This is a genomic window from Microbacterium sp. ZW CA_36 (assembly GCF_044987475.1).
GTDB lineage: Bacteria > Actinomycetota > Actinomycetes > Actinomycetales > Microbacteriaceae > Microbacterium.
Map to the genome: position 1 here is coordinate 57,672 of NZ_JBJDRL010000002.1, position 177,217 is coordinate 234,888.

The window sequence follows — 177,217 nt, forward strand, 5'->3', positions numbered from 1 at the left end:
CAACCTGGTCGCCGTCGGCGATTTCGGCATCGACATCTCGTGGCCCACGGCCGGCGTCTCCGGCACCGGCGTGCACCTCCTGCCGTATGGCATGCGCAAGTGGCTGATCGAGGGCAACCACTTCCACAGCATGGGAACCGCGATCCGGACGACGGGGGAGAACGCGGGGAGCTTCCGCGGCGCGATCATCGCCAACAACGTGCTCGACATCGGGCGTCGGCTGTTCGAGGGCGGCATCATCAACTCGACCTTCACGGGCAACGTGGTCGAGAACGGCTCGGGCGGTGCGCTGATCAACATCACTGCGGGGGGAACGAACCTCACCTTCACCGGGAACGTGCTCGGCGGCGGTGAGCCGACCGGTGGCGGGCGGCCGCCGTACTCGATCGCGTTCGACACCGCCGTGCAGGCACGCAACGTCGCGATCACCGGGAACACCTTCAACTGGGTCACCCGTTCTCCGGTGTACTTCGCGGCCGCCGCTGCGGAGATCACGATCTCAGGGAACTCCTTCGACAACTGGAACCTGGATCAGGATGAGCGCTGGGGCGCCGTCCGCATCAACGGCGATGCGACGGATGTGTCGCTCCTCGGCAACCTGTTCGGAGCGAACCCCGTGACCGAAGCGCCGCCGGTGCGGGTGACCGGGACCCTCACCCGCTCCACGATCACGGGCAACACCTTCGACAACACGGCGGGTGTGGTGTGGGCGCAGGTGATCGGGGCCGACAATGTCATCGAGCGGCGCCGTCCCGGTGCGATGGAGCAGGAGGTGACGGCAGCCGCCAACGCAGCGATCGTCGTCCGCGCCACCACGACCGGTGTCCACGACGTCGGGGCAGACGCGTACGGAGCATTCGTCGCCGCCTCGGATCAGAGCGCGGGCGCCGGGCCGGGCGTGAAGGGCGGCATGCGCGTCGTTCCCGTGAACGAGGTCGGATCGACCGCCGTCGACCTGCTGTGCTCCACGGACGACGAGAACGGCGTCGCCGCGATGCGCGTCGACATAACGGGCATCACGCCGACTGCCGACAACGCCCGTGATCTCGGCTCGGCCGAGAACCGAATGCGCACCGTGTTCGCCCACGGCGTCCAGCTCGCGGCGGGGCCGAGGCCGCAGCCTGCGCTGGGTGCGATGGCGATGGTAACGGATGCCGCCGGCACGAGCGTGCTCGCGGTGTCGGACGGAACCAGATGGCTGCGCGTGGTGCTCGGAAACCCCGTGTAGACGTCGCCGGAGGCACGCAAGCGCCTCGCCCTCGGAGGTCAAGAGACACACCTTCGGGGGCGGGGTGCGTTCGGCCAACCATCTTGACCTCGACTTACCCGGCTTGTGTCCACCGTGTGTCCACCTGGAAGAGATATCACCGGCCCGGGGCTGTGCTGCCGACGTAACTGACGTTCAGAGTCGGTCTTGGCCTGGACTGCGACGCCCACCCCGTTCTGGTTCTCGGAAGAGAGTTGCGTGCGGCGCTAACCCGCGTTAGTCTCAGATTGCCTCGAACTCACGCGCGTTAGTTAGCCCGCGCATCCAATGAAGGAACCGCAGATGTCAGAGACGACCCGGCGCCCGGTGACGATGGCGGATGTCGCGCGGCACGCCGGCGTGTCCCGCTCGGCCGTCTCGTTCGTGCTCAACGACCGACGCTCTGTCAGCATCGCCGAGGACACCCGCGATCGCGTACTGGCCGCCGCGGCCGAACTCGGCTACCGTCCCAACGCGGGCGCGCGCGCACTCGCCAAGAAGCAGAGCGACTGGTACGGCCTCGTCACGGAGATCGTGACCGCGCCGTTCGCTGTCGACATCATCAAAGGAGCGCAGGATCGCGCCCTCGTCGATGAGAAGTACCTGCTGATCGCGTCCACCGAGTCCGACCCCGCTGCGGAGACGGCGGCCATCGAGCGGCTGCTCGAGCAGCGCGTCGAAGGACTCCTCTATGCCGCGACATGGCATCGCGCCGTCGAGATTCCCGAGATCGCACGTGAGGTGCCGACCGTCCTCATCAACTGCTTCGATGCCGAGGGTCGGTATCCCGCCATCGTCCCCGACGAGCGCACGGGCGGACGTCGGGCGACAGAGCGCCTCCTCGCGGCCGGTCACCGCCGCATCGGCTTCATCAACCTCGATCCCGACATCCCCGCGGCGGTCGGCAGACGCATCGGCTACCACGAGGTGCTTCGGGAGGCAGGTGTCGCGCCCGACGAGAAGCTCGAGATCTCGGGACATGCGACGGCCGACGGCGGGTACACCGCAGCATCCGCTCTTCTGGATCTCTCCGACCCGCCCACCGCGATCTTCTGCGCCAACGACCGGATGGCGATGGGCGCATACGACGCGATCAAGGAACGCGGCCTGCGCATTCCCCAGGACATCGCCGTCATCGGATTCGATAATCAGGAGCTCATCGCGGCCTACCTGAGACCGGGCCTGACGACGGTGGCACTGCCCTTCGAACAGATGGGCGCCCGCGGCGTGGACCTCCTCGCCGCGATCATCGCGGGTCAGTCGACCGGCACGGGAACCGTGACGGTCGACTGCCCGCTCCTAGAACGCGCGTCGGTGTGACTGGACATCTCGTCCGACGCGCAGCCCCTTCGGCTTCAACGAAGAAGAAAGGAACACACTCATCATGACAGTTCACCGCAAAGCGGCGCTCATCGCCGCCACGGTGGCGGCGACCACCGCGCTCGCGCTGTCCGGCTGCAGCGCCGGCGGAGGCGAGTCTGCGGACTCGCTGGATGGCACCCAGCTGCTGACGATCCCCCGTGAAGACATGGGGACCTTCGACCGCAATTTCAACCCGTTCGCGAACCCCGACTTCCCGATGACGCAGCAGGCGATCTTCGAGTCGATGCTCGTCTACAACCCCGCCGACGGCTCGACCACCCCGTGGCTGGCGACGGAGTGGGAGGTGGCTCCCGACAGCACCGGCATCACCTACCACCTGCGCGACGGAGTGGAGTGGTCCGACGGCGAGCCGTTCGTCGCCGACGACGTCGTGTTGTCGTTCGACCTGCAGCGAGAGGTCCGCGGCGGATTCGACTACATCGAGTCCGTGACGGCGGTCGACCCGCTCACGGTGCAGTTCGACTTCAACCAGCCCTTCTCTCCTGCGCTGCTCGACATCGGCCAGCAGGTGATCGCTCCCGCCCACATCTGGAGCGATGTCGACGACCCGACGAAGTTCGCCAATGAGGAGCCGGTCGGCACCGGTCCCTACACCGAGATCACCAACTTCCAGGCGCAGTCGTTCGACCTTGGCAAGAACCCGAACTACTGGCAGCCCGACAAGCAGAAGATCGAGGGCATCCGGATGCTGGCCTTCGCGGGCAACGACGGCGCCAACCTCGCCGCCGCCAACGGCGACGTCGATTGGGCCCCGCAGTTCATCCCCAACATCGAGGAGGCGTACGTCGCGAAAGACCCGGAGCACCGGTTCTACTGGTTCCCGACGACCGGGTCGATGATCAGCTGGCAGTTCAACACCACCAAGGCACCGTTCGACGACGTGAACGTGCGCAAGGCGTTGTCGATGGCGGTCGATCGCGAGCAGGTCACCGAGATCGGCATGCAGGGCTACACGCACCCTGCCGACTGCACAGGCTTGACCGGCTCGTACGACACGTGGCGCGACGAGGCCGTCGTGGACTCGTGCACGTGGACCGAACGCGATCTCGAGGGTGCGCGAGAGCTGTTGGATGCCGCGGGCATCGCCCTCGGCGCTGACGGCAAGCGAGTCCTACCCGACGGGTCGCCGTTCGCCTTCGACTTCTCGGTGGGCTCGACCTCGAGCGACTGGGTGTCGGTGGGCAATGTCATCGCGCAGAACCTCGCCGAGCTCGGGGTGACGGTCACCGTCGCCGCGAAGGACTGGGGCGACGTCGTCGCGGGGTATGAGAACGGCACCTTCGACTCCGGCATCGTCTGGAGCGCGAACGCTCCGACGCCGTACCAGTTCTACCGCGGTGTGATGTCGACCGAGACGGTCAAGCCCGTCGGCGAGCAGACGTTCGACAACTACCACCGCTTCGGCAGCGCGGAGGCCGATGCTCTCCTCGCGCAGTTCGCCGCGGCATCCGACGAAGCCACGCAGCACGAGATCATGAACCAGCTGCAGGCTCTCTTCGCCGACGTCGCCCCGGTTGCGCCGCTCTTCCCCGGCCCGGAGTGGGGTGCGGCGAGCACGGCACGGTTCACCGGCTGGCCGACCGAGGACGACCCGTACGCGACGCTCTCGACGCGCTCGCGGACGACGGTGCTGGTGCTCACCAGCCTGGAACCCGTCGTCACCGACTGACCCATCGTGCCGTCCTGCTGCGTCGCCCGCGCGGCGCAGCAGGACGGCCGAGGAGACACATCATGGGCTACATGCTGCGGCGCTTCGGGTTCTATCTCGTGGCGTTCTGGGTGTCGATCACCCTCAATTTCTTCCTTCCCCGTTTCATGCCGGGCGACCCGGTGTCACGCATGGTGGCACGGCTGCAGGGACAGATCCGTCCCGACCAGATCGAGGCGTTGAGAGAGTCCTTCGGACTCAGCGACGCTCCGCTGTGGGAGCAGTATCTGCGCTACCTCGGCCAGATCTTCACGGGCAACCTGGGCTTCTCGATCTCGCGGTTCCCGACCCCCGTCATCGACGTCATCTCCAGCGTCATCGGCTGGACCTTCCTGCTCGGCTTCGTGTCGCTGATCATCGCCGTCGTCATCGGCAACGTGCTCGGCATCCTCGCCGCGTGGCGCCGCGGAGGCGTCCTCGACTCGTTCGTGCCGCCCCTGCTCATCTTCATCGGCTCGTTCCCGTACTTCTGGCTGGCGATGGGACTGCTCTACCTGTTCGGCGTCACGCTCGGATGGTTCCCGCTGCGCCACGCGTACGAGGTCGGCACCACCCCGGAGTTCTCCCTCGCGTTCCTCGGCGACGTCGCGTACCACCTGATCCTTCCCGCCACGTCGATCGTGCTCGTCTCGGTCGGCGGCTGGATGCTGGGCATGCGCAACACGATGATCGCCACCAACGCCGAGGACTACATCGTGATGGCCGAAGCCAAGGGGCTGCCCGCGAACCGCGTGATGATGCAGTACGCGGCCCGCAATGCACTGCTCCCGTCCGTCACCGCATTCGGCATGTCGCTGGGCTTCGTCGTCGGCGGCGCGCTGCTCACCGAGGTCGTCTTCGCCTACCCGGGCATCGGCTACACCCTGCTCGCCGCGGTGCAGAACCTCGACTACCCGCTCATGCAGGGACTCTTCCTCACGATCACCACGGCCGTGCTGATCGCCAACTTCCTCGTCGACATCGTGTACGTGCGCCTCGATCCGCGCGTGCGCGTGAGCTGAACGGAGGGTGTGATGTCACTCGCGCAAGATCCCCGCGCCATGGCCGAGCTGGAGCTCGGCAGCCCGCCCGGTCCCGATGGGCAGGTCACCGCCATGCCGACGCCTCCGCGTCGCCGCCGTGGCGGAGGCGGACTCTTGGGAGGCCTGCTCGGCAATGCGAAGGCAACGTGGGGCCTGGTGATCCTCGTCCTCTTCGTGCTGATGGCGGTCTTCGCTCCGGTCCTCGCTCCCGGGGACCCCACGCTCATCCAGGGCATCGGCTCGCAGCCGCCGTCAGCCGAACACTGGCTGGGAACCACAGCCAAGGGGCAGGACGTGCTGGCGCTGAACATCTGGGGTTCGCGTTCGTCGCTGTTCGTCGGCTTCACCGTCGGGATCCTCGCCACGTTCGTCGGGCTCCTCGTCGGCCTCGCATCGGCCTACCTCGGACGCACGATCGACAACGTCCTGTCGCTCGTCACGAACGTGTTCCTGCTCCTTCCCGGACTGCCGCTGCTGGTGATCCTCGCGGCGTTTCTGCCGCAGGGTCTCGGCACCGTCATCCTGGTCCTCGTCATCACCGGCTGGGCGGGGTCCGCCCGCGTGCTCCGCTCGCAGGCCATGTCGATCCGCGGCAAGGACTTCGTCGCCGCCTCGCAGGTCACCGGCGAGGGCGGCTTGCGCATCATGTTCCGCGAGATGCTGCCGAACATGGCGTCGATCGTCATGAGCACGTTCCTCGCCTGCGTGATCTTCGGCATCGGCGCGCAGGCGGGTCTCGAGTTCCTGGGGCTGGGCGACATCAGCACCATCAGCTGGGGTACGAACCTGTACTGGGCGAGCAACGACGGCGCCCTGCTGACGGGAGCCTGGTGGGTGTTCGTTCCTCCGGGGGTGTGCATCGCGCTCGTCGCGTTCGCGCTCGCGCTCGTCAACTACGGCGTCGATGAGACGACCAACCCCCGCCTGCGGCGGCCTCGCCGCCGCACCACCCCTGACGCGCCCACTCGTGTCGCCCCCCGCACGCGGAAGGAGACGGTGCGATGACCGCCCCGCTGCTCGAGATCCAGGACCTTTCCGTCGAGTACGTCACCGAGGCCCGCACCGTGCGCGCCGTCGATCGGGTGTCCTTCTCGATCGCCGAGCGCGAGGTCTTCGGCCTCGCCGGGGAGTCGGGCTGCGGCAAGTCGACGATCGCCAACGCGATCCTGCGGCTGCTGCGAGACCCCGCCGTGATCTCTGGTGGGTCGGTCCGCTTCGCCGGCACAGATGTACTGGCACTGGATGCCGAGGAGCTCCGCGAGTTCCGCTGGCGCAAGGTGGCCATGGTCTTCCAGAGCGCCATGAACGCGCTGAACCCGGTGATGACGGTCGGCGATCAGATCGTCGACATCTTCACCACCCACGACGGCGTATCGAAGAAGACCGCGCTCGCGCGCGCCGGCGACCTGCTCGATCTCGTGGGCATCCCGCGGGATCGACTGCGCTCGTACCCGCACCAGCTGTCGGGCGGGATGCGGCAGCGGGTCGTCATCGCGATGGCGACGGCGCTGCGACCACCACTGCTCATCATGGATGAGCCCACCACGGCGCTCGACGTCGTCGTGCAGCAGGAGATCATGGCGCAGATAAAGGACCTGCAGCGTGAGCTCGGGTTCGCGATCCTCTTCATCACCCACGACATGTCGCTCATGGTCGAACTCTCCGACCGGATGGCGGTGATGTACGCGGGGCGCTTCGTCGAGACGGCTCGATCCGACGAGATCTTCGACACGCCCGAGCACCCGTACACCCGTGCCCTGATGAACGCATTCCCGCCCATGTCGGGTCCACGCACGCGTCTGCAGGGTCTCGGCGAAGGAGTGAGGTTCCGTGACATCCCGGATCTCGAACCGCTCACGCCTACCCACTGGGTTGCACCCAGCGACGACGACTCCCTGATCACGGAGACCATCTCATGACCGCACAACAGACGCCCGTGCTCTCCGCGCGGGGACTGGAGAAGACGTTCACCATCGGCGGGGCGTTCTCCCGCAAGCGCGTCCGCGCGCTCGGCGGCGTCGACCTCGACATCGCCCACGGAGAGGTCGTCGCGCTCGTCGGCGAGTCCGGCAGCGGAAAGTCCACACTCGCGCGCTGCATCGCCCGCCTCGAGCAGCCGTCGGCTGGCACGTTCCTCTTCGAGGGCGAAGACATCATCGCCACATCGAAGCGGCGTGCGACGCGCGAGTACCGCTCGGCCGTGCAGATGATCTTCCAGGACCCGTTCGGGTCACTGAATCCCGTGCACCGTATCGGTCACTTCCTCGAACGTCCGCTGCGAATCCACGGTGCCGCATCCGGCCGCGCGGAAATGGAGCGCGCGAAGCAGCGGCTGATGGCGAAGGTCGGGCTTCCCGACGAGATGCTGGACCGCTACCCCCACGAACTCTCCGGCGGCCAGCGGCAGCGCATCGCGATCGCCCGTGCGCTCGCGGTCAACCCGCGGCTGATCCTGGCCGACGAGCCGACGTCGATGCTCGATGTCTCGGTGCGGATCGGTGTGCTCAACCTGATGCGCACGCTGTGCGAGGAGCAGGGCATCTCGATGCTCTACATCACGCACGACCTCGCGTCCGCGCGCTACCTCGCCGACCGCATCGTCGTGATGTTCGCCGGCGAGTTCGTCGAGGGCGGCGATGCGATGGAGCTGCTGGCCAACCCGGCGCACCCCTACACCCGCCTGCTGATCTCGGCGGTGCCCGACCCCAAACGCATCGAACCGTTCGACCCCGTCGAACGTGCGCGACTTCGTCGCGAGGTGCTGCACCCGACCGGCTGTCAATGGACCGGGAAGACGACCGAGCGCTGCTCGGCCGAGAAGGCCGTGTTCCATCGGCTGAGCGAGGAGCCCGAGCACTGGGTGCGCTGCGGACTGTACGCACCGCCGTCCGATGCCCCGGGAACCGCACTGGAACAGCCCGCACACGATCAGGAGAACGACGCCGCATGACCACGCATCCGATGACCAGCCCGAACCGGACCTCATCCGATCTCGTGGAGCTCGCTGCCGCGGACCCGCACCGGCCCGCGTTCCACTTCGTCTCGCCCGCCGGATGGCTCAACGACCCCAACGGGCTCACGCAGAGGGACGGCTGGTACCACCTCTTCTACCAGTACAACCCCTACGCGCCGGTACACGACCGCATCCACTGGGGTCATGCACGCAGCACCGACCTCATCAACTGGGAGCATCTGCCGATCGCGCTCGAGCCGACCGCCGGTCCTGACGTCGACGGCTGCTGGTCCGGCGTCTTCGTCGACGACGGGGGAGTGCCCACGCTGGTCTACTCGGGGCGCCACGGCGAGGTCGAGCTGCCCTGTGTCGCGACGGGGTCCGACGACCTCGTCGAGTGGACGAAGGAACCGGGGAACCCGGTCGTCGCGGCACCGCCCGAGGATCTCGACATCGTCGCCTTCCGGGACCACTGCGTGTGGCGTGAGCAGGCCGCGGATGGAACCGGCGGATGGCGGCAGATCGTCGGTTCCGGCATCCGCGGCGTCGGCGGCACCGCACTGCTCTACGAATCGGATGACCTGCGTTCGTGGCGCTATGTCAGCCCGCTCCTCGTCGGCGACGCGGCCGACCGGCCGCGGACGGCGTCAGACTGGACCGGGACCATGTGGGAATGCGTCGACCTGTTCGCCACGGAAGGCGCGGACGTCCTGGTGTTCTCCGCATGGGACGACGGAGTGACCCACCACCCGCTCTACTGGTCGGGCCGGTATCGCGGCGACCGCTTCGAACCCCGGGCGCTGCACCGGCTGGACCTGGGCGGCAGGTTCTTCTACGCGCCGCAGTCCATGCGCGACGAGACCGGCAGACGGCTCATGTTCGGGTGGATGCAGGAAGGACGGACGGATGCCGCGGCCGTCGCAGCCGGCTGGTCCGGGGTGATGTCGCTGCCGCGCGTCGTCACCGGCCGCCCAGATGGGTCTCTGCATCAGGCACCGGCGCCCGAGGTCGATGCGCTGCGGACCGAGCTCCTTTACGAAGGCCCCGCCGGCGAGGTCGGCGCGGCGGGTATCGGCGGCGACCAGTTGGATCTCGAACTCGACGCGACTCTTCCGTCGGGCACCTCGATCGAACTCGCGGTGCGCGCGACCGTGGACGGCGCGGAGCGCACCGTGTACCGCCTGCGTCGTGTCGGCGGCGAGGTCGAGTTCTCCCTCGACCGGAGCCGGTCCAGCCTCGACGACAGCGTCGACGCGACGCCGCTCGCGGGCGTCGTCGGACTCGAGGGCGACACCGTGCGTCTCCGCGTCGTGGTGGACCACTCCGCCCTGGAGGCGTTCGCGAACGGCCTCCCGCTCGCCGCGCGCGCGTATCCGACGCGGGATGACGCGCTGCGCGTCTGCGTCGACGTCGGTGGCGCCGCGGCGACGCTGCGTGTGTGGCGCATGGCGTCCGTGAACTGACGCCACGCACCACCATCACCACCACCAACACGGCGGCAGCACCGACGCTGCCGCGGATGAAAGGCCATCCATGGAGCAATCGACTGCAGTCTCACGCCGCGCGCTCTTCGCCGGTGCCGGCACCACCGCTCTCGCGGGGACGCTGGCCCTGGCAGGAGGGGGAGCGCCCGCCGCCGCGGCGGACGCGGCATCCGTCCTCGGCACGACCTCGAAAGGACGCACTCGCATGCGGCCCGCGTACCACCTCAGTGTTCCCGACAACTGGAAGAACGACCCGCAGCGACCCGTCTACATCGACGGCGAGTACCACTACTACTACCTCTACAACGCGGACTACAACGAAGGCGGTGCGGGAACCGCATGGCGGCGCGCCACGACGCGCGACCACGTGTCGTTCCGTGACCGCGGCATCGCCATCCCGAAGTTCAGCAACGGGAACGGTGACTGCTGGTCGGGATGCCTCGTCGTCGACGAGCGCAACACCGCGGGCTACGGGGCAGGCGCCGTCATCGCGCTCGTGACGCAGGCGCCCCAGGGCCGGCAGGCGCAGTATCTCTGGTACTCCACGGATCGCGGGAGGACATTCCGCCCCGGGGGCGACGCGCCGGTGCTGCCGAACCCCGGCGTGCCGGATTTTCGCGATCCCAAGGTCATCTGGGACGCCGACCGCGGGCGCTGGTTCATGGCGAACGCGGAAGGGCAGCGGGTCGGGTTCTACGTCTCCGCCGACCTCCACTCGTGGCGGGGCGTCGGCGAGTTCGTGCGCACCGACCTGGGGCTGATCGAGTGCCCCGACATCTTCCGCATGACCGCGGGCGACGGCACGTCGCACTGGATCCTCGGCATCAGCGCCAACGGCAAGGGACGGGGGCTGCCGGCGACGTACGCGTACTGGACCGGGGCGTTCGACGGCGCGTCGTTCGTGCCCGACCACGGCGATCCGCGCTGGCTCGACTACGGGTTCGACTTCTACGGCGCCGTGACCTACCCGAATCACGAGGCATCGGGCGCGGAAGACCCGACGCTGCGCCGCGCCATCGGGTGGGCGAACTTCTGGGACTACCCCCACAACACGCCCACGCTTGCGACCGACGGCTACAACGGCGACGACATGATCGTGCGCGACCTGCGGCTCACCGCAGGAGACGGAGGCTACTACCTCGCCTCCACACCGACGGCGGCGCTCGAACGGTATGCCAAGAAGACCCACCGTCTCGGCGACGTCGCGTTCACTGGGGTACGCGACCTGGAGCTGCGCTCGCTCGCCTACGACCTCACGTGCGAGCTGGTGTGGGATCCGGCGGCAGCGCCCTCCAACATCGGGTTCGAGGTCTGTCGCGCGCCGGGCGGGGGCCGTCACGTCGCCGCCGGTGCGTTCCTGAACGGGCCGTTCACCTACGTCAACCGCCGTCCGACGATCAATCCCACCGGCGGCGAGTCGCAGACGCCGATCGATCCGTCGACGGGGCGCCTGGCCGTACGGATCCTCGTCGACCGCACGAGCGTGGAGTTCTTCGTAGGCGACGGCCGCGTGGTGCACTCGCACCGGGTCTTCCCGCTCGAAGGCGACAACCGCATCCGGCTCTACGCCAACGACGGCTCGGCGATCTTCCGCGGTCTCACCATCCGCGACCTGGCGGTCTGACCCGGCGCTGCGCCGCGAGTCGTGCTCTCTCCGATAATTGGTTGATTAACCGCTTGACCACTCGTTGATATCCGGTCTATCGTGTGAATAACCGATTAACCAAAGAGGGTGACGATGGGCCAGCGAGGGTTCTACCAGCCGGAAGGCGCGTGGGTGGGGGATGTCATCCCCTGGCAGGAGGATGGCGAGTTCCACCTCTTCTACCTGTACGAATCGCGCCGGGTGCCGCGAGAAGGGATGCCGTGGCACCGCGTGGTGACGGCCAACCTCGTCGACTTCGACGATGGCGGCGAGGCTCTCGCGTCAGGCGGCGCTGCCGCGGCCGACTTCAACGTGTACACCGGCAGTATCGTGCTCGCCGAGGACGGCACGCACCACGTGTTCTACACCGGGCAGAACCCCGATGTGGTGGGCGACGACGGACGGGCGCTGCAGGTCGTGCAGCACGCGACGAGCGTGGACGGAATGCGTTCCTGGCGGCGCCACCCCGACGACACGTTCGGGGCGACGGGCGGCTATGAGACCGGCGACTGGCGAGACCCGTTCGTGTTCTGGGACGAGGCGGCGCGCACGTGGCGGATGCTCATCACGGCGCGCCACGCGGACGGGCCGTCGCGGCGCCGTGGCGTGATCGCCCAGTGCACATCGCGTGACCTCTCGACGTGGGAGCCGGCCGCGCCGTTCTGGGACCCGCGGCGGTATCTCGCGCACGAGTGCCCCGAGGTGTTCCAGTGGGGCGACTGGTGGTACCTCGTGTTCTCCGAGTTCAGTGACGCTTTCACGACGCGCTACCGCATGGCGCGCAGCCTCGACGGGCCCTGGCAGATCCCCGATCACGACACGATCGACGGCCGCGCCTACTACGCGGCGAAGTCCGCTGCCCGCGGCGACCGGCGTTTCTTCTTCGGCTGGATCGCGTCGCGCGAGGGCGCGCACGACGATGGCCCGTGGCAGTGGGCGGGCACGATGTCAGTGCTCGAGGCCGAGCAACGCGCCGATGGGACTCTCGCCTTCCACCCGCCTGCAGAGCTGCGCGACACGTTCTCGCAGCCTGAGGAGGGGATTTCCGCCGGAAGCGTCCTGCTGGCACCCGACGGGTACCGGGACCTGCTCACGACGGAGGAGGCCCCCACGGCGTTCCGTCTGCGTGCGCGCTTCGATGTCGCCGACGGCACGACGGAATGCGGTGTGCTGCTGCGGGCCGGCGCGGATGGAGACGAGGGGTACGTACTCCGCCTCGAGCCCGGGCGAGGGCGGCTCGTCTTCGACCGGTGGCCGCGACGGGCGACCGGCACGGAGCAATGGCAGATCTCTGGCGACGTGCCCTTCGCGATCGAACTGGAGCGACCGTGCCACATCGGCGCCGGCGAACACGTTCTCGATGTGATCGTCGACGGCGACATCTGCGTCGCGACTCTCGATGACGCCACCGTCCTCAGCACGCGTCTGTACGACCGACGGAACGGCCGGCTCGGTGCCTTCGTCGGTGAAGGCGCCGTCACGATCACCGAGTTCTCGGTGTTCTCGCCACTCGCTGCCGACCCCTATCAGCACACGCACTCAGAATCGCTGCTCGCCAGAACCAGGTAGCAGCCGATCCCGCACCCACCTGCAACACCCGATCAAAGGAGATTCCGACATGGCAGCACTCACGCGCACGACGGCGATGGTCGCCGTCGCCGCCGCGACCGCACTCATCCTCACCGGCTGCGCCGGCTCGTCAGGCGCAGCCGACCCGACCGACATCGACCCCGACGGAGAGGTCGTCCCCCGCCAGATCTCGTGGCTGCTCTCGCGCCCCGCAGACGGCGGCGTCATCACCGCGATGGAGCAGATCGCCGACGAGTACGCCGCCGACCATCCCGGCTTCGCGCTGAACCTCATCACGACTCCGGATCGACCGTCCTACATCCAGAAGTACGAGACACTCGCCGCCGCCAACAAGCTGCCGGAACTCTTCGACACGGATGCGACGCCCTTCGCGCAGAAGCTCGCTGCACAGGGGCGGATGATCGACATCGAAGCCCTCCTCGACGACCTCGGACTGGACGACTACCGCGAAGCCGCACTGAACTACCAGCGCTTCGACGACGGCTCGCTGTACATGGTGCCGTTCGAGTTCCAGCTCGAGTACTTCTGGTACAACTCGGCTCTGCTGAGGGAGGCGGGTGTCGGCGTGCCGGCGACCCTCGACGACTTCCCCGCGATGTGCGAAGCGCTCCGCGCGAAGGGCATCACCCCGATCGCACTCGACGGACAGGACCAGTGGCCTCTGGAGCGATACATGGCGTACTACCCGTTCCGTCTTGCCGGACCCGAGTACGTGCAGCAGCTCAAGAACGGCGAGGCGTCGTTCGGCGACCCGGCCGGACGCGCCGCCGCCGAGTGGCTCTCCTCGCTCGGCCAGGCCGGCTGCTTCCAGGAGGGCTTCTCGTCGACCGGCTACGCCGACGCGCAGGCGCTCTTCACCTCGGGCAAGGCCGCGGTGTACAACATCGGCACCTGGGAGCTGAGCAACCTGGCCACCGACGCGCTCGACCCCGCCGTCCGCGATGACGTGGACTACTTCACGCTCCCCACGATCGACGGGGCCGTCACCGACGACACCGAATACGTCACCCCATCGGGAATCGGCATGGCCGTGAACACGAAGACCTACGACCCGCTCGTGCGGGACTTCCTCGGATTCGCGCTGGAGCGCTACCCCGAGGTGTATGCCGCGACCGGCGCACTGTCTCCGACCAGCACGGCAGCGACGACGATCCCTGACAACGCCACTCCGCTGTACACCCGTGCGATCGAGCAGGCCGACAACGTCGGGCCCCGCATCGCGATGCCGTGGGACACGCAGCTCGACCCTGCGACCAACACCCGCCTTCAGCAGGAGCTGACGCTGCTGGTGCAGGGGGACATCACTCCCGACGAGTTCATCACCACGATGGACGCCGCTCTCGCGGAGAACGCCGATGGCTGAGTCCCTCACTGTCGGGGCGGGCGCGGCCGTGTCGCGCCCGCCCCGGCGGGCGCGTACCCCGCTCAGCTCGATGCTGCCGAGGCGCTCCACGCTGTCGGTGGTCGTCTTCCTCGTCCCACCATTGCTGCTGTACGGCGTGGCGGTGCTGCTGCCGATCCTCCAGTCGCTGTTCCTGAGCGTCTTCCGCTGGGACGGCATCACCGACATGGTGTTCGTCGGCGTCGACAACTACGTCAAGATGTTCACCCGTGACGACGTCTTCTGGACGGCGTTCGGCAACGCGCTGGGCTACCTCGCCATCTGTCTGGTCCTTCAGCTCGGGGGCGCGCTGATCGTCGCGAGCCTTCTCACGGCGCTGCCGAGGGCACGAGAAGTCGTGAAGACGATGTACTTGCTGCCGGCCATCATCTCCACCGTCGCTATCGCCTTCCTGTTCCAGCGGATCTACTCGCTCGAACCGGTCGGCCTGCTCAACCAGGTGCTCGCATGGGTGGGCCTCGAGAACCTGCAGACCGCGTGGCTGTCGAACGTGCAGACCGTGCTGGCGGCGGTCTCCATCCCCGAAGGATGGCGCTTCACCGGGTTGTACATGCTCATCATCTACGCGGCGCTCATCGCGGTGCCCCGTGAGCTTGAAGAGGCGGCCCGGCTGGACGGCGCGTCGTGGTGGCAGGTCTTCTGGCGGATCCGCTTCCCCTACATCCGCCCGGTGTGGATCACCACCACGATCATGGCCACAACTTTCGCGCTGCGCGGCTTCGACATCCCTTACCTCCTGACGAACGGCGGCCCGGGCCAGGCATCGGAACTTCTCACCACCTACATGTACAAGACCGCGTTCGTGCACACCGACTACGGGTACGCCAGCGCGATCTCGGTGTTCATCGTCGTCGAGTGCCTGGTCGCCGTCGGCATCATCCTGCTCGTGCTTCGTCGAAGGGACTACTCATGACCGCTCCCACCCTCACCGCCCCAGCGCCGCTCGACAGGCGCGCGCCGGCCGCGCCACCGGCGCAGCGGCGGGTGCCGTCGCGATCACCACGGCTGCGCGTCCAGCGGACGCTGCTGAGTGCGACCATCGTGCTCATCGTGATCGTGCAGGTGTATCCGCTGCTCTGGCTGCTTCTGACCAGCTTCCGCACCGCCGCCGACTTCGCCGCCGGGAACCCCTTCGCGCTGCCGGGGTCGTTCACGCTCGACAACTACGCGCGCGCGTTCGGCACCGGCAATCTCTGGCTCAACATCCTCAACAGTCTGATCGTCACGCTCGGCGCCAGCGCGCTCATCGTCATCGCCGGCATGATGGCGGCCTTCGCGCTGGAGGTGCTCGGCTTCCGGTTCAGCAACGGGGTGAGGGCCCTGCTGCTGCTCGGCATCATCGTGCCCGTGCAGATCGCCCTGGTGCCGTTGTTCATCGACTACTCGCAGGTAGGGCTGCTCGACACCCACCTGTCGATGATCATCCCGCTCGCGGCGTTCTCACTGCCGATGGCGGTCTACCTGTTCTCGTCGTTCTACAAGTACATTCCGCGGGAGACGTACGAGGCGGCGTCCCTGGACGGTGCCGGGCCGTACCGCATCTTCGTTCGCATCACGCTGCCGCTGTCGGTCAACACCATCGTCACCGTGGTGCTGGTCAACAGCATCTTCATCTGGAACGACTTCATCTTCGCGAACACCTTCGTGCTCTCGGACGGATTGAAGACGATCCCGCTGGGTCTGCAAAACTACATCGGAGCGATGGGCAACACCGACTGGACCGCGACGTTCGCTGCCGTCTGCGTCACCGTGACGCCGTTGCTGCTCGTGTTCCTCATCCTCAACAAGGCGATGATCTACGGACTCGAGAGCGGAGCGACGAAGGGGTGAGGATGCCCGAGCACGGCAGAAGCGGTTCCGCGGTCACGATGCGCGACGTCGCCAAGGCCGCCGGCGTATCGGTGGCGACCGTGTCGCATGTGGTCAACGACAAGCAGGGCGTGCGCATCGGGGAGGACGCCCGGCGGCGGGTCCACGATGCGGTCGCCGAGCTCGGGTACCGGCCGAACGCCCTTGCGAAGACGCTGTCGCGGGGAACGTCCCGATTCATCGGCCTCGTGTCCGACGCCATCGCGACCACCCCGTTCGCCGGCCAGATCATCCACGGCGCTCAGGACGAGGCGTGGAAGCACGGATACGTGCTTCTCGTCGCCGATACTGACGGCAACCGTGCCGCCGAAGACGAGGCCATCGCGATGATGCTCGAGCATCAGGTGCAGGGCGTGCTGTACTCGAGCTGGTATCACCATGAGGTGACAGTTCCACCCGCCTTGGAGAACACCGACACGGTGCTCGTCGACTGTTACGCGTCGAGCAGCGAACTGCCCACCGTGGTGCCCGACGAGGAACAAGGCGGACGCGTAGCCACCGAGGAGCTCCTCTCCGCCGGCCACCGCCGCATCGCGTTCCTCAACACGACGACGCCCTCGCCCGCGCAGACCGGACGCCTCGCCGGATACCGCGCGGCGCTCGAAGCGGCGGGCGTCGACTTCGACCCCGAGCTGGTCTTTCCCACCGCTCCCGATCAGCAAGGCGGATACGCCGCGGCGCCGCTGCTCCTCGCGGCTGACGCGACGGCGGTCTTCTGCCACAACGACCGGGTGGCCATGGGCCTCTACGACGGGCTCCGCGAGCACGGCATCCGAATTCCCGACGACATCGCCGTCATGGGGTTCGACAATCAAGACGTGATCTCCGCCCACCTTCGGCCGCCGCTTTCGACGGTCGCGTTGCCTCACTACGACCTCGGCGCTGTCGCAGTGAGAGTCCTGCTCGGCCTCGAGCCGGCGAAGGACACCCATCAGTATCTGGTCACGTGTCCGCCGGTCGTCCGGCAATCCACCTGAGACGGGTGCTCGCAGTCGGCGGGGCTTGGCGAGCGCAGCCCTCGGCTTTGACGTTCGTGCGTCATGGGGCGGCATCTGATGTCAGCTCCCGGTCCGCTTGCGCACCTATCTGAGTGCGCGCGAAGCCGCCGGACGAGACGGTGAAGACGAATTCATCGTGGAGCTTCGTCCACGTTGCTTGGTCGATCCCGGTGGTAGCGATGATCCGAGCGCCGGTGCCGCTGACCGTGGTGCTGAGCGCGTTGTAGCTGTCGTCGTGCCCGGGCGGGAGTGCATCGGCTTCGAAGCCGCGGCGGGCGAAGGCGGCCAACGGCGCACCTGTCCCGCCGGCCGCATGAATGATCATCAGCGTCGCGTCGGTGAGGATCATGGCATTGAGGCATGCGCCTGCGAACCTGGTGCGCACTCGCGCGACCGCGTGTGCGAGTGCCGTGGCATCGTCGAGGCCCGGTGCCCGGCGCACCGCGTGGCGGATGGCGGTGAAGTAGGCCTCACTGTCGGTCGTCCCGTGCAGCTCGCGCCTGCCGTCGGCGGTGAGGAGTCCGACGAGGTCCTCGCGCGGTGCGATCAGCCCATTGTGCTGAAACGCTGTTCCGTCGCGGAGGAATGGCTGGACATTCTCGGGAGCGGGCGGAGCGCCACGACTGGCGAATCGGAGATACAGCATGCGCGAGGTCGACGCCGGCGCCAGCGCGTGAGCCCACTCCTCCCCGCCGACGGCAGCGGTCGCTGAGCCGGCGGTGCGGACCTCCCCGGTCGCGACGTCGCGCCATGCGGTGCCCCAGCCATCGGCGTGCAGCCGTGCGAGATCGGTGAACTCGGCCAGTACTGATTCACCCACAGCGCGTGCAAGCGGGAGCGGCTCGGCCGCGACGTAACTGAGCATGCGGGACATGCGTTCCTCCAAGCCCTGGTCCTTCGACAATGTGGATCCACTTATGATACTTTTGGATCCTGACTGAGAGACCTGGAGTTTCATGACATCGGCGCCCGCGGCGAAGGCCGCACGAAAAGACGCGGCCCTGCCGCTGGTCGGCTCCACGATCGATGTCGCGCGCGAGCGCGAGCTCACCCTCGGCGCGAAGGTGTCCCATCACTTCAACGCGGCGGGGTCCGCTCTCCCGACCGCCGCGGTCGTGTCGGCGGTCGTATCTCATCTGCGTCTGGAGGAGCGGGTCGGCGGTTACGAGGCCGCCGCTCAGGTCAAGGATCGCGTCGAGGCCGTCTACGGCTCGGCTGCTGCGCTCCTGGGATGCGATGCCGATGAGATCGCCCTGTTCGACAGCGCGTCGACCGGGCTGCGCGTGCTGCTGGACGCATTCCGACCGGCCCCCGGGTCGCGCATCATCGCGTCGCGCAGCACGTACGTCAGCCACGCTCTGCACCTCATGACCATCCAGAAGGAGCATGGGATCGACCTGGTGCTGGCGCCGACCGACGCCCAGCGGCGTGTCGACCTCGCCGCGCTGGAAGCCCTTCTCGCGGATGGGCGGCCGACGATCCTCACGATCGCCCACGTGCCCACCTCCTCCGGACTGGTCGAACCCGTGCAGGAGATCGGTCTCCTCGCGCGGCGCTATGACGCGGGCTACCTCCTGGACGCAACGCAGTCGGTCGGTCACCTCGAGATCGACGTTGCCCGGATCGGGTGTCACGTGCTCGTGACCACCGGGCGGAAATTCCTGCGCGCTCCTCGGGGGACCGCCTTCGCCTTCATCGAACGCGACTGCGCCGCGATGCTGCCGCCCACCGCTCCGGACGTCCGGGGTTCACAGTGGATCCGCGCCTTCTCCTGGGATGTCACCGGCACCGCTCGTCGATTCGAGACGTGGGAGGCCGGTATCGCCGGTCGACTCGGGCTGGGAGTCGCGCTGGACGAGGCCAGCCGGCGCGGGATCCCGGAGACCGCCGAATGGCTGACGTCGGCGGGTGACGTGGTGCGTGAGTCGCTGCGTGCCATTCCGGGGGTCACCATCGCCGATCCTGCGGGGGCGGCGTCGGCCATCGTGACATTCCTCGTCGACGGCGTGGAGTCTGCCCAGGTCTCGGCGGCGCTGGCCGACAGGCAGGTGCGCGTGGTGTCCGTTCCTGCCACGCACGGGCAATGGGACCTGGGCGACCGTGCGATCACGTCCGTCGTGCGCGCCTCCCCGCATATCTACAACGACGAAGACGACATCTCCGAGCTTCTCGGCGGTGTCGCGCATATCGCGCGACAGGGAGGGCGCCCGTGACCGCACTCGACGCCGATGTGATCGTCGTCGGTCTTGGCGTGCACGGAAGCGCCACCGCCGCCGCGCTCGCGCGTCGCGGCGTCGCCGTCATCGCTGTCGATCGTTTCGCGCCGGCTCACACGCGGGGCTCCTCCCACGGCCGGACGCGCATGATCCGCCGGGCGTACCCGAATCCGGTGTGGAACGACTTCGTCTCGCGTGCGTTCGCCGGCTGGAGCGAGCTGGAGCGCGAGAGCGGGCTGACCCTCCTGCACCGCACGGGCGGTCTCTATGCCCACCGCGGCGAATCGCAGCTCCAGGGACCCGGATGCATGGTCGTCGACGACCCCTCGCACATGTCCGACCTCATGCCGGGCTTCGGCGTTCCCGCGGGCTACCGCGCCGTCTACGACCCTGAAGCAGGCGTGCTCGAAGCGTCGCAGGCCGTCGCCGCTCTGCAGCGCTCTGCCGAGGCGCATGGGGCGGAACTGCGCTGGGAAACGCGCGTCGAAGGGTGGGAGCGTGTTCCCAGCGGCATCGTGCTGCGTACGGACGCCGGCGACCTCAGGGCCCGCCGGCTGGTGATCGCCGGGGGCAGCTGGATGGGCGCGCTGGTTCCGGAACTTGCTCCGCTGCTCGAGGTCTGGCGCATCCTCACCGTGACCGTCGCTCCCGGTCAGGCGATCGGGATGCCGCCGTCGCTGGGCGCCTTCTCGGTCGATCGCGCCGAGGGGCTGGTGTTCGGGATCCCGGACGCCGCCGCCAACGGCGTGAAGCTGGGCGTGGATGCCGGAGAGATCTGGGATCCCGAGACGCAGGTCGCGCCCCCCACCGCCGCGGAGGCGGGTGTCCTGCGGTCGCTGCTCGACACCTACGTGCCGGGGCTCGACAGTAGTCCCGTCGAGCTCGCGGCCTGCCTGTATACGATGACGGCGGACAAGCGATTCGTGATCGGTCCCCTGCGCCGCGCACCCGAGGTCGTCGTCGCATCAGCGTGCTCGGGGCATGGTTTCAAGTTCGGACCTGCGGTGGGTGAGGCGCTGGCCGACCTCGCGACCGGCGTCGATCGCGAAGACCTCGACTTCATCTCGACGTCCCGACGGGAGCTCTGACATGACCATCGCGCTCGCCGCCCCTCACCCCGAGGCGATCGCCGCCGGCGAACGCGCCGCTGCAGCGGGAGGGAACGCCCTGGACGCTGCGCTCGCCGCCGCTGTGATGCTCACCGTCGTCTACCCGCACCAGTGCGCACTCGGCGGCGATCTCATCGCCCTCGTACGCACGCCGGAAGGCCGGACCACCTCGGTGATCGCCGCCGGGACCGCGCCGGCCGCGATCGCCGACGCGGCGTCGTCGTGGACCGAAGTTCCCCGTCAGGGCGCACATGCCGTCACTGTGCCGGGAATGGTCGCCGGTTGGCGTGCGATCGCCTCACTCGGTGGCCGGACCGATCTGTCGGCGGCGTTCACAGATGCTGCGACCGTCGCCGATGCCGGGATCCGGGTCAGTGCGGGTCTGTCCCGCGCGCTCCGGTCACGCGCGGACGCCGTGATGTCCGACCCCGGGATGCGTGGAGTGTTCGCACCCCGCGGGGCCGTGCTCGCGGAGGGCGATCCGCTGGTGCAGCCGGCGCTGGCCGCCACACTGCGGACGCTCGCCGACGACCCCGATGACTTCTATCGCGGTGGCATCGCACGCTCTCTTGTGGGCACCCTGCGCGCAGGCGGCGGCACTCACACCGTCGAGGACTTCGAGCACTACGCCCCCGAGGTCGGACCGTCGCTCACCCGCGACATCGGAGCGCAGACGTGGCACGTCGCACCGCCGCCCTCGGTCGGGGCCGTGCTGATCGGCGTCGTCACTGTGGCTTCCGACGGCGGATCCGAGGCGCCGTCCGGTCCGCGCCTGGTGGATGCCGCGATCCACGGCGTGCATGCGCGCGCGGCGGCGCTCGGCGACCCTCTCACCAGCGAGATCGACCTCGATGTCCTGCTCGATCTCGGCGTCGACGTGCCCGCACCCGCATTCGCCGAGCCACGCCCCCTCGGCGACACCGCCGCGGTCACCGCGCTCGACGATGAGGGCTGGGGGGTCACGATCGTCCAGAGCGTTTATCAGACGTTCGGCGCCGGCCTGCTCGATCCGGGCACTGGCGTCGTGCTCCACAATCGCGGCAGCGCGTTCAGCGTCGACCCCGCTTCTCCGGCCGCCGTACGTCCTGGCGCACGGCCACCGCACACGCTGTGCCCGGCGATCGTCGACGCACCTCAGACCACCGTCGTCGCCGGGTGCCAGGGCGGGCGCGCGCAGGCGTGGATACTCTCGCAGATCCTCCCCGACGCCGTAGACCCCGCGCAGGACCTGCCCATCATCCTGGCCCGCCCGCGATGGGTCGTCGGGGACCGCGATCTCGATCAACCGGTGCTCTCGCTGGTCGCGGAACCCGGTGTCGCGGACGACGTGCTCGCCCGTGCCGACGAACGGGGGCTTCCTGTCGTGCAGTTCGCCGGTCCGGCGGACGAGGCGGGACATGTCCAGCTGGTGCGCCGCTCCGGTGAAGAGATCACCAGTGCCAGCGATCCCCGCGCCGACGGTGTCGGCACCGTGATCGAGCCCGACCCCGCATCCGAAGGGAGCATCGCATGACGATCACATCCACCGATTCGGCACGACGCCAACCGACCCGCACGGCTACGGAGGAGGCCCGCATGCACGCCGCCAGACACTGGACAGACCCGCTCACCCCGGACGAGATCGCCGAGGTGGCCGCGCTGGTCCGGACCGACGCGCGCATCGGGGAGAGCCCGCGGTTCTGGGGCATCGCGGTCGAGGAGTCGCTTGCGCGCAGCCTCGCCGACGGGCAGGGCCGCCCTGTGCGCCTCGTGGTCATGAACCCCGACGCTCACGCCGCGTGGGAGGTGACCGGGTGGACGAGTGGCACTGACCGCGCGGCATCCGTCGGCTCGTGGTCTCCCGTCGACGCGAAGCGGCCCGGCGTCTCGTCCGACGAGGCGCGCATGGTCGCCCAGGCCGCGCGCAACCACCCGCTGCTGAAAGCGGCGCTGGCCAAGCGCGGCATCACCGACACGTCGCTGGTGTGGGTCGACCCCGAGTCGATGACGGGGTTCGAGCCCGAGCGCTACGAGGATCGCCGTCTGTCCTGGGGATCCGTGTGGCACCGCGAGAGCGTCGACGACAACGGCTACGCGCGACCGGTCGCCGGTCTCGTCCCGATCCTCGATCTCGAGACGCTGGACATCATCGAGCTCGAGGACCATGGCGTCATCCCGATGGCGACCGAGGGCGGCAACTTCCGCTCCGGCACATGGGGACCCGATCGCGAGGTCGCCCCGCTGGAGATCACGCAGCCGGACGGACCGGGCTTCGACGTCGACGGCCACCTCGTCACCTGGCAGAACTGGTCCTTCCGCATCGGGTTCACCCACCGCGAGGGCCTGATCCTGCACGACGTCGCGTATCGCGACGGCGACACCGAGCGCTCGGTGCTGCGGCGCGCGTCGATCAACGAGATGTACGTGCCGTACCTCGATTCCGACCCGACCGCGTACCGCAAGAACTTCTTCGACTGGGGCGAGTACGGGGCGGGACCCCTCACCGCGTCGCTCGAGCTCGGCTGCGACTGCCTCGGCGAGATCCGCTACTTCGACGCGCACTTCCTCAACGGGCACGGCGAGGCGAAGACCATCGCCAACGGCGTGTGCCTGCACGAGGAGGACCACTCGATCCTGTGGAAGCACGTCAACACGCGCATCGGCGAGGCGGACGTTCGCCGCTCGCGCCGGCTGGTCGTGTCGTTCTTCGCAACGGTGGCCAACTACGACTACGGCTTCTACTGGTCGTTCCACCAGGATGGCAACATCGAGCTCGAGGTCAAGCTCACCGGCATCCTGTCGGTGTCGGGCATCGACGACGGGCAGACGCCGCGCTACGGGCGCATGGTGAGCCCGAACGTGCAGGCGCCGACGCACCAGCACTACTTCGCCGTGCGCCTCGACACGGCTGTCGACGGGCCGCAGAATCGTCTCGTCGAGGTACACGCCGAGATCGAGGACGACGACGAGCTGAACCCCTACGGCAACGCCGTGAAGATGGTCTCCGAGACGATCTCCTCCGAGAAGGACGCCGCGCGCATGGCGGACGCCTCCCGCGCCGTCCACTGGCGGATCGAGAACGCCGAGAAGACGAACCGCTTCGGCGAGGCCACGTCGTACCGGCTCACCCTGCCGAACACGACCCGCCTGTTCGCCAAGCCCGGAAGCGTCGTCGAGCGCAAGGCGCCTTTCGTTGCCAAGCACCTGTGGGCGTCGGCGTACGACCCGGCCGAGCGCTACATCGCGGGGGAGTACCCGAACCAGGCTCCGTTGTCGGCCGAGGGCATCACCGCGTGGCAGGAGGCGGATCGTCCCCTGGACGGTGCAGAGCTCGTGGTCTGGCCCATCGTCGGTGTCCACCATTACCCGAAGCCGGAGGAGTGGCCGATCATGCCGACTCACCGGATCGGTCTGCGACTGGAGCCGGACGGCTTCTTCACCCGCAACCCGTCGCTCGATGTTCCCCCGTCCACGTCCGGGGCGAGCTGCCACGCCGCCTCGCCCGATGGGCCGGCGCACGCCGGGCCGGGGCATGGACACGACCACCACGGTCACGACCACGACGGTCACGATCACCATGGTCACGACCACGGCTCCGGCGCGCACGGCCACTCGCACCACTGATGGCAGAGCTCCTGCACGCGGGCGCCCTGGCGACGACGGTGCTGAGCACCTGCTGCACCGCGGCCGCCGGGCCTCGCGCACGCGCGCGGGAGCTCGCCCTCGCCCTCATCATGCTGGTGGCGATGGCCGATGTCGTCGTCGGGTGGGGCCTGCTCGCACCGGTCTGGTGGGCCGCGCTCCTGGTCATCGTCGCCATGGCGTCCGCCATCTCACGCGCGCGCCGCGCGGCGTCGTCGGTGGCGCGGTCGGCGAGGGCGATGGATGCCCTCGGCGGCATCCTCATGGCCGCTCTGCTCCTGGTGATGTCGAGCGGCACGGTGTCGACGAGCGCGCATGCCGGGCACGGCGTCTCGCCGTCCGCCCTGGTGTGGGCGGTGGTCGCGGCGAGCGTGCTGTTCGCCGCGGCATCCGTCCACATGGGCGTCACGATGCGGATGCCTCATCCCGTCGCGCCTGTGCGCGTGCGGGTTGTGCGCCGCATCGCGCCGCTGGCGATGGGCGCGTCGGTGCTCCTGATGGCCGCGGTCGTCGTCGTCTGAGAGCGGACGACCGTGGGGTTCGCTGCGGTGAGTCAGCCCTTGAATACCGTCGAGGATCGGCGCTCGTACCAGCGGGCGAGCTGCTCGCCCGCCTTGATCACGTGCTCGCGCATCTCGTTGCGCGCCGCCTCGGCATCGCCACGCTCGAGCGCATCGAGGATTCGGCTGTGCTCGTGGAAGTTCTCTTCGCGGTGGCGGCTGTCGCCGACGAGGAGCTGGGCGGAGACGTTGCGGGGGAAGGTCTCGTTGATCTCGTCGATCGATCGGGCCAAGCGCGAGTTTCCCGACAGCTCGGCGATCGTGCTGTGGAAGATGTCGTTCTCGCGACGGCTGTCGAGCGCGGCGTTCCGTGTCTCGTCGCGCTCCGCGATCGAGCGGTCGTACATCGCCTGATTGGCTGCCCGGAGGCGTTCGATGTCTTCATGAGACGCGCGGCTCACCGACAGGGCGGCGGCGAGCGCTTCGAGTTCGGCTCGCACCGCGTACGCCTCGCGTACCTCCCAGGGCGCAGGGACGCGCACCACCGCTCCGCGATTCGGCACGACGTCGATGAGCCCGCCCGTCTGCAGCTGGCGCAGCGCCTCGCGCACCGGAGTGCGGCTGACTCCGAAGTCGTTGGCGAGTTCGGCCTGACGCAGCTGGGCGCCGATGGGGATCTCACCCGACATGATCCGTGCTCGGATTCTCGCAGCGATGTCGTCCACGAGTGCGTGACCGGACATCTCCGTCACGAGACGATCTTCGTCTGCCATGCGATTTCCCCTCTCACCGACTGTCGGCGGCGATGCGATTGGAACCGTAGCAGAGGCGCCGCCTTGTGGGGCGGGACTCGCTAAGAATGTCCACAATACCTGAATATTGGATCCAGAACGGCTGTGTTAGGATCCAAACATGGTCACGGCAGACGAATCGGGAGAGTGCGCCGCCCGAGTGCGCGCGATGACGCTGGAAGCGGACGACGTCCTCGCTGTGGAACTCGAGCCGATGAACGGCGGATCGGTGGACTGGGCTCCCGGAGCTCACATCGATCTCGTCCTGCCGGACGCACCGGTGCGTCAGTACTCACTCACGGGCGTCCCCGGTTCATCGCGCTACCGGATCGCGGTCCTGCGCGAGGAGCGCAGCCGTGGCGGGTCGAAGGCGGTCCACGAGCGGCTGCGTCCGGGGGACATCGTGACGCTCCGTGGTCCCCGCAACCACTTCGTGCTCGAGCCGGCGCAGGAGTACCTCTTCGTCGCCGGCGGCATCGGGATCACGCCCATCGTGCCGATGCTGCATGCCGCCCACCGCGCCGGCGCTCGTTGGCACCTGCTGTACCTGGGTGAGACGAGGCGTCGCATGGCCTTCCTCGACGAGGTGATGTCGATCGACTCGGGCTCCGTCACGGTCGTCGCCCGCGACGAGGGTGCTCGCGCCGACCTCGGAGACGCGCTCGCTGCGTGGCCCGATGCCGCTGTCTACGCCTGCGGTCCCGAGCGCATGCTCAGCGCCCTGCAAGAGCTGCTCCCCGAGGAGACAGGACGCCTGCGGTTCGAGTACTTCGCTGCGCCCGTGGTCGAGTACGAGCCCGGCGGCGCGTTCTCGATCCGTCTCGCCCGGACGGGTGCGGAGCTGTCGGTGGAGCCGGGACAGTCCGTCCTCGAGGTGATGCGCTCCGCGGGGGCGGAAGTGCTCACCGACTGCGAGGAAGGCATCTGCGGCAGCTGCGAGACGCACGTGCTGGAGGGGGAGGTGGAGCACCGCGACTTCGTGCTGACGTCTCAGGAGCGCGAACGAATGGACTGCATGATGGTGTGCGTTTCGCGAGCGGCGTGCCCACTGCTGGTCCTCGATGCCTGAGCTGTGGATACAATCACAACAAGATCGGATACCGGAGGGTAAATCGCGATGCTGAAGCAGGAAGACAACGAGAAGATCACGCGCTCAGGTCCTGGGACACCGTTGGGCAATCTGCTGCGGTCGTACTGGCAGCCCGTGGCGCTGGTCTCCGAGATGCCCGGCGAACGTCCGGTCAAGGCCGTGCGGATCATGAGCGAGGACCTGGTGCTCTTCAAGAAGCGCGAGGGTTGGGGCCTCATCAGTCGCTACTGCGCGCACCGCGGGGTCGACCTCTCCTACGGGCGGCTCGAGGAGGACGGCATCCGCTGCCTGTACCACGGCTGGCTGTACGACGGTCAAGGCCGATGCGTCGAGCAGCCGGCGGAGCCGGACCACAGCCAGTTCCTAGGCAAGATCCGCATCTCGAACTACCCGTGCGTCGAGAAGAACGGACTCATCTTCGCCTATATGGGCGCCGGTGACCCGCCGCCGTTCCCGCACTACGACTGCTTCGTCGCCCCCGACGAGTACACCTTCGCCTTCAAGGGGCTGTGGGAGTGCAACTGGCTGCAGGGCCTCGAGGGCGGCATCGACCCGAGCCACGTGTCGTTCCTCCACCGCTTCATCCAGGAGGACCCGCGCGACATGTACGGTCAGCAGTTCGCCGAGGAGGTCGAGGGCACCGGCAAGAAGCTCTCCACGCTCGTCGGCGAGAGCTACCGTCCCGACATCGAGGTCGAGAGCGCCGATCATGGGCTCCGCGTCTATGCCCTCCGCCAGCTGACCGAGGACATCAAGCATGTCCGGGTGACGAATCTGCTGTTCCCGAACGCGTTCGTCGTCCCGTTCGGCAACACGAAGGTGTTCACGCAGTGGCATGTGCCGATCGACGACGACAACCACTACTGGTTCATGATCTGGTACGACTTCGCCGAACCTACCGACAAGGACACGCTGCTGCAGCAGCGCCTCGAAGGCGTCTCGCTGCCGGAGTACCGCCCGGTGCGCAACCGCAGCAACAACTGGGGGTTCGACCCCCAGGAGCAGAAGGAGCTCACCTACACCGGCATGGGCCTGGACATCAACGTCCACGACCAGTGGGCCGTCGAGAGCATGGGCCCGATCCAGGATCGCACGGTCGAGCGTCTCGGTATCTCGGACCGCGCGGTCACGGCCAATCGGCGTATGCTGCTCCGCGCGATCGACTCGTTCGCCGCGGGCGCTCAGACGCCTTCGCACCCGGTGAGCGAGGAGGAAGCCGCGCGGCTCACCGGCCCGATCGCGATGGACACGATCGCCGCGAACGATGCATGGCAGTCCCGATGGGTGGAGCGTGAGCAGGAGCGCCGCAACACGTCGCCGTGGGCAGGTCCTCGGGAGAACGTCGAGGAGACCGTCGATGCGTGAGCGCAACGTCGACGAGCGCCCGGTCGCCGAGAGCGGCGGAGGAGTCTCCGCGCGGCCGATGCTCGCGAAGGATCGCGAGGGGTATATCGGCCGTCACGGTCTGTGGAGCGAGGCGCAGTATGCAGCCGCCGGGCAGATGCGCCGCGTCCTCGACGAGCTCGGGATCGAGATGGTGCGCTTCTCGTTCGTCGACCAGCACGGCGTGCTGCGCGGGAAGACGATCGCGCGCGGCGGCATCGCGGCAGCGATGCGGTCGGGCGTGACCGCGCCGAGCTCGCTTCTGCTCAAGGATACGTCGGGCAAGTCGGTGTTCTCGGTGTTCTCGGCCGAGACCGGCGTCGGTCTCGCCGGCTTCAGCGGGGCAGGCGACATCGTGATGGTTCCGGATCCGGCGACCTTCCGGGTGCTGCCGTGGGCTCCGAAGACCGGCTGGATCCTGTGCGACGTGCACTTCCCGGACGGCTCGCCGGTGCCCCTGTGCACCCGCTCGATCCTCCGCAACGAGCTCACCGCTCTCGCGTCCCGTGGCTACGCAATGACGGTGGGTGCGGAGCTCGAGTTCCACGTCTACCGCGCGGATGCCGCAGATCTGACCGATGCGAACATCGGCTCGCCGGGGAACCCGGGTGCGGCGCGCGCGACGGGGCCGACCACGCGAGGCTCGCAGCTGCTGTACGAAGAGGGCCTCGACCGGATGCAGCCGCTCGTGGATGCGCTGTACCGTGGCCTCACCCTGCTCGACCTCCCGCTGCGCTCGATCGAGCTCGAGTTCGGCCCCAGCCAGTTCGAGCTGACGATGGAGGCGGGGCCGGCGCGCGAGGTCGCGGATGCGATCGTGCTGTGCCGCAGCGCCGTGCGGCGGATCGCGGCGGGGCTCGGCTACCACGCGACCTTCATGTCGCGTCCGCAGGGCACCGAAGGCGCATCCACCGGCTGGCACCTGCACCAGTCCCTCACCGACGCGTCCGGCGACAACGTCTTCATGCCCGATGCTCCGGGCGCCTCGATGTCGCTGCTCGGAGCCTCGTACCTCGCCGGCATTCTCGAGCACGCGCCGGCCGCCGCGGCGTTCACCACTCCGACCGTGAACGGATACAAGAGGTATCAGCCGAACTCGCTCGCACCCGACCGCATCGCATGGGGCATCGACAACAAAGGTGCGATGGTGCGCGCGGTGGGCGGCAACCGCGACCCGGCGACCCGCCTCGAGAACCGTTCGGGTGAGCCGGCGGCGAACCCCTACCTGTACATCGCCTCTCAGCTGATCAGCGGCATGGACGGAGTCGACCGCGGGCTCATCCCGCCCGCACCGACGAACGACCCCTACAACACCGCCGCGCCCGCGCTTCCGAGCTCGCTCGGGTCGGCTGTGGAGGCGCTCGCGGAAGACTCGGCCTTCCGATCGGCACTCGGCGAGGTCGTGGTGGACTGGTTCTGCACGATCAAGCGCGCCGAGTTCTCACGCTACCTGCGCCATGTCTCCGACTGGGAGCAGCGCGAGTACTTCGACATCTTCTGACCCACCCATCCCGAGGACGAGGAATCATGAGCATCAGAGCCGCCGTCGAGGCGCTGCCGACCTACGAGCCCTTCTTCTGCGCGGGGGAGTGGGTGCCTGTCGGCGACCGGGAGGTGCACACGGTCACCGACCCGGCGACAGGCGAGGTCCTGACAACGGTGGCGCAGCCCACGGCATCCGACATCGATGCCGCCGTCGATGCCGCGGTAGCTGCCCACAACGACAAGCGCTGGCGTGGACTCGCACCGTTGGAGCGGTCGCGCATCCTGAACCGCGTGGCAGACCTCATCGAGGAGGAGCTCGAAGACCTCGCGATCCTCGAGACCCGGGACAACGGCAAGCCGATCGAGCGTTCGCGCGCCGACGTCGCGAACGCGGCGCGGACGTTCCGTCACTTCGCGGGTGCTCCGTCTCGCATCGGCGGCACTGTGGTGCCGATCGATGGCGGAGAGCATCACGTCTACACGACGATGGAGCCGGTCGGGCCGGTGGCCATCATCCTGCCGTGGAACTTCCCGTTCATGACGGCGTCGTTCAAGATCGCCCCGGCACTGGCCGCCGGGTGTCCCGTCGTCGCGAAGCCGGCGTCCTACACGCCGCTGTCGATCCTGCGGATGGCGCGCATCCTGCAGCGAGCGGGCGTGCCCGACGGCGTGGTGAGCGTGCTCACCGGTGATCGCCGCGTCGGCGCGGCGCTGACCGAGCACCGCGGGATCGCGAAAGTGACCTTCACCGGGTCGACCGAGGTCGGTCGCACCGTCGCGCACGCGGCGGCCGAGGAATTCAAGCGGGTCACCCTGGAGCTCGGGGGTAAGAACCCCAACATCGTGTTCGAGGATGCCGATCTCGACGCCGCCGTCCTCACCGCGATGCGCGCGTCGTTCGGCCACTCCGGTCAGATGTGCACGGCCGGCAGCCGGCTCCTGGTGCAGCGCTCGATCCTCGCCGAGATGAACCAGCGCATGGCAGCTGCAGTCGCCAAGGTGCCGATGGGCGACGGTCTCGACGGGGGCATCACCGTCGGCCCGGTCGTCTCCGCGCAGCAGCGCGACAGCATCCTGGGCTACATCCGCGCCGGTGTCGACGAGGGCGCGACGCTTGTCGCAGGGGGCGGGACCCGCGAGCCCGGCTTCTACGTCGAGCCGACCCTCTTCACCGACGTCACGAACGACATGACAATCGCCCGGGAGGAGATCTTCGGCCCGGTCGTCGGCATCATCCCGTTCGACGATGAAGCCGACGCCGTGCGGATCGCGAACGACACCCCGTACGGTCTCGCCGCCGGGGTCTGGACGAAGGATGTGGGCCGCGCCCACCGCATGGCGCGAGCGCTGGACGTCGGCACCGTCTGGGTGAACACCTACAACATCTTCGACCCGGCGCTCTCCTTCGGCGGCGTCGGGGTATCCGGGCTCGGACGCGATCTCGGCGACGAGGGACTGCGCGGGTTCCTCGAGCCGAAGAGCGTCGTGATCGCCGTCCCCGAAGCCTGACGTCCGCGACCCGCCCCCAGGAGCAGACATGACCGACACCCCCACCAATGCCCCCACCGACCCCGCGCGCATCGGGGGCAGCTCCGTGCTCATCGTCGTCGACATCCAGGGCGGCGCCGGACAGACCCCGCCCGACCAGGGCGGCATCCCGATCCTCATGACGGGCAGGGAGCAGCGGCGTCCCCGCGTGCGCCGGCTCGTCGACCGGTGCCGGGATGCCGGCATCCCGGTGGTGTGGATCCAGGAGGTGCACAAGCGCTCGCTCGTCGACATCGGCCGAGAGCTCGACGGCGCCGAGGGGCCGCACTGCATCGAAGGCGACCCCGACACCGAGATCGCCGCATGGCTCGACCCGCAGCCCGAGGAGTTCGTGATCCGCAAGCGCCGGTACTCGGCGTTCTTCGGCACCGAGCTCGAGATCGTGCTGAAGGCCTACAAGGCGGACACCGTCCTGCTCGTGGGTGGTCTCACCGACGTCTGCATCCATTACACCGCGGTGGACGCCCACCAGCACGACTACCGGGTGCGGGTGATCACGGACTGCGTCGCCGGATCGACGCAGCAGGCGCACGACAACGCGCTCGCCGCGGTGAGGTATCTGCAGCGCGACGCCCTCGTGACCGCCGATGACGTGCACGGGTCCATCGACGCGCGCCTCGCCACCGACGCCGTGCGGGTCGGCCGGTGACGGCCGGGCTTCCGGGCCAGGCCGCGTACGTCGTCGTCGGCGGCGGCACCGCGGGCAACGTCGTGGCCGCGCGCCTGGCGGAGGCGGGGCACGAGGTTCTCGTGCTCGAGGCCGGCCCCGACTTCGGGCCGCAGGGCAGTGCGGCATGGCCCTCCGACCTCGTCGACGCGGCACGCCTCGGCCGCTCACACGACTGGGGGTACGACTCGGGCGCGACCTACCCGTGGACCGTGGGCTTCGAGCGAGGCCGTGCCATCGGCGGGTCGTCCGACATGAATGGCTGCACGCAGACGTGGGGGCATCGCCGCGACTACGACGCGTGGGCCGAGGCGGGCCTCGACGGCTGGAGCACCGACGAACTCGTTCCGCTGTTCGAGCAGGGGATGCGCCGCATGCGGGTCCGGCTGTACCGGGTCGACGAGCTGACTCCATGGCAGCACGCCTGGTACGACGCCGCACCCGCCGTCGGGATGCCGCGCCTGAGCGACCTCAACAACCTCGATGAATCGGCCGGTTTCGCCCCCGAAGCGGTCAACATCGAAGACGGCGTGCGGGTCAACTCCGCGTTCGCGTACCTCGACCCGGTGCGCGGGCTCTCGAACCTCACCATCGCCGGCGACGCCCTGGTGGACCGGGTCGTCGTCGAGAACGGCCGCGCGACAGGTGTCGTGGTCCGCCGCCGTGGCGAGACGGTCACCGTGCGCGCGGGCACCGTCGTGCTCGCCGGCGGTGCCTACAACTCGCCCACGATCCTGCTCCGCTCGGGTATCGGACCTGCCGCGCAGCTCGCTCCCCTCGGCATCCCCATCGTGCAGCATCTGCCCGGTGTGGGCGAGAACCTCCACGACCAGCCCTTCCTGCTGATGAGCTGGGAGGGGTCGGACGAGATGGCCCACGACATGCAGCGCGCGCGGGATGCCGGCTGGGCTCCCGACGAGCAGGCCATGGGCAAGGCGGCGTCGAGCTTCGAGACCGAGGCGTTCGATCTCCACTTCCTGCCCTACAGCCCGACGCACCTCACCGGTCGCAAGCGCTGGAGCGTCGGGCTCTCGGCGCTGCAGCCGCGCTCGCGCGGCTCCGTGCGCCTGCAGGACGCCGACCCCGAGAGCAAGCCGCTCATCGACCACCGCTTCCTCACCGATCCCGAAGGAGTCGACGTCGCAATCCTCGCCGAAGGCGCCGGGATGCTCCGCGAGCTCGCGGCATCGCCCGCACTCGCTCGTCGGGTCGGGCGCGAGATCCACCCCGGACCCGGCACCCTCGAGCCGGCCGCGCTGCGCGCCCACCTCTACGCGAACCCCGACAACTACTGGCACCCCGTCGGGACGTGCCGCATGGGGCGGGAGGACGACGCGCTCGCGGTCGTCGACGCCCGCGCCCGCGTGCACGGCATCGAGGGCCTGCACATCGCCGACTGCGCGATCATGCCGACGGTGCCGCGTGCGACGACGGCCATGCCGGCGATCGTGATGGGGGAGAAGGTGGCGCGGATGCTGCTGCAGGACGCCGAGGAGACGACCCGATGACCGTCACCCCGTCGTCCGCGCGGGACGCGCCGACCGTGTACGTCGCGCCGATCGTGACAATGGATGCCGCCGCACCCGACGCCGAGGCGTTCGCCGTGCGCGGCGGGCGCATCATCGCGGTGGGCACCGTGGATGCCGCGCGCGCCGCGGCTCCGGATGCCGACCTCGAGGAGCTCGACGGCGTCGTGCTGCCCGGGCTCATCGACGCGCACATGCACATGGAGCGCGCCGGGCTCAAGGCGCTCGACTACGTGTCGGACGAGGATGACGTCGACACCTACCTGCAGCGCATGCGGGACAGTTTCGACGACGATGGCCCCGAGGACCCGCCGTTCGAGGACCGGATCCGCGCGCTCGTGCGAGTGCAGCCGCTGCTGCACTCGCTCGGCATCACCGGCGTCGTCGACCCCGCCGTGACGATCGACGAGATGCGCGGGTACCAGGAGGCGCATCGGCGCGGGCTGCTGACGATGCGCACCGTCGCGATGCCGTTCCTCGACATCGGGACGCCGCGCTTCCCCGACATCGACGCCGCGATCGGGCATCTGGACGGCACCGGCGTCTCGACCGGCTTCGGCGACGACATGCTGCGGATCGGTCCCATCAAGGTCTACGCCGACGGCGAGGCGCTCAAGGGCCAGGCGCTGCTGGAGCAGCCGTGGGACGACAGCGGGTACACGGGGCTGCAGCGCATCTCGGACGACGACTTCACGCGCCTCGTCGAGTGGTGCGGCGCGCACGGCTGGGGCGTCGGCACGCACGCCGTCGGCGGCGGCGCGGTCGCGCTGCTGGCACGCGCCTACGCCAGAGCGGGCGACGCGGTCGCCGCACGGCGGTTCCAGGCGATCCACGCCTACCTCGAGCCCGGCGATGACGCGATCCGGACGCTCGCCGAGATCGGGACCATCGCCTCGCTGCAGCCGTCGATCATCTGGCACAACGGGGCGGGCCTGCGCGCCAAGCTGGGGGAGCGCGCCGAGCGCGCGAACCCGGTGCGGTCGTGGCTCGACGCCGGCGCAGTGCTCGCGCTCGGCTCCGACGGCCCGTTCTTCGCCTTCGACCCGCGCCACCTCATGTGGCAGACCATCACGCGACGCATCGCCGGAGAGGACGAGCCATTGAGCATGGCCGAAGCCATCACGATCGAGGAGGCGCTGGCCGGCTACACCACCGGCGCCGCGTATGCGAGCCTCGCCGAGCGCGATCGCGGTGCGATCCGTGTCGGCATGCAGGCCGACTGGGCGCTGTGGTCGGCCGACCCTCGGACCGTCGCTACCGACGCACTGCGGACGCTCGCGGTACGACGCACCGAGGTCGGCGGCCGCACGGTGCACGGAGGGGACTCGTGATCGAGACGGTGCTCGGCCCGGTCGCACCCGGCGAACTGGGCGTGGTGTCCACCAACGAGCACGTGCTCACGGACTCGCGGCATCTGCTGCGCCCCACGCGCGAGGGCGGCGCGCTCGAGGGGCCGATCCGGCCCGGGATCCTCGGCGACCTGCGGTGGAGCTGGATGTCGCTGGCCGACAACCTGACCCTCGACAGCGAGCCCGACGCGGTCGCCGAACTCGCGGGAGCCGCGCAGGCGGGACTGGGCACGATCGTCGAGGCGACGTCGTGGGGCATGGGTCCGTCGCATGCGCGGCTCGCCGACATCTCGCGCGCCAGCGGCGTGCGGATCGTCGCCGCATACGGCACCTACATCGACAAGACCCTCCCCGCCCCCTGGCGGGATCTCACGGAGGCCGACGTCGAACGAGCGTTCGCGCGCGCGCTCACCGAGGAGGTTCCCGGCGCCGGCTTCCGAGCGGGCCTTCTCGGTCTCATGGGGACCAGCGCCGAGATCACCCCTGCGGAACTGCGCGCACTGCGTGCCGCAGGGCGCGCCGCCGCGGCAGCGGGCACCGCGGTGTCCATTCGACTCGACGGCGCGGCGCGACGCGGACCGGAGGTCGCCGAGATCCTGACCGGGCAGGGACTGCCGGTGTCGCGCATCCTGTTCTGCAACATGGACAAGGTGCTCGACGACGACTACGTCCGCGACGTGAGCGACACCGGCGCCGTCGTGGAGTTCGCGTTCGGCAGCGAGAACCACTTCGCCGACCGCGCCCGCGATGCAACCGACACCGAACGGCTCGACTTCCTGACCCGCTTCCTCGACGACCGCCCGGCCGCCGCGGTGACGCTGTCGTGCTCGGTGTGGACGAAGGGGCAGCTCTCGCGGCACGGCGGCATGGGCTACGGGCACGTGGTGAAGCGCGTCGCACCGGCGCTGCATCGTCTCGGCGTCTCCGACGAGCGCCTCCACGCCATGCTCGTGCGCACCCCTGCCGAGCTCCTCGACCGAACGGAGTACACCTCGTGACCGACACGCCGCTGCACTGGTGGAGCGCACGCGCGCTCGCCGACGGCATCCGCTCCCGCGAGATCTCCGCCGAGGAGGTCATGCGCGCCCATCTGGCCCGGATCGAGGAAGCCAACCCTCGGTTGCGCGCGATCGTGTCGATGATCCCGGAATCGGCCGCGCTGGCCGCCGCGCGCGAGGCCGATGCGGCGGTCGCCCGCGGGGACGAGGTGGGCGTGCTGCACGGGCTGCCGACCGCGGTGAAGGACCTGCTCGACGTCGAAGGGCTGCCGACCACCCACGGCTCGGCGGTGTACGCCGACGCGGCTCCCGCGACCACCGACGCGATGGTGGTTGGGCGCATGCGCCGCAACGGCGCGATCATCATCGGCAAGACCAACACCCCCGAGGGCGGTCTGGGCACGCTGACGTTCAGCGCGGTGCACGACGTGTGCCGCAACCCATGGGACCTCTCGAGGCATGCCGGTGGATCGAGCGGCGGAGCGGGGGCGGCGCTCGCCGCCGGCATGCTCCCGATCGCGGACGGTTCGGACAGCGGAGGGAGCCTGCGCTACCCGGCCTCGTTCTGCAACGTCGTCGGAATGCGGCCGACGCCCGGCCGCGTCGCGAGCGGTCGCCTCGGCAACGGGTGGACTGCGCACGGCGTACTGGGGCCGATGGCCCGCTCCAGTGACGACGTCGCGCTGCTGCTGGCGGGTATGGCCGGCGCCGACCCGATGGCACCCATGTCGATCGCCGAGGACGCGGCGCACTTCGCCGACGTGGTCGCCGACGGGCCGAACGGAGTACGGGTCGGGTGGAATCCGGACGCCGCAGGCGTGCCGATCAGCACCGAGGTCGCGGCCGTTCTGCGCGACGCCCGTGCCGCTCTCGTCGCCGCCGGCTACGACGTGGTCGATCTCGACCTCGACGAGGCGCTCTCCGGTGCCGAGCGGGCGTGGGAGACCATCGAGATGTTCAACTTCTACGCGTCGTATCGCGGCGAAGCGCAAGCCCACCCCGAGCGTCTGCGCCCGGATCTGCTGCGCAACATCCGCCAGGGCGAGCGGGTGACGGCATCCGATCTCGCCGACGCGCTCGCCGTCCGCACCGATGTCTACCGCCGCACCGAGCGTCTGTTCGACGACATCGACGTCGACGTCATCGTCACGCCCGCCACGCCCGTGGTCGCCCCGCCGGCCGAGGACGAGTGGGTGCGCCGGGTCGGCGACGTCGAGTACGACCGCTACTTCCGCTGGCAGATGCTCGCCAACCGCATCACGGTGACGGCGCACCCGGTCGTGGTCACCCCCGCCGGTTTCAGCGGCGGGCTTCCGGTCGGCATGCAGGTGGTCGGCCGAAATCGTGGCGAGTTCGATCTGCTCTCGCATACCGCCGGATTCGAACGGGTACTCGGGCTCACCGCGCGCCACCCGCAGTCCTAGTCCGCACGCCGCCCGGCGCCGATCGTGCAGATCGGCGCCGGGCGGCGTGCGTATGCGATCGCGAACTCAGCTGCCGGCGGGAACGGCCTCGAAGCTCAGCCACAGTTCGAAGCAGTTGTGCCGCGAGAGGCTGGTGACTCCGACCGATGCGCGGCCCACCGATCCGACCTCGGGTCCGAAGACGTCGAGGAACAGCTCGGTGGCCCCGGCGGCGACCTCGTGCAGCCGGTCGAACTCCGGAGTCGTCCGCATGAAGCAGAGCGCGCGCGAGAGCCCGGCGACGTTGTCGAGCGATCCGACTGCGAGGCGGATCAGCCCGAGAGCCTGGGTCGCAGTCAGGACGGCGGCCTCGCGCGCCTGCGCCACACTGATATCGGCGCCGACGACTCCGGGATGCCGTCGATTGCCTGCGCGGTCCTCGGGCGTGATCCCGCTGAGCTCGACGAGATCGCCGGTGCGGTGGAAGGCCTTGAGTCCGCTTCCGTAGCGGCCGCCGTACGGCGGGTCGGTGTAGTCGGGGATCTCGAGTCCGAGTTCGCGGGCGCGCTGTTCCGGTGTCGACATGACGTCCTGTCCTCTGTCGGAGTGGTTGAGGATCAGCCTATCTTGACGGATCCGTTGTAAATAGAATTGGATGCATTCACGACGATGTGGATCCAACCAAGGATTCGGCGATCGTTGGGGCAGAGGTCAAGGGAGCGGGATGGAGAAGACGGCGATGGAGGAGATGATGTCGCAGCCGCGGATCGTGTCGGAACCCGCCCTGCCCACGTATGCGCGGATCGATGGCGTGCCGGCGCTGGGGGCGGCAGGGCTGACGGTCTCCCTCGTGCTCTCGGCGGCGCGTCCGGGGGATGCCGGGCGAGGCGCCCAGGTCGCGCTGGCGTGCGCGGAGCATGCGGCCGGCTGGTCGGTCGGACTGGACCCGTCGGGCCGGGTGTCGCTCGTCGTCGGCACGCGGCACGGTCCCGTCGCCGTCACCTCGGCGAGCGGACTCGACGCCGACCGGCGCTACCGGGTCGTCGCGCGCATTCCGGGTGGGCCGGGACGGCTCGAGGTGAGCGTGCAGCCTGAGTATGCGGCGGCCGGAAGCGAGGTGGACACGGCGGGCGTCCGGGTCGGCGTGCCCGGTGTGGCATCACGCGGTCCGCTGCTGTGGGGCTGTCGTTCGCTGTTCGATGGCGTCAGGCCCGAGCTGCCGTTCGACGGAGTGGTCGGCGACGTGCGGCTGGCCGCCGGCGGCGAGTCGCCGGACGCCATGGGACCAGCTGCCGCGGCCGGCGTGGCCGTGATGTCGTGGGTTCAGGAAGTGGTCGTCGGATTCCCGGTGTGATGAAACGCTGCGGAAACACTCTCGACATTCAAACGGATCCATAAGAGAATAGATTGGATCCATGATGGATCCTCGACGCGAAGGAGCGTTCCGAATGCGCGTATGCACCCGTGCTCGCCGGCTCTCGGCGGTCGGGACGCTCGCGAATCCTGCCTCACGCGGCCGACTCGCCCATCGTTCGGGACTCGCTGCGCCCTCTGATGGTCCCACATGGTCCCGCGGCGCGGGCACGCGGGCGGCAAGCGCTCCTTCGGCGCGCTCGCGTGGATCTCACTGAGGAATGTAACCCGACAGAAACAAGATTGGATGCGTAAATCGCTAGATTGGATCCACACCGTACGATTCCTCGTGAGCAGCGTCACCCGCTCCCTGCTCCCGAGAGGCGCCGACCCGACGCCGACGCACCCGAAAGTCATTGAAGTCCTGAGAGGAATGAGCATGCGCAACAAGAAATCGCTCGCCGGAGCCGCGCTCGTCGCGGTCGCCGGCATGGCGCTCGCGGGCTGTGCCGCGAGCAACGCCGACGGCGCCCCGGTCGCTGAGACCGACACCATCAACCTCGAGCTCTGGTACGCGCCGGCGACGTTCAATCCGGCGCTGGCCACCGCGACCTCCGACCTGCAGAACGCGCGGCTCGGCTTCGACACCCTGCTGCGCGCGGGGGAGGACGGGCTCATCGGCGGCCTTGCGACGGAGTGGGAGTCCGCTTCCTCCTCCGACTACACGTTCACGCTGCGCAACGACGCCACGTGCGCCGATGGTACGGCGATCACGCCGAGTGTCGTCGCGGGCTCGTTCGAGTACCTCGTCGGACTCGAGGACGCCGCAGCCGTGACGTGGAAGAACCAGGCCTTCGGTTCCGGATCGCCCACCTTCACCGCCGACGACGAAGCGGGGACACTGCAGATCACCCTCAGCGAGCCGTACTCGCAGCTGCTCGGCGGAGTCTCGCAGCCGGGGCTCGGCGTGATCTGCCCTGCCGGGATCGAGGACCCGGAGGGTCTGGCGGCCGGAAGCGTCGAGGGCGCGTTCTCGGGGCCCTACCTTCTCACCGAGCAGCAGCCCGGCGTCAGTGTGAGCTTCACCCTGCGCGACGACTACGACGCGTGGCCGGCATGGACGAGCGTCGAGGGGACCCCTGCGAAGACCCTCAACTACACCGTGCAGCCCGACGGCAACACGAGCGCGAACCTGCTCGATTCCGGCGGCATCGACGGCGCGCGCTTCTACGACTCGAATGCCCTGCGATTCGCCGACGAGGAGGGCTTCAGCACGGTGACGTTCGCCAGCTCGGCGTACAACCTCGTGTTCAACCAGACGCCCGGTTCGGGCTCGATCTTCGAGGGGAACCAGGAGCTTCGCACCGCCGTCGCACAGGCGATCGACCCGCAGGGGTTCAACGACGCCGGCCTCGACGGCCTCGGTGAGACGCAGTACACGGTCAACTCGGCCGGGTACTCGTGCGCGCTCGAGGATCCCTCACTGCTGCAGAGCTACGACCCGGAGGTCGCGTCCGCAGAGCTGGCGGGCCAGACCATCCGGCTCCTCATCATGAGCAACTGGGATCCTGCGGCCGACTACCTTGCAGAATCTCTCCGCGCCGCCGGCGCCACGGTCGAGGTGTCCGCTCCGGATCCCGCCGAGTGGTCGTCGCAGATGCGCACCGAGCCGCAGAACTGGGATGTCGCGGTCGCGGCGGAGAATGCCGGCCCCGGCCTGATCCACCTGTCGATCGCCCGCTACCTCGGCCCGACCTACCCGCAGGGCGGCACCAACGTGGTCGGCGCCGAGAACGCGGAGGGCGCCGCCTTCTTCGCCGAGGCGATGGAGTCGGCCGACGCCGACGAGCAGTGCGCCGCGTTCGAGTCGGCCCAGGAGACGATCCTCGAGCGGGTGGACATGATGCCGCTCATCACGGACACTCACCGGTATGTGACCCGTCCCGGCTTCGCCGCCTACGTGTTCAACGGATACTGGGACCCGTCGGCGGTGCGCATCACGGGTTGACCGTGACGAGCTGCCCGGGCCGGAACAAACAGGAGACTCGAACATGAGCATCATCCCCATCGTGACCTCCATGCCGACCGGCCCGGGCGGCCCACCCATCCACGCCGACGGCCCCGACAGCCCAGACCCGGGCGGCGGAACCCGCGCGGCCTCGCTGGCCGGAGCCTGGCGCCGGTTCCTGCTGCGCCGGGCGGCGGGGCTCATCGTCAATGTCACCCTGCTCGTGGTGATCACCTTCCTGATCGTGCAGCTGATCCCCGGCGATCCGGCCACCGCGATCGCGGGCGAGAACGCCACCCTCGCCCAGGTCGAGATGGTGCGCACGCAGCTCAGCCTCGACCAGCCGATCCCGGTCCAGTTCGCGAACTACATGATCGGCGTCGTCCAGGGCGACTTCGGCGACTCCTACCGGTTCCGCGTCCCCGCGCTCGAGGTGGTGATGGCGGCCGTGCCCTACACCCTCGCCATCACCATCCCCGCGGTTCTGCTGCTCCTCGTTGTCGGCATCGCCGCGGGCATGGCGGTCGGTGTGGCGACGCGCGGAGACCGTCGCCGCGTCCTCGGCACATCCTTCAACGTCGTGACCGGGTTCATCTCCTCGGTGCCGGTCTACGTGCAGGCGACGGCCCTCGTCGTCGTCTTCGCGGTCTGGCTCCGCGCACTCCCGCCGGCGTACTCGCAGGCTTATGACCTCAGCCAGGCGGCGATCCTGCCGGTGCTCTCGCTCACGCTCGGCGGCGCCTGCGCGGTAGCCCGCGTGGTGCGGCGCGAGGCGGCGGTGATCCTCGAGCAGGACTACATGCGCACCGCCCGCGGCTGGCGGCTTCCCGCGCTCGCCCTCTACGCGAAGCACATGCTTCCGAATCTGCTCACGACGGCACTGACACTGTCGGGCATCATCCTCACGGCGCTGCTGGGATCGGCGCTGATCACCGAGGCGGTGTTCGCCTGGCCGGGCCTCGGAGGCGTCATCGTGCAGGCCATATCGATCGACAAGGACTATCCCGTGATCCGTGCGGCGGTCTTCGTCATCGGCGTGATCTCGCTCGTCATCACGCTCCTCATCGACGTGATCCTCGGGATCATCGACCCGCGAACCCTGGGGGACTGAACGTGTCCGCGACCACCTCAGCCGTGCAGACGGCAGAATCCGCGCGACCCCGCGCCTTCGCGTGGAACGGAGGGCTCATCGCCGGTCTGGCGATGCTGGCCATCATCGCCCTCGTGGCGATCTTCGCCCCCATCTTCCTCGCCGACCAGGCGACCGGGCTCGGCAGCGGCCCACCCAACTCCGGCTCCACGCCCGAGCACCCGCTCGGCACCGACACGCTCGGACGCGACATGCTCGCGCGCACACTGGTCGCCACCCGACCGACGGTGCTGATGGCGGTCATCGCCACCGGGCTGGCGGCGTTCGCCGGAATCGCGGTCGGCGTGGCGATCTGGCTGGCGCCCCGGCGGGTGCGCGAGTTCGGGCTGCGGTGCATCGAGTTCGCGGTGAGCTATCCGACCATGCTGGTCGCTATCATCATCGCCGCGATCCTCGGGCAGGGCATCGTGCAGGTCGTCATCGCCATCGCGGTCGCCAACACCGCTGGGTTCGCCCGGCTCACGGCGAACCTGGCTGCGCGCATCTCGACGAGCGAGTACGTCACCACGGCACGCCTGATGGGCGTCCCCACGCTGCGCGTCGCGACGAGGCACGTGCTGCCGAACATGGCCGAGCCCACGCTCATCCTCATCGCCGGCGCCTTCGCCGGCACCCTGGTCGAGATCTCAGGCCTCTCGTTCCTCGGGCTCGGCGCCCAGTCGCCGGCGTTCGACTGGGGCACGCTCCTCAACGAGGGGCTCAGCAAGATCATGGTGAACCCGATTGTGATCGTCGGCCCCGCCGTCGCCCTGACCTTCACGTCGCTGGCCGCGCTGCTCGTCGGCGACGGTCTTGCGGCGGCGGCCAACCCGCGCTCGAACAGCACCCAGGCGCGACTCGTGCGCTCCGCCGAGCCGCCGTCCTCGGCGCCCGTGCCGTCGGACGCCGTCCTGGTCGCGGAGGGCATCACCGTCACCCACGAGTCCAGCGGCCGCGAGCTCGTCTCGGACGTGTCGTTCACGATCCGCCGCGGTGAGGTGCTCGGCATCGTCGGCGAGTCGGGTTCAGGCAAGTCGCTCACCGCCTCGGTGGTCGCAAGGCTGCTGGGCGAAGGGCTCTCCGCCTCCGCGCGACGGCTCGAGCTTGCCGGCACCGATCTGCTCGGCAAGGTCTCCGACCGCAAGCTCGCCTCGAGCATCGGGCTCGTCTATCAGGACCCCGGCACGTCGCTGAACCCGGCACTGCTGCTGGGCAATCAGCTCACCGACGTCCTGCGCCTGCGCCTGGGGCACACACGTCGAGAAGCGACCGCGAAGCTGCTGTCGGGCTTCCGCTCTGTACGGCTCACCGATCCCGAGGGACGGCTCCGCCAGTACCCCCACCAGCTGTCGGGCGGCATGAAGCAGCGGGCGATGATCGCGTCCGCCATGAGCCCCGACCCAGATCTCTTGATCGCGGACGAGCCGACCACCGCGCTGGACGTGACGGTGCAGCGCGAGGTGCTGACGGTGCTCAAGCGCATGAACACCGAGTCAGGCACCGCGATCCTGTTCATCTCGCACGATCTCGGCGTGGTGCGGGCGCTGTGCGATCGTGTGCTCGTCCTCAAGGACGGCGAGATCGTCGAGCAGATCGACGACACGACGCATCTCACGGACGCGATGGTGAAGCATCCCTACACGAAGCGTCTTCTCGCGGCGACCCCAGTCGTGTCGCTGCCGGACCGGCGTGTTCAGAAGGAGGTCGGCGTATGACCGGGCCCATGGTCGATGTCCGCGGACTCGACGTCTCATTCGGATCCGTGCAGGTGCTGCACGGAGTGGATCTCGCGGTCGAGCGCGGCAGCACGGTCGGGATCGTCGGCGAGTCGGGATCGGGCAAGTCGACGCTCGCCAAGGTCCTCGTCGGCGAGGTGCGTCCCTCGGCCGGACACGTCGTCGTCGACGGCGACGACCTGACGGCGCGCCACAGGGCCACGCTCCGGCGGCATCGCCGGCGCACGCAGATGATCCCGCAGGACCCCTACTCGTCGCTGTCCCCGCGACGCACCATCGCGCAGACTCTCGCCGAGGCCATCGACCCGGCACGCGCACGGGTCGCCCGGCACGAGGAGAAGATCGCCTCGTGGCTGAAGCTGGTGGGTCTGCAGCCCGAGATGATGCATCGCTACCCCCACGAGTTCTCGGGCGGACAGCGCCAGCGCATCGCGATCGCGCGCGGCCTGGTGATCGAGCCGGACGTCGTGATCGCCGACGAGATCACGTCGGCGCTCGACGTCTCGGTGCAGGCGCAGATCCTCGACCTGCTCGCTGAGATCAAGGAGACGCTGGGCATCACCGTGCTGTTCATCTCGCACAACCTCGCAGTCGTGCAGCGGGTGAGCGACGAGGTCGTGGTGCTCTATCAGGGGCGTGTCGTCGAATCCGGTCCGGTCGAGCAGATCTACGCCGATCCGCAGCACTGGTACACGCGCCGACTGCTCGACGCCGACCCGGGCTCGCCCGGCTTCGCCCTCGTGAGCTGAGCGGTGGTGCGCGCACACGCACGGCTGCCCCTCACCCCGGTCGCGGAGGGGAGGACCACGTTCCGTGGTGCGACGCTGATCGACGGCGAGGCGGCGACCCCGGTGTCCGATTCCGAGGTCGTCGTCCACGACGGCATCGTGGAGTATGTAGGGCCGATGCGTGCGCCCGCCGCGGATGACGCGGGTCGCATCGTCGATCTCTCCGGCATGTGGCTCCTGCCCGGCTTCGTGGACGTGCACGTGCATCTCGCGATGGTCCCGGCGCCCGCCGTGCAGCAGCGTGCCTGGTTCCCCGAGGAGGCCGTGCTCGAGATCGCGGCCCAGCTGCGCGCCACGCTCGAGGCGGGCGTCACGACGGCGCGCGACCTCGACGGACTCACGCCCGGTTATCGGATCGCGGTCCAGAACGGGACCGCGATGGGGCCGCGGCTGCACCTGGCGATCGCGATGCTGTCGCCGACAGGGGGCCACGCCGACCCGTTCCTCCCGAACGGGAGCCTGCCCGCGTGGGCGGTGCGCGCAGGGATGCCCGAGCCCGGCCTCGTCGACACCGACGAGGACGTCATCCGCACGGTGCGGCGGCTGATCCGCATGGGAGCCGATGCGATCAAGGTGTCGACATCGGGCGGATCGGGATCGCCGACCGACGAGCCGGAGGACGTGGGCATCACCGAGGAGCAGGTGCGCCTGATCTGCCGCCTCGCCGAAGAACGCGGGCGGCGCCCGGTGACCGCACACGCACTCACCGACGCCGCGGCGCGCGCCGCCGTGCTCGGCGGCGCGGGAAGCATCGAGCACGGCTACGACCTGTCGGCAGACACGATCGAGCTCATGGCCGATCGCGGCACCGTGCTGGTGCCGACGCTGAGCACCCTCATGCGCGAGATCGGCCCGCAGGTCGCGCCCGAGCGACGGCGCGAGCGCGAGCGGATGCGTGAACGGGGCATGGACTCGGTGCGACGCGCGATCGCCGCAGGGGTGCCCGTCGCGCTCGGCACCGACGCGGGGGTCGTTCCGCACGGCGCGAACCTCCGGGAGCTGGCGTGGCTCGTCGAGGCCGGACTGGAGCCGATCGGGGCGATCCGTGCCGGCACGGCGGTGGGTGCGGACCTGCTCGGAGTCGGTGATCGCGTCGGATCCGTGGTGGCCGGCAAGATGGCGGATCTCGTCGTGACGGATGCCGATCCGCTGGTTGCGATCGAGCGGCTCGCCGAACCCGGTGCAGTGCGCATGGTGATGCAGTCCGGGAGGGTGGTCATCGACCACGACCGGCGGTCCGGCTGAGGCGGCGCTCCCTCGGCGCCGTGCATCAGACGACGCGAACGGAGCCGCTCACACCGGCGCGAGTGCGACCGCCGCGCGCGAGACGAACGAACTGACGGCCCCGGGCGCCGCGAGCGGCACAGAGTGGCTGGTCGCGACCTCTTCGATCGTGGCGTCCGCTCGCGCAGCCATGTCGCGCTGCGCCTCGGGGCGGAGGTGCTTGTCGAGCGTCGCGATCATGTACCAGGCGGGCTTGCTCGCCCACGCGGGCACCCCCGTGGGCTGGGTGAAGATCGCGTCCGCGCTCGCGCGGCGTCGCGTGCTGCGCGCCTGCATCACATCCTCGGGCACATCCCAGGAAAGCGCCTGGCGGGCTTCGTCGCTTTCGACGCCGATCCACTCTCCGTCCGGCCCTCGCGTCATGAACCGCGCGACCTCGGCGGGCTCGTAGCGGGTCACGATCCCGTTCACCGTCTCGCCCTCGTCCGGAGCGAACGCGGCGATGTAGACGACGCCGCGGACGCGGTCGTGGCGGCCGGCGTTGGTGATGACGGCGCCGCCGTACGAGTGCCCCACGAGGAGGACGTCGTCGTCGGCGGCGTCGATCAGAGCGCGCACCGCGGCGATGTCGTCGTCGAGGGACTGCGAGGGATTGTCGGCGACCGAGACGCCGAAGCCTGCGGACTCGAGCAGCGGAGTGACGGCGCTCCAGTCGAAATCGGAACCGCCCATACCGTGGACCAGGACGATGTGCATGGCACGCCTCTCTTGTGGATACGATGCAGACAATATCGGATCCAATCTGGATCCTCCACTCCGCATCAACGGAGAGGAAGCAGCACCGTCGGTGCCGGCGCCGCCTCACGTCCTTCGAACGGCACCGGCTGGCAGACCATCAGGTAATCGCCGGGCTCGACCTCGGCGAGGTCGGCGTTCTCCAGGATTACGACACCTGCGGTGCAGAGGATCACGTGCGTCGGCCACTCCTCGGTGTTGGCCGGTGCCTCGATCGTCATGTAGTCGTTGCCGGCGAAGCAGACCCCGTGGTCGACGAGCCACTGGGCTCCGGTCGGGCCGAGGCCGACCCATGTCTCGGACTTCTCGGGTCTGGTCAGCGCGTCGGTGGAGTTGCGGGTGCGGAACAGCACCCGCTCGGCGCCCGCTGCGCCGGCCGCCGCGAGGTCTTCGGCGGTGATCTCCTCGACGACGTGGCGGAGATCGAGCACGCGCGCGGGTCCGACGACGCTCTCGAGGGAGATCTGGTCGACGGTCGCCGCGCCCGGGACGAAGTGCGAGGGCGCGTCGACGTGCGTACCCGTGTGGGCGCCGATCAGCCAGCGGGAGACATCGGACGGGTACCCGTCGGCGATCTGCTCGACCATCTCGTACGTGGGGCGGCGGCCCCAGTGCAGCATGTCGCCGTGGATGGGGATGTTGATGTCGATGGCGTCGGTCATGTCTTCCTCCGGCCGGGCTGAATTGGATGCATTGTTGAGCAAAGTGTATCCCGTTACCCTGGAGCGCTTCGCTCTCGCTGGGATCGAGTCACAGCGGAGTTGGAGATGGCGCCCAGGGCGGCGGCACTGAACACGACCCAGAACGGAAGGGTCCTCGTGATGTCCCGCGCGAGCGTCATGTTCCCCTTCCCGCCTCCGGAATGTATCCTATGAACCATAAAGTGGATCCATTCCCAGTGACCTGAAGGGCGACGCATGATCATCGACGCGTACAACACGACACAGGACGTGCGGGGGCGGTCCGATTATCTGACCGGCGCCCGCCCCGGTGAAGAGCCTCCCGCCTACACGCCGTTCGACCCGGATCGGATCCTCACCCGGATGGACGCGGCGGGCATCGACATGGCGATGGTGTGCTCGCTCGCGCAGCGCATCGAGAATGACTTCATCATCGGCCTCCAGGACGCCTACCCCGAGAGGTTCATCGGCTTCGGGCAGGTCATGCCGCAGGCCGACGATGCACTGGACGAGATCCGGCGCATGAACGCCGCCGGAATCCGCGGACTCAAGCTGCACCCGAGCATGCACGGGTATCACGTCGCCGACCACGGCCTGCTCGATCCGGTCTTCCGGCTGTGTGCGGAGCTCGGGATGACGATCATCATCAACGCTCTGGACGATGCGTTCTGCGCGCCCTTCGCGATCGAGGAGATCGCCAAGGATCACCCCGATGTGCCCACGATCATCGCCCACATGGGTGCGGTCTGGAACGTGCCCGAGGCGATCATCGTCGCCGAGCGCCGCGAGAACGTGTACCTCGAGACGTCTGCCACCCTGATGGCCGACGTGAAACGCGCGTACGCCCGCCTGGGTGGCGAGAAGATCCTGATGGGCACCGAATGGCCCGGATCCGACTTCGACATCGAGCGGCTCAAGATCTCGAAGGCGATTCCGGATGCCGCCGACCGCGCGCTGGTCGAAGGCGGCAACTACGCCCGCATCCTGCGCATCGGGGGCTGAGGTGTCCGACGCCGCCGCGCGACCGCCCGCCCGCCGCCCCGACGCGATGGGCGACGCCGATGCGGAGCTCCTCGAGGCCGCGATCGCGCTGCTCGACGGCGTCTACGTCCCTGGGCGACACGAGGTGGTCGCCGCGATGCGCACCGCCGACGGCGCTGTGCACCTCGGGGTGCACGTGGACGGCTCGGCCCGGCGCAGCAGCGTGTGTGCGGAGGGCGTCGCGGCGGGGCTCGTCTTCGCCCGCGGCGTGTCCGCGAGCACCGAAGTGATCTCGATCGTGAGTGTCCTGCGGCGCGTCGAGGGAACGACCCACGTGATCGAGCCGTGCGGGGTGTGTGCCGAGCTGCTGACCGACTATTGGCCGGGCTCCGGAGTGTGGGTCACGCGCGGAGACGACATCGTGCGGATGAAGGTCTCTGACCTTCTGCCGGCGAAGCGGCTGCGCCGCTGGTGAGGGGAGGGGCGCCACGCCGGCGCGACGCCCCTCGCGGTCACTTGTAGACGACGTAGAACTTGCGCACCGGCTCGGTCACCGTCCAGACGCCGGTCCAGCCGAGGGGGAAGTACGCGACGCTGCCCGGTGTGAGCTGGACGGCGTCCTCGCCGTCACGCTGGACGGTCATTGCGCCTTCGAGAAGATGGATGATCTCGGCGCGGGTGAGGAACTCCCACCGCGACGTGCCGGGATCGCTCTCCCATGTGCCCGAGATGATGGTCCGCTCGTCGTTGGCGAACTCGACCTTCGAGCGGGTGATGATCTCGCCCGACAAGGGCTCGGCGGACGGGGGTGCCAGGGGCTTCGCTTCGAGGTCGGCGACGTCGATCTCGGCGGGATTGTATGAATGCGTCATGATTGGATCCTAAACAATGCATACTGGATCCTCAACGGATGTCGTTACCAGAGAACGGACCCCGCATGCAGATGAACATTCCGTGCCACGACTTCTCTTGCACTCCGCTGCGCATGATCGTCACGCGGGGTGGGGCATGAGCGCCGTCGCCCGCGTGCGCGCGGCGTACGCGCGTCTGGCGGAGGTGGAGCGGCCGGAGATCTGGATCTCGCTCCGCGGCGAGGCGGATGCCGCGGCCGACGCGGCCGAGATCGACGCGCGCGTCGCATCGGGGGAGCAGCTGCCGCTGGCGGGCGTCGTGGTCGCCGTGAAGGACAACATCGATGTCGCCGGGCTCGAGACGACGGCGGGCAGCCGCACCTTCGCGTACAACCCGACGGAGGACTCGCCGGCGGTTGCGCGCCTGCGGCGGGCCGGTGCCGTCGTGCTGGGCAAGACGAACCTCGATCAGTTCGCGACCGGTCTCGTGGGCACGCGGAGCCCGTTCGGTGCCGTGCGCAACGCGTGGGACCCGGAGCGCATCTCGGGCGGATCGAGCTCCGGCTCGGCCGTCGCCGTCGCGTTGGGCATCGCCGACCTCGCGCTCGGCACCGACACGGCTGGATCGGGGCGCGTGCCCGCAGCTCTCAACGGCATCGTCGGGGTGAAGCCCACGATCGGGCTCGTGCCGACGACGGGTGTCGTGCCCGCGTGCCGCACCCTCGACTGCGTCACCGTGTTCGCGCGCGACCTCGCCACGGCACGCCGTGCCGCCGAGCTGATGTCGGGTCCTGATGGCGTGGACCCGCTGGCCCGCATCGACCGTCCGGCACCCCCGCTGGATGCCGCGCCGATCGTCGCGGTGCCGACCGCGGAGCACCTCGAGGGTCTCGCCGAGGGCTGGGCGGACGCGTTCGCCGCCGTCGTGCGCCGCATCGCGGCATCCGGAGCCACGATCGTCGAGGTCGACATCGCGCCGCTCCTCGAGGCCGCGGCACTGCTGTACGGCGGCGCATTCGTGGCCGAGCGGACCGCGGCGGTGGGCGACTTCATCGACGCGCACCGCGACCTGATCGGCACGGACCTCGATCCCACGGTGGCCGGCATCATCCTGTCCGGAGCGGAGGCGCGCGCCGCCGACTACTTCCGCGACCGTGAGAAGCTCGAGCGTCTCGGCCTCGAAGGGCGCCGGCGTCTGGGCGATGCGGTGGCGCTGCTCACTCCCACCACGACAGGTCACCCCACCCTCGCCGAGGTCGCGGCCGACCCGGTCGCAGTGAACAGCCGCATGGGCCGCTACACGAACTTCGCCAATCTGCTCGACATGAGCTCCCTGGCGGTTCCGGCCGGCTTCGTCGGCGGGTTGCCGTTCGGTGTCATGCTGACGGGGGCGCCGTTCGCCGATCGAACGCTCGCGCAGCTGGCGGAGCGCATCGCCGCTCCCGATCTCGAGCTGCTCGTCGTCGGGGCGCACTTGCGCGGTCAGCCGCTCAACCCGCAGCTCGTCGACGCGGGCGGTTCGTTCGTCGCCGACGTGCGCACCGCTGCCGAGTATCGTCTGTTCGCGCTCCCCACGGTGCCCGCCAAGCCCGGACTCGCTCGATCGTCGACGAGCGGGGCACGGATCGCCGGGGAGGTGTGGCAGCTGCCGGCCGCGGGCTTCGCCCGATTCGTCGCCGCCCTTCCGCAGCCGATGGGCGTGGGGCCGGTCCGTCTCGAGGACGGCCGCACGATCACAGGATTCCTGTGCGAGGCCGTCGCCCTGGAGGGAGCCGCGGACATCACCGAGCACGGCGGCTGGCGTGCCTATCGGAGCGCCCTGTCGTGACGGCCGTGGTCGAGTGGACGGACTCCGCCCCGCTCGCCCTCAAGGGGCGACCGCAGCGCATCGTGCCGCTCGTGCTCGGCTTCGAGCCGATCTGCGAGGCGATCTCCGTGCGCGGCGGGAGCCGGTTCCGTCACTTGATGGAACCGGTGACGGCCGCGGCTGTGGTCTTCGACCGAGGCTGGGTGCTGCTGGACGGCGGGTTCGATCCGTCGCGGGTGCGCGATCCCGTCCGCCGAGCGGCGAGCTTCGACTACGAGAACTATCTGCCGATCGTGCCGCCGGGCGATCCGCTCGTCGACCAGGTCGCCGAGGCCGGCCTCGACTGGCGCGACCTCGCCGCCGCGGCGATCTCCCACGCGCACTTCGACCACACCGGCGCCGCGCGCCTGCTGCGGCGAGAGCAGCCGCTGCTCATGCAGCGACGCGAATGGGAGCACGTGTGCTCAGCCGACTCCGAGCGCGCCGCCTTCCTCTTCCGCGAGGACTTCGACCATCCCCAGCTGACGATCGCGCTCCTCGACGGCGACGTCGAGATGGCGCCCGGGCTGACGGCGATCGACACCGCGGGCCACACGCCCGGCCACCAGTCGTTCGTCGTCGACCTGCCCGGGCGCACCGTCGTCCTCGCGGGTGACGCGGCGGACCTGCGTGCGAACATCGACCGGCGCCTCCCCACGGGGTCTACAGCAGCCAGGGAGGACGAGGTCCGCGCCGAGGCGGCGATCCGGCGCCTCGCCGATCTCGATGCACGTGCGGAGATCGAGGTCTGGCCGGGGCACGATCCCGAGTGGCAGCCGTGGCGCGACGTCATCGAGGCCCGCTGAGGGAGGGGCGCCTCAGCGGAGGTCGTCGGCGAGCGGGGACGCAGCCCGCCACGAGAGCGCCTCGATCGTCTCGACTGGACCGCGTCCGCCCGTCGACGGGAAGGTCGACGACCCCACGACGACGAGGCCGGGCACGCCGTGGAACCGTCCGAACGAATCGACCGCCGATTCCGCAGGATCCTCTCCCATGCGCACGCCGCCGTACAGATGGGTGCCCAGCGGCTGTGCCTGCAGAGGTGGACGCCATGTCGTTCGGGCGCCGGCGTTGCGAAGCCACTCGGCCGCACGCGTGGCGAGGAACTCCCAGCGTCGCCGGTCGTCGTCGGCCAGCGAGAACGTGATGCGCGCGACCGGGCGGCCCGAAGGATCGCGGTGGACCGGGTCGAGGTCGACCACGTTGTCGGCCCGGGGGAGCTGATCGGGCTGGGCCCACACCGTGCCGATCGATCGATGGTGCGCGCGGACCCAGGTCGCGGCATCCGCGGCTCCGGTCGTCCGTCGCGAGAGTCCCTCGGCGGCCGCGTCGAGGCGCTGCGCAGACCACGGCCCTGTCATCGCTGCCTGCAGCAGCGACCCGCCCAGGAACCCGAGTCCGGAGTGGTCGAACCGGTCGCCCTCGAACTCCGAGACCGCGACGGCGCTCGCCGGGCCGGCATCGCGGCGGCGGAGGTCGATGCCCGCGAAGTCTCCATGCACGACGAACGCGTTGTGGGACAGGAACCAGCGACCGACGCGCCCATCGGCGCTGAGGCCGGACAGAAGCAGGAGGCGGATGCTCGGGACGACGGATGCTGCGACCACGACCGCGCCGCAGGCGCGAGTGCGCAGGTCACCGGCCCCGTCGACGTACTCGACGCCGGTGACCTCACCCGTCGATCCCCGCAGGATCGCGGTCACGGTTGCGCGCACGACCTCGACATCGCTGCCGACGAGAAGCGGGGCCGCGTCGGGGGATGCTGCAGCGGGAGCCGCGAACGGCTCCCAGCCGAGGCCTGCGGCAGCGAGGCTCATCCGATCGGTCCACGCGGTGGCGGGTCTCGGGGCCGCATCGACGGCGTCCTCGACGATGTCGTACCACGGCGCGAGTTCCGCGGCGCTGATGGGCCAGTCCACCACATCGGAGTCGGGGGGAAGCGGGCCGTAGCGGCGCTCGGTCGCGGACCGCATCTCGAACGACCAGTCGTCGAGCCTGTACGCCTGCGCAGCGGCGAGCAGTTTCGATCCGCCGACGGTGTCGAGTCCTGCCGGTGGCGCGGCCTGCGGCAACGCCTCGTCGTCTGAAGTGCTGCGTAGCGTGGGCGCTGGCGCAGCCAGCGGCGCGCGTCCGGGCTGAGCAGCCTCGGCTTGAATGGCCACCACTGAAAGGCCGGCTCGTCCCAGCACGCGTGCCGCGATGATTCCGGCGGGGCCGAGTCCGACGACGATGACGTCAGCCACAGTTGTGGCTCCTCTCTGCGGGCGGGAGCAGTCGTATCCTATATTGGAGCGATTGGATCCACACGATTGGAGAGGTCATGACCTCGGCTCGCATCATGCGACGCACTCCCCGCGGGATCGCGATCTGCATCGGGATCGGTCTTCTGGCGGGCCTCCTGTCAGGCCTCTTCGGTGTCGGGGGCGGGACCGTCGTCGTGCCGCTGCTCGTGCTGCTCCTCGGTTTCGACCAGCGCCTCGCAGCGGGGACGTCGCTCGCCGCGATCGTGCCGACCGCGACGGTGGGTGTGATCTCCTACGGCCTGAACGACGCAGTGGCCTGGATCCCTGCCCTGCTGATCGCGGCCGGTGCTGTCGGCGGCGCGCAGATCGGCACGTGGCTCCTCCCGAAGGTGTCGCAGACCGCGCTGCGCTGGATCTTCGTGGGATTCCTCGCCGCCGTCATCGTGTCCCTCTTCCTGGTGATCCCCTCCCGCGACGCCCAGCTCGTGCTCACGTGGGGGAGCGGTGTCGCCCTCGTGCTGCTCGGCGTGGTGACCGGCACGGTCTCGGGTCTCATCGGGGTCGGCGGCGGCATCATCGTCGTACCCGTGCTGATGATGGTCTTCGGCACCAGCGACCTCGTCGCGAAGGGCACGTCACTGCTCATGATGATCCCCGCGGCGATCTCCGGGACGATCGGCAACGTCCGCCGTGGCAACGTCGACCTGGTGTCGGCGGCGTGCGTCGGACTCGCAGCCTGCACGACGACGGCGCTCGGCGCGTGGCTCGCGACGATCGTCGAGCCGTTCGTCGGCAACGTGCTCTTCGCCGTCTTCCTCGTGTTCATCGCGGCGCAGATGGCGGTCAAGGCGACCCGGGGGCGCCGCTCTCGCTGAACGACTATCGCGGGGCGTGCTGGGCACCCCACCCTCCGCGTTGCAGGCCCGGGCGAGCTGTTACACGGCGGAAACGTCTCGACAATCGCGGCGACACCGGGCCGTTCCATACTCAGATACCTGTCGGTTGACAGATATGGGTAGGGAGTTCCGGAATGGCCATTGTCAGTGTCCCGCGCTCGCGGGCATCCCTCATCGATCGCATCGTTCCGAGGTCGGCGGTCGGAGACCTCTTGCTCGTGGGCGCCGGTGCGGCGCTCACGGCGGTCGCCGCACAGGTCGTCGTGCCGCTGCACCCCGTGCCGTTCACACTTCAGACTTTCAGCGTCCTGCTGGTCGCCGCCACGCTGGGGTCGATGCGCGGCGCCGCGTCGATGCTCGTCTACCTCGTGGCCGGCGCGCTGGGCGTCCCCCTGTTCGCGTCCGCCGAGTCGGGGATCGACGTCGTACTCGGCGCGACCGGCGGGTATCTCGTCGGCTTCGTCATCGCCGCATGGCTGGTCGGTCGCATCGTGGAACACTCGTCGGGCCGAGTGCTGCCCACGGTCGCGGCGCTCGTCGCCGGATCCGCTGCCGTGTACGCAGTGGGGGTGCCGTGGCTGGCGATCTCGCTCGGCATGACGCTCGGCGACGCGGCGAACGCAGGTCTCTTCCCGTTCCTGGCCGGCGACGCCATCAAGCTCGCCGCCGCCGCGGTGCTCGTGCCGGGCGCCACGGTGCTCGTCGCACGCGCCACGCGCAAGGACGAGCGATGAGCGCGGAGGAGCGCGCCACCGACACGGTAGGCAACGCGCGTGCGGATGCCCGCGCCCAGGGCGGACTGACCAGCGAGTGGATGCCGTACCTCCCGGCCTCCGCATCCCCGTTCGCGCCGTCCGGCATCGACCCGGCGTCGCTGACATGGGGTGAGACGGTGGCCCCGGGCGGATACACGCACCGCGTCATCGCGCGGGGCACGCATCTGCGGTTCGACGACCCCACGGGCGACGCGAATGCGCACGTGCTCCTGTTCAACGCGCACGAGCCGTGGGAACGGCTGAACACCGCCGACACCGTCAAGATCCCGTGGCAGGCGTACCTGGGGACGGGGCATCCGCTCCTCTCCGGTGACGGGCGCGTTCTCGCCACGATCGTCGACGACACCTCAGGACGTCACGACGCCCTGTTCGGCACGTCGACGGATGCCGCGAACCGCGCTCGATTCGGCGACGCGCGTCCGGAGGGACCGGCGCCCTCGGGACGCGCTCTGTTCCTGAAGGCTGCCGCGAAGCACGGGCTCGGCGCGCGCGACCTGCCGCCGAGCATCTCGTTCTTCCAGGGGGTGCGCGTCGCTGCGGACGGAGCGGTCGAGTGGCTCGGGTCCGCGGGAGCGGGCACCTCCGTCACGCTCGTGGCCGAGATTCCCCTGATCGTGCTGATCGCGAACGTGATGCACCCCGCAGACCCCGCCTCCGGCTACCGGAGCGGCCCGCTGCGGGTGCACGCGTGGCGGGGATCGCCCACTCTGCCCGACGACCCGCGGTTCGCCGAGTCCCCGGAATCGCGCCGGGCGTATCTCAACACCCTCGACTATGCGGAGGCATGCGGACTATGACCACCCAAATCACTGCACCTCTCGACAGCGCGGTGCCGGTCGGCGCTGTCGCGGCACCCGACTCGCCGCTGGACTGGAGCGACGCCGCGGTTGCGGGCCGCGTTGTCGCCGACGACCGCGTCGCGTCCAACGCGTCGTGGTCGGCTGTCGTCGCCGCCGGAAACGTGCTCACGATCGTCGACGTCGGCGGCAACCAGTCCGCCGACTTCCTCGTGTTCGACGCGCACGACACCGCTCACCGCTACAGCGCTCCCGACACGCTGGTCGCACAGGGCAACGCCTACCTGCGCGAAGGCTCGGTGCTCCTCTCGAACGAATCGCTGCCGCTGATGACCGTCGTCGCGAACGAGATCGATCGTCACGACACGATCGGCGGTGCGTGCTCCAAGGAATCCAACACGCTCAGATACGGCCATCACGTGTCGTTCCAGCACGCGTGCCGAGAGAACTTCCTCACCGAGGGCGCCATCCACGGCCTCGGCGCGCGCGACCTCGTCTCGAACATCAACTGGTTCATGAACGTGCCGGTCGAGGCCGACGGGCGTCTCGGGATCGTGGACGGCATGAGCGCCCCCGGCAAGCGGGTGGCGCTGCGCGCCGAGCGCGATGTGCTCGTCGTCGTCTCGAACTGCCCGCAGATGAACAATCCGTGCAACGACTTCAACCCCACTCCGCTGCGGATGATCACAGTGGACCCGCGTGACACCGAGGAGACCCGATGACTTCCCTCTCCCGCGACACCGTCCTCATCGCCAACCGCGGCGAGATCGCGCGGCGCATCATCCGCTCGGCCCGCGAGCTCGGCATGGGCACGGTCGCCGTCTACTCCGACGCGGACCGCGCGGCGCCCCACGTACGCGAGGCCGATCAGGCGGTGCGCCTCGGTCCCGCCGCCCCGAAGGAGTCGTATCTGCGGACGGATGTCGTGCTCGAGGCCGCGGTCGCGACCGGGGCCGGGCTGATCCATCCCGGGTACGGCTTCCTGTCGGAGAGCCTCACGTTCGCCGCGGCCGTCGAGGAGGCCGGCATCGGATTCGTCGGTCCGTCCGCCGAGCACATCGCCGCGTTCGGCGAGAAGCACACCGCACGAGAGCTGGCACGGCGCGCGGGCGTCCCGCTCGTGCAGGGCACCGGCCTCCTGCGCGACGCCGACGAGGCGGTCGCCGCGGCCGACGGGATCGGGTACCCGGTCATGGTCAAGGCCACGGGCGGCGGCGGCGGCATCGGCATGCAGGCGTGCTTCAGCGCGACCGAGGTCCGCGACGCGTTCGCGCGCGTCGCGGCGCTCGCCTCGGCGAACTTCGGGTCGACGGGGATCTTCCTCGAGCGCTTCGTGCGCCCCGCCCGTCATGTCGAGGTGCAGGTGTTCGGCGATGGCGAGGGCGGGGTCGCGGTCTTCGGCGACCGCGACTGCTCGCTGCAGCGGCGCAATCAGAAGGTCATCGAAGAGGCACCCGCACCGGCGCTGCCCGATCGCGTGCGCGAGCTGCTGCATCGGTCTGCGCGCGAGCTCGCGGCTTCGGTCTCGTATCGCAGCGCCGGCACCGTGGAGTTCGTCTACGATCCGGCGCGCGAGGAGGCCTCGTTCCTCGAGGTGAACACGCGCCTGCAGGTCGAGCATCCGGTCACAGAGGAGGTGTTCGGCGTCGACCTGGTCGCGATGATGCTGACGCTCGCACGGGACGGCGCCGCAGGGCTTCCCGGCGACCTGTTCTCTCGCGAATGGATGCCGCGCGGTGTTGCGGTCGAGGCGCGCGTGTACGCGGAGGACCCCGGCCGGAACTCGCTGCCCTCGACGGGCCTGGTCACCCGCGCCGCCTTCCCGGGGCAGGGCAGCGAACCGATGGCGGGCGTCCGGCTGGACGGCTGGGTCGAGGACGGCACCGAGGTCACCGCCTCGTACGATCCGATGCTCGCGAAGGTGATCGCGCACGCCGACGATCGCCGCGCGGCTCTCGAACTGCTCGGCACCGCACTCGGCGACAGTCGTGTGGATGGCATCGTCACCAACCTCGGCCTGCTGCGTTCGCTGGCGCATGCCCCCGCCTTCGTCGCTGCGACGCACAGCACGTCGACGCTCGACGTGACAGAGGACCCCGATCCGCGCATCGACGTGATCGCGCCGGGCGCGATGACGACAGTGCAGGATCTTCCCGGCCGGGTCGGCTATTGGCAGATCGGCGTTCCGCCGAGCGGCCCGTTCGATCGGGTCTCGCTCGCCGAGGCGAACCTGGCAGTGGGCAACCCTGAAGGCGCGCCCGGGCTGGAGATCACGCTCACGGGGCCCACGCTGCGGTTCTCGCACGCCGCGGTGATCGCCGTGACCGGGGCGGCGGCGATGAGCACGATCGACGGTGAGCGCATCCCGCTGTGGGAACCGGTCCGCGTGCCCGCGGGTTCGACGCTGGCGATCGGCTCCGCCACCGGGCCGGGCCTGCGCACCTACCTCGCCCTGCGCGGGGGATTCGACGTGCCGGCGTACCTGGGAAGCGCATCGACCTTCACGCTCGGCGGATTCGGCGGACACGGCGGGCGCGCGCTGCTCGCCGGCGACGTGCTGCGCCCCGGAACGATCGGCCCCGCCGCCGTGTCGGCACCACTCGGCGACGCGACGCCGGCCGAGCGCCGGCCGGCGCTTACCGACGCGTGGACGATCGGCGTCACCGAGGGGCCGCACGGCGCGCCGGAGTTCTTCACGCGCGATGACCTCGACGCCTTCTACGCCACCGATTACGAGGTGCACCTGAACTCGGCCCGCACCGGTGTGCGGCTCATCGGGCCCAAGCCCCGCTGGGCGCGCCCTGATGGCGGCGAGGCGGGCCTGCACCCCTCGAACATCCACGACACCCCGTACGCGGTCGGCGCGATCGACTTCACCGGCGACACCCCGATCATCCTCGGTCCGGACGGTCCCTCCCTCGGCGGATTCGTGTGCCCCGCGGTCGTCGCGAGCGGCGAGCTGTGGAAGGTGGGCCAGCTTCGCCCCGGCGACCGGGTGCGGTTCTCGCCGGTCGCCGAGGCGGAGGCGCCCGCGCTGGTGAACCGACGTGCGTCGCCGACCCTGATCACACATGGCGGCGACGGAGACGACGGCGTGTACGCGCGGAAGGAGGCATCCGGCGACGACCCGGCGGTGACCTACCGCCGCGACGGCGACTCGAACGTGCTGGTCGAGTACGGTCCGATGCAGCTCGACCTCGCGCTGCGGATGCGCGTGCACGCCCTGCAGGAGACGCTGGCGGAGCACGCCCCTGCCGGCGTGCTCGACGTGACTCCCGGCATCCGCTCGCTCCAGGTGCACACCGACCCGTCGATCCTGCCGGCGTCGAAGATGGCGGCCCTGCTGCAGGAGCTCGAGGCCGAGGTACCGCCCACGAGCGAGCTCGTCGTGCCCTCTCGCACGGTGCGCCTGCCGCTCAGCTGGGACGATCCGGCCACGCGCCTGGCGATCGAGCGGTACATGAACGGTGTCCGAGGCGATGCGCCGTGGACGCCGTGGAACATCGAGTTCATCCGCCGCATCAACGGACTCGACTCCGTCGACGATGTGTTCCGTACGGTGTTCGACGCGAGCTATCTGGTGCTGGGCCTCGGCGACGTGTATCTCGGAGCGCCGGTCGCCACACCCCTCGACCCGCGCCATCGCCTGGTCACGACCAAGTACAACCCGGCGCGCACGTGGACCGCCGAGAACTCGGTCGGCATCGGCGGCGCGTACATGTGCATCTACGGCATGGAGGGCCCGGGCGGCTACCAGTTCGTCGGCCGCACGGTGCAGATCTGGAACCGCTTCCGCCGGGGCGGCCTGTTCCAGGAGAATCCGTGGGCGCTGCGGTTCTTCGATCGCATCGAGTGGTACCCGGTCTCGGCCGAGGAGCTGCTCGAGCTGCGCGCCGAGACGGATGCCGGGCGCGGGCGGTACGAGACCGTCGACGGCACGTTCTCGATCGCGGAGCACCAGCGGTTCCTCGAGGCGAACGCGGAGTCGATCGCCGGATTCCGCGAGCGCCAGAGCGCAGCCTTCTCCGAGGAGCGCGAGCGCTGGCGTCTTGCGGGCGAGTTCGAGCGCTCGGACGAGCCGCCGACCCCGCCCGCATCCGCCGAGATCGTGCTTCCCGAGGGCGCCGAGCCCGTCTACGCCCCGTTCGCCTCGACCGTGTGGCAGCTGTCCGTCGACGTCGGCGCGTCCGTCGCCGAGGGGGATCCGATCCTGTCGGTCGAAGCCATGAAGATGGAGTCGAAAGTGGTGGCGCCGCGCGGGGGCCGCGTGCTCGAACTGTATGCCTCGCCCGGAGAGCAGGTCGCTCCCGGACAGATCCTCGCTGCGATCGGAGCACACGCATGACCGGCCGGCACACCACAGCTCGCACCGCAGTCGACCGCGCCCTCGCGCGGATCGCGGACGTCGAACGTCCCGAGATCTGGATCTCGTTGCGTGACGCGCAGGATCTCGTCGCCGAGGCCGCAGCAATCGATGCACGGGTCGAGGTGGGCGAGGACCTGCCTCTGGCCGGACTCACCGTCGCGGTCAAGGACAACATCGACGTGGCGGGACTGCCGACGACGGCAGGATCGGCATCCTTCTCCTACGAGCCGGCCGCCGATGCGACCGCGGTGGCGCGTCTGCGTGCCGCCGGGGCGATCGTCGTCGGAAAGACGAACCTCGACCAGTTCGCGACGGGGCTGGTGGGCACGCGATCGCCGTTCGGTGCGGTGCGCAACGCGTGGGATCCCGCCCGCATCTCTGGCGGCTCGTCGTCGGGGTCGGGGGTGGCGGTCGCGCTCGGGATCGTGGATCTCGCGCTCGGCACCGACACCGCGGGCTCCGGTCGCGTGCCGGCTGCTCTCAACGGCATCGTCGGCGTCAAGCCGACGAAGGGTCTGGTGCCGACCACGGGCGTCGTGCCCGCGTGTCGCACGCAGGACGTCGTGACGGTCTTCGCCCGCGATCTCCAGCTCGCCCGGACCGCCGTCGAGACGATGACGGGACTCGACGGACGCGATCCGCTGGCGAGGACGGATGCCGCGCACGCGGCGCTGCCGCCTCGCGCGCGCCTCGCGGTGCCCCTGCCGGCGCAGCTCGACGGTCTCGCCGCCGGATGGCGCGAGGCCTTCGAGGCCGCGGTCTCCACCGCTCGTTCGGCCGGGTTCGAGGTCGTCGAACGCGACATCTCCGCCCTCCTCGATGCCGCGCGGCTGCTGTACGAGGGGGCATTCGTCGCGGAGCGATACAGCGCGGTGGGCTCGCACATCGACGAGCACCGTGAGCAGATCGGCGGTGATCTCGACCCGACGGTCGCGGGCATCATCCTCGCCGGGGCTGCCCCCGCCGCGCACGAGCTGTTCGCCGACATGGAGCGGCTCGACGATCTGCGACTGCGCGGTGCCGAAGCGCTGGAAGGCTGTGCGGCGCTGCTCACCCCTACGACGACCTGGCATCCGACGCTCGCCGAAGTCGCGGCCGAGCCGATCGCCGCGAACTCCCGCATGGGACGGTTCACGAACTTCGCCAACCTGCTCGACATGGCTGCGCTCGCGGTACCGAGCGGCCTGGTCGACGGGCTGCCGTTCGGCATCATGCTCACCGGGCCGGCGTTCACCGACCGGGTGCTCGCGCAGATCGCCCAGCGCTTCCAGGCGGCTCCTCGTCGTCTCTTCGTCGTCGGGGCGCATCTGACGGGGGAGCCGCTCAACCGCCAGCTGGTCAGCGCGGGTGGTCGCCTCGTCGGCGCGGCGAGCACCGTCGGGGAGTACACGTTCCACGCGCTCGCGACAACGCCGCCGAAGCCGGGGCTGGTGCATACCGGATCGGGGGGCGCGACGATCGCGGGGGAGGTGTGGGAGTTCTCGGCCGAGGGCTTCGCCGCCGTCGTCGATGCGGTCCCGCCGCCGCTGGCCATCGGGTCCGTGTCCCTGGCTGACGGTACGCGCGTCGCCGGATTCCTCGCGACGCCCGCCGCGCTCGAGGGCGCGGTCGATATCTCGGCCCGGGGCGGCTGGCGCGCCCACCTGGCCGCCGTCTGACCCGCCCAGCGACCGGCATCCTCGCACGATCGTGCGAGGATGCCGGTATGAGCACGACGCCCCGAGCCCGCGCAGGCAGGCCCCGGGCCACCGCCGGATCCACCCATCTGGCCCCGCGCGACGAGATCCTCGACGCCGCCGCCGCACTGTTCGTGGAGCATGGGTTCGCGGCCACGACGACCCGCGCGATCGCCGACCGCATCGGCATCCGTCAAGCGTCGCTGTACTACCACTTCGCGGGCAAGGACGACATCCTCGTCGAACTGCTCGAGCGCACGGTGCGCCCGAGCGTCGAGTTCGCAGCGAGCCTGCGCGCCGACCGCGGCCTCGCGCCTGCCGTGGCGCTGCACCGGCTCGCCGTCCGGGACGTCGAGACGCTCGTCTCCGCCCCTCACAACATCGGCATCCTCTACCTCCTGCCGGAGGCGAATCGTGATCGGTTCGACGGCTTCCGCGCCTCCCGGCGCGAGCTGCGCGATGCCTACGGAACATTCGCGTGGGATGCCGCCACCGATGCGATACGCGCTTCGTGGACCGCCGCTGAGCTCGGTGCCGCGATCATCCATCTCGTCGAGATCGTGATTCCGCTGCGCCGCGATGGCGAGTCGATCGACGCTCTTCACATCGCGGACGCGTGCCTGCGAGTCTGCGGCCTGGACGAGTCCGCGATCGCCGCCGCTCGCTGAGCCCTCTCCACGGTCGCTCGACCGTGGAAACACTGTTACACGCCTGAAACGGGGCGGCAATCGGTGTGGAACCACGGGCCTCCACACTCGAAACACGATAACTATCGCCTGACAGGTATCGGGCTCCATCGCCTGTTCGGGCACGTCTCGCACGCCGCATCCGAAAGGGCCCGACATGGCATTGACTGCACGGCAATCCTCGCTCCACCACTCCGGTGCCGACACCGATCACGGCTACACCCAGGAGCTGCATCGCGGCGTGGGGTCGTTCTCGTCCTTCGCGGCCGGCTTCTCGTTCGTCTCGATCCTCACCACCGTCTTCCAGCTGTTCGCCCTCGGTTTCGGCCTCGGGGGAGCGGCGTTCTTCTGGACATGGCCAGCCGTCTTCGTCGGCCAGCTCCTGGTGGCGCTCAACTTCGCACAGCTGTCGGCCCGCTGGCCGATCTCGGGGGCGATCTTCCACTGGTCCAGCCGCCTCGCCGGAACGGTCTTCGGCTGGATGACGGGGTGGACGATGATCATCGGCCAGGTGATCACGGTCGCCGTCGCCGCGATCGCCGTGCAGGCCGTTCTGCCCGCGATCTGGGACGGTTTCCAGATCGTCGGCGGCCCGGGCGCCGACCCGTCGATCGCGTCGCCGACGGGTGCCGCGAACGCGATCGTGCTCGGACTGATCATGTTGACCGCGACGACCACGGTGAACATCCTCAGCGTCCGATTGATGGCCCGCATCACCTCGTTCGGGGTCGTGATCGAGATCGTCGGCGCGATCGTGCTGATCGCGATCCTCTTCCTTCTGCCGCAGCGCGACCCGTCGATCCTCCTCACGACCGAGGGTCGCGTGGGCACCGAGCCCTACCTGTTCGCATGGCTCGCGTCGTCGCTCATGGCTGCCTACGTCCTCGTCGGCTTCGATTCAGCGAGCGAGCTGGCCGAAGAGACCCACAACCCGCGTCGCACCACTCCGCGCACGATCCTGCGGGCGCTGGCGTTCTCGGGACTCGGTGGCGCCCTGCTCATCATCGGCGCGCTGCTGGCCGCCCCCAGCCTCGACGACGGGCAGCTCGCCACCTATGGACTGTCGTACGTCATCACCGCCGTCCTCGGCGATGTCGGCGGGCGTCTCATGCTGTGCACGGTCGCCGTCGCTGTCTTCGCGTGCACGCTCGCCGTGCAGACCGCGGGCGCTCGCATGATGTACTCGATGTCGCGGGAACGCGCCTTTCCCTTCCACCGCTCGATCGGCCGCGTCTCGCGCCGCACCGGCACTCCGATCACGGCATCGGTCGTCGTGGGGGTGGGCGCGGCGATCGCCCTCGTCGTGAACTTCGGTCAGCCCGCTCTGTTCACCGCGCTGTCGAGCATCGGCATCGCGATGATCTACATCGCCTACCTCGGCGTCACCGCGCCGTTGCTGATTGCACGATTCCGTCACCGTCGCACCGGCGGCCTGCCGACCGGCGTCGACGAGGGCGGCAAGCCGCTGTTCACCCTGGGGCGCTGGGGCCTGCTGCTCAACGGACTCGCGGTCGCGTTCCAGCTCGCCATGATCGTGAACCTGGTGTGGCCGCGTCCCGAGATCTACGACCTGGAGGGGAACTCGCCGCTGCTGCAGTGGAGCGCGCTCATCACGATCGGGCTGAGCCTCGCGATCGGCGGTGGCTACCTGCTGCTGCACCGCCGCGCGCGCGGCCCCATCGTTCTCGCGCACATCCCGATCACCGCCTCGACGCCCGTGAGCGTCGCCGCCGGCGAGGGGGAGGCGTAGCGGCGGAGGACCTCGGCAAGGACGCATGCGCGCCGGAGGCGCCCCGTGACAGCCGGCGTGCGTTCTCCTGAGCCTGAGGTGATGGCGCTCAAGAGGACTCTCGTTGGTCGGGCACTCTCGTTGGTCGGGCACGGGGAGAAGTCGGCAACATCGCCGCGACGAGATCCGACATCAGGGAGAGGACTCGTTCCTGGCCGGGCGGCCGCGCCGTTTCGGCGTCATCCCGGAATCGCGTCCAGCGCCGCTCTCACCTCGTCGAGCCACGTCCCGGAGCGCGCTCCGGCGCCCAGGGTGAGCGCGGCCGTCAGATCGGAGCGCGCCGCGTCGACGTGGCTGAGCGCGAGCTGCGCCAGGCCACGGTGCCGGTGGGCTGAGGCATGCCCGCTCTGGAACTCTGCCGACGAGCCGATCGCAAGGGCAGCGGATGCCGCGGCGACAGCATCCTCATGCTGACCGAGCTGGAGCAGGCCGTAGGCGATGACTGCGTGGGCGTTGGTCTCCGTCAGGCCGCGGATGCTGGCCGGCAGCTCGTCGCCGACGCGTGCCACGAACTCGAGAAGCTCACGGTGCTCATCGATGGCCGCTTCGGGCTCGTAGCGGCTGCGGATGCTCGCCCCGATCGAACGCGCCTGCAGCTCGCCCTCCACATCGCCGGCCGTGGCGAAGTCCTGCACCGCGGCATCCGCATATCTGTGAGCCACATCGAAATCGCGCACGTTCAGCATGCTCCAGGCGAGGTAGAAGTTCGCCCAGCCGCTCTGCTGCACGTCACTGACACGCTGCGCCGCCCGGAGGGCGGCCTCGGCGGTCGTGCGCGCCTGCGCGGGATCGAAGGTCTCGACGAGCTGCGCCCACGCCAGGTATCCCAGATGCCGCGCCTGCTGCGCGGGCTCGTCGAGCGCCACGGCCGCCGCCACGGACGCGGCGAAGACCTCCTGCCAGCGTCCCCACGCACGCCAGAGGTCCGAGAACCAGTGCAGCGAGTCGGCGACCGCCACCACCGTGAGGTGGTCCCCGCGCGATGCGGCGGCCTGGTACGCCGAGAACCAGTGCTCCGCCTCGGCGATAAGCCAGGCTCGTGCTTCGTCATTCGACGAGAACGTGAGCCGCCCGTCCACCGCCGGCGCATCGGGCGGCCTCGGCTCGAAGCGCGCGCCTGCGGTGATCGCAGTGGCGAGCAGCCAGTCACGAAGACGGCGGCGCTCCGCCGAGATGGCGTCTGACGTCTCCTCCGCCCGGAGTCGGGATGCCGCGTAGAGGCGCAGAAGGTCGTGCAGCCGGTAGCGGTCGCCGCGGAGCGTCTCGACCAGACCGAGCGCGGCGAGCCCATCGAGCAGGTCCTCCGCGTCATCCACACCGAGATCGCCGACCGCGCCCGCGAGCCGCGCGTCGAACGACGGCCCATCGACCAGCGACAGCCGGCGGAACAGCGTCTGCGAGGGCGCGGCGAGATGCTCGTACGAGAGGCCGAACGTCGATTCCATGGCGAGGTCGCCGGCCACCAGGACGCTCAGGCGGCGCTCTTCTCTGCGCAGCCGTCGCAGGAAGTCCTCGACGGTCCACGTCGGCTGGGTCGCCAGGCGGTTGCCGGCGATGCGGAGGGCGAGCGGGATGTCGTCGCAGAATCCGGCCAGCTCGTCGAGGTCGCCGGTCAGCGCCTGGTCTTCGGGGATGATCCGCTGGAGGAACGCGATGGCCTCCTGCCGCGGCAGCGGACCGATCGTGAGCCGCCGGGCCGACTCGAGTCCGGCGAGTGCGCGGCGTGACGTGACCACGACGGCGCCCTGGCCATCGGAGGTCAGCACCGGTCGGATCTGCGCTTCGTTGGCGGCATCGTCGAGCAGGATGGCGACAGTCGATGCCGCAGCCGCTGTCCGCCATGCCGCCGCGGCCTCGCCCAGCGTCTTGGGCACGTCCGGATCGCCCGTCAGCTGCCGAAGCAGCGCCTGCAGCACCTGCAACGGCGTGAGCGGCACGGCGTCGAGCCCGCCGAGATCGACGAACAGGCGGGTGGGCGTGAGCGAAGCGCACCGGTGTAGCGCCTCGATGGCGATGGAGGTCTTTCCCACTCCCGGGGCTCCGTGGAGCACCACCGGCGCCGCCAGGTCGCCTGCCGCACCGGTGGGGTCGAGCTGCGCGACGACGCTGAGGATCTCGGACTCCCGGCCCATGAAATCGGCGAGTCTGTGCGGCTCGATGTCGACCGATCGGGCGTCCGGCGCAGCCGGCATCCTCCCGGCACGAGCGGACGCGAGGAAGCGCTCGCGTTCGTCATCGCGCAGCTCGAGCGCATCGGCGAGGGCGAGCATGGTGCCTCGGCGGGGTCCGAGGCTGATGCCGCGCTCGATGTCGCTGATCGTGCGGTCGCTCACGCCCGAGCGTTCGGCGAGTCCTTCGAGCGTGAGGTCTGCGTCACGGCGGTGCTGGCGGAGCAGTTCTTGCAGAGGTACCGCTGAGTTCATCGGCGGGAGAGCAGAGGATTCGAAGCTGCGTGAAAACTTCGTGGTGCCCAGCAGGGCGATGGACTCGAATTGGACGTACTGACCACAGTCCGAGGGTCTCAGCGTTGCGCCTCTCTGCAAAATCCCCGCCGGACGGTTCTCCTATCTCGCCGCCCGGCACCACAGAGAAAGAGAGAACCATGTCGGATTCCCCCACCATCGTGCTCGTCCACGGTGCCTTCGCCGACGCCGCGAGCTGGGCCCCCGTCACGCGTCGCCTGCTCGACGACGGCTACACCGTGCTCGTGCCGCCGGTGTTCAACCGCAGCCTCTCGGGCGACTCGGCGTACCTCAAGTCGTTCGTGGAGCAGATCGACGGCCCGGTGCTGCTGGCCGGCCACTCCTATGGCGGTGCGGTGATCACAGTCGCCGGCGTCGCCGAGAACGTCGTCGGTCTGGTCTACGTATCGGGCTACGCACTGGACGAGGGCGAGAGCCTGGGGCAGCTGCAGGGCGGCTTCCCCGACTCCGAGCTTGCAGCGAACCTCGTGTACTCGTTGTATCCCGTCGACGGCGGAGAACCCGGCACCGACGTCTCGGTCAAGATCGACGCCTTCCCGCAGGTATTCGCCGCCGGTGTCGACCCCGAGTCGGCTCGCGTCCTCGCCGTCTCGCAGCGCCCGCTGTCGGCGGTCGCCTTCGGCGAGCCGGCTCCGGTCGCCGCATGGAAGACGAAGCCTTCGTGGGGCATCGTCTCGAGCGCCGACCACACCATCAACCCCGATGTCGAGCGCTTCGGCTACCAGCGCGCCGGTGTGCGCAAGGTCATCGAGATCGACGCGCCGCACCTGGTGATGCAGACGCACCCCGCCGAGGTCGTGGCCGTCATCACCGAGGCCATCGCCGAGTTGGCGTGACCCTCCACCCCACCCATCCACTCATCGCCACCGAAGGAGCACACTGATGCCGTACATCACCACCGCAGACGGAACTCAGATCTACTACACCGACCAGGGCTCGGGTCAGCCGGTCATCCTGAGCCACGGCTGGCCCCTGAGTTCTGACGCCTGGCAGGTCGAGCTGAAGCTGCTCGCCGACCACGGCTACCGTGCGATCGCACACGACCGCCGTGGTCACGGCCGGTCGTCGCAGCCCTGGCAGGGCAACGACATGGACACCTACGCGCGTGACCTCGCCGAGCTCGTCGAGCAGCTCGACCTGCACGACATCGTGCTCATCGGCCACTCCACCGGTGGCGGCGAGGTCGTGCGGTACGCCGCGCAGCACGGCGTCGGCCGGGTGGCCAAGATCGTGACGGCCGGTGCTGTGCCGCCCGTCATGGTCAAGTCCGAATCGAACCCCGACGGCACCCCGATCGAGGCCTTCGACGCCATCCGCGAGGGTGTCCTGAAGGACCGGTCGCAGTTCTACCAGGACCTCTCCGTGCCGTTCTTCGGCGCGAATCGTGAGGGCTCGAAGGTGTCGCAGGGCGCGCGGGACGACTTCTGGCGCCAGGGCATGCTCGTCGGACTCAAGGCCGCCTACGACTGCGTCGCCGCGTTCTCGGAGACCGACTTCACCGAAGACCTGAAGTCGCTCGACGTGCCGATCTTCCTCGCACACGGCGACGACGACCAGATCGTTCCGATCGCGGATGCCGCGGTCAAGAGCGCCGAGCTCGTCAAGCACGGCGAGCTGAAGGTCTACGCCGGCGCCCCGCATGGGATCGCGGGGGAGTACCAGGAACAGCTGGACGCCGACATCCTGGCGTTCCTCGCGAGGTAACGCACCCGGGTCGCGCCCGCGAGGGTGACGACGCGCGTCGCGATGCGATAGCGATGACGGATGCCGCAGCCGAGGGCTGCGGCATCCGTCATCGTCCTTCGCCCGTGATGCGAACCTGCTGGGTGATCGATCTTCGGGTGCGTGCGGTCGATCGACCGCACGCACCTCACCGTCTCTTCGCCGCCGGTGCGGGATGCCGGCGCATTCTCGTTTACGATTTCTGCTGGGCGCGCCTATCCGGCGCGACGGGGAGACGCACCTGGAGCAGATATGTCGGTCCTGGGTACGCGCGCTGCTCTGCAGCGCAACAACGTCACCGTCTCGGGCGCCGCAGGCGGCCGCGTCATGATGTTCGCGCACGGCTTCGGGTGCAGCAAGGCGACGTGGGGTCTCGTCGCTCCGCAGTTCGAGGCCGACCACAGGGTGGTCCTGTTCGACCACGTCGGCGCTGGGGGATCGGACCTGTCGGCGTACGACGCGGGCAAGTACGACTCGCTGCATGGCTATGCGGACGACGTGCTCGAGATCCTGGACGCGTTGGATGCGACAGATGTCGTGTTCGTCGGTCACTCGGTCAGTGCGATGATCGGCGTTCTGGCGGCGAACCGCGACCCTTCCCGGTTCGGCGCACTGGTGCTCGTGGGCCCGTCACCGCGGTACGTCAACGACGGCTCCTATCGGGGCGGCTTCGAGCCCGAGGACATCGCGTCGCTGCTCGACTCCCTCGACAGCAACTATCTGGGCTGGTCGCGGACGATGGCGCCGGTCATCATGGGCAACGCGCAGCGGCCGGAACTCGGCGAGCAGCTCACGACGAGTTTCTGCAGCATCGATCCGGACATCGCAAGGCATTTCGCCCACGTCACGTTCCTCTCCGACAACCGCGCCGACCTCCCTCTGGTGACCGTTCCGACGCTGGTGATGCAGTGCACCGACGACGCCATCGCTCCCGCGGAGGTCGGCCAGTACGTGCACGCCGCGATCGAGGGCAGCACGATTTCGGTCCTCGAGGCGACCGGGCATGTGCCGATCCTGTCGTCGCCAGATGAGGTCGTCGCTCGGATTCGCGGGTATCTCGGTGACCGGAGCTAGCGAGCGCTCGTGGTTTCAGGGGGCGCCCTGCGGCCTGATCGGCACCTCGCTCGAGGGTCTGATCCTCGAGGCGAACGACACCCTGATCGGCTGGATGGGCTTCACCCGGTCGCAGATCGAAGGCCGGCCGTTCGCCGCACTGCTGGATCCGGGAAGCCAGCTGTTCTACGAGACCCGGCATGCGCAGGCGCTGCCGTTGCAAGGTCAGCTCGATGAAGTCGCACTCACCATGGTGTGCGCTGACGGCACCCGGCTGCCGGTGCTGATCAACTCCCTTCGCGACGACGCGGCCGGCATGAACCGCATTGCGGTGTTCAACGCGTCCGGCCGCATCCAGTACGAGCGGGAGCTCCTGCACGCACAGCGGGCTGCGGAGTCGTCCGAGGCGCAGGTGCGGGTCTTGCAGGAGGTGTCGCGTGCCTTCGGGGTCAGCGCCAGCGACGAAGACGTGGCGCAGTCCTTCGCGGAGGTCGCCAGAACCGCGTTCGCCGCACGAGAGGCGGGAGTGCTGCTGCTGGACGACCACGGCGAACTCACCCTGGTCGGCGGCACCAATCCGCTCGCCGGCATGGTCCCGCCGATCGTCAGCCTGCGCAACAGTCCAGAAGTCGTCGTCGTCGACCACGAAACCGCGGTCGCTCAGTACCCTCAACTCGCTGCCGCACTGCGCGAAACACGGCTGGCCGCACTCAGCGTGATGCCATTGATGGACGACGACCGACGATTGGGGATCCTGGTCTGCTTCTTCGGGCGTGCCCGGCAGTTCGACGACCAGTTCTTCGATCTGCAGAAGGCGCTGGGACGCCAGGCGTCGCAGACCCTGGTGCGCGTCAGACTGCAGCGCCGGCTGGCATTCCTGGCGCTGCACGACCAGCTCACGGGCTTGGCCAACCGTCAGCTCCTCGAGCAGAGTCTGGAGGCCGCACTCGAAGCGGCAGCCGCGCGCGACGAACCACTTGCCGTGCTGTTCCTCGATGTCGACGAGTTCAAGTCGATCAACGACCGATTCGGTCACGCGGTCGGAGACATGGTGCTCGTGGAGTTGGCTGTCAGGCTGAGCGCCGGAGTGCGCTCCGAGGACGTCGTGGGCCGCATCGGCGGCGACGAATTCGTCGCCATCTGCGCGAACGCCGATGAGGCCGCCGCGACGGCCATCGCAGAGCGGATCCTCCACCTCACCCAGGGGCCCATCTCGATGGGGGCGGGGCTGGTCTCGGCATCCGTCAGTGTGGGCATCTCGATGTTCCTCCCCGGGGTGCACCCTTGCCCCGCACCCGAGCAGCTGCTCGTCCGTGCAGACCGGGCGATGTACGAATCCAAACGCGCCGGCAAGAACCGCGCCACCTTCGAGACGCCGCCCCTCACGACGTGATCGAAGACGGATGCCGGCGATCGGGTTCCGGTCGTGGTTCAAAGACCGCGCTGGTGGAAGCCGGCTGGAGCGCATGACAATCCACGACCTGCGCCACACCGCCGCTTCGCTCGCGATCAGTTCGGGCGCGGTGTACAGGGGCTCGGAGATTCGCCTAGGATCGATACTGACTACGTACTCAGTATTGGAGATCCAGTGGCCGTCCTACATTGCGCGTTCCGGTCCGAAGTCCTCGAACTCAGTTCTTCGCTCACAGCCATCGTCCCGGAGCGGGAGGCGGCTCGCGGCACTCTCTATCTGCTTCACGGGCTGAGTGACGATGACTCCATGTGGGTGCGCCAGACAAGCATCGAGCGTTACGCCGCAGCGCGCGGGCTCGCTGTTGTGATGCCGCAGGTGCACCGCTCGTACTACAGCGACGAGGTGCACGGTGGTGCGTACTGGAGCTTTCTCTCTGACGAGCTTCCTCGCGTCGTGGAGCGTGTCTTCAATGTCCCGTCCAGCCGCGACCGGTCCTTCGTGGCCGGCCTGTCCATGGGTGGCTATGGCGCGATGAAATGGGCGCTGAGGCATCCCGAGCGCTTTGCCGCAGCAGCAAGCCTGTCGGGCGCGCTTGGGCTTGCCGCACGCACTCGCCCGGGGCCAGGAAGCCTCGATGCAGGTCTCTGGGATCGCATCTTCGATAACCGGTCGATCGTTGGCGGTGCCGATGATGTCTTGGCACTGCTGCAGCCCGTCGCCGATATGCGGGACGCCCCGGCTTTGTATGTTTGCTGCGGGGTCGATGATCCGCTGTTCCACGAGAACGAGACGTTTGTGCGCGTGGCGGACGAGATGCAGATCCCGGTTCGGGTCGAGTTCGGACCAGGGGCACACACTTGGGATTACTGGGATCGCGAGATCGAGAAGGTCATTGCTTGGCTCCCAGTGCCGTGACAGATTCAGTCCCTTTGAGCTAGCGCCAGCTTCTGGTTAGCGGCCCACTGGGTCGCTGCCTGGGCCACGGGAGCCGTGGGGTTGAGCAACCAGGCTGTCTCCAGTCCATTGATGAAGGCGAGGATCTCGATCGCTTTGAGCCGCGGGTCGATTTCGCGGCGAATCGCACCGGCGTCCTGCGCCGAGCCCACGATTTGCGTCAGCTCGTCTACGGTTCGTTCATAGTGCGAGTGCAGTCGCGGCCGGAGAGCGCCGTCGTTGCCGATATTTTCGGCGATCAGCACCGAATGCATCCCGACCGCATCCGGCCGCGAGCTCCACTGATGGACTGCTGCCGCGATGGCGTCGAAGATCCCGAGCCCAATCCCGGCGTCGCGATACGCGGGACGCTCGAGTTCGTCCCGACGGTCGAGAGCCGCGTTGAGGAGCTCTTCCTTGGATGTGAAGTGGTACATCACCGCTGCTTGGGAGACGCCCGCCTCGGCAGCGATCTGCGCCAGGGTCGTTCCTCTCGATCCGTTCCGAGCAACCAATCGCATGGTCGCGTCCACCAGCCGCTCCCGGCTGGCACGGCCCTTGGCATACGTGCCGCCGGTCTTCGTGCGCGTAGTAGACATCGATCCTCCAAGAGTGGTGCGAACAGTTTACTGTTCAGTCAGTTTTGTGCGATACTGACTGGCGAGTCAGCTTTTGTGCGACTCCGGTTCAAGGGAGAGGCGACCATCAACAGCATCCATGCAGGCGGAAGGCATCGAGGACTTCGGGTCACCGCCGCAGCATCCCTTCTCGCAGTGCTCCTCGCCGGATGCGCTGCGCCGGGCGGAACCACTCCGGCCCAAACAGCGGTTCCGGTGAGCACCGAGCTCGGTTCTTCGCCTGTGACGATCACCGCGAGAGTGAATGAAGATCAATCGGCGCTTTGGGAAGCTCTCGCCGAGGGATTTGAATCGGAGAACCCCTCGGTGACGGTGGAGCTTGAGACGGAGGCGTTCGCTACGCTGCAGCAGAACGCCCCCCGGTACCTGGCGGCGCAGAACACACCGGATCTGCTTCGGCTCGCCGCTCCGGGTGACGCCGTCAAGAACAGTCTGCTGCTGAACCTGGACGAGTATTCGGAGGCTTACGGATGGGACGAGTTCCCCCAGTCCCAGCTCGAGCAGTGGACCATTGATGGTGACGGGCGAGTCCGGGGCGAGGGTTCGCTCTACGCGATGGGCGTCGGGTATGGGCTGGTCGGGGTCTACTACAACAAGGACAAGTTCGAGGCCCTCGGCATTGACGAACCTCCCGCCACCCTGGAGGAATTCGAATCGATGCTTGCACAAGCGTCCGCGGCCGGGATCACCCCGCTCATCGGCAACGTGAGCTACCTGTTCCAAGGGGTCGCACAGTCATTGGGCGCCGCGGAGACGATTTCGTCTTGGGTCTTCAATCAGCCTGGGGCGAGCATCGACACCGCGGACACGATCGACGCCGCGGCAAAGGTTCAGAGCTGGGTGGAGGCGGGCTACTTTCCACGTGACTTCGGCTCTGCGGACCCGAATCTCGACTTCGGTCGTTTCACCAGCGGCGAGAGCCTGTTCTTCCATAACGGGAGCTGGTTCGCCGCGGGACTGGACGCCACCGCGCCTGGGGCATTCGGCTTCTTCCTCCTCCCGCCGGCGGCGCTCGAGGACGGCTACCAAACGATGGCCGCCCCGAACGCGGTGGTGATTCCTGCGAACGCGAAACACCCCAACGAGGCAGCCGCCTTCCTCAACTGGGTGAACGGCGAGAGCGCCCGAGAGATACTTGCCAGCGTCGGCGGGCTCGTGGGTGGAGGGAGTGCCGACATGCCCGCGCCACCGACCGAGCCCGGAACGGTGTTCGCCGAAACGGTGGCGGCATTCGATGCCGTCACGGCGGACGACGGAATCGTTGATTTCCTCGCGAACGCGACCGCCGGGATGGCGAGCGGCACACTCGATCCTCAGGGTGACCTGCTCATCGCAGGCCAAGTCACACCAGAGGAATACGTCGCGAGACTTCAGGCTGACTACCTGGTCGCGGTCGAGCAATAAGTAGAGGAGCACGCTGTAGTGGCCGACCGAACGGCTGGGAAGACGTCAAGGCGTCTTCCCAGCATCCTCCTTGCCTATCTGTGGATCGCGCCCGCTGCGATCATGTACTGCATCTTCGCCGTCTACCCCCTGACGCAGACCATCCGCTACTCGTTCTACGACTGGGATGGCATCGGCCTCGCTTCGTGGGTCGGAATGGACAATTACCACAGCGTTCTCACCGATCAGCAGCTCTACGGATCGCTGGTGAACACGCTTACGCTCATCCTGTTCATCTGCGTCGTTCCCGTAGCCCTTGGGCTCATCGCCGCCTCGGCAGCACGCCTAGTCAGATCCGCGGGTTTCGCCGCGGCTGCCCGCGCTGTCTTGTTCCTCCCGCAGATCGTGCCTCTCGCGGCCGCGGCCGTTGCCTGGACCTGGATGTACGCCGACGCCGGCCCCATCAATCAGCTGCTCAGATCCGTGGGGCTCGGTGGCCTTACTCGACCGTGGCTGGGCGACTTCTCGACGGCGCTACCAGCCGTCGGACTCATCGGATCGTGGGTGATGATCGGATTCTGCACCGTGGTGCTGACAGCAGGCATAGGGCGCATCGACGCATCGCTCTATGAAGCGGCACGCCTCGACGGGGCGAATGCTCTCCAGGAGTTCTTTGCAGTGACGCTCCCGGGCTTGCGGCACGAGATCGTTGTGTGCGTCACTGTCACGCTGATCGCCGCCATCGCGAGCTTCGACCTGATCTACATGACCACCCAGGGTGGGCCGGGGTATTCAACCATGGTGCCAGGGGTCCAGGTCGTTCGTTTGGCCTTCACCGAGAACAGAGTCGGACTCGCCTCTGCCCTGGCCGTCGTCTTGCTCGTGATCATCCTCGCCATCGTTCTGCCCGTGCAACGGCTCAACCGCGACGGAAGTGTGCGATGAGAGATCGGGGGCAGCAACTGGGCGGGTCCATCACCCTCGTCCTGCTCATGGCGGTGACGCTGTTGCCGTTCGTCGCGATGCTGATCACCGCACTGCACGAACCAGGGCGCCCTCCGACCGGACTATCCCTTCCGACCACAGCTCACTGGGAGAATTTCACCGCAGCGTTCGAGGCCACCAACTTCCTCCAACTCGCAGCATCGAGCTCGCTCATCGTTCTAGGAGTTGTGCCGGCCGCCCTGCTGTTCTCTTCACTGGCAGGGTTTGCGCTGGGTTACCTTCGCCCAAAGGGGCGACGTGCCGTCTACGTGGCATTCCTGCTCGGCTTGACGATCCCTTTCGAGTCCGCGGTGATCCCGCTCTACTACCAGGCTGCAGAGCTGGGGACGCTGAACACGCAATGGGCCCTGATCCTGCCGCTGGTAGGCCTAGCGATGCCGTTCGGTGTGTTCTGGATGACCGGACACTTCCGGTCGGTCCCGCTCGAGTTGTCAGAAGCCGCGCGGATGGATGGCGCCTCGACGTTGCAGTTGTTTCGGCACATACACCTTCCACTCGCCGTGCCCGCGCTCGTGACGTTGGGCATCCTGCTGTTCCTGAACACGTGGAATCACTTCATCCTCGCCATCGTCCTCATCGATGACCCAGCGAAGCGAACCATGGCGGGCGCCTTGGGAGCGTTCCAGGGCCAGTACCAAACCGACATCGTGCTGCTCTGTGCCGCCGCCATCCTGCTCATGGCTCCAACTCTCATCGTCTTTCTGCTGCTTCAGCGTCACTTCGTGAAGGCGGTTCTCGCAGGCGCGATCAAAGGTTGACCGCAGGAACAGCCCCGAGGCACGAAGAGTCCACCGTTGGACGGATCACCCGATCGAACTCGGGAGAGCAGCGTTCGGCCCGTATGTGCCCTGGCGCCTGGGGAGTTGCGGGACGGAAGTAGGTTTCATCGCCGGTAGACATCGTGAACGAGTCATTCACTGCTCGTTTGCATGGACGTCGCTCGCCTCTCCTATCGTGACGGCGTCGCGGATCCGCCGTTGCGCGACATTCTGTCGATGCATTGGAGCAGTCATGAAGATCGTGCAGCTGTCGGACACGCACATCAGCCACCTCGGCGGGTCTCCCACCGATAACGCCGTGCGGATCGTCGAGTTCATCAACGCACTGGAGCCCGACTTCGTCGTGCACAGCGGGGACGTGACCATTCTCGACCTGGACGAGGACCGAGATCGCGTCGCCGCGCGTGAGGTACTCGCCGGAATCGCGGCGCCCCTGCGCGTGCTCCCCGGCAATCACGACGTGGGCGAACCGGGGGAGGAGCCGTTCGGGGACCGCCCGGTCACGAGTGAGCGCGTCGCCGCATTCCGTGGTCATTTCGGTGAGGATCGGTTCGTCGAGGAGGTCGGCGACTGGGTTGTGATCGGTGTGAACAGCGAGCTGTTCGACTCGGGGCTGCCCGAGGAGGATGAGCAGTGGGAATGGATCGAGGCTCTTCCTGGCCTCGCCGGGCCGCGCCCCGCCTTGTTCTTCACGCACAAGCCGGTGTGGGCGTTCACTCCAGAGCTGCAGGATCCGCGCCTGTCGGTGGGACCGGCGGCTCTGCCCCGACTCGAGACCGCCCTGGCGGCACTCGACGTCCGCGGCTATGGCAGCGGGCACCTGCACCACTATGCGCTCACGCACCGCGACGGAGTGCCCGTGGTCTCGGCTCCGTCGACCGCGTTCGTGCACCGCGGCGCCGCGAGCGCCGACGTCGTCGGTCCCGGGCTCATCCAGCTCGGCGTGGTCGAGTATGTGATCGACGAGAGAGGGGCGCTTCCTTTCTTCCGTGCGCCGCACGACCTCGTGGAGCCGGAGTTCCTGCAGGTCGAGCAGGCGCGCCTCGCCTTGGATGCGATGGGTGTCGTGCTCCCCGCGTGATCGCGGCGTGATAGACCCGACAGCATGCACGCGCACGTCTCCGAACCGCCGATCGGCGGAACCATCGACCACATCCTCTCCGTGTTGCCTTCGCTCATCCCGAGCGCCCAGCGCGTCGCCCGCATCTGCGCGGAGCGGCCCCAGGAAGTCGTCGACATGTCGGGCGCGGACCTCGCCGAGGCCGCCGGAACGTCGGCTGCGACGGTCAGCCGCACAAGTCAGGCGCTGGGCTTCCGCGGCTTCCAACACATGCGGATGCTGCTCATTCGCGATCTCGGTGCGGCCGCGCAGGACGAGGAAGCGCGCCCCCAGGGCACCGAGGGCTGGCTGCATACGCTCGCAGACGGTGCGGCCGGCCTCATCCGCAGCTCGCTGGCCTCGGTCGATCCTGGTGTCTTCGACGCGGCTGCGGACGCCATCGCGCGTGCGCCGCGTGTGCTCGTGGTCGGCACCGGCGGATCGCATCCGGCAGCTCAGGCCGTGGCCGTGAACTTCATCATGAACGGGCGCTCGTGCGAGGCTCCCAGCGACGGAGTCGTGCAGCAGCTGACTGCGAGCGTGCTCGCGCCAGGAGACGTGTGCCTCGTGGTGAGCTCGAGCGGCGCGAACTCGGTCACCCTCGCGTCGGCCGCGGCGGCAGCGGATGCGGGCGCCACCGTGATCGGTGTGACGGGCTTCGCTCGCGCACCGATCGCCGAGCATGCAGACCTGCTGCTCGTCGGCGGCGCTCGGTTCCAGGCCTGGGATCGGGGCACACTCGGCAGCGGCCTCGTCCAACTCCTGCTGCTGACGGCGCTCCAGATCGCGGTGGCTGAGCGGATGACGGATGCCGCGGAGCACGCGAGGGCGGCCGTGCGCGACGAAGTGCTCGGCATCGTCGCCGAGGAGATGCCGGCGGAGCCGGCAGAACCCGAGGGCGAGCCGGACGTCGCCATCGATGTTCGCGACGGCACCGCCGACCGTTGACGCCGGGTTTGCCTGCAATTCACTTTCACATCTTTGAATCGCCAGGCAAGCGAATTTCGCGGGAGGGTCCCGCACAGTAAGTCGCTTGCAGAAAGCGACTCATGGGCACGATCCAGCTTTCAGGCATCGGGCGCAGCTTCAAGAGCACCGCTGCCGTCCGCGACATCGACCTGACGATCTCGGACGGCGAGTTCGTCGTCCTGCTCGGACCGTCCGGCTGCGGAAAGACCACGCTGCTGCGGATGATCGCCGGCCTGCTCGAACCCACCACGGGCCGCATCCTGCTCGACGGCGCCGACATCACCGAGCTGCCGTCGAAGAAGCGCGACCTCGCCATGGTCTTCCAGAGCTATGCGCTCTACCCGCACCTGAGTGTGCGCAAGAACCTGGCCTTTCCGTTGAAGGTCCAGCGGCTGGGCAAAGAGGAGATCCAGCGCCGGGTGCAGGACGTCGCCGACTCCCTCGAGATCGGTCACCTGCTCGACCGCAAGCCGAAGGAACTCTCCGGCGGCCAGCGCCAGCGCGTCGCCGTCGGGCGCGCGCTGGTACGCAACCCTAAGGCGTTCCTCATGGACGAGCCGCTGTCGAACCTCGACGCGAAACTGCGCACGCAGACACGCCACGAGCTGACAGCGCTGCACCGCAGCCTGAGCGCGACCTTCGTCTACGTCACTCACGATCAGGTCGAGGCGATGACGATGGCGACCAAGATCGTCGTGCTCAACGCCGGCGCGATCGAGCAGTACGGCACACCCGAAGAGGTCTACGATCGCCCCGAATCCGTGTTCGTCGCCGGCTTCCTCGGCAGCCCCGCGATGAACCTGCTCGACGCGCACGTCCTCGGCCGCCAGGGCACCGTGTCCCTGTCGGGCAACGGCCTGGCGGGCGACCTGTGGCTGGGCAGCACCGACGACCGGGACGTCGTCGTCGGCATCCGCCCCGAGCACCTCGAGATCGCCGACCTCTCAGACGCACGTGACGGGATCCTGCTCGACGGCACCGTCGGAATCGTCGAGAACCTCGGCGGCGAGCAGATCCTCACCCTCTCGACAGGTCACTCCCGCATCCACATGCGGACCACCCGCGACGTGCACGTCGCCGTAGGCGAACAGCTCACTCTGCGAGCAGACCCCTCGCACATCCACCTCTTCGACCGCGCCACCGGCCGCCGCCTCGAGTGGGTCGCCGAGGTCGACCCCACCGACCTCATCGCATCCGCGGCCGGCGAGAGCGCGGCGACGACAGTCGACCCCGAGCCCACGGCATCCTCCGCGCGCGTTGCTGAACCCATCCTCACTGCCTGATACCCCGTCCCTTCCCACCCGAAAACAGGAGAACCACGACATGAACACCCGAACCCGCCGCGTCGGGCTCGCCTCGCTCGCCGTGCTCGGCGTCGCCGCGCTCAGCGGCTGTGCCGGAGCCGCCGCGACCGGCGCCGCCCCGGCTGCCGGCCTCACTGACCTCCCCGACGACCAGAACGTCGAGATCGTCTTCGAGTCCTACAACCTCGGCAACGCCGGCATCTGGTCCGACACGATCAACACGTTGCTGGATGAGTTCATGACCGAGCACCCGAACATCACGGTCGTCGGCCAGCCGAGCGACTCGGCGAGCGGCACCGCGGCGAGCGTGCAGAAGCAGGTGCTCGCCGGCGATCCGCCCGACGTCGCGCAGCTCACGTTCAACGAGCTCGACTTCGCCGCCACCACCCTCGGCGCCCAGGATCTCACCGCCCTGGTCGGCGAGGAGGGGCTGGAGGAGCAGTTCGGCGGCGAGTACCCGTACCACGAGCGTGCGCGGGTGCTGGCGGACTGGGACGGCGAGACCTACGGCCTGCCCTATGTCTTCTCGACGCCGATCCTGTGGATCAACGAGGCGCAGTTCACGGCGGCAGGGCTCGACCCCGCGACGGTCGACCTGTCGACATGGGATGCGGTGGCCGCGGCCGCCGAGCAGATCACGACCTCGACCGGCGCGCCGTCGCTGAGCGTGACCTGCGTCGTGACCGGCGGCAGCTGGTGCATGCAGGGTCTGTTCCGCTCCAACGACGCGCAGGTGCTGAGCGATGACCGTGCCACGATCGGGTTCGGCTCGGACGCCGCCGTGGATACGGTGCAGGTGTTCCGCGACATGTTCGACGACGGCATCCTTACGAACGAGGACTCCACGTCGCAATATGAGGCGTTCGCGCAGGGCAAGACGGCGATCCACGTCAACACGTCGGCGCTGCAGGGCGCGTTCATGCAGGGCTCGCAGGCGGGCGGCTGGACGCTCGACGCCCGCCCGCTGCCCGCCTTCGACGACCAGCCGGTCGTGCCGACCAACTCCGGCTCGTTCCTCGCCATGTTCGCGAGCGACCCCGCCAAGCAGGCGGCCGCCTGGGAGCTGATGCAGTGGATGACCAGCCCGCGCGCCTATGAGCTCATCTCGACCGAGATCGGCTACCTGCCGTTGCGCACCGCGCTCACCGAGGAGGGGGGACCGCTGCATGAGTGGGTGGAGCAGAACCCGCTGGTCAAGCCCAACCTCGCTCAGCTCGACGACCTCGAGCCGTGGGTCTCGTACCCCGGTGACAGCTACGCGCAGGTCGATCAGGTGCTGGCGACCGCTATCGAGGAGTCGATCTTCTACGGCGCCGACGCGCAGACGCGATGACGGATGCCGCGGACCGCGCCCAGGAGCTGATCAAATGAGCACCACCGACGAGACCCTCGCCGAAGCGCCGGTGCGGCTGCACGCCGTGCCGGGCGTGTACAACCTGCGCGACACCGGCGGCTACCGCGCCGCCACCGGGACGACCCGCTGGGGCAAGCTCTTCCGCTCGGACGCACTGCACCGGATCGACGCTGCCGGGCGGGCCCGGCTCGGCGAGCTCGGCATTGCGCACATCGTCGATCTGCGAGGCACCGACGAACGACGGACGGCGCCGAGCCTGCTCGACGGGCTCGACGCGCGGGTGCATCACCTGCCGGTATTCGACGACGCGGCTCCGTCGGTGCAGGCGGGCGTCTCTATCGGGCTCGCGCCGATCTACGACCACATGGTCGATGAACGCGGCGCGCACCTCGCGGCCGCCATCCGGGTGATCGCGGATGCCGCCGACGATGAGGCAGTGCTCGTCCACTGCACGGCGGGCAAGGACCGCACGGGGCTCGTGGTGGCATTCGCGCTGCGCGCCGCTGGGGTCGACCGCGACGAGGTCGTGGCCGACTACGCCCAGACGTCGAACAACCTGCGCGGGGAATGGGCCGACGCCATGCTGCGGACCTTCGAGGGTAGAGGGCACGACCTCACACCCGAGATCGTCGAGCTCGTGACCGCGAGCCCGGCCCCGATCATGACAGCCCTGCTGGACCGCATCGAGCGCGAGCACGGTTCAACGGCTTCCTACCTCCGGGCGCAGGGCCTGACCGACGCCGAACTCGAGCGCCTCACCCGCGCACTCATCGACTGACACACCACCCAGAACGGAGAAACCCATGACCGGAATCCAGGCGCAGCATCCCGCGCCCGAGCACTTCATCCTCCACGTGTCCGACACGCACTTCGTCGGCACCGGCGACCTGCTGCACGAGCGCATCGACTCCGACAAGAACCTCGCTGAGCTGTTCGATGGCTTCGCGAAGTCCAACGCACGCCCCGAGGCGATCGTGTTCACCGGCGACCTCGCCGACACCGGGCGAGCAGACGCATACGAGCGGCTGCGCGCGCTCGTCGAGCCCGCAGCTGAGAAGCTCGGAGCGCAGGTGATCTGGGTGATGGGCAACCACGACGAGCGGGTCGCGTTCCGGCGCGGGCTGCTGGACGAAGACGGAGAGCAGTCCGAGCCCGTCGACCGGGTGTTCGACATCAACGGGCTGCGGATCATCGCGCTGGACTCCACGGTGCCGGGCCAGCACTACGGCGAGATCTCGGACGAGCAGCTGGAGTGGCTGCGCCGCGAGCTCGAGGTGCCCGCACCCGACGGCACGCTCATCGCTCTGCACCACCCGCCCGTCCCGAGCCCGCTGGGACTCCTGGCGCTCGTCGAGCTGAAGGATCAGGACAAGTTCGCCGAGGCCATCGCGGGGACCGACGTCCGCGGCATCCTCGGCGGTCACCTCCACTACTCGACCCACAGCACGTTCGCCGGCGTGCCCGTGTCGGTGGCCTCCGCCACCTGCTACACGCAGGACCTCAACGTCGTGTACCCGGGCGCCCGGGGTCAGGACGGCGCCCAGTCGTACAACCTCGTGCACGTCTACGGGGACCGGGTGCTGCACTCGGTGGTGCCGATCGGGCAGTTCCCGACCGTGTACGAGATGACGCCCGAGATGCTGGAGTCATACATGAAGCTCAGCGCGGAAGAGCAGCTCGCGGTCGTCAACGCGTCTGTGCAGGAGTAGGGCCCTTCCGTCATGTTCGTCACCGTCGCCGCTCCCTCGGGAGCCGTCGCCGGCACCGCGGATCCGACGCCTCGCCGGCGTCGGATCCGCCCCGCCCGGCTCGTGCCCTACCTGTACGTCCTGCCCGGGATCGCGTTCCTGCTGCTCTGGACGTACAGCCCGCTGGTGCAGACCTTCGGGCTGTCGTTCTACGACTGGAACCTCCTGCCGACCAGCCCGAAGACCTTCGTCGGCCTGGACAACTACATCGAGGTCGCGCAGCTGCCCGAGCTGCACACCGCGATCGTCAACACCGTGGTCTACGTCGCGGCGTTCCTGGTCTTCTCTCTGGTGCTGCCGATCGCCATCGCGATGCTCGCGCGGCAGGTGCACGGACGGCTGCGCACCTTCTACCAGGCGCTGATCTTCGTGCCCTTCCTCGTGACACCGGTCGCCACGAGCGCGGTGTGGCGCTGGCTGTTCACGGAACAGGGCGCCATCGCCACGATCCTCGCCGGTGCCGGCATCGACATGCCGAACGTCTTCCGCGACGCAGATCTCGCCATCTGGGCAGTCATCGTGATCGTCGGCTGGCAGATGCTCGGCTTCGGCGTCCTCGTGGTCGCGGCGGGCTTCGCCGGCATCAGCCCCGAGTACGGTCAGGCCGCCTCGCTCGACGGCGCCGGAACGGGATCCATCACGCGCCGCATCACGCTACCGCTGCTGTCGCCGACCATCGTCTTCCTCGCGCTCATGACGATCCTGCTGGCGGCGCAGTGGACCTACCCGATCATCGACCTGCTCACACAGGGCGGACCCACCAACTCGACGACCAATATCTATTACCTGCTCTACCAGTTCGGCTTCCAGAACTTCGACACCGGCATCTCGTCGGCGGCGGGGGTCATCTTCTTCCTCGGCTTCGGCGTCATCGCGCTCGTGTTCCTCGAGCTGCAGGACCGACTGAGCTTCTACGACAACTGAGAGAACCACGACATGGCATTCGTCGCCGTCGCCGCACCGGTCGCCGTCACCGGTCGCGCCAACACCCTGCAATCCAAGGTAGAAGACCTCGCCGTCGGTTCGCGCAGCCGCGCCGGCGTCATCGTGGGCCACGTGATCCTCATCGCCCTCGCCCTGTTCAGCGTGTTCCCTGTCTACTGGATGTTCGCCACCGCCCTGCGAGCGCCGGGCGACGCGCTTGACCAGACACTACTGCCGTGGCCCCTGAGCTTCGAGAACTTCGCCTACGTGTGGAACACCGTCCCGATCGGCAGCATGCTGATCAACACCTTCGTGATGTCGCTCATCCTCGCGGCAGTGCAGCTGTTCATCGCGATCCTCGCCGCCTACGGCTTCGCCGTGTGGGACTTCGTCGGCAGCAAGTTCCTGATGTTCCTGTTCATCGGCTCATGGCTGGTGCCGTTCCAGGTCACGATGATCCCGAACTACCTCCTCGTCTCCCAGATGGGACTGCTCGGAACCGTCGGCGGCGTCATCGTGCCGCAGCTCGCCGGAGCATTCGCCGTGCTCCTCATGGTCCAGCACATGCGCGCCTTCCCGCGCGAGCTGCTCGAGGCCGCCCAGCTCGACGGCCGTTCGAGCTGGTCCACGCTGTGGACCGTGGTCGTGCCCAACATGAAGCCGGCGCTCGCCGCTCTCGGCATCATGGGGTTCATCTCGGCGTGGAACGAGTACCTGTGGCCGGCGCTCATCATGCGGCAGGGCGATGCGTTGATCCAGGTCGGTGTCCGCAGCTTCCTCTCCGCCGAGGGCAACAACTGGGGTGCGACCATGGCCGCCGCCGGACTCGCGTGCGTTCCCGTGCTCCTGATCTACATCTTCCTGCAGCGCTACGTCGTCGACGCCTTCGTGCGCTCCGGCCTGAAGTAGACCGTCAGGGAGCGGACGTTCTCCCGTATGGGCGCTCGGCGTTGCGAGTCGAGCGCGAGCGCCGCGACGGCCGCACCGACGAATACTCGCCAGTCGACGCAGCCAGCCGCCGACAGGCACCACCCCGGGGGCCGGCCGAAGAGGATCCGTCTGCGAGCATCAGCACGGTGAGGGGCGCCTGTCGCGCATGTGGCAGACGGCGACTGGGATGCGGAGTGCTCTGACGAGGCGAAGTCCTGCACGATCCATTGCCGGAAGCTCCGCATCCGGCGCTCGAACTGGTCGCCGTGCGGGGCGGTCAGCCTTGGCTGGCGCGGACGAATCCGGTTCTGAAGGCGACGGACACGGCTTGTGCTCTGTCGGTGATGCCGAGCTTGAGGAAGATTCGATGGACGTGTGTCTTCACCGTGGCTTCGCTCAGGAACATGTCAGTCGCGATCTGTGAATTCGATCGTCCGTTCGCCATCGCCGCGAGAACTTCCCGCTCTCGACGGGTCAGCTGGTCGATCTCGGCGGAGGTCGGGAGCGAAGGCTCGGCACGTGATGCGAGCTCGTTCAGCAAAGATCGCGTCACCGTAGGGTCGAGCCACCCATCGCCCTTCGCGAGCGACCTCACCGCCTCCGGCAGAACCGCGGGGGCGGCGCTCTTGAGCAGGAACCCCGCGGCGCCGGCGCGGACGGCATCGCGTACAGCGGTGTCGTCGCTGAACGTCGTGAGGATCAGGATGCCCGGCGGCCCGCCATGTTCGTCCCGGTAGTCGGGGGAGGTGAGGATCCTGGTCGCCGCGACGCCGTCCACACGCGGCATTCGCACGTCCATGACGACGACGTCGGGTTGCAACTCTGCGACCAACGTCACGCCGGCCTGCCCGTCGGATGCCTCGCCGATGACCTCGATGCCGTCCTCGGCGTCGAGAAGCATGCGCAATCCGGCTCTGATGAGCGCTTCGTCATCGACGAGCACGACCCGCACGGGACGTCCCGTGTCGGCGTCCTCAGGCTCGGTCGACATGTGCTCAGTGTCCCGCGGACGAATGGTGTTGCGCCATGCCCCTGCTTGAGCGATGGATCCGGCATCAACCCTGGGATCGACCTGTGGGATCGACGCGCAGGTGGATGCGCGGGCCGGGTGGGCGCGGGAAGCTTGCATCATCCGGAAGGGAGGTGTCATGGGAGACGCGTACCGACCGTCGATCTCGCGTCGACGCCGACTTCGTCTGGCGTGGCCCGTGCGGTTCGATGTGCTGGTCGTCGGCTGTCTCGTTGCGTTCGACCTCGTCGTGCTCTTCACGATCGACGCGCACCGGAGCGGCGAGTGGCTCCTGCTGCTCGCTATCGTGGTCATCACCAGCCCGCTCCTATGGAGATCTCAAGCACCGGTACTCGCTCTCGCCGGCGTGATCGCTCTGCAGTGGGCGCTCCTGGCACCCATCGGCGGCCTCACCGTCGGCGGAGGACTGCTCTGCATGCTCACCGTCGCGGTCGGCCTCGGCGCGGTCGCGGCTCGTCGTCATGTCTGGATCTCGCTGATCTGCCTGTGCGTAACGTACGCCCACACGACCCTCGTGTTCGTCGTCGCCTTTCCCGCGTCGAGCGCGGCTTGGAATTCCTTCGCCACCGCAGTCGTGTGTGCAGTCTCATGGGGGCTGGGCGCTTTCGCGCATGTGATTCGGACGCGGCTCGGACAGCTTCAGATTGATCAGGAGCGCGCAGCCGCGGCGGTGCTCGCCGAACGATCCCGAATCGCCTCGGAGCTCAGTACCATCGTCCGTGGCGCGGTGGCCGCCATGGTGGCCGAAGCGTCGGTCGCGCGCGTCACGATCGCGGACAATCGAGGCCGCGCGGTCGCTGCGTTCGCAGCGGTCGAGCGGACCGGGGTCGAAGCCATGCATGAGCTCCGGCGCCTGCTGCATCTGCTCCACGACGACCCGCAACTCGCCGTCGAGGAGCGAACCGAGCACGCCGACGACCCAGTCAGAGGGCGGTTTCGAGATCGCTTGACGATGGTCAGCGACCGCGATGCTCTCGTCACGATCAGCGCCATCGCGGGAACGATGTTTCTGGCATCGCTTTCATACGAGGGTGGGATGCGGCTGCTGGCGAGCCTCTTCCTCGGTCTGACGCTGTGCGTCCTGTTGTGGCGTCATCAGTTCCCCGTGGTGGTCTTCGGATCAGTCATCGCCGCGACGGCGCTCGCGGTCGTCCTCTTCCACGGCGGCGACTTCGTGTTCGACAATCAGACCCCGATCATTCCGGTCCTGGTCGCCCTAGCCGCCGTCGCCAGCGCGACATCCCTGTGGATCTCCATCCCGACTTCGCTGATCGCCTGGGCGTACCTCTCCATCACAGCTTTCGAATACCCAGAGGTGATGGCATCGAACCTCATCGGCAGCGCGGCCATCGTCATCGCTGTATGGCTGGCGGGCGTGGTCACTGGACGAAGGCGGCGGCAGATCGATCGATTGGAGACCGCCGGCGGCGCCGCCCGTCACGCGGTTCAACAGGAACGAGCGCGGCTTGCCTACGAGCTCCATGACGTGATCGGCCACTCGATCACGGTCATGGTGCTGCAGGCTGCTGGAGCACGACGAATCATCGAGCAGAGCCCGGAGCGCGCGGCGGCGGCGATCGCGCCCATCGAAGAGTCGGGCGCAGAGGCCATGCGCGAACTCGATCAGCTCGTCGTCATGCTTGGAGAGGATGACGCGACCATCAGTCCCGACATAGCGGCGGATACTGCGCGCATCGGCGAACTGGACAGACTCGTCGAGCGAACACGTCGCACCGTCAAAGACATCCACCTCGAGGTGATCGGCGCGCCCAAGCGCCTCGAGCCGAGCGTGGATATCGCGGCCTACTGCGTCGCACGCGAGGCGCTCACCAACGCCGTCAAGCATTCCGGGATGGATGCGCATATCGTCGTCACGGTTTCGTGGATGCCACAGCTCGTGCGGGTTGAGATCGCCAGCGACCCCGGACCGGCGTTCATCGTGCCGACCCCGGAGCTGTCGGGAGGCTACGGCCTGCTGGGCCTTCGCGAGCGGGTGGATCTGGCAGGAGGCGAACTGCGCTGGTCTTCGAACGGCGAGACGTTCACGGTCGACGCGCGGCTGCCTGTTGCCGAGCCATCCGCACCTGCTGTGCACACGGCCTGAACCGTAGGCGGCTGGCCTTGCGAGGCTCGAACGGCGACGGACTTACCGTGTGTTCGAGGGGTTCGGCCATCCGTTCAGCGAGGTGCCGACACGGGCAGAAGACCGCGCGCGCTGCCCGCAACAGGCCGGAGTCCGACCCCCCGCACGCATCGCAGCGAATGGCTTCCGAACGCCGCCCCCGGTCCACAGACCACGCCGGCCCTCTCAGGCACAACGACTTCGCCCTCGATCGCCGATGACGCGGAGGCGGTCGAGGAGGGGGCCGGCGCTGCGCCGATGCCGACGGCGGTCAGCACAGTGATCGCCGCGACAGCCGAGAGTCGTCGCAGGCGGCTCGACTCTCGTCGTTCACGAATGCGGGGCGATCGCTGTGTGCGCATGGCGTCCTCCCGGATGGCTGACTTGAGCCTGCTCTGGCGAGGCACCCCGCACATCGACCCGGGGTGTGCATTCGCCTGTACACCCACGGGTGCACCCGATGTGGGATCCGCTCGCGGCAGTCCACCCCCGGATCGACGCCGAAGTGACGCCCCCAGGGCGACGCGGCTCCCGCTTAGTGACCGGCACTCTGAATCCACTCGAAGAAAGGATCACGACATGGACAGCACAACGTCCGCCCGCGGAACGCACCTATTGCGTCTGATGTCAGGCGCCGGCGCTCTCTTCGGCGGAGTCGGGCTCGCGTGCACGGCAATCATCCACTCCGGTCAAGCCATCGGCTGTGTGGGACCCGAGGAGTGCGCAAGTCGCCCGATGCGGACCATGACACCGTTGATCGCGGTGATGGGCACCGCGGCCCTCGTCCTGCTGGTCCTCGGCGTCGCGGGGCTGGCGCTCCTGATGATTCGCGCAGGTCTCAAGCCGACTACGGCGGGGGCGGGACTCATCCTGCTCGGGATGGGCGTCGGACTGCTGCTGACGGGGGGCATCATCCAAACGGCGCTCGGCGACTTCCCGTGGATGCCGCTGTTTGTCGGGCCGGGAGTCATCGCCGTGCTGGCGGGGATCGCGGTCGTCGCGTGGTGCAGTGCCGCAGTCGGACTGCTGCCTCTGTGGATGGCGATCCTCGTCGGCGTGAGCGCAGCGGGGGCGCTCGCATCGAACGAGCAGAACACGACGATCCTCTTCGTCGTACCGTTCGCGATCGCTCTGGCGCTCATGGGCGGATACCTGTGCGTGTCGGCACTCCCTTCCCCGCACTCGCGGGCATACGAGTCACGGGCGAGCACTAGCTGACTGAAGTCTCGTCGCTGGAGGAAGACCGGAGAGATGAAATGAGTACAGCACCCACTGAAGTAGCGACGTCCGAATCCAACGCGTCACCGGCGCGCACCGCTGTGATCTCGCTCTTGTCAGCAATCGTCGTCGCGGCGGTGGCGGCTGCCCTGGGCAGCTTGGAGCTTCCGGCCGCGGCAGTCGCCTCGATCGCAACGGCATCCGGAGCATTGGTCCCGGCGTTGGCGATCAAACGCTCTGACCGTCGACGAGCTCACAAGACTCGGACGAGTGAGCTGCTCGCGGGGCGCTTCACGCGACCTCCGGTCTACGTCCTGATCGTCGCGAGTGGGATGCTGGGCCTCGCCTTTCTGCTCAGTCTGGTGTTTGGCTACACGCTCGCATACATGACGCTGGCGGATGCAGAGTCGTCGGGCCACCTGACAGGAGCCGACTACAACGATCTGGTCGAGCGAGGCTCCGGAGCCGGCACGGCCGCAGGCCTAGTGCTGATTGTCATGCTCGCCGCATCCATGCCGGTCGGCAGGTACGTCGCGCACCGCATTCCTTCCCGTTCCTGGGCGTGGGGACTTGCCGCCGTGCTGGTGAACGAGGCGGTGCTCTACGCGAGTGGGAGCCTGGTCGTGGGAGATTGGTCGCTGCCACCCATCGAATACTTCGTCGTCTACACCTTGCCTGTCACGATCGGTGTCCTCCTGGGGATCTGGCGTGGGGGCAGGACCCGAGCACTGTTCTGGGCGAAACGGCTCTTCAAAGGGCTGTCGGAGACCGACCGTCGAACGGTCCTCAGCCTCATGGACGAATCGGTGTTGAGTGTGTCACCATCCGAGGCGTCCAGACGTCCGCGTGAGATGGCCTGACCCGCGGACTGCGATCAAACGCGCACGCGCCGGTCGATGACGGCAACCTGCCTCTAGCCGTCCAGGGATCCTCATGGAGCGCCCGGTAAGGGGCGGTCGCCGAGCCATTACGGGCACACGAGTAGTCGCGGTCAGTCAGCACACGGGTCAAGGCGGAGGGTGGACGCCGCGGCTTCCGCGGTGACCATGCTGCGGGCTGCGAGATCGCCGTACTTCTTGCGGTAACCGGCGTCGACCGCGGCAGCATCCGTCACACCGGTCGCCGTGACGATCACATCGATCGAGACGTCGCCGACACGGATGCGTGTGGCCGCCGACCTGACTGCCGCGCCGTACCATCCGGTGTCGCGCCGGTGCCATGTGCGGACGAAGACATCGGCTCCAGCGACGACGACCCAGATCGGGATCCAGCGGCTGAGGCCGCCTTCGCGACGCGAAGCCGAGACCTCGATCTCGATCGCGTCGTCGAGCACGCGCAACTGCGCGGGCGTCCACGATGAACCGGAGTCGATGTCAGAGGGCGCTGGATCGGGCATGGATCAGCGCCTCATCTCGCCGAGCGCGGCGAAGCGAATCATGTGCGCCTCGCCGGCATGCAAGGTGTATTCGTGCAGCATCTTGATGAGCGACCATCGCAGCGTCCGGCCATGACCGAGCCCGCGCGCATCGAGCGACGGCGAGGCCGCGATCGCGGCATCCGCTCGCTTCACCTCGGTCAGCCACCCGCTGATGTCATCGCCGACGCTCTCCAGCGAGCCGCCTGCGAAGTCGTCGTCGCCGTAGAAGTCTCGCGCACCCTCACCGCTCAGACCCCACGCGAGATATCCCGCCTCCATCTGCCGCATGTGGCGAACGAGACCCAGAACCGATAACTCCACGGACGGTACCGCCCATCGCAGGGCCTGCTCCGCGGACAGGTCGCGGAGCTTCCGAAGGAACTCATGGCGCTGATACTCGAGCCATGCGACAAGGTCCGCGCGCTCGTCGCCGGTGTCATCTGGCTCGCTCCAGCGCGACACGTCGACATCCGAGAGCACAGGAACGGATGCCTCGTGCTGGGCGCGCTCGACATCGGATGGGTCGTTCGCGGGCCAGTCGCGCTGCAGGCCGATCGCGTCGGTCAGTGCCTCCACCGCGTCGGCGAGTTCGTCCAGCTCAGCCGCGGACAAGGCGGGCAACGCGGCCGCGATGCGCGACACCTGCACGAGCGGCGCTACCCCTTTCGATGAGTTCCAGGTCATGGGCGTCATTCTCGACCTCGCGCGTCACGCTCGCTACACCCGGATGACGTCGTACGCGACAAGGAGGCACATCATCCCAGCTGACCAGCTACCTAGTCCTCCGCCTCCAAGGTTTCAGCCCCGCGATCCGCAGACGGTGCGAACACGATGCTGACCGATTGAAGTCACCACCTGAGCGCCCATAATTGCCCGCAGCGGATCCTGTGCGTGCACCGACGGGCCTTGTGTCGACTGCAAGGTGCGGGCTCGCGCAAGTGAGTCCGTTCGGCCGCTCTAGCGCGTCGTGCCGACGAGGAGTGTGTCGCCCACTAGCTCGGCGTTGCTTTCCGACAACTGGTCCGGGTAGTCCGCGAGCCCTACCCTCAACCCGCTTCCGATCGTCAGAGCTATGGGCGCGCCGCCGCAGCCCGACCAGGGGCCGGCGGTGTCCTCTTCGAGGAGGATGATGCACGTCTCGTTGATTCCTTCGCTCCGGACCACCCAGTAGCGATTGCCTGTTGAATCTTCACCCACATACCTGCTGGTCTCGGCGTCAACCTCGGCCGTGAGGTCTGCGGGCAGCTCATCTACAGCAGTGCGCTGGCGGTCCAAGATCGCGGGTGTGCTGGGTTGCGCGCATCCCGTGAGCGCCGCCCCGAGGACGAGGAGGGCAAGAACGAAGATGGGGGCGCGGCGCTTCATGGCGCGAGCGTAGGGGTGGCCAGGGCCAGCGTGCAAGCAGCGTCGCGGAGAGGGTTCGTGACTGCCCCGATGCCGGTCCTTCTGCGTACCGAAGTTGTGGAGCTCGTACATGCGATCACGCTCGGCGGTGTCTTAGAGATCCTGGTGGAAGCGGGTGGTGGCCTCCGTGTTCGAGGGAAGCCACCACCCGATCATGCCCGGAGTTAGTGCTGGCTGCTGCCTACGTCAGCGCGGCGGTCACCAGGGTGAGGGTGTCGACGGCGTAGTCGCTGATCTGGTCGCTCGGGGCGTCACTGAGGGCCTTCACGAACTGGTCCGTCCGGTGCCGCTGCAGCTCGAGCTGGAGTTCCTCGTTGAGCTGGGCGCTGGAGATGTCGCCCGACTGCGTATAGGTGGTCACGAGTTCGCTGAGCGTGGCGTACGGGTCATTCGCGTGGGCGAGGTACCCCAGGTCGTTCTCGTCCGCGGCTGTTCCCGCGACCGGCTTGAGGTAGGTGACCTCGGGCAGGCTGCCGTCCGCGCGGCGTGCCGCGGTCAGCTGTGTGCTGTCGACGCTGACGAAGTCCTCGTCGGTCAGCCTCAGGCCCTCCCCGATCGTCCACGAGTTGTTCGTCTCATTCTCCGGCGTGGTGTCGTTGTTCGAAGTCGTCAGGCCCTCGTAGGCAAGGTTGCCGTGCAGCACCTCGCGGAATCCGGCGATGTCGTCGGGGCTCGTCGGGCTCACGCGCTCGAGCATGTTGTAGTTCGAGCCGTATCCGGGATCGGTCGCCGTGTTGTTGATCCAGTACGCCGCCTGCCCGGGCTGGTGATTCGCATAGAAATTGTTTCCGCCGTTGTCAACCGCCAGCGACTCGATCACGGTGTGCACGGGAATCGGATCAGGTAGGCCCGTCGTGCGGTACGCGTACCCGCCGACCTTGAAGCCGTTCTTGTCGCCGACGCCGTCGACGTTGCCGTGGTGGCCGAACGCCCAGGCGCCGACGTGCGCGACGCGCCCTGCCGAGGTAATGCTGTCGAAACCGTCGTCGCTGTTATTCCAGGCGCGAGAGTTGATGAACCACACGTTCTTCGCGTGCGCGCCGAAGCCGTCTGTGTTCGACGCTGCGGTCGCAGTCGGGCCGACGTTGTCGTACGCGTCGGAGTCGACCACAGCACCGGTGCCGTCGATCGTGTAGTAGAAGCCGGATGCCTCGTTGCCGTAGGCGGCCATGTTCACGAAATTGGCGCCGCCGGCGATGCGGAACGCCTCCGACTGCTTCTGATTGCCCACCTTCACGCCCGTCACATCGAAGCCCACGAAGTTGACGTCGGTCACAGCGGTCTCGATGTAGAAGGCCGCCACGCGCTGGTCGGTGGGTACGTTGCTGAAGTCGAACACCGGACGCGAATCACCGGGGTAGGCCATGTAGGTGATCCCGCTCTTAGAGATGGGATTCACGTAGTGATAGACACTTTCGTGCGGGTTGTCTGTCTCGGTGATCTCGAACTCGTCGTACACCCCGCCGCGGATATACACGACGTCACCGGTGGATGCCGCCTCCTGCGCCCGAATTAGCGTCCTGAACGGCGCGCCTTTCGAACCCGGGTTGGTGTCACTACCTGTCGGGGACACATAGTACTTGCGGCCGTCCTCGCCGACGCTGCCGCTCAGCACGTCAAGCACCGACCGCATTGATGCCTCGGCCGGCTGCTGGGTGTCCGCGTGGGCGGCGCCGCCTGACAGGAAGAGCCCGATGACGCAGGCACCCGTGATGACTGTTCGAGTTGAGGCTTTCATTGAGGCTTCTCTCTCATTTCTGGTGCTGCCACAGCATCGTGACGAAGTGCGTCGGCAATGAGGCACCCGGTTGGTGGAACGATTCAAGCAAAGGGAAAGCGTTTTCACAACCATCCTGGCGGTGGAATGCGAAGTGACGACGGAGCCGAACGGGGCGGGCTGCGAGAACCGGTCGACCGCCTCACCGGTCACGCTCGAGGTTCCCTAACGACGCTCCCAAGAGGGTCGTTCAGACCGTTTCGACGAGCGGATACCAGTGTCGATCCCGCAGGAGTGAATCAGGCCGGACGAGGTTGATCCAGCTGCCGTCGAGGACCGGTGCGGCATCCATTAGCCAGATCCCGAAGTGGGCACGCGGTGCCGGCCATGGGTAGGTGTCCGGTGGGACGGGGACGATGTTGCGCACAGCTCCCAAGAAGAGAGGCGGTCCGGTCGAGCCGGTGACCGCCTCCGCCAGTGCGGCGATTGCTTTCGCTCCGTCGATGTCCCCCCGACCCGTGGACCGGGTGGGTAGATCAAGTTTCCCGGTGTCGTTGCGTGGCACACAGAAGATCTCGTCTTCGCGGCGGAGCATCAGCCGCACCAGGCTCATCGGCTGAGGAGGCTCCCTTCGTCGCACGATCTCGACGCGGCTCCCAACGGGCAGCCAGGCTGGCGATTCCGACTGGAAGAGAACTCGCTCGGCACCGTCCACGTCGTCAGCATAGGGATTGGCCCGCTCACATACCGTCGTCCACCGCGCGGACACTCAGAAGTCGTCGCCAGAGATAAGGAGCTCTTGACGCACACGAGCGCGCTCCTCGGAGGGCAACCACTCGGCGTTGTAATCACCCCAGTGAATGCCCTCGTCAGTCCACTCGAATCGACCGATCTTGAGTTCGCCCACGGTGGTCCAGCACGGCGGGTAGTCCTCGAACGGCCGCTCGCGATCACCGTTGCTCCAGACGACCGTTAGCCATACCCACCATTGCTTCGTGAACGGGCGTGATGGAGACCAGAAAGTACCGACGGTCGACGCCACGTGGCCTTCGACCTTTCCGTCCCGCGTCAGAACTGCGATGCCATCTCGAAACGGGTCGAGGCTCGCGTCAGGTTCTGGGGCTCGGAGCACGTGGACATGGTATGAGACCTCTACGGGCCGATTGGCGCACGGAGGCTGGTCCTCGCGAGGGCAGCGAACGAGTGCGGTACCACCGACGTGCGCTGAGACGCCCGAAGTGCCGGCTCCAGAGCGGCACCCGAACTCGGACGCATCACGAGGTCGCTCGTATACGGTCCCTCGGAGAGCGCTTGGGCTGGCGCGCATTTGAGTTGAACGTCAGCCTTCGAGGAAGCATTGAACTGCTGCCTCGAAGTCGGGGTGGTCCTGAGGGCGGTGCTCGTTGCCGACGAGTTGCTGGTGGGTGGCGCCGTGGGTGACGAGTACGGCGGCGATCGCTTCGTACTCCGCGTTCCAGCCCCCGGTGATGACGAGCGTGCGTACGCCCTCGATCATGTCCGGCGTCACCGCGTGACCCCAGGGCAGCTCCACGGACGCGAACCGAGCCGCGAGCGCCTCCTCGGCCACCCATTTCTCCTGCTCGGCAGGGCCTCCGAACATCACCGGCCGGACCTCTCGCCAGAAGCCGTAGAGATCCCCGGCGTCAGCGAGAGCCCGCGCGTGGGTGATCACATCGATGTGCTGCTCTACCGCTGGCATCCCCCGCGCGACGTCGTAGAGCGCCGGTTCAAGAAGGACCAGCGCTTCCACGGACACCGCCTTGCGGTCGATTGAAAGTACCGCCGGCACCGCGCCGGCGGAGTGGGCGAAGAGCACGGAGCCTTTAGGTGTGATGCGGCTCAGTTCGGCGATCTTCGCGTCATTGCCATCCATGGTCGCCACGTCGGCGAAAACCGCATTCGCAGCGAGCGCGCTTGGCCAGGCGTCTCGCCCGGAGCGACCAGAGCCGTGAAGGTACACACGCATCGTTTGATCGTATGCAGTCCTGCTCACGAGCACCGCCCACGAACGCCATCCCGTCAAACGCAAGGCGGTCCTTCAGCGAGCCATGTCTCAGCGGTGTTGAGTCGAGCGTCGATTGCTTCTGACGGTGAGGCCGGGCGACGTCGCGGTGTGCGGTCTCGCCACTCCGATGGGGGTACGGAGGGGTTGAGCGATGACTCAGGTCGCGGACGAACTACGCCAGGTGGCCATCCAGGTCGTCGCGAAGTCAACCAGCGCCGGTTGCTCCATGAGACTGGTTCTCGCGTTGCCCACGTGTCCGATGACCGCTCCATCGGATTCCTCGAAGGCCTCACCAAGCTGTTCGAAGTCCTTGTCGCTGGTGACGATATCGCTCCAGCTGACCCAGTGACTTAGGCCGTCGGGACCGAGAACGGAAGAACCGGTCGTAGCGAGCGGTGGTTGCTTCTGGCGATACTCGGCCAGGTGCAGAGAGGTGTTCGAGTCATAGCCGCACCCCAGGAGCATGACCTTGCCGCCGAGCCGGTAGATCGCTCCCAGTGGAGAAGATTCACCGAGGGCATCGTCCAGACGATGTTCTGCAACGATCTCGTTCGCGCGGTACCCGAGAGCCGCGAATGAACACTGCGGATGGTTGCTCCGCACCGCTCCTGGCCAGGTGCGCACCGCTTCAGCGATGACACCCATCCATCGGCTCGGAGTGCGCGCAGGATCGAAACCCGGAGTGCTCTCGCGGATCACTGGCCACCACTCCCGCGGGACAGGAGGGTGGAGCCACGCGGACGGCTCTGTGTTGTCTGAGGTCTGCGTCGGCACGACACAAGTGCCCGTAGGGCCGAGCACGTCGAGGATCGCTTGCACGACCGTCTGGGTGCCGCCGACGACGAAACCAAGGCTGCGCTGAGACCCGTGGAGCAACAGGGTGTCGCCCTCCGACAAGCCCAGAGAGCGGAGATCTTGGGCAATCGACGCCAACGTGTGTGGCTCTGCCTGCTCCATGCCAGCATCCTATGAGCGAGCACCCCGTGGCTCAGGATCCATGACGTTGCCCAGTTACAGGCCGTCCACTGCGGAGGCCGGCGCGCTCCGGATGCGCTCGACCTTCAGCGGCAGCAGCTAAGCCTCAACGGTGTGGAGGCGGATTCGGCGCCATGCCGAACTGACCGTCGCGATCCCTCAGAGGGATTGACAGCTTCGATGCCGTAACAATCTCGAATTCGATGCACCATGCAATCAACAGGGGCCTGTGGTCAGTTCACGTCTCTTGCTCGTCGGGGGCCAGGCCACACCCCTCATGGCTCTGGCAGACGGGACGGCTGAGAGCCCTAACGGGCCGCTGGCTCACCTAACAAGAGTCTCGCGGACAGGAAGTAGTGCTGAGCCGACTCCGGCAGCGCGATGACCGGTCGCTCAGCGATCGAGCTCAGCCCGGCGACGCGGTGCCGCGGCTGTGCAGTCGCCGTGCGCCCGTAAAGCCCGCCCGCGATCATGCCCGGAGGGGGATGGTCATTTGACACGCAGGTGTGCCAACCGACTCCGCCGCGAGGGTCAGCGAAGGGGCTCGATTGCTGGGGCCGCCCACCGGCGACGCGAAGTCCAGAGCAAGCTCTTGCGTACTAGGGCGACGTGTATCAGCGGGTGTCGAGCTCGAAAAGTGTGGGCAAAGTGTGGGCAGAACGCTCATTTTGCCGGGAGCTAGCGGTCGAGAAAGTGGCCTTGAACAGGCATTTATCCGCAGTATTCGTGGACGCGACGGCGGGAGTCGAACCCGCAACGCTGCCGGGTATGAACCGGAGCCCGGGACCGCCCGGATCGCCGCGATGACACCACCGTAGACCTCCTCGGCCTGACGTGCGCGGGGGTGACCGAGCGTGTCGGGCCGTGACGAGATGTGACGACGGACGCCGCATCGCGAGAAAACTTCGCGCCACCTGCATCCGAAACCCTCCTCCTGCAGGAACAACTCTTCAACACGCGGCGACCGGCCGCTCGAAGAAGGAGGAACACTGTGCGAAAGAAGGTTCTCGCGGGAATCGCCGCCGGCATTGTCGCCGCACTCAGTGTGGGCATCCCCGCAAACGCGGCCACGAACAGCAACGCCGTGCTCTCGGTACTGCACGGCATACCCGACACGCCTGTCGACGTCTACGTCAACGGCGCACTCACGCTCGACGACTTCCAGCCGGGTGACCTGGCTGGGCCGCTGGATCTGCCCGCGGGCGCCTACGAGGTCGCGCTGACGGCGACCGACGCCACCGATGCCAGTTCGCCCGTGCTCGGACCGGTGACGCTCACGCTCGAGTCCGGCAAGAACTACACGGCCGTCGCGCACCTCAACGAATCCGGCTCGCCGACGGTGACTCCGTTCGTCAACGACACGTCGCCCACGGCGGCGGGGGAGGGACGCCTCACTGTTCGGCACGTTGCGGCTGCACCTGCGGTGGACGTGCTCGCGGGCGGAACGGCCGTGATCGAAGGGCTCGCCAACCCCGATGAGGCATCCCTGAATCTGCCCGCCGGAACGATCGAGGCCTCCGTGGCGGCGGCCGGAACGACCGATCCCGTACTCGGACCGGCGCCCGTCGACGTGCAGGAGGGCGTGCTCACCATCGCCTACGCATGGGGCAGCCTCGAGGACGAGAACCTCGCGCTCGCCGTGCAGACCGTCACGGGCCTGCATTCGGCGCCTGACGGCGTGAACTCGGGGACAGGTGGCCAGCTCGCGCAGCGCGACATGTTCCAGCAGTCGATGTGGGCGATCGGCGGTCTCGTCGTCGCGGCGGCGGTCGCGGCATCCGCTCTCGTCCTCGTACGCAGCCGGGCACAGCGCTGAAGTCCCGAGACATGAGCAGGGCGGTCGCAGGAGTCGGAGCATCTCTTGCGATCGCCCTTGCGCTGACGGCGTGCGGCTCACCCCCAGGGGCCGCCCCGTCAGCGCCGGCACCATCTGCGACGGCGACGGCGACGGCACGTCCGACGCCCGCCGTCGAGGTGCCGATCGCGGCGGCCACCCCCGCTCCGGCACGGCTGCCAGTGCCGCCGGTCAGGGTGGTCGCCGCCTCCATCGACGTCGACGTACCGGTGGTTCCGGTCGGCGTGGAGGCCGGGGGCTTCATGGAGCTGCCGGCCGACCCGGCGATCGGCGGGTGGTACCGCTTCGGATCCGACCCGGCGGCATCCGACGGCAATGTCGTGATCTCGGCCCACGTCGACTCGCCGCAGTACCCGATCGGCCCGTTCAGCCGGCTGCGGGACCTCCCCGTGGGGGAGATCGTGGAGGTGGCGGATGCCGCAGGCGATGTGCGCAGGTACCAGGTGCAGAGCGTCACGTACTACCCGAAGGCGGACCTGCCGGTCGACCAGCTGTTCGCCCGATCGGGCAGCCGAACCCTCGTGCTGATCACGTGCGGCGGGCAGTTCGACTCCCGCACCGGGCGGTACGCCGATAACGTGGTCGCAATCGCGACCCCGATCACGTGAGCCGGCGATGGCGCCGGACGACCAGAGGGGAACCATCGTGGACGACGAGGAAGAGCGCGAGCTGTGCGGCCGTTTCGCCGCCGGTGACGAGCGCGCCCTCGAGCAGATCTACCGACGATGGTCGCCGATCGTGTTCACCCTCTCCCTGCGGGTGCTCGGCGACAGAGGGGATGCGGAGGACGTGACCCAGAAGACGTTCGTCTCGGCGTGGACCTCGCGGGCGTCGTACGACCCGGCCAAGGGTCGGCTGTCGACGTGGCTGATCACGATCACCCGCCGCCGCATCGCCGACACCCTTGAGGCGCGCCGGCGCGTGCGCGAGCTGCAGGAGAAGCTGCAGCGGTTCGCCGTGACCGACGAGTCGATCTCGTCCGACATCGACCTCGGAGACCGGCTGCTGCTCGCCGACGAGATCGACCACCTCGAGCCCGACGCGCAGCGCGTGGTGCGGCTCGCGTTCTACGACGACCTCACCCACCAGCAGATCGCGACGCGCCTGGACATGCCGCTGGGTACCGTGAAGAGTCACATCCGCCGAAGTCTCACCCGCTTGCGTGACCGATTGGAGGTGTCCCATGCCGCACCTTGACCCCGAGCGTTTCGCGCTGGTCGCCGTCGGAGAAGCGGTGACGGATGCCGAGCAGGAACACCTCGCGACGTGCGACGCCTGCGCCATCGAGCTCGCAGGTCTCGAGCACACCGTGGCAGTCGGCCGGTCCACCGTGAGTCTGGGTGAGCTCGAGACGCCGCCCGAGCGCGTCTGGGATCGCATCCTCGATGACGTCCGGTCGCAGTCCGCGGCGGCATCCGACGCGAGCACCGCGCCCAGCGCCGCCGCGCCCGCTCCCGCCGCCGAGGCCGCTCCCGCCGTCGCTCCCGCGGTGGCTCCGGTGCCGGTCGAGAACGAGCAGCCGGAGAGGCCCCGGACGCGACGAGGCGGACGGATGCTTTTCACCCTGGCGGCGAGCATCGCCGCCGTCCTGGCGATCGTCGGCGTATGGAACCTCGTCAGAGCGCCGCAGTCGGTCGAGATCGCGTCGGCGACGCTCGCCGCCTTCCCCGATCACCCCGGTGCCACCGGTACGGCGCAGGTGACGGAGCTCTCCGACGGAGAGCGCACGCTGACCGTGAGCCTCGACGACTCCGATGACGGCGACGGGTTCCGGGAGGTCTGGCTCATCACCGAGGACGCCTCAGCACTGGTGAGTCTCGGCGAGCTCGACGGGAGGAAGGGCACCTTCGTCGTCCCCGCTGACGTCGACCTGCGCGACTACGTGCTCGTCGACGTCTCGCAGGAGCCGCTCGACGGCGATCCCACCCACTCCGGCGACTCGATCGTGCGCGGGCAGCTCGACTTCAGCTGACCGGCGGCGCTCCGTGCCCGGGCGCTCTGTCCCGGGCGCTCTGTCCCCGGCGCTCTGTGCCCGGGCGCGGTCATGTCTGAAACCAAGTCGTCGCCCCTGCATCCGTTTCGGCTGCTTCGAGCGAATACCTCTACGGCACCCTCCGTTCGGACGGTGCCGGGAATCGCATCGAAGGAGATCGGAACCATGAAGAAGTCTCGCCTGGCCGTCGCGGCAGTCGCCGCGCTGGCTCTCGTATTCACGTCCACGCCCGCCCAGGCTTACGGCGGCGCCGCCCCCGCGGGCACGATCGTGGATGTCGCCGTCGCCGCATCGGGCGGCGGGACACCCGACGGCAACCCGTGGGACTACGACATCCTCGTGCAGGCGGTGGTGGCCACCGGGCTCAACGGAGCGCTGGCGGATGCGGGCCAGACCTACACCGTGTTCGCGCCGAACGACCGCGCGTTCCTGCGGCTCGTGACCGACCTCACGGGAACGGCGCCGGCGAGCGAGGCCGAGGCGTTGTCGACCATCACCTCGACCTTCACCACCGAGCAGATCTCGAACATCCTGCTGTACCACGTGGTCGCGGGAGAGAAGCTCGGCCCGGTGAAGGTCATCACGGCCGGCTCCCTCACGATGGCCAACGGCGGCGTCGTCGAGCCGCGCGGCATCAAGCTGCGCGACGAGACTCCGGCGTTGAGCGACCCGCGGCTCGTGCCGTGGGCGATCAACATCCCGGCGACGAACGGCGTGATCCACACGATCGACCGCGTCCTCGTTCCCGCGTCCTAGCGACCGACGGTCTCAGAGGTGCAGAACCTCACCCCATAGATGACGGATGCCGCAGCCGGCGCGGCGGCTGCGGCATCCGTCAGTGTCCTTCGTGTGTGACCACAGGAAGGACGGTGCCGTCGGCGTCGAGGAGTGCAGCCCCCTGGCACACCCCGAGTGCGGGCACCACGACGACCGTCACGACGGCGGCTGCGGCCCCCAGGGTCCACAGGCTCGTCCGCCGCGACGGACGCCGCGTTCCCCGCACGACACCGCAGGCGACGGCCACCCCCAGGAGGATGACCGTCATGATCGCGAAGACCCCGGCTCGCCCCGGCGCCGTGGCGAGGAGTGCCACGGCGACGGCGACCGAGGCCGCCGCGCCGGCCGCTGCCGCACGCGGCAACGGTGTTCGGCCGAGGGCGAGGCTCGCCGCACCCCATGCCAGGGCCGCGACGCCCTGGACCACGGCGAGCACGCCGAGAGTTCGCGACAGCCCGTCGGCCTGGACCCCCACCACGCCCGCGGCGCCGAGGGCGATGCCGACGAGGCCGAGGCCCCACGCGACGACCGGCACCCACGACGGGGCGCGGCTGACGCGCTCCGTCGTGGATGCCGTCGCCATCGTGGTCACGCCGTCGCGACCCGCGGCGTCCGCTCGGCCGCCAGCCCGACGCCCAGCAGCACGATGGCGCTGGCGAGGTGCAGGAAGTGGTCGGGCGCGTTCAGCGCGAGGATGTTCGCCGGCGTGCCGACGAGGAAGAACCCGATGACGCCCAGCAGCAGGTACGCGGCGCCGACCGTGATGTTCACGATCTTCGCGGGGCGCGCCCCGACGATGCCGGCGATCAGCAGCGCGGCTCCGATCAGCAGGTGCGCGATGTTGTGCAGCGGGTTGACCTCGAAGATGCCCAGGAGCAGTCCGCCCTCGGTGGCGATGAAGCTGACGCCTCCCGTGAAGGCGAAGCCGAGAAGGCCGACGAGGAGGTAGACGGCGCCGAAGACCGTGGCGACGATGCGGTTCGGTGACGATCCCATGAGAGACCTCTCTTTCTCAGCGCGGCGACCTGCCGGCTGTGAGAGTTCTTCGGTGTGGGTGGGAAATCGGATGGGATGCCGCTGTCCCGGCGATCGCTGCAGAGCGGACTCTAGCCGATAGGCGACCGCCGCATCGCCGGTTTGCAACGGCGTGGTCGGGCGGGGTGAACTTGACCAGTGCCCACGACCGACGACCTCGCCGACGAGCTGGCGATCGCCGTGGGCGGAGCCGACATCTTCGCCGTCTATCAGCCGCAGGTGTCGTTGGAGAGCGGGTCGATCGTGGCCGCGGAGGCACTATGCCGCTGGCGGCATCCACGGCTCGGCGACATCGATCCGTCGACGATGATCGGTGTCGCCGAGCGCAGCGGCCTGATCCATGCGCTCGGCCGGAGGATGCTCGACGAGTGCCTCGACGCGCTCGCCGGGTGGCGCGAGACGGGCCGCGAGTGGGCGGTCGCCGTCAACGTCTCGCCGCTGCAGTTCGAGGACGAGTCCTTCGCCCTTCATGTCGCCGCCGAGTTCGATCAACGCGCGTTCCCGGCTGGCTCGCTCGTTCTCGAGCTGACGCAGGACGTGGAGCCGGTCGATGAGCGCGTGCTGCCGCAACTGCATATGCTCCGCGAGATCGGTGTGGAGATCTCCCTGGCGGGATACGGCGACGACTCGTCCTCGCTGGAGGGACTTCGGACTGTGCCGCTCAGCGAAGTGAAGCTCCCGGGTGACCTGGTGCGGGCGGCGGCGGGACCCGCGCTGGCCCCGCTGCGCGACAGGGTCGAGATCGCACACGCGCACGGGCTGCGAGTCGTCGCCGAAGGGATCGAGACTCTCACCCATCTCGACATCGCGGTGCAGCTGGGCTGCGATCGTGCGCAGGGCTTTCTCATCCGGCATCCGGATCCGGAGATCGTGTTCCCGTAGACCGTCGCGAGCTCGAGCCCGACGAGTGCAGCAACCGGAATCGGATGGGATGCCGCGGGCCGGCGCTGCTCTCGGCTCGGGCGCTTCGTCTCGCTGCGGCTCGCTCAAAGACCGGGATGCTGCATCCATGAGCGCTTCTCCACCGGAATACATCTTCGAGGCCAGCGCCGGCCTCGAGGGGAACTGGAGGAGGAATCGCCATGCGCGCACCGACAGAGGCATTCGCCTACCGCTACGCCGATTACGGCGACGCCGACGTTCTCCAGCGCCATCAATACCCACTGCCTGCTCCCGGACCGGGCGAGGTGCTGGTCGAGGTGATCTCGACGGCGATCAACCACATGGACGCCTTCCTGCGCAACGGCGAAGAGGACACCTGGCGCGACGACCCGTGGCCGCGGTCGTCCGGCAGCGACTTCGCGGGGATCGTCCGCCGATGCGGCGCGGGCGTGACCACGCTGCGGATCGGCGCGAACGTCGTCGGGCACACCAGGACCGGCGCCCACGCGAGTCACATCGTCCTGCCGGCCGCCCAGCTCGTGGCCAAGCACCGGGCCATCGAGTGGGAGGTGGCCGGCGGTCTCTTCCTCGCCGGAGCCACCGCGTTGGAGACCCTCGACGACCTTCGGATCGGCGCCTCCGACACGGTGGTCATCTCCGCCGCAGCGGGCGGCGTGGGCAGCATCGAGGCGCAGGTCGCGAAACACCGCGGCGCCCGTGTGATCGGCACGTGCGGCGAGCGAAACTTCGACTACCTGCGGCAGTTGCGTATCACGCCCGTGAACTACGGCGAGGGGATGGCGGAGCGGATCCAGCGGGTCGCGGGTGGACCGATCACCGCGTACATCGACAACTACGGCAAGGACGGACGCGAGGTCGCGGAAGCCCTCGAGGTTGCTCCCGAGCGCTATCGCTCCAGCGCAGACCGGCGGGAGGTCGAACTGCGGCTGCTGCGAGACGACGCCGAGTCCGTCTCGCATGCGACGCAGGTGCTGCAACGCGTGGTGGACCTGGCCGGCGCAGGAGCGTTCCGCCTTCTCGTCTCGGGTCTGTACCCCATCGAGGACATCGTGGATGCCTTCGAAGACCTGGCCAAGCTGCACGCGCGCGGGAAGATCGTCCTGGCCACCCATCCGGTCACGCGTACGCGCACGCTGCGCGCCCGGGAGGTGTTCGAACGGATGCCGTGACGCAGGCGTTACGGCCTCGGCACGAGGTTGTCCAGTCCCTCCTTCATGTCCTACAGCCCTGGCAGGCTGGGCGCATGCGAGAAGGAGATGCGATGAAGCAGCGCACGCTGGCGGGACGACAGGTTTCGGCGATCGGCCTCGGTGCGATGCCGTTGTCGATGAACAACGACAAGGTGTATCCGTCGTTCGAGGATGCGGTGGCCACGGTCCACGCCGCGCTCGATGCCGGCGTCACACTCGTCGACACCGCCGACATCTACGCCCCGGACGGTGAGGAGATGGGGCACAACGAGCGCATCGTCGCCGAGGCGCTGCGCACCTGGGACGGCGACGCCTCGAGCATCTTCGTCGCGACGAAGGGCGGGATCACGCTCGGCGAAGACGGCGCCAAGGGGCGTGACGGGTCGGAGGCGTATCTGCGCTCTGCGGTCGAGAGATCGCTCGAGATCCTCGGCGTCGACCAGATCGAGCTCTACCAGTACCATCGTCCCGACCGCTCGCGCGTGTACGGCGACATCATCGCAGGTCTGAAGGCGTTGCAGGATGACGGCCTCGTCCGCGCCGTCGGAATCTCGAACGCGAGCGTCGAAGAGATCCAGATCGCGATGGACGTGCTCGGGGAGGGCAACCTCGCCAGCGTGCAGAACGAGTTCTCGCCGAAGCACCCGGGAAGCATCGGCGAGCTGCGCTTCTGCGGAGAGAACGGCATCGCGTTCCTGCCGTGGAGTCCGCTCGGCGGCACCGGTGGGGGAGCGCGACGGGTCGGCGATCGGTTCTCGGCGTTCCGCGAGGTGGGCGAGGCGCACGGCGTCAGCCCGCAGCAGGCGGTGCTCGCGTGGGAACTGGCGCTGGGCTCGCACGTCATTCCGATTCCGGGTGCGCGGCGCGCGGCATCCATCATCGACTCGGCTCAGGCGGCGAACGTCGAGCTCAGCGCGGACGAGGTCACCCGGCTGTCGGAGTCGGTGGGGATCTTCGACGACTGAGTCGGCGACGGCTCGTCACCGGGAGTCGAAGCGGGCGATCGGCCTGTTCACGCTTGCGTCGAAGGAGGGCGGCGGCGCAGCGGGCGCGAGGGGCGGGGTGGAGGAGGCGTCTGCTCGGAGCGTTCCGACTCGCTCCCTCCTGGCTCGCTCGACGGCCCGGGAGCTGGGGCGTTGCGTCTCGCTCGCTCCTCGCTCCGCGACCGAGGTGGTCGAGGTGGTCGAGGCGTTTCCTCCCGCTCGCGGGTGCCCGTCTCAGAACCGACTGCGGATGCCGGGTCAGGGGTCGGGGGAGAAGCCAGCTGCGACGGAACGGTCGCGGCCGGCTGCTTCTTGATCAGCTCCGCCACGGCGATCGGGACGCTTCCGACCGCTGCGGTCACCAGCGCGGTGATCGCGACCGTCTGCGCTGATTCGACACCCAGCGCGTAGGCGAGGACGGACGGGACGATGGCAGTGAGAACCGCGGCCATGGCCAGGGCGAGGAACCTGTTGAACTGGGTGAACAGCCAGAAGCCGAACAGTACGGCCAGCGACATTCCGAGGGGGATCAGCGCCGTACCGAGCAGCATCCAGCCGCTCCACAGGGCGAGGCGTTCCGGTGGCCACTCCGAGAACGCGAGACCACCCAACCACTGCAGGATCAGGAGCGGGACGCAGACCAGAGCACCGCCCAGCGCGAGAAAGAAGACCAGCTGCACGACCAGGGTCCGGACGCTCGAGATGTAGAGCGGGCGTATCTCGACCGTTGGCAGGAAGACCGCTCCCGCGTGGCGCTTCAGCGCAGCGTACGCATCCGTCCCACGCATCTCTTCAGTCGCCTCGTCCATCCGTGCGCGGGCCTCATCGGAGATCAACAGCTCTTCGCTCTGTGTGATGAACTGCTCGTCAGGGTCGAGCACCGTGACGTGACGGAGCATCACGGTCATCTGCGCGAAGGACAGCCCCGACACCATCAAGCCGCCGACCAGCGTTGCCTGCAGGAGGATCAACGGGTCGCCGCGGACGAGTGCATCGGACAGGAGCAGGAACGACAACGAGAAGTACAGCAGCACCGGCACCACCAGCATGTCGCTGAGGGTGCGCCTCTTGAGGCTGATGATGCCGACCAGTCCGGACTTCATGGCTGTGGCGAATGTCGTCTCGCCTACCGACGCGCTGCGAATCTGCTCCCACGCGCCGGCCCACCCCTCGTCGCCGTACTTGGCGACATACTGTCGCTTCAGGGCATCGTGAAACATGATCTCGTCGGTGGTGCCGATGGAGCGCATCAGCGCTTCCCCCTCGGCGTCGAACGTGAACTTCAGTCCGCCGATGCACCGCAACAGGAACTTGAACTGCGATAGCGGCATGAGCTCGAGATCCCTGAAGGCCGGCCGACCGCTCAGCCTCTGCAGAACGCTCGGCCGCCGTAGCACGGGCAGCGAGACCGCGCGCAGGACCTCGATCAGCACGACGGTCGCGACCACGATGATCGCTTCGAGCCAGAAGGGCTTGCCGACACGCCAGGCCGTCGTCACAGCGATGCTCAAGCCGAACTCGCTGGCGAAGATCCAGAAGACGCGGGGCCACGGGGCGAGGAACAGCAGATAGACGATGCCCGCGGCATACGTTGTGACGTTGAGAGCCGTCCAAGGATCGTTCAGCCGGATATCCGGGGGAGTCGCTGACGTCACAGCATCCCCCTCCGTGCCGCGCGTTCCGGCGGTCCACGACTCGGGCAGACACCGCCGAATAGGCGAATGATATGGCGCAATCCGACGGGTTACCAGGGGTGCGCGTGGGAACGCGGCGTGCCGCTACGAGTCGGAACGCGAGACGTCGGCGAGCCACGCGCGCAGGTGCTCGACGACGAACGCGTGGTCGTCGGCCTGCGGAAGGCCTGAGACGCCGACCGACCCGACGACCCCGACGCCCTCGATCGTGATCGGGAACACGCCGCCGTGCGCCGCGTACAGGGTCGTGTCGAGGCGCGCATCGGTGTCGAAGCTCTTGCCCGCGGCCGCGAAAGCCAGACCGACGCCGAACGACGACCGGCCGTATCGCCGGGCGACACGCGTCTTGCGCTCCAGCCACCCGTCGTTGTCGGCGCTCGAGCCGGGCAGCGCGGTATGGAACACCCGCGCCTCGCCGAGCGTGATGCCGATCACGATCGGCAGCCCCGCCGCAGCGGCCGCGTCGCGCATGCGCGAACCGAGGGTCCAGGCATCCGTCAGATCGAAGCGAGGGAGTACCACCTCGGCCTCCTCTGCTTCCACACGGGCGAGCTGGGCGGCGATGTCGTCGGTCATGGGACGAAGGTAGCGCGAGCACTCGCGGCACGGGCGCGGGCCGGCGTTCGCGCTCAGGTCCGACGAGCTGGGCGCCATCGCGCAGGGACAGGTGCTGCAGGTTCCTGCGCGCGCTGCGTCGCGCGACGCAGCGTTCGCAGGGCAGTGCAGCGCTCGAACGGAACACCCAGCATGCGGTGGTCGAGCGGAGGGTCTCGGGCGATCGCGCATGGCGGCTCGCGCCGCGATTCCTCCCCAGGTCGGGGTTTCGTCGGCAGATTCGAAGTTATCCACAGAAATGCCGCTGATCGGGTATTTTAGTGTGGTTCCGATGTCGGAACCCCTCGTCAGAATGGGGGTATGAACTTCCCACTCGCCGACCTGAGGAGCGTCGCCGATCTGCTCGGCGACACCCTCGGCCCGGCGGTCGGTGGCGCGGCGCAACGAGCCATGTCGCACCGCGAGCTGGTCGATGCGTTGGCTGTCGTCGAACGCCTGGGGCGGATCACGGATGCCGCGCGCCTCGCGCTCGCCGGCGAGGTGGGGCGTCGCGCCGAATCGGAGTTCGGAGACGATGCCATCACGGCGCAGTTCGGGTGCTGGTCGGCCCAGGAACTCGTGGAGCGGACGACGCTGGTCTCGAGCTCGACGGCGCGGGCACGGCTGCGGGATGCGAAGGCGATCACCGGCCGGGTGACGCTGACCGGGCAGACGCGGCCGGCACCCCTCGAGCATGCGCGTGCGGCGCTCGCGGCGGGGCGGCTCAGCGCCGATGCGCTGACCACGATCGTCGACGCACTGCGGCCACTGCAGGGGCGGTGCTCGGTCGACGAGCTCGAGGCTGCCGAGTTCGAGCTCGTGGGGGCGGCCGTGGGCGATGCCGAGGCGCCGGCGTGCGGCATCCACGAATTGAAGGTCATGGCGACCACGTGGGCGTTGTTCCTCGACCCGGATGGCGCGCTCCCCGATGAGGAGTACTCGGAGCGGATGCGGGGGATTCGCGTCAGCCGACGGTCGCGTCGCGGACTGCGCCGGATCTACGGCGACGTCACGGAAGACGTCGCGGCGCAGTTCGACCGGCTCGTGGACGCGCACCTCAACCCGCGCGTGCAGGACCGTGGGCCGCGGTTCGTGGATGCTGAGGCTGAAGGCGCGCCGGACGACTGCGTGCCGGATCCGCGCACCATCGACCAGAAGCGCCACGATGCGTTCGCGTCCATCCTGTCCGCAGCAGCCGGAGCGGCCGAGACTCCCACGCTGGGCGGTGCCGCACCGACTCTGATCATCACGACGACCGAGGAAGACCTGGCCACGCCGAACGGTGTCGCGTTCGCCGAGAGCGCAGCCGGTCCGGTGCCGGTTCCGGCGTCGTTCGCCCGGCACGTCGGCTGCCACGGAACAATCCACCGCGTGACTCTTGCGGCGAACGGCGCGATCAAGGCGCTCCGTGTCGAAGACCGCGTGTTCAACCACAGGCAGCGCAAGGCGATCGGCGCCCGCGACAGTGGCTGCGTCATCCCGGGCTGCACCGTATCCGCGGCGTGGTGCGAGGTGCACCATGTCGTCGACTGGGCGAAGGGCGGTCCGACCTCGGTCGACAACGGCGTGCTGCTGTGCTGGCACCACCACCGCGGCATCGAGACCAGCGGGTGGGAGATCCGCATGATCGACGGCATGCCGCAAGTGCGACCACCGGGCTGGGTCGACCCGCAACGACGATGGCGAGAGCCCAACCGGCTCCTGCTCAACGAATTGAGACGCGCGAGGTCCGCGTAGACCGTCAGCCGAGGGCGTCTGGCCGGCCGTCGGTCGTTGAGCGGAGGGCGCTCGCTCGCTCAACGACCGAGGGGGTCTGGCCTGCCGCCGGTCGTTGAGCGGAGGGCGCTCTGGCGCCCGAAGACGAAACGCCTTGACTTCTACCGAACGCAGAGGCGTTTCGTCTCGCTCGCTGGCGCTCGCCCGCTCAACGACCGAGGTCGTCTGGCCCGCCGCCGGTCGTTGAGCGGAGGGCGCTCTGGCGCCCGAAGACGAAACGCCGTGACTTCTGCGCAACGCCACCTGTGTTGCGACTCGGTCGCTGGCGCTCCCTTGCTCAACCACCTGCGAACTCAGGCGGGCAGCTGCCGCTCGCGCTCCTTCACGCGCTGCGGTGGGACCGGGGGTGCCGGCGCGTCCAGGGCGCGCAGCATCCGCTCGAGGGTCTCGCGCAGCTCATCCCGCGCCGGCGAGGCGAGGTCGGTCGTGTACTCGACGCCGGCCGGGATCCACGAGAGCCCGTACATGGTCTCGCGGAAGTCGCCGCCCCCGACCGGCCACCGCGTGCGCTCGTCGTCCTCGGCCGTCGCGCCCTGGCCCCACTGCCCGAAGTAGTCGCGCATCGCCTCGAGCGGCAGCTGCATCACCGCGTCGGCTTCCACCGCTTGGCGCACCCAGGACCGCGCCACGAAGATGAACTCCTCGATCTGCTCGGGCGTGAGCGGCTTCGGCTCGAACAGCACGCGCGTATGCTCGACGCCGGCCAGCCGGTCGACGCGGAACGTGCGCCAATCCGCCTTCTCGAGGTCCCAGCAGAGCAGGTACCAGTGTCGGTCGGCCGGTGCGAGGGCGTGCGGCTCGACGCGACGGTGCGTGACCTCGCCGGATGCCGCCGTATAGGTGAAGCGCACGCGCTCATGGTCCCGGGTGGCGAGGGCGAGCTCGCCGAGCACCTCGCCCGAGACCGCCGCGCCGGCATTGAGGCCCGCCGGCTGCACGGCCTCGGCCAGCGCGGTGACCCGGCGGCGCAGGGGAGCGGGCAGCACCTGCTCGAGCTTCGCGAGGGCGGTGATGGTCGTCTCGGGGCCGCTGACGAGCCGCTGGGATGCCGCCACCCGCAGTCCGATCGCCATGGCCACGGCCTCTTCGTCGGTGAGCAGCAGCGGCGGCACCGCGCTGCCGGCTTCGAGGCGGTAGCCCCCGGCGGCGCCCGGCGACGACTCGATGCGATAGCCGAGGTCGCGCAGCCGTTCGACGTCGCGCCGCACGGTGCGCTCCGTCACGCCCAGGCGATCCGCCAGTTCTGATCCCGGCCAGTGCCGGTGCGTCTGCAGCAGGTTCAGCAGCGAGAGGGCTCGCGTCGTCGTATCGGACATGACTCAAGATTGCCCTACATCGCGGACCGGAACTGTCCGCATTGGTTCCTAGCCTGTGGTCATGGCGAACGAATCGATCATCCACGCGCAGGGGCTCACCAAGCGCTTCACTGTGAAAGGCAAGACCGTCGAGGCCGTCACCGACCTCACGTTCGAGGTGGCGCGCGGCGAGCTCGTCGCGTTCCTCGGACCCAACGGCGCCGGCAAGTCGACGAGCCTGCGCATGCTCACGACCCTCATTCCCCCGACCGCGGGCACGGCGAAGGTCGTCGGCTTCGACATCCTGAAGCAGCCCGCCGACGTCCGCGCGCGCATCGGGTATGTCGGCCAGCTCACGAGTGGCAGCTTCTCGCAGCGCGCTCGCGACGAGCTGCTGAGCCAGGGCGCGTTCTACGGCATGTCGAAGGCCGCGGCGCGCACGCGGGCCGACGAGCTCATCGAGTCGCTGGACCTCGCCGGCTTCGCGACGCGGTCGGTGCAGCAGCTGTCGGGCGGGCAGAAGCGCCGGCTCGACATCGCGCTCGGACTGATGCACGCGCCGCCGCTCCTCTTCCTCGACGAGCCGTCGACGGGACTCGACCCGCAGAGCCGCGCCAACCTGTGGCAGCACATCATCGATCTGCGCGCACAGCACGGCACGACGGTCTTCCTCACCACGCACTACCTCGAAGAGGCCGACCGCTACGCCGAACGCGTCATGGTCATGGACCGTGGCCGCGTGATCGCCGACGACACGGCGACGCGGCTCAAGGCCGAGCTCGCGGGGGACGTGCTCACGTTCGGCTTCGCGACGCCGGCGGATGCCGCAGCCGCCGTCGCCGTCGTGCAGGGACTGACCGACCGCGAGGTGCGCCGGACCGCGGGCGAGGCAGCCGCCGACGACGCCGCGCAGACGTTCGTGACCGTCACGGCGCCCGAGGGTGATGCGCTGCTGCCCGCGGCGGTGCGGGCGCTGGATGCTGCGGGTCTCGGGGTCCGCACCGCGACCGGCGTTCCGCCGACGCTCGACGACGTCTTCCTCGCGCTCACCGGCCGCACGCTGCGGGAGGCGGGCGAAGGCGAGGGCGAGGGTGAGGGCGAGCCCGACGCCGCCGCAGCCGCGGAGAAGAGCGCCGACGACGCGGACGCGGCATCCCGAACCACCGAACCGGCGACCGAGAAGACAGGAGCGAACCGATGACCGCCCAGACGCAGACCCGGCCCGACACCGCGGTGCGGGCGAACCCGGCGCGCGACACGTGGAACGTGCTCACGCGCGAACTGAAGCCCGTCGTGCGCGACCCGTTCACGCTGATCTTCAGCCTGGTGCAGCCGCTCGTGTTCCTCGGGCTCTTCGCGCCGCTCCTCGTCGGCTCGTCCGGCCAGCCCGTGGGGGAGACCCTGCAGTGGTTCGTGCCCGGCGTGCTCGTGATGATCGTGCTGTTCGGCACCGGAGCGACCGGCTCGAACCTGCAGTACGAGATGATGACGGGCTCGCACGAGCGCACCCTGGTCGCCCCTCTCGCGCGCTCGTCGCTGCTGGTCGGTCGCGCGCTGAAGGAGATCGCGCCGATCGTCGTGCAGGCGCTCATCATCGTGCTCATCGCATGGCCGTTCGGCTTCACGATCAACGTGCCGGGACTGGTGATCGGGCTCGCCCTGCTCGCGGTGTTCGGCATCGGACTCGGGGCGCTGTCGTACACGCTGGCGCTGAAGACCAAGGACCGCGAGTGGCTGTTCTGGGGCGTGCAGCAGACCCTGATCTTCCCGCTGCTGATCCTGTCGGGCATGCTGCTGCCGCTCGACGAGGCTCCTGCGTGGATGCGCGCGGTCGCCACCGTGAATCCGATCAACTGGGTCGTGCAGGCCGAACGGGCGCTGTTCGCCGGCGACCTCGGCGACATCACCGTCCTGTGGGGCTGGGTCGCGGCGGTCGTGCTGGCGGTGGTCGGCCTCGCCGTCGGCATCCGGGCGATGCGCAAGAGCAGCTAGGACGGCGGGGACGGATGCCTCGGATCGACGTGTGCTGTCGGTCCGGGGCGTTTCGTTTCTGCGTTTCGACTCGCAAGCTCGCTCAACGACCGGGTCGGGCGTGCGGTCGTTGAGCGAAGGGCGCTCTGGCGCCCGAGGACGAAACGCCTCGGATGGACGTGTGCTGTTGGTCCGGGGCGTTTCGACTCGCGAGCTCGCTCAACGACCGGGTGAGGCCTGCGGTCGTTGAGCGGGGGGCTCACAACAGGTGTACAACGTCCTCGGGCGACGGTCAGGGGCGCGGCGAGCGCACACCTAGGATCAGAGGATGACGACGGCGCGACGGCGAGGCATCCTCGCTGCCGTCACGGCCATCGTGCTCCTCGCGATCGGTGGGGGAGTCGCGTTCGTGGTCGGCGATGCGCTCGGCATCCGCACCGAGCCGGCCGCGCAGATGCAGCCCGCAGCGCCGGTGATCGCGGCTGCGACGGATGCTGTGGCCCCGCCCGAGTTCGCTACGTTCGACGTGCCCGATACCGAGCGCGTCACGGTGGCGATCGACGAGCTGCGGGACGCCGTCGCGGATGCCTCCGCGCGTGAGGGCGCGGCATCCCTCACCGTGGAGATGGCCAACGCGGACGCCGACGACGCGGCCGACGGCTACACGCTGGACGGTGACCCCGCGGCGCTGCGCATCAGCGCCGCCACCGAGGCCGGCGCGACACGGGCGATCTACGACCTGGCCGCCCAGGCGCGCGCCGCGCAGCCGCTCACCGACCTGCTGGGTGAGCACCCGGCATCCCGCCTTCCGCTGCGGATGAGCGACCTCGGAGCCGTCGGAGTGATCCCCGACCCGGCCGAGTGGGAGAGCGGCGACGACTACTCGCACGCGTCGAAGGCGTTCGCCGCCGTCGTGCAGCCCGAGTCGCCGTACATCGACCAGACGGCGCTCGCCGCGGCGTACGAGGACTTCGACGGCTTCCTGCGCCACTCGCTCGCCAACGGCATCAACGCCGTCGCCTTCCCCGGATTCGTCGAGTTCGTCACGTTCGACGACGTGCCGGGCGGCGCCGTCTACGCGGAGGGCGACGACCACCGCGACAAGGCCCTGGCGCTTCGAGAGGCGTTCGCACCGTTCTGGGAGCGCGCCGACGAGCTCGGCGTGAAGGTGTTCCTGCGCACCGACATGCTCGCCCTCACCGGACCGCTCGAGCGCTACCTCATCGACCGGTTCGGCTCGCTCGACACCGAGGACCCCGAGTTCTGGGAGGTCTACGCCGCAGGCCTGGACGAGCTGTACGAGGCGGTTCCGGCGCTCGACGGCGTGCTCACCCGCATCGGCGAGGCGGGGCCCGTCTACGACGTCGGCGGCTGGGACTACTACTCCGCGCTCGAAGTGACCACGGTCGACGCCGTGCGGACGATGCTCGGGGCTTTCACGGCGCAGGCCGAGGCATCCGATCGCGAAGTCATCTTCCGCACGTGGAGCGTGGGGGTCGGCGCCGTCGGCGACATGCACACGAACGACGCGTCGTACGAGGCCGTGCTCGATGGCATCGACTCGCCCGCGCTCATCGTGTCGACGAAGTACACGCTCGGCGACTTCTACACCTGGCTGCCGCTGAACCACACGCTCGAGCAGGGTGATCAGCGGCGCATCGTGGAGTTCCAGAGCCGTCGCGAGTTCGAGAACTTCGGCGCCTTCCCCAACGACCTCGGCGCGCAGTATCAAGAGGCGCTGCAGCAGCTGCTCGCCGCGAACGACCGTATCGAGGGCGTCTGGGTGTGGACGCAGGACGGCGGTCCCTGGCGTGCCGGGCCCATGTCGCTCTACCTCAAATCGGGCTTCTGGCAGCTGTACGAGCTGAACACCCAGCTGGCCGCCGCGCTCGCGCAGGACTCCGAGACCGATGTCGCCGAGGTGACCGCCGACTGGGCGCGGCAGTGGTTCTCGGACGATCCCGCGACCGTGCAGGCCATCGCCGAGGCCATGACCCTCTCGCGCGACGCCATCGCCCAGGGGATGTACATCCAGCAGTTCGCCGACAAGCGCGTGTTCGCGATCGGGCTCGAGCCGCCGCCCATGATGTGGATCTTCGAGTGGGACATCCTCACCGGCGACTCCGCCGTGCTGGACGTGCTCTACGCGATCGTGCGCGACAGCGGGCTGTCGGACGCCGACGCCGCTTCCGGGGCCTCGAGCGCAGGCATCGATGCGGCGATCGCCGACGGCGCGCAGGCGGTCGCCGCCGTCGAGAAGATGCGCGATCTCGTGACGGGATCCGATGCCGCGACCTGGCACTCCGCCGAGATGCGCGACGCCTTCGTGGGCACCCTCGACTACGAGCTCGACACCCTGCGGCTCCTCGAGGCGTACCGGGCGATGATCCTGCACCAGGGTCAGTGGCACGACACGCTCTCGCCCGAGTCGTACGCCGAGTGGGATGCCGATCGCGCCGCCTACGAGACGCTGGCCGCCACGCATCTCGAGCGCTACGAGGGCGACCTCGACTACCCCGCGTTCAACCTCACGGCGGCGCAACTGGGCGTGGACCGGGCCGAGCGCGACCTCACGATGGCGTGGCTCGCACGCGGCCTGCTGCTGCTCGCGATCGCGTGGGTCGTGATCGGCATGCTCGCCGCGCGCACCCGACTGGTCGCCCGGCCCGGTGCCGCCGCCGCCCGCGCGACCTGGATCGCCTCCACCCGTCCGTGGCGGGCGCGGGAGTCGACGCTCGGCATGCTCGAGCTCGACCGCTGGCTGCTGCTGATCGTGCCTGCCGCGCTGCTCGTGGCCACGCGGGCGGTGCAGACGTCGTTCCTGTCATGGACGCATCTGGTGGTCACCATCGGCGCATGGGCGGTGTTCGCCATCGTCGTGCGGCTGTTCGTCTGGCAGCGGTCGCCGTGGCCGGTCATCGCCGCGGTCGGCGGCGTCGTGATGCTGCGCTGCATCCTCGCCCTGTTCGCCCTGTCGTTCACGGGGCCCGGCGGCTACTGGTTCGCGTTCTGGACCGACCCGGTGCTGCGCACCGTGTACATCACGGTGGCCTTCGCGCTCTTCGTCTGGGTGTTCGTCGCCGCCGGGTGGGCGCTCGCCGCGCAGGTGCGCGCACGCCGCGCCACCGGGTACGTGCTGGCCGCCGTCGGCGCTGGGCTGCTCGTGCCGTCCGCCGCCGTCGGCGTGATCGGTCTCGAGTCGGCGCTCACGCTGTGGAACGACGAGATGGGCCTGCTGCCCTGGGGCCTTGCGCGGATCCTCGGCATCACGACCTACCTCGAGATCCCGGATGCCGCTCCCTGGGCCGCGGCCGGGTTCGCGGCCGTGCTGCTCGTCGTGGGGGTCGTGCTGGCGCTGCCCTGGCGACGCGGGCGAGCGCTCTCCACCCCCTCCTGAAGGAGGGAGTGCGGCGCCGGCCGGTCTCGAGCACCCGTTTCGGAGGAGTATTTTTGAAGGATCCCCCGAAACGATTCGAAGAGGTATTCGTCATGCGCTCACGAAGCACAGCACTCCTGTCCATCGCCGCCGTTTCCGGCCTGCTCCTCGCCGGTTGCGCGTCGACCGCCGAGCCCGAGGCCACGCCCACGTCGGCCGCGTCGTCGGTCGTCGAGTCGTCGGTCACCGAGCCGGCGGCCGCCAACGAGCGCGTCGGCGCGGACGGCAACGAGCTCGAGGTCTGGAGCAGCATCGTCCCGGACGAGAACGCTGCCGCCGTCCTGGACGAGCCGGAAGCCGGCAACCAGTGGGTGACCGTCAACGTCGCCCAGTGGGTCACCGACGAGGGTCTCTCGGACGTCGACGTCGCGCCCGTTCTGCGCTCGACCGAGGACGAGTCCTTCTCGGCCGACGCCGTGTCGCAGCGTTCGGTCGACGTGCCGATGACGCCGGAGAAGTCCTACACGTTCGTGTGGAGCTTCCAGGTGCCCCAGGCGCTCGTCGACGCCGAGACCCTCGTGCTCTGCGTCGGCTCGGGTGACGAGGGCTGCAGCAGCCTGGTCGCCGAGTGATCCCACGGCGCTGACCGCCCGCGGCGGCGCCGGATCCACCGCGTTCGCGCCGTGTGCCTTCGGGTGCACGGCGCGAACGCGTTTCTGCGGGGCCCTGCATGCAGCGCGACTCGTCGAGACGAGTACCTTGTATGCCAATAGTTTGTATGCAAAGCTTTCGCCATGACGACGACTGCCACCCCGCTCGAATCGTCGGTGTGCTTCGCGCTGTACACGTCGATGCAGGCGACCCTGCAGCTCTACCGCGACCTGCTGGAGCCGTGGGGCCTGACGTACCAGCAGCTCATGGTGCTCGCGGTCGTATGGGAGCGCGACGAGGTGTCGCCGGGCGAGCTCGCCGAGGCGCTCTGCCTCGACGCGAGCAGCGTCTCGGGCCTCGTCGGCCGGCTCGAGCGCATGGGCTACCTCCAGCGCGAGCACCGTTCCACCGACCGCCGCTCGGTGCGGATCACCGCGACCGCGCACGCGCTCGCCGTGCGGGGCGAGCTGGGCCACATCGAGCGCTGCGTCGCAGAGGCCATGCAGGTCACGCCCGCAGCGGCCGAATCCGTCATCGGCACGCTGCGGTCGCTGCGCACCTCGATGCGCGGCTACGACGCGCGCGCGGCATCCATCGCCTCATGAACGGCAAGGAAGGAAACGCATGACCCTCGAAGAGATCCCCGTCACCACGATCCACGGTGAGAGCACCACCTTCGGCGAGCTCACCGATGGGCGACTCGCCCTCGTCGTGAACGTCGCGTCGCGGTGCGGACTGTCGCCGCAATACGAGCAGCTCGAGGCGCTGCAGAAGGAGTATGCCGACCGCGGATTCACGGTGATCGGCTTTCCGAGCAATCAGTTCCTGCAGGAGCTCTCGACCGAAGAGGCGGTCGCGGAGTACTGCTCGACGACGTGGGGAGTCACCTTCCCGATGGCCGAGAAGGTGCGGGTCAACGGCCGCAACGCCCACCCGCTCTACCAGGAGCTGACCGCAACGCCCGACGTCGACGGCAAGAAGGGCCGCATCACGTGGAACTTCGAGAAGTTCCTGGTCAGCCCGTCCGGTGAGGTGAAGCGGTTCGCGCCGCAGACGAAGCCCGACGCTCCCGAGGTCGTCGACGCGATCGAGGCCTGGCTGCCGGGGGAGTAACCTCCCCGGCGCTCCGACAGGTCAACCGGCCTTCTACAGGAGGTTGGACCGATCCATTCTCCTGTGGAAGCGCGGTTGACCTGTCGAAGGGGTCAGAGCAGGCCGGCAGCCGATGCGGCGGTACGCCGCTGCTCGATGCCGCGCTGCGCCCGGCGCGCGATGCCCACGACACCCGTGATGAGGGCGAACACGCCCAGCACGAGCACGGCGACGGCGATCGCGGTCGCGGGGCTGAGTGACACCAGCCACGACGCGAGAGCGGCCTGACGGGCCGGGTCGGTGAGGAACCACACCGCGCCGGCGGCGATCGCGGCGAGGACGAGGCCCCACACGATGCCCGCCCACCGGACGCGCGGACGGGAGAGGACGACGGATGCCGCGGCCTCAGGCGGGTCGGATGCCGCCGTCGCAGGCTCCCACGCGGGCGGCAGGCTGCTGCCCGTGAACGCGGGCGGGAGCACGGTCGGGGCCGCAGCCGGCGCCTCCGGTGCGGGCGGGACGAGGTCGGCGACCGGGGCGGAGGTGTCGGCGCCGGGTACGGCATCCGGAATCTCAGGAGTGCTCATGGCGGGGCTCATTTCTCGTAGACGGTGACCTCGACCGAGCCGCTGCGCTGGTCGAGCGTGATGTGCTGGGTCGTGACGGCGTCGGTGGTGGAGTCTTCGCTGCGGACACTCCAGCTGAGGCTCCCGTCGCGGCCGGGCTCGACCGTGCCGGACTCGATGTCGCCGCCGTCGCCTGCCGGCAGGCGGCTGTACTCCAGCGCGCCGTTGCCGAGGGTGGCGTCGAGCTCGAGCGCCGTGCCGGGGTACACCTCGATGTAGGTGTACCCGTAGCCCTTGGTCACGACCACGTCGCCGGCGCGGACGTCTGCGCTGCGCGACAGCGGAGAGACCGAGAGCGTCGTGCTGCCGAACGGCTGGACCACCGCCTGGTCGTAGGTCGCCGTGCCGAGATTCACGCTGCCGACCGCCAGACGGTCGGGACCGGATGCCGCCGCCACCGACGCGCCGATCACCAGCAGCACGATGGTCACGGCGGTCAGGAAGCCGCTGCGGCGGCGGACAAGACCTGCGACGACCATGGCGAGGGCCGTGACCAAGGCCGCGGTGAATACGCCGATGGCTCCGGCGAAAGGAGTGGCGGCGGCGGCGAGGACGGCGAGGGCACCGGCGACGAGCGCGGCCCCGAGGGCGGTGAGCACGAAGACGAAGCTCGTGCGCGGTCGCGTGGCCTGGCGGATGCGGCGACGCTCCTCCGCTTCGCGGGCGAACGCCGTTCCCGCGCTCTCCCGTTCGCGGCGCGCCTGCTCGCGGGCCGCGCGGGCCGCGTCCTGCTGGCTGCGCTGCCACGTGTGGTGCTCCGTGCGCCACGCCTCCTGCCGGGCGCGCCAATCGGCGACCTCGGCGTCGTCGGTGCCTGCGGATCCCGTCGTGGACTCGGCCGGCGCCCGACCGGCCGAGTCCACGACGCCCGCAGCGGCTGCCGCGAGGGGAGAGGTCGCGTCGTCACCCGAATGAGACGCGACGGTCGGGGCGGGCTGCGCGGAAGCCGTCTGCGCACCCGCCCACGGGGAGCGATCGGCGCGGGCCGACCGGACGATGAAGTAGGTGGCGAGCCCGATGAGCGCGAGCGCGATGATGACGCCGAAGCCGCCGAGGGGCGTTCCGACGTCCCAGATCGATGAGGGATACCCGCCCCCGAACGCCGCCCACACGGGCCACAGCAGCAGGTTCCGCAGCCACGGCACCACCGGGATGAAGCCGACGGCGGTGAGGATGAAGATGCCGGTCATGGCCGGGTCGTAGCGGCCGTGGAACAGCTCGCGGAGGTGGATGCGGCCCTCCGTGTCGGGCAGCAGCGCCCAGGCGATCGCGTAGACCAGCAGCGCCGGGAACCCGAGGAGCGCCACGACGACGAAGATGCCTCGCACGATGAGGGGGTCGATCCGCAGACGGGCCGCGAGGCCGCCGCACACACCGCCCAGCCATGCGTCTCCGCGCACGATTCCGAGGCCTCGCACCCACGCGAAGAACCGGTCGGAGCCCGTCTGCACGCCGGGAGGTGCGGTCGGCGGTGGTCCCGGATCGGCAGGGGGAGCGGAGGTGGTGTCGGTCATGCCTCCACCCTGGCGGCGACGTGACGGTGCCCGCTATGGGGTGATCCCCTGACCCTTCCCTGATCCTGGTGCCCCGGGTGTGGTCGGGGGCGGCGGGCGATGATTGGATGGCGGCATGCCCTCGAACGCGACTGTCGCCGCCCCCGCGGTGCACGCGGCGTTCGAGCGCCCCGCTCTCCGGCGTCCCCGGGATTGCGTGGTCTCGGGCGTCTCCGCCGGACTTGCCCGGCACCTCGGCTGGCCCGTCTGGGTGGTGCGCACCGCCTTCCTGGCGCTCGCGCTCGTATCGGGCGCCGGCGTGCTGCTCTATGCGTGGCTGTGGCTCTTCATGCCGTGGGACGACGTCGTGCCCAGGGCCGGCGGCAGCGCCGACGCGCGCTCGCGCGGTGCTGTCGAGGAGGATCGCCCCGGTGCACCCGCGCCGCGGGATCCCGCGCTCGAGGACCACGACCACGGCCCCCAGGTGCCGACGCGCCGTGCGCCGGTTGCGTGGATCCTGACGGCCGCGTCCATCGTCACCACGCTGGCGACCGCCGCGGCCATCGCCGTGTTCGCCGGGAACGGCGTCGTCGAGGCGTCGCTCCCCGGGTGGATCGGCGGCGTCTTCGTCGCGACGGTGCTGGCAGTCGCGGCAGGCTCTTGGGCGACGCTGGTCGATCGGCGCGACCCGGCACGCGGTCCCCGGCACGAGAACGTCGTCCGCGCCGCGGTGACGGTGGTGCTGATCGTGCTGCTGCTCGCGCAGCTCTCGACGCTCCAGCAGGTCGGCGTGGCAGGCTTCGTCTACGCACTGATGCCCCTCGTGGGGATCGTGCTCGTGTACTCCTCGATGCTCGTGGACAAATGGCGCGAGCTGTCAGGCGAGCGGGTGCGCCGCATCCGCGAGGAGCAGCGCGCCGAGATGGCCGCTCACCTGCACGACTCGGTGCTGCAGACACTCGCCCTCATCCAGAACCGCGCGGGCGCCTCGAGCGAGGTCGCCCGCCTCGCCCGCGCGCAGGAGCGCGAACTGCGCGCGTGGCTCTACGACGGCGACGCTCCCGCCGACAGCGACCTCGCCACCGATCTGCGCGACTACGCCGCCGCGCTCGAGCTCGACTATCCCGTGCGGATCGACGTCGTCTCGGCGGGACTGCCGGCCGAGCGTGCGAGCGGCGAAGTCGCGGCGGCATCCCGCGAGGCGATCCTCAACGCCGCCCGCCATGCCGGTGGCGACGTGTCGGTCTACATCGAGGGCAACGAGAACGCCGTGGACGTGTACGTCCGGGACCGCGGCCCCGGCTTCGACCTGGCCGATGTGCCGGACGACCGGCTCGGTGTCCGTCAATCCATCCTCGGCCGGATGCGGCGCGCCGGCGGATCCGCGACCGTGCGCCGCGGAGTGGGGGGAGGCACCGAGGTGCACCTGCGGTTCGTGACTGCTCCGCCGGCCTATGCGGCGGGCGGCGGCGCGGCGGGAACGGAGGGCGTACATGGCTGAGGCGCCGGTGCGAGTCGTGATCGTGGACGACCATTCCATCTTCCGGTCGGGCCTGCGCGCCGACCTCGACGGCTCGATCGAGGTCGTCGGGGAGGCGGGGGATGCCGCATCCGCCGTGACGGTGATCGAGGCGACGCGGCCCGACGTCGTGCTGCTGGACGTGCACCTGCCGTCGGGCCAGGGCACGACGGCATCCGGACCCGACGCGGCGGGCGGCGAAGCCGTGATCCGTGCGGCCGGCCCGGCGGTGCCGACGACGCGCTTCCTGGCGCTGAGCGTGTCGGATGCCGCGGAGGACGTGGTGCGGGTGATCCGCGCCGGCGCCCGCGGCTACATCACGAAGGGGTCGTCGGGGGCGGAGGTCAGCCGCGCCGTCCACGCGATCGCCGAAGGTGACGCGGTCTTCTCCCCGCGCCTCGCGGGCTTCGTGCTCGACGCCTTCGGCGCCGCTGTCGGCGAGACCGCCGCGACCAGTGACGAGCTCGATCGCCTGTCGGCGCGCGAGCAGGAGGTCATGCGGCTGATAGCCCGCGGGTACGCCTACAAAGAGGTCGCGGCCGAGCTGTTCATCTCGATGAAGACGGTCGAATCGCACGTGTCGGCGGTGCTGCGCAAGCTGCAGCTGTCGTCGCGGTACGAGCTGACGGCGTGGGCATCGGAGAGACGTCTGCTCTGAGCCCTTGCCGCGGAGTTCCGGGCGTCCGCGGCCGTCGTCGACGAAGGGATCGCGCGAGGTATGCGGCATCCCTAGGCTCGGGACGTGCAGAGGTCGCGGAGGAGCCCGACGCTCGGCGAGATGCTCGGCGAGATCGTGCGCCGCGCCGCGGACGAGGTCGAGGCGACCCTGCCGGCCGCGCTCGCCGACGAGCCCGACGGTGTGCATCAGCATCGGGTGCGGGTACGGCGCCTGCGCAGTGTGCTCGGAGGCTTCCGCGACGCGCTCGACGCCCGCGCTGCCGAGCGCGTGCGGGTGGCATACGCGGAGTGGGGGCGTGAGCTCGGCGTCGTGCGCGACATCGAGGTGCGCGCCGAAGTCGCGGGCGAGATGCTGGAGCGGGCGGGGATCGACGATCCGGACGTGCAACGGCGGCTCGTCGGCACCGAGCAGGAGGCATACTCGGTGGCTCAACAGCGGCTGGTGGAGCTGGCAGGCTCGCCGCGCGCCGAGGAGCGGCGGCGACTGCTGCGCGAGTTCGTCGATGCGGCGAATCCCGTCGACCCCGATCGCGATGCTGCGGAGGTGCTCGCTGCGGCGGTCGCAAGACAGGCACGTCGTGTGGAGAAGGCCGAGTCCCGCCTCGACGGCACGGATGCGAGCTACCACGCCCTTCGCAAGGCCGCGCGACGCCTGCGGTATGTGGCGGAATCCGCAAGGGACGCCGCTCCCGGCGTGCTCACGAAGGAGATGGACGCACTCGTCGAGGCCGGCGACACCATCCACGATGCGCTCGGCGCGCACCGGGACGCCACGCTGCTCGCGCAGCGTGTGGATCATGAGGCCGCCCTCGCCGGGCGCGCGGGGGAGCTGTCGCACGCGTACGACAGGATCGCCCAGGTGGCCCGGGACGAGGCGGGGGAACGCCTCGGCGAGGTCCCGCACGCGATGCGGTTGCTGAAGGCCGCGGCATCCCGTCTGTCGTGAGGAACGACGCGGCCGCGTCCGCGACCGCGAGGTCGGCAGTGGGCCCGACCGGTGTCGGCCGGGCGACCTAGACTTGGTGGGACATGACCGATGCCACTCCCACCGCGCCCGTTGCGGGGACCATTCGTCCGATCGTTCTCGACGGAGGCGCTGCGCCGCGCGTCGGCGCCCGCTCCGACGAAGACCTGCTCGACGGACTCAACCCGCAGCAGCGCGAAGCCGTCACCTACCGGGGGCAGGCGCTGCTCATCGTGGCCGGTGCCGGCTCGGGCAAGACCAGCGTGCTCACGCGGCGCATCGCCTCGCTGCTGCGCAACCGCGAGGCGTGGCCCAGCCAGATCCTCGCGATCACCTTCACGAACAAGGCCGCCGGCGAGATGCGCGAGCGTGTCGAGCACCTGGTCGGCGATTCGGCGCGCGGCATGTGGATCTCGACGTTCCACTCGGCATGCGTGCGCATCCTGCGCCGTGAGGCCGAGCAGTTCGGGTTCACGAAGTCGTTCACGATCTACGACTCGGGCGACTCCCGTGCGCTGATCAAGCGGCTGGTCAAAGAGCACGAGGCCGACGCGTTCGGGCTCACTCCCGCGGCCACGCAGTCGAGGATCTCGAAGCTGAAGAACGAGCTGGCGGATGCCGAGTCCTACGCCCGCACCGCGAACATGAGCGATCCTGCCGAGCGGGTCTTCGTCGAGCTGTTCGCGGCCTACCAGCGCGAGCTGCAGCGGGCGAATGCGTTCGACTTCGACGACCTCATCGCGCAGACGGTGTTCCTGTTCCGCGCCTTCCCGCAGGTGGCGGACGTGTATCGCCGGCGGTTCCGGCACGTGCTCGTCGACGAGTATCAAGACACCAACCACGCGCAGTACGCGCTGATCCACGAGCTGACCCGCCCGCCCGGATCGGATGCCGCACCGCTCGCCGGCTCCGGCGGGATGATGATCTTCGAGGCCGAGCCGGCCGCCGAGGACGGCGCGTCGCTCACCGTCGTCGGCGACTCCGACCAGTCGATCTACGCGTTCCGCGGCGCCGACATCCGCAACATCAGCGAGTTCGAGAAGGACTACCCGGGCGCCAAGGTCGTGCTGCTCGAGCAGAACTACCGCTCGACCCAGAACATCCTCTCGGCCGCGAACGCGGTGATCAGCCACAACTTCGACCGCAAGGACAAGCGCCTGTGGACCGACGTCGGCGAGGGCGAGAAGATCATCGGCTTCACCGGCTACTCGCAGCACGACGAGGCGCAGTTCGTCGCCGACGAGATCGAGGCGCTGCGGCGGGCAGGCGTGGACTACTCGCAGATGGCGGTGTTCTACCGCACCAACTCGCAGTCCCGTGCGCTGGAGGAGATCTTCATCCGCTCCGCCCTGCCGTACAAGATCATGGGCGGCACGAAGTTCTACGAGCGCGCCGAGATCAAGGACGCGCTCGCGTACCTCGTGGCGGTCGCGAATCCCGCCGACGAGATGGCGATGCGCCGCATCATCAACCGGCCGCGACGCGGCATCGGCGATGTGACCATCGAGACCATCTCGCGTTATGCCGTCGATCAGCAGATCACGTTCCGTGACGCGCTGGCGAACTCGTCCGCGCTCGGGGTCGGACCCAAGATCCAGGCGGCGATCGCGCACCTCGACGCGGTCCTGGCCGAGGCGACCGAGATCATGCTGCCCGCATCGGGCGAGCTCGCGCCGCCGACCGCCGTCGCCGACGGTCTGCAGCTGCTCCTGAACAAGAGCGGCTACTACGACGCGCTGCGTGCCAGTAAGGACGCGCAGGACGAGGCCCGCATCGAGAACCTCGATGAGATGGTCGCCGTGGCGCGCGAGTTCGCGCGCAACAACCCGGAGGGCACGCTCCTCGACTTCCTCACCGAGGTGGCGCTGGTGTCGGATGCCGACGACCTCGAAGACGCGTCGGGCTCGGTGTCGCTGATGACCCTGCACACCGCCAAGGGCCTCGAGTACGACGCGGTGTTCGTCACCGGCGTCGAGGAGGACCTCATCCCGCACCGCATCTCGGCGGGGGAGCCGGGTGGGCCGCAGGAGGAACGGCGCCTCTTCTACGTCGGCATCACCCGCGCCCGTCAGCGCCTCTACCTCTCGCTCGCGATGACCCGCGCGCAGTTCGGCGAGGTCACGGTCGCGATGCCCAGCCGCTTCCTGCAGGAGATCCCGCTCGAGCTGCTGCACTGGCGTCAGTCGCCGGGCGATGTCAACTCCCGCGGCGGCACGCAGTCGCGCGCGCTCAACGCGCGCCGCGGCGGCTTCGGCGGGTCCGGTTCCGGCTCCGGCAAGCGGTACGGCGACGACCTCGTGCCGCTCGCGCGCCGCGAGCCGACCGGCAACCTCGAGCGCTTCGCGAACAAGATCCCGTCCAAGGTGCGCGACAACGGCGATCTCGAGCTGGCGCCGGGCGACCGCATCCGTCACGACGACTTCGGCGAGGGCCGAGTGGATGCCGTCACCGGCGAGGGCGCGAAGCGCGTGGCGCATGTGCGCTTCGACTCGGCGGGGCCGAAGAAGCTGCTGATCAAGATCGCACCGATCTCGAAGCTCTGACCGTCTCGCTTCGCTCGCTCACCGACCGGTACTTCTCTCTCGGTCGTTGAGCGAGCGAGGAACGAGCGAGACGAAACGCGCGCACCCGGCGCACACGAGTGGCTCGACGCGTCGCGACGCGCTTCACTCGCTCACCGAACCGGGTCGTGCGCGGTTCGTTCCGCGAGCAGGTGGTGGTGGGCGAGGCGGCGCAGCGCGAGCATGACCGGCTCGTACATCGCGGTGCCCAGCACGGCGTAGCTCACGGCGTCGGCGGGTGACATGCCCGCCAGCGGCGCGACCTCTTCGGCGGCGACCTGGCGCATCGCGCCGCCGTAGCGGCCGAGGACGGCGGGAGAGGCATCCAGCCCCGCCGCATCCAGCGCGCGCAGCGCCTCGTCGAGCTGGGCCACCGCGGTGAAGTCCGGGTCGTAGGTGAGACCGAGGGCCGCGATCGCCTCCCGGGCGCGCGGGTAGTCGTCCCGGCCGCCGTCGACGTAGGGCGGGAGCGCGCCGACCGCGCGTCCGAGGGTCTCCATCGGGTCGTCGAGCGGGGAGTCGACCAGGTCGAGCACTTCGCGCACCCGCACCAGGGGCAGGCCGCGCACATCGGCGAGCGCCGCGATGAGTCGCAGGCGGGCGAGGTGCTCCTCGCCGTACTCGGCGCGCGTCGCCGACACGCTCTCCCCGCGAGGCAGCATGCCTTCGCGGATGTAGAACTTCACGGTCGCGACGGGGACCCCGCTTCGTTCCGACAGCTCAGAGATCTTCATCGCGGCCCTCCTGGGTCTTGTGCTGGATACTATAGCTATCCAATACTGGAGAGCATAACTATCCAACGGAGGTCACGATGGACCCGATTCTCACGATCGTCGCCGGCGCGACGATCCTCACCGTCATCGGCATCATGTCGGGCGGCACCTTCCTGCTCCGGATCGCCTCACGCGGTCTGCCGTTCAACGGTCTGCAGAAGACGTTCTTCCGCGCCGGTCACGCCCACGCCGGCGTGCTCGTGCTGCTCGGGCTGGTGAGCCTGCTGCTCACCTCGGCCGCAGGTGCGGCGCTCGCCTGGCAGTGGGCGTCGGTCGGGGTGCTGGCCAGCGCGATCCTGATCCCGGGCGGGTTCTTCCTGTCGGTCCTGGGGCAGGACCCGCAGCGACCGGGGCGCGCGATCGCACTCCTGTGGGCGGGAGTCGTCGTGCTCGCGGCATCCCTTCTCGCGGTCGGCATCGGCGTGATCGTCGCGGGGGTCTCCGCGCTGGGCTGAGCCTGCCCTGGGAACCGGGCACTGGTCTCGCGGCGGCGGGTTAGGCTCGCACAATGGCCTTGTTCTCGCGCCGTCCGAAGAAGCCCGCCGAGCAGTCGACGCCCTCGCCCGAGCCGTCGCCGGCTGATGCGGCGGCCGTCGACGGCGCCAATGTGAGCACGCCCGCAGCGGACGCGGACACGGATGCCGCGGCGAACGTGTCGATCTCGGTCTCAGCGTTCGGCGGTCTCGGCGCGAGCCCCGCTGCCCCGCAGCCCGCTGCACCCGAGGAGCTGGCCGAGAGCGACCAGCCGATGTCGTCCGGCCCGCGTCCGCGGCTCGGCACCCGCGAGTGGATGCGGACCGCGCCGGAGCAGACCGAGACCGTGCCCGGTCTTCGCGACAACGTCCTGCTGCGCGCCGCTCTGGGACGCGTCGGCGATGCGCCGGCCTCGCAGGCGCTGCTGGATGTCGCGCGGCAGCTGCTGCAGGGGCACGTCTTCCTCCGGGTCAAGGGAGACGCGCGCTCGCTTCTCGCCGAGGGCAAGGGGCTGCCGCTCGCGGTCGCGAACTCGGGCGAGCGCACCTTCGCGCTCGTGTTCTCGAGCGGCGCCGCGCTGCAGGCGAGCCTCAAGGCCGATGGCGACACCGACACGTCGGCCATGGGTCAGCCGGTGCTGACGGTGCTGCGGCACGTCTTCGCGAGCTCGTACGACGGGATCATCATCGACCCCGCCTCGTCGCCGTCGCGCGCCGTGCTGCCGAAGGAGCTGCTGCAGCGCGCCGTCGATCAGGCCGACCCGGAGCTCACCGTCAAGACGCTGCTCGCCGCCGAGCGCACGCCGGAGGTCGGCGGCAAGGTGGCGGAGGCTCTCACGCGCGTGCCGCTGTGGGTCGCCGTCGGTACGGCGGAAGGCGGAGTGCCGGGTCTCGCCGAGGGCCGCGACGCCGACGGCGCGCGGTACCTCGAGGTCTACTCGCACCCACTCGAGGTCGCCGTCATGGGCCGCGGCGACAACGCCGCGCCGATCACCTCCGCCCAGCTCTCGCGGGCGCTGCGCGGTGACGCAGCCATCACCGGCGTCGTCGTGGACCCCGCGGGTCCGTGGATCCGCCTCACCCGCGATGACCTCGCCCCGGTGCTCGCCCTGACCGACTGACGGCGGGGCGCTGTCGACCAGTCCCTAGTGCGATCCAGGGGTTGACATGCGCGCGTCCGCGCGTACCCTATTCAACATAGACGTTGATAAAGGGATGAGTTGATCAATGGACGATCAGGAGCTCGATCGGGCGTTCGTCGCACTGGGAGACCCCGTGCGCCGCGCGATGATCGCACGCCTGAGCCGGGGCCCCGCCACGGTGGGCGAGCTGGCCGAGCCGTTCCCGATCACCATGCAGGCCGTCTCGCGCCACATCAAGGTGCTCGAAGACGCGCGCCTCGTCACCAGGTCTCGGGATGCGCAGCGCCGCCCCGTGCATCTCGAGGCGGCCGCCCTGGAGCAGCTCACGGCATGGATCGACCGCTACCGGCTCGACGCCGAGCGCGCCTACCGGCGGCTCGACGCGGTGCTGGCCGCCGCGAGCACCGTCCCCGCGTCACCCCCCTTACGAACCCCTCGCACGACCGATACGAAGAAGGAGAAGGAATCATGAGCAACCCGCTCATCATCGAAGCCGTTCCCGGCACCTCGTACGCCGACATCACGCGCGACTTCGACGCGCCGGTCGAGGCCCTGTTCCGTGCCCACGCCGATCCGGAGCTGTTCCGGCAGTGGATCGGGCCGGGCGAGGAGCGCACCGAGATCACGCACTGGGACTTCCACACCGGCGGCGGCTACCGCTTCGTCCAGCGGGACGGCAACGGCGAGTACGCCTTCCGCGGGGTGTTCCACACCATCCGCGAGAACGAGCTGATCATCCAGACGTTCGAGTACGAGGGCTGGCCCGACGAGGTCAGCGTCGACGCCATCCGCTTCGAGGCGCTCGAGGGCGGCCGCTCGCGGATCGCCGACCACAGCGTGTTCTCGAGCGTCGAGGCGCTCGAGGCCATGCAGTCCGAGGGCATGGAGCGCGGCATGCGCGAAGGCTACGAGAAGCTCGACGAACTGCTGGCCGGGGAGAGCTGAGCCATGGGCAAGGTCGTCTGCTCCGCCTCCATGTCGCTCGACGGCTTCGTCGCGCACGAGGACAACGATCCCGGCCGCCTGTTCGACTGGTACGAGGCCGGAGACGTCGAGGTCGTCACCGCGAGCGAACCCGCGGCGTTCCACCTCACCCCGACGAGCGCCGACTACTGGCGGGAGTGGGTCGGCCAGATCGGCTGTCTCGTCGTCGGACGGCTGCTGTTCGACATCACCGACGGCTGGAAGGGGGAGCATCCGCTCGGCGTGCCGTTCGTCGTGCTGACGCACGCGGCACCGACGGACTGGGCGCACGCCCACACCGGCAACGCCCACTTCGTGACCGACGGCATCGAGGCCGCGATCGCCCGGGCGCAGGAGATCGCCGGGGACCGCACGGTCGCGCTCGCGGCCGGAACCATCGCCGGTCAGGCGCTGGGTGCCGGACTGGTCGACGAGGTCGCCGTCGACCTCGTGCCCGTCGTGCTGGGCAGCGGCCACCGCTACTTCGCCGACGTGGACCCGGCGGCCGTGCGGCTCGGCGACCCCACGACGATCATCCCGAGCACGCGCGTCACGCACCTGGTGTTCCCCGTCGAGAAGAGCCCCGCCGCAGGGTGACGGATGTCGCCGCCCGCGCCTAGGGTGAGACCCATGGCGTCGGAGCGCATCACCCTCACCGTGCCCGGTCCGGACGGCGATCGCGAGGTGGGGATCTCCAATCCCCGCCGCGTGATCTGGCCCGAGCTGGGAATCACCAAGCAGGAGCTGGCCGAGTACCTGATCGCCGTGAGCGGCCCCTTCCTCGCAGCGAACGGCGACCGGCCGGTGTCGCTCGAGCGCTTCCCCGAGGGGGTCGACGGCGAGCGGTTCTACTCCAAGAACCCGCCGAAGGGCGCGCCCGCCTTCGTCGAAGCCCAGACGGTCACGTACAACAGCGGGCGCCGGCATCCGCAGATCATCCTCACCGAGATCGCCGCGGCGGTGTGGGCCGTCCAGATGAACACCATCGTGTTCCACCCCTGGGCGTCGTTGACGGCGAACACCGACAACCCCGTCGAGCTGCGCATCGACCTCGATCCGCAGCCGGGCACGGATTTCGCGGATGCCGCCGCCGTCGCACCCGCACTGCGCGACGTGCTCGCCGAAGCGGGTCTCACGGCGTTCCTCAAGACGAGCGGCAACCGCGGCATCCACGTGTTCTGCCCGATCGAGCCCGAGTGGGAGTTCCTCGATGTGCGGCACGCCGTCATCGCCGCCGGGCGCGAGCTGGAGCGGCGTCTCCCCGACAAGGTGACGATGAACTGGTGGAAGGAAGAGCGCGGCGAGCGCATCTTCATCGACTTCAACCAGGCGAACCGCGACCGGACTATGGCGGGTGCCTACAGCCCGCGGGCGCTGCCCGCCGCCACCGTGTCGACGCCGCTCACGTGGGACGAGCTCGAGGCGGGCGTCGACCCGACCGCGTTCACGGTGCGGACCGTGCCGCAGCGCCTCGCCGAGGTCGGCGACCCGTGGGCGGACCTGCTGGCGAAGCCCGCACGCATCGACACGCTGCTCGAGTGGTGGCAGCGCGATCTCGACGACGGACTGGGCGAGCTGCCCTTTCCGCCGGACTTCCCGAAGATGCCGGGTGAGCCGCCGCGCGTTCAGCCGAGCCGCATCAACCCCGAGAACTGGCCGAAGGATGAGTGAGGGCCTCACCGATCCTCGCGTGCTTCCCACTGCTCGCCGGCGGGATCCGCAGGGTGCCGGCGCGGGCGGGCGCCGGGCCGCCGGCGCTGCGGGTCTGGTCGACCGCGTCACGGCGCGCCTCCTCGAGACGCGATGGCTGATGCGGATGCCGATCCCGCTGTACCGCGCGGGACTCGGGTGGATCTTGGGTGAGCGCCTGGTCATGATCGAGCACCTCGGACGCGTGTCGCACGAGCCGCGCTTCGTCGTAGTGGAGGTCGTCGAACGGGAGCGGAACGCCATCCGTGTGGCCTCGGGCTTCGGCGAGCACGCCCAGTGGTATCGCAACCTCCGGGCGAACGGCGTCGCCTATCTCAGCACCGGACGCGCCCGTCGGGTACGGGCGCAGGTGCGCCTGCTCGACCGTGCGGACTCCGAGACGGTGCTGCGCCGGTACGCGGCCGCGCACCCCGAGGCGTGGCAGCACCTGCACGGGGCGATGGACTACGCGGCGGGCGGTGACGCCCACATCCCCGTGGTGGAGTTCGCGCCGCCGACCGGGCCGCCGCCGACCGGGCGGGTCGCTGAGGTGCTTCCCCGAGCTACGGCGAGACTCCGCTTCCGTCAGATGACGCCGGCGGACCTCGACGCGATGGCGGGCCTGTTGGGTGATCCCGACGTGATGCGGTTCTACCCCGCGCCGAAGACCCGCGAACAGGCGGCGGCGTGGATCGCATGGAACCAGCGGAACTATGCCGAACACGGCTACGGGCTCTGGATCATCGAGACGCACGCGGGCGACTTCGTCGGAGACTGCGGCCTGACGTGGCAGGAGGTCAACGGTGTCAGGAAGCTCGAGGTGGGTTACCACGTCACCGCGACGTGGCAAGGTAGCGGCTTCGCGACCGAGGCGGCGACGGCGTGTCGCGACTTCGCACGCGAACACGTCGGCGCGCGGGAACTCGTCGCCATCATCCACCCGGACAATCGCGCCTCCGAGCGTGTGGCCGAGAAGATCGGGATGCACCGGGTCGAAGACCACCTCGCCGCAAGCGGTTCACGCCGGATCGTCCTGAGCATGACCCTTTGACAAGACGTCCTCCGGGCCATCGTCGGCTCAGACCAGGACGTCGGCCAGATCGTAGGCGGCGATGACCTCGAGCTGCTCGTAGGTGCAGGAGCGAGGGTCGCGGTCGGGGCGCCAGCGCTCGAACTGCACCGTGTGGCGGAAGCGCCACCCCTCGAGCTGGTCGTAGCGCACTTCGAGCACGCGCTCGGGGCGCAGTCGCACGAACGACGAGTCGGCGCGGCCGGCCTGGAAGCGCGACTTCTCACCCTCGCCGTGCAGTGCCTCGCCGTCGGCATCGCGCTCGACCAGCGGGGCCAGTTCGTCGATGAGCTCGAGGCGGCGCGCGTTGCTCCAGGCGGCGACGCCGCCGACGGGATAGAGCGTGCCGTCTTCGCCGTACAGCCCGACCAGGAGTGAGCCGACGCCCTCTCCGGACTTGTGGATCCGGTAGCCGAGGGCGACGACGTCGGCCGTGCGCGCGTGCTTGATCTTGAACATCGTGCGCTTGCCCGGTGCGTACGGCTGGTCGAGGGGCTTGGCGACGACGCCGTCGAGCCCTGCCCCCTCGAACTCGGCGAGCCAGCGCCGCGCGAGGTCGGGGTCGTCGGTCGTGCGCGTGACGTGGACCGGATCGGGCACATCGCGCAGCAACTCTACGAGGGTCTCGCGTCGGGTCGCGAACGGCTCGCTCTGCAGATCGCGGTCGCCGACGGCGAGCAGGTCGAACGCGATGAACATCGCCGGCGTCTGCTCGGCGAGCATGTTGACGCGGGATGCCGCCGGGTGGATGCGCTGCGACAGCGACTCCCAGTCGAGCCGGCGCCGACCGTCGCGGTCGACCGGCACGACGATCTCGCCGTCGAGCAGGCACGGTTCGGGAAGGACACGGGCGAACGCCTCGACGAGCTCGGGGAAGTACCGGGTCAGCGGCTTCGCCCCGCGCGAGCCGATCTCGACGTTCTCACCGTCCCACGACACCAGCGCGCGGAACCCGTCCCACTTGGGCTCGTAGCTGAGCCCGCCCGGCACCTTCGCCGCATCGGGGACGTCGGGCACGGACTTCGCGAGCATCGGCGCGGGGATCTCGTACGGCATGCGCACCATCCTGCCGTGGTCCGCCGACACCCGACACCCCGTGTCGGGCGGCTGTGAAGTCCGTGGTTCGCAGGTTCGCGGCACCCGGAAGGTGCGTTTCCTGGACCGCAGCGCTGGGAGCGAGGACGGATGCCGCGCCCGCGGCGCACCCGGTCAGGCCGACGCGGACGCAGAAGCCGCAGCGGCGTACAGGGCGGCGGCCTCGGCGCGGTTCGCCGCGCCGATCTTCGCGAGGATCGCCGAGACGTGCACGGACGCCGTTTTGGGGCTGATGAACAGCCGCTGGCCGATCTGCGGATTGGTGAGGCCCTCGGCGATGAGCTCGAGCACCTGAAGCTCCCGCGGTGTGAGGGACGCGACGATCCCCTCGCCCGCGTCGGCGGCGGTCGTGCCGGGGATCAGCCGGGCCTGCGTCGCGAGCTCGGTCGCCCAGCGCGCCGCGCGCGCGACACCCAGCGGAGGCGCCTCGGCCGTGATCGCGGCCAGCAGGTCCGCGGCGTCGTCGCGCTCACCGGCGTCGATCAACGCCCAGGCCAGGCGGCAGCGCGCCGTCTGCAGGTGCCACGTCGGCATGCCGCCGGGGGTCAGCTCGTCCACGATGGCGCGCCACGCCGTCACGCGATCGTCGGCCGGGGCGCCGTCGCCGTCCGCGAGCACGGCGCGGACGAATCTCGACACGCGCCCCGCGAGCTCGTTGTCGGGCCAGCCGTCGAGGGCTCGTTCGATGCGCGCCCGAACTCCGGGGTCGCCTGGGCGGCCGGGGGAGTGCGTCAGCAGCGCCGCCGTCAGCACGGCATAGCGGCGCACAGTGCTGCGGCTGCCCTCCGGATCCTCGGCGGCGGCCAGCACGGCGGTGGCGGCATCCGTCCCCTGCCGGGCGTGAAGGGTCAGCGCCGCGTCTGCCCGCTCGACCGCCCACCAGACGGCCTTGTCGGGGTACAGGCGCTGTGACTCCTCGATGCGGCCGCGCTCGGTCGTGAGCAGGTCGTCGCGTTCGCGCGGGCGGTCGTCCCACACCAGGTGAGAGGAGAGCAATCGCAGCGTGGAGGCCGCATCGGCCCGGCTCATCAGCCGTCGCGCGCGTCGCGCGTAATGGAGCGCGGTCTCGGGTTCTCCGGTGGCGAAGAGGGCGAACGCGACCGATTGGGCGATCGCCGCTCCCGAGCCCCGTTCGATGCCGGCGCGGACGACGTCTTCGTAGTGCTGTGTTCCGACGACGACGGCCTCGTGGAGGCGCCCGGCTGTCACCAGCATGTGGGTGAGCGCGCTGCCCACGTAGGCGCGCATCGGCGGGTCCAGCCGCAGAGCGACGGCCCGCTCCAGCGGCGCCAGTGCCGCCGAATCCTGGTCCTCGTCGCCGGCGAGCCGCCACGCTTCCACGGTCAGCGCGACCGCCAGGGCGGGGTCGTCGCCCGTCTCCTCCGCGAGGGCGATGGCGCGCGCGGCGTGCTCTGCGGCATCCGCGCCGTGCTCGTCGATCGCCATGTTGGTGAGCACACGCGACAGCAGCACCCGGGCGCGGCGGTCGTCGACGCCCTCCAGCAGCCCGACGGCCTCGTCGAGGTCGGCGGGGCGGCCGGTGTGCTCGAGGTTGAAAGTCTGGACGTACCGCTGCCGCAGCAGCGCCGCGCGCATGAGCGGATCGTCGGGGCAGACCGCGAGGCCCTCGTTGGCGGACCGCAGGGAGCGCTCGGAATCGCCGAGGTCGTGCCAGGCCTGCGCGGCGTCGAGGTGCAGCGCGGGCAGGGTCGTGCCGGCGCGTGTCTCGGCATCCGGCACTTGACCCCAGAGCTCCGCGAGGCGCTCGGTCAGCTTCGCCGATGTGGCGGGCGAGAACCGCGACCGCGACTGGCGGAGCGCGGCCACCGTCGCGTCGAACGCGGCCGGAAGGTCGCGGGCGGCGAGCCAGTGCTCGGCGACGGCGGACGCGTCGTCGGGCGAGTCGACGCGATGGTCGCTCAGGTGCTCGGCGTAGCGGCGGTGCACGCGCACGCGCTCGCTCGGCAGCATCTCGGCCTCGACCGCCTCGCGCGTCAGGGCGTGACGGAACGCGTAGCCGGCGCCGTCGGCCGTGATGACGCGGGTGTCGATCGCCTCGCGCACTGCGGCATCGAGCGCGCGCTCGTCGAGCGCCGTCACCGCCGAGAGCACGTCGTCGTCGACGTGAACGCCGCCTGCGGCCATCGTGCGCACCACCTGTTGCGCGTCGTCGCCGAGGCGGGCGTATCGGGCGAGGACGAGTTCCCGGAGCGTGTCGGGGAGGGCGCGGTCGCCGAGGTCGACCAGCTCTTCGACGAGGAACGGGATGCCGCCGCTGCGCTCCGCGAGGGCTTCCACGACGCGCGGATCCAGGCCGCCTGCCAGCTGGGCGACCTGCTCGGCCACCTCGTCCGGCGTGAGCGGAGCGACCTCGACGCGCACGACGGAGCGGGTGCGGTCGAGCTCGGCGAGCACCGGGCGCAGCGGATGGAAGCGGTCGATGTCGTCGGAGCGGTACGTCGCGACGATGGTGAGGCGCCGGCCGCGGAGCGTGCTGGCCAGGGTCTTCAGCAGCGCCATGGTCGCGGCATCCGCCCATTGCAGGTCTTCGAGCACCACGACGACATGCCGGCGCCGCGAGAGCTGCTCGAGGAGCACCTCGATCGCCTCGGCGAACTCGCCCGCGGGCTCGTCGGATTCGGCGGGCTCGTCGGCGATGCCGGGAACGAGCGCGGCGAGGCTCGCGATCGCCGCTGCGGACCCGGCTGCGTCGCGCAGGGCGTCCGTGCCGACGGCGGCGTGCAGGTCGCGCAGCACGCGACGGATGGGGCCGAACGGGGCGCCGATCGGCCCGAGGTCGACGCACTGGCCGAAGGCGACGACGGGGGCTTCATCCGGTGCCGTCCGCGCCCCCAGCGGATCCGCCGTGACGAGGGCGAGGAACTCCTGGACCAGCCGCGTCTTGCCGACCCCCGCCTCGCCGCGCACCACGACGGTGCGCGGAGTGCCGCCGACGCCCGCGTCGAACGCCTCGAGCAGCGCGGCCAGCTCGGTCTGCCGGCCGACCATGCGCGGGCTCGAGTGGAGTGCGGGCATGCTCATATGGTGGCACCTCCCATGCGTGGGCGGGGGTGCGGCTACGCGACGGCCGCGGTGCGCGGGTCGCGGTGGGTCGCGGTGCGGAACCACGCCGCGAGCGTGCGCCCGTGCGGGCGCTCGACCGCGCGGCCCTGCTCGCGGTGGGCGACCATCAGCTCGTTCTCGCGAACGAGGTCTGCCGCGCGGTGCTGGTCGAGGATGTAGCCGGTGAAGGTGGTGTCGTTCATGAGTCTCTCCTGTCTGCGGCGGAACGTCGGAGGGTTCCGGTTGTGCTGACAGGTACGACTGTCCTCGCTAAGGCGGGTCCGCCCCATCGGGCGATCGCCTTGTCTTGACGGCTGGGGTGCCTTAGACGGACGGCCTCGCGGCCTAAGACGGCGCGCACGAGACCGTTGCCGCCGACGAGGCCTCAGCTGCGCCAGGCGGGGCCTCAGCCCGCGACCGGCCGTTTCGGCCGCGCCCAGCGTGCGGGGAGGTCGGGGCCGTCCCAGACCTGGATGACGCCCCAGGCCGCGGCGGTGATGGGCACCGCGAGCACGGCGCCGACGATGCCGCCGAGGACCGTGCCCACGGTCAGGGCGACCAGGATGACGAACGCGTGCAGCTTCATCGACCGGCCCATGAGTACGGGCTGCAGGAAGTTGCCCTCGAGCTGGTTGACGAGAACGACCACCCCGACGACCAGGAGGGCGTTGATCGGCCCGTTCGCAACGAGTGCGACGAGCGCGGCCACGATGCCGGCCACTGTCGCGCCCACGATCGGGATGAAGGCGAGCAGGAAGACGAGCACCGAGAGCGGGAGCGCCAGCGGAACCTGAAGGATGAGCAGACCGATCAGGATGCCGATGGCATCGACGGCGGCGACGGTGGCCGTGCCGCGCACGTACGAGCCCAGCACCGTCGTGGTCTTGTCGCCGATGCGGCGCGCGCGCAGGTAGTTCGCCCCGCGGAACGGCCGCAGCATGAACTCCCACATCTGCGGACCGTCCTTGAGGAAGAAGAACAGGATGGTCACCATGAGCACGAGCCCGGTCACGAAGTTCGCGACCGCCCCGACACCGGCGAGCGCGCCGGAGCCGAACTGCGCGCTCGTGACGAAGTCGGTGAGCGTCTTCACCCACTCATCGAGCTGATCAGGCTGCACGAAGTCGAACGGCAGCGTCTGCATCCAGGCGAGCAGACGCTGGAAGCCGTCTTCGGCCTGCGCGTACAGGTCGTCCCACTGGTCGCGCACCGCCCACACGATGAGCCAGCTCAGGAGGCCGAGGATCACCACGATGGCGAGCAGCGTGATCAGCGTCGCGAGGATCGATGGGATGCCGCGCCGCCGCATCCAGCTCATCACCGGGTTGAATGCGCACGCGAGGATCAGCGCGATCACGAGCGGGATCGTGACGAGGGTGAGCTGCTGGATCGCGAAGATGATGCCCGCAGCCACCGTGACGACGACGATGATCTGGATCGAGCGGATGCCGAGCTTGCCGAAGCCGTCGGCCCACAGGCTCCACGGTGCACGGGTGGCGCGCGGCTCCACATCGTGCGACTCGACGACGACGCGCTGCGGGTCGTTCCGGAACAGTCCCATGAGCCGAGGGTATTGGTCCCCGGCATCCGGGGCGTGCGGGTTGCGCGCGTGGCGCGGGCCGACTAAGCGAACGCGCTCATGCCGGTGATGTCGCGGCCGATGAGCAGTGCCTGCACGCTCTCGGTGCCCTCGTACGTGTGGATCGCCTCGATGTCGGCCATGTGCTGCATGACGCCGTTCTCGAGCAGGATGCCGTTGCCGCCGAGCATGTCGCGCGCCGTCGACGCGATCCGTCGTGCGGCGCGGGTGTTGTGGTACTTCGCCAGCGACGCCTGCGTAGGACGCAGTTCGCCGCGCTCCTCGAGGTCGGCCATCCAGCGACAGTAGAGCTGCATCGCCGTGAGCTCCTCGAGCATGTTCGCGAGGCGCTCCTGCACCATCTGGAACTTGGCGAGGGGCTTGCCGAACTGGATGCGCTGCTGCGAGTAAGCGAGCGCGGCCTCGTAGCAGGCGGTGGCGTGACCGAGCGCCGACCACGCGACACCCGACCGCGTCGAGTAGAGGACGGTCGAGGCATCCTTGAAGCTCTTCGTTCCCGGAAGGACGGCATCGGACGGCACGCGTACACCGTCGAGCACGATGTGCGCCTGATGGATGCCGCGCAGCGACGCCTTGCCCTGGATCACCGTGCCGACATAGCCCGGCGTCTGCTGCTCGACGAGGAAGCAGCGCACCGCGCCGTGGAACTCGTCGCCGGGGGAGTCGACGCGCGCCCACACGAACGTGATGCCGCCGGAGGCGCCGTTGCCGATCCACTTCTTGGCGCCGTCGAGCACCCAGTCGTCGCCGGCGCGCCGGGCTACGGTCTCGAGCGACACCGAGTCCGATCCGTGGTCGGGCTCAGTGAGGGCGAAGGATGCCGGGACCTCGCCGCGGGCGACGGGCACCAGCCAGCGCTCCTGCTGCGCGTCGCTGCCGAACAGTGCGAGGGTGCGCAGGGCGAGGCCGCCCTGGACGGCGAGCACGGTGCCCAGCGACCCGTCGCCGCGCGAGATCTCCATGTTCACCAGGCCCGCCGCCAGGGGCGACAGGCGCGTGAGCGACGGGTGCACGATGCCGTCGTTGAAGAGGTCGAGCTCGCCGGCGCGCATAGCAATGTCGAGGGGATACTCGGCGGTGTCCCACGCGTCGAGCATGCGCGTGCCCACCTCGTCGATGTACGCCTCGGCGCGCTCCCAGGCCTCACGGTCGGCGGCGGGGATGTCGGCGAACACCGCGTAGTAGTCGGTGCCGCGGCGGGCGGTGACGTCGTAGCCTTCGACGCTCTGACCGGGGCGGGGCTGGAAGTCGGTCACGATCGGGCTCCTGACGCGTGCGGACGGATGGTGAGGCATCCGGTTCGGGTGGAACTGAATCCCACCGACCATAGTACTCAGTGTCACCCGTTTCGTCTCGGTCGCCACCGAGGGGCCGCTCGTTGAGCGAGCTTGCGAGTCGAAACGCAGAGACGTCTGCTAACGTGGGAAAACCGACCAGCCGGTATGTCGCAAGGAGGCGCCATGACCCCTATCGACCACACCCGTCGCTTCGAGGGCACGGTGTCGCTCGTGACGGGCTCCAGCCGCGGCATCGGCTTCGCGATCGCCCGGCGCATCGTCGACGAGGGCGGGGCGGTCGTGCTCACGGGTCGCAAGCAGGACGCGCTCGACGCTGCGATCGCGGAGCTCGGCGACGCCGCCTCGGCGGTCGCCGGTCGCGCCGACGACGCCGATCATCGCGCCGCCGTGTTCGCGCACATCACGGGGCGCCACGGCGGTCTCGACCACCTCGTCAACAACACCGGCATCAACCCGGTGTACGGCCCGATCGTCGACATCGAGGCCGAGGCCGCGCGCAAGATCCTCGAGGTCAACGTGGTCGCCACCCTCGACTGGACGCGCGCCGCGATCGCCGCGGGGCTCTCCCGCTCCGTCGTCAACATCGCCTCGGTCGCCGGTCTCGGCGCCAGCCCCGGCATCGCGTTCTACGGCATCTCGAAGGCCGCGCTCATCAACCTCACCGCGCAGCTCGCGTACGAGCTGGCGCCCGGCATCCGCGTGAACGCCGTCGCTCCGGCCGTGATCAAGACCGCCTTCGCCCGGGCCCTGTACGAAGGGCACGAGGCCGAGGCAGCCGCCGCCTATCCTCTGGCGAGGCTCGGCGAGCCGGCCGACGTCGCCGGCCCGGTCGCGTTCCTCCTCTCGGACGACGCCGCGTGGATCACCGGCCAGACGGTCGCGATCGATGGCGGGGCCGGCATCCGTCCCCTCACGTGACGGGAAGCGCGACCGGTTCGGGTGAAGGATGAAGGCATGAAGGATTCCCACGTCGCCGACGACGTCACCCGCGCCGCCGTCGAGCTGTTCGCCCGCCAGGGGTACGCCAACACGAGCGTGCAGCAGATCGTCGAGGCCGCCGGCGTCACCAAGGGCGCGATGTACCACTACTTCGAGTCCAAGGACGATCTGCTCTTCGGCATCTACGAGCGGCTGCTGACGCTGCAGAAGGCGCACCTGGATCAGATCATCGCCCGCGGCGGCACCGTCGACGACGTGCTGCGCGCGGTCTGCGTCGACGTGCTCGAGACCTCGATCGACTCCATGGAGGAGGGGGCGGTGTTCTTCCGCAGCCTCAACATGCTGTCCGCGCCCCGCCAGCAGGAGGTCACCCGCCGCCGGCGCGCCTATCACGACGAGTTCGCCGAGCTCATCTCGCGTGGGCAGTCCGAGGGCCTGTACCGCACCGACATCCCGCTCGCGATGCTCGTCGCCCACTTCTTCAGCGACGTGCACTACCTCTCGCACTGGTACTCGCCCGAGGGTCCCGAAGACAAGACGCTCGTCGCCGAGCAGCTGACCGACCTGTTCCTGACCAGTCTGAGGAGAACGGATGCCGGAACCTGATCTGAGCGTCGATGCTGACGCCGCCGCGGCGGTCGTGCCCGCGTCGATGCGCGCGTGGCGCGTGACACGGCTCGGTGAGCCCGCCGAAGCGCTGTCGCTCGACACCGTGCCGGTCCCCGCGCCGGGAGCGGGGGAGGTTCTCGTGAGGGTCGTGGCCGTCGCGGCCAACTTCCCCGATGTGCTGCTGTGCCGGGGCGAGTACCAGGTGAAGCCAGAGCTTCCGTTCTCGCCGGGAATCGAGCTCGTCGGCACGGTCGCCGCCCTGGGGTCCGGGGTCTCGGGGGTCGCCGTCGGGGAGCGGGTCGTCGGGTCGAAGATCGGTGTGCTGTCGGAATACGTGGTGCTGCCGGCATCCGACGTGTGGGCCGCCCCTGCTTCGCTGTCCGACGCCGAAGCCGCGGGGCTCACCGTCGCGTACCAGACGGCGTGGTTCGGCCTCCACCGGCGTGCGGCGCTGCAGCCGGGAGAGTGGCTGCTCGTGCACGCCGCCGCGGGTGGCGTGGGTCTTGCCGCCGTGCAGCTGGGCGTCGCCGCCGGCGCGCGGGTCATCGGGGTGGTCGGCTCCGACGCGAAGGCAGCGGTGGCCCGCGAGGCGGGCGCCGAGGTCGTGCTCGTGCGAGGCGTCGACGACCTCGTCGCCGGGGTCAAGTCCGCGACGGGCGGCCACGGTGCCGACGTCGTGTTCGACCCGGTCGGCGGCGCGGCGTTCGACGCATCGACCAAATGCATCGCGTTCGAGGGGAGGATCGTGGTGGTCGGCTTCGCCGGCGGCACGATCCCGACCGTGCCCGCCGGGCACGTGCTGGTCAAGAACTACTCGGTGGTGGGGCTGCACTGGGGGATGTACCCCGGTGTGCGTCCCGACCTCATCGAGATGGCCCGTGCGGAGCTGACCCGGCGCGCCGACGAGGGGTCGGTGCGGCCGGTGGTCGACCACGTCGTGCCGTTCGACCGCGCGCCTGAGGCGCTGACGGCGCTCGCGTCGGGCACCACGGTGGGCCGTGTCGTCATGGAGGTGGCCTCGTGAGCGCGAATCGGTTCGGGCTCGACGGCAGGGTCGCGCTCGTCACCGGCGGCGCCCGCGGCATCGGGGCGGCGTACGTGCGGGCGCTGCACGAGTCCGGTGCGCGCGTCGTGATCGCCGACATCCTCGACGACGACGGGGCGGCGCTCGCCGCAGAACTCGGCGATCGCGCGCTGTTCGCGCACCTCGATGTGACCGACGAGCGGGAGTGGGATGTCGCGGTCCAGGCGTCCGCCGACGCGTTCGGCGCCGTCGACGTCCTGGTGAACAACGCCGGCATCGCCAACGCCGCGCCCATCGAACACCTCACCACCGAGAAGTGGAACGCCGTCATCGCCGTGAATCTCACCGGCGTCTTCTTCGGCTGCCGCACGGTCGTGCCCATCATGAAGGCGCAGGGACACGGCTCCATCATCAACATCTCGTCGGTCGAGGGCATGCGGGGGAGCCCGGGGCTGCACGGCTACACCGCCGCCAAGTTCGGCGTTCGCGGACTGTCGCAGTCGCTCGCCGTCGAACTCGGGCCGTTCGGCATCCGGGTCAATTCGGTGCATCCGGGGTTCATCAACACGCACATGACGACGCGCATCGACCCCGCGCATCTCGACATCCCGCTCGGCCGGCCGGGCGAGCCGTCGGATCTCGCCGGCACCATCGTCTTCCTCGCCTCGGATGCCTCGTCGTTCACGAGCGGAGCCGAGTTCGTCGTCGACGGCGGCATGATCGCCGGCATCCCGCACAAGTAGGCGCGGTCCGGCCCCGAGACGCGTTTCGTCTCACTGCGCTCGCTCAACGACCGCGTGTCGTGCGTCGCCGAGGGTCCTCGAGCGGCGGAGCGCAGACGCGACCCGGTCGTTGAGCGAGGGAGCGCAGACGCGACCCGGTCGTTGAGCGGCGGAGCGCAGCGAGTACCCGGTCGTTGAGCGAGGGAGCGCAGCGAGTGCCCGGTCGTTGAGCGCGGGAGCGCAGCGAGTACCCGGTCGTTGAGCGGCGGAGCGCAGCGAGTGCCCGGTCGTTGAGCGAGGGAGCGCAGCGACCGAGACGAAACGCGCCGCACGGCCCCCATCTCGCCCACATCACGATCATGCAACAAGAACATACCGCCCGGTCGGTTTCTACGCTACAGTGGGCGCACCCGACACGAAGAGGTGCCGATGAACGTACGATCCGATGCCGACGACCGCGCTCCCGCGCGGCTCGACGTGAGCGACCTGAGCGTCGCATTCGGCGGCCTGACCGCGCTCGACGGCGTCTCGTTCGACGTCCGTCCCGGCGAAGTGGTCGCGCTCATCGGGCCCAACGGCGCCGGCAAGACCACCGTCTTCAACGCGGTCTGCGGGCTCGTCCGGCGCCGCGGCGAGGTGCGCATCGACGGCACCGCCGCACCGCGGCGCACCGCCGCACTGAGCGCGCGCGGCGTCTCGCGCACCCTGCAGGGGCTCGGCCTGTTCGCCGGACTCACCGCGCGCGAGAACGTCCTGCTGCCCGTGTCGGGCCGACGCGACGACGACGATCTGGTCGCGGCGCAGCTGCGCGCGCTCGACCTCGACGACCTGGCCCATCGCCAGGTGACCACGCTGTCGTATCCCGACCGCAAGCGGGTGGCGCTCGCCCGCGCCCTCGTCACCACCCCACGCCTGCTGCTGCTCGACGAGCCGGCGGGCGGCCTGGGCGCCGATGACATCGCGGGTCTCGGCGAAGTCATCGCGCGCGTCGCCGCGACCGGCTGCGCGGTGCTGCTCGTCGAGCATCACGTCGACTTCGTCATGGGTCTCGCCGACCGCATCGTGGTGCTGGACTTCGGCCGCGTCATCGCCCGCGGAACCCCCGACGAGGTGCGCACGGATCCGCGGGTCGAAGAGGCGTACCTCGGCGTGAAGGCCCGCGCATGAGACGGGCAGACGCACAGCCGCAGGCGGTGGCGCACCGCGGCGCGTTCGAGATCCGCGACCTCACCGTGGGGTACGGCGGGGCGCCTGTGCTCCACGGCGTCGGCTTCGCGCTCGCTCCGGGCGAGGTCGTGGCGCTCCTGGGTGCGAACGGCGCCGGCAAGACCACCCTCCTGCGCACGCTCGCCGGGCTGGTGCCGGCGGCATCCGGCGCCCTCGTCCTCGACGGCGACGACCTCGCGGACCTGCGCACCGAGGACCGTGCCCGCCGAGGCCTCGCCCTCGTGCCGGACGGGCAGAGCGTGGTCGCCGAGCTCACGGTCGACGAGAATCTGCGACTCGGTTCGCTCTGGCGGCATCGCGGGGCACCGCGCGAGCGCGCCATCGCGGAGATCTACGACCTGTTCGAGCCCCTCGCCCGTCGCCGCGCGAGCGCAGGGCACCAGCTGTCCGGCGGAGAGCGGCAGATGCTCGCCGTCGGGCGCGCGCTGATCGCCGAGCCCGTGATCCTCGCGCTCGACGAGCCGTCGCTGGGGCTCGCGCCCCTCGTCGTGGCGCAGCTGATGGGGACACTGCGGGATGCCGCCGCCAGCCGTGGGCTGACCGTGCTGCTCGCCGAGCAGAACGTCACCAGCGCCCTGTCGATCGCCGATCGCGGCGTCGTGCTCGACCTCGGCCGCGTCGTGGCGGACGCGCCGGCCGCGGCCCTCGCCGCCGATGAGACCCTCCGACACGCCTACCTGGGATTCTGATGGACCGACTGCTCTTCCTCCTGGCCACCGGCCTCGCGCGCGGCGCGATCTTCGCGCTGTTCGCGCTGTCCCTGGTGCTGATCTGGCGCGCCGCGCGCATCGTGAACTTCGCGCAGGGCGCGATGGCACTCGTCGCGACGTACGCCGCGTTCGCGGTGACCGGCCTCACCGGCTCGTACTGGGCCGGCTTGGCGGCCGGGCTCATCGCCGGCGCCGCGCTCGGTCTCGGCGTGGAACGCGGCCTGATGCGCTTCGCCCCGCACAGCAGCCCGCTGTCGGGAGTGATCGTGGCCATCGGGCTGGTGATGGTGCTGCAGTCGCTGCTCGGCATCCTGTTCGGGGCGCAGTACCGTCCGATGCGCGCGCCGTTCGACGACAGCCCGATCACGATCGGCGGCGTGCCGCTGCTGTCGCCGTACGACGTGTTCGTCCTCGTCGTGGCTCTTGCGGTCATGGCGGTGCTCGCGCTGCTGTTCACCCGCACATCGCTCGGGCTCCAGCTGCGCGCCTCGGCCTTCGCCCCCGAGGTGTCGCGTGTGCTGGGCGTGCGGGTGGGCCGCATGGTCACGATCGGCTGGATGCTGTCGGCCGCGGTCGCCGCGCTGGCCGCCATGCTGCTCGTGCCCACCGAGCTGGGGCTCAACCCGCACGCGACCGACATGCTGTTCGTCTACGCCTTCGCCGTGGCCGTTGTCGGCGGGCTGGACTCGCCGGTAGGCGCGCTGGTCGGCGGGCTGGTCGTCGGAGTCGCGATGACCCTCGTGACCGGGTACCTCGGCGCGACCGTCGCACCCATCGGAGTGCTGGTGCTGCTCGTCGGGGTGCTGCTCGTGCGACCAGGCGGCATCTTCTCGCTGCGGGAGGCGAGGAGCGCATGACCCGCCTGCTTCCCTCGCTGCGCGGCATCCCTCGCGTGCTCGTCTTCGGTGCCGTGCTCACGCTGATCGCCATCGGCGGCACCTTCCTGCTCGACCCGTATCGCAACTTCCAGCTCGCCACGGTGGCGGCCTACTTCTGCGCGACCGCGGGGCTCACCCTGCTCATCGGGCAGAGCGGGCAGCTCTCGCTCGGGCAGGCCGCTCTCATGGCCGCAGGCGGTTACGGCTACGCGCTGACGGCGAATGCGATGACGGATGCCGGGATCACCGGCATCCCGCGATTCCTGACGGGCATGCTGGTCGCGGTCGTCGTGTCGGCCGCACTCGGCTGGCTGCTGGGGCTCGCCGCGGCGCGCCTGCGCGGACCGTACCTCGCCGGCGTGACACTCACGCTCGTCATCGCGGTGCCCGCCGTCGCGGCCGTGTTCTCGGGCGTGCTGCGCGGCGACCAGGGTGTGCAGATCGCCTACGACGGCGTGCCGCCCGTGCTCGAGCGGCTCATCGCCGTCGAGCAGTGGCAGGCGTGGGTCGCGATCATCGTGGCGGGCGTCGTCGTCACCGCGCTCGCCGCGCTCGCCGGCGGACGCCTCGGACTGCGCATGCGGGCGGTGCGCGACGACGAGACCGCCGCGCGGCTCAACGGCGTGCGCTCCGGCAGGGTGAAGGTCACCGCGTTCACGGTCAGCTCCATCGCGGCCGGGGCGGGCGGCGCGGTGCTCTGCTTCGTCACGCAGTCGGTGAGCCCGGGCGCGTACACCCTCGCGTTCTCGCTGCTGCTCGTCGTCGCGGTCGTGCTCGGCGGACTCGGCAGCATCGGCGGCGCGGCGATCGGGTCCGCGCTCATCGTGCTGCTGCCGTGGCTGCTCGGGACCGCCACGGCCGCGCTGCCGCTGTCGGCCGAGGTCGCGCAGCGGCTGTCGGGCAACCTCTCGATCCTCGTCTTCGGCCTGCTCCTCATCGTGGTCACGCTCGCGTGGCCCGGCGGGCTCGCCGGCCTCCGGCGCCGGCGACGTCGCACGGCGCGGCTTCCCGTCGCGCCCTCGCACGCGGCCGTCGTCGCCGATACGTCGACCGAGTCGGACCCCGCGTCGTCGGCCCACGAACCGTCCGCAGCTGCGGCCGCCGGGTCGCGGCATCCGTGATCGTCCACTCGTCCCGCACCACCCACACCACACAGAAAGAGGTGACCATGTCACAGCACTCCCTCACACGCCGCGTCGCGGCGCTGGTCGGCGCATCTGCCGTCGCCGTCGCGCTCGCCGGCTGCAGCACGCCCGCCGCCCCGGGCGGGGCCGACGAGGCCGTTCCCGGCGTCAGCGACGACACCGTGACGATCGGCACGCACACGCCGCTGACCGGGCCGGCTGCCGCCGGCTACGCGTCGATCTCGGCGGCCGCGACGGCGTACTTCGCCTACCTCAACGAGAACGGCGGCGTCCACGGCCGCGACATCGAGTACATCGTCAAGGATGACGGCTACAACCCCGCGAACACGCAGACCGTGGTCCGCGAGCTCGTGCAGGAGGACGAGGTGTTCGCGATCGTGAACGGCCTCGGCACGCCGACGCACACCGCGGTCCTCGACTACCTCACCCAGAACGAGGTGCCCGACCTGTTCGTGGCCTCGGGCTCGACCAGCTGGAACCAGCCGGAGAAGTACCCGAACACGTTCGGGTTCAACGCCGACTACGTCGTCGAGGGTGCCGCGCTCGCGCAGTACGCGGCCGACGAGTACCCCGACAAAGTCGTGTGCCTGCTCGGGCAGGACGACGACTTCGGCGACGAGATGATCGAGGGCGCGGAGCTGGCCCTCGGCGCCGACGGGCTCGCGCAGGTGGAGCGGTACTCGGTCTCGAACCAGGACGTCGCGGCGCAGATCGGCGCCCTCAAGGCGGCGGGGTGTGAGATCAACATCCTCGCGACCATCAACGGCTTCACGGCGCTCGCCGTCGGGACCGCCGCGCAGCTGGGGTGGTTCCCGATGTGGTTCTCGTCGTCGTCCGGCGCGAGCTACGAGACGCTCGTCGAGTACCTCGGCGCCGACGTGGGACCCAAGCTGCTGCAGGGCCTCGTGGGCACCAACTACCTGCCGGCCGCGGGCGGCGACTCGGAGTGGGTCTCTCTCTTCCGGCAGATCAACGACGAGTACAACGACGGCGCGCCGTTCGACGGAAACACCGTCTACGGCATGAGCGTCGCATACCTGTTCGCCGAGGCGCTCGAGGCCGCGGGCGAGAATCCGACGCGGGAGTCGCTGATAGACGCCGTCAGCGCCGGTGATCTCGCCGGCAACGGCATCCTTCCCCTCTCATTCGGTGAGGACAGCCACGCCGCCTACCTCGGCGCCGGCATCACGACCGTCGACCAGGGCGTGCAGGACTACGTCGGGGCGACCTACGCGGTCGACGGCGGCACCGTGACCACGGTCGACCCGTCGCCCGTGACGCTCTCGGGCGAGGGCGTTCCCGGCTCCTGATCCCGCTGCGAACGGCCCGGGCCCTGCGGTCCGGGCCGTTGGCGTCGCCGCCTGCGTCGGCGTCGGCGTCTCCGTTCGCCGCCTGCGTCGGCGTCTCCGCTCGCCGTCTGCGCATCCATCGACGGGCGAGACCTCAGTGGGTGGACGAGACCGTGGGGGTTTCCCAGGGTCTCGTCCGCCCACTGGGGTCTCGCGGATCCGGCGAGGGGCGGAGCGTCAGACGACGGGGGAGAACTGTGCGACGAGCTCGCGCTTGAGCACCTTCCCGCTCGAGCCCAGCGGCAGCGACGGCACGAGGTGCACGATGCGCGGGTACTTGTAGGCGGCGATGCGATCGCGCACGAACGCCACGACGTCGTCGGGGTCGAGCTCGATGCCGTCGTGCGCCACGACCGCCGCGTGCACCTCCTGGCCGCGGACGTCGTCGTCGACGCCGAACACGGCAGCGACGGCGATGCCGGGATGCCGAGCGAGCACGGCCTCCACCTCGGTCGGGTAGACGTTGTACCCCGACCGCACGATCATGTCCTTCTTGCGGTCGACGATGGTGAGGACCCCGTCGGTGTAGGTGCCCAGGTCGCCGGTGCGGAACCAGCCGTCGACGACGGCGGCGGCCGAGGCATCCGCTCGTCCGAGGTAACCCTTGAACAGGTTGTGCCCGCGCACGACGATCTCGCCGAGGGCGTCGTGCGCGTCGACCAGCACGACGGTCTCGTTGACGTCGGGGTCGGCGATCGCGACGTCCACGCCCCAGAGGGCGCGGCCGACGGTGCCCGGCCGGATCGGCTCGCGCAGCGGGTTCGACGACACGGTGGGTGCGGTCTCGGTGAGGCCGTACCCCTCGTGGACGTCGGCGCCGAAGGCATCGCGAAAAGCCTCGAGGACGGCGACCGGCAGCGCGGCCCCGCCCGAGACCGCGTAGCGCAGCGGAGGGCGGGCGGACGAGCGGCGGGCGGCCTCCAGCATCCCCACGTACATCGTGGGCACGGCCGTGAACACCGTCGCGCCGAGGTCTGCCGTGAGCGCGAGCGCCTCGTCGGCGTCGAACCGCGGCAGCAGGATGACGGATGCCCCGACTCGCAGCGCGATGTTCATCACGGCGGTCTGCCCGAAGGTGTGGAAGAGCGGCAGCCCGCCGAACACGACATCGTCGGCGCGCAGGTCGAAAGCGTCGATGAGCGTCGTGTGCACCTGTTCGACGATCGACAGGTGCGAGCCGACGGCGCCCTTGGGCGTGCCGGTGGTGCCGCTCGTGTACAGGATGGTCGCCGCATCCAGCGGGCCGACGGGCTCGTGGCGGGGGATGGGCTCCGCGGCGGCGGCCTCGGCTTCCAGGCGGGGCAGGTCCGCGCCGGCATCGGCCGGGAGCAGCACCGTGACCAGCGGCACGCCGGCCGCCGCGGCGGCGGGCACCGCTTCGCCCAGCAGCGGGGCGGCGACCACGAGCAGGTCTGCGCTCGCGTCGCGGAGCACGTAGGCGATCTCGTCGGCCTTGAAGAGCAGGTGCACCGGCACCACGATCGCGCCGAGCGAGAGCGCGGCGTAGTAGACGCGGGCGAAGTCCGGCACGTTCGGCACCAGCATCGCGACCCGGTCGCCCCGGCCGATGCCGCGTGCGCGCAGCGCGCCGGCGTAGGCGCGCGTCTGGTCCCACAGCTCGCGGTACGTCGTGGTCGTTCCGGCGAAGTGGAAGGCGGTGCGTTCCGCGTGGCGGACGGCCGACTCCGCGAGGATGCTCGCGACCGACAGGGTCGCATAGCCCGCGCCGTCGATGGCCGGGTCGAGGGGATGGGTGGTCATGTCGGGCCTTCCGTCGTCGTTGAGCGGTGGAGGAGTGACCGGATGCCGCCGGTCGCGCGGGCTCAGGCGCGCAGCTGTGCGCGACCGAGGCTCGCCAGGTGGACCTCGTCGGGGCCGTCCGCGATGCGCAGCGAACGGACCCCGGCGTACAGCTCGGCCAACGGGGTGTCGGACGAGACCCCCGCGCCGCCGTGGAGCTGGATGGCACGGTCGATGATCTGCTGCACCGCTCGCGGCACGGCGATCTTGATCGCCTGGATCTCGGTCATCGCGTGCCGGTTGCCCACGGTGTCCATGAGCCAGGCCGTCTTCAGCACGAGCAGGCGCAGGGCCTCGAGCTGGATGCGGGCCTCGGCGATCCACTCGCGCACGACCCCCTGCTCGGACAGCGCGCGCCCGAATGCGTGCCGCGACGACGCGCGCTCGATCATCAGCGCGAGGGCGCGCTCGCCCATGCCGAGCGCGCGCATGCAGTGGTGGATGCGGCCGGGACCGAGCCGCGCCTGCGCGATGGCGAACCCGTCGCCCTCGCCGGAGATGAGGTTCTCGACCGGCACGCGCACCTCGTCGAAGGCCACCTCTGCGTGACCGCCGTGGTCGCGATCGTCGTAGCCGAACACGCTCAGCGGGCGCACGATCCGCACTCCCGGGGCGTCGCGCGGGACCAGGATCATGGACTGCTGGCGGTGGCGCGCCGCATCCGGATCCGTCTTGCCCATGACGATGAAGACGGCGGCGTCGGGGTTCATGGCGCCGGTGGACCACCACTTGCGGCCGGTGATCACGTAGTGATCGCCGTCGCGGCGGATGCTGGTGCCGATGTTCGTCGCGTCGGACGACGCCACCTCGGGCTCGGTCATGCAGAACGCCGAACGGATGCGGGCATCCAGCAGCGGCTCGAGCCAGCGCTCCTTCTGCACGGCCGTGCCGAAGTCGTTGAGCACCTCCATGTTGCCGGTGTCGGGCGCGGCGCAGTTGAACGCGGCCGGCGCGAGGCGCGGGCTCCAGCCGGTGATCTCGGCGACGGGCGCGTACTGCAGGTTCGTGAGCCCGGCTCCGCCGTGGTCACCGGGAAGGAAGAGGTTCCAGAGGCCCTGTGCGCGGGCCTTCTCCTGCAGCTCGCGCACCACCGGGCGGACCGTCCACTCGTCGGGTGTCGCGGCCAGCTGCTCGTCGAGGACGGGCTCGGCGGGGAGCACATGCTCCTCGAGGAAGGCTCGTGCCCGCTCGGTGTAGTCGCGGGTGGTCGCATCGGGGGCGAAGTCCATCAGTGCACCTCCTGTGTGCCGGCCTCGGCCGCGCCGAGGCCTGTGCGGGCGAGGGGTTCGACGAGCGCGCCCATGCGGTCGAAGCCTTCGCCCACGGTGTCGCCGGCCTGATACCGGAAGTGGATGCCCTCGAGGATCACGGCCAGCTTGTACGCGGCGAACGCGCGGTACCACCGCAGGTCGGGCACGGCGATGCCGGCGCGCTCCGCGTAGGCCTCGGCGAGCTCGTCGAAGGACGGGTAGCCGGCGGCGGTGTCGACGGCGCTGGGCACCACGCCGCCTCCGCCGGGCAGCTCGCCGATGTCCCAGTACAGGGCGAAGATGCCGAGGTCGACGAGCGGGTCGCCGATGGTCGCCATCTCCCAGTCGAGGATCGCCGAGATCCGCGGGTCATCCGCCTCGCCGACGACCAGCGCGTTGTCGAGGCGATAGTCGCCGTGCACGATCCCGGACCGAGTGGAGGCCGGCACGCCGTCGGCAAGACTCGACTGCAGCGCGTCGAGCACCGGCGTCGCCCGAGAACGCGAAGCATCCAGCTGGCGACGCCACGTCGCGAGCTGGCGCTCGAGGTAGCCGTCGGGGCGGCCGAAATCGCCGAGGCCGACGGCGGCGGGATCGACGGCGTGGAGGTCGGCGAGATGCCGGGCGAGGTCGAGGCTCAGCCGCCGCACGCCATCGGCGGTGTACTCGGCGTTCTGCTCGCGCCGAGCCAGGACGCGGCCCGGAGCGCGCTCCATCACGAAGAAGACGGTGCCGGTGACCTTGGCGGGCCCGGTGTCGTCGACCACGTCGATGGCCTGCGGAACCGGCACCGCGGTGCCGGCCAGGGCGGAGATGACGCGATGCTCGCGCCGCATGTCGTGCGCGCTGGACAGCACGTGCCCGAGCGGAGGGCGCCGCACGATGAGCGGGATGCGCGCTCCGTCGATCGCGTACGTGAGGTTGCTGCGGCCCCCGGCGATCACCTCCGCCGTGAGCGCGCCGGCGGCGAGGTCGGGGTGCGCCTCGCGCAGCCACGCGGTCAACCCCGCGACATCCAGTCCCGGAACTCCGGTCATCGTCGGCCCTCTCCCCGTCCCCGTCGGCGGGGTGGTGACCTCAGCATACCGGATGGTCGGTTTGTCCGGGTGCGTGCCGAGACGATGAGCCCCGGTTGCTCAGCGAGGGAGCGCCGGCGACCGAGGCGAAGCGTGCTCAGCCGGTCGCGAGAAGCCGGGACTCGATCGCTGCGCGGATGGATGCCGGCACCGGCGTCGGGCGCCGGGCCTCGGCATCCACGAAGACGTGCACGAAGCGCCCGGTCGCGATCGGCTCGTCTTGGCCGGTACGGAGGATGCCGAGCGCCCAGGTGACGCTCGTCGTGCCGAGGCGCTCGACGCCGATCCCGACCTCGAGGGTGTCCGGGAAGCCGGCTGACGCGAGGAATTCGCACGACGACGCCGCGCAGAGCGCGATCGCATCGCCGCCGAAGGGCTCCAGGCCGCCTTCGCGGATCATGAAGGCGTTGACCGCGGTGTCCATCGCCGCGTAGTACACCGTGTTGTTGAGGTGCCCGTACTGGTCGTTGTCGTTCCACCGGGTCGGGAACGGCTCGCGCACCGGGTATGCGGCGCTCATTCGCCGACCCGCAGCATGAGGCGGAAGGCGACGCGGGCGCGCTCGGCGCTCGGGGTGTCGCCCGAGATGAGGTCGGCGTACGTGAACGACTCCGACAGCCGCACGAGGATGTACGCGAGTTCGGCGGGGGTGATCGCTCCGCCGAGCGGCGCCTCGCCGAGGTCGCGGCGCACGAGCCAGTCCGCGGTGGCGACGTATCGACGCTGGATCGGGCTCTCCTTCGTGGTGAGCAGTCGCAGCGCGCGCGCCGGCTCGCGCCGCAGGAAGGATCGGAAGTACTCGGCCGTGATGAGGTCGTCGACGAAGTGCGTCAGGATGCCGGCGACCCGCTCGCCGCCCGCGAGGGTGCGGCACGCATGCTCTGCCTGCACCAGGGTCGGGATCGCCAGTGACCACAGCACCTCGCTCAGCAGCGCGTCGCGATTGCCGACCCAGCGGAACAGCGACGTGCGGTCGACCCCCAGGTCGCCGGCGAGCGCGCTCATGTCGATGCGGCGTCCGCTGATCAGTGTGGCGCGTGCCGCGTCGAACGCGCGCTGGGCGTCGGGGTGGCTTCCGCTCGCGAGGCGCTCCGACAGCCACGAGGGTGCGGCATCCGTCCCCACGCGCGAGATGGTCGCGGGTGCGGTCGTCGTCGGGGCCGCGGCTGCCGGTGAGCTCATGCGGGAACTCTACCCGTCGGGTCCAAGATTGCTGCAACGTTTCTGAAAGTGTTGTGCAACGTTCTGGAAAGTGATGCATACTCGTCGGACGACCACCGAAGGAGAGACGATGACGTTCACCTTGACCGAGCCGCAGGCGGACGAGACGGCGCCCGGCGCCCGTGCGGACGTGCTCGACGCAGACTTCTACGAGTTCCAGAACCTTCTCACGGATGCCGAGCAGCAGGCCCTGCGCGAGATCCGCGAGTTCCTCGAGACCGAGGTGCGGCCGTTCGCCGACGACCACTGGGACCGCGCCGAGAGCCCCCGACACCTCGTCCCGCAGATCGCCGCGCTCGGGCTGTACGGCAACGCGTTCGCCGAGACGCGCACCTTCGAGAACAGCAACGTGTTTCGCGGCTGGGTCGCGATGGAGATCTCGCGCGCCGATCCGTCGACGGCCACGTTCATCGGCGTGCACAGCGGCCTCGCGATGACCTCGATCGCGGTGGGCGGGTCGGACGAGCAGCGGGCCGAATGGCTGCCCGTGCTCGCCCGCGGCGAGCAGATCGCCTGCTTCGGACTCACCGAGCCCGGCCACGGCTCCGACACGGCGAAGGGCCTCGAGACGACGGCGGAGCGTCGCGGCGACGAGTGGGTGCTCAACGGTGCGAAGCGCTGGATCGGCAACGGCGCGTTCGCCGACGTCGTCGTGATCTGGGCGCGCGACGTCGCGGACGACCAGGTCAAGGGCTTCCTCGTGCGCACACCCTCGGTGGGCTTCGAGGCGACCAAGATCGAGCGCAAGCAGTCCCTGCGGACCGTCGAGAACGCCGACATCGTGCTGACCGACGTCGTGGTCCCCGAGAGCGACCGGCTGCAGCGCATCGACGGGTTCCGCGATCTCGCTGTCGTGCTGCGTCTCACTCGCGCGCAGGTCGCGTGGCAGGCTCTCGGCGTCGCGGTCGGCGCGTACGAGTGCGCGGTCGCCTACGCGAAGGCCCGCGTGCAGTTCGGCAAGCCCATCGCGTCGTTCCAGCTCGTCCAGCAGAAGCTCGCCGACGCGCTCGCCAACATCACCGCCTGCATCGGCATGTGCGTGCGTGTCTCGCAGCTGCAGGACGACGGCGTGCAGAAGGACCACCACTCCGCCATGGCGAAGGCCTTCGTCAGCGCGCGGGTCCGCGAGACGGTGGCGCTCTGCCGCGAGATCTGCGGCGGCAACGGGGTGCAGCTCGGCGGGCAGGAGCAGCTGGGCATCCCCGCCGGCTACGGCATCGCGCGCTACTTCGCCGACGCCGAGGCGGTGTACACGTTCGAGGGCACCTACGACATGAACTCCCTCATCGTGGGCCGTGCCATCACGGGCATCGCCGCGTTCGTCTGACCTGCTTGTCCGCGGAACGGCGGCAGTGCAGCTGCGCGTTCCGAGTGCGCCGCTGCGCCGTGCCGCGGCATCCGTCCCCCGAAGGAGAACCATGACCGAGGCCTACATCGTGGCCACCGCGCGCTCGCCGATCGGGCGCGCGCGCAAGGGATCGCTCATCGACATGCGACCCGACGACCTGGCGGCGCGCATGGTCAGTGCCGCACTCGAGAAGCTGCCTGCGCTGGATCCGGCGCGCATTGACGACCTGCTGCTCGGCTGCGGTCAGCCGGCCGGTGAGCAGGGCTTCAACCTCGCGCGCATCGTGGCGGTGCTCCTGGGATGGGATGCCGTGCCCGGCGCGACCGTCAACCGCTACTGCTCGTCCTCGCTGCAGACGACGCGCATGGCGTTCCACGCGATCAAGGCCGGCGAGGGTGACGTCTTCGTCTCGGCCGGCGTCGAGTCGGTGTCGCGGTACGGCGCGGGGGCGTCAGATCTTCCGGATGCCGTGAACCCGGCGTTCACGGCGTCGATCGCGCGCACCGCCGCGAGGTCGGCGGCCGGCGCGGCGCCGTGGACGGATCCGCGTGCCGACGGCGCGCTGCCCGATCCCTACATCGCGATGGGGCAGACGGCCGAGAACGTCGCGCAGCTGCGAGGCGTGACGCGCGAGGAGCAGGACGAGTTCGCCGCGCGCTCGCAGCAGCGGGCCGAGGCGGCGATCGCCTCCGGATTCTGGGCGCGCGACATCACGCCCGTCACGCTCACCGACGGCACGGTCGTCGCGGCGGACGACGGCCCGCGGGCCGGGGTGATCGTTGAAGGCCTGGCGGGCCTGGAGCCGGTCTTCCGGCCCGACGGCACGGTGACCGCCGGCAACTGCTGCCCGCTCAACGACGGTGCGGCGGCGGTCGTCGTCGTCTCGGACCGGGTGGTCGACGAGCTGAGCCTCGAGCCGCTCGCGCGCATCGTGTCGACGGGCGTCTCGGGACTCTCGCCGGAGGTGATGGGGCTCGGACCGGTGGAGGCGTCGCGGCGCGCCCTGGCGCTGGCGGGTCTCTCGATCGACGACATGGATCTCGTCGAGATCAACGAGGCGTTCGCGGCGCAGGTGATCCCGTCGGCGCGCGAGCTCGGTGTCGCCCCGGAGCGCCTCAACGTGCACGGCGGTGCGATCGCCGTGGGGCACCCGTTCGGCATGACCGGTGCCCGCATCACCTCCACCCTCATCAACGGCCTTGCCGCCACCGGCGGAAGGTACGGCCTCGAGACGATGTGCGTGGGCGGTGGTCAGGGGATGGCGATGGTGCTCGAGCGGGTCTGACAAGAGCAGCGCGGGGCAGGGTGGCTCGCCCTGTCAGCCACGGCGTTCCTGCCGAACGGCGGGGACGGACTCGTCGGCCGCTCCTACCCGTCGTCGCCCGGTCGAGCGGACCTGCGGCGTTCGAGTCTCCAGTGGATCTCATGAGTGGTGGGGTGTCGCCACTCATGAATCCGGTACTCGAATCCCGGCAGCAGCACGATCGGGATCGGATCCGGAGAGGCCGGCGCGACCGCGCCCACAACGATCTTCGCGTCGGCCGGGATGAACGGTGATTGTGCGGGAACCGGCGCGGTGATGATCTCCACCGGATCCTGATAAGGACGTGCCATACGCGCACCTTAGCATGCGCAGTGAGAGCGCTGAGAACCTGCTTAGTGCGCCTTTACCATGCCCATAGGAGCCGAATAGAGTCAGCATAGAGGCCCGAGACGGTCTTCGCGAAGCGCCTGTGACCCGAGGGTCGCGCATGGCTGCAGAGCGGAGCCCGGTCGAGCTTTCGGTGCGCACCACCAGGCTCCGCCGACGCGCGCGGAGCGTTGTCATGCTCCGTCGCTGTCCATGGCGCTCACGTGCGGACGACTGCACTGGCTCTGACGGTGCGGGTTGCTTCCTGTCTCCGGGGAATCTGGGGGGAGACAGGAAGCAGCTCGGGCAGATCAGCCCTCTCACAACCATCAGGAGTGTCCACATCATGAGCATCAATAAGCCCGCTCTCTTGTCCATCGCCGTCGCTGCGGGGCTGATCGTGACACTGACCGGCTGCTCGTCGGTAGGCGGTGCGAAGGGCGACAGCGGTGACACCAAGCCGCCGGTCTCTCGGTCGGAGAGCAGTGCCGAGGAGGCCGAGGCTGCACCGGCCGTCGCGGCGAACGTGCTCAAGTTCGGCGACACCTATACGTGGGAGGACGACATGTCGATGAGTGTTTCGCTCGGCGCCTATGTCCCCACGGAGTACGCCGCGGGCGTCGACCACGCGAATCAGATCCTCGTGACGGTCACCCTCACCAACAACTCAGCCGAGACGTTCGAGCCGCTGGTGATGGGCTCGATGGTGTCGGGCGGCGTCACGGCGTCCTCGATCACCGACATCGGCGGTCCCGTCGAGCTCGCCGTCTTCGCACCGACCGACCCGGTTCTTCCGGGCAACTCGATCACCTGGAACGAGGCGTGGTCGGTGGCCGACCCGGCAACCCTCCAGTACTCGATCGCGCCGGCGACGCTCGGCTACGACGACGCGATCTTCACAAGCTGACGAGCGGCGGCCGATCAGTCGCCGGCGCTCAGCGCGTCCCCCGACGACGGCGCACAGCGATGGTGACCGCGATCCCGATCAGCATCAGACCGACCAGCAGTACGACCGGGCCGATCGTCGCCCACAAGGCCGAGCCGCTCATCACGGACCCGCCCAGCACACCGAAGCCTTGCAGAGTCCAGACCAACCCGACCGCGGCCAGCACCACGCCGGGCACGAGATACGGCCAGATGCGCTTCACGCGACCACCCTAGTTCCGCGGTGCCGCACCGATAGAGAGGAATGCGCGATCGGTGACGCAGGCGCAGGGTGCCGCTGACGCGATGGCGGGGTGGCCGTGTCGGAGGTGCTGCCTAGGGTGGGTCCGTGGCCACCCTCGACGATCTGCGCCGCACCGCGAACGGACTCCCCGGCAGTGAAGAGCGCGCGACGACCGGCGGCGCCGCATGGTTCGTACGCGGCAAGCTCTACGCGTGGGAGTGCCACCCGTGGCCGAGCACCCCGCCCGACGTGCGTGCGATCATCGCGGCCGAGCTCGTGGTGGGGGTGAAGATCGCCGACCCGATCGACGCGCTCGCGCTCCGCGAGATGGCACCCGACGTGTTCCTGGGCGCCACCACGCCGTGGGGCGAGCCGAAGGTGGCCTTCCGCATGGCGGCGATCGATGACGATCACCTCGCCGAACTGGTGATCGAGGCTTGGCGCGTGCAGGCGCCGCGGTACCTGCGCCGTGAATGGGATGCCGCCGGCACGCCGTAGCGCAGCCGTGCTGCCGCGTCGGCGGTTGGCGGGCGCGCGGAATCGGGGATCGCGCCTTCTCGAGCTACGGCCGGTGATTGACTGACCGTTCGTTTCCGCGCCTGTAGTCGCCGGTGACCCGCGCCATCACATGCTGAGGGTCGCCGCGGTCGACATCGGCGAGGAACTTGAGCGCCGCCGACTTGCGTAGCGTCGCTGCCAGGCGACCGTTGTGGCGTATCTCCACACGCTCGCCCCGTACTGTGAACTCGAAGCCCGTCGGCGCACCTGCCATGACTCCGAGCATGCCCCACGTGAACGCGAACAGCATGGCCCAGACTCGCGGATCGACCCGCTTTCGGCGACTCGGTCCACAGGAGGTGAGCGTCGGTGGTGACACTCTGCGCGAGGTGGCAAGCTGGATCGGTGACTCCGCCGGAAACCACCCACGACTGGTCCCGCACGGTCGATGTCGACCATTTGGAGCTCATTCGTCGCACTCCGGAGGCGTTCGCTCCCGGGGGGATCACGCACCTGGTGCTCGAGGTGCTGGCGTATGCGGCGGAGGAAGCGGACTCCCGCGAAGGCGGGATGGCGGTCGTCACCCTGCACTCCGATGGTTCGATCTCCGTCGCAGACGATGGTCGAGGGACGGATACTCGCCTCGACGCCGACGGCCGACCGACGAGGAAGCCCGTCATCGCGACGAAGGACCTGCGATTCTTCGACGAGCCGTCGGCGGTATTGCCGGACGGTCATCTGCGGCGCGGCATGTCGGTCGCGGCGGCCTTGAGCGAGTGGGTGACGCACACGAACCGTCGGGGCAACGGCTCATGGACGCAGAGGTACGAGCATGCGATCCCGGTGACAGACCTGACCCCGATCGCCGACGATGGCACGACCGGCACCACCGTCCACTTCCTGCCGATCCCGCAGCTGCAACCGCTGAGCGATCTCCCCATGAAGATCGGCGAGCACCTGTCGGTCGCCGTTCGACGGCCGTGACGAGGCTGGCCGCGAGCGGCCGGCGCGGGCAGATCCGGTAACGCTGCAAGATCTCCAAACGCCCGCCGACCGACCCGTCGCCGCACAAGCTGACCGACCCCTCGCCGCACAATGTGATCTCCGACATGCTTGAGCGATCATCGATTGGCAACGAGCGGCAATTGGAGATCCCACAATGACCATTCCCATCACCCCCGAGGCGCTTGATGCCGCGATCGAGGCGGAGTCGTTCAGCGGGGTGCTCACGATCGATGTCGGTGACCGGCGCACGCTCGAGCGCTGCGAGGGTTTCGCGAACCGCGCCCTCCGGGTTCCGAATACGCCGAGCACTCGCATCTCGGCCGCCAGCGGCAACAAGGGCTTCACTGCTCTCGTGATCATGCGACTCGTCGAGGGCGGCCTGCTCGCTCTGCAGGACCTCGTGCGTCCCACTCTCGGCGACGACCTGCCCCTGATCGACGACGCGGTGACGATCGAGCACCTGCTCACCCACACCTCCGGTATCGGGGACTACCTCGACGAGGAAGGCGACGGAGACATCGACGACTACGTCTTCTCCCTGCCGCTGCATCTGCTCGCCGAGACCGAGGCGTTCCTGCCCGCGCTCGACGGGTTCCCGCAGAAGTTCCCGCCCGGCGAGCGATTCTCGTACTGCAATGGCGGGTACATGGTGCTCGCGCTCGTCGCCGAGCGCGTCAGCGGCCGCGGTTTCCATGAACTGGTCCAGACCGAAGTCTGCGAGCGGGCGGGACTCACCGGCTCGGCATTCCTCCGCTCCGATGACCTCCCCGGGGATGCCGCCCTCGGCTACCTGGATGAGGAGGGCAACCGCACCAACGTGCTGCACCTCCCGGTGCGGGGCAACGGCGACGGCGGGATGTACTTCACGGCCGATGACCTGCACCGGTTCTGGAACGCATTGCTGGATGGCCGGATCGTGTCGCCGGACACGCTCGCCGAGATGATCCGTCCCCGCTTCGACGTGCCGGCCGAGCACATGCGGTACGGGATGGGGTTGTGGCTGGGCCGCCGCAATTCGTCTCTGATCCTGGAGGGCTATGACGCCGGCGCATCGTTCCGGTCCACGCACATTCCGGAGACACGCACCACGGTGACCGTGCTCGGGAACAGCTCTGAGGGCGCCTGGCCGGTGATCTACGCTCTCGCGGATGCCATGGACGGAACCGTCCGGGGGAAGTTCCCGGACGAAAGCTAGGAGGAAGCCGCGCGACCCTGTCGTGGAGTGGCCGCAGGGGGACCCGCTGGACGATACGCGGACGCAACATCCGGTGCCGTTCACTGGATTCACCCTCCTCGTCGAGAAGGGACGCACGACGGGCATCCAGCCCCGATCAGATCCGGAGACCGGGACGCCATGACGAACACCGCACTGCAGCCCGATCGGGAGGCCGCTCCCGCCCCCGCGACCCCGTTCCGCCTGATCGCGGCGTTGGCGATCTACGTCCTCCTGCTCGTGTGGATCGTGCTCTGGAAGCTCGAGCTTCCCTGGGTCGGCGGCGTGGATCGTGTGATCAAACTCGTCCCGTTCGTCGCGACCGCTGAACAGGGGGCCAGCAGGCCCTCCGAGGTCATCGTCAACCTGCTGCTCTTCGTGCCCTTAGGTCTGTTTCTCGGACTTCTCGCGCCGCGGTGGAGCTGGCGCCGCCTCGCGGGCGTCGCCGCCACCGTCAGCCTTGCGCTCGAGGCGACCCAGTTCGTGCTGGCCATCGGCAGCACCGACGCCACCGACGTCCTGGTCAACACCGCCGGCGCTCTGATCGGCTTCGGTCTCGTCGCGTTCACCCGGCTCCGGTCGCGGGAGCGTGCGCGCGGCATCCTCGTCCGGGTCTGCGTCGTGGGGACCCTGCTGGCCGTGCTCGCGGTCGCGCTCTTCATCGCCTCCCCGATCCACTTCCGCCCGCCGCCGGCCGCGGGCCTCGGCCCCGCAGCGAGTCACGCGATCGACGGGGGCGGCGTCGGCGACGAGCTTCCCTGACGCCGCGGCGTCGACCCCGATCCCGTCAGTTCGCGGGCGCTCAGGCCTCCGGGACGAACAGTGCCACGGTCTCGGCCACCAGCGCGGGGCGGTCGGAGCCCTCCAGCTCGACCGTCGTCCGCAGGCCCACCCGGTAGCCCTGCGGCGACGGCTCGGCCGAGGCGATCTCGGTCACGCCCCGCACACGGGAGTCGACGACCACGGGCTGCAGGAAGCGCACCTTGTCGAGCCCGTAGTTGACCACCATCGCGGCGCCGTCGACCGCGAGCAGTCCCTGGGTGAGCCGCGGGAGGAGCGACAGCGTCAGGTAGCCGTGGGCGATGGTGGTGCCGAACGGACCGGATGCCGCGCGATCGGCGTCGAGGTGGATCCACTGCCAGTCCTCGGTGGCGTCGGCGAACGCCTGAATCCGATGCTGGTCGATGAGGAACCAATCGCCGACGGCGGTGCTGCCGACGGCTTCGGCGAGGGCTGCGGGGGAGTCGACGACGATGCTCATGCGCGCGGCCCTCCCGCGACGTACAGCACCTGGCCCGAGACGAAGCCGGCCTCCTCGGAGCAGAAGAACGAGACGGCCGCGGCGATGTCGTCGGGTTCACCCGCCCGGCCGACCGGGATCTCGGCGGCGTTGTGCGCGATGAAGTCCTCGAACGAGACGCCGATGCGCTCGGCGGTCGCCCGCGTCATGTCGGTGACGATGAAGCCGGGGGCGACCGCGTTGGCCGTGACACCGAACCGGCCGAGCTCGATCGCGAGCGTCTTGGTGAATCCCTGCATGCCCGCTTTCGCGGCGGCGTAGTTCGCCTGGCCGCGGTTGCCCAGCGCCGACGTCGACGACAGATTCACGACGCGGCCCCAGCCGGCCTTCACCTGGTGGTCCTGCACCGCGCGCGACATCAGGAATGCGCCGCGCAGGTGCACCGCGAGGACGGCATCCCAGTCGTCCTCGGTCATCTTGAACAGCAGGTTGTCGCGGATGATCCCGGCGTTGTTGACGAGGATGGTCGGCGCGCCGAGTTCTTCGGCGATGTGCGCGACCGCGCGCTCGACCGACGCCGCGTCGGCCACGTTCGCGCCGACGGCGAGGGCGCGGCCCCCGGCATCCGTGATCGCTCCCACGGTCTCGGCGCACTGCGCCTCGTCGAGGTCGAGAACGGCGACGGCGTTGCCGTCGGCGGCGAGGCGCTTGGCGGTGGCGGCTCCGATGCCGCGCGCGGCACCCGTGACGATGGCGGTCCTGGTCATGCGTGGTTCCCTTCGAAGGTGATCAGCTGGCGCAGCTCGCCGCCTGCGGCGAGCCGGTCCATGGCGGCGTCGAGGTCGTCGAGGCCGATGCGGGACGAGACGAGGCGCTCGAGCGGCAGGCGTCCCGCGCGCCACAGCTCGACGTAACGGGGGATGTCGCGGCTGGGCACCGCGGATCCGAGGTAGCTGCCGACGATCGTGCGTGCCTCGGCGGTGAGCACGAGCGGTGAGACGCTCGCCCGGGCGTCGGGTGCGGGGAGCCCCACCGTGACGGTGGTGCCGCCCGGCGCCGTGAGCGCCACGGCCGTCTCGAACGCGCGCACCGCTCCGGCGGCCTCGACGACGACGGGGGCACGGATGCCGCGGTCCACGGCCTCCGCCGGTGTCAGGGCCTCTGCGGCGCCGCACGAGAGCGCGTACGCGAGCTTGCCGGGCACGGTGTCGATCCCGATCACCTCGTGCCCGAGGGCCACGGCGACCAGAAGCGCCGCCATACCCACCCCGCCGAGTCCCACCACAGCGACGCGAACGCCCGCCGCGGGCTGCCCGGCATTCACGACCGCGCCGCCGCCCGTGAGCACGGCGCAGCCCAGCAGGGCGGCGATCTCGGCCGGCACGTCGGGATCCACCGGCACGACGGACGCCCGGCTCACCACCGCGTGGGTCGCGAACGCCGAGACGCCCAGGTGATGGTGCACCTCCTGCGCAGCCGAGCGCTCCGCACCGCGATGCAGCCGGATGCCGCCGCCGAGCAGCGTGCCCGCGTTGTTCGCGGCCGTGCCCGGGGCGCAGGGGAGGCGGCCGTCGGTGCGGCATCCGTCGCACGCGCCGCAGCGGGGGAGGAACGTCATGACGACGCGATCGCCGACCGCGATGTCGTCGACACCGCCACCGACCTGCTCCACGATGCCGGCGGCCTCATGGCCGAGCAGCATCGGAACAGGCCGCACGCGGTTGCCGTCGACGACGCTCAGGTCGGAGTGGCAGACGCCGGCCGCCTCGATGCGCACGAGCAGCTCGCCGGCGCGCGGCTCGTCGAGCTCGAGCTCGCCCACCGTGAAGGGGCGGCTCCGCGCGAACGGCGGCTGCGCGCCCGAGATCTCGAGCACCGCTCCGGTGATCTTCATCCGACCTCCTCGTCGTGACGCCACCCGCACATCGGCGGCGCTGCACCAGCCTCTCGCGATTCGGTCGAGGGGCGATGGATGACTAGCATACCGACCGCGCGGTATGCGCGCCTCCACCGGGGGAACAGCCGGGATCGGGAGGTCTACCGCAGGAGGCTCCGCGAAGACAGGAACGCGCGCCACCCGTGGCCGGGCAGCGCGCGTTCGGTTCCTTCGAGTCAGGCGACGACAGTGCGACGCGCGATGCGCGCGCGACGGATCCACTTCTCGATCTCGATCAGCACGGGCACCAGCAGTGCCAGGCCGAGCGCGGTCAGCCACTCGTCGCCCGAGAGGCTCGTCGTGCCGATGAGGCGCTGCATGAAGCCGACCTCGACGGCGACGACCGTGAGCGCCAGCGGGATCGACAGCCACTTCACGGCGGCGAGGATGGGCGCGGAGAGCCCCGACTCGGGGTCGCGCCGCATGACGAGCCCGCCGAAGATCGAGCCGAGCGCGCAGACCACGAACGCCATCGTGACGGGCACGTTCGGCTCGGTCGAGCTGAGCTCCTCGGGGTAGATCAGCAGCGGGACGAGCGTTGTCAGGAAGATGAGGCTGCCGTACACGAACCAGAGCGTCACCGCGCCGCGGTTGGCGATCGTCTTCTTCGGGTCGCGCGGCGGCTTCAGCATGATGCCGTCGGGCACCGGGTCGAGGAGGATCACGACCACCGGGAAGATGGCGATGAAGAAGTTCAGGAACAGCACCATGATCGGCGTGAGCGGTACGCCGTCGTTGATGCCGAAGATGCTCGCGACGAGGAACAGCAGCACCAGCGAGAACAGCTGCGACATCTGGAAGCGGACGTAGCTGACGATCTTCTCGTAGATCCCGCGCCCGAGCCGGACGGCCGTGACGAGCGTGCCGAAGTTGTCGTCGACGAGGATCATCTTCCCCGCCTGCTTCGTGACGTCGCTGCCCGAGCCCATCGCCACGCCGATGTCGGCCTGCTTGAGCGCGGCCGCGTCGTTCACCGCGTCGCCGGTCATCGCGACGACGGCGCCGTCCTCCTGCATGAGCCGGGCCAGGCGCAGCTTGTCCTCGGGGGTGACGCGGCCGAACATGTGCAGGCGCGGAAGCGCCGCCTTGAGCTCGTCGTCGCTCATCGCCTGGATCTCGGCGCCGCTCGCGGATCCCTCGCCGAGGCCGAGCTTGGCGCCGATCGCGGCGGCCGTGATGGCGTGGTCGCCGGTGATCATGCGGACCTCGATGCCCGCTTCGCGCGCGATGCGCACCGCCTCTTTCGAGGAGGGGCGGAGCGGGTCGATGATGCCGACGAGGCCGACGAAGGTCAGATCCGCGATCGCCGCCATCGGGTCGTCTGCGACCGGCGCGTCGGGGGCGAAGCGGCGGAACGCGAAGGCGAGCACGCGCAGGCCCTGCTCCGACAGCCTGCGGTTCGCCTCCAGGATCTCGTCGCGGCGATCGGCGATCGGCATGACGCCCTCCATCGTGGCGACGGAGCTGCAGCGATCCAGCACGACGTCCGGGCCGCCCTTGACATAGCCGACCAGCAGCTCGTTGCCATCGACCGGGATCCGGTGGAAGGTCCCCATGAACTTGTACGCCGAGTCGAAGGGCACCTCCGCGACCCGCGGGAACGTGCTGCGGGTCAGTTCGGCGTCCGCGCCGAGCTTCGCCGCGAGCACGACGAGCGCAGCCTCGGTCGGGTCGCCGATGACGGCGCCGTCGTCCGACACCGTGGCGTCGCTGCAGAGCGTCAGCCCGAGTGCCAGCTGGGTGAACTGCGGCACCGGCAGTCCGGCGGTGTGGCGCACCTCGCCGACCTTCTCGTAGCCGCTGCCGGCGACGGTGAACCACTCGCCGCGGTAGTACAGCGTCTCCACCGTCATCTCGTTCATGGTGAGAGTGCCGGTCTTGTCGGAGTTGATGGCGCTGGTGGCACCCAGCGTCTCGACATCCGTCAGGTTCTTGACGACCGCCTGGTGCTCGGCGAGCTGCCGCGAGCCGTACGAGAGCATCGCCTGGACGAACGACGGCATGCCCGTCGGGATCGCCGAGATCGCCATCGAGATGCCCAGCAGGATGACCGAAGCGATCTCCTGTCCGCGCAGCAGGCCCGTGATGATGATGATGGCGACGGCGCCCCATGCGATCCAGCCGAGCACGCCGGTGAGCGAGTCGAGCTCGCGCTGCAGCGGCGACTTCCCCGGCTTGACCGACGACAGCATCGAGGCGATCTGGCCCATCTGCGTCTGCATGCCGGTGCCCGTGATGACCACCGTGGCCGTCCCGCGCGTCACCTGCGTGTTCTGGAACACCATGTCGGTGCGGTCGCCGAGCGCCGTGTCGGGATCGGCGAGGGTTCCGGCATCCTTCGGGATCGGCGCGCTCTCGCCGGTGAGCGCGGCCTCCTGCGTCTCGAGCGTCGCCGAGCGGATGATGCGTGCGTCGGCGGGCACGAGGTCGCCCGCCTCGAGCGTGACGATGTCGCCCGGCACGAGGGTGGTCGCGCCGACCTGCAGCAGGGTGCCGTCGCGGATGACCTTCGCCTGCGGGATCTGCATCTTGGAGAGGGCGTCGACGGATGCCTTCGCCTTGAGCTCCTGCCGTGTGCCCAGGACGATGTTCAGCACCACGAGCGCCCCGACGAGGATGCCGACGCTGACCTGGTTGATGAACAGGCTGATGATCGCGACGGCGACCAGCATGACGTTCATGGGGTCCGCGAGCTGCTGCAGGGCGACCTGCCACGTCGACGGCGGCTTCTCGGCGGCGATCGAGTTGGGGCCGTGCTCTGCGAGCCGCTGCGCGGCGTCGGCGGCGGTCAGCCCCCGGTCTCGGTCGCTGCGGAAAGCGGCGACGACGGCATCTGGGTCCTGGCTGTACCACGCCGTCTCGGCAGGCGTTCCGGCGGTGGTCTCCACGGCGCTCATGGCTTGAACATACAGCCGTGCCGCCGCCGTCCGACAGCGGAATCGACCGGCGCGCCGCAGCGGTCAGTCGTCGAGCTGTGCGCGCAGTCGCCGCGCCAGTTCCGCCGTCGGCATCGCGCGCGGGAAGACCGCGACGACGACCTGGTCGGCGGCAGGATCCGCCTCGCCGTCCGGCAGGACGCCGAAGCGCCGGCGTGCCTCGTCCAGAGCGGTGCGCAGCACCGATACCGGCACCTTCTTGGGCCCCCGGATGAGACGCCGCAGCACGTGATTGTGGATCGCGGTGACCAGCGCAGAGAAGCCCACCGCGTCGAGCGGATCGAGGCCCGGCAGCGACGCGCGAAGGTACTCGTCGAACAGCCGCTCGTAGCGGAACACCGTCACGATCTCGCGGTCGCGCAGGGCGGGCACGCCGCGAACGACCGCATAGCGCCGCCGGGCGAGCTCGGGGTCGGCCGCGAAATGCGCGTAGACGAAGAGCGATGCCTCGCACACGGCCGCCCACGGATCGCGGTGCGGCTGCGCCAGGAACTCGCGGAGGCGATCGAGCAGCACCTCGTGGTCGGTGAAGACCACGTCGTCCTTGCCGCCGAACTGCCGGAAGAACGTCGAGCGCGAGACGCCCGCGGCCTGCGCGATCTGCTCCACAGAGGTCTGGTCGAACCCCTGCTCGGCGAACAGCTCGAGCGCGGCGGCGACGACGGCCGCGCGAGAGGCGCCCTGAGCGGCTGCGGAACTCGGGGCGGCGGAAGCGGCGGCGGTGTCGGACATCTCGGGGAGAGCCTAATGCGCGGGCCCCGCGTCACGTGCGGCATCCGTGACGCATTCGGCGCTGTCACTGCGCCGCGCGCCTGTCAACCCGGTGGAGGATCCCGCGGCGCGCGGCTTCACTGTGAACATGACGCCGATCTGGAAGCTCGACCCGGTCCGCGTGACCGGCACGCCCTTCGAGCCGGGCCGGCACCGCGAAGTCGTCGTCGTCGGTGCCGGCCTCACCGGCCTCGCCACCGCACTCATGCTCGCCCGGCAGGGCCGCGACGTCGCCGTCATCGAGGCGGGCGAAGTCGGCGAGCTCGCCTCCGGCGCCAACACCGGCAAGCTGTCCCTCCTGCAGGGCTCCGTGCTCTCGACGCTGCGCCGCCGCCACCCGGCGCGGCTCGTGAAGGCATACGTCGAGGCGAATGCCGACGGCGCGCAGTGGCTGACCTCCCTGGCCGACGAGCTCGGTGTGCCGTACTCCCGGCGCACGGCCTACTCCTATGCACAGACCCCGGACGGCGCCGAGACGGTCGCGGCCGAGCTGGAGGCCGCGTGGGAGGCCGGGCTGCCGGTGCGCCGGGTGGAACCGGATCTGCTCGCGCAGTCGCCGTTCCCGATCGTCGACGCGGTCGCGCTCGACCGCCAGGTCGCCATCGACCCGCAGCAGCTCCTCGCCGCGATGGCGCGGGCCTACCTCGAAGCCGGCGGCGTGCTCCACACCGGCGTGCGGGTGACCCACGCGCACATCGTGCCGCATGCCGGTGTCGAGACGTCGGCCGGGTTCGCGGCCGCTGATCAGGTGGTGCTCGCCACCGCGACGCCGATCATCGACCGTGGGCTGTACTTCGCCAAGACGCGGGGGCTGCGCTCGACCTGCGTGGCGTTCGCCACGGATGCCCCGCTGCCCGAGGGCCTGTACCTCTCCGTCGACGGCGCGACCAAGTCCATCCGATCCATCACCCCCGCGGACGGGCCAGCGGGCGCTGCCCAGCTCATCGTCGGCGGCAACGGATTCCCGGTCGGCCGTGCGCCGTCTCCCCGGACGTGCCGTGACGATCTCATCGCCTGGACGCAGGAGCACTTCCGGGGCGCCGAGCCGGTGGCGGCGTGGTCGGCACAGGACTACCAGTCGCACGATCTGATCCCGTTCGTCGGCGCGATGCCGCGCGGCCTCGGGCGGGTGCGGTTCGCCACCGGCTACGCGAAGTGGGGGCTGTCCAACGCCCCTGCCGCGGCCCTGCGCATCGTGGCCGAGATCGGCAAGGTGCCCCGGCGCGAGCGACCGGACTGGATGAACGTGATCGCCACGCGCTTCACGGTCCCCGCCGACCTCGCCCGCGGCGGCGTCGAGAACGTGCGCGTCGGCTGGGAAGCGGCATCCGGCTGGCTGGGAGCGCAAGCGGTGCCGGCGCCTGTCCGCCGCCCCGGCGAGGGCGACGGCGTGGTCGCGAACCGCGGCGGGCACCCCGTCGGCATCTCGACCGTCGACGGTGTGACGCGCGCCGTGAGCGCGGTGTGCCCGCACCTGGGCGGGGTGCTGCGCTGGAACGACGCCGAACGGTCGTGGGACTGCCCGCTGCACGCTTCGCGCTTCACGGCGAGCGGGCAGCGCATCGAGGGGCCGGCGCTGTGCGATCTCACCCGGCTGCCCCGTGTGCCCGGCGAGGAGATCGACGACCTCGACCCCACGGCATCCGCTCATCAGGCGACGTCGGCGCGCTGAGTATCGATGGAGCGGCGTGCGCTCGCTCAGCCTGTGCGGAACCGAGGGCGCGTCGCTCCGGTCGGAACCGGACGATGACCGGTAGTAGGCTGGGGCACTGGTCGATATCTCGACGTCGAGACGCTTTTCGCGTCGTCCCACCCCCATTCGCCACCTGCGAAGGAATGCACTGTGGATCTGTACGAGTACCAGGCACGTGACCTTTTCGAGAAGTACGAGGTGCCGGTGCTCGCCGGCATCGTCGCGGACACGCCGGAGGAGGTGCGGGCCGCGGCCGAGAAGATCGGCGGAGTCGTCGTCGTCAAGGCCCAGGTCAAGACCGGCGGGCGCGGCAAGGCAGGCGGCGTGAAGGTCGCCAAGACCCCCGATGAGGCCTACGAGGCGGCGAAGGCCATCCTCGGCCTCGACATCAAGGGCCACATCGTCAAGCGCGTGATGGTCGCCCAGGGCGCCCGCATCGACAAGGAGTACTACTTCTCGGTGCTGCTGGACCGCGCCAACCGCTCGTACCTGTCGCTCTGCAGCGTCGAGGGCGGCATGGAGATCGAGGAGCTCGCCGTCGAGCGTCCCGAGGCGCTCGCGCGCATCGCGGTCGACCCGCTGCAGGGCATCGACAAGCAGAAGGCGGTCGAGATCGCCGAAGCCGCGGGCTTCGCCCCCGAGCTCGTCGACAAGGTGAGCGACGTCTTCGTCAAGCTCTTCAAGGTCTACAAGGGCGAGGACGCGACCCTCGTCGAGGTCAACCCGCTCGTGCTCACCGAAGAGGGCGACGTCATCGCCCTCGACGGCAAGGTCTCGCTCGACGAGAACGCCGACTTCCGTCACGCCGGGCACGCGCTGCTCGAGGACAAGGCGGCGGCCGACCCGCTCGAGGCGAAGGCGAAGGCCAACGACCTCAACTACGTCAAGCTCGACGGCGAGGTGGGCGTGATCGGCAACGGTGCGGGCCTCGTGATGTCGACGCTCGACGTCGTCGCCTACGCCGGTGAGAACCACGGCGGCGTCAAGCCCGCCAACTTCCTCGACATCGGCGGCGGCGCCTCGGCCGAGGTCATGGCCGCGGGTCTGGACGTCATCCTCGGGGACCCGCAGGTCAAGAGCGTGTTCGTCAACGTCTTCGGCGGCATCACCGCGTGCGACGCGGTCGCCAAGGGCATCGTCGGCGCGCTGGCCGAGCTCGGATCCAGCGCCTCGAAGCCGCTGGTCGTGCGCCTGGACGGCAACAAGGTGGAAGAGGGCCGCGCGATCCTGCGCGACGCGAACCACCCGCTCGTGACCCTGGCCGAGACGATGGACGAGGGCGCCGACAAGGCCGCCGAGCTCGCCAACGCCTGAGACTGAGATAAAGGAACCAGAAACATGTCGATCTTCCTTGACAAGGACTCCAAGGTCATCGTCCAGGGCATCACCGGCGGCGAGGGCACCAAGCACACCGCACTCATGCTCAAGGCCGGCACCCAGGTCGTCGGCGGCGTGAACGCCCGCAAGGCCGGCACCACGGTCCTGCACGCCGACGCCGACGGCAACCCCGTCGAACTGCCCGTGTTCGCTTCGGTCGAGGAGGCCATCGCCGCCACCGGCGCCGACGTCTCCATCGCGTTCGTGCCGCCGGCCTTCACCAAGAGCGCCATGGTCGAGGCCATCGACGCCGAGATCCCCCTCCTCGTCGTGATCACCGAGGGCGTGCCTGTCGGCGACACCGCCGAGGCGTGGGCCTACGCGCAGTCGAAGGGCGACAAGACCCGCATCATCGGCCCGAACTGCCCCGGCATCATCACGCCCGGCGAGTCGCTGGTCGGCATCACGCCCGCCAACATCACCGGCAAGGGGCCGATCGGCCTCGTGTCGAAGTCGGGCACCCTGACCTACCAGATGATGTACGAGCTGCGCGAGATCGGCTTCTCGACGGCCATCGGCATCGGCGGCGACCCGATCATCGGCACCACGCACATCGACGCGCTCGCCGCGTTCGAGGCCGACCCCGAGACCAAGGCGATCGTCATGATCGGCGAGATCGGCGGCGACGCCGAAGAGCGCGCGGCCGACTTCATCAAGGCCAACGTGACCAAGCCTGTCGTCGGCTACGTCGCCGGCTTCACCGCTCCCGAGGGCAAGACCATGGGCCACGCCGGCGCCATCGTGTCGGGCTCGGCGGGCACGGCCCAGGCCAAGAAGGAGGCTCTCGAGGCCGCCGGCGTCAAGGTCGGCAAGACGCCGTCCGAGACGGCCGCGCTGATGCGCGAGATCATCCAGGGTCTCTGACCTTCACACCAGAACGGATGCCGCGACCTCGGTCGCGGCATCCGTTTCTCGTGGTCTCCGTCAGTCGGCGGCGGAGGCGCCGCCGAAACGCGACACCTGGCCGGCGCGGTCGGCGTCCTCGCTGGCGAGCACGCCGCCGTTCGCGACGAAGTCGGCGGCGACCTCCTCGAACATGATGCGCACGTCCTGCCGGCGGGCGCCGAGCGCCTCGACAGCGGCGTCGGTCACCAGTTCGGCGAAGCGGCGGCGCTGCTCGACGGTGCGCCCGGGAAGGAGTTCGACTCTCATGTTCGGCATACCTCGACCATAGGGCCGTACGACCCGAAGCTCATCGCCGCGGCTTTACGCTGGTGCGTATGCCGCTGACCGGAGAGTACAAGCCGTCCACGTCCGACTGGGCCCGCAAGCAGGCCGAGGCCTACGAGGCGTCGAACGGCGAGAAGGCGAACACGCTGCGGGGTGTGCCCATCATCGTGCTGACCACGGTCGGTGCGAAGAGCGGGGCCCTGCGCAAGACCGCGCTGATGCGCGTCGAGCACGACGGCCGCTACGCGGTGGTCGCGTCGAAGGGCGGAGCGCCCGATGAGCCCAGGTGGGCCGAGAACATGCGGCGCCGGCCCCACGTCGAGCTGCAGGACGGCGACGTGCGCCGCGACTACACGGCGCGCGAGCTGTCGGGTGACGAGCGCGTCGAATGGTGGGCGCGGGCGACCGCGGTGTGGCCCGATTACGACAACTACCAGACGAAGACTGACCGCCAGATCGCGATCTTCGTCCTCGAGCCCCACGACGGGTGACCGACATCGAGCTCGCCCGCATCGCGGGCGGCACGGTGACCCTCCACGACGCCCGCCGGAAGGCGCGCTGGAGCGTCGACCTGGAGTCGTTCGAGATCGGCGTCTACGCGGTCACGCAGGAGCAGCTCACCGAGCTACTGGGCGAGCCGGGCGGGCATCCGCGACGCCCCGCGACCGACGTGAGCTGGCTGCGCGCGATCCGGTTCTGCAACGCGGCATCGGAGTGGGAAGGGCTGGATCCGGCCTACACGTTCGACGGCGAGGACGTCACCTGGCATGTGGACGCCGACGGGTTCCGCCTGCCGACCGAGGCCGAGTGGGAGCACGCGTGCCGCGCCGGTTCCACCGGCCCGCAGTACGGGCCGCTGGCGGAGATCGCGTGGACGAGCGCCGACGGCGTGACAGCCCCGCAGAACGTCGGCGGCAAGCTGCCGAATCTCAACGGCCTGTTCGACACGCTCGGCAACGTCTGGGAGTGGTGCTGGGATCTGCTCGATCCCGCCCGGTATGCCGACTACCGCGTGTTCCGCGGTGGCGGGTTCGCCGACGACGCGTGGAGCGTGCGCGCCTCGACCCGGCGCGGCGGCGCGCCGCGCACGCATCACGACGACGTCGGGTTGCGCGTGACCCGTGGAGGCTTCGATGCGACGGATGCCGCGCAAGGCTGGTCGGCGGCCGTCGACGCGGAGCGCGCGGCCTTGGATGGCCCGCTCCCGCCCGGCTGGACCCCCCTGCGCTGAGCGAGGGGTGCACCGTGCCGTGTCGGCTACAGGTGTCGGCCTGTGGGCGCCGCCTCCCGCGCACATGGTCTCGAAAACCCCATTGAACTTCCGGTTCACACGTCTCCTGACGAGGGCGTGTTCACCGGAAGTTCAATGGCTCCTGACGAGGGCGTGTTCACCGGAAGTTCAATGGCTCCTGACGAGGGCGTGTGAACTGGAAGTTCAATGGCTCCTGACGAGGGCGTGTGAACTGGAAGTTCAGTGGGCCGGTGGTGCGGGGGTGTGTGAACGGGAAGTTCATCGAGGCTCTGTGAACCGGAAGTTCATCGGCCTTTTCGGCACACCTCGGCCGGCGAGAGCACCCGCCGCGACCTGCGCACCTGCGCCGTACGGGTGCAGCCGCGGAACTCAGCCCAGCGCGGCCTCGAGCGGTCCGCGGGCGAAGTAGAGGACGAAGCCGGCAGCGACGATCCACAGCAGCGGGCTGATCTCGCGCGCCTTGCCCGACAGCGAGCGCACCACCACCCAGGCGATGAAGCCCGCGCCGATGCCGTTGGCGATCGAGTAGGTCAGCGGCATCACGGTGATCGCGAGGAACACCGGCAGCAGGATCGAGAAGTCCGAGAAGTCGATGAAGCGGATCTGCGACATCATCAGCGCGCCGACGATCACCAGCGCGGAGGCGGCGACCTCGGTCGGGACGATCGAGACGAGCGGCGTGAAGAACATCGCGATGAGGAACAGGGCGCCCGTCACGACGTTCGCGAACCCGGTGCGGGCGCCTTCGCCGATGCCCGCGCCGGACTCGATGAACACCGTGTTCGACGAGCTCGACGTGAATCCACCCGCGACCGCGCCGACGCCCTCGACGATGAGCGCCGACTTGATGCGGGGGAAGTCGCCCTTCTCGTTCGCGAGGCCCGCCTCTTTCGACAGGCCCGTCATGGTGCCCATCGCGTCGAAGAAATTCGTGAACACGAGCGTGAAGACGAGCATCAGCGCGGCGAGCACGCCGATGCGCTCGAACGAGCCGAACGAGACCTGGCCGACCAGCGACAGGTCGGGCACGCTCACGAGTGATGACGGCAGCTCGGGCACCGAGAGGCCCCAGCCGCCGGGGTTGACCTCGTCGCCGTCGAACTTCGGGCCGATGTTCCAGATCGCCTCGACGATCAGCGCGACCACGGTGCCGGTGACCAGGCCGATGAGGATGCCGCCCTTGACCTTGCGGGCGACCAGGATGCCGGTGAGCAGCAGGGTGAAGACGAAGATCAGCGTCGGGACGGTCGCGACGGAGCCGTTCACGCCGAGGCCGACCGGGGGAGAGGAGGCGCCGGTCGAGGTGACGAAGCCGGCGTCGACGAAGCCGATGAACGCGATGAAGAGGCCGATGCCGACCGTGATGGCGAGCTTCAGCTGGATCGGGACGGCGTCGAAGATCATGCGCCTGAGGCCCGTGGCGGCGAGCAGCACGATGATCAGTCCGTTGATGACGACGAGGCCCATCGCCTCCGGCCAGGTGACCTGCCCCACGACCGACACGGCGAGGAACGAGTTGATGCCCAGGCCCGCCGCGAACGCGAACGGCAGGCGGGTCACCAGGCCGAACAGCACGGTCATCACACCCGCGGTGAGGGCGGTGGTGGCCGCGACCTGGGCGAAGCCGAGGGTGTCGCCCGAGACATCCGTGCCACTGGACAGGATGATCGGGTTCAGGATGACGATGTACGCCATCGTCACGAAGGTCACCACGCCGCCGCGGACCTCGGTGCCGATCGTCGAGCCGCGACGGGTGATCTCGAAGAACCTGTCGAAGCCGTTCTTCGGCTCGGCAGTCTCGACGTCGTCGGGTGCTGCGGGGGTGTTCGATGCCGCGGATGGGGCTGTGCTCATGGTGGACCTCCGACCTGAAAGGCTAGTCGTTCGCCCGTGAACCTGAGGATTCGCTGGACGGATGCCGCACCACGGCGCGGACGCGACCGGGACGCCCGCGCCCCTCGAAGTAGGGTCGATGGCGCATGCATCGCCTCATCGTCGCCCTCCTTGCCACCGTCGACGCCGCCATCGCGGTCGCCGTCGGCCTTGCCGCGACCCTCGCTCCGCTCACCCTCCTCTGGGTCTTCGGGTTCGGCGGCGGCGCGGACTGGGGAGTGCTGTGGCCGTCCGCCGTCTCGGTATGGCAGTTCGGCAACCTCGTGCCCCTGCACATCGCCCTGCCGCCCGAGTACCTGGCGGCCACGGGCATCGACACGGACGCGGCATCCTTCGTCCTGTCCCTCGCGCCGCTGGCGTTCGCCTCGTTCACGGCGATCTTCGCCGCCCGCTCGGGGGCGCGCGCCTCGCATGCGGACGCGTGGCTCTCCGGTGTCCTGACCTCGACGGTCGTGTTCGCCGCGCTGGCGACGGGCGCCGCGCTCACCGGCGCGAACGACGTCGCGCAGGTCGAGACGTGGCAGGCGATCCTCATCCCGACGCTCGTGTTCGCGCTCCCTGCGCTCGTCGCGGCGATCGTCACCGAGTGGTCGGAGGCGGGTTCCGGCGCGGTCGCGCGGCTGCGCGATCGCGCGCAAGAGCTGCCCCACGGATGGGGCGACGTGCCGGCGTTGGTCGCGCGGGGCTCCGCCGTGGTCGTGGTGGGTCTCGTCGGCGTGGGCGCCGCGGTCGCCGCTGTGGCGCTGTTCGCGCGTGCCGGGCAGATCGTGGTGCTCTTCCAGGCCGGCGACGTCGACGCGCTCGGCGCGGCGGTGCTCACCATCGCGCAGCTCGCCTACGTCCCGACGCTCGCCGTGTGGGGTCTCAGCTTCGTCGCCGGACCCGGGTTCACGGTGGGCGAGGGCACCGCCGTGTCTCCTGCGGGCACGCAGGTCGGCGTCGTCCCGGGACTGCCCGTGCTCGGCGCCGTGCCGGAATCCACCACGTCATGGCTGCTGCTGCTCGCGCTCCTGCCGATCGCGGTCGGCGCGCTCGCCGGGTGGATCGCCCGCTCGAGGCTCCTCCACGTGGGCGAGGAACCGGTGGCCGTCGCGGCCGAGGATCCGATCGGCGCCCGCCTGGTGGTCACCGCAGGCATCGCGATCGTCTCCGGAGGCGCGGCCGCGATCCTCGCCTTCGTCGCCTCGGGTTCGCTCGGACCCGGACGGCTCGCGCAGCTCGGCCCCGAACCCGGTCCCGTCGCCCTCGCCGTCGGGCTCGAGGTGCTGCTGGGTGCGGCGATCCTGCTCCTCTCGCCCCGCCGCGAGTCGGGCGCCGTCTCCACGCCGGAGGCGACGACCGAGCCCATCGACCTGCCCCGGTCGACGCCGCCCGGCGACAGGAACGGTTCCGAGTAAGCTGATCGGGTGCTCACGGTCGCCGTCCTCATCTCGGGCACAGGGTCGAACCTGCGCGCTCTGCTCGACGCGGCGGCCGAGCCCGAGTTCCCCGCTCGCGTGGTCGTGGTCGGCGCCGATCGCGAAGCCGAAGGGTTCGCGCACGCCGAGGAGTACGGCATCCCGACCTTCATGGTCCCCTTCGCGCAGTTCGCCAGCCGTGAGGAGTGGGGCGCCGAGCTCGGTGCCCAGCTCGCTGTCTGGCGGCCCGACCTCGTCGTGCTGAGCGGTCTCATGCGGCTCCTCCCCGCCGATCTCGTCGACGCGTGGTCGCCGCGCATCATCAACACCCACCCGGCGTACCTGCCGGAGTTCCCCGGTGCGCACGGCGTGCGCGATGCGCTCGCCGCGGACGTCGCGCAGACGGGGGCGAGCGTGATCATCGTCGACAACGGGGTCGACTCGGGGCCGATCCTCGCGCAGGAGCGGGTTCCCGTGCTCCCCGGCGACGACGAGCACGCCCTGCACGAGCGCATCAAGCCCGTCGAACGCCGCCTGCTGATCGACGTGGTGCGCCGCGTCGCCACCGGCGACCTCGACCTCGCGGCGGTGTCCGCGAGCGCCCAGCTCTGACCCCTATCCCCACCGAGGAGATCCGCCATGGCCGGACCGAGCCACGACCCCGCCCTGTATCGCACCCGCGACGTCGTCCCGGTCCGCCGGGCGCTCGTGTCGGTGAGCGACAAGACCGATCTGCTCGCCCTGGGCGAGGCGCTCGCCGCGGCGGGCGTCGAGATCGTTTCGACGGGCGGCTCCGCCACCCTGCTGCGTGAGGCCGGTCACACCGTGACCGACGTGTCGAGCGTCACCGGGTTCCCCGAGTCGCTCGACGGCCGCGTCAAGACGCTGCACCCGAGCGTGCACGCCGGCCTCCTCGCCGACCTGCGCCTCGAGGACCACGAGCGCCAGCTCGACGAGCTCGACATCGCGCCGTTCGAGCTGGTCGTGGTGAACCTCTACCCGTTCGTCGAGACCGTGCGCTCGGGCGCCCAGGGCGACGACGTCGTCGAGCAGATCGACATCGGCGGCCCCGCCATGGTGCGTGCGTCGGCGAAGAACTACGCCAACGTCGCGATCGTCGTCTCGCCATCGTCTTACCCGGCCGTCATCGAGGCGGTCCGTGCCGGGGGCACGAGCCTCGCGCAGCGTCGAGAGCTCGCCGCCCGCGCGTTCGCCCACACCGCCGAGTACGACCGCGCGGTCGCCACCTGGTTCTCGGAGGGGACGCTCACCGAGGAGGACCTGCCCGCGCACCTCACGATCAAGGCCGAGCGCCTCGCGACGCTCCGCTACGGCGAGAACTCGCACCAGCGCGCGGCGATCTACACGCGCAACGGCGGCCACGGCATCGCCCAGGCGACCCAGCTGCAGGGCAAGGAGATGTCGTACAACAACTACGTCGACGCGGATGCGGCGCTCCGGGCCGCGTTCGACATGGTCAAGCCGGCGGTCGCGATCATCAAGCACGCGAACCCCTGCGGCATCGCCGTCGCGGCGCCCAACGCACTCGACCCGATCGCAAGCGCGCACCTGCGCGCCCACGAGTGCGACCCCGTCTCGGCCTACGGCGGCGTGATCGCCGCCAACGGCACGGTGACGCTCAAGATGGCCGAGAACCTCAAGGACATCTTCACCGAGGTCATCGTGGCGCCCTCGTTCGAGCCCGAGGCGCTCGAGGTCTTCAAGGCGAAGAAGAACCTGCGACTGCTGCAGCTGCCGCAGGACTGGCAGCAGGAGCGCATGGACGTGCGCCTCGTCTCGGGCGGGCTGCTGCTGCAGGACGCCGACCGGTTCCCCGACGACATCGAGTCGGTCGCGAAGGACTGGCAGCTCGTGTCGGGAGAGCGCCCGGCCGACGAGGACATGACGAACCTCATCTTCGCGTGGAAGGCCTGCCGGGCCGTGAAGTCCAACGCGATCGTGCTCGCCAAGGGCTCCGCGACGGTGGGCATCGGCATGGGCCAGGTCAACCGCGTCGACTCCTGCCGACTCGCCGTCGAGCGCGCCGGCGACCGCGCCGCGGGCTCGGTCGCGGCATCCGACGCGTTCTTCCCGTTCGCCGACGGACCGCAGATCCTGCTCGACGCCGGCATCTCGGCGATCATCCAGCCCGGCGGCTCGGTGCGCGACGACGAGGTGATCGCCGCCGCCCAGGCGGCGAACGTCACCATGTTCTTCACGGGAGAGCGCCACTTCTTCCACTGAGACGACCGTCGCTCGGGCCGGGTCGTCGCCGCCGCCCGTGTGGGCATGGGTCCATTTCCCCATGTCCCCGCTCCGGGCGGGAGCAGCGCCGTCCGCCGGATAGGGTCGATGCGGAGCGTTCGCCAGGAGGATCCGGTGATTTGGGAGATCGACGACTCGACACACGCCGTCGAGGGCCTCGATGGACGCGGTCGGCCGAGGCCGGAGTACGCCGCGTCCCTCGGGCTGCGCATGGCGCCCTTCGGGCGGCGCGTGCTGGCGACATCGATCGAGCTGGGCATCCTCGTGGTGCTCCAGCTGCCGCTGCTGCTCGTCTCGCTTCCGGTGCTCCTCAACGCCGCCGCGTCCGCCGACCCGGCCGCAGCGCTCACGGACGCCGGCAACCTCGGCCTCGTGATCGCGTGCGCGGCCGCGTCATCGGCCTTGACGACCGCGTTCGTCGTCCTGCAGCTGATCCTCCACGGCCGCAAGGGCACCACGGTGGGCAAGGCCGCGACCGGCATCCGCTCGGTCAACGTGCGCACGCTGGAGCGGCCCGGATTCTGGCGTGGCGCGGTCGTGCGGTACCTGGTGCTCGGAGCCAGCTTCCTCGTCCCCCTCGTCGGACCCGTCCTCGTGATCGCCTGCTCCCCGCTCTTCGACCCGGAGCGTCGAGGGCGCGGATGGGCCGACATGGCGGGCGCCACCTGGTTCGTGGACGCGCGGAACGGCCTCAACCCCTACGACGCGAAGCGCATGCGGATCGCCCGCAAGACGGCGGCGACGGATCTCGCCGACGAGCGCAGCGAGCTGCCGTCGCTCGCGACCTCGGCGGTGGCCCCCAGCTCCGGCGCCTACATCCCCGTCACCCGCAGCAGCGGGGGAGTCGTCGGCGCGCCCCGCGGGGAGGCGTACACCGCGGGCGCCGCGCCGGGCGGAACGGATGCCGCGCCCGTCGCACCGAGTGCAGCGGCCGTGGATCCTGGTGCCCCTGCGGCGGGAGCCCCGGCGCCAGGGACCCGCGAGCCGGTCCATCCCGCCGCAGGGGCACCAGGATCCACGGCCGCTGCACT

At 69.5% G+C, this 177,217-nt stretch carries 162 protein-coding genes and 1 tRNA gene (1 of these 163 running past the window's edge); 116 read left to right on the forward strand and 47 right to left on the reverse strand.

Annotated elements, in window-relative coordinates; translation table 11 throughout:
• The 14 genes from ACI3KX_RS01755 to ACI3KX_RS01820 form a co-directional block, all read left to right on the forward strand.
• Window positions 1–1,228, forward strand: partial view of a glycosyl hydrolase family 28-related protein gene (locus ACI3KX_RS01755; RefSeq protein ID WP_404907344.1) — the 3' portion only. 602 nt of this gene lie to the left of the window's left edge; only the last 1,228 of its 1,830 coding nucleotides appear in the window; the start codon falls outside the window, past its left edge; the stop codon is at window positions 1,226–1,228.
• A 321-nt stretch (window positions 1,229–1,549) separates the two neighbouring features.
• Window positions 1,550–2,566, forward strand: a complete 1,017-nt coding sequence (locus tag ACI3KX_RS01760) for a LacI family DNA-binding transcriptional regulator (RefSeq protein WP_404907346.1) — start codon at window positions 1,550–1,552, stop codon at window positions 2,564–2,566.
• A gap of 64 nt (window positions 2,567–2,630) precedes the next feature.
• Window positions 2,631–4,298, forward strand: a complete 1,668-nt coding sequence (locus ACI3KX_RS01765) for an ABC transporter substrate-binding protein (protein ID WP_404907348.1) — start codon at window positions 2,631–2,633, stop codon at window positions 4,296–4,298.
• 62 nt (window positions 4,299–4,360) lie between these two features.
• Window positions 4,361–5,338 carry an ABC transporter permease gene (locus tag ACI3KX_RS01770; protein ID WP_363358151.1) on the forward strand — a complete coding sequence of 326 codons (978 nt, stop codon included), beginning with the start codon at window positions 4,361–4,363 and terminating at the stop codon, window positions 5,336–5,338.
• A 93-nt stretch (window positions 5,339–5,431) separates the two neighbouring features.
• On the forward strand, window positions 5,432–6,364 hold the full coding sequence (locus tag ACI3KX_RS01775) for an ABC transporter permease (protein WP_363358250.1): 933 nt from the start codon (window positions 5,432–5,434) through the stop codon (window positions 6,362–6,364).
• Window positions 6,361–7,278, forward strand: a complete 918-nt coding sequence (locus ACI3KX_RS01780) for an ABC transporter ATP-binding protein (RefSeq protein ID WP_404907350.1) — start codon at window positions 6,361–6,363, stop codon at window positions 7,276–7,278. Before ACI3KX_RS01775 ends, ACI3KX_RS01780 begins: the two co-directional genes overlap by 4 nt.
• A complete protein-coding gene (locus ACI3KX_RS01785) occupies window positions 7,275–8,309 on the forward strand; it encodes an ATP-binding cassette domain-containing protein (RefSeq protein ID WP_404907352.1) in 1,035 nt (344 codons plus the stop codon). Before ACI3KX_RS01780 ends, ACI3KX_RS01785 begins: the two co-directional genes overlap by 4 nt.
• Entirely contained in the window at window positions 8,306–9,775 is a 1,470-nt protein-coding gene (locus ACI3KX_RS01790) for a glycoside hydrolase family 32 protein (RefSeq protein WP_404907354.1), read from the forward strand. Before ACI3KX_RS01785 ends, ACI3KX_RS01790 begins: the two co-directional genes overlap by 4 nt.
• A gap of 70 nt (window positions 9,776–9,845) precedes the next feature.
• Window positions 9,846–11,420, forward strand: a complete 1,575-nt coding sequence (locus ACI3KX_RS01795; protein WP_404907356.1) for a glycoside hydrolase family 32 protein — start codon at window positions 9,846–9,848, stop codon at window positions 11,418–11,420.
• Window positions 11,421–11,534: 114 nt separating this feature from the next.
• Window positions 11,535–13,010, forward strand: a complete 1,476-nt coding sequence (locus ACI3KX_RS01800) for a glycoside hydrolase (RefSeq protein ID WP_404907550.1) — start codon at window positions 11,535–11,537, stop codon at window positions 13,008–13,010.
• Between the two features lie 49 nt (window positions 13,011–13,059).
• On the forward strand, window positions 13,060–14,394 hold the full coding sequence (locus tag ACI3KX_RS01805) for an ABC transporter substrate-binding protein (protein WP_404907358.1): 1,335 nt from the start codon (window positions 13,060–13,062) through the stop codon (window positions 14,392–14,394).
• A gap of 70 nt (window positions 14,395–14,464) precedes the next feature.
• Entirely contained in the window at window positions 14,465–15,346 is an 882-nt protein-coding gene (locus tag ACI3KX_RS01810; protein ID WP_404907552.1) for a carbohydrate ABC transporter permease, read from the forward strand.
• A complete protein-coding gene (locus ACI3KX_RS01815; RefSeq protein ID WP_404907359.1) occupies window positions 15,343–16,263 on the forward strand; it encodes a carbohydrate ABC transporter permease in 921 nt (306 codons plus the stop codon). Before ACI3KX_RS01810 ends, ACI3KX_RS01815 begins: the two co-directional genes overlap by 4 nt.
• Before the next feature lie 2 nt (window positions 16,264–16,265).
• Window positions 16,266–17,279, forward strand: a complete 1,014-nt coding sequence (locus tag ACI3KX_RS01820) for a LacI family DNA-binding transcriptional regulator (protein ID WP_404907361.1) — start codon at window positions 16,266–16,268, stop codon at window positions 17,277–17,279.
• Between the two features lie 61 nt (window positions 17,280–17,340).
• Here ACI3KX_RS01820 and ACI3KX_RS01825 read toward each other — a convergent pair whose 3' ends face one another.
• Window positions 17,341–18,258: a class II glutamine amidotransferase gene (locus ACI3KX_RS01825; protein WP_404907363.1), complete on the reverse strand. Its 918-nt coding sequence runs from the start codon at window positions 18,256–18,258 to the stop codon at window positions 17,341–17,343.
• On the opposite strand from ACI3KX_RS01825, the gene ACI3KX_RS01830 reads away from it, so the two are divergent.
• From ACI3KX_RS01830 to ACI3KX_RS01850, 5 genes are all read left to right on the forward strand, one after another.
• Window positions 18,257–19,513 carry an aminotransferase class V-fold PLP-dependent enzyme gene (locus ACI3KX_RS01830; RefSeq protein ID WP_404907365.1) on the forward strand — a complete coding sequence of 419 codons (1,257 nt, stop codon included), beginning with the start codon at window positions 18,257–18,259 and terminating at the stop codon, window positions 19,511–19,513. The two genes, ACI3KX_RS01825 and ACI3KX_RS01830, sit on opposite strands and share 2 nt — an antisense overlap.
• Window positions 19,510–20,604: an N-methyl-L-tryptophan oxidase gene (solA, locus tag ACI3KX_RS01835; RefSeq protein ID WP_404907366.1), complete on the forward strand. Its 1,095-nt coding sequence runs from the start codon at window positions 19,510–19,512 to the stop codon at window positions 20,602–20,604. Before ACI3KX_RS01830 ends, solA begins: the two co-directional genes overlap by 4 nt.
• Before the next feature lies 1 nt (window position 20,605).
• Window positions 20,606–22,138: a gamma-glutamyltransferase gene (locus tag ACI3KX_RS01840; protein WP_404907368.1), complete on the forward strand. Its 1,533-nt coding sequence runs from the start codon at window positions 20,606–20,608 to the stop codon at window positions 22,136–22,138.
• Window positions 22,139–22,200: 62 nt separating this feature from the next.
• Entirely contained in the window at window positions 22,201–24,228 is a 2,028-nt protein-coding gene (locus ACI3KX_RS01845; RefSeq protein ID WP_404907370.1) for a primary-amine oxidase, read from the forward strand.
• Complete coding sequence (locus ACI3KX_RS01850; protein WP_404907372.1) at window positions 24,228–24,767, forward strand: hypothetical protein; 540 nt, start codon at window positions 24,228–24,230, stop codon at window positions 24,765–24,767. The genes ACI3KX_RS01845 and ACI3KX_RS01850 overlap by 1 nt, the downstream gene beginning before the upstream one ends.
• Before the next feature lie 32 nt (window positions 24,768–24,799).
• Here ACI3KX_RS01850 and ACI3KX_RS01855 read toward each other — a convergent pair whose 3' ends face one another.
• On the reverse strand, window positions 24,800–25,519 hold the full coding sequence (locus ACI3KX_RS01855; RefSeq protein WP_363358137.1) for a GntR family transcriptional regulator: 720 nt from the start codon (window positions 25,517–25,519) through the stop codon (window positions 24,800–24,802).
• Between the two features lie 139 nt (window positions 25,520–25,658).
• Here ACI3KX_RS01855 and ACI3KX_RS01860 point away from each other — a divergent pair, with 139 nt between their 5' ends.
• From ACI3KX_RS01860 to ACI3KX_RS01900, 9 genes are read left to right on the forward strand one after another with little or no spacing between them, the layout of a single operon-like run.
• Window positions 25,659–26,606 (forward strand): PDR/VanB family oxidoreductase, encoded by a 948-nt coding sequence (locus ACI3KX_RS01860; protein ID WP_363358136.1) that lies wholly within the window; start codon window positions 25,659–25,661, stop codon window positions 26,604–26,606.
• Window positions 26,607–26,654: 48 nt separating this feature from the next.
• Window positions 26,655–27,992, forward strand: a complete 1,338-nt coding sequence (locus tag ACI3KX_RS01865; protein ID WP_404907375.1) for a Rieske 2Fe-2S domain-containing protein — start codon at window positions 26,655–26,657, stop codon at window positions 27,990–27,992.
• The gene (locus tag ACI3KX_RS01870; RefSeq protein WP_404907377.1) at window positions 27,985–29,511 is read left to right on the forward strand and encodes a glutamine synthetase family protein; all 1,527 of its coding nucleotides are present in this window, start codon (window positions 27,985–27,987) and stop codon (window positions 29,509–29,511) included. The genes ACI3KX_RS01865 and ACI3KX_RS01870 overlap by 8 nt, the downstream gene beginning before the upstream one ends.
• A 26-nt stretch (window positions 29,512–29,537) precedes the next feature.
• Window positions 29,538–31,004, forward strand: coding sequence for an aldehyde dehydrogenase family protein (locus tag ACI3KX_RS01875; protein ID WP_404907379.1), 1,467 nt, complete (start codon window positions 29,538–29,540; stop codon window positions 31,002–31,004).
• A 28-nt stretch (window positions 31,005–31,032) separates the two neighbouring features.
• Window positions 31,033–31,692 carry a cysteine hydrolase family protein gene (locus ACI3KX_RS01880; protein ID WP_404907381.1) on the forward strand — a complete coding sequence of 220 codons (660 nt, stop codon included), beginning with the start codon at window positions 31,033–31,035 and terminating at the stop codon, window positions 31,690–31,692.
• Window positions 31,689–33,218: a GMC family oxidoreductase gene (locus ACI3KX_RS01885; RefSeq protein WP_404907383.1), complete on the forward strand. Its 1,530-nt coding sequence runs from the start codon at window positions 31,689–31,691 to the stop codon at window positions 33,216–33,218. Before ACI3KX_RS01880 ends, ACI3KX_RS01885 begins: the two co-directional genes overlap by 4 nt.
• A complete protein-coding gene (locus ACI3KX_RS01890; RefSeq protein ID WP_404907384.1) occupies window positions 33,215–34,567 on the forward strand; it encodes an amidohydrolase in 1,353 nt (450 codons plus the stop codon). The genes ACI3KX_RS01885 and ACI3KX_RS01890 overlap by 4 nt, the downstream gene beginning before the upstream one ends.
• Entirely contained in the window at window positions 34,564–35,583 is a 1,020-nt protein-coding gene (locus tag ACI3KX_RS01895) for a hypothetical protein (protein ID WP_404907385.1), read from the forward strand. Before ACI3KX_RS01890 ends, ACI3KX_RS01895 begins: the two co-directional genes overlap by 4 nt.
• Window positions 35,580–37,007 carry an amidase gene (locus tag ACI3KX_RS01900; RefSeq protein WP_404907386.1) on the forward strand — a complete coding sequence of 476 codons (1,428 nt, stop codon included), beginning with the start codon at window positions 35,580–35,582 and terminating at the stop codon, window positions 37,005–37,007. The genes ACI3KX_RS01895 and ACI3KX_RS01900 overlap by 4 nt, the downstream gene beginning before the upstream one ends.
• A gap of 66 nt (window positions 37,008–37,073) precedes the next feature.
• Here the strand turns inward: ACI3KX_RS01900 and ACI3KX_RS01905 are convergent, their stop codons facing one another.
• Window positions 37,074–37,571, reverse strand: coding sequence for a RidA family protein (locus tag ACI3KX_RS01905; protein ID WP_363358127.1), 498 nt, complete (start codon window positions 37,569–37,571; stop codon window positions 37,074–37,076).
• A gap of 139 nt (window positions 37,572–37,710) precedes the next feature.
• Here ACI3KX_RS01905 and ACI3KX_RS01910 point away from each other — a divergent pair, with 139 nt between their 5' ends.
• The 6 genes from ACI3KX_RS01910 to ACI3KX_RS01935 all read left to right on the forward strand — a co-directional run bounded on the left by ACI3KX_RS01910 (window position 37,711) and on the right by ACI3KX_RS01935 (window position 45,245).
• Complete coding sequence (locus tag ACI3KX_RS01910; protein ID WP_404907387.1) at window positions 37,711–38,340, forward strand: hypothetical protein; 630 nt, start codon at window positions 37,711–37,713, stop codon at window positions 38,338–38,340.
• Between the two features lie 438 nt (window positions 38,341–38,778).
• Complete coding sequence (locus tag ACI3KX_RS01915; protein WP_404907389.1) at window positions 38,779–40,347, forward strand: ABC transporter substrate-binding protein; 1,569 nt, start codon at window positions 38,779–38,781, stop codon at window positions 40,345–40,347.
• Between the two features lie 43 nt (window positions 40,348–40,390).
• Window positions 40,391–41,458 carry an ABC transporter permease gene (locus tag ACI3KX_RS01920; protein WP_363358124.1) on the forward strand — a complete coding sequence of 356 codons (1,068 nt, stop codon included), beginning with the start codon at window positions 40,391–40,393 and terminating at the stop codon, window positions 41,456–41,458.
• Window positions 41,459–41,460: 2 nt separating this feature from the next.
• Window positions 41,461–43,191 (forward strand): dipeptide/oligopeptide/nickel ABC transporter permease/ATP-binding protein, encoded by a 1,731-nt coding sequence (locus ACI3KX_RS01925; protein WP_363358123.1) that lies wholly within the window; start codon window positions 41,461–41,463, stop codon window positions 43,189–43,191.
• The gene (locus ACI3KX_RS01930) at window positions 43,188–43,961 is read left to right on the forward strand and encodes an ATP-binding cassette domain-containing protein (protein ID WP_363358122.1); all 774 of its coding nucleotides are present in this window, start codon (window positions 43,188–43,190) and stop codon (window positions 43,959–43,961) included. The genes ACI3KX_RS01925 and ACI3KX_RS01930 overlap by 4 nt, the downstream gene beginning before the upstream one ends.
• A 6-nt stretch (window positions 43,962–43,967) precedes the next feature.
• Window positions 43,968–45,245: an amidohydrolase family protein gene (locus tag ACI3KX_RS01935; protein ID WP_404907391.1), complete on the forward strand. Its 1,278-nt coding sequence runs from the start codon at window positions 43,968–43,970 to the stop codon at window positions 45,243–45,245.
• A gap of 48 nt (window positions 45,246–45,293) precedes the next feature.
• On the opposite strand, the gene ACI3KX_RS01940 is transcribed toward ACI3KX_RS01935, so the two are convergent.
• Together ACI3KX_RS01940 and ACI3KX_RS01945 are read right to left on the reverse strand one after the other, a co-directional pair.
• Window positions 45,294–45,980 (reverse strand): alpha/beta hydrolase, encoded by a 687-nt coding sequence (locus ACI3KX_RS01940; protein WP_404907393.1) that lies wholly within the window; start codon window positions 45,978–45,980, stop codon window positions 45,294–45,296.
• A 65-nt stretch (window positions 45,981–46,045) separates the two neighbouring features.
• A complete protein-coding gene (locus ACI3KX_RS01945; protein ID WP_363358119.1) occupies window positions 46,046–46,681 on the reverse strand; it encodes a cyclase family protein in 636 nt (211 codons plus the stop codon).
• Window positions 46,682–46,936: 255 nt separating this feature from the next.
• Here ACI3KX_RS01945 and ACI3KX_RS01950 point away from each other — a divergent pair, with 255 nt between their 5' ends.
• Together ACI3KX_RS01950 and ACI3KX_RS01955 are read left to right on the forward strand one after the other, a co-directional pair.
• On the forward strand, window positions 46,937–47,701 hold the full coding sequence (locus ACI3KX_RS01950) for an amidohydrolase family protein (protein WP_363358118.1): 765 nt from the start codon (window positions 46,937–46,939) through the stop codon (window positions 47,699–47,701).
• A gap of 1 nt (window position 47,702) precedes the next feature.
• On the forward strand, window positions 47,703–48,155 hold the full coding sequence (locus ACI3KX_RS01955) for a hypothetical protein (RefSeq protein ID WP_363358117.1): 453 nt from the start codon (window positions 47,703–47,705) through the stop codon (window positions 48,153–48,155).
• A 37-nt stretch (window positions 48,156–48,192) separates the two neighbouring features.
• Here ACI3KX_RS01955 and ACI3KX_RS01960 read toward each other — a convergent pair whose 3' ends face one another.
• A complete protein-coding gene (locus ACI3KX_RS01960) occupies window positions 48,193–48,552 on the reverse strand; it encodes a cupin domain-containing protein (RefSeq protein WP_363358116.1) in 360 nt (119 codons plus the stop codon).
• A gap of 16 nt (window positions 48,553–48,568) precedes the next feature.
• Between ACI3KX_RS01960 and ACI3KX_RS01965 the strand changes: the two genes are divergently transcribed.
• Together ACI3KX_RS01965 and ACI3KX_RS01970 are read left to right on the forward strand one after the other, a co-directional pair.
• Complete coding sequence (locus ACI3KX_RS01965; protein WP_404907395.1) at window positions 48,569–50,359, forward strand: allophanate hydrolase; 1,791 nt, start codon at window positions 48,569–48,571, stop codon at window positions 50,357–50,359.
• The gene (locus ACI3KX_RS01970; protein WP_404907396.1) at window positions 50,356–51,183 is read left to right on the forward strand and encodes an N-acyl homoserine lactonase family protein; all 828 of its coding nucleotides are present in this window, start codon (window positions 50,356–50,358) and stop codon (window positions 51,181–51,183) included. The genes ACI3KX_RS01965 and ACI3KX_RS01970 overlap by 4 nt, the downstream gene beginning before the upstream one ends.
• 12 nt (window positions 51,184–51,195) lie before the next feature.
• Here ACI3KX_RS01970 and ACI3KX_RS01975 read toward each other — a convergent pair whose 3' ends face one another.
• Window positions 51,196–52,620 (reverse strand): GMC oxidoreductase, encoded by a 1,425-nt coding sequence (locus ACI3KX_RS01975; RefSeq protein ID WP_404907398.1) that lies wholly within the window; start codon window positions 52,618–52,620, stop codon window positions 51,196–51,198.
• 95 nt (window positions 52,621–52,715) lie between these two features.
• Between ACI3KX_RS01975 and ACI3KX_RS01980 the strand changes: the two genes are divergently transcribed.
• From ACI3KX_RS01980 to ACI3KX_RS02015, 8 genes are all read left to right on the forward strand, one after another.
• The gene (locus ACI3KX_RS01980; protein WP_404907399.1) at window positions 52,716–53,495 is read left to right on the forward strand and encodes a sulfite exporter TauE/SafE family protein; all 780 of its coding nucleotides are present in this window, start codon (window positions 52,716–52,718) and stop codon (window positions 53,493–53,495) included.
• Between the two features lie 155 nt (window positions 53,496–53,650).
• Window positions 53,651–54,250 (forward strand): biotin transporter BioY, encoded by a 600-nt coding sequence (locus ACI3KX_RS01985; RefSeq protein WP_404907400.1) that lies wholly within the window; start codon window positions 53,651–53,653, stop codon window positions 54,248–54,250.
• On the forward strand, window positions 54,247–55,089 hold the full coding sequence (locus ACI3KX_RS01990; protein ID WP_404907401.1) for an urea amidolyase associated protein UAAP1: 843 nt from the start codon (window positions 54,247–54,249) through the stop codon (window positions 55,087–55,089). Before ACI3KX_RS01985 ends, ACI3KX_RS01990 begins: the two co-directional genes overlap by 4 nt.
• Window positions 55,086–55,811, forward strand: a complete 726-nt coding sequence (locus ACI3KX_RS01995; RefSeq protein WP_363358109.1) for an urea amidolyase associated protein UAAP2 — start codon at window positions 55,086–55,088, stop codon at window positions 55,809–55,811. The genes ACI3KX_RS01990 and ACI3KX_RS01995 overlap by 4 nt, the downstream gene beginning before the upstream one ends.
• Complete coding sequence (gene uca, locus ACI3KX_RS02000) at window positions 55,808–59,434, forward strand: urea carboxylase (RefSeq protein ID WP_404907403.1); 3,627 nt, start codon at window positions 55,808–55,810, stop codon at window positions 59,432–59,434. The genes ACI3KX_RS01995 and uca overlap by 4 nt, the downstream gene beginning before the upstream one ends.
• Window positions 59,431–61,113 (forward strand): allophanate hydrolase, encoded by a 1,683-nt coding sequence (atzF, locus tag ACI3KX_RS02005; RefSeq protein WP_404907404.1) that lies wholly within the window; start codon window positions 59,431–59,433, stop codon window positions 61,111–61,113. The genes uca and atzF overlap by 4 nt, the downstream gene beginning before the upstream one ends.
• A gap of 47 nt (window positions 61,114–61,160) precedes the next feature.
• Window positions 61,161–61,799, forward strand: coding sequence for a helix-turn-helix domain-containing protein (locus ACI3KX_RS02010; protein WP_363358106.1), 639 nt, complete (start codon window positions 61,161–61,163; stop codon window positions 61,797–61,799).
• 175 nt (window positions 61,800–61,974) lie between these two features.
• The gene (locus tag ACI3KX_RS02015) at window positions 61,975–63,567 is read left to right on the forward strand and encodes an amino acid permease (protein ID WP_363358105.1); all 1,593 of its coding nucleotides are present in this window, start codon (window positions 61,975–61,977) and stop codon (window positions 63,565–63,567) included.
• A gap of 218 nt (window positions 63,568–63,785) precedes the next feature.
• Here ACI3KX_RS02015 and ACI3KX_RS02020 read toward each other — a convergent pair whose 3' ends face one another.
• A complete protein-coding gene (locus tag ACI3KX_RS02020) occupies window positions 63,786–66,029 on the reverse strand; it encodes a helix-turn-helix domain-containing protein (protein ID WP_404907405.1) in 2,244 nt (747 codons plus the stop codon).
• A gap of 179 nt (window positions 66,030–66,208) precedes the next feature.
• Here ACI3KX_RS02020 and ACI3KX_RS02025 point away from each other — a divergent pair, with 179 nt between their 5' ends.
• From ACI3KX_RS02025 to ACI3KX_RS02045, 5 genes are all read left to right on the forward strand, one after another.
• Window positions 66,209–66,925 (forward strand): alpha/beta hydrolase, encoded by a 717-nt coding sequence (locus ACI3KX_RS02025; RefSeq protein WP_363358103.1) that lies wholly within the window; start codon window positions 66,209–66,211, stop codon window positions 66,923–66,925.
• A 46-nt stretch (window positions 66,926–66,971) separates the two neighbouring features.
• Window positions 66,972–67,793, forward strand: coding sequence for an alpha/beta fold hydrolase (locus tag ACI3KX_RS02030; RefSeq protein ID WP_404907407.1), 822 nt, complete (start codon window positions 66,972–66,974; stop codon window positions 67,791–67,793).
• A gap of 270 nt (window positions 67,794–68,063) precedes the next feature.
• A complete protein-coding gene (locus ACI3KX_RS02035) occupies window positions 68,064–68,885 on the forward strand; it encodes an alpha/beta hydrolase (RefSeq protein WP_363358101.1) in 822 nt (273 codons plus the stop codon).
• A complete protein-coding gene (locus ACI3KX_RS02040; protein WP_404907408.1) occupies window positions 68,839–70,257 on the forward strand; it encodes a diguanylate cyclase in 1,419 nt (472 codons plus the stop codon). Before ACI3KX_RS02035 ends, ACI3KX_RS02040 begins: the two co-directional genes overlap by 47 nt.
• Window positions 70,258–70,452: 195 nt before the next feature.
• Entirely contained in the window at window positions 70,453–71,193 is a 741-nt protein-coding gene (locus ACI3KX_RS02045) for an alpha/beta hydrolase (RefSeq protein ID WP_404907410.1), read from the forward strand.
• 5 nt (window positions 71,194–71,198) lie between these two features.
• Here ACI3KX_RS02045 and ACI3KX_RS02050 read toward each other — a convergent pair whose 3' ends face one another.
• Entirely contained in the window at window positions 71,199–71,810 is a 612-nt protein-coding gene (locus ACI3KX_RS02050) for a TetR/AcrR family transcriptional regulator (protein WP_404907412.1), read from the reverse strand.
• Between the two features lie 234 nt (window positions 71,811–72,044).
• Here ACI3KX_RS02050 and ACI3KX_RS02055 point away from each other — a divergent pair, with 234 nt between their 5' ends.
• From ACI3KX_RS02055 to ACI3KX_RS02105, 11 genes are all read left to right on the forward strand, one after another.
• Window positions 72,045–73,253 (forward strand): ABC transporter substrate-binding protein, encoded by a 1,209-nt coding sequence (locus ACI3KX_RS02055; RefSeq protein WP_404907413.1) that lies wholly within the window; start codon window positions 72,045–72,047, stop codon window positions 73,251–73,253.
• Window positions 73,254–73,271: 18 nt separating this feature from the next.
• The gene (locus ACI3KX_RS02060; protein ID WP_404907415.1) at window positions 73,272–74,177 is read left to right on the forward strand and encodes a carbohydrate ABC transporter permease; all 906 of its coding nucleotides are present in this window, start codon (window positions 73,272–73,274) and stop codon (window positions 74,175–74,177) included.
• A 47-nt stretch (window positions 74,178–74,224) separates the two neighbouring features.
• Window positions 74,225–74,995 (forward strand): carbohydrate ABC transporter permease, encoded by a 771-nt coding sequence (locus ACI3KX_RS02065; protein WP_404907417.1) that lies wholly within the window; start codon window positions 74,225–74,227, stop codon window positions 74,993–74,995.
• Between the two features lie 253 nt (window positions 74,996–75,248).
• Window positions 75,249–76,097 carry a metallophosphoesterase family protein gene (locus ACI3KX_RS02070; RefSeq protein ID WP_404907418.1) on the forward strand — a complete coding sequence of 283 codons (849 nt, stop codon included), beginning with the start codon at window positions 75,249–75,251 and terminating at the stop codon, window positions 76,095–76,097.
• 24 nt (window positions 76,098–76,121) lie between these two features.
• Window positions 76,122–77,063, forward strand: coding sequence for a MurR/RpiR family transcriptional regulator (locus tag ACI3KX_RS02075; protein WP_404907420.1), 942 nt, complete (start codon window positions 76,122–76,124; stop codon window positions 77,061–77,063).
• Between the two features lie 101 nt (window positions 77,064–77,164).
• Window positions 77,165–78,367 carry an ABC transporter ATP-binding protein gene (locus ACI3KX_RS02080; protein WP_404907422.1) on the forward strand — a complete coding sequence of 401 codons (1,203 nt, stop codon included), beginning with the start codon at window positions 77,165–77,167 and terminating at the stop codon, window positions 78,365–78,367.
• A 40-nt stretch (window positions 78,368–78,407) separates the two neighbouring features.
• Window positions 78,408–79,721 (forward strand): extracellular solute-binding protein, encoded by a 1,314-nt coding sequence (locus ACI3KX_RS02085; RefSeq protein WP_404907424.1) that lies wholly within the window; start codon window positions 78,408–78,410, stop codon window positions 79,719–79,721.
• Window positions 79,722–79,755: 34 nt separating this feature from the next.
• The gene (locus ACI3KX_RS02090) at window positions 79,756–80,520 is read left to right on the forward strand and encodes a tyrosine-protein phosphatase (protein WP_404907425.1); all 765 of its coding nucleotides are present in this window, start codon (window positions 79,756–79,758) and stop codon (window positions 80,518–80,520) included.
• A 25-nt stretch (window positions 80,521–80,545) separates the two neighbouring features.
• The gene (locus ACI3KX_RS02095) at window positions 80,546–81,451 is read left to right on the forward strand and encodes a phosphodiesterase (protein ID WP_404907427.1); all 906 of its coding nucleotides are present in this window, start codon (window positions 80,546–80,548) and stop codon (window positions 81,449–81,451) included.
• A 12-nt stretch (window positions 81,452–81,463) separates the two neighbouring features.
• Complete coding sequence (locus ACI3KX_RS02100) at window positions 81,464–82,414, forward strand: carbohydrate ABC transporter permease (protein ID WP_404907429.1); 951 nt, start codon at window positions 81,464–81,466, stop codon at window positions 82,412–82,414.
• Window positions 82,415–82,426: 12 nt separating this feature from the next.
• Window positions 82,427–83,323 (forward strand): carbohydrate ABC transporter permease, encoded by an 897-nt coding sequence (locus tag ACI3KX_RS02105; RefSeq protein ID WP_404907431.1) that lies wholly within the window; start codon window positions 82,427–82,429, stop codon window positions 83,321–83,323.
• A gap of 298 nt (window positions 83,324–83,621) precedes the next feature.
• Here ACI3KX_RS02105 and ACI3KX_RS02110 read toward each other — a convergent pair whose 3' ends face one another.
• Window positions 83,622–84,335: a response regulator gene (locus tag ACI3KX_RS02110; protein WP_404907433.1), complete on the reverse strand. Its 714-nt coding sequence runs from the start codon at window positions 84,333–84,335 to the stop codon at window positions 83,622–83,624.
• A gap of 157 nt (window positions 84,336–84,492) precedes the next feature.
• Here ACI3KX_RS02110 and ACI3KX_RS02115 point away from each other — a divergent pair, with 157 nt between their 5' ends.
• From ACI3KX_RS02115 to ACI3KX_RS02125, 3 genes are all read left to right on the forward strand, one after another.
• The gene (locus ACI3KX_RS02115; RefSeq protein WP_404907434.1) at window positions 84,493–86,478 is read left to right on the forward strand and encodes a histidine kinase; all 1,986 of its coding nucleotides are present in this window, start codon (window positions 84,493–84,495) and stop codon (window positions 86,476–86,478) included.
• A 762-nt stretch (window positions 86,479–87,240) separates the two neighbouring features.
• Complete coding sequence (locus ACI3KX_RS02120; RefSeq protein ID WP_404907436.1) at window positions 87,241–87,714, forward strand: hypothetical protein; 474 nt, start codon at window positions 87,241–87,243, stop codon at window positions 87,712–87,714.
• Window positions 87,715–87,752: 38 nt separating this feature from the next.
• Complete coding sequence (locus tag ACI3KX_RS02125; protein ID WP_404907438.1) at window positions 87,753–88,574, forward strand: hypothetical protein; 822 nt, start codon at window positions 87,753–87,755, stop codon at window positions 88,572–88,574.
• A gap of 131 nt (window positions 88,575–88,705) precedes the next feature.
• Here ACI3KX_RS02125 and ACI3KX_RS02130 read toward each other — a convergent pair whose 3' ends face one another.
• The 9 genes from ACI3KX_RS02130 to ACI3KX_RS02170 all read right to left on the reverse strand — a co-directional run bounded on the left by ACI3KX_RS02130 (window position 88,706) and on the right by ACI3KX_RS02170 (window position 96,056).
• Window positions 88,706–89,110, reverse strand: a complete 405-nt coding sequence (locus tag ACI3KX_RS02130) for a DUF2255 family protein (protein ID WP_404907439.1) — start codon at window positions 89,108–89,110, stop codon at window positions 88,706–88,708.
• 3 nt (window positions 89,111–89,113) lie between these two features.
• A complete protein-coding gene (locus ACI3KX_RS02135; RefSeq protein WP_404907441.1) occupies window positions 89,114–89,815 on the reverse strand; it encodes a DUF664 domain-containing protein in 702 nt (233 codons plus the stop codon).
• A 273-nt stretch (window positions 89,816–90,088) separates the two neighbouring features.
• A complete protein-coding gene (locus ACI3KX_RS02140) occupies window positions 90,089–90,496 on the reverse strand; it encodes a hypothetical protein (RefSeq protein WP_404907443.1) in 408 nt (135 codons plus the stop codon).
• Between the two features lie 220 nt (window positions 90,497–90,716).
• Window positions 90,717–92,273, reverse strand: coding sequence for a right-handed parallel beta-helix repeat-containing protein (locus tag ACI3KX_RS02145; protein ID WP_404907445.1), 1,557 nt, complete (start codon window positions 92,271–92,273; stop codon window positions 90,717–90,719).
• A 229-nt stretch (window positions 92,274–92,502) separates the two neighbouring features.
• Window positions 92,503–92,967, reverse strand: a complete 465-nt coding sequence (locus ACI3KX_RS02150) for an NUDIX hydrolase (protein WP_404907447.1) — start codon at window positions 92,965–92,967, stop codon at window positions 92,503–92,505.
• Between the two features lie 54 nt (window positions 92,968–93,021).
• Window positions 93,022–93,384: a hypothetical protein gene (locus ACI3KX_RS02155; protein WP_404907448.1), complete on the reverse strand. Its 363-nt coding sequence runs from the start codon at window positions 93,382–93,384 to the stop codon at window positions 93,022–93,024.
• Window positions 93,385–93,591: 207 nt separating this feature from the next.
• Window positions 93,592–94,266, reverse strand: coding sequence for an alpha/beta fold hydrolase (locus ACI3KX_RS02160; protein ID WP_404907450.1), 675 nt, complete (start codon window positions 94,264–94,266; stop codon window positions 93,592–93,594).
• A 168-nt stretch (window positions 94,267–94,434) separates the two neighbouring features.
• Window positions 94,435–95,235, reverse strand: coding sequence for an aminoglycoside N(3)-acetyltransferase (locus ACI3KX_RS02165; protein WP_404907451.1), 801 nt, complete (start codon window positions 95,233–95,235; stop codon window positions 94,435–94,437).
• A 745-nt stretch (window positions 95,236–95,980) separates the two neighbouring features.
• Window positions 95,981–96,056, reverse strand: a tRNA-Met gene (locus tag ACI3KX_RS02170).
• 188 nt (window positions 96,057–96,244) lie between these two features.
• On the opposite strand from ACI3KX_RS02170, the gene ACI3KX_RS02175 reads away from it, so the two are divergent.
• The 5 genes from ACI3KX_RS02175 to ACI3KX_RS02195 all read left to right on the forward strand — a co-directional run bounded on the left by ACI3KX_RS02175 (window position 96,245) and on the right by ACI3KX_RS02195 (window position 99,857).
• Window positions 96,245–97,069 carry a DUF4397 domain-containing protein gene (locus ACI3KX_RS02175; RefSeq protein WP_404907453.1) on the forward strand — a complete coding sequence of 275 codons (825 nt, stop codon included), beginning with the start codon at window positions 96,245–96,247 and terminating at the stop codon, window positions 97,067–97,069.
• Window positions 97,070–97,080: 11 nt separating this feature from the next.
• Complete coding sequence (locus ACI3KX_RS02180) at window positions 97,081–97,716, forward strand: class F sortase (RefSeq protein WP_404907454.1); 636 nt, start codon at window positions 97,081–97,083, stop codon at window positions 97,714–97,716.
• Between the two features lie 37 nt (window positions 97,717–97,753).
• The gene (locus tag ACI3KX_RS02185; protein WP_404907456.1) at window positions 97,754–98,305 is read left to right on the forward strand and encodes an RNA polymerase sigma factor; all 552 of its coding nucleotides are present in this window, start codon (window positions 97,754–97,756) and stop codon (window positions 98,303–98,305) included.
• Window positions 98,292–99,080 (forward strand): anti-sigma factor, encoded by a 789-nt coding sequence (locus ACI3KX_RS02190; protein WP_404907457.1) that lies wholly within the window; start codon window positions 98,292–98,294, stop codon window positions 99,078–99,080. The genes ACI3KX_RS02185 and ACI3KX_RS02190 overlap by 14 nt, the downstream gene beginning before the upstream one ends.
• A 186-nt stretch (window positions 99,081–99,266) precedes the next feature.
• Window positions 99,267–99,857, forward strand: a complete 591-nt coding sequence (locus ACI3KX_RS02195; protein WP_363358090.1) for a fasciclin domain-containing protein — start codon at window positions 99,267–99,269, stop codon at window positions 99,855–99,857.
• A gap of 79 nt (window positions 99,858–99,936) precedes the next feature.
• Here the strand turns inward: ACI3KX_RS02195 and ACI3KX_RS02200 are convergent, their stop codons facing one another.
• Window positions 99,937–100,470, reverse strand: a complete 534-nt coding sequence (locus tag ACI3KX_RS02200) for a hypothetical protein (RefSeq protein ID WP_404907459.1) — start codon at window positions 100,468–100,470, stop codon at window positions 99,937–99,939.
• Window positions 100,467–100,874: a DUF4383 domain-containing protein gene (locus ACI3KX_RS02205; RefSeq protein ID WP_404907461.1), complete on the reverse strand. Its 408-nt coding sequence runs from the start codon at window positions 100,872–100,874 to the stop codon at window positions 100,467–100,469. Before ACI3KX_RS02205 ends, ACI3KX_RS02200 begins: the two co-directional genes overlap by 4 nt.
• Before the next feature lie 177 nt (window positions 100,875–101,051).
• Here ACI3KX_RS02205 and ACI3KX_RS02210 point away from each other — a divergent pair, with 177 nt between their 5' ends.
• The 3 genes from ACI3KX_RS02210 to ACI3KX_RS02220 all read left to right on the forward strand — a co-directional run bounded on the left by ACI3KX_RS02210 (window position 101,052) and on the right by ACI3KX_RS02220 (window position 103,971).
• Window positions 101,052–101,795, forward strand: a complete 744-nt coding sequence (locus ACI3KX_RS02210) for an EAL domain-containing protein (RefSeq protein ID WP_404907462.1) — start codon at window positions 101,052–101,054, stop codon at window positions 101,793–101,795.
• A 200-nt stretch (window positions 101,796–101,995) separates the two neighbouring features.
• A complete protein-coding gene (locus tag ACI3KX_RS02215) occupies window positions 101,996–102,985 on the forward strand; it encodes an NADP-dependent oxidoreductase (protein WP_404907463.1) in 990 nt (329 codons plus the stop codon).
• A gap of 92 nt (window positions 102,986–103,077) precedes the next feature.
• Entirely contained in the window at window positions 103,078–103,971 is an 894-nt protein-coding gene (locus tag ACI3KX_RS02220; RefSeq protein ID WP_404907465.1) for an aldo/keto reductase, read from the forward strand.
• A 47-nt stretch (window positions 103,972–104,018) separates the two neighbouring features.
• On the opposite strand, the gene ACI3KX_RS02225 is transcribed toward ACI3KX_RS02220, so the two are convergent.
• Together ACI3KX_RS02225 and ACI3KX_RS02230 are read right to left on the reverse strand one after the other, a co-directional pair.
• A complete protein-coding gene (locus tag ACI3KX_RS02225; RefSeq protein ID WP_404907467.1) occupies window positions 104,019–105,644 on the reverse strand; it encodes a hypothetical protein in 1,626 nt (541 codons plus the stop codon).
• Window positions 105,645–105,767: 123 nt separating this feature from the next.
• Window positions 105,768–106,259 (reverse strand): heme-degrading domain-containing protein, encoded by a 492-nt coding sequence (locus ACI3KX_RS02230; RefSeq protein ID WP_404907469.1) that lies wholly within the window; start codon window positions 106,257–106,259, stop codon window positions 105,768–105,770.
• Window positions 106,260–106,598: 339 nt separating this feature from the next.
• Here ACI3KX_RS02230 and ACI3KX_RS02235 point away from each other — a divergent pair, with 339 nt between their 5' ends.
• Window positions 106,599–108,014: a DUF222 domain-containing protein gene (locus ACI3KX_RS02235; protein WP_404907471.1), complete on the forward strand. Its 1,416-nt coding sequence runs from the start codon at window positions 106,599–106,601 to the stop codon at window positions 108,012–108,014.
• 332 nt (window positions 108,015–108,346) lie between these two features.
• Here the strand turns inward: ACI3KX_RS02235 and ACI3KX_RS02240 are convergent, their stop codons facing one another.
• A complete protein-coding gene (locus tag ACI3KX_RS02240; RefSeq protein ID WP_363358073.1) occupies window positions 108,347–109,369 on the reverse strand; it encodes a YafY family protein in 1,023 nt (340 codons plus the stop codon).
• Between the two features lie 61 nt (window positions 109,370–109,430).
• Here ACI3KX_RS02240 and ACI3KX_RS02245 point away from each other — a divergent pair, with 61 nt between their 5' ends.
• The 6 genes from ACI3KX_RS02245 to ACI3KX_RS02270 all read left to right on the forward strand — a co-directional run bounded on the left by ACI3KX_RS02245 (window position 109,431) and on the right by ACI3KX_RS02270 (window position 116,459).
• Window positions 109,431–110,549 (forward strand): ATP-binding cassette domain-containing protein, encoded by a 1,119-nt coding sequence (locus tag ACI3KX_RS02245; RefSeq protein ID WP_404907473.1) that lies wholly within the window; start codon window positions 109,431–109,433, stop codon window positions 110,547–110,549.
• A complete protein-coding gene (locus ACI3KX_RS02250; RefSeq protein WP_363358071.1) occupies window positions 110,546–111,340 on the forward strand; it encodes an ABC transporter permease in 795 nt (264 codons plus the stop codon). The genes ACI3KX_RS02245 and ACI3KX_RS02250 overlap by 4 nt, the downstream gene beginning before the upstream one ends.
• Window positions 111,341–111,647: 307 nt before the next feature.
• Complete coding sequence (locus tag ACI3KX_RS02255) at window positions 111,648–114,716, forward strand: hypothetical protein (protein WP_404907474.1); 3,069 nt, start codon at window positions 111,648–111,650, stop codon at window positions 114,714–114,716.
• 92 nt (window positions 114,717–114,808) lie between these two features.
• The gene (locus tag ACI3KX_RS02260) at window positions 114,809–115,327 is read left to right on the forward strand and encodes a hypothetical protein (protein ID WP_363358069.1); all 519 of its coding nucleotides are present in this window, start codon (window positions 114,809–114,811) and stop codon (window positions 115,325–115,327) included.
• A 162-nt stretch (window positions 115,328–115,489) separates the two neighbouring features.
• Window positions 115,490–115,951 (forward strand): MarR family winged helix-turn-helix transcriptional regulator, encoded by a 462-nt coding sequence (locus ACI3KX_RS02265; RefSeq protein WP_404907477.1) that lies wholly within the window; start codon window positions 115,490–115,492, stop codon window positions 115,949–115,951.
• A gap of 19 nt (window positions 115,952–115,970) precedes the next feature.
• Window positions 115,971–116,459 carry a glutathione peroxidase gene (locus ACI3KX_RS02270; protein ID WP_349426596.1) on the forward strand — a complete coding sequence of 163 codons (489 nt, stop codon included), beginning with the start codon at window positions 115,971–115,973 and terminating at the stop codon, window positions 116,457–116,459.
• A gap of 92 nt (window positions 116,460–116,551) precedes the next feature.
• Here ACI3KX_RS02270 and ACI3KX_RS02275 read toward each other — a convergent pair whose 3' ends face one another.
• Both ACI3KX_RS02275 and ACI3KX_RS02280 read right to left on the reverse strand, forming a co-directional pair.
• Window positions 116,552–117,025, reverse strand: a complete 474-nt coding sequence (locus ACI3KX_RS02275) for a hypothetical protein (protein ID WP_404907479.1) — start codon at window positions 117,023–117,025, stop codon at window positions 116,552–116,554.
• An 8-nt stretch (window positions 117,026–117,033) separates the two neighbouring features.
• Window positions 117,034–118,578 carry a PspC domain-containing protein gene (locus tag ACI3KX_RS02280; RefSeq protein ID WP_404907481.1) on the reverse strand — a complete coding sequence of 515 codons (1,545 nt, stop codon included), beginning with the start codon at window positions 118,576–118,578 and terminating at the stop codon, window positions 117,034–117,036.
• Window positions 118,579–118,693: 115 nt separating this feature from the next.
• Between ACI3KX_RS02280 and ACI3KX_RS02285 the strand changes: the two genes are divergently transcribed.
• The 4 genes from ACI3KX_RS02285 to ACI3KX_RS02300 all read left to right on the forward strand — a co-directional run bounded on the left by ACI3KX_RS02285 (window position 118,694) and on the right by ACI3KX_RS02300 (window position 124,261).
• On the forward strand, window positions 118,694–120,058 hold the full coding sequence (locus tag ACI3KX_RS02285) for a PspC domain-containing protein (protein ID WP_404907482.1): 1,365 nt from the start codon (window positions 118,694–118,696) through the stop codon (window positions 120,056–120,058).
• The gene (locus ACI3KX_RS02290; RefSeq protein WP_363358064.1) at window positions 120,051–120,734 is read left to right on the forward strand and encodes a response regulator transcription factor; all 684 of its coding nucleotides are present in this window, start codon (window positions 120,051–120,053) and stop codon (window positions 120,732–120,734) included. Before ACI3KX_RS02285 ends, ACI3KX_RS02290 begins: the two co-directional genes overlap by 8 nt.
• Before the next feature lie 84 nt (window positions 120,735–120,818).
• Window positions 120,819–121,700, forward strand: a complete 882-nt coding sequence (locus ACI3KX_RS02295) for a CHAD domain-containing protein (RefSeq protein WP_404907484.1) — start codon at window positions 120,819–120,821, stop codon at window positions 121,698–121,700.
• Window positions 121,701–121,783: 83 nt separating this feature from the next.
• Window positions 121,784–124,261 (forward strand): ATP-dependent helicase, encoded by a 2,478-nt coding sequence (locus ACI3KX_RS02300; protein WP_404907486.1) that lies wholly within the window; start codon window positions 121,784–121,786, stop codon window positions 124,259–124,261.
• Window positions 124,262–124,392: 131 nt separating this feature from the next.
• On the opposite strand, the gene ACI3KX_RS02305 is transcribed toward ACI3KX_RS02300, so the two are convergent.
• Window positions 124,393–125,013, reverse strand: coding sequence for a MerR family transcriptional regulator (locus ACI3KX_RS02305; protein ID WP_363358060.1), 621 nt, complete (start codon window positions 125,011–125,013; stop codon window positions 124,393–124,395).
• Between the two features lie 77 nt (window positions 125,014–125,090).
• Here ACI3KX_RS02305 and ACI3KX_RS02310 point away from each other — a divergent pair, with 77 nt between their 5' ends.
• The 7 genes from ACI3KX_RS02310 (at window position 125,091) to ACI3KX_RS02340 (ending at window position 130,370) form a co-directional block, all read left to right on the forward strand.
• Window positions 125,091–125,507, forward strand: a complete 417-nt coding sequence (locus ACI3KX_RS02310) for a hypothetical protein (RefSeq protein WP_363358059.1) — start codon at window positions 125,091–125,093, stop codon at window positions 125,505–125,507.
• Window positions 125,508–125,560: 53 nt separating this feature from the next.
• Complete coding sequence (locus ACI3KX_RS02315) at window positions 125,561–126,646, forward strand: SseB family protein (protein ID WP_363358058.1); 1,086 nt, start codon at window positions 125,561–125,563, stop codon at window positions 126,644–126,646.
• A 106-nt stretch (window positions 126,647–126,752) separates the two neighbouring features.
• Window positions 126,753–127,139, forward strand: coding sequence for a metalloregulator ArsR/SmtB family transcription factor (locus ACI3KX_RS02320; RefSeq protein WP_363358057.1), 387 nt, complete (start codon window positions 126,753–126,755; stop codon window positions 127,137–127,139).
• Window positions 127,136–127,612, forward strand: a complete 477-nt coding sequence (locus ACI3KX_RS02325) for an SRPBCC family protein (protein ID WP_404907489.1) — start codon at window positions 127,136–127,138, stop codon at window positions 127,610–127,612. Before ACI3KX_RS02320 ends, ACI3KX_RS02325 begins: the two co-directional genes overlap by 4 nt.
• A gap of 3 nt (window positions 127,613–127,615) precedes the next feature.
• Window positions 127,616–128,227 (forward strand): dihydrofolate reductase family protein, encoded by a 612-nt coding sequence (locus tag ACI3KX_RS02330; RefSeq protein WP_363358056.1) that lies wholly within the window; start codon window positions 127,616–127,618, stop codon window positions 128,225–128,227.
• A 33-nt stretch (window positions 128,228–128,260) separates the two neighbouring features.
• Window positions 128,261–129,301, forward strand: a complete 1,041-nt coding sequence (gene ligD / locus ACI3KX_RS02335; RefSeq protein ID WP_404907491.1) for a non-homologous end-joining DNA ligase — start codon at window positions 128,261–128,263, stop codon at window positions 129,299–129,301.
• 19 nt (window positions 129,302–129,320) lie between these two features.
• Window positions 129,321–130,370, forward strand: coding sequence for a GNAT family N-acetyltransferase (locus ACI3KX_RS02340; protein ID WP_404907493.1), 1,050 nt, complete (start codon window positions 129,321–129,323; stop codon window positions 130,368–130,370).
• A gap of 27 nt (window positions 130,371–130,397) precedes the next feature.
• On the opposite strand, the gene ACI3KX_RS02345 is transcribed toward ACI3KX_RS02340, so the two are convergent.
• The 5 genes from ACI3KX_RS02345 to ACI3KX_RS02365 all read right to left on the reverse strand — a co-directional run bounded on the left by ACI3KX_RS02345 (window position 130,398) and on the right by ACI3KX_RS02365 (window position 137,402).
• Window positions 130,398–131,444 carry an ATP-dependent DNA ligase gene (locus tag ACI3KX_RS02345; protein WP_404907495.1) on the reverse strand — a complete coding sequence of 349 codons (1,047 nt, stop codon included), beginning with the start codon at window positions 131,442–131,444 and terminating at the stop codon, window positions 130,398–130,400.
• Between the two features lie 153 nt (window positions 131,445–131,597).
• Window positions 131,598–134,519, reverse strand: a complete 2,922-nt coding sequence (locus ACI3KX_RS02350) for an ATP-binding protein (protein WP_404907497.1) — start codon at window positions 134,517–134,519, stop codon at window positions 131,598–131,600.
• A 41-nt stretch (window positions 134,520–134,560) separates the two neighbouring features.
• Window positions 134,561–134,749 (reverse strand): hypothetical protein, encoded by a 189-nt coding sequence (locus ACI3KX_RS02355; protein WP_349426613.1) that lies wholly within the window; start codon window positions 134,747–134,749, stop codon window positions 134,561–134,563.
• A 203-nt stretch (window positions 134,750–134,952) separates the two neighbouring features.
• Window positions 134,953–136,107, reverse strand: a complete 1,155-nt coding sequence (locus ACI3KX_RS02360; protein ID WP_363358050.1) for an AI-2E family transporter — start codon at window positions 136,105–136,107, stop codon at window positions 134,953–134,955.
• 62 nt (window positions 136,108–136,169) lie between these two features.
• A complete protein-coding gene (locus tag ACI3KX_RS02365) occupies window positions 136,170–137,402 on the reverse strand; it encodes an acyl-CoA dehydrogenase family protein (protein WP_404907499.1) in 1,233 nt (410 codons plus the stop codon).
• Between the two features lie 204 nt (window positions 137,403–137,606).
• Here ACI3KX_RS02365 and ACI3KX_RS02370 point away from each other — a divergent pair, with 204 nt between their 5' ends.
• The 9 genes from ACI3KX_RS02370 to ACI3KX_RS02410 all read left to right on the forward strand — a co-directional run bounded on the left by ACI3KX_RS02370 (window position 137,607) and on the right by ACI3KX_RS02410 (window position 146,008).
• Window positions 137,607–138,362 (forward strand): SDR family oxidoreductase, encoded by a 756-nt coding sequence (locus ACI3KX_RS02370; protein WP_404907501.1) that lies wholly within the window; start codon window positions 137,607–137,609, stop codon window positions 138,360–138,362.
• A gap of 36 nt (window positions 138,363–138,398) precedes the next feature.
• On the forward strand, window positions 138,399–138,989 hold the full coding sequence (locus tag ACI3KX_RS02375; RefSeq protein ID WP_363358047.1) for a TetR/AcrR family transcriptional regulator: 591 nt from the start codon (window positions 138,399–138,401) through the stop codon (window positions 138,987–138,989).
• A complete protein-coding gene (locus ACI3KX_RS02380) occupies window positions 138,976–140,016 on the forward strand; it encodes an NADPH:quinone oxidoreductase family protein (RefSeq protein WP_404907503.1) in 1,041 nt (346 codons plus the stop codon). The genes ACI3KX_RS02375 and ACI3KX_RS02380 overlap by 14 nt, the downstream gene beginning before the upstream one ends.
• Window positions 140,013–140,759 carry a glucose 1-dehydrogenase gene (locus ACI3KX_RS02385; protein ID WP_404907504.1) on the forward strand — a complete coding sequence of 249 codons (747 nt, stop codon included), beginning with the start codon at window positions 140,013–140,015 and terminating at the stop codon, window positions 140,757–140,759. Before ACI3KX_RS02380 ends, ACI3KX_RS02385 begins: the two co-directional genes overlap by 4 nt.
• 408 nt (window positions 140,760–141,167) lie before the next feature.
• Window positions 141,168–141,905, forward strand: coding sequence for an ABC transporter ATP-binding protein (locus ACI3KX_RS02390; protein WP_404907506.1), 738 nt, complete (start codon window positions 141,168–141,170; stop codon window positions 141,903–141,905).
• Window positions 141,902–142,654 (forward strand): ABC transporter ATP-binding protein, encoded by a 753-nt coding sequence (locus ACI3KX_RS02395; protein ID WP_404907508.1) that lies wholly within the window; start codon window positions 141,902–141,904, stop codon window positions 142,652–142,654. Before ACI3KX_RS02390 ends, ACI3KX_RS02395 begins: the two co-directional genes overlap by 4 nt.
• Window positions 142,654–143,532 (forward strand): branched-chain amino acid ABC transporter permease, encoded by an 879-nt coding sequence (locus tag ACI3KX_RS02400; protein WP_363358042.1) that lies wholly within the window; start codon window positions 142,654–142,656, stop codon window positions 143,530–143,532. The genes ACI3KX_RS02395 and ACI3KX_RS02400 overlap by 1 nt, the downstream gene beginning before the upstream one ends.
• Window positions 143,529–144,674, forward strand: coding sequence for a branched-chain amino acid ABC transporter permease (locus ACI3KX_RS02405; RefSeq protein ID WP_404907510.1), 1,146 nt, complete (start codon window positions 143,529–143,531; stop codon window positions 144,672–144,674). The genes ACI3KX_RS02400 and ACI3KX_RS02405 overlap by 4 nt, the downstream gene beginning before the upstream one ends.
• Before the next feature lie 47 nt (window positions 144,675–144,721).
• Window positions 144,722–146,008 (forward strand): ABC transporter substrate-binding protein, encoded by a 1,287-nt coding sequence (locus ACI3KX_RS02410; RefSeq protein WP_404907511.1) that lies wholly within the window; start codon window positions 144,722–144,724, stop codon window positions 146,006–146,008.
• Window positions 146,009–146,224: 216 nt separating this feature from the next.
• On the opposite strand, the gene ACI3KX_RS02415 is transcribed toward ACI3KX_RS02410, so the two are convergent.
• The 5 genes from ACI3KX_RS02415 to ACI3KX_RS02435 all read right to left on the reverse strand — a co-directional run bounded on the left by ACI3KX_RS02415 (window position 146,225) and on the right by ACI3KX_RS02435 (window position 151,355).
• Window positions 146,225–147,808 carry an AMP-binding protein gene (locus ACI3KX_RS02415; RefSeq protein WP_404907513.1) on the reverse strand — a complete coding sequence of 528 codons (1,584 nt, stop codon included), beginning with the start codon at window positions 147,806–147,808 and terminating at the stop codon, window positions 146,225–146,227.
• A 62-nt stretch (window positions 147,809–147,870) separates the two neighbouring features.
• Entirely contained in the window at window positions 147,871–149,076 is a 1,206-nt protein-coding gene (locus ACI3KX_RS02420) for an acyl-CoA dehydrogenase family protein (RefSeq protein ID WP_404907515.1), read from the reverse strand.
• A complete protein-coding gene (locus ACI3KX_RS02425) occupies window positions 149,076–150,134 on the reverse strand; it encodes a phosphotransferase family protein (RefSeq protein WP_404907517.1) in 1,059 nt (352 codons plus the stop codon). Before ACI3KX_RS02425 ends, ACI3KX_RS02420 begins: the two co-directional genes overlap by 1 nt.
• Window positions 150,135–150,270: 136 nt before the next feature.
• Window positions 150,271–150,693, reverse strand: coding sequence for an acyl-CoA thioesterase (locus ACI3KX_RS02430; RefSeq protein ID WP_404907519.1), 423 nt, complete (start codon window positions 150,691–150,693; stop codon window positions 150,271–150,273).
• Complete coding sequence (locus ACI3KX_RS02435; protein ID WP_404907521.1) at window positions 150,690–151,355, reverse strand: QsdR family transcriptional regulator; 666 nt, start codon at window positions 151,353–151,355, stop codon at window positions 150,690–150,692. Before ACI3KX_RS02435 ends, ACI3KX_RS02430 begins: the two co-directional genes overlap by 4 nt.
• A gap of 109 nt (window positions 151,356–151,464) precedes the next feature.
• Here ACI3KX_RS02435 and ACI3KX_RS02440 point away from each other — a divergent pair, with 109 nt between their 5' ends.
• Window positions 151,465–152,721, forward strand: a complete 1,257-nt coding sequence (locus ACI3KX_RS02440) for an acyl-CoA dehydrogenase family protein (RefSeq protein ID WP_363358034.1) — start codon at window positions 151,465–151,467, stop codon at window positions 152,719–152,721.
• Window positions 152,722–152,812: 91 nt separating this feature from the next.
• Entirely contained in the window at window positions 152,813–154,027 is a 1,215-nt protein-coding gene (locus tag ACI3KX_RS02445) for an acetyl-CoA C-acetyltransferase (RefSeq protein ID WP_404907523.1), read from the forward strand.
• Window positions 154,028–154,110: 83 nt separating this feature from the next.
• Here ACI3KX_RS02445 and ACI3KX_RS02450 read toward each other — a convergent pair whose 3' ends face one another.
• Window positions 154,111–154,332, reverse strand: a complete 222-nt coding sequence (locus ACI3KX_RS02450) for a hypothetical protein (protein WP_363358032.1) — start codon at window positions 154,330–154,332, stop codon at window positions 154,111–154,113.
• Between the two features lie 386 nt (window positions 154,333–154,718).
• On the opposite strand from ACI3KX_RS02450, the gene ACI3KX_RS02455 reads away from it, so the two are divergent.
• Complete coding sequence (locus ACI3KX_RS02455) at window positions 154,719–155,279, forward strand: hypothetical protein (RefSeq protein ID WP_404907525.1); 561 nt, start codon at window positions 154,719–154,721, stop codon at window positions 155,277–155,279.
• Between the two features lie 28 nt (window positions 155,280–155,307).
• Here ACI3KX_RS02455 and ACI3KX_RS02460 read toward each other — a convergent pair whose 3' ends face one another.
• A complete protein-coding gene (locus ACI3KX_RS02460) occupies window positions 155,308–155,520 on the reverse strand; it encodes a hypothetical protein (protein WP_363358031.1) in 213 nt (70 codons plus the stop codon).
• Window positions 155,521–155,645: 125 nt separating this feature from the next.
• Between ACI3KX_RS02460 and ACI3KX_RS02465 the strand changes: the two genes are divergently transcribed.
• Window positions 155,646–156,038: a hypothetical protein gene (locus ACI3KX_RS02465; RefSeq protein ID WP_363358030.1), complete on the forward strand. Its 393-nt coding sequence runs from the start codon at window positions 155,646–155,648 to the stop codon at window positions 156,036–156,038.
• Between the two features lie 64 nt (window positions 156,039–156,102).
• Here the strand turns inward: ACI3KX_RS02465 and ACI3KX_RS02470 are convergent, their stop codons facing one another.
• Complete coding sequence (locus tag ACI3KX_RS02470) at window positions 156,103–156,348, reverse strand: hypothetical protein (protein ID WP_363358029.1); 246 nt, start codon at window positions 156,346–156,348, stop codon at window positions 156,103–156,105.
• Between the two features lie 95 nt (window positions 156,349–156,443).
• Between ACI3KX_RS02470 and ACI3KX_RS02475 the strand changes: the two genes are divergently transcribed.
• The 3 genes from ACI3KX_RS02475 to ACI3KX_RS02485 all read left to right on the forward strand — a co-directional run bounded on the left by ACI3KX_RS02475 (window position 156,444) and on the right by ACI3KX_RS02485 (window position 159,018).
• Window positions 156,444–157,022 carry an ATP-binding protein gene (locus ACI3KX_RS02475; protein ID WP_404907526.1) on the forward strand — a complete coding sequence of 193 codons (579 nt, stop codon included), beginning with the start codon at window positions 156,444–156,446 and terminating at the stop codon, window positions 157,020–157,022.
• Window positions 157,023–157,197: 175 nt separating this feature from the next.
• The gene (locus ACI3KX_RS02480) at window positions 157,198–158,238 is read left to right on the forward strand and encodes a serine hydrolase domain-containing protein (RefSeq protein ID WP_404907528.1); all 1,041 of its coding nucleotides are present in this window, start codon (window positions 157,198–157,200) and stop codon (window positions 158,236–158,238) included.
• Window positions 158,239–158,397: 159 nt separating this feature from the next.
• A complete protein-coding gene (locus ACI3KX_RS02485) occupies window positions 158,398–159,018 on the forward strand; it encodes a VanZ family protein (protein WP_404907529.1) in 621 nt (206 codons plus the stop codon).
• Between the two features lie 40 nt (window positions 159,019–159,058).
• Here the strand turns inward: ACI3KX_RS02485 and ACI3KX_RS02490 are convergent, their stop codons facing one another.
• From ACI3KX_RS02490 to ACI3KX_RS02510, 5 genes are all read right to left on the reverse strand, one after another.
• Window positions 159,059–159,517: a MaoC family dehydratase gene (locus tag ACI3KX_RS02490; protein WP_363358025.1), complete on the reverse strand. Its 459-nt coding sequence runs from the start codon at window positions 159,515–159,517 to the stop codon at window positions 159,059–159,061.
• Window positions 159,514–160,263 carry an SDR family oxidoreductase gene (locus ACI3KX_RS02495; protein WP_308868127.1) on the reverse strand — a complete coding sequence of 250 codons (750 nt, stop codon included), beginning with the start codon at window positions 160,261–160,263 and terminating at the stop codon, window positions 159,514–159,516. Before ACI3KX_RS02495 ends, ACI3KX_RS02490 begins: the two co-directional genes overlap by 4 nt.
• The gene (locus tag ACI3KX_RS02500) at window positions 160,260–161,390 is read right to left on the reverse strand and encodes an alcohol dehydrogenase catalytic domain-containing protein (protein ID WP_404907532.1); all 1,131 of its coding nucleotides are present in this window, start codon (window positions 161,388–161,390) and stop codon (window positions 160,260–160,262) included. Before ACI3KX_RS02500 ends, ACI3KX_RS02495 begins: the two co-directional genes overlap by 4 nt.
• 218 nt (window positions 161,391–161,608) lie before the next feature.
• Window positions 161,609–164,329, reverse strand: a complete 2,721-nt coding sequence (locus ACI3KX_RS02505; RefSeq protein WP_404907534.1) for a cation-translocating P-type ATPase — start codon at window positions 164,327–164,329, stop codon at window positions 161,609–161,611.
• Between the two features lie 63 nt (window positions 164,330–164,392).
• Complete coding sequence (locus ACI3KX_RS02510; RefSeq protein ID WP_331912511.1) at window positions 164,393–165,100, reverse strand: TetR family transcriptional regulator; 708 nt, start codon at window positions 165,098–165,100, stop codon at window positions 164,393–164,395.
• 127 nt (window positions 165,101–165,227) lie between these two features.
• On the opposite strand from ACI3KX_RS02510, the gene ACI3KX_RS02515 reads away from it, so the two are divergent.
• From ACI3KX_RS02515 to sucD, 3 genes are all read left to right on the forward strand, one after another.
• The gene (locus ACI3KX_RS02515) at window positions 165,228–166,811 is read left to right on the forward strand and encodes an FAD-dependent oxidoreductase (RefSeq protein ID WP_404907536.1); all 1,584 of its coding nucleotides are present in this window, start codon (window positions 165,228–165,230) and stop codon (window positions 166,809–166,811) included.
• Between the two features lie 171 nt (window positions 166,812–166,982).
• The gene (gene sucC, locus ACI3KX_RS02520; protein ID WP_363358021.1) at window positions 166,983–168,146 is read left to right on the forward strand and encodes an ADP-forming succinate--CoA ligase subunit beta; all 1,164 of its coding nucleotides are present in this window, start codon (window positions 166,983–166,985) and stop codon (window positions 168,144–168,146) included.
• Between the two features lie 24 nt (window positions 168,147–168,170).
• Window positions 168,171–169,073 (forward strand): succinate--CoA ligase subunit alpha, encoded by a 903-nt coding sequence (gene sucD, locus ACI3KX_RS02525; protein ID WP_404907538.1) that lies wholly within the window; start codon window positions 168,171–168,173, stop codon window positions 169,071–169,073.
• A gap of 60 nt (window positions 169,074–169,133) precedes the next feature.
• Here sucD and ACI3KX_RS02530 read toward each other — a convergent pair whose 3' ends face one another.
• Entirely contained in the window at window positions 169,134–169,370 is a 237-nt protein-coding gene (locus tag ACI3KX_RS02530; RefSeq protein WP_363358019.1) for a tautomerase family protein, read from the reverse strand.
• 59 nt (window positions 169,371–169,429) lie between these two features.
• On the opposite strand from ACI3KX_RS02530, the gene ACI3KX_RS02535 reads away from it, so the two are divergent.
• Together ACI3KX_RS02535 and ACI3KX_RS02540 are read left to right on the forward strand one after the other, a co-directional pair.
• Window positions 169,430–169,870, forward strand: coding sequence for a nitroreductase family deazaflavin-dependent oxidoreductase (locus tag ACI3KX_RS02535; protein ID WP_404907540.1), 441 nt, complete (start codon window positions 169,430–169,432; stop codon window positions 169,868–169,870).
• Window positions 169,867–170,610, forward strand: coding sequence for a formylglycine-generating enzyme family protein (locus tag ACI3KX_RS02540; RefSeq protein WP_404907542.1), 744 nt, complete (start codon window positions 169,867–169,869; stop codon window positions 170,608–170,610). Before ACI3KX_RS02535 ends, ACI3KX_RS02540 begins: the two co-directional genes overlap by 4 nt.
• Before the next feature lie 390 nt (window positions 170,611–171,000).
• On the opposite strand, the gene ACI3KX_RS02545 is transcribed toward ACI3KX_RS02540, so the two are convergent.
• Window positions 171,001–172,485 carry an NCS2 family permease gene (locus tag ACI3KX_RS02545; protein ID WP_404907543.1) on the reverse strand — a complete coding sequence of 495 codons (1,485 nt, stop codon included), beginning with the start codon at window positions 172,483–172,485 and terminating at the stop codon, window positions 171,001–171,003.
• Window positions 172,486–172,610: 125 nt separating this feature from the next.
• Between ACI3KX_RS02545 and ACI3KX_RS02550 the strand changes: the two genes are divergently transcribed.
• The 4 genes from ACI3KX_RS02550 to ACI3KX_RS02565 all read left to right on the forward strand — a co-directional run.
• Window positions 172,611–173,921, forward strand: a complete 1,311-nt coding sequence (locus tag ACI3KX_RS02550; RefSeq protein ID WP_404907545.1) for a DUF6350 family protein — start codon at window positions 172,611–172,613, stop codon at window positions 173,919–173,921.
• A 9-nt stretch (window positions 173,922–173,930) separates the two neighbouring features.
• On the forward strand, window positions 173,931–174,533 hold the full coding sequence (purN, locus tag ACI3KX_RS02555; RefSeq protein WP_363358014.1) for a phosphoribosylglycinamide formyltransferase: 603 nt from the start codon (window positions 173,931–173,933) through the stop codon (window positions 174,531–174,533).
• A 27-nt stretch (window positions 174,534–174,560) separates the two neighbouring features.
• Window positions 174,561–176,165, forward strand: a complete 1,605-nt coding sequence (purH, locus tag ACI3KX_RS02560; RefSeq protein ID WP_363358013.1) for a bifunctional phosphoribosylaminoimidazolecarboxamide formyltransferase/IMP cyclohydrolase — start codon at window positions 174,561–174,563, stop codon at window positions 176,163–176,165.
• 135 nt (window positions 176,166–176,300) lie between these two features.
• Window positions 176,301–177,217: RDD family protein (locus ACI3KX_RS02565; protein ID WP_404907548.1), on the forward strand; the 917-nt coding region annotated here is incomplete at its 3' end.

What these genes read in the sequence shown, in the direction of transcription:
- ACI3KX_RS01760 (WP_404907346.1), top strand. Translation starts at nt 1,550, where the DNA reads ATGTCAGAGACGACCCGGCGCCCGGTGACGATGGCGGATGTCGCGCGG.
- ACI3KX_RS01765 (WP_404907348.1), top strand. Translation starts at nt 2,631, where the DNA reads ATGACAGTTCACCGCAAAGCGGCGCTCATCGCCGCCACGGTGGCGGCG.
- ACI3KX_RS01770 (WP_363358151.1), top strand. Translation starts at nt 4,361, where the DNA reads ATGGGCTACATGCTGCGGCGCTTCGGGTTCTATCTCGTGGCGTTCTGG.
- ACI3KX_RS01775 (WP_363358250.1), top strand. Translation starts at nt 5,432, where the DNA reads ATGCCGACGCCTCCGCGTCGCCGCCGTGGCGGAGGCGGACTCTTGGGA.
- ACI3KX_RS01780 (WP_404907350.1), top strand. Translation starts at nt 6,361, where the DNA reads ATGACCGCCCCGCTGCTCGAGATCCAGGACCTTTCCGTCGAGTACGTC.
- ACI3KX_RS01785 (WP_404907352.1), top strand. Translation starts at nt 7,275, where the DNA reads ATGACCGCACAACAGACGCCCGTGCTCTCCGCGCGGGGACTGGAGAAG.
- ACI3KX_RS01790 (WP_404907354.1), top strand. Translation starts at nt 8,306, where the DNA reads ATGACCACGCATCCGATGACCAGCCCGAACCGGACCTCATCCGATCTC.
- ACI3KX_RS01795 (WP_404907356.1), top strand. Translation starts at nt 9,846, where the DNA reads ATGGAGCAATCGACTGCAGTCTCACGCCGCGCGCTCTTCGCCGGTGCC.
- ACI3KX_RS01800 (WP_404907550.1), top strand. Translation starts at nt 11,535, where the DNA reads ATGGGCCAGCGAGGGTTCTACCAGCCGGAAGGCGCGTGGGTGGGGGAT.
- ACI3KX_RS01805 (WP_404907358.1), top strand. Translation starts at nt 13,060, where the DNA reads ATGGCAGCACTCACGCGCACGACGGCGATGGTCGCCGTCGCCGCCGCG.
- ACI3KX_RS01810 (WP_404907552.1), top strand. Translation starts at nt 14,465, where the DNA reads ATGCTGCCGAGGCGCTCCACGCTGTCGGTGGTCGTCTTCCTCGTCCCA.
- ACI3KX_RS01815 (WP_404907359.1), top strand. Translation starts at nt 15,343, where the DNA reads ATGACCGCTCCCACCCTCACCGCCCCAGCGCCGCTCGACAGGCGCGCG.
- ACI3KX_RS01820 (WP_404907361.1), top strand. Translation starts at nt 16,266, where the DNA reads ATGCCCGAGCACGGCAGAAGCGGTTCCGCGGTCACGATGCGCGACGTC.
- ACI3KX_RS01830 (WP_404907365.1), top strand. Translation starts at nt 18,257, where the DNA reads ATGACATCGGCGCCCGCGGCGAAGGCCGCACGAAAAGACGCGGCCCTG.
- ACI3KX_RS01825 (WP_404907363.1), bottom strand. Translation starts at nt 18,258, where the DNA reads ATGAAACTCCAGGTCTCTCAGTCAGGATCCAAAAGTATCATAAGTGGA.
- ACI3KX_RS01840 (WP_404907368.1), top strand. Translation starts at nt 20,606, where the DNA reads ATGACCATCGCGCTCGCCGCCCCTCACCCCGAGGCGATCGCCGCCGGC.
- ACI3KX_RS01845 (WP_404907370.1), top strand. Translation starts at nt 22,201, where the DNA reads ATGCACGCCGCCAGACACTGGACAGACCCGCTCACCCCGGACGAGATC.
- ACI3KX_RS01850 (WP_404907372.1), top strand. Translation starts at nt 24,228, where the DNA reads ATGGCAGAGCTCCTGCACGCGGGCGCCCTGGCGACGACGGTGCTGAGC.
- ACI3KX_RS01855 (WP_363358137.1), bottom strand. Translation starts at nt 25,519, where the DNA reads ATGGCAGACGAAGATCGTCTCGTGACGGAGATGTCCGGTCACGCACTC.
- ACI3KX_RS01860 (WP_363358136.1), top strand. Translation starts at nt 25,659, where the DNA reads ATGGTCACGGCAGACGAATCGGGAGAGTGCGCCGCCCGAGTGCGCGCG.
- ACI3KX_RS01865 (WP_404907375.1), top strand. Translation starts at nt 26,655, where the DNA reads ATGCTGAAGCAGGAAGACAACGAGAAGATCACGCGCTCAGGTCCTGGG.
- ACI3KX_RS01870 (WP_404907377.1), top strand. Translation starts at nt 27,985, where the DNA reads ATGCGTGAGCGCAACGTCGACGAGCGCCCGGTCGCCGAGAGCGGCGGA.
- ACI3KX_RS01875 (WP_404907379.1), top strand. Translation starts at nt 29,538, where the DNA reads ATGAGCATCAGAGCCGCCGTCGAGGCGCTGCCGACCTACGAGCCCTTC.
- ACI3KX_RS01880 (WP_404907381.1), top strand. Translation starts at nt 31,033, where the DNA reads ATGACCGACACCCCCACCAATGCCCCCACCGACCCCGCGCGCATCGGG.
- ACI3KX_RS01890 (WP_404907384.1), top strand. Translation starts at nt 33,215, where the DNA reads ATGACCGTCACCCCGTCGTCCGCGCGGGACGCGCCGACCGTGTACGTC.
- ACI3KX_RS01905 (WP_363358127.1), bottom strand. Translation starts at nt 37,571, where the DNA reads ATGTCGACACCGGAACAGCGCGCCCGCGAACTCGGACTCGAGATCCCC.
- ACI3KX_RS01910 (WP_404907387.1), top strand. Translation starts at nt 37,711, where the DNA reads ATGGAGAAGACGGCGATGGAGGAGATGATGTCGCAGCCGCGGATCGTG.
- ACI3KX_RS01915 (WP_404907389.1), top strand. Translation starts at nt 38,779, where the DNA reads ATGCGCAACAAGAAATCGCTCGCCGGAGCCGCGCTCGTCGCGGTCGCC.
- ACI3KX_RS01920 (WP_363358124.1), top strand. Translation starts at nt 40,391, where the DNA reads ATGAGCATCATCCCCATCGTGACCTCCATGCCGACCGGCCCGGGCGGC.
- ACI3KX_RS01930 (WP_363358122.1), top strand. Translation starts at nt 43,188, where the DNA reads ATGACCGGGCCCATGGTCGATGTCCGCGGACTCGACGTCTCATTCGGA.
- ACI3KX_RS01940 (WP_404907393.1), bottom strand. Translation starts at nt 45,980, where the DNA reads ATGCACATCGTCCTGGTCCACGGTATGGGCGGTTCCGATTTCGACTGG.
- ACI3KX_RS01945 (WP_363358119.1), bottom strand. Translation starts at nt 46,681, where the DNA reads ATGACCGACGCCATCGACATCAACATCCCCATCCACGGCGACATGCTG.
- ACI3KX_RS01950 (WP_363358118.1), top strand. Translation starts at nt 46,937, where the DNA reads ATGATCATCGACGCGTACAACACGACACAGGACGTGCGGGGGCGGTCC.
- ACI3KX_RS01960 (WP_363358116.1), bottom strand. Translation starts at nt 48,552, where the DNA reads ATGACGCATTCATACAATCCCGCCGAGATCGACGTCGCCGACCTCGAA.
- ACI3KX_RS01965 (WP_404907395.1), top strand. Translation starts at nt 48,569, where the DNA reads ATGCATACTGGATCCTCAACGGATGTCGTTACCAGAGAACGGACCCCG.
- ACI3KX_RS01980 (WP_404907399.1), top strand. Translation starts at nt 52,716, where the DNA reads ATGCGACGCACTCCCCGCGGGATCGCGATCTGCATCGGGATCGGTCTT.
- ACI3KX_RS01985 (WP_404907400.1), top strand. Translation starts at nt 53,651, where the DNA reads ATGGCCATTGTCAGTGTCCCGCGCTCGCGGGCATCCCTCATCGATCGC.
- ACI3KX_RS01990 (WP_404907401.1), top strand. Translation starts at nt 54,247, where the DNA reads ATGAGCGCGGAGGAGCGCGCCACCGACACGGTAGGCAACGCGCGTGCG.
- ACI3KX_RS01995 (WP_363358109.1), top strand. Translation starts at nt 55,086, where the DNA reads ATGACCACCCAAATCACTGCACCTCTCGACAGCGCGGTGCCGGTCGGC.
- uca (WP_404907403.1), top strand. Translation starts at nt 55,808, where the DNA reads ATGACTTCCCTCTCCCGCGACACCGTCCTCATCGCCAACCGCGGCGAG.
- atzF (WP_404907404.1), top strand. Translation starts at nt 59,431, where the DNA reads ATGACCGGCCGGCACACCACAGCTCGCACCGCAGTCGACCGCGCCCTC.
- ACI3KX_RS02010 (WP_363358106.1), top strand. Translation starts at nt 61,161, where the DNA reads ATGAGCACGACGCCCCGAGCCCGCGCAGGCAGGCCCCGGGCCACCGCC.
- ACI3KX_RS02015 (WP_363358105.1), top strand. Translation starts at nt 61,975, where the DNA reads ATGGCATTGACTGCACGGCAATCCTCGCTCCACCACTCCGGTGCCGAC.
- ACI3KX_RS02020 (WP_404907405.1), bottom strand. Translation starts at nt 66,029, where the DNA reads ATGAACTCAGCGGTACCTCTGCAAGAACTGCTCCGCCAGCACCGCCGT.
- ACI3KX_RS02025 (WP_363358103.1), top strand. Translation starts at nt 66,209, where the DNA reads ATGTCGGATTCCCCCACCATCGTGCTCGTCCACGGTGCCTTCGCCGAC.
- ACI3KX_RS02030 (WP_404907407.1), top strand. Translation starts at nt 66,972, where the DNA reads ATGCCGTACATCACCACCGCAGACGGAACTCAGATCTACTACACCGAC.
- ACI3KX_RS02035 (WP_363358101.1), top strand. Translation starts at nt 68,064, where the DNA reads ATGTCGGTCCTGGGTACGCGCGCTGCTCTGCAGCGCAACAACGTCACC.
- ACI3KX_RS02040 (WP_404907408.1), top strand. Translation starts at nt 68,839, where the DNA reads ATGAGGTCGTCGCTCGGATTCGCGGGTATCTCGGTGACCGGAGCTAGC.
- ACI3KX_RS02050 (WP_404907412.1), bottom strand. Translation starts at nt 71,810, where the DNA reads ATGTCTACTACGCGCACGAAGACCGGCGGCACGTATGCCAAGGGCCGT.
- ACI3KX_RS02065 (WP_404907417.1), top strand. Translation starts at nt 74,225, where the DNA reads ATGGCGGTGACGCTGTTGCCGTTCGTCGCGATGCTGATCACCGCACTG.
- ACI3KX_RS02070 (WP_404907418.1), top strand. Translation starts at nt 75,249, where the DNA reads ATGAAGATCGTGCAGCTGTCGGACACGCACATCAGCCACCTCGGCGGG.
- ACI3KX_RS02075 (WP_404907420.1), top strand. Translation starts at nt 76,122, where the DNA reads ATGCACGCGCACGTCTCCGAACCGCCGATCGGCGGAACCATCGACCAC.
- ACI3KX_RS02080 (WP_404907422.1), top strand. Translation starts at nt 77,165, where the DNA reads ATGGGCACGATCCAGCTTTCAGGCATCGGGCGCAGCTTCAAGAGCACC.
- ACI3KX_RS02085 (WP_404907424.1), top strand. Translation starts at nt 78,408, where the DNA reads ATGAACACCCGAACCCGCCGCGTCGGGCTCGCCTCGCTCGCCGTGCTC.
- ACI3KX_RS02090 (WP_404907425.1), top strand. Translation starts at nt 79,756, where the DNA reads ATGAGCACCACCGACGAGACCCTCGCCGAAGCGCCGGTGCGGCTGCAC.
- ACI3KX_RS02095 (WP_404907427.1), top strand. Translation starts at nt 80,546, where the DNA reads ATGACCGGAATCCAGGCGCAGCATCCCGCGCCCGAGCACTTCATCCTC.
- ACI3KX_RS02100 (WP_404907429.1), top strand. Translation starts at nt 81,464, where the DNA reads ATGTTCGTCACCGTCGCCGCTCCCTCGGGAGCCGTCGCCGGCACCGCG.
- ACI3KX_RS02105 (WP_404907431.1), top strand. Translation starts at nt 82,427, where the DNA reads ATGGCATTCGTCGCCGTCGCCGCACCGGTCGCCGTCACCGGTCGCGCC.
- ACI3KX_RS02110 (WP_404907433.1), bottom strand. Translation starts at nt 84,335, where the DNA reads ATGTCGACCGAGCCTGAGGACGCCGACACGGGACGTCCCGTGCGGGTC.
- ACI3KX_RS02115 (WP_404907434.1), top strand. Translation starts at nt 84,493, where the DNA reads ATGGGAGACGCGTACCGACCGTCGATCTCGCGTCGACGCCGACTTCGT.
- ACI3KX_RS02120 (WP_404907436.1), top strand. Translation starts at nt 87,241, where the DNA reads ATGACACCGTTGATCGCGGTGATGGGCACCGCGGCCCTCGTCCTGCTG.
- ACI3KX_RS02125 (WP_404907438.1), top strand. Translation starts at nt 87,753, where the DNA reads ATGAGTACAGCACCCACTGAAGTAGCGACGTCCGAATCCAACGCGTCA.
- ACI3KX_RS02130 (WP_404907439.1), bottom strand. Translation starts at nt 89,110, where the DNA reads ATGCCCGATCCAGCGCCCTCTGACATCGACTCCGGTTCATCGTGGACG.
- ACI3KX_RS02135 (WP_404907441.1), bottom strand. Translation starts at nt 89,815, where the DNA reads ATGACCTGGAACTCATCGAAAGGGGTAGCGCCGCTCGTGCAGGTGTCG.
- ACI3KX_RS02140 (WP_404907443.1), bottom strand. Translation starts at nt 90,496, where the DNA reads ATGAAGCGCCGCGCCCCCATCTTCGTTCTTGCCCTCCTCGTCCTCGGG.
- ACI3KX_RS02145 (WP_404907445.1), bottom strand. Translation starts at nt 92,273, where the DNA reads ATGAAAGCCTCAACTCGAACAGTCATCACGGGTGCCTGCGTCATCGGG.
- ACI3KX_RS02165 (WP_404907451.1), bottom strand. Translation starts at nt 95,235, where the DNA reads ATGGAGCAGGCAGAGCCACACACGTTGGCGTCGATTGCCCAAGATCTC.
- ACI3KX_RS02180 (WP_404907454.1), top strand. Translation starts at nt 97,081, where the DNA reads ATGAGCAGGGCGGTCGCAGGAGTCGGAGCATCTCTTGCGATCGCCCTT.
- ACI3KX_RS02190 (WP_404907457.1), top strand. Translation starts at nt 98,292, where the DNA reads ATGCCGCACCTTGACCCCGAGCGTTTCGCGCTGGTCGCCGTCGGAGAA.
- ACI3KX_RS02195 (WP_363358090.1), top strand. Translation starts at nt 99,267, where the DNA reads ATGAAGAAGTCTCGCCTGGCCGTCGCGGCAGTCGCCGCGCTGGCTCTC.
- ACI3KX_RS02205 (WP_404907461.1), bottom strand. Translation starts at nt 100,874, where the DNA reads ATGGGATCGTCACCGAACCGCATCGTCGCCACGGTCTTCGGCGCCGTC.
- ACI3KX_RS02215 (WP_404907463.1), top strand. Translation starts at nt 101,996, where the DNA reads ATGCGCGCACCGACAGAGGCATTCGCCTACCGCTACGCCGATTACGGC.
- ACI3KX_RS02220 (WP_404907465.1), top strand. Translation starts at nt 103,078, where the DNA reads ATGAAGCAGCGCACGCTGGCGGGACGACAGGTTTCGGCGATCGGCCTC.
- ACI3KX_RS02230 (WP_404907469.1), bottom strand. Translation starts at nt 106,259, where the DNA reads ATGACCGACGACATCGCCGCCCAGCTCGCCCGTGTGGAAGCAGAGGAG.
- ACI3KX_RS02235 (WP_404907471.1), top strand. Translation starts at nt 106,599, where the DNA reads ATGAACTTCCCACTCGCCGACCTGAGGAGCGTCGCCGATCTGCTCGGC.
- ACI3KX_RS02240 (WP_363358073.1), bottom strand. Translation starts at nt 109,369, where the DNA reads ATGTCCGATACGACGACGCGAGCCCTCTCGCTGCTGAACCTGCTGCAG.
- ACI3KX_RS02245 (WP_404907473.1), top strand. Translation starts at nt 109,431, where the DNA reads ATGGCGAACGAATCGATCATCCACGCGCAGGGGCTCACCAAGCGCTTC.
- ACI3KX_RS02250 (WP_363358071.1), top strand. Translation starts at nt 110,546, where the DNA reads ATGACCGCCCAGACGCAGACCCGGCCCGACACCGCGGTGCGGGCGAAC.
- ACI3KX_RS02255 (WP_404907474.1), top strand. Translation starts at nt 111,648, where the DNA reads ATGACGACGGCGCGACGGCGAGGCATCCTCGCTGCCGTCACGGCCATC.
- ACI3KX_RS02260 (WP_363358069.1), top strand. Translation starts at nt 114,809, where the DNA reads ATGCGCTCACGAAGCACAGCACTCCTGTCCATCGCCGCCGTTTCCGGC.
- ACI3KX_RS02265 (WP_404907477.1), top strand. Translation starts at nt 115,490, where the DNA reads ATGACGACGACTGCCACCCCGCTCGAATCGTCGGTGTGCTTCGCGCTG.
- ACI3KX_RS02270 (WP_349426596.1), top strand. Translation starts at nt 115,971, where the DNA reads ATGACCCTCGAAGAGATCCCCGTCACCACGATCCACGGTGAGAGCACC.
- ACI3KX_RS02275 (WP_404907479.1), bottom strand. Translation starts at nt 117,025, where the DNA reads ATGAGCACTCCTGAGATTCCGGATGCCGTACCCGGCGCCGACACCTCC.
- ACI3KX_RS02280 (WP_404907481.1), bottom strand. Translation starts at nt 118,578, where the DNA reads ATGACCGACACCACCTCCGCTCCCCCTGCCGATCCGGGACCACCGCCG.
- ACI3KX_RS02285 (WP_404907482.1), top strand. Translation starts at nt 118,694, where the DNA reads ATGCCCTCGAACGCGACTGTCGCCGCCCCCGCGGTGCACGCGGCGTTC.
- ACI3KX_RS02290 (WP_363358064.1), top strand. Translation starts at nt 120,051, where the DNA reads ATGGCTGAGGCGCCGGTGCGAGTCGTGATCGTGGACGACCATTCCATC.
- ACI3KX_RS02300 (WP_404907486.1), top strand. Translation starts at nt 121,784, where the DNA reads ATGACCGATGCCACTCCCACCGCGCCCGTTGCGGGGACCATTCGTCCG.
- ACI3KX_RS02305 (WP_363358060.1), bottom strand. Translation starts at nt 125,013, where the DNA reads ATGAAGATCTCTGAGCTGTCGGAACGAAGCGGGGTCCCCGTCGCGACC.
- ACI3KX_RS02310 (WP_363358059.1), top strand. Translation starts at nt 125,091, where the DNA reads ATGGACCCGATTCTCACGATCGTCGCCGGCGCGACGATCCTCACCGTC.
- ACI3KX_RS02315 (WP_363358058.1), top strand. Translation starts at nt 125,561, where the DNA reads ATGGCCTTGTTCTCGCGCCGTCCGAAGAAGCCCGCCGAGCAGTCGACG.
- ACI3KX_RS02320 (WP_363358057.1), top strand. Translation starts at nt 126,753, where the DNA reads ATGGACGATCAGGAGCTCGATCGGGCGTTCGTCGCACTGGGAGACCCC.
- ACI3KX_RS02325 (WP_404907489.1), top strand. Translation starts at nt 127,136, where the DNA reads ATGAGCAACCCGCTCATCATCGAAGCCGTTCCCGGCACCTCGTACGCC.
- ACI3KX_RS02330 (WP_363358056.1), top strand. Translation starts at nt 127,616, where the DNA reads ATGGGCAAGGTCGTCTGCTCCGCCTCCATGTCGCTCGACGGCTTCGTC.
- ligD (WP_404907491.1), top strand. Translation starts at nt 128,261, where the DNA reads ATGGCGTCGGAGCGCATCACCCTCACCGTGCCCGGTCCGGACGGCGAT.
- ACI3KX_RS02345 (WP_404907495.1), bottom strand. Translation starts at nt 131,444, where the DNA reads ATGCCGTACGAGATCCCCGCGCCGATGCTCGCGAAGTCCGTGCCCGAC.
- ACI3KX_RS02350 (WP_404907497.1), bottom strand. Translation starts at nt 134,519, where the DNA reads ATGCCCGCACTCCACTCGAGCCCGCGCATGGTCGGCCGGCAGACCGAG.
- ACI3KX_RS02355 (WP_349426613.1), bottom strand. Translation starts at nt 134,749, where the DNA reads ATGAACGACACCACCTTCACCGGCTACATCCTCGACCAGCACCGCGCG.
- ACI3KX_RS02360 (WP_363358050.1), bottom strand. Translation starts at nt 136,107, where the DNA reads ATGGGACTGTTCCGGAACGACCCGCAGCGCGTCGTCGTCGAGTCGCAC.
- ACI3KX_RS02370 (WP_404907501.1), top strand. Translation starts at nt 137,607, where the DNA reads ATGACCCCTATCGACCACACCCGTCGCTTCGAGGGCACGGTGTCGCTC.
- ACI3KX_RS02375 (WP_363358047.1), top strand. Translation starts at nt 138,399, where the DNA reads ATGAAGGATTCCCACGTCGCCGACGACGTCACCCGCGCCGCCGTCGAG.
- ACI3KX_RS02380 (WP_404907503.1), top strand. Translation starts at nt 138,976, where the DNA reads ATGCCGGAACCTGATCTGAGCGTCGATGCTGACGCCGCCGCGGCGGTC.
- ACI3KX_RS02390 (WP_404907506.1), top strand. Translation starts at nt 141,168, where the DNA reads ATGAACGTACGATCCGATGCCGACGACCGCGCTCCCGCGCGGCTCGAC.
- ACI3KX_RS02395 (WP_404907508.1), top strand. Translation starts at nt 141,902, where the DNA reads ATGAGACGGGCAGACGCACAGCCGCAGGCGGTGGCGCACCGCGGCGCG.
- ACI3KX_RS02400 (WP_363358042.1), top strand. Translation starts at nt 142,654, where the DNA reads ATGGACCGACTGCTCTTCCTCCTGGCCACCGGCCTCGCGCGCGGCGCG.
- ACI3KX_RS02405 (WP_404907510.1), top strand. Translation starts at nt 143,529, where the DNA reads ATGACCCGCCTGCTTCCCTCGCTGCGCGGCATCCCTCGCGTGCTCGTC.
- ACI3KX_RS02410 (WP_404907511.1), top strand. Translation starts at nt 144,722, where the DNA reads ATGTCACAGCACTCCCTCACACGCCGCGTCGCGGCGCTGGTCGGCGCA.
- ACI3KX_RS02415 (WP_404907513.1), bottom strand. Translation starts at nt 147,808, where the DNA reads ATGACCACCCATCCCCTCGACCCGGCCATCGACGGCGCGGGCTATGCG.
- ACI3KX_RS02420 (WP_404907515.1), bottom strand. Translation starts at nt 149,076, where the DNA reads ATGGACTTCGCCCCCGATGCGACCACCCGCGACTACACCGAGCGGGCA.
- ACI3KX_RS02425 (WP_404907517.1), bottom strand. Translation starts at nt 150,134, where the DNA reads ATGACCGGAGTTCCGGGACTGGATGTCGCGGGGTTGACCGCGTGGCTG.
- ACI3KX_RS02430 (WP_404907519.1), bottom strand. Translation starts at nt 150,693, where the DNA reads ATGAGCGCCGCATACCCGGTGCGCGAGCCGTTCCCGACCCGGTGGAAC.
- ACI3KX_RS02435 (WP_404907521.1), bottom strand. Translation starts at nt 151,355, where the DNA reads ATGAGCTCACCGGCAGCCGCGGCCCCGACGACGACCGCACCCGCGACC.
- ACI3KX_RS02440 (WP_363358034.1), top strand. Translation starts at nt 151,465, where the DNA reads ATGACGTTCACCTTGACCGAGCCGCAGGCGGACGAGACGGCGCCCGGC.
- ACI3KX_RS02445 (WP_404907523.1), top strand. Translation starts at nt 152,813, where the DNA reads ATGACCGAGGCCTACATCGTGGCCACCGCGCGCTCGCCGATCGGGCGC.
- ACI3KX_RS02455 (WP_404907525.1), top strand. Translation starts at nt 154,719, where the DNA reads ATGAGCATCAATAAGCCCGCTCTCTTGTCCATCGCCGTCGCTGCGGGG.
- ACI3KX_RS02470 (WP_363358029.1), bottom strand. Translation starts at nt 156,348, where the DNA reads ATGCTGTTCGCGTTCACGTGGGGCATGCTCGGAGTCATGGCAGGTGCG.
- ACI3KX_RS02480 (WP_404907528.1), top strand. Translation starts at nt 157,198, where the DNA reads ATGACCATTCCCATCACCCCCGAGGCGCTTGATGCCGCGATCGAGGCG.
- ACI3KX_RS02485 (WP_404907529.1), top strand. Translation starts at nt 158,398, where the DNA reads ATGACGAACACCGCACTGCAGCCCGATCGGGAGGCCGCTCCCGCCCCC.
- ACI3KX_RS02490 (WP_363358025.1), bottom strand. Translation starts at nt 159,517, where the DNA reads ATGAGCATCGTCGTCGACTCCCCCGCAGCCCTCGCCGAAGCCGTCGGC.
- ACI3KX_RS02495 (WP_308868127.1), bottom strand. Translation starts at nt 160,263, where the DNA reads ATGACCAGGACCGCCATCGTCACGGGTGCCGCGCGCGGCATCGGAGCC.
- ACI3KX_RS02500 (WP_404907532.1), bottom strand. Translation starts at nt 161,390, where the DNA reads ATGAAGATCACCGGAGCGGTGCTCGAGATCTCGGGCGCGCAGCCGCCG.
- ACI3KX_RS02505 (WP_404907534.1), bottom strand. Translation starts at nt 164,329, where the DNA reads ATGAGCGCCGTGGAGACCACCGCCGGAACGCCTGCCGAGACGGCGTGG.
- ACI3KX_RS02510 (WP_331912511.1), bottom strand. Translation starts at nt 165,100, where the DNA reads ATGTCCGACACCGCCGCCGCTTCCGCCGCCCCGAGTTCCGCAGCCGCT.
- ACI3KX_RS02515 (WP_404907536.1), top strand. Translation starts at nt 165,228, where the DNA reads ATGACGCCGATCTGGAAGCTCGACCCGGTCCGCGTGACCGGCACGCCC.
- sucD (WP_404907538.1), top strand. Translation starts at nt 168,171, where the DNA reads ATGTCGATCTTCCTTGACAAGGACTCCAAGGTCATCGTCCAGGGCATC.
- ACI3KX_RS02530 (WP_363358019.1), bottom strand. Translation starts at nt 169,370, where the DNA reads ATGCCGAACATGAGAGTCGAACTCCTTCCCGGGCGCACCGTCGAGCAG.
- ACI3KX_RS02535 (WP_404907540.1), top strand. Translation starts at nt 169,430, where the DNA reads ATGCCGCTGACCGGAGAGTACAAGCCGTCCACGTCCGACTGGGCCCGC.
- ACI3KX_RS02545 (WP_404907543.1), bottom strand. Translation starts at nt 172,485, where the DNA reads ATGAGCACAGCCCCATCCGCGGCATCGAACACCCCCGCAGCACCCGAC.
- ACI3KX_RS02550 (WP_404907545.1), top strand. Translation starts at nt 172,611, where the DNA reads ATGCATCGCCTCATCGTCGCCCTCCTTGCCACCGTCGACGCCGCCATC.
- purH (WP_363358013.1), top strand. Translation starts at nt 174,561, where the DNA reads ATGGCCGGACCGAGCCACGACCCCGCCCTGTATCGCACCCGCGACGTC.